General features: G+C 36.9%; 215 protein-coding genes, 2 pseudogenes and 3 other annotated features (2 of these 220 cut by a window edge). Of the genes and pseudogenes, 48 read left to right on the top strand and 169 right to left on the bottom strand.

What is annotated here, in order from left to right:
- The 5 genes from I580_RS11280 to lacD all read right to left on the bottom strand — a co-directional run.
- Window positions 1–525, bottom strand: the start of a protein-coding gene (locus I580_RS11280) for a helix-turn-helix domain-containing protein (RefSeq protein WP_010770504.1). 990 nt of this gene lie to the left of the window's left edge; the window shows 525 of its 1,515 coding nt (coding positions 1–525); its start codon is at window positions 523–525; the stop codon falls past the left edge of the window.
- Between the two features lie 274 nt (window positions 526–799).
- Complete coding sequence (locus tag I580_RS11285) at window positions 800–1,732, bottom strand: helix-turn-helix transcriptional regulator (protein ID WP_010770503.1); 933 nt, start codon at window positions 1,730–1,732, stop codon at window positions 800–802.
- Between the two features lie 110 nt (window positions 1,733–1,842).
- Window positions 1,843–2,337: a YehS family protein gene (locus I580_RS11290; protein ID WP_010770502.1), complete on the bottom strand. Its 495-nt coding sequence runs from the start codon at window positions 2,335–2,337 to the stop codon at window positions 1,843–1,845.
- A 359-nt stretch (window positions 2,338–2,696) separates the two neighbouring features.
- Window positions 2,697–3,809, bottom strand: a complete 1,113-nt coding sequence (gene ald, locus I580_RS11295; protein ID WP_010770501.1) for an alanine dehydrogenase — start codon at window positions 3,807–3,809, stop codon at window positions 2,697–2,699.
- A 332-nt stretch (window positions 3,810–4,141) separates the two neighbouring features.
- Window positions 4,142–5,131: a tagatose-bisphosphate aldolase gene (lacD, locus tag I580_RS11300; protein WP_010770500.1), complete on the bottom strand. Its 990-nt coding sequence runs from the start codon at window positions 5,129–5,131 to the stop codon at window positions 4,142–4,144.
- Between the two features lie 327 nt (window positions 5,132–5,458).
- On the opposite strand from lacD, the gene I580_RS11305 reads away from it, so the two are divergent.
- Both I580_RS11305 and I580_RS11310 read left to right on the top strand, forming a co-directional pair.
- Window positions 5,459–5,746: a hypothetical protein gene (locus I580_RS11305; RefSeq protein ID WP_010770499.1), complete on the top strand. Its 288-nt coding sequence runs from the start codon at window positions 5,459–5,461 to the stop codon at window positions 5,744–5,746.
- 18 nt (window positions 5,747–5,764) lie between these two features.
- Window positions 5,765–6,691 (top strand): LacI family DNA-binding transcriptional regulator, encoded by a 927-nt coding sequence (locus I580_RS11310; protein WP_010770498.1) that lies wholly within the window; start codon window positions 5,765–5,767, stop codon window positions 6,689–6,691.
- Window positions 6,692–6,699: 8 nt separating this feature from the next.
- Here I580_RS11310 and I580_RS17460 read toward each other — a convergent pair.
- From I580_RS17460 to I580_RS11340, 7 genes and pseudogenes are all read right to left on the bottom strand, one after another.
- Window positions 6,700–6,816, bottom strand: a pseudogene (locus tag I580_RS17460) (DUF3788 family protein); the annotation flags it as partial.
- Between the two features lie 23 nt (window positions 6,817–6,839).
- Window positions 6,840–7,238 (bottom strand): DUF1801 domain-containing protein, encoded by a 399-nt coding sequence (locus I580_RS11315; RefSeq protein WP_010770497.1) that lies wholly within the window; start codon window positions 7,236–7,238, stop codon window positions 6,840–6,842.
- Window positions 7,239–7,260: 22 nt separating this feature from the next.
- Window positions 7,261–7,788: a GyrI-like domain-containing protein gene (locus tag I580_RS11320; protein ID WP_010770496.1), complete on the bottom strand. Its 528-nt coding sequence runs from the start codon at window positions 7,786–7,788 to the stop codon at window positions 7,261–7,263.
- 75 nt (window positions 7,789–7,863) lie between these two features.
- Window positions 7,864–8,589 (bottom strand): YebC/PmpR family DNA-binding transcriptional regulator, encoded by a 726-nt coding sequence (locus I580_RS11325; protein ID WP_010770495.1) that lies wholly within the window; start codon window positions 8,587–8,589, stop codon window positions 7,864–7,866.
- 388 nt (window positions 8,590–8,977) lie between these two features.
- Window positions 8,978–9,187, bottom strand: a complete 210-nt coding sequence (locus I580_RS11330) for a hypothetical protein (protein WP_010770494.1) — start codon at window positions 9,185–9,187, stop codon at window positions 8,978–8,980.
- Window positions 9,188–9,265: 78 nt separating this feature from the next.
- Window positions 9,266–9,658 (bottom strand): YxeA family protein, encoded by a 393-nt coding sequence (locus I580_RS11335; RefSeq protein ID WP_010770493.1) that lies wholly within the window; start codon window positions 9,656–9,658, stop codon window positions 9,266–9,268.
- Window positions 9,659–9,853: 195 nt separating this feature from the next.
- Window positions 9,854–10,357, bottom strand: coding sequence for a VanZ family protein (locus tag I580_RS11340; RefSeq protein WP_010770492.1), 504 nt, complete (start codon window positions 10,355–10,357; stop codon window positions 9,854–9,856).
- Between the two features lie 116 nt (window positions 10,358–10,473).
- On the opposite strand from I580_RS11340, the gene I580_RS11345 reads away from it, so the two are divergent.
- Window positions 10,474–12,279, top strand: coding sequence for a M3 family oligoendopeptidase (locus tag I580_RS11345; RefSeq protein WP_010770491.1), 1,806 nt, complete (start codon window positions 10,474–10,476; stop codon window positions 12,277–12,279).
- Window positions 12,280–12,387: 108 nt separating this feature from the next.
- On the opposite strand, the gene I580_RS11350 is transcribed toward I580_RS11345, so the two are convergent.
- From I580_RS11350 to rpsO, 6 genes are all read right to left on the bottom strand, one after another.
- Window positions 12,388–13,689 (bottom strand): coiled-coil domain-containing protein, encoded by a 1,302-nt coding sequence (locus I580_RS11350; RefSeq protein ID WP_010770490.1) that lies wholly within the window; start codon window positions 13,687–13,689, stop codon window positions 12,388–12,390.
- A 310-nt stretch (window positions 13,690–13,999) separates the two neighbouring features.
- Window positions 14,000–15,325, bottom strand: coding sequence for a coiled-coil domain-containing protein (locus I580_RS11355; protein ID WP_010770489.1), 1,326 nt, complete (start codon window positions 15,323–15,325; stop codon window positions 14,000–14,002).
- 244 nt (window positions 15,326–15,569) lie between these two features.
- Window positions 15,570–16,079: a rod shape-determining protein MreD gene (gene mreD / locus I580_RS11360; RefSeq protein ID WP_010770488.1), complete on the bottom strand. Its 510-nt coding sequence runs from the start codon at window positions 16,077–16,079 to the stop codon at window positions 15,570–15,572.
- Between the two features lie 7 nt (window positions 16,080–16,086).
- Window positions 16,087–16,947: a rod shape-determining protein MreC gene (mreC, locus tag I580_RS11365; protein ID WP_034859978.1), complete on the bottom strand. Its 861-nt coding sequence runs from the start codon at window positions 16,945–16,947 to the stop codon at window positions 16,087–16,089.
- A gap of 186 nt (window positions 16,948–17,133) precedes the next feature.
- Window positions 17,134–19,248, bottom strand: a complete 2,115-nt coding sequence (gene pnp, locus I580_RS11370) for a polyribonucleotide nucleotidyltransferase (RefSeq protein ID WP_010770486.1) — start codon at window positions 19,246–19,248, stop codon at window positions 17,134–17,136.
- A 211-nt stretch (window positions 19,249–19,459) separates the two neighbouring features.
- The gene (rpsO, locus tag I580_RS11375; RefSeq protein ID WP_010770485.1) at window positions 19,460–19,729 is read right to left on the bottom strand and encodes a 30S ribosomal protein S15; all 270 of its coding nucleotides are present in this window, start codon (window positions 19,727–19,729) and stop codon (window positions 19,460–19,462) included.
- Between the two features lie 276 nt (window positions 19,730–20,005).
- Here rpsO and def (I580_RS11380) point away from each other — a divergent pair, with 276 nt between their 5' ends.
- Window positions 20,006–20,569 (top strand): peptide deformylase, encoded by a 564-nt coding sequence (def, locus tag I580_RS11380; protein ID WP_010770484.1) that lies wholly within the window; start codon window positions 20,006–20,008, stop codon window positions 20,567–20,569.
- A gap of 95 nt (window positions 20,570–20,664) precedes the next feature.
- On the opposite strand, the gene I580_RS11385 is transcribed toward def (I580_RS11380), so the two are convergent.
- The 4 genes from I580_RS11385 to I580_RS11400 form a co-directional block, all read right to left on the bottom strand.
- Window positions 20,665–21,636, bottom strand: coding sequence for a hypothetical protein (locus I580_RS11385; protein ID WP_010770483.1), 972 nt, complete (start codon window positions 21,634–21,636; stop codon window positions 20,665–20,667).
- A gap of 208 nt (window positions 21,637–21,844) precedes the next feature.
- The gene (locus tag I580_RS11390) at window positions 21,845–22,621 is read right to left on the bottom strand and encodes a Cof-type HAD-IIB family hydrolase (RefSeq protein ID WP_010770482.1); all 777 of its coding nucleotides are present in this window, start codon (window positions 22,619–22,621) and stop codon (window positions 21,845–21,847) included.
- A gap of 22 nt (window positions 22,622–22,643) precedes the next feature.
- A complete protein-coding gene (locus tag I580_RS11395) occupies window positions 22,644–23,291 on the bottom strand; it encodes a DNA alkylation repair protein (RefSeq protein ID WP_010770481.1) in 648 nt (215 codons plus the stop codon).
- 95 nt (window positions 23,292–23,386) lie between these two features.
- Entirely contained in the window at window positions 23,387–24,184 is a 798-nt protein-coding gene (locus I580_RS11400; protein WP_010770480.1) for a formate/nitrite transporter family protein, read from the bottom strand.
- A gap of 629 nt (window positions 24,185–24,813) precedes the next feature.
- Here I580_RS11400 and rpsD point away from each other — a divergent pair.
- Window positions 24,814–25,425 carry a 30S ribosomal protein S4 gene (rpsD, locus tag I580_RS11405; RefSeq protein WP_010766410.1) on the top strand — a complete coding sequence of 204 codons (612 nt, stop codon included), beginning with the start codon at window positions 24,814–24,816 and terminating at the stop codon, window positions 25,423–25,425.
- 228 nt (window positions 25,426–25,653) lie between these two features.
- Here the strand turns inward: rpsD and I580_RS11410 are convergent, their stop codons facing one another.
- Window positions 25,654–26,325 carry an ABC transporter ATP-binding protein gene (locus I580_RS11410; RefSeq protein ID WP_010770479.1) on the bottom strand — a complete coding sequence of 224 codons (672 nt, stop codon included), beginning with the start codon at window positions 26,323–26,325 and terminating at the stop codon, window positions 25,654–25,656.
- A 15-nt stretch (window positions 26,326–26,340) separates the two neighbouring features.
- On the bottom strand, window positions 26,341–27,426 hold the full coding sequence (locus tag I580_RS11415; RefSeq protein WP_010770478.1) for an ABC transporter permease: 1,086 nt from the start codon (window positions 27,424–27,426) through the stop codon (window positions 26,341–26,343).
- Between the two features lie 182 nt (window positions 27,427–27,608).
- On the opposite strand from I580_RS11415, the gene lepB reads away from it, so the two are divergent.
- Window positions 27,609–28,154 carry a signal peptidase I gene (lepB, locus tag I580_RS11420; RefSeq protein WP_010770477.1) on the top strand — a complete coding sequence of 182 codons (546 nt, stop codon included), beginning with the start codon at window positions 27,609–27,611 and terminating at the stop codon, window positions 28,152–28,154.
- Between the two features lie 41 nt (window positions 28,155–28,195).
- Here lepB and I580_RS11425 read toward each other — a convergent pair whose 3' ends face one another.
- From I580_RS11425 to I580_RS11480, 12 genes are all read right to left on the bottom strand, one after another.
- On the bottom strand, window positions 28,196–28,807 hold the full coding sequence (locus I580_RS11425; RefSeq protein ID WP_010770476.1) for a DUF1054 domain-containing protein: 612 nt from the start codon (window positions 28,805–28,807) through the stop codon (window positions 28,196–28,198).
- A gap of 32 nt (window positions 28,808–28,839) precedes the next feature.
- Complete coding sequence (locus I580_RS11430) at window positions 28,840–29,409, bottom strand: GNAT family N-acetyltransferase (RefSeq protein WP_010770475.1); 570 nt, start codon at window positions 29,407–29,409, stop codon at window positions 28,840–28,842.
- Between the two features lie 82 nt (window positions 29,410–29,491).
- Window positions 29,492–30,259 (bottom strand): tryptophan synthase subunit alpha, encoded by a 768-nt coding sequence (trpA, locus tag I580_RS11435; protein WP_010770474.1) that lies wholly within the window; start codon window positions 30,257–30,259, stop codon window positions 29,492–29,494.
- Window positions 30,256–31,449: a tryptophan synthase subunit beta gene (gene trpB / locus I580_RS11440; protein WP_010770473.1), complete on the bottom strand. Its 1,194-nt coding sequence runs from the start codon at window positions 31,447–31,449 to the stop codon at window positions 30,256–30,258. The genes trpA and trpB overlap by 4 nt, the downstream gene beginning before the upstream one ends.
- Window positions 31,450–32,057: 608 nt before the next feature.
- Window positions 32,058–32,648 carry a phosphoribosylanthranilate isomerase gene (locus I580_RS11445; protein ID WP_010770472.1) on the bottom strand — a complete coding sequence of 197 codons (591 nt, stop codon included), beginning with the start codon at window positions 32,646–32,648 and terminating at the stop codon, window positions 32,058–32,060.
- Window positions 32,645–33,403, bottom strand: coding sequence for an indole-3-glycerol phosphate synthase TrpC (gene trpC, locus I580_RS11450; protein ID WP_010770471.1), 759 nt, complete (start codon window positions 33,401–33,403; stop codon window positions 32,645–32,647). The genes I580_RS11445 and trpC overlap by 4 nt, the downstream gene beginning before the upstream one ends.
- Before the next feature lies 1 nt (window position 33,404).
- The gene (trpD, locus tag I580_RS11455) at window positions 33,405–34,418 is read right to left on the bottom strand and encodes an anthranilate phosphoribosyltransferase (RefSeq protein WP_010770470.1); all 1,014 of its coding nucleotides are present in this window, start codon (window positions 34,416–34,418) and stop codon (window positions 33,405–33,407) included.
- Window positions 34,411–34,995 carry an anthranilate synthase component II gene (locus tag I580_RS11460; protein ID WP_010770469.1) on the bottom strand — a complete coding sequence of 195 codons (585 nt, stop codon included), beginning with the start codon at window positions 34,993–34,995 and terminating at the stop codon, window positions 34,411–34,413. The genes trpD and I580_RS11460 overlap by 8 nt, the downstream gene beginning before the upstream one ends.
- The gene (gene trpE, locus I580_RS11465) at window positions 34,992–36,356 is read right to left on the bottom strand and encodes an anthranilate synthase component I (RefSeq protein WP_010770468.1); all 1,365 of its coding nucleotides are present in this window, start codon (window positions 36,354–36,356) and stop codon (window positions 34,992–34,994) included. Before trpE ends, I580_RS11460 begins: the two co-directional genes overlap by 4 nt.
- 15 nt (window positions 36,357–36,371) lie before the next feature.
- Complete coding sequence (locus I580_RS11470) at window positions 36,372–36,692, bottom strand: hypothetical protein (protein WP_169405607.1); 321 nt, start codon at window positions 36,690–36,692, stop codon at window positions 36,372–36,374.
- A gap of 299 nt (window positions 36,693–36,991) precedes the next feature.
- Window positions 36,992–37,219: a binding site (T-box leader), on the bottom strand.
- 47 nt (window positions 37,220–37,266) lie between these two features.
- Window positions 37,267–38,502 carry a peptidase T gene (gene pepT, locus I580_RS11475; protein ID WP_010770467.1) on the bottom strand — a complete coding sequence of 412 codons (1,236 nt, stop codon included), beginning with the start codon at window positions 38,500–38,502 and terminating at the stop codon, window positions 37,267–37,269.
- 23 nt (window positions 38,503–38,525) lie between these two features.
- On the bottom strand, window positions 38,526–40,172 hold the full coding sequence (locus I580_RS11480; protein ID WP_034860054.1) for a peptide ABC transporter substrate-binding protein: 1,647 nt from the start codon (window positions 40,170–40,172) through the stop codon (window positions 38,526–38,528).
- A gap of 384 nt (window positions 40,173–40,556) precedes the next feature.
- Window positions 40,557–40,791, bottom strand: a binding site (T-box leader).
- 294 nt (window positions 40,792–41,085) lie between these two features.
- On the opposite strand from I580_RS11480, the gene I580_RS11485 reads away from it, so the two are divergent.
- The gene (locus tag I580_RS11485) at window positions 41,086–42,342 is read left to right on the top strand and encodes a MucBP domain-containing protein (RefSeq protein ID WP_010770465.1); all 1,257 of its coding nucleotides are present in this window, start codon (window positions 41,086–41,088) and stop codon (window positions 42,340–42,342) included.
- A gap of 72 nt (window positions 42,343–42,414) precedes the next feature.
- Here the strand turns inward: I580_RS11485 and fitD are convergent, their stop codons facing one another.
- From fitD to fitA, 4 genes are all read right to left on the bottom strand, one after another.
- Entirely contained in the window at window positions 42,415–43,377 is a 963-nt protein-coding gene (gene fitD, locus I580_RS11490) for an iron chelate ABC transporter substrate-binding protein FitD (RefSeq protein WP_010770464.1), read from the bottom strand.
- 148 nt (window positions 43,378–43,525) lie between these two features.
- The gene (fitC, locus tag I580_RS11495; RefSeq protein WP_010770463.1) at window positions 43,526–44,284 is read right to left on the bottom strand and encodes an iron chelate ABC transporter ATP-binding protein FitD; all 759 of its coding nucleotides are present in this window, start codon (window positions 44,282–44,284) and stop codon (window positions 43,526–43,528) included.
- Window positions 44,281–45,249: an iron chelate uptake ABC transporter family permease subunit FitB gene (gene fitB, locus I580_RS11500; RefSeq protein WP_010770462.1), complete on the bottom strand. Its 969-nt coding sequence runs from the start codon at window positions 45,247–45,249 to the stop codon at window positions 44,281–44,283. The genes fitC and fitB overlap by 4 nt, the downstream gene beginning before the upstream one ends.
- A complete protein-coding gene (gene fitA / locus I580_RS11505; RefSeq protein ID WP_010770461.1) occupies window positions 45,246–46,193 on the bottom strand; it encodes an iron chelate ABC transporter permease FitA in 948 nt (315 codons plus the stop codon). The genes fitB and fitA overlap by 4 nt, the downstream gene beginning before the upstream one ends.
- A 226-nt stretch (window positions 46,194–46,419) precedes the next feature.
- On the opposite strand from fitA, the gene I580_RS11510 reads away from it, so the two are divergent.
- Window positions 46,420–46,866: a YueI family protein gene (locus I580_RS11510; RefSeq protein ID WP_010770460.1), complete on the top strand. Its 447-nt coding sequence runs from the start codon at window positions 46,420–46,422 to the stop codon at window positions 46,864–46,866.
- Window positions 46,867–47,019: 153 nt separating this feature from the next.
- Here the strand turns inward: I580_RS11510 and gshAB are convergent, their stop codons facing one another.
- Complete coding sequence (gshAB, locus tag I580_RS11515; RefSeq protein ID WP_010770459.1) at window positions 47,020–49,290, bottom strand: bifunctional glutamate--cysteine ligase/glutathione synthetase; 2,271 nt, start codon at window positions 49,288–49,290, stop codon at window positions 47,020–47,022.
- Window positions 49,291–49,516: 226 nt separating this feature from the next.
- Here gshAB and I580_RS11520 point away from each other — a divergent pair, with 226 nt between their 5' ends.
- Window positions 49,517–50,014 (top strand): cysteine hydrolase family protein, encoded by a 498-nt coding sequence (locus I580_RS11520; protein ID WP_010770458.1) that lies wholly within the window; start codon window positions 49,517–49,519, stop codon window positions 50,012–50,014.
- 185 nt (window positions 50,015–50,199) lie between these two features.
- Window positions 50,200–51,078, top strand: a complete 879-nt coding sequence (locus I580_RS11525; RefSeq protein WP_010770457.1) for a YitT family protein — start codon at window positions 50,200–50,202, stop codon at window positions 51,076–51,078.
- Between the two features lie 411 nt (window positions 51,079–51,489).
- Here the strand turns inward: I580_RS11525 and I580_RS11530 are convergent, their stop codons facing one another.
- Complete coding sequence (locus tag I580_RS11530; RefSeq protein WP_010770456.1) at window positions 51,490–51,852, bottom strand: winged helix-turn-helix transcriptional regulator; 363 nt, start codon at window positions 51,850–51,852, stop codon at window positions 51,490–51,492.
- Between the two features lie 156 nt (window positions 51,853–52,008).
- Between I580_RS11530 and I580_RS11535 the strand changes: the two genes are divergently transcribed.
- Together I580_RS11535 and I580_RS11540 are read left to right on the top strand one after the other, a co-directional pair.
- The gene (locus I580_RS11535; RefSeq protein ID WP_010770455.1) at window positions 52,009–52,851 is read left to right on the top strand and encodes an aldo/keto reductase; all 843 of its coding nucleotides are present in this window, start codon (window positions 52,009–52,011) and stop codon (window positions 52,849–52,851) included.
- Between the two features lie 22 nt (window positions 52,852–52,873).
- Window positions 52,874–53,668 (top strand): SDR family NAD(P)-dependent oxidoreductase, encoded by a 795-nt coding sequence (locus tag I580_RS11540; RefSeq protein ID WP_010770454.1) that lies wholly within the window; start codon window positions 52,874–52,876, stop codon window positions 53,666–53,668.
- 62 nt (window positions 53,669–53,730) lie between these two features.
- Here I580_RS11540 and ftsY read toward each other — a convergent pair whose 3' ends face one another.
- The 18 genes from ftsY to I580_RS11625 form a co-directional block, all read right to left on the bottom strand.
- Entirely contained in the window at window positions 53,731–54,960 is a 1,230-nt protein-coding gene (gene ftsY / locus I580_RS11545) for a signal recognition particle-docking protein FtsY (RefSeq protein ID WP_010770453.1), read from the bottom strand.
- Entirely contained in the window at window positions 54,961–55,788 is an 828-nt protein-coding gene (locus I580_RS11550; protein WP_010770452.1) for a Cof-type HAD-IIB family hydrolase, read from the bottom strand.
- A gap of 23 nt (window positions 55,789–55,811) precedes the next feature.
- Complete coding sequence (smc, locus tag I580_RS11555; RefSeq protein ID WP_010770451.1) at window positions 55,812–59,390, bottom strand: chromosome segregation protein SMC; 3,579 nt, start codon at window positions 59,388–59,390, stop codon at window positions 55,812–55,814.
- Window positions 59,391–59,413: 23 nt separating this feature from the next.
- Window positions 59,414–60,106: a ribonuclease III gene (rnc, locus tag I580_RS11560; protein WP_010770450.1), complete on the bottom strand. Its 693-nt coding sequence runs from the start codon at window positions 60,104–60,106 to the stop codon at window positions 59,414–59,416.
- Window positions 60,107–60,351: 245 nt separating this feature from the next.
- A complete protein-coding gene (ndk, locus tag I580_RS11565; protein WP_010770449.1) occupies window positions 60,352–60,750 on the bottom strand; it encodes a nucleoside-diphosphate kinase in 399 nt (132 codons plus the stop codon).
- A 185-nt stretch (window positions 60,751–60,935) separates the two neighbouring features.
- Window positions 60,936–61,184, bottom strand: coding sequence for an ASCH domain-containing protein (locus I580_RS11570; RefSeq protein WP_051091047.1), 249 nt, complete (start codon window positions 61,182–61,184; stop codon window positions 60,936–60,938).
- Between the two features lie 14 nt (window positions 61,185–61,198).
- Window positions 61,199–61,321, bottom strand: coding sequence for an ASCH domain-containing protein (locus I580_RS17350; protein ID WP_010770448.1), 123 nt, complete (start codon window positions 61,319–61,321; stop codon window positions 61,199–61,201).
- A 123-nt stretch (window positions 61,322–61,444) separates the two neighbouring features.
- On the bottom strand, window positions 61,445–62,641 hold the full coding sequence (locus I580_RS11575) for an MFS transporter (protein WP_010770447.1): 1,197 nt from the start codon (window positions 62,639–62,641) through the stop codon (window positions 61,445–61,447).
- A 251-nt stretch (window positions 62,642–62,892) separates the two neighbouring features.
- The gene (locus I580_RS11580) at window positions 62,893–64,671 is read right to left on the bottom strand and encodes an oligopeptide ABC transporter substrate-binding protein (RefSeq protein ID WP_010770446.1); all 1,779 of its coding nucleotides are present in this window, start codon (window positions 64,669–64,671) and stop codon (window positions 62,893–62,895) included.
- A 17-nt stretch (window positions 64,672–64,688) separates the two neighbouring features.
- On the bottom strand, window positions 64,689–65,594 hold the full coding sequence (locus I580_RS11585; RefSeq protein WP_010770445.1) for an ABC transporter permease: 906 nt from the start codon (window positions 65,592–65,594) through the stop codon (window positions 64,689–64,691).
- A gap of 31 nt (window positions 65,595–65,625) precedes the next feature.
- Window positions 65,626–66,588 carry an oligopeptide ABC transporter permease gene (gene opp4B / locus I580_RS11590; protein ID WP_010770444.1) on the bottom strand — a complete coding sequence of 321 codons (963 nt, stop codon included), beginning with the start codon at window positions 66,586–66,588 and terminating at the stop codon, window positions 65,626–65,628.
- A complete protein-coding gene (locus I580_RS11595; protein ID WP_010770443.1) occupies window positions 66,588–67,532 on the bottom strand; it encodes an ABC transporter ATP-binding protein in 945 nt (314 codons plus the stop codon). The genes opp4B and I580_RS11595 overlap by 1 nt, the downstream gene beginning before the upstream one ends.
- A complete protein-coding gene (locus I580_RS11600; protein WP_010770442.1) occupies window positions 67,532–68,539 on the bottom strand; it encodes an ABC transporter ATP-binding protein in 1,008 nt (335 codons plus the stop codon). Before I580_RS11600 ends, I580_RS11595 begins: the two co-directional genes overlap by 1 nt.
- Before the next feature lie 261 nt (window positions 68,540–68,800).
- Window positions 68,801–69,040, bottom strand: a complete 240-nt coding sequence (gene acpP, locus I580_RS11605) for an acyl carrier protein (RefSeq protein ID WP_010761893.1) — start codon at window positions 69,038–69,040, stop codon at window positions 68,801–68,803.
- Between the two features lie 143 nt (window positions 69,041–69,183).
- Complete coding sequence (plsX, locus tag I580_RS11610) at window positions 69,184–70,182, bottom strand: phosphate acyltransferase PlsX (protein WP_010770441.1); 999 nt, start codon at window positions 70,180–70,182, stop codon at window positions 69,184–69,186.
- A gap of 198 nt (window positions 70,183–70,380) precedes the next feature.
- Entirely contained in the window at window positions 70,381–72,417 is a 2,037-nt protein-coding gene (recG, locus tag I580_RS11615; RefSeq protein WP_010770440.1) for an ATP-dependent DNA helicase RecG, read from the bottom strand.
- Window positions 72,418–72,520: 103 nt separating this feature from the next.
- Window positions 72,521–74,194, bottom strand: a complete 1,674-nt coding sequence (locus I580_RS11620; RefSeq protein WP_010770439.1) for a DAK2 domain-containing protein — start codon at window positions 74,192–74,194, stop codon at window positions 72,521–72,523.
- A 259-nt stretch (window positions 74,195–74,453) separates the two neighbouring features.
- Window positions 74,454–74,816 carry an Asp23/Gls24 family envelope stress response protein gene (locus tag I580_RS11625; protein ID WP_010761897.1) on the bottom strand — a complete coding sequence of 121 codons (363 nt, stop codon included), beginning with the start codon at window positions 74,814–74,816 and terminating at the stop codon, window positions 74,454–74,456.
- A gap of 266 nt (window positions 74,817–75,082) precedes the next feature.
- On the opposite strand from I580_RS11625, the gene rpmB reads away from it, so the two are divergent.
- Entirely contained in the window at window positions 75,083–75,271 is a 189-nt protein-coding gene (gene rpmB / locus I580_RS11630) for a 50S ribosomal protein L28 (RefSeq protein ID WP_010761898.1), read from the top strand.
- A gap of 44 nt (window positions 75,272–75,315) precedes the next feature.
- Here rpmB and I580_RS11635 read toward each other — a convergent pair whose 3' ends face one another.
- The 11 genes from I580_RS11635 to gmk all read right to left on the bottom strand — a co-directional run bounded on the left by I580_RS11635 (window position 75,316) and on the right by gmk (window position 87,092).
- Complete coding sequence (locus I580_RS11635) at window positions 75,316–75,957, bottom strand: thiamine diphosphokinase (RefSeq protein WP_010770438.1); 642 nt, start codon at window positions 75,955–75,957, stop codon at window positions 75,316–75,318.
- Window positions 75,957–76,607, bottom strand: coding sequence for a ribulose-phosphate 3-epimerase (gene rpe / locus I580_RS11640; RefSeq protein WP_010770437.1), 651 nt, complete (start codon window positions 76,605–76,607; stop codon window positions 75,957–75,959). The genes I580_RS11635 and rpe overlap by 1 nt, the downstream gene beginning before the upstream one ends.
- 13 nt (window positions 76,608–76,620) lie before the next feature.
- On the bottom strand, window positions 76,621–77,520 hold the full coding sequence (gene rsgA, locus I580_RS11645) for a ribosome small subunit-dependent GTPase A (RefSeq protein WP_010770436.1): 900 nt from the start codon (window positions 77,518–77,520) through the stop codon (window positions 76,621–76,623).
- 189 nt (window positions 77,521–77,709) lie between these two features.
- On the bottom strand, window positions 77,710–79,896 hold the full coding sequence (gene pknB, locus I580_RS11650; RefSeq protein ID WP_010770435.1) for a Stk1 family PASTA domain-containing Ser/Thr kinase: 2,187 nt from the start codon (window positions 79,894–79,896) through the stop codon (window positions 77,710–77,712).
- The gene (locus I580_RS11655) at window positions 79,893–80,642 is read right to left on the bottom strand and encodes a Stp1/IreP family PP2C-type Ser/Thr phosphatase (RefSeq protein WP_010770434.1); all 750 of its coding nucleotides are present in this window, start codon (window positions 80,640–80,642) and stop codon (window positions 79,893–79,895) included. Before I580_RS11655 ends, pknB begins: the two co-directional genes overlap by 4 nt.
- Window positions 80,643–80,657: 15 nt before the next feature.
- Window positions 80,658–82,022, bottom strand: a complete 1,365-nt coding sequence (rsmB, locus tag I580_RS11660; protein ID WP_010770433.1) for a 16S rRNA (cytosine(967)-C(5))-methyltransferase RsmB — start codon at window positions 82,020–82,022, stop codon at window positions 80,658–80,660.
- A 5-nt stretch (window positions 82,023–82,027) separates the two neighbouring features.
- A complete protein-coding gene (gene fmt / locus I580_RS11665) occupies window positions 82,028–82,969 on the bottom strand; it encodes a methionyl-tRNA formyltransferase (RefSeq protein ID WP_010770432.1) in 942 nt (313 codons plus the stop codon).
- Window positions 82,962–83,456, bottom strand: coding sequence for a peptide deformylase (def, locus tag I580_RS11670; RefSeq protein ID WP_010770431.1), 495 nt, complete (start codon window positions 83,454–83,456; stop codon window positions 82,962–82,964). The genes fmt and def (I580_RS11670) overlap by 8 nt, the downstream gene beginning before the upstream one ends.
- 60 nt (window positions 83,457–83,516) lie before the next feature.
- Window positions 83,517–85,949 (bottom strand): primosomal protein N', encoded by a 2,433-nt coding sequence (gene priA, locus I580_RS11675; RefSeq protein WP_010770430.1) that lies wholly within the window; start codon window positions 85,947–85,949, stop codon window positions 83,517–83,519.
- 218 nt (window positions 85,950–86,167) lie between these two features.
- Window positions 86,168–86,473: a DNA-directed RNA polymerase subunit omega gene (rpoZ, locus tag I580_RS11680; RefSeq protein ID WP_010770429.1), complete on the bottom strand. Its 306-nt coding sequence runs from the start codon at window positions 86,471–86,473 to the stop codon at window positions 86,168–86,170.
- Window positions 86,474–86,477: 4 nt separating this feature from the next.
- Window positions 86,478–87,092, bottom strand: coding sequence for a guanylate kinase (gene gmk / locus I580_RS11685; RefSeq protein WP_010770428.1), 615 nt, complete (start codon window positions 87,090–87,092; stop codon window positions 86,478–86,480).
- Window positions 87,093–87,482: 390 nt separating this feature from the next.
- Between gmk and I580_RS11690 the strand changes: the two genes are divergently transcribed.
- Entirely contained in the window at window positions 87,483–88,931 is a 1,449-nt protein-coding gene (locus I580_RS11690; protein WP_010770427.1) for a DUF1958 domain-containing protein, read from the top strand.
- 68 nt (window positions 88,932–88,999) lie between these two features.
- Here the strand turns inward: I580_RS11690 and I580_RS11695 are convergent, their stop codons facing one another.
- The 4 genes and pseudogenes from I580_RS11695 to I580_RS11710 all read right to left on the bottom strand — a co-directional run bounded on the left by I580_RS11695 (window position 89,000) and on the right by I580_RS11710 (window position 92,186).
- Entirely contained in the window at window positions 89,000–89,287 is a 288-nt protein-coding gene (locus I580_RS11695) for a hypothetical protein (protein ID WP_010770426.1), read from the bottom strand.
- 70 nt (window positions 89,288–89,357) lie between these two features.
- Window positions 89,358–90,242 (bottom strand): YicC/YloC family endoribonuclease, encoded by an 885-nt coding sequence (locus I580_RS11700; protein WP_010770425.1) that lies wholly within the window; start codon window positions 90,240–90,242, stop codon window positions 89,358–89,360.
- Between the two features lie 16 nt (window positions 90,243–90,258).
- Complete coding sequence (locus I580_RS11705) at window positions 90,259–90,477, bottom strand: YdbC family protein (RefSeq protein WP_010770424.1); 219 nt, start codon at window positions 90,475–90,477, stop codon at window positions 90,259–90,261.
- Window positions 90,477–92,186: pseudogene (locus tag I580_RS11710) on the bottom strand (patatin-like phospholipase family protein). Before I580_RS11710 ends, I580_RS11705 begins: the two are co-directional and overlap by 1 nt.
- Window positions 92,187–92,718: 532 nt before the next feature.
- Here I580_RS11710 and I580_RS11715 point away from each other — a divergent pair.
- Complete coding sequence (locus tag I580_RS11715) at window positions 92,719–94,140, top strand: DUF1958 domain-containing protein (RefSeq protein ID WP_010770421.1); 1,422 nt, start codon at window positions 92,719–92,721, stop codon at window positions 94,138–94,140.
- Window positions 94,141–94,275: 135 nt separating this feature from the next.
- On the opposite strand, the gene I580_RS11720 is transcribed toward I580_RS11715, so the two are convergent.
- The 5 genes from I580_RS11720 to yfmF form a co-directional block, all read right to left on the bottom strand.
- Entirely contained in the window at window positions 94,276–94,935 is a 660-nt protein-coding gene (locus I580_RS11720; RefSeq protein WP_010770420.1) for a hypothetical protein, read from the bottom strand.
- 277 nt (window positions 94,936–95,212) lie between these two features.
- On the bottom strand, window positions 95,213–95,791 hold the full coding sequence (gene pgsA / locus I580_RS11725; protein ID WP_034860048.1) for a CDP-diacylglycerol--glycerol-3-phosphate 3-phosphatidyltransferase: 579 nt from the start codon (window positions 95,789–95,791) through the stop codon (window positions 95,213–95,215).
- A gap of 183 nt (window positions 95,792–95,974) precedes the next feature.
- A complete protein-coding gene (locus I580_RS11730) occupies window positions 95,975–96,916 on the bottom strand; it encodes a helix-turn-helix domain-containing protein (RefSeq protein ID WP_010770418.1) in 942 nt (313 codons plus the stop codon).
- Window positions 96,917–97,247: 331 nt separating this feature from the next.
- Entirely contained in the window at window positions 97,248–98,540 is a 1,293-nt protein-coding gene (gene yfmH / locus I580_RS11735) for an EF-P 5-aminopentanol modification-associated protein YfmH (protein WP_010770417.1), read from the bottom strand.
- Window positions 98,533–99,801: an EF-P 5-aminopentanol modification-associated protein YfmF gene (gene yfmF, locus I580_RS11740; RefSeq protein ID WP_034860046.1), complete on the bottom strand. Its 1,269-nt coding sequence runs from the start codon at window positions 99,799–99,801 to the stop codon at window positions 98,533–98,535. Before yfmF ends, yfmH begins: the two co-directional genes overlap by 8 nt.
- Before the next feature lie 204 nt (window positions 99,802–100,005).
- Here yfmF and mscL point away from each other — a divergent pair, with 204 nt between their 5' ends.
- Entirely contained in the window at window positions 100,006–100,458 is a 453-nt protein-coding gene (gene mscL, locus I580_RS11745) for a large conductance mechanosensitive channel protein MscL (RefSeq protein ID WP_010770415.1), read from the top strand.
- Between the two features lie 545 nt (window positions 100,459–101,003).
- Here the strand turns inward: mscL and I580_RS11755 are convergent.
- Genes I580_RS11755 through treR form a run of 4 tightly spaced genes read right to left on the bottom strand, consistent with a single transcriptional unit; the run spans window position 101,004 to window position 103,393 of the window.
- Entirely contained in the window at window positions 101,004–101,435 is a 432-nt protein-coding gene (locus I580_RS11755) for a GNAT family N-acetyltransferase (protein ID WP_010770413.1), read from the bottom strand.
- Between the two features lie 46 nt (window positions 101,436–101,481).
- The gene (locus tag I580_RS11760; RefSeq protein WP_034859971.1) at window positions 101,482–101,817 is read right to left on the bottom strand and encodes a hypothetical protein; all 336 of its coding nucleotides are present in this window, start codon (window positions 101,815–101,817) and stop codon (window positions 101,482–101,484) included.
- A gap of 42 nt (window positions 101,818–101,859) precedes the next feature.
- Window positions 101,860–102,633 (bottom strand): sulfite exporter TauE/SafE family protein, encoded by a 774-nt coding sequence (locus I580_RS11765; protein ID WP_248632344.1) that lies wholly within the window; start codon window positions 102,631–102,633, stop codon window positions 101,860–101,862.
- A gap of 46 nt (window positions 102,634–102,679) precedes the next feature.
- On the bottom strand, window positions 102,680–103,393 hold the full coding sequence (gene treR / locus I580_RS11770) for a trehalose operon repressor (RefSeq protein WP_010770410.1): 714 nt from the start codon (window positions 103,391–103,393) through the stop codon (window positions 102,680–102,682).
- A gap of 206 nt (window positions 103,394–103,599) precedes the next feature.
- Between treR and I580_RS11775 the strand changes: the two genes are divergently transcribed.
- The 5 genes from I580_RS11775 (at window position 103,600) to I580_RS11795 (ending at window position 111,144) form a co-directional block, all read left to right on the top strand.
- Window positions 103,600–106,308: a glycoside hydrolase family 65 protein gene (locus I580_RS11775; protein WP_010770409.1), complete on the top strand. Its 2,709-nt coding sequence runs from the start codon at window positions 103,600–103,602 to the stop codon at window positions 106,306–106,308.
- Between the two features lie 20 nt (window positions 106,309–106,328).
- Window positions 106,329–106,979, top strand: coding sequence for a beta-phosphoglucomutase (gene pgmB, locus I580_RS11780; protein WP_010770408.1), 651 nt, complete (start codon window positions 106,329–106,331; stop codon window positions 106,977–106,979).
- Window positions 106,980–107,151: 172 nt separating this feature from the next.
- Window positions 107,152–107,976: a VanW family protein gene (locus tag I580_RS11785; RefSeq protein WP_034859969.1), complete on the top strand. Its 825-nt coding sequence runs from the start codon at window positions 107,152–107,154 to the stop codon at window positions 107,974–107,976.
- A gap of 366 nt (window positions 107,977–108,342) precedes the next feature.
- Window positions 108,343–110,106: a SpaH/EbpB family LPXTG-anchored major pilin gene (locus tag I580_RS11790; RefSeq protein WP_010770406.1), complete on the top strand. Its 1,764-nt coding sequence runs from the start codon at window positions 108,343–108,345 to the stop codon at window positions 110,104–110,106.
- Window positions 110,107–110,262: 156 nt separating this feature from the next.
- On the top strand, window positions 110,263–111,144 hold the full coding sequence (locus tag I580_RS11795; protein ID WP_167324165.1) for a class C sortase: 882 nt from the start codon (window positions 110,263–110,265) through the stop codon (window positions 111,142–111,144).
- Window positions 111,145–111,227: 83 nt separating this feature from the next.
- Here the strand turns inward: I580_RS11795 and I580_RS11800 are convergent, their stop codons facing one another.
- Window positions 111,228–111,737: a ClbS/DfsB family four-helix bundle protein gene (locus tag I580_RS11800; RefSeq protein ID WP_010770404.1), complete on the bottom strand. Its 510-nt coding sequence runs from the start codon at window positions 111,735–111,737 to the stop codon at window positions 111,228–111,230.
- A 119-nt stretch (window positions 111,738–111,856) separates the two neighbouring features.
- On the opposite strand from I580_RS11800, the gene I580_RS11805 reads away from it, so the two are divergent.
- A complete protein-coding gene (locus I580_RS11805) occupies window positions 111,857–112,648 on the top strand; it encodes a MerR family transcriptional regulator (RefSeq protein ID WP_010770403.1) in 792 nt (263 codons plus the stop codon).
- Between the two features lie 53 nt (window positions 112,649–112,701).
- Here the strand turns inward: I580_RS11805 and nagA are convergent, their stop codons facing one another.
- The 9 genes from nagA to I580_RS11850 all read right to left on the bottom strand — a co-directional run bounded on the left by nagA (window position 112,702) and on the right by I580_RS11850 (window position 122,606).
- Entirely contained in the window at window positions 112,702–113,847 is a 1,146-nt protein-coding gene (gene nagA, locus I580_RS11810) for an N-acetylglucosamine-6-phosphate deacetylase (RefSeq protein ID WP_010770402.1), read from the bottom strand.
- Window positions 113,844–114,614: a DeoR/GlpR family DNA-binding transcription regulator gene (locus I580_RS11815; RefSeq protein WP_010770401.1), complete on the bottom strand. Its 771-nt coding sequence runs from the start codon at window positions 114,612–114,614 to the stop codon at window positions 113,844–113,846. The genes nagA and I580_RS11815 overlap by 4 nt, the downstream gene beginning before the upstream one ends.
- Window positions 114,615–114,723: 109 nt before the next feature.
- On the bottom strand, window positions 114,724–115,296 hold the full coding sequence (locus tag I580_RS11820; protein ID WP_010770400.1) for a hypothetical protein: 573 nt from the start codon (window positions 115,294–115,296) through the stop codon (window positions 114,724–114,726).
- 207 nt (window positions 115,297–115,503) lie between these two features.
- Complete coding sequence (locus I580_RS11825) at window positions 115,504–116,934, bottom strand: amidohydrolase (RefSeq protein ID WP_010770399.1); 1,431 nt, start codon at window positions 116,932–116,934, stop codon at window positions 115,504–115,506.
- 65 nt (window positions 116,935–116,999) lie between these two features.
- Window positions 117,000–117,875 (bottom strand): L-serine ammonia-lyase, iron-sulfur-dependent, subunit alpha, encoded by an 876-nt coding sequence (sdaAA, locus tag I580_RS11830; RefSeq protein ID WP_010770398.1) that lies wholly within the window; start codon window positions 117,873–117,875, stop codon window positions 117,000–117,002.
- Window positions 117,876–117,894: 19 nt separating this feature from the next.
- The gene (gene sdaAB, locus I580_RS11835; protein ID WP_010770397.1) at window positions 117,895–118,557 is read right to left on the bottom strand and encodes an L-serine ammonia-lyase, iron-sulfur-dependent subunit beta; all 663 of its coding nucleotides are present in this window, start codon (window positions 118,555–118,557) and stop codon (window positions 117,895–117,897) included.
- Window positions 118,557–119,759: an MFS transporter gene (locus I580_RS11840; RefSeq protein ID WP_010770396.1), complete on the bottom strand. Its 1,203-nt coding sequence runs from the start codon at window positions 119,757–119,759 to the stop codon at window positions 118,557–118,559. Before I580_RS11840 ends, sdaAB begins: the two co-directional genes overlap by 1 nt.
- Before the next feature lie 174 nt (window positions 119,760–119,933).
- Window positions 119,934–120,197 (bottom strand): hypothetical protein, encoded by a 264-nt coding sequence (locus I580_RS11845; protein ID WP_010770395.1) that lies wholly within the window; start codon window positions 120,195–120,197, stop codon window positions 119,934–119,936.
- Window positions 120,198–120,248: 51 nt separating this feature from the next.
- Window positions 120,249–122,606: a helix-turn-helix domain-containing protein gene (locus I580_RS11850; protein ID WP_010770394.1), complete on the bottom strand. Its 2,358-nt coding sequence runs from the start codon at window positions 122,604–122,606 to the stop codon at window positions 120,249–120,251.
- Window positions 122,607–122,819: 213 nt separating this feature from the next.
- On the opposite strand from I580_RS11850, the gene I580_RS11855 reads away from it, so the two are divergent.
- From I580_RS11855 to celB, 3 genes are all read left to right on the top strand, one after another.
- Window positions 122,820–123,593, top strand: coding sequence for a DeoR/GlpR family DNA-binding transcription regulator (locus I580_RS11855; RefSeq protein ID WP_010770393.1), 774 nt, complete (start codon window positions 122,820–122,822; stop codon window positions 123,591–123,593).
- Between the two features lie 171 nt (window positions 123,594–123,764).
- Window positions 123,765–125,156 (top strand): glycoside hydrolase family 1 protein, encoded by a 1,392-nt coding sequence (locus tag I580_RS11860; protein WP_010770392.1) that lies wholly within the window; start codon window positions 123,765–123,767, stop codon window positions 125,154–125,156.
- Window positions 125,157–125,171: 15 nt separating this feature from the next.
- A complete protein-coding gene (celB, locus tag I580_RS11865; protein ID WP_010770391.1) occupies window positions 125,172–126,518 on the top strand; it encodes a PTS cellobiose transporter subunit IIC in 1,347 nt (448 codons plus the stop codon).
- Between the two features lie 70 nt (window positions 126,519–126,588).
- Here celB and I580_RS11870 read toward each other — a convergent pair whose 3' ends face one another.
- The 8 genes from I580_RS11870 to I580_RS11905 form a co-directional block, all read right to left on the bottom strand.
- Window positions 126,589–127,542, bottom strand: a complete 954-nt coding sequence (locus I580_RS11870) for an RnfABCDGE type electron transport complex subunit D (protein ID WP_245558626.1) — start codon at window positions 127,540–127,542, stop codon at window positions 126,589–126,591.
- Window positions 127,542–128,831, bottom strand: coding sequence for an electron transport complex subunit RsxC (gene rsxC, locus I580_RS11875; protein ID WP_010770389.1), 1,290 nt, complete (start codon window positions 128,829–128,831; stop codon window positions 127,542–127,544). Before rsxC ends, I580_RS11870 begins: the two co-directional genes overlap by 1 nt.
- A gap of 493 nt (window positions 128,832–129,324) precedes the next feature.
- Complete coding sequence (locus I580_RS11880) at window positions 129,325–130,296, bottom strand: ribose-phosphate diphosphokinase (protein ID WP_010770387.1); 972 nt, start codon at window positions 130,294–130,296, stop codon at window positions 129,325–129,327.
- A gap of 203 nt (window positions 130,297–130,499) precedes the next feature.
- Entirely contained in the window at window positions 130,500–131,216 is a 717-nt protein-coding gene (locus I580_RS11885; protein WP_010770386.1) for an antibiotic ABC transporter permease, read from the bottom strand.
- 4 nt (window positions 131,217–131,220) lie between these two features.
- The gene (locus I580_RS11890; protein WP_010770385.1) at window positions 131,221–131,853 is read right to left on the bottom strand and encodes an ATP-binding cassette domain-containing protein; all 633 of its coding nucleotides are present in this window, start codon (window positions 131,851–131,853) and stop codon (window positions 131,221–131,223) included.
- An 11-nt stretch (window positions 131,854–131,864) separates the two neighbouring features.
- Window positions 131,865–132,617: a hypothetical protein gene (locus I580_RS11895; RefSeq protein ID WP_010770384.1), complete on the bottom strand. Its 753-nt coding sequence runs from the start codon at window positions 132,615–132,617 to the stop codon at window positions 131,865–131,867.
- Window positions 132,601–133,557, bottom strand: coding sequence for a YydG family radical SAM peptide epimerase (locus I580_RS11900; RefSeq protein WP_245558625.1), 957 nt, complete (start codon window positions 133,555–133,557; stop codon window positions 132,601–132,603). Before I580_RS11900 ends, I580_RS11895 begins: the two co-directional genes overlap by 17 nt.
- Window positions 133,558–133,671: 114 nt before the next feature.
- On the bottom strand, window positions 133,672–133,791 hold the full coding sequence (locus I580_RS11905; protein ID WP_010770382.1) for an epipeptide YydF family RiPP: 120 nt from the start codon (window positions 133,789–133,791) through the stop codon (window positions 133,672–133,674).
- A gap of 370 nt (window positions 133,792–134,161) precedes the next feature.
- Here I580_RS11905 and I580_RS11910 point away from each other — a divergent pair, with 370 nt between their 5' ends.
- Entirely contained in the window at window positions 134,162–137,935 is a 3,774-nt protein-coding gene (locus I580_RS11910; protein ID WP_010770381.1) for a 5'-nucleotidase C-terminal domain-containing protein, read from the top strand.
- Window positions 137,936–137,996: 61 nt separating this feature from the next.
- Here the strand turns inward: I580_RS11910 and glmU are convergent, their stop codons facing one another.
- Window positions 137,997–139,379, bottom strand: coding sequence for a bifunctional UDP-N-acetylglucosamine diphosphorylase/glucosamine-1-phosphate N-acetyltransferase GlmU (glmU, locus tag I580_RS11915; RefSeq protein ID WP_010770380.1), 1,383 nt, complete (start codon window positions 139,377–139,379; stop codon window positions 137,997–137,999).
- A 318-nt stretch (window positions 139,380–139,697) separates the two neighbouring features.
- Here glmU and I580_RS11920 point away from each other — a divergent pair, with 318 nt between their 5' ends.
- Complete coding sequence (locus tag I580_RS11920; protein ID WP_010770379.1) at window positions 139,698–140,345, top strand: FusB/FusC family EF-G-binding protein; 648 nt, start codon at window positions 139,698–139,700, stop codon at window positions 140,343–140,345.
- A 673-nt stretch (window positions 140,346–141,018) separates the two neighbouring features.
- Here I580_RS11920 and I580_RS11930 read toward each other — a convergent pair.
- Window positions 141,019–141,894 (bottom strand): hypothetical protein, encoded by an 876-nt coding sequence (locus I580_RS11930; RefSeq protein WP_010770378.1) that lies wholly within the window; start codon window positions 141,892–141,894, stop codon window positions 141,019–141,021.
- A 122-nt stretch (window positions 141,895–142,016) separates the two neighbouring features.
- Here I580_RS11930 and I580_RS11935 point away from each other — a divergent pair, with 122 nt between their 5' ends.
- Entirely contained in the window at window positions 142,017–142,295 is a 279-nt protein-coding gene (locus I580_RS11935; RefSeq protein ID WP_010770377.1) for a hypothetical protein, read from the top strand.
- A gap of 224 nt (window positions 142,296–142,519) precedes the next feature.
- On the opposite strand, the gene I580_RS17465 is transcribed toward I580_RS11935, so the two are convergent.
- Together I580_RS17465 and I580_RS16780 are read right to left on the bottom strand one after the other, a co-directional pair.
- Entirely contained in the window at window positions 142,520–142,603 is an 84-nt protein-coding gene (locus I580_RS17465; protein ID WP_390621154.1) for a putative holin-like toxin, read from the bottom strand.
- 1,240 nt (window positions 142,604–143,843) lie between these two features.
- Window positions 143,844–144,017 carry a helix-turn-helix transcriptional regulator gene (locus I580_RS16780; RefSeq protein WP_010770376.1) on the bottom strand — a complete coding sequence of 58 codons (174 nt, stop codon included), beginning with the start codon at window positions 144,015–144,017 and terminating at the stop codon, window positions 143,844–143,846.
- A 276-nt stretch (window positions 144,018–144,293) separates the two neighbouring features.
- Here I580_RS16780 and I580_RS11940 point away from each other — a divergent pair, with 276 nt between their 5' ends.
- From I580_RS11940 to I580_RS11950, 3 genes are read left to right on the top strand one after another with little or no spacing between them, the layout of a single operon-like run.
- The gene (locus I580_RS11940; protein ID WP_010770375.1) at window positions 144,294–144,623 is read left to right on the top strand and encodes an ArsR/SmtB family transcription factor; all 330 of its coding nucleotides are present in this window, start codon (window positions 144,294–144,296) and stop codon (window positions 144,621–144,623) included.
- 1 nt (window position 144,624) lies between these two features.
- Entirely contained in the window at window positions 144,625–145,338 is a 714-nt protein-coding gene (locus I580_RS11945; protein ID WP_010770374.1) for a type 1 glutamine amidotransferase domain-containing protein, read from the top strand.
- A complete protein-coding gene (locus I580_RS11950; RefSeq protein ID WP_010770373.1) occupies window positions 145,316–146,230 on the top strand; it encodes an NAD-dependent epimerase/dehydratase family protein in 915 nt (304 codons plus the stop codon). The genes I580_RS11945 and I580_RS11950 overlap by 23 nt, the downstream gene beginning before the upstream one ends.
- A gap of 100 nt (window positions 146,231–146,330) precedes the next feature.
- Here I580_RS11950 and I580_RS11955 read toward each other — a convergent pair whose 3' ends face one another.
- Window positions 146,331–147,476 carry an ArgE/DapE family deacylase gene (locus I580_RS11955; RefSeq protein WP_010770372.1) on the bottom strand — a complete coding sequence of 382 codons (1,146 nt, stop codon included), beginning with the start codon at window positions 147,474–147,476 and terminating at the stop codon, window positions 146,331–146,333.
- Window positions 147,477–147,703: 227 nt separating this feature from the next.
- On the opposite strand from I580_RS11955, the gene I580_RS16520 reads away from it, so the two are divergent.
- Entirely contained in the window at window positions 147,704–149,053 is a 1,350-nt protein-coding gene (locus tag I580_RS16520) for a MucBP domain-containing protein (RefSeq protein ID WP_010770371.1), read from the top strand.
- A gap of 46 nt (window positions 149,054–149,099) precedes the next feature.
- Here the strand turns inward: I580_RS16520 and purR are convergent, their stop codons facing one another.
- The 5 genes from purR to ispE all read right to left on the bottom strand — a co-directional run bounded on the left by purR (window position 149,100) and on the right by ispE (window position 153,726).
- Window positions 149,100–149,927: a pur operon repressor gene (purR, locus tag I580_RS11965; RefSeq protein WP_010770370.1), complete on the bottom strand. Its 828-nt coding sequence runs from the start codon at window positions 149,925–149,927 to the stop codon at window positions 149,100–149,102.
- Between the two features lie 260 nt (window positions 149,928–150,187).
- Window positions 150,188–151,030 (bottom strand): metal ABC transporter permease, encoded by an 843-nt coding sequence (locus I580_RS11970; RefSeq protein WP_010770369.1) that lies wholly within the window; start codon window positions 151,028–151,030, stop codon window positions 150,188–150,190.
- Entirely contained in the window at window positions 151,003–151,683 is a 681-nt protein-coding gene (locus I580_RS11975) for a metal ABC transporter ATP-binding protein (protein WP_010770368.1), read from the bottom strand. Before I580_RS11975 ends, I580_RS11970 begins: the two co-directional genes overlap by 28 nt.
- Window positions 151,684–151,760: 77 nt before the next feature.
- Window positions 151,761–152,723: a metal ABC transporter substrate-binding protein gene (locus tag I580_RS11980; RefSeq protein ID WP_010770367.1), complete on the bottom strand. Its 963-nt coding sequence runs from the start codon at window positions 152,721–152,723 to the stop codon at window positions 151,761–151,763.
- A gap of 151 nt (window positions 152,724–152,874) precedes the next feature.
- Window positions 152,875–153,726 carry a 4-(cytidine 5'-diphospho)-2-C-methyl-D-erythritol kinase gene (ispE, locus tag I580_RS11985; RefSeq protein WP_010770366.1) on the bottom strand — a complete coding sequence of 284 codons (852 nt, stop codon included), beginning with the start codon at window positions 153,724–153,726 and terminating at the stop codon, window positions 152,875–152,877.
- 356 nt (window positions 153,727–154,082) lie between these two features.
- On the opposite strand from ispE, the gene I580_RS11990 reads away from it, so the two are divergent.
- Entirely contained in the window at window positions 154,083–155,603 is a 1,521-nt protein-coding gene (locus tag I580_RS11990; RefSeq protein WP_010770365.1) for a lytic polysaccharide monooxygenase, read from the top strand.
- A 72-nt stretch (window positions 155,604–155,675) separates the two neighbouring features.
- Here the strand turns inward: I580_RS11990 and I580_RS11995 are convergent, their stop codons facing one another.
- The 17 genes from I580_RS11995 to I580_RS12075 all read right to left on the bottom strand — a co-directional run bounded on the left by I580_RS11995 (window position 155,676) and on the right by I580_RS12075 (window position 171,076).
- The gene (locus I580_RS11995) at window positions 155,676–156,257 is read right to left on the bottom strand and encodes an ATP-dependent Clp protease proteolytic subunit (protein ID WP_010770364.1); all 582 of its coding nucleotides are present in this window, start codon (window positions 156,255–156,257) and stop codon (window positions 155,676–155,678) included.
- Window positions 156,258–156,426: 169 nt separating this feature from the next.
- Entirely contained in the window at window positions 156,427–156,672 is a 246-nt protein-coding gene (locus I580_RS12000; protein ID WP_010761984.1) for a Veg family protein, read from the bottom strand.
- 133 nt (window positions 156,673–156,805) lie between these two features.
- Complete coding sequence (locus I580_RS12005; RefSeq protein WP_010770363.1) at window positions 156,806–157,366, bottom strand: sigma-70 family RNA polymerase sigma factor; 561 nt, start codon at window positions 157,364–157,366, stop codon at window positions 156,806–156,808.
- 87 nt (window positions 157,367–157,453) lie between these two features.
- The gene (locus I580_RS12010) at window positions 157,454–157,984 is read right to left on the bottom strand and encodes an NYN domain-containing protein (RefSeq protein WP_010770362.1); all 531 of its coding nucleotides are present in this window, start codon (window positions 157,982–157,984) and stop codon (window positions 157,454–157,456) included.
- Between the two features lie 71 nt (window positions 157,985–158,055).
- Complete coding sequence (gene rlmB, locus I580_RS12015) at window positions 158,056–158,895, bottom strand: 23S rRNA (guanosine(2251)-2'-O)-methyltransferase RlmB (RefSeq protein WP_010770361.1); 840 nt, start codon at window positions 158,893–158,895, stop codon at window positions 158,056–158,058.
- Window positions 158,885–159,283, bottom strand: coding sequence for a Mini-ribonuclease 3 (locus I580_RS12020; RefSeq protein WP_010770360.1), 399 nt, complete (start codon window positions 159,281–159,283; stop codon window positions 158,885–158,887). Before I580_RS12020 ends, rlmB begins: the two co-directional genes overlap by 11 nt.
- Window positions 159,280–160,692 (bottom strand): cysteine--tRNA ligase, encoded by a 1,413-nt coding sequence (gene cysS, locus I580_RS12025; protein WP_010770359.1) that lies wholly within the window; start codon window positions 160,690–160,692, stop codon window positions 159,280–159,282. Before cysS ends, I580_RS12020 begins: the two co-directional genes overlap by 4 nt.
- Window positions 160,676–161,224, bottom strand: a complete 549-nt coding sequence (gene epsC, locus I580_RS12030; protein WP_010770358.1) for a serine O-acetyltransferase EpsC — start codon at window positions 161,222–161,224, stop codon at window positions 160,676–160,678. The genes cysS and epsC overlap by 17 nt, the downstream gene beginning before the upstream one ends.
- Before the next feature lie 237 nt (window positions 161,225–161,461).
- Window positions 161,462–161,662, bottom strand: a binding site (T-box leader).
- Window position 161,663: 1 nt separating this feature from the next.
- Window positions 161,664–163,121, bottom strand: a complete 1,458-nt coding sequence (gene gltX / locus I580_RS12035; protein ID WP_010770357.1) for a glutamate--tRNA ligase — start codon at window positions 163,119–163,121, stop codon at window positions 161,664–161,666.
- Between the two features lie 15 nt (window positions 163,122–163,136).
- Window positions 163,137–163,610, bottom strand: a complete 474-nt coding sequence (gene ispF, locus I580_RS12040) for a 2-C-methyl-D-erythritol 2,4-cyclodiphosphate synthase (RefSeq protein WP_010770356.1) — start codon at window positions 163,608–163,610, stop codon at window positions 163,137–163,139.
- Window positions 163,611–163,619: 9 nt separating this feature from the next.
- The gene (gene ispD, locus I580_RS12045) at window positions 163,620–164,342 is read right to left on the bottom strand and encodes a 2-C-methyl-D-erythritol 4-phosphate cytidylyltransferase (protein ID WP_010770355.1); all 723 of its coding nucleotides are present in this window, start codon (window positions 164,340–164,342) and stop codon (window positions 163,620–163,622) included.
- Window positions 164,329–165,471 carry a PIN/TRAM domain-containing protein gene (locus tag I580_RS12050; protein ID WP_010770354.1) on the bottom strand — a complete coding sequence of 381 codons (1,143 nt, stop codon included), beginning with the start codon at window positions 165,469–165,471 and terminating at the stop codon, window positions 164,329–164,331. The genes ispD and I580_RS12050 overlap by 14 nt, the downstream gene beginning before the upstream one ends.
- Before the next feature lie 85 nt (window positions 165,472–165,556).
- Window positions 165,557–166,927, bottom strand: coding sequence for a DNA repair protein RadA (gene radA / locus I580_RS12055; RefSeq protein ID WP_010761995.1), 1,371 nt, complete (start codon window positions 166,925–166,927; stop codon window positions 165,557–165,559).
- Between the two features lie 103 nt (window positions 166,928–167,030).
- Window positions 167,031–167,510 carry a dCTP deaminase/dUTPase family protein gene (locus I580_RS12060; protein WP_010770353.1) on the bottom strand — a complete coding sequence of 160 codons (480 nt, stop codon included), beginning with the start codon at window positions 167,508–167,510 and terminating at the stop codon, window positions 167,031–167,033.
- Between the two features lie 111 nt (window positions 167,511–167,621).
- Window positions 167,622–168,989, bottom strand: a complete 1,368-nt coding sequence (locus I580_RS12065) for a hypothetical protein (RefSeq protein ID WP_010770352.1) — start codon at window positions 168,987–168,989, stop codon at window positions 167,622–167,624.
- Window positions 168,990–169,128: 139 nt separating this feature from the next.
- Window positions 169,129–170,445, bottom strand: coding sequence for a PTS sugar transporter subunit IIC (locus I580_RS12070; RefSeq protein WP_010770351.1), 1,317 nt, complete (start codon window positions 170,443–170,445; stop codon window positions 169,129–169,131).
- Between the two features lie 13 nt (window positions 170,446–170,458).
- Window positions 170,459–171,076, bottom strand: coding sequence for an AAA family ATPase (locus I580_RS12075; protein WP_010770350.1), 618 nt, complete (start codon window positions 171,074–171,076; stop codon window positions 170,459–170,461).
- Window positions 171,077–171,119: 43 nt separating this feature from the next.
- Between I580_RS12075 and I580_RS12080 the strand changes: the two genes are divergently transcribed.
- The 10 genes from I580_RS12080 (at window position 171,120) to I580_RS12125 (ending at window position 183,898) form a co-directional block, all read left to right on the top strand.
- Complete coding sequence (locus I580_RS12080) at window positions 171,120–171,815, top strand: MurR/RpiR family transcriptional regulator (RefSeq protein WP_010770349.1); 696 nt, start codon at window positions 171,120–171,122, stop codon at window positions 171,813–171,815.
- 254 nt (window positions 171,816–172,069) lie between these two features.
- Entirely contained in the window at window positions 172,070–173,161 is a 1,092-nt protein-coding gene (gene serC, locus I580_RS12085; protein ID WP_010770348.1) for a 3-phosphoserine/phosphohydroxythreonine transaminase, read from the top strand.
- Window positions 173,162–174,349, top strand: a complete 1,188-nt coding sequence (locus I580_RS12090) for a phosphoglycerate dehydrogenase (RefSeq protein WP_010770347.1) — start codon at window positions 173,162–173,164, stop codon at window positions 174,347–174,349. It begins immediately after the preceding gene.
- Window positions 174,349–175,593: a DUF1015 domain-containing protein gene (locus I580_RS12095; RefSeq protein WP_010770346.1), complete on the top strand. Its 1,245-nt coding sequence runs from the start codon at window positions 174,349–174,351 to the stop codon at window positions 175,591–175,593. The genes I580_RS12090 and I580_RS12095 overlap by 1 nt, the downstream gene beginning before the upstream one ends.
- A 233-nt stretch (window positions 175,594–175,826) precedes the next feature.
- Entirely contained in the window at window positions 175,827–176,621 is a 795-nt protein-coding gene (gene proB, locus I580_RS12100) for a glutamate 5-kinase (RefSeq protein WP_010770345.1), read from the top strand.
- Window positions 176,622–176,643: 22 nt separating this feature from the next.
- Window positions 176,644–177,891, top strand: coding sequence for a glutamate-5-semialdehyde dehydrogenase (locus tag I580_RS12105; RefSeq protein ID WP_010770344.1), 1,248 nt, complete (start codon window positions 176,644–176,646; stop codon window positions 177,889–177,891).
- 102 nt (window positions 177,892–177,993) lie between these two features.
- Window positions 177,994–178,821: a histidinol-phosphatase HisJ gene (hisJ, locus tag I580_RS12110; protein WP_010770343.1), complete on the top strand. Its 828-nt coding sequence runs from the start codon at window positions 177,994–177,996 to the stop codon at window positions 178,819–178,821.
- A gap of 427 nt (window positions 178,822–179,248) precedes the next feature.
- Window positions 179,249–181,885 (top strand): YfhO family protein, encoded by a 2,637-nt coding sequence (locus I580_RS12115; protein ID WP_010770342.1) that lies wholly within the window; start codon window positions 179,249–179,251, stop codon window positions 181,883–181,885.
- Between the two features lie 368 nt (window positions 181,886–182,253).
- Entirely contained in the window at window positions 182,254–182,772 is a 519-nt protein-coding gene (locus I580_RS12120) for an RNA polymerase sigma factor (protein ID WP_010770341.1), read from the top strand.
- Window positions 182,765–183,898 carry a hypothetical protein gene (locus I580_RS12125; RefSeq protein WP_010770340.1) on the top strand — a complete coding sequence of 378 codons (1,134 nt, stop codon included), beginning with the start codon at window positions 182,765–182,767 and terminating at the stop codon, window positions 183,896–183,898. The genes I580_RS12120 and I580_RS12125 overlap by 8 nt, the downstream gene beginning before the upstream one ends.
- A gap of 91 nt (window positions 183,899–183,989) precedes the next feature.
- Here I580_RS12125 and rihC read toward each other — a convergent pair whose 3' ends face one another.
- From rihC to dhaK, 7 genes are all read right to left on the bottom strand, one after another.
- Complete coding sequence (rihC, locus tag I580_RS12130; protein WP_010770339.1) at window positions 183,990–184,913, bottom strand: ribonucleoside hydrolase RihC; 924 nt, start codon at window positions 184,911–184,913, stop codon at window positions 183,990–183,992.
- A gap of 140 nt (window positions 184,914–185,053) precedes the next feature.
- Window positions 185,054–185,386, bottom strand: coding sequence for a hypothetical protein (locus I580_RS12135; protein WP_010770338.1), 333 nt, complete (start codon window positions 185,384–185,386; stop codon window positions 185,054–185,056).
- Between the two features lie 116 nt (window positions 185,387–185,502).
- Window positions 185,503–188,061 carry a bifunctional lysylphosphatidylglycerol flippase/synthetase MprF gene (gene mprF / locus I580_RS12140; protein WP_390621153.1) on the bottom strand — a complete coding sequence of 853 codons (2,559 nt, stop codon included), beginning with the start codon at window positions 188,059–188,061 and terminating at the stop codon, window positions 185,503–185,505.
- Between the two features lie 183 nt (window positions 188,062–188,244).
- Window positions 188,245–189,375, bottom strand: a complete 1,131-nt coding sequence (locus I580_RS12145; RefSeq protein WP_010770336.1) for a glycerol dehydrogenase — start codon at window positions 189,373–189,375, stop codon at window positions 188,245–188,247.
- A gap of 23 nt (window positions 189,376–189,398) precedes the next feature.
- Window positions 189,399–189,767 (bottom strand): dihydroxyacetone kinase phosphoryl donor subunit DhaM, encoded by a 369-nt coding sequence (dhaM, locus tag I580_RS12150; RefSeq protein WP_010770335.1) that lies wholly within the window; start codon window positions 189,765–189,767, stop codon window positions 189,399–189,401.
- Entirely contained in the window at window positions 189,760–190,347 is a 588-nt protein-coding gene (dhaL, locus tag I580_RS12155; protein WP_010770334.1) for a dihydroxyacetone kinase subunit DhaL, read from the bottom strand. The genes dhaM and dhaL overlap by 8 nt, the downstream gene beginning before the upstream one ends.
- Before the next feature lie 55 nt (window positions 190,348–190,402).
- Window positions 190,403–191,386: a dihydroxyacetone kinase subunit DhaK gene (gene dhaK / locus I580_RS12160; protein WP_010770333.1), complete on the bottom strand. Its 984-nt coding sequence runs from the start codon at window positions 191,384–191,386 to the stop codon at window positions 190,403–190,405.
- 334 nt (window positions 191,387–191,720) lie between these two features.
- Between dhaK and I580_RS12165 the strand changes: the two genes are divergently transcribed.
- The gene (locus I580_RS12165) at window positions 191,721–192,713 is read left to right on the top strand and encodes a dihydroxyacetone kinase subunit DhaK (RefSeq protein ID WP_010770332.1); all 993 of its coding nucleotides are present in this window, start codon (window positions 191,721–191,723) and stop codon (window positions 192,711–192,713) included.
- Between the two features lie 59 nt (window positions 192,714–192,772).
- On the opposite strand, the gene dhaS is transcribed toward I580_RS12165, so the two are convergent.
- The 3 genes from dhaS to I580_RS12180 all read right to left on the bottom strand — a co-directional run bounded on the left by dhaS (window position 192,773) and on the right by I580_RS12180 (window position 196,606).
- The gene (gene dhaS, locus I580_RS12170) at window positions 192,773–193,321 is read right to left on the bottom strand and encodes a dihydroxyacetone kinase transcriptional activator DhaS (RefSeq protein ID WP_010770331.1); all 549 of its coding nucleotides are present in this window, start codon (window positions 193,319–193,321) and stop codon (window positions 192,773–192,775) included.
- A gap of 199 nt (window positions 193,322–193,520) precedes the next feature.
- Window positions 193,521–195,662 (bottom strand): hypothetical protein, encoded by a 2,142-nt coding sequence (locus I580_RS12175; RefSeq protein ID WP_010770330.1) that lies wholly within the window; start codon window positions 195,660–195,662, stop codon window positions 193,521–193,523.
- Between the two features lie 365 nt (window positions 195,663–196,027).
- Window positions 196,028–196,606, bottom strand: coding sequence for a TMEM175 family protein (locus I580_RS12180; RefSeq protein ID WP_010770329.1), 579 nt, complete (start codon window positions 196,604–196,606; stop codon window positions 196,028–196,030).
- Window positions 196,607–196,770: 164 nt separating this feature from the next.
- Between I580_RS12180 and I580_RS12185 the strand changes: the two genes are divergently transcribed.
- Entirely contained in the window at window positions 196,771–196,971 is a 201-nt protein-coding gene (locus tag I580_RS12185) for a hypothetical protein (RefSeq protein ID WP_010770328.1), read from the top strand.
- A gap of 135 nt (window positions 196,972–197,106) precedes the next feature.
- Here the strand turns inward: I580_RS12185 and I580_RS12190 are convergent, their stop codons facing one another.
- Both I580_RS12190 and I580_RS12195 read right to left on the bottom strand, forming a co-directional pair.
- On the bottom strand, window positions 197,107–197,508 hold the full coding sequence (locus tag I580_RS12190; RefSeq protein WP_010770327.1) for a hypothetical protein: 402 nt from the start codon (window positions 197,506–197,508) through the stop codon (window positions 197,107–197,109).
- An 18-nt stretch (window positions 197,509–197,526) separates the two neighbouring features.
- Window positions 197,527–198,054 (bottom strand): HdeD family acid-resistance protein, encoded by a 528-nt coding sequence (locus I580_RS12195; protein WP_010770326.1) that lies wholly within the window; start codon window positions 198,052–198,054, stop codon window positions 197,527–197,529.
- Window positions 198,055–198,448: 394 nt separating this feature from the next.
- Between I580_RS12195 and I580_RS12200 the strand changes: the two genes are divergently transcribed.
- Both I580_RS12200 and I580_RS12205 read left to right on the top strand, forming a co-directional pair.
- The gene (locus tag I580_RS12200) at window positions 198,449–198,778 is read left to right on the top strand and encodes a PadR family transcriptional regulator (RefSeq protein WP_010770325.1); all 330 of its coding nucleotides are present in this window, start codon (window positions 198,449–198,451) and stop codon (window positions 198,776–198,778) included.
- 2 nt (window positions 198,779–198,780) lie between these two features.
- Window positions 198,781–199,587, top strand: a complete 807-nt coding sequence (locus I580_RS12205) for a DUF1129 domain-containing protein (RefSeq protein WP_010770324.1) — start codon at window positions 198,781–198,783, stop codon at window positions 199,585–199,587.
- Between the two features lie 60 nt (window positions 199,588–199,647).
- Here the strand turns inward: I580_RS12205 and I580_RS12210 are convergent, their stop codons facing one another.
- The 6 genes from I580_RS12210 to I580_RS12235 all read right to left on the bottom strand — a co-directional run bounded on the left by I580_RS12210 (window position 199,648) and on the right by I580_RS12235 (window position 206,805).
- Complete coding sequence (locus tag I580_RS12210) at window positions 199,648–200,022, bottom strand: DUF956 family protein (protein ID WP_010770323.1); 375 nt, start codon at window positions 200,020–200,022, stop codon at window positions 199,648–199,650.
- Between the two features lie 128 nt (window positions 200,023–200,150).
- Window positions 200,151–201,062 carry a PTS system mannose/fructose/sorbose family transporter subunit IID gene (locus I580_RS12215; protein WP_010770322.1) on the bottom strand — a complete coding sequence of 304 codons (912 nt, stop codon included), beginning with the start codon at window positions 201,060–201,062 and terminating at the stop codon, window positions 200,151–200,153.
- A 23-nt stretch (window positions 201,063–201,085) separates the two neighbouring features.
- A complete protein-coding gene (locus I580_RS12220) occupies window positions 201,086–201,892 on the bottom strand; it encodes a PTS mannose/fructose/sorbose transporter subunit IIC (RefSeq protein WP_010762081.1) in 807 nt (268 codons plus the stop codon).
- Between the two features lie 33 nt (window positions 201,893–201,925).
- On the bottom strand, window positions 201,926–202,924 hold the full coding sequence (locus tag I580_RS12225) for a mannose/fructose/sorbose PTS transporter subunit IIA (RefSeq protein ID WP_010770321.1): 999 nt from the start codon (window positions 202,922–202,924) through the stop codon (window positions 201,926–201,928).
- Between the two features lie 281 nt (window positions 202,925–203,205).
- On the bottom strand, window positions 203,206–203,700 hold the full coding sequence (locus I580_RS12230) for a mannose/fructose/sorbose PTS transporter subunit IIB (protein WP_010770320.1): 495 nt from the start codon (window positions 203,698–203,700) through the stop codon (window positions 203,206–203,208).
- Between the two features lie 207 nt (window positions 203,701–203,907).
- The gene (locus tag I580_RS12235; protein WP_010770319.1) at window positions 203,908–206,805 is read right to left on the bottom strand and encodes a sigma-54-dependent transcriptional regulator; all 2,898 of its coding nucleotides are present in this window, start codon (window positions 206,803–206,805) and stop codon (window positions 203,908–203,910) included.
- Window positions 206,806–207,101: 296 nt separating this feature from the next.
- Between I580_RS12235 and I580_RS12240 the strand changes: the two genes are divergently transcribed.
- A complete protein-coding gene (locus tag I580_RS12240) occupies window positions 207,102–208,733 on the top strand; it encodes an ABC-F family ATP-binding cassette domain-containing protein (protein ID WP_010770318.1) in 1,632 nt (543 codons plus the stop codon).
- A gap of 62 nt (window positions 208,734–208,795) precedes the next feature.
- Here I580_RS12240 and I580_RS12245 read toward each other — a convergent pair whose 3' ends face one another.
- The 22 genes from I580_RS12245 to I580_RS12345 all read right to left on the bottom strand — a co-directional run.
- Window positions 208,796–209,473 carry an ImmA/IrrE family metallo-endopeptidase gene (locus I580_RS12245; protein ID WP_010770317.1) on the bottom strand — a complete coding sequence of 226 codons (678 nt, stop codon included), beginning with the start codon at window positions 209,471–209,473 and terminating at the stop codon, window positions 208,796–208,798.
- 237 nt (window positions 209,474–209,710) lie between these two features.
- The gene (locus tag I580_RS12250) at window positions 209,711–210,883 is read right to left on the bottom strand and encodes a hypothetical protein (protein WP_010770316.1); all 1,173 of its coding nucleotides are present in this window, start codon (window positions 210,881–210,883) and stop codon (window positions 209,711–209,713) included.
- Window positions 210,876–211,352 (bottom strand): hypothetical protein, encoded by a 477-nt coding sequence (locus I580_RS12255; protein WP_010770315.1) that lies wholly within the window; start codon window positions 211,350–211,352, stop codon window positions 210,876–210,878. Before I580_RS12255 ends, I580_RS12250 begins: the two co-directional genes overlap by 8 nt.
- Window positions 211,342–211,533: a hypothetical protein gene (locus I580_RS12260; RefSeq protein ID WP_010770314.1), complete on the bottom strand. Its 192-nt coding sequence runs from the start codon at window positions 211,531–211,533 to the stop codon at window positions 211,342–211,344. Before I580_RS12260 ends, I580_RS12255 begins: the two co-directional genes overlap by 11 nt.
- A gap of 4 nt (window positions 211,534–211,537) precedes the next feature.
- Window positions 211,538–212,194 (bottom strand): hypothetical protein, encoded by a 657-nt coding sequence (locus I580_RS12265; protein WP_010770313.1) that lies wholly within the window; start codon window positions 212,192–212,194, stop codon window positions 211,538–211,540.
- Window positions 212,195–212,199: 5 nt separating this feature from the next.
- Complete coding sequence (locus I580_RS12270; RefSeq protein WP_010770312.1) at window positions 212,200–214,776, bottom strand: phage tail tip lysozyme; 2,577 nt, start codon at window positions 214,774–214,776, stop codon at window positions 212,200–212,202.
- Between the two features lie 4 nt (window positions 214,777–214,780).
- Window positions 214,781–215,566: a hypothetical protein gene (locus tag I580_RS12275; RefSeq protein WP_245558624.1), complete on the bottom strand. Its 786-nt coding sequence runs from the start codon at window positions 215,564–215,566 to the stop codon at window positions 214,781–214,783.
- The gene (locus I580_RS12280; RefSeq protein ID WP_010770310.1) at window positions 215,566–216,147 is read right to left on the bottom strand and encodes a hypothetical protein; all 582 of its coding nucleotides are present in this window, start codon (window positions 216,145–216,147) and stop codon (window positions 215,566–215,568) included. Before I580_RS12280 ends, I580_RS12275 begins: the two co-directional genes overlap by 1 nt.
- A gap of 48 nt (window positions 216,148–216,195) precedes the next feature.
- The gene (locus I580_RS12285) at window positions 216,196–217,116 is read right to left on the bottom strand and encodes a hypothetical protein (protein ID WP_010770309.1); all 921 of its coding nucleotides are present in this window, start codon (window positions 217,114–217,116) and stop codon (window positions 216,196–216,198) included.
- A 17-nt stretch (window positions 217,117–217,133) separates the two neighbouring features.
- A complete protein-coding gene (locus tag I580_RS12290) occupies window positions 217,134–218,051 on the bottom strand; it encodes a hypothetical protein (RefSeq protein ID WP_010770308.1) in 918 nt (305 codons plus the stop codon).
- 16 nt (window positions 218,052–218,067) lie between these two features.
- A complete protein-coding gene (locus I580_RS12295; RefSeq protein ID WP_010770307.1) occupies window positions 218,068–219,150 on the bottom strand; it encodes a hypothetical protein in 1,083 nt (360 codons plus the stop codon).
- 80 nt (window positions 219,151–219,230) lie between these two features.
- Window positions 219,231–219,728, bottom strand: coding sequence for a hypothetical protein (locus I580_RS12300; protein WP_010770306.1), 498 nt, complete (start codon window positions 219,726–219,728; stop codon window positions 219,231–219,233).
- A 141-nt stretch (window positions 219,729–219,869) separates the two neighbouring features.
- Window positions 219,870–224,369, bottom strand: a complete 4,500-nt coding sequence (locus tag I580_RS12305) for a phage tail tape measure protein (RefSeq protein WP_010770305.1) — start codon at window positions 224,367–224,369, stop codon at window positions 219,870–219,872.
- A gap of 237 nt (window positions 224,370–224,606) precedes the next feature.
- Window positions 224,607–224,828, bottom strand: a complete 222-nt coding sequence (locus I580_RS12310) for a hypothetical protein (RefSeq protein ID WP_010770304.1) — start codon at window positions 224,826–224,828, stop codon at window positions 224,607–224,609.
- Window positions 224,829–224,911: 83 nt separating this feature from the next.
- On the bottom strand, window positions 224,912–225,469 hold the full coding sequence (locus tag I580_RS12315) for a hypothetical protein (protein ID WP_010770303.1): 558 nt from the start codon (window positions 225,467–225,469) through the stop codon (window positions 224,912–224,914).
- Between the two features lie 507 nt (window positions 225,470–225,976).
- Window positions 225,977–227,299 (bottom strand): hypothetical protein, encoded by a 1,323-nt coding sequence (locus tag I580_RS12320; protein ID WP_010770302.1) that lies wholly within the window; start codon window positions 227,297–227,299, stop codon window positions 225,977–225,979.
- A gap of 15 nt (window positions 227,300–227,314) precedes the next feature.
- Window positions 227,315–227,464: a hypothetical protein gene (locus tag I580_RS17110; protein WP_010770301.1), complete on the bottom strand. Its 150-nt coding sequence runs from the start codon at window positions 227,462–227,464 to the stop codon at window positions 227,315–227,317.
- 53 nt (window positions 227,465–227,517) lie between these two features.
- On the bottom strand, window positions 227,518–227,760 hold the full coding sequence (locus I580_RS12325; RefSeq protein WP_010770300.1) for a hypothetical protein: 243 nt from the start codon (window positions 227,758–227,760) through the stop codon (window positions 227,518–227,520).
- A gap of 42 nt (window positions 227,761–227,802) precedes the next feature.
- On the bottom strand, window positions 227,803–228,108 hold the full coding sequence (locus I580_RS12330; RefSeq protein ID WP_010770299.1) for a hypothetical protein: 306 nt from the start codon (window positions 228,106–228,108) through the stop codon (window positions 227,803–227,805).
- A 677-nt stretch (window positions 228,109–228,785) separates the two neighbouring features.
- Window positions 228,786–229,205 carry a RinA family phage transcriptional regulator gene (locus I580_RS12335; RefSeq protein ID WP_010770298.1) on the bottom strand — a complete coding sequence of 140 codons (420 nt, stop codon included), beginning with the start codon at window positions 229,203–229,205 and terminating at the stop codon, window positions 228,786–228,788.
- Window positions 229,206–229,317: 112 nt separating this feature from the next.
- Window positions 229,318–229,596 carry a hypothetical protein gene (locus tag I580_RS12340; protein ID WP_010770297.1) on the bottom strand — a complete coding sequence of 93 codons (279 nt, stop codon included), beginning with the start codon at window positions 229,594–229,596 and terminating at the stop codon, window positions 229,318–229,320.
- A 418-nt stretch (window positions 229,597–230,014) separates the two neighbouring features.
- Window positions 230,015–230,686 carry the 3' portion of a DegV family protein gene (locus I580_RS12345; protein WP_010770296.1) on the bottom strand. The gene runs 195 nt beyond the window's last position, so the window shows 672 of its 867 coding nt (coding positions 196–867); its start codon lies off the right edge, out of view — the gene reads right to left on this strand; the stop codon is at window positions 230,015–230,017.

Here is a 230,686-nt window from a genome sequence, read left to right on the forward strand (position 1 = left end):
GTTATAAACATTCAGCCCAAATTCCCAAGTATTTGATGCATTAAAAAAGAAAAGAAAAAAGAAATTCCGAATTCTAAACTCCTCTCCTTCAATTTCATTGATTCGTGTCAAGCTTAATCCACATTGATTCAATATATTTTGAAGTTTTCTTCGATTACGCGAAAAAGTTGCTGGACTGATAAACTCCAAGTCACAAAATGATATCGCATCTATTCGCTCCATTAAGAAGATATGTCTAATCATTTTATACAGAATTGAGTTTTTTAACTGTTTATTGCTAATGCTGACTAAATCAAGATTATTGGCATATACTCCTTGGACTGTATTATGTATGTAAGTTACTTTGAACTGTTCTTCCGTAAGAGTCAGCTCTTGCTCAAATTGTCTAATAATAATTGAGACTGTTTTCTTTGAAAGTTGTGTTGCTTCCGCTATTTCTGATAAACTTACCTCCTTTCTTCTATTGGCAATAAAACTCAAGACTTTGATTCGTCTGTCGTATACATCATCTAAAAAAATTCGCATATCCACACCTCCTTTTTAACATTTAAATATCTTTTTTAAACAAAAAAATACATCGTCAATATCATACCTGTTTAATATAAGTTTGTTTTTCTTTCACTTCTCTCCCTTCAAACATTTATGAAATAACAACTATTTATATTAAATTATTTTTTATATTTTTTTTATTCAATTAAGACGATTTTTTCGACAAAAAAGTGGAATATACGCCAAATTAGCATCAAAAAAAAGAGTACCCAATAGTACTCTTCCAACTAGTTTTTACACTACACAATCTTTATAGACCATCACATTGATACGTTTTATTCAATTTGATAATTTCTTGTTTATGTAGTGCTTTCAGCTCTTCTGGTGCAATTACTTGCGCCCCATTACCAAACATCAATAAGAACGGTAAGATCGTTTTTTGTTGATTTGCATAAATTCTAATATCTACATACGTTTCTTTGATTTCAATTTCATCCTCTGTGTAGTAATCATATAGTTTTCCTAAGTCTTCTTTTTTAAAACGTAAGTGAATTTTATCCTCATTGTTTTCCATCAGTTGCTCATCCAAATGTTCCACAGGTTCAAAGGTTTCTTCTTTCATAACCAACTGACGGATTCTAGTTACTTTAAAATATCTAAACGCTTCACGATGCTCGCAATAAGAGTGAATGTACCAACTCCCATTCATTAACATTAATTCATAAGGCTGAATTACTCTATTTGTGTGTTCACCAAGGTTATCCACATATCGAATCATTATTTTCTTATTTCGTTTTAATGCGAGACTGATTTGATTTATTTTCGATTTGGTTTCACTCTCAATTTCTGGTCGATGCATGGTTGGTGACTTAAAGGAAAAGTGATTTTTTTGTTTATTTCTATAAGATGTTTTTACTTGTAGTTTCGTAATTTTTTCTTTGATGATCGTTTGGTCATCAATCATCCCAAACAAGCCTTCTTTGACATTTAATGCATTTAAAAGTGCGTCTTTCTCCGATTCACTATACGTATATGTTCGTAATTTAAATGAATTGATCAATGAAAATCCGCCATTACGACCTGGGTGTGATATAATCGGAAAACCTGCCATTTCAATCGTTTCCATATCTCTGAAAATCGTTCTTTTGGTGACATTAAACCGTTGAGACAATTGAGCGGTTGAAACAACATCATCATCCAAAAGAAGAACGATAATTGCTAATATCCGTTCGATTTTTTTCATGCTTGACCTCCATTTCCACTAAAAAAAAACAGAATAAATTTTAAATATTTCTCTTTCATTATACAGAAAAAAAACAAAACTGGCCTATTTGGCTAGTTTTGTCCTATTCGTTAGTCACGATATTTAATTGCCAATCCTTTTAGGAAATTTCTTGCATAGCGGTCACCACATTCTTTGTAATTTCGGTGACCTTCTTTTCTTAAAATGGCACTTAGTTCACTATCTGAAGCGTAAACTCCTGCAAGCCTAAGCACATCCAACATATCATCACTTGTAAGCGTCAATGCGATTTTTACTTTTTTTAGCAATACATTGTTGACGTTACTTTGGCTGGTGATCAAGAATGTTGGCTTAGGTGATACACCATTTTTCACAGGCGGTTTGCCTCTTTTATAAGTAATCAAGCCGTTTAAGAAAGCTTCTAGTGTACGATTGGGACAAACTGCATCCCGTGGTAGTTCATCTTCCTCATTTTGTTTTGTTAATAAAACCCGTAACTCTTCTCTTGTGATTTCTAAATCACCTAATTTAAAAATTTTGAGCATATCTATATCTTTAATATCTAATGCATAGCGTAAACGAATCAATATATCGTTATTATTCATCTTTCTCCTCCAGAAAATGTATCATTATTTCTTTAGTATAAAGCTTTCTTTCAGAGAATGCATCCATTTATTTTGATTTGTCAAAATAAATGGATGCCCGTTTTAACTATACTATGCACTAGGATATACTGTTATAGCCATCTGGAGTAAGAATAAATGCTACATAATCATCAGATTGCATTTCAAGTCGACCATTATCAGTCTCATTAGTAACATTATTAAAAACTTCTACCTCTTCTGAGGGAATCATCGCACCGACTAATCAACCTCTGATTCTTTTTTAGGCAACACATAGAGCGTTTCAAGTAGCTATAAACTGCCAATTCGTTAGTACTAAATTTCATAATAACTATCACTCTTTATAATACAGATTGAACTGACGAATAATTTAAATCTAAATCCGTTGCAACTGCCTGATTGGTCATTGCACCATTTAATGTATTAACACCGGCAAGTAATGCTGGATTTTGCTCCACAGCTTGTTCAAAGCCTTTATTGGCTAACTCTACTACATATTGCAATGTCGCATTCGCTAAAGCAAATGTTGCTGTTTGCGGTACTGCTCCTGGCATATTGGCTACAGCGTAATGAACCACACCATGTTTAACATACGTTGGATGTTGATGCGTAGTCACTTCATCAATCGTTTCAAAAATCCCGCCTTGATCGATCGCAATATCAATAATCACCGAATACTCAGGCATTAGAGCAACCATTTCTTCTGTTACTAATACAGGGGCCTTACGTCCTGGAATCAATACGGCTCCTATCACAAGATCTGCATCTTTGACTGCTTCTTGAATATTAAAATGGTTTGAAACAAGCGTTTTAACAGCCCCGTTGAACTGGTTATCGATTTCTTGTAGCTTCTTGATGTTTACATCTAAAATCGTAACATCCGCCCCTAAACCTAGTGCTATTTTGGCTGCGTTACAGCCTGAAATCCCCCCGCCAATGATTGTTACCTTGCCTTTTTTCACTCCTGGAACGCCACCGAGTAAAATTCCTTTTCCTTCCGGGACTTTTTCTAAAAACTGAGCGCCGATCTGCGCTGCTAAGCGTCCAGCAATTTCACTCATTGGTGCCAACAACGGTAGCTCTCCTGTTGTCAGTTGAACACTTTCATATGCAATCGTTTTCGTTTTTCGTTTCATTAATTCTTCAGCTAGTGGTTTGTTAGCAGCTAAATGTAGATAGGTGAATAACACCAAATCTTCTCTTAAATATTGATACTCTTCTTTTAAAGGTTCTTTTACTTTTAACACTAATTCTTGCGCCCACGCTTCTTCAGCTGTTTTTACGATTGTTGCACCAACCGCTATATACTCTTCATCTTGGATCGAAGCTCCTAGTCCGGCATTTGTTTCAACAAAAACTGTGTGACCATGTTTAATGAGATCCAAAACCCCTGAAGCAGGTAATGCTACTCGATTTTCGCCATTTTTGATTTCTTTTGGAATACCAATTTTCATTATTCAGGATCCTCTCTAACTCATTACTTATCATTTTATTTTATAAGCTACTTACTAGATTATAGTTTAATGAAAGTTCATCTGCAATACATAGCGAAAACTTTAATTTTCTCTCACTTTTTTAATTCTTTGTTTACATAGGAGACAGCACCAAAGCAATTCCTAGGTTACACTTCGATCGCATTCTTATATATCACGAAGAACGAAGTGATTCGATGCTACACAATATAAGGTGTCTGAAAGACACCTTGCTTTCTTTATTTTTCTAAGTGCTAAAGCACTAATAGTTGAAGGCTACTGAATTGATGTCGCACAGTTCTTATTCTCTATTATTATCCAACTTCAACTTTCAAACGCCAAGATGAACCACAACGATCGACTATTTCATTCAATGTCTCAATATTTTCTTTTCCTTGTGTAGCAAACCAATCACGCCCCGCTGCCTCACCTTTAGTAGCAAAGGGTTTTACGCCTTCTCGCCAAGTCGCACGTCCACATAAAACTCCATTAAACTTAGAACCTGCTTCTTTGGCAAATTCCAACGTTTCTTGGAATAATTTTGTTGAAACACCAGCGCTAAGAAAAATAAATGGCAATTCCGTTAGTTCACTTTGCTTTTTAAAATAACCTAATGCTTCTTTTTTACTATAAACCACTTCGTTTTCAGCAAATCCTTCCACATAGTTCATATTGACTGGTACTTCCATTTTTAAAACATCAATATGATATTGTGGCTTAGAAAATTCAATCATCGACTCTAACACTTTATGAGGTTTTACTCTGGCAAATGCCGCTGAGTTAACATCGGTAATTTCAGTATCATAGGTAACAATCTCTACAAAAAGAGGGATATCTTCACCCAAGCATTCACTGCCTAAACGCTCTACAAAAACATGTTTTACTTTATTGATTGCCGCAGGCTCGTCTGGATCATAATAAAGTAAAAACTTGATTGCATCGGCACCGGCCTCTTTCAAACGTGAAACAGACCAATTTTCTAGCAAATCTGGCATTCTACCAGGGGTTGAGGTATCATAGCCAGTCTTTTCATACGCTAATAACAAACCGCAGTTCTCATCACGAACTTTCGTTGCTGGCAACCCATACTCTGGATCAAGTAGAATAGCCGAGGCATGTGGTGTTAGTTCCTGCGATGCTACTTTTTTGAAATCAACAATTTCTTCCCCTGTTGCCATGGTACTAGCAGCCGCAATCATTTTCTTCAGTGAACCTCGTTGGTCTATTGCCAAGGCTTCAATCAAACCTTTTTCATTCGATAAACGATTTAATGCATCCATTTTAGCTTGACTGATTTTAATCATGTTAACAGCTCCTTTACTCTTTTACGAGGAATCCTTACTCTTACTTTTAAGTATACTCTCTGGTATTTATAAAGACAAAGGAGATGATGAATGAAAATAGATAAAATTTCTGCAATCAAAAAGCGAACCTTATTTTTATTTTTTCTAGGTGTAATCCATTTTATTTTATAGTTAATTCCGTCGCCAACATACTTACCTGATTTCCTGAAATGAAACAAACCAATCCATCCTCAAGTACATACAACAAAATAATTTAGATGATTTCTCTTGACCTGATACCCGTTTCATACTTTATAGTGAAAAAAAGACAGGAGGAATCAACTTATAATGAATAGTATGCTTGAATTGACAGATCGTTTGGGCTTAGATTATTACTTTGTTTCTTTAACAACTGGAGATGATTTACTCATCATTCGGAGTTTGAATAACTATTGCAAACCGATCGATAAAGCAGTAAAATTGGCTGACATAAAAGGATTGACGTTTGGCGCAGAAGGCGAGCTTGATTTTATCTGTTTTGATTATGAAAACGATCATTATCACTTTATTGATTATGGCAATCACTTAGTTCCTTTTTTAAGCAGTGTTCTACGGCCTAAGAGCGTTAGTTATTAAGTTTGAAAGGAGTCATCTATGGCAAATATACGCGATATTGCCAAGTTATCAGGTTATTCCGTCACGACTGTTTCACGTGTTTTGAATGATCATCCTTATGTATCGGAAGAAAAACGGGCTAAGATTTTAAAAATCATGCATGACCTTGATTATATACCTAATGCCAAAGCTCGTAATTTGAGTAGTGGCAAATCAAAACATATTGCGGTTATGATTCCTTATGCCAACCACCCTTATTCTGACAAAATCGTCAGTGGTATTTTAAGCGCAGCCTTTAATGAAGGGTACAAAGTGACCCTATTACCCACAAATTATGATCCTAAGGTTGAAAAACAATATTTAGATGACTTAGCTGCAAAAGCTTGGGATGGTATGATCATCACTTCGAAAAAAATTTCTTTTGAAATGATTGCAGGTTATTTGAAATATGCACCAATCGTTTGTTGTGAAGATACTGGTGATTTTCCGATTGCTTGCGTGTCTATCAAACGTGAAGAATCGTATATTAACCTGTTTAAACGATTGAAAATACAAGGCTATTCAAAGATTGGATTGACGGTTGGAAGATCAGAAACTATTAGCGCTAGCACGGCCTTAGTCCTTGAAGCCTATCAAACGATTTTTGGTCTATTGGACGATACGATGATTGTGAGAAATTGTCGTTCTTTTGAAGACGGACGACAAGCTGGAATTCATTTTTCCAACGTAAAAGAACTTGATGTGATCGTAACCAATGGTGACGATGTTGCAGCCGGTATTTTACAGCACATTGAAAAGGCTCAAATAACCGTTATCGGTGAGGAAAATTTATTATCTAGCCGACTGCTTGGTTTTTCCACTATAGATCATCATTTAGATCAGTGTGGAGAAGCAGCTTTTCACTTACTATTTTCAACATCAACTAACAGCATTACCATTCCTTATACTTTTATCCAGCGCACATAATGGTTTAATCACAATAAAAACGATAAAACATGTGTGGACAAAAGTAACTTCTTCGGAAATAAGCTAAAATTCACAAAAATTTTCGTGAATTCCCTCTTATTTCTCGAGGTTAAACACTTCTGTCCATCTCATTTTATCGTTTTTATTCTTATCTTTTATGATATGTTAGTGCTTGTTCAATACAGAAGCGTAGCTCATTGATTGGCAGTTCTTCAGCAGGATCAAGAACAATTGCTCGATTCTTAGAAAATTCAAAGGCATCACTAAATAATGCTCTAAACTCTTCTACTAAGGTTGTTTGGCAGTGAAAAAACAATGCAATTTTTTTATCACCAAAACGATCGATCCGAATTGGGCTGCCTGATTTACTGAATTTTGTCGCATAAGACGGCTGATTCCATTTCAAACTTTCTTCTAACTCACCTACGATTATCAGTCCTGCAGCTGTATTAAAAATCAACTCTCTTATCTGTAACAGCGGCTGACGATAATCCATTGGATATTGTTCAAAAACATTTGCTACGTTTATATCAACCATTTCTTTCATTCTAATCCCTCTTTTAGAACTATTATTTTTTTATAGGAATCCATAATTCGCACCGATAATCCTTAGCTTCCATATCGCCTAGCGGATAGCATTCCACTCTTGATAGTTCAGTATTCTCAGCCACTGAGTCATCGCTCCACAGAGCACTTTTTTGTAGTTTCAGTTTCATCAAGTTATTTGGTTCAAATGGTTGTGTTTCATCGATTGCTGTAACACCAGCTGAAATTGCACCAATACATTCAAACACTGCCCAATCTGATTTTGGAAATTGAATATGTACCCAAGGCTCTTTATTGATTTCCTGAGGTTGTGCATTCGTCCCAATCATATAGTTAAACGAGTCTTGTTGATTTTTGTTACTATTAGAAACACCTAGAATACCTTGTACAGTACCATCTGCAACAGACATCAACTGATTCATGTTGTGTTCTGTTAAATTTGACCAGAATTGTGATATTTCATAAAAATTTTCATTTTTTTCAATTTTAGTTATTTCTTGTGTGTATCCAATAACTCCAAAAGCTTCTTTTTTTTCGATTTTATAATTCATAGGCTCATCTCCATTTATGTGATGACTATAAATTAACAGATAAATGACGACATCTATATGTCATCATTTATCAAATTATAAGTCTGCTGAAGTGAACACCTCAGATACATCATCCTCTTCTTCTAACTTATCAATTAACATTTGAAGCTGCTCTTGTTGATCAGCATCTAGTTCAACTAAGGTTTGTGGAACCATCGTTAACTCTGCTTGAGCTAAAGTATAACCATCTTTTTCCAAAGCATCTCGAACCGTAGTAAACTCTTCAGGTGCCGTATAAATTTCAAAGACTTCGTCCGATGTTTCCAAATCATCAGCTCCTGCTTCCAATACATGTTCAAACATCGTATCTTCATCAACAGAAAGTCTGGAGCGCTCAATTGCAATATATCCTTTACGATCGAACATATAACTAACAGAACCTGTTTCACCTAAAGAACCACCATTTCTAGTAAATGCAACTCGAACATTGGTTGCTGTTCGATTTCGGTTATCCGTCAAGGCATACACTAAAATTGCAACACCAGCTGGTCCATATCCTTCATACGTAATCTCATCATAGTGTTCATTTTCGCCTGCACTACTAGCCTTTTTGATCGCGCGGTCAATATTGTCATTGGGCATATTAGCTGCTTTGGCTTTATCCATAACCAGTCTCAACGCTGCATTAGTTGCAGGATCTGCGCCTCCAGCTTTGGCTGCCATATAAATTTCTCTTGATAATTTTTGAAATATCTTGCCACGTTTTGCATCTTGCGCATTTTTTCTCCCTTGAATATTTTTCCATTTACTGTGACCTGCCATTTGTTATTCCTCCTACTCAACGCTTAGTATTATCCATACCTTATCTTTTTTCGAAAAGCTAGATAATAGTACTACTAAACAATTCATTTATCTTCTATTTTACTATGCTTCTTAATAGTTGCAACCTTTACTCTTGTCCTAAACGTTTGCTACACTAAAAAGAGATCAGAGCAAGAGCAGCCTTCATTGAAAATCCAGAGAAGGTAGCTAAAAGTCTTATCAATGAAGCCTTTAAATGCAAAAAAAAACAACTTATTTACATGGGGAACATTTTAGTATTCATCCACACACTCCTGATTTATCTTTCCCAAAATAGTGTTTTAACCATTTAAAATAAGCAAAGGAGAACAACTGCCTTTCAACAATTGTTTTCCCTTGCTTATCTGCTTTACTCTTTAACATCAAGGCAAAGCTTCACACCACGTAACATAAATACTTCGCCATTCTTCAATGGAATCGTACACTCTTCTTGATTGCCATTCAGCAGTTGAATATTGACACATGCTGTATCTGGAAATATCCGATAAGCCAACATTCCTAAACTAACGATTGTTGTCGTATCTCGTACCTTCCCTTTACTGATCGTTACATTCTCCATATTCAATCACTCCTCACTACTATTATAGAAGGCTTTCTTTTGAAATAACTGAATTTTTCATAAGTTTTTTTCATTTTATTATAATAACGGTATAACTGGTTCAGGTAATTCTCGCTGTTTAATTTCTTCCCAAGACAAAACATTTTGCCCTTTAACTCTTAATTTTAAGAACTTTCCAGGTGACAACTGCTTACCAAGTGAAACATATTCCAATTTTCTTGTCTCACCTTTTCTAGTATAACAAGTTTGAATATAAGCAAAATTTTCTATTTTACTGACTGCATCTAGATATTTATAGTCATACTTACTAGTTGTCTTAACGTATAGTGTATCGTTTTTAACAAGAGGATTTAAGTTATCTATCACAGCTGCAGCTAATGAAGTATTGTTGTACGTATAAATTCTAAGTCCGACAATCCCGACTGCGAAGACAATAATCGTTGCTAGTATCGCTTTACAGAAACGTTTCACAATATGTCCTCCACTTCTTTCATCGGTATTTTCATTCACTCTAGTTATCATAAATTTTTTTACATTGGTTTTCATCCAGCTTAGGGCTGATTTTTATAATTTAATTCTAAAAATAAAAATACCAATCCCTGAAAGTTAGATTTTTTAGTCTAACTTTTAGAGATTGGTTCACTAATCATAAAAGCATTGTGTTTTTTATTTTTTCTTCATTTTTTTGATACCTATTACAAGTAAGCAAAGAAGAACTGCTGTTAGAGCACCAATAGAGTCCAGCATAACATCTTGAAACAACGGTGTCCGTCCACCGGTCAACATTTGATGGTATTCGTCTAAACCAGCGTAACCAGTTGCTGTAAGCCATGCCACAACACCTATCAAAAGAGGTTGTTTGATTTTCATATTCAATCCGATAAACCAACTACCGCCTAATAAAAAGTATGTTCCAAAATGTGCGCCTTTACGAATAAAAAACTCTACAAATTTAGCATACCCTTTTGCTTGAATACTAACTTCACTTCCAGCATAGTTAAATGAGATTCCTTTTAACTGTTCTTCAAATGGATGATTATTCAATAGCTTATCCAGTAACCCAACTTGAGATTGTTGCTCATAGGTTTGAGAAGAACTATAAAACAAAACAGCCATAATCAAAAATGCTACGAAGATATAAAAATTACTATTTTTTAACTGTTTTTTCAATTCGTCACCTCTTTCCTTTTATTATAGTAGCTTTTTTAAACAAAATAAACAATCACTCATTCCTTTTTTCTTATGCTATACTAGAAGAAATGAATTTAAGAAAGAAGGAATCCTATATGACTTATTCGCTTGTTTGGGATCTAGATAGTATCTTCCCTGGCGGTAGCCAATCAGTACAACTAGAACAACGATTAACAAAATTGAAAGAACAAAGTAATCATTATCATCAATTGATTGAACAATGGACACCAGAAAATGATATCGAGTATCAAGAGCTACAACAAATTCTAACTTTACAAGGAACTATTTCTGACGGTTTTTCACAATGTAGTAGCTTTATCAACGCATTATCATCCGCTGATACAAACGATAAAAAAGCTAAAGTTTTATCTGGAGATCTTTTCTCCCTATTACCTGCAATTCAGTTAGCAGAAACTATTTTTACTAAAAAATTGACAGAAATTTCTGATGAACAATGGCAAGCTTTGATTGCCTTACCTGCTTTTGACGCTATTGCGTTTCGTTTAAGTGAAATCCGTCGTGATGGAATGCGACTATTATCTGAACAAGAAGAAAACATCATCAATACTCTATCTTTAGATGGTCTAAACGCTTGGAGTAGTCACTATGACACAATTGTAGCTAGTCTTTCTATTCCATTTAAAGACGGCGATCAAACAACGCTCCTTTCAGCTGGTCAAGCCTTCAATCGCATGATGAGTGATCCAAATACAGAAGTGCGTGAAGCATTATTTGTTGAATGGGAAAAAGCTTGGAGCGAAAAAGCTCCGTTATTAGCAGATACGCTAAATCATTTAGATGGTTTTCGTTTAAGTGACTACAAATTACATGGTATCACTGATTTCTTAGAAAAACCTTTAAACTATAACCGCATGCAAAAAGAAACTTTGGATGTAATGTGGGATACGATTCAAAAAAACAAACAACCATTTATTGACTTTTTAACCCGGAAAGCACAATTATTTGGAAAAGAGAAAATGGACTGGCAGGATCAAGATGCACCGATTATCTTAGGCGATTTAAAGGAAAAATCTTATAGCTTTGATGAAGCAGCCACATTCATCTTAGAAAACTTTGAAAAATTTAGTCCAGCTATGGCAACTTTTGCTAAAGAAGCATTTGAAAAAAGCTGGATCGAAGCTGAAGATCGCCCTGGTAAACGCCCAGGCGGCTATTGCACAGAGCTTCCTGAAACAAAAGAATCTAGAATTTTTATGACTTTTGGAAATTCTATCAATGAAGTAGCAACATTAGCTCATGAGCTAGGTCATGCATTTCATAGTAGCGTGATGTGGGATCTTCCTGCTCTCGATCGGGAATATGCAATGAACGTGGCTGAAACTGCTAGTACATTTGCAGAATTGATTGTAGCAGACGCTACATTAAAAAAAGCTGAGACACCTGAAGAGAAAATCAACTTATTAGATACAAAAATGCAAAATGCGATCGCAATGTTTATGAATATCCATTCTCGTTTCATTTTTGAAAATAGTTTTTATAACGCTCGTCAAAATGGACTGCTAAGTGAAGATGAAATAACAGAGCTGATGCTTGAAGCACAAAAAGAAAGTTATCAAGATAGCTTAGGAACATATCATCCTCATTTTTGGGCAAGTAAACTGCATTTCTTTATTGACGATGTCCCATTTTATAATTTCCCTTATACATTTGGTTATTTATTTAGTATGGGAATTTATGCTTATGCTAATGAACAAGGTTCTAGTTTTGAAGATCAGTATATTGCTTTACTTCGAGACACAGCATCCATGACTTCAGAAGATTTAGCCCAAAAGCATTTAGGCGTGGATCTAACGAAACCTGATTTTTGGCAGGCTGGAATTGATCAAGTGATTAAAGATGTAAATGAGTTTATGGAATTAACAGAGGCATATATTAGGTAGAAAAATTGAAGAGAGTGGTTAGAAGTAGACATACTTTTAACCACTCTCTTCTTTTAGTTTTCTTTACAAAAAAGAACCAGACATAGGTCTGGTTCTTAAACTATTAGATTACATACGTACAGCGAAACTTGGTGTAAATGAACCAACGTTGCTGTATTCAACGCCTGTACTTTCGTTACCAGCGTGGATATAACCACCGCCACCTGTAGCAATCGCTACGTGGTAAGAAGCACCTGGGCTACCCCAGAAGTATAAATCTCCAGCTTGAGCTTCAGCTACAGAGATACGTGTACCAGCACTTTCTTGTGCAACTGTATAACCACCGACATTGCGTCCAGTTGATTGCATGAATGCATAGTAGACTAAACCTGAACAGTCAAAACTATTTGGACCTTTAGCTCCCCAAACGTATGGTTTGCCAACTTGTGCTGCTGCAATACCAATTGCAGAAGCGCCAGTTGGTGGTGGTGGAGTTGGTGTTCCTGGGTCTTTAGGAACATCTGGTTGTTCAGGTTGTTGTGGTTGTTCAGGCTGTACTGGAGTTACATTACCAGTATCTGAAGTTCCCGTTGACGAACCTGTCGTTCCAGTTGTTGAACCTGTTGTAGATTCTCCCGTAGATGAAGCTGTTGTAGTACTTGGTGTTGTTGCTTTAGCCGCAGCTGCTTCTTCAGCTGCTTTTTTAGCATTTGCTGCTACTACTTTTTCTTGTTCAGCAATACGTGCTTGTTCTGCAATTGCTGCTTCTTTTTCTTTTACTAAGCCAGCTTTTTGATCTTCAGCAGTTGCTCTTTCAGCAGCTAATGTTGTTTGTAATACAGTTAAATCAGCTTCTGCTTTAACTAGTTCACCTTTTTGAGCTTCCAGTTCTACTTGATTATCTTGTAATTCTTGTAATTTTGCTTCATTTTCAGTTTTCTTTGTTTCTACTGCTTTTTTGTCTTCTTGTTGTTGTTTCACTAAGTCATTATTTGCATTAACAATCGTAGACATCGCCGTTACACGAGTAATAGCATCAGATACTGATTTTGCATTTAATAATGCATCCATATAGCTTGAGCTGCCACCGTTCACTTGTACGTCACGTGCTTGATTTTGAATAGCCACTTCACGTTTTTCAATACGTTTTGTTAATTGTGTAATTTCTTTTTCTAAGTTAGTAGAAGTTTTTCTTAATTTGCCTTGTTCAGCTAATAAAGTTTCTGCTTTTTCATTAATAGAAGCCACTTGTTCTTGTACAGCAGCTACTTGACTTTGAGCGTCAGCTTCCTTAGATTTCAATCCTGAAATTGCTTGGTCTTTTTGTTGAATTTTTGAATCCACTTCATCTGCCGATGCGATTGATGGTAATGCTACAGATGTAAGAACTAATGAGCAAGTCATTAATAATGGCAATATACTTTTCTTCACTATTCATTCCTCCGACTTTTTACTTATCATATAATGGTTCATCTTTTGAGTAATTTTCATTCTATTATTGACAACGAAATCATTGTATCATAACCACATGTCATACACATAAAAATAATGTTACAGGAGTATTTCATTTTTGAAAGTTAACTATGATAGCTCATCATCAAATTAGGTTGCAATTAAATAAAAACACTAAAATAAAACATTGGTTCTTTTACCATACTTCATTCAACGCCATATTACAAATAATCTCCACCAACAAAATCAACAGATTTTGCTAGTGGAGATTTACTCTTTTATCTAATAATTAGCCTGGAAAACGCCATACAACTGCTCTGAAGTTTGCTGCATATGGGCTTGGTGTCCAACCTGTAGTTGTAGACACATAACCAGAACCTGCTGGATTATTTGATTCAACGATTTGAACTGAACTACCGTTAACACCAACGACTAGAACTGTGTGAACGCCATCTAACCATGCATCTGGGCTAAGAGCATTCTCATATTGAACTACATCTCCGACCTGAACATCAGACCATGATACTTGAACTGCTCCAGATTGCGTATAGCCACTATGTGGACCTCCTGGAGAGAATCTAATTCCCGCAGCATTTAACCAGTTTTGAACAGCTACAATACATTCACCACTTTGTCCCCAACCTGTTGGGTTTGTTTGCCCTACAGCATTTAAGGCGATTTGTGCAGCTCTTTTCTTCGCTTCTGACACGCCACCAGTACCAATGCTACTACCACCACCAGAATTATTACCATTAGGTTTTTCTGGTGTTGGTGCAGCAGGTGCAGTTGTTGTTGTACCATTTTCTTCTACCATATTCGTTCTCGCAAGACCTGGATTTGCAGCTTGTGCTTCTGCAAGTTTCATAGCCGCTTCTGCTTCTGCTTTTCTTTGTGCCTCAGCTTGTTTTGCTTGCTTTGCTTGTTCTTCTTCTAGTTTCTTTTGAGCTGCTGCTTTTTGTTCAACATACTCTGTTTTTTTACTTTCCTCTGTTGAACGTTGTGATTCTAACTCATTTTTCGCAATTTCTTGCTCCAGTTTTAAAGTATCCAATGAAGCTTGTTTAGCAGTTAGTTCTTTTGTAGAAGTTTCTAAAACAGAAATTTGAGTCTCAACTGTTTTAGTCTTTTTTTCCACGTCTTTTTTATCAGAGTTTTGTTGTTCTAATAAATCATTGTTCGCTTTGACCAATGTTGAAATTCCTTGTACACGACTGATCGCATCTGAAATTGATTCAGAATTAAGGATAACATCTAAGTAACTTGTACTTGTCCCACTAACTTGAACATCACGAGCTTGATTACGCATTTGAACTTCTCTTTTTTGAATACGAACATTCAAATCTGAAATCTCACCATACAATGTCGTGATCTCATCTTTAAGTGTTTTTTTCTTGTCTGTTAGTTCGTCGATTTTTGTCGCTGTACTCAGCATATCAGATTCAATCGCTGCTAATTTACTTGCAGCCTCTGATTCTTTTGTTTTTAATCCGTTAATGATTTCATCTTGCTGCTCTATCTTTTTATCATAGTCATCTGCAACTGCCGCAATAGGCAATACAGCTGAGGTAAGCGCGATCGAACAAACCATCAGCGCTGATAATATACTTTTTTTCACTCTTTATTCCTCCGGCATTTACTTTTATGTATTTTATAATTTCTGTGTATTGTTTTGGTCTTAGTTTAATTTAACAACGGGCTAATTGTACCATAGCAGTATGACATACAGATAAAAAGGATATTACAAAAATATTTCACACAGCGAAATAAAATAACAACCGTAATAGGCTGTAGCGCGGTCAACTTATGATTCTAAGCAACACTGCTTGTAATAAAACTGACGTTTTAAAAAAGAAAAAAGACTATTCATTAGCGAATAGTCTTTTTAACGGATAAGAAAAAATAACAAATATCAACATGTTAAATAGTAATGTTGGCCCTAAAACTTTCGTGATAAATAATATTGGCGCTACGTTTGATAGATGAAAAACCACTTGAAGTCCTACCGCAATCAACTCATAAGTTGTCACAAAAATGATCATTCCAAAAAAACCAGTCAACAAATTCGTATGGACTACTCGTTGAAAACGATACATCATCATAACCGTTGCTGCTAAGGCAACCGTGTAAATTCCTATGATTCCAATATAGTAACTGTCACAAATCATACCTAAGACCACCGTTGTGATCAACAGGTACCGCTTAGACAAATTAGGAACTGCCATCAAAAAAGCCAGTAACATAAGATGAGCATTCGCAAAATAGACATTATCTGTTAAATTTATCGCCGCCTGAGTCAATTGACCATCAATCAACATCAGCAGAAAGAAAACGACTGGTGCGTAGTATTTAACATTTTCTTTACGTATCATTGCTTCATCATTCCCCCGCTCCAGCTAGTCGCTTGATGATTGTTACAACGGGTATTCCATACATATCAGCATAGGGTTTAACATAAACTTCTCTGTCTAAACCATAACTATCTGGTTTAACTTTTTGAACTACTCCAACTGGTAAGTTCGCTGGAGAATTTTGTCCTAGTCCAGAAGTTTGAACGATATCCCCTTCTTTGATATCCATATCCCCCACCAATTGGCTGATAATCAACGTATTTTCTTTATCGTCATAATTTTTCAAAAGGCCGTATGAATCACCTTTTTCAGAATTGATTTGAACTGGAAAATGATTGGAATTTTGATTTTTAGATGTTAATAGCTCTACTTTAGAGGAAGTCGCATTGACTTCGACTACGCGACCAATCAACCCTTTTTGCGCCATTACTGCCATATTTGGTTCTATCCCATCGTTTGACCCGCGATCGACAATCAACAAATCTTGCCACATATCAGGCGAACGTGAAACAACTGTTGCTGTCACTTTCTCATAATTCCCCAAAGTCTCGTTCAGCTCTAGTTCTTTTTTCAATGTTTCGTTTTCTTTTTTTAAATTATCATTTTGAATCGATAATTCACCGTAGCCATCGATTCGCTCTTTTAATCGTTGATTTTCATCGTAAGTGTTGAAAAGTGTACTGATCGATGATACACCACTACTGATCATCTTAGCTGGAAATGAAATAACTTTGTCAACAAAACCTACACTATCGTTGACTGCAGATTGACCAAGATTAGATTTTCCATTATTTGCTCTATGAGCTGCGGTCAAACTTATGATCGTAACCACGATAATCACTAGAATCAGCGTGATAATTATATTTTTATTTGGATTAAATTTTTTCACATCGACACCCCGAATAATCTTTAGACTGATAGCAATAATTTTACCACTAATTCTAAGCAAACAAAAGAGCTGTGATGCGTCTTTACATTTTTTTATTAAATAGTAGCCTTTTCACAAAAAAACAGAGTAGGCTGAACACCATACTCTGCTTTAATTAAATGTAAATTCAAAGCAAAATCCTCTTGCTTATTTTTCTTTATTTTCTTCAGTCAATAAAGCTTTACGTGAAACGTTCACACGACCTTGTTTATCGATTTCAGTAACTTTCACAAGCACTTCATCTCCAAGTTTCACGATATCTTCAACGTTGTTTACACGTTCATTCGCCAATTGAGAGATATGAACTAATCCGTCTTTTCCTTTGATCAGGTTAACGAAGGCGCCAAATTTTTCAATGCGAACAACTTTACCAAGGTAAACTTGTCCTACTTCAACTTCTTTTGTTAGCTCTTCAATGATCTTGATTGCTTTTTTGATCATATCTGCATCAGCAGAGGCAATACTTACATTACCTTCTTGATCGATATCGATCTTCACGCCAGTTTCATCAATGATTCCGTTAATTGTTTCTCCACCTTTACCAATAACATCTTTGATTTTAGCTGGAGCGATTTGAATCATTTCGATTTTCGGTGCATATTTGCTTAACTCTGTACGGGGTTCAGCAATTGTTGACGTTAATTCTGCAAGAATTTCCATACGGGCTTTTTTCGCTTGAGTCAATGCTTCTGTTAAGATTTGTTCAGTAATTCCTTGGATTTTGATATCCATTTGTAAAGCTGTGATTCCGTCTTTTGTTCCAGCAACTTTAAAGTCCATATCGCCTAAATGATCTTCTAGTCCTTGAATATCTGTTAAGATCGTATAGTTTTCACCATCACTGACAAGTCCCATAGCAATTCCGGCAACTGGTGCTTTAATTGGTACACCTGCATCCATCAATGCTAAGATGCCTGCACAGATACTTGCTTGTGAAGAAGAACCGTTAGATTCTAAAACTTCAGAAACCACACGAATCATGTAAGGGAAATCTGCTTCACTCGGAATAACTTGTGCCATCGCACGCTCACCTAAAGCGCCGTGTCCGATTTCACGACGACCTGGAGATCCTGCACGACCTGTTGAACCAACAGAGAATTGCGGGAAGTTATAATGATGAATAAAACGTTTGCTGTCTTCTACGCCTAAACCATCAATGATTTGATGTTCACCAAGTGGTGCTAATGTTACAACAGACAAAGCTTGTGTTTGCCCACGGGTAAATAATCCAGAACCATGAACACGTGGCAAAATGCCAGTCTCTGAAGCCAACGGACGGATTTCATCTAGTTTACGACCATCAGGACGGATTTTATCGATCGTGATCAATTCACGAACAACATCTTTTTCTAAGTCTTCAGCAATTTGTTTTACTTCTTTTGCTACTTGATCTGCATCTTCGTGGCCAGCAAATTTTTCAGCATACGCTTCTTTTAGCTGGTCTTTGATTGCATCAATGTTCACTTCACGAGCTAGTTTTTCTTCGGTCATTACCGCTTCTTTCATTGAAGCGTAGTAAGCATCAAAGATTTCTTTTTTCAAGTCAGCGTCAACTTGTAATAATTTGATTTCCATTTTTTCTTTGCCGACTGCGGCAACGATTTCTTCTTGGAAAGCAACTAATTCTTTGATAGCGTCAAAACCGAATAATAAAGCGCCAAGCATATCTTCCTCAGATACTTCTTTTGCACCACTTTCAACCATGTTGATTGCTTTTTTCGTTCCAGCAACGGTTAATTCGATATCTGTTTTTTCAGATTGTTCAACGGTTGGGTTCAATACATACTCCCCATCAACACGACCTACATCCACACCTGCGATTGGTCCGTCAAATGGAATATCAGAAATTGCCAAAGCTAAAGACGATCCGAACATTGCAGCCATTTCTGGTGTGCAATCTTGTTCCACACTCATCACTGTATTTGTGATTTGAACTTCATTACGGAAACCTTCCGCAAACATTGGACGAATTGGACGATCAATCAAACGAGCTGTTAATGTTGCACGTTCACTTGGGCGGCCTTCACGTTTGATAAATCCACCTGGAATCTTTCCTACAGCGTACATTTTTTCTTCATAATTGACTGTTAACGGAAAGAAATCAAAGTCGCGCGCATCTTTTGAAGCTACTGCTGCACTTAATACTACAGTATCTCCATAACGAACTAATACAGCTCCGTTTGCTTGTTTGGCCAATTGACCAACTTCAACTTGTAGAGGACGTCCGCCCCAAGTTGTTTTGAACACTTGTTTTTCTGTCATATATCTCTTCTCCTTCGATTCTTCGGAAAAGTTAGATTGCTACTAAACAAATGAAAAGATTCAAAAAAATTGAGTCCTTTTATTTGGTTAGTAGATTCATTCAAACTTTCCAAAGATGATGTTTTTTTGGTATTTTAAGGATACTCAACCTTTGCTTTTAAATAAGCTAAAAAGCGAGGTTCGTTAAGAATCTCGCTTTTCTAGTGTTTGATTAACGACGTAATCCTAAACGTTCGATCAATACGCGGTAACGTTGGATGTCAGTCTTACGTAAGTAAGCTAACAAGTTACGACGGTGACCAATTTTTTTCATTAGTCCACGGTAAGAATGATGATCTTTTTTGTGAACGCGAGCGTGTTCATTCAAGTGATTGATATCAGCAGTTAATACAGCGATTTGTACTTCTGGTGAACCAGTATCTCCTTCATGACGAGCGTATTCGCTAATGATTTCGTTTTTCTTTTCTTTTGACATTGCCATGTTTTTCACCTCTTCTTTAATAGTCATCTTCTTACTGAGTAACGCGTTGGTGATTCGCACAACCAAGTAAAAGACGGTATGTTGCCATACGGATATACTTTACAGGAAAGTTGTTAAAAATGCAAGACCAAGGCTAATTCAGATCCGTGTTTTTTGAACAATTTCTCCCCATTCTTATTGGTTTTATGATAAACTGTATAGGCATATACCTATATAAATGAAAAGTTTCTAGCTAAAGCTAGCCTAAACTTTTAACAATAAAGGAGGAATTATCCCATGATTACCATGAAGGATATTATCCGTGAAGGAAACCCAACTCTTAGAGCAGTAGCTAAAGAAGTCTCCGTACCGCTCTCTGATGAAGATATCAAATTAGGTAAAGATATGATGGAGTTCTTGAAAAATAGTCAAGATCCTGTCAAAGCAGAAGAACTAAAATTACGTGGCGGCGTGGGCTTAGCTGCTCCCCAGCTAGATATTTCTAAGAGAATCATCGCAGTTCATGTTCCAAATGGTGATCTAGAAAATCCAGAACCAACATTAAGTGCTGTGATGTATAATCCTAAAATTTTAAGTCATTCTGTTCAAGATGCTTGTCTTGGCGAAGGGGAAGGTTGTTTATCTGTTGATCGTGAGGTACCAGGATATGTGGTACGTCACAACAAGATTACACTTTCTTATGTAGATGCTACAGGTGAAAAACAAAAAATTCGGTTGAAAAATTATGAAGCAATCGTCGTTCAACACGAAATCGATCATTTGAATGGTGTTATGTTTTATGATCATATCAATCCAGAAAATCCATATGCGTTGAAAGATGGCGTTTTAGTGATTGAATAAACATATAAAAAACCTACGATTCTACTCTTCATCGTAGGTTTTTTACTATAGATTTTTTCTAAAATCAGCTTAACAGCCGTTTAATTTCCCTTTACTTATTCAAATTTTATCCTTAAAACTGGTTCCAATTCACCATAAATACTTACCCCTTCAGAATCAGTCCCCATGTATGTAATGGTGACAAATTTTTCTTTAAAGAAAGCGGCACTTGTCGTTGGAAGACTTTTTTGAGTTCCCTGAATTTCTCGATATGCTGCTTCTTTTGAAGTAGCATATGCCACATTTTCATCATAATAATCCATTCCCAGTACCTCTAGCAAATCAAAAATAAAGGTACTCTCTTCTTGTTTGACCGCATATTTCAACTTAACATTACTCGCTTGAAATATCACTTCTTTTTGGGTTAAATTCAGATCTAGAGTAAACTCCTTTTCATCTGGTAAAATTGTTATCAATTTGTCAATCGGCACTTCAAAATGCCCCAGTGTTTGCTCATCTAACACAATCATATCTGAATAGCTTGATGAAGCCATAGTAGGCAGAGGACCAATGACTTCTACATTTATAAATTTTTCTTTTATATAAGAAAGAGCAACGTTGACATTTTTCGGCACACTTGATACTAGGAAAACATTACTAATGTTTTTTCGAATAGATTCTGGTGGCAGTATAATTTTCTGTAAATCATCATCCGTCGCGCCCAGTAGTTCAAAATCAGTAACATTTATAGCATATTCAAAACCTTGCCAATTTTTCACCGCCAAGTAGTGCTCGCTATAACCTCTTCTGTAGATTGGGTTCCCACCACGACTTCCAAATGATCTCAATTCCTTTACACGCTCTTTGGTGATTTCTTTTACAGTTATTCCTAATGCATAAGCAACAGACTTCTGTAGATTTTTATCTGGCATCCATTGATCTAAAGGTTCATCTTTTTCGTAATTCAATTTAGTGTCCTTTGTGGCTAGTTCTGCTCGAACTAGCCCATCTTGATTAACACCTATCAATGTAAAAAATACAACAACAGCTATCAAAAAATACCCTTTTATCCTTCTACTTTTTTTCAAATTATTCCCTCCTTAACATCACTTACAATTGTAATAAAAAAAATACCAAAAGTAAATAAAAAAAGACGGGAGTAAAACTCATTGAGTTCTATCCCCGTCACATGGAATTTGGATAAACAATCAGACAGAAGTAGCGGCTTCGGAAATAAACACTACCACTACAGCTTCTCTTTCTATTTTCAACTGTAAAAATTAGAGAATCTTATCTTTAAATCGCCTTTAATTCTTTCAGCGCTTTCCAAATACCATCATTATCATTTGTATCAGTTACGATTGTTGCTTCTTTTTGAATATGAGGTAATGCATTGCCCATCGCTACACCGATACCTGCTTCTCGCAACATTTCACGATCATTTTCACCATCGCCGAATGTGACGATATCCTCTCGAGCAATCCCCACTCGGTCTGCTAAATTCAGTAATGTGGCTGCTTTGGAGCCATTTTTAGGGACAATATCCACACTTTCTGAATGCCAACGGATAAAGCGGAATTTAGAAAATTCACGATCAAACATACCATCTGCCGAATCATCGTAAAAAGCCAACGCTTGATAAACATCGTTTTCTTTTTGGAAATTAAGGTCATATTCAGGCGCTTCAAAATCAATCGACCCCATAGCTTCAACCATTTGCGCACGGCGATGATGGTTATTTTTCTTCACATCGTCTAGTCCAACATACGCCAAGCCAATTTCTCTTTTTTCCACTTCTGAAGCAAAGCGATTCAACTCATCTTCATCCAATAAGTTTTGATAATATTGCTCATGATCTAAAAACGCCGCCGCACCATTACATAGAACGTAATTAGAAAAATTTAAATCTAAAATAATATCTTGCGCCATAAATCGGCTCCGTCCCGTAGCAATAGTGACCAAATGACCTTGTTTTCTTAACATTTTCAGTGCTTCTCTTGTACTTTCTAACGGTTGTTTGTCGGTTCCAAGTAATGTTCCATCAATATCAAATGCAAAAAGTTTTCTTCTCATGGCGTAATAACTCGCTCGCTTTCTATGGTTTTGGCAAATATTTACTGCCTTCTCTAACAGCTAATGGGCTTAAATCGATCTCTTCAAACAGTTTTTGGACCCAACTGGGATCTATTTTACTATATTGACGCAAAGACCAGCCGATTGCTTTTTGGATAAAGAACTCATCTGTAGTTTTATCATAAATAATGGCTTTTTTCAATAACGCAGTGTTTGTTTTTTCTTTATATAACAGTTGCAGATTGATTGCAATTCGTCGATGCCAGAAATTTTTTTCACCAAAGAAAGCATCAAATAACTGAGGCATCTCTTCAAAATGGTCAGAACCCCAAAGCCCAAAAAACTTACGCCAGGCGTCCACGCTATCCCACCATGACTTCTCGACCACAAATGGTTTAAAGCGTAACAGCTCTTCAAAAGAGAAGCGCTTCACATTGACGATGGCCAAATCGATAGCTACGTATTGATATTCTCTTTCTGGTTTATCATAGTAAAACTTGATTAAGTTAAACAGCTCTTCAAACGGCAGTTTTTTACTTTCTTTTAAAAGATTTTTCTCTAACAAAGCCCGTTCAGGTGCACCGACACCTACAAAAGGAAAGAGATGCTTCATGTATGCAGCCATTTGCTCTGCTTTTGCTTTATTTTTCTGAAAAACAACTTCATTCATACTATTGCTCCCTTTTTTCCTTTATTTTACTCCAAATAGCCAATGACAGCAAAAAAGCTGAGAAGGAAATCACTCCATCTCAGCTGTTGATTTAATTAATCTAAATAATTTGTGTCTGCATTATTCAACCACGCATAACCCAAGCCCATTACTAAGCCACCACCGATAAAGTTACCGATCAAGGCAAAGAATAGATTGTGTGCTACGCTACCCACAGTCATTGCGGCCATAGTTCCATGAGAAGCAAAGTACGCTAAACTAAAGGCAGGGAAATTTGCGATAACGTGCTCATAGCCTAAGAAAGCAAAAATAAAGATAATAAAAATGATTGCTGCCACTTTGCCGGCATCATCTTTCATACGCATACTTACTAGAACAGCTGTATTTACAACAATATTGGCAAAAATCGCTTCTACTAAAATCTGTGTCGTCGTTTTATTTAATTTCCCAGCAATTGATGTAAAGAAGAAACTATCTGACGCTAAATCTTGATAAGGAACGGTCAACGAAATCAAGTAGCCAAAAAGAACACCACCGACTAAGTTAAAGAAAATACACGCAACTAAAATTTTTGCTGCAAAAGAGAGGTTGATTTTTTTACGATAAACGCCAACCGTCATGTACAACATATTCGATGTACCCAACTCAGCATTCATATAAAGAATCATCACAAGTGACCAACTGAACATAAAGGCATACAGCATCTTCCCTAAGCCATGTGCAATATCTTCACCTTTCATCGCAATCGCAAAAGCAACGGCCGTTCCTAGTGTTAAAAACATACAAGCTAGCATAGCCCGAAAAGCGTAACGCATAAAACTACTTTGAAATAAGTTCATCTTCTTATTGATTGATTTGTCGATCTGCTCAAATAATGGCGATACAGGTTTCATGTTTGTTTCTCCTTTTCAATTCGTTTTCATCTTATATTTTCAAAAATATCCTTTATCATTCTAAAGACCTGCAAGGATTTTGTCTAGTGCTTTTTCATAATACTTTCAAAAATACTGCTAATTCCAACTTGGTTATAACAATTTTTTGAAGTAGTGATTGACATTCAGACAGTTTAAGTACATCCGAGAGCCTTAGATAATAAAATAGACCTAAAATTAAAAGCATATCCTTATTGTCATTATGTTACAATAAAATTATAACATATTCACAACAAAAGGAGGTGCATCAACATGGACACTATATCGATGTTTTTTTGGGGAATTTGGGGTGGCGGTTCTTCAGGTGGTGGCGGAGCATCCGGCAAATGGTAAAGAGTAGCGTTTACTCAATAAAAAGCTTGAGTTATCCTCTATTTTGCGCTATACTATGCTTTGTGTAAAATAATGCAGCAGAAAAATAGTAAACTCGTCAACAGTCCATTGCCTTGATATTTAGCTGATAAAGCTTTTCAGGTTCAATTGTGTAACCACGGCTGCAAAGGTGAAGGTTGAAGAATGAACTGAACGAATATGAATTTTTCAGAAGATTATTTTACTCCAAAAAACTTATTTTATTGGAGGAATTTTTAATGTCACGTTATACAGGACCATCATGGAAAATCTCTCGTCGTCTAGGTATCTCTCTATCAGGAACTGGTAAAGAACTAGCACGTCGCCCATACAAACCAGGACAACACGGACCAAACAGCCGTGGTAAAGTTTCTGAATATGGTATGCAATTAACTGAAAAACAAAAATTACGTCATATGTACGGTATGAACGAACGTCAATTCGTTAACTTGTTTATTAAAGCAAGCAAAATCAAAGAAGGTAAACATGGTGTTAACTTCATGATCTTGCTAGAACAACGTTTAGATAACGTCGTTTACCGTTTAGGTCTTGCAACTACTCGTCGTCAAGCACGTCAATTAGTAAACCACGGTCACGTTACTGTAGATGGTAAACGTGTAGATATCCCTTCATACCACGTTGAAGTTGGTCAAGTGATTTCTGTTCGTGAAAAATCTCAAAATGTTGTAACAATCAAAGAAGCTGTTGAAGCAACTGTTGGACGCCCAGCATTCGTTAGCTTTGATGCTGAAAAATTAGAAGGAAGCTTCACTCGTTTACCAGAACGTGATGAATTATATCCTGAAATCGACGAAGCTCTTGTCGTTGAATACTACAACCAAAAACTTTAAGATTGGTATTAGGTTGGGTAAAAAGCCCCCAGCTCCGAGAAATAAGAAGGTCTTCGATAAAATTGATTTTCAACTTTTATCAAACTTCAGCTTATTTCCGAAGCCATTGCTTTCAGCCCATCGTTCATCTAATCTTTGCAAACCTTGCTCACTTCGTTGGGCAAGGTTTTTTTGTGAAAAAAAATAAAGATGTAGAGACGCATCCACACCTTTATTCATCTGGCTACTTTATTTTTGCTTCTCCAAAACACCATCTTGCATTACAAATACTTCATCACAAAAATCGAGCAAACGCTGATCGTGAGTCACCATAATTGTCGCTTTATTTTTTTCTTTTGTTTCTCTGGCTAATATTTTTACAACTTCAAAGGCTCGATCAGAATCTAAACTTGCTGTTGGTTCGTCAGCTAAAATGATTGATGGATCATTATACAAAGCTCGAGCAATTGCCGCTCGTTGACGTTCTCCTCCAGAAATTTCATCAGGATATTTATTCTTCAGTTTCTCAATCCCTAGCTCTGTTAGTAACTTATTGATTTTATCCACATTGGTCTGTTCATTCTTCACTTTATCGACCAGACGTAATTGCTTTTCCACAGTTAAAAATGGCACTAAATTAGATGCTTGTAAAATAAACCCAATTTCAGAAAAGCGGATCTTAGCACGGATTTTTTCATTTTCTTTGCTAAATGCTTCATTATTTATTTTGATCTCACCATTCGTTGGCGTTTGTAAGCCACCAGCAAGAGTTAAAAAGGTACTTTTACCAGAACCACTAGGGCCGATCACGGCAACAAATTGACCCTTTTCCACAGAAAAATCTGTGGATTTCAGCGCCTCAATTGTCGTATCTCCATCTAAAAACTGTTTATCCACAGATAAAAATTCGATTGCACTCATTTAACCTTCTCCTTTCTATCCAATTGCCTTCAACGGATCGATTTTAACAATCGTCCGAACTGAGAACAGTGCACCTAATACCGCAATGACTAACATTATGACGCCGATGGATAAGAAGAAGAACCAATTCGTTTGAAACGGAACAGCTGTTGGCAACACTAAAGAGGTTCCCACTGTACCAAGTAACCCTAAAGTTATCCCCAAAACAGCCAAAATAAACGTTTGAAGAATTACAGAAATAGCAATATAAAATCCAGAAATCCCTTGTGCTTTCATGATTCCGAAAATGGTTGTTTTCTGCATAGTCAAAACATAGATAAAAATGCCAATCACAATGGCTGCGATCACAATCAAAAATCCAATCATAAAACCAAAGGTCAGTACTTGAGCATTGTACCCTGGTAGTTTATTGATAAACGTTGCAATGCTATAGCTAGTTAGTCCGTCATCTTTTAAGTGAACATTTTTTAGCGATCCATTTTTGGCACGAAAAACGATTGCGTTTACACGAGCATTTTCTGAAGTATCTGATTTTTCAAAGCGTATTTGTTGAAAAGCTGCTGTAGATACATATAAAACTGGTGCAACATTAAATTTAGCATTATCCGTAAAGCCAACGATTTTTAGCTTTTTATTGCTACCTGCTAACTTAATAATATCACCAAGATTAATCTCCTTTTCTTTTTTCAAACTGTTATCTACAACGGTCTCGTCTTCATTGGTAAATGCTTTTCCTTCGACAATATTGGGCATTAAAAAGCCATCTTTATTAATACCAAAAAAGCTGGCATTGATTTTTTCTGCCCCCTTTTTATCTAATTGAATCACTGCTGCAGTTTGACCAAGTACTGCTTTTTCTTTTGTATCAATCTTGTCTATTGACTTAATGGGCATCATCGACATATTGATATTCGTGTTTGATTCATCTGAAAGTACAATGCCATCTGCTTGCCATTTATCCACAGCCGTGCGATTGTCTTCCGCCAACCCATACGCTAAGCCTGTCAAAAAGAAGACTAAATACGAAATCAAAAACATCACACTAATGATCAGTGCATAACGCAATTTTGAGCGGGTAATTTCATTCCAAGCTAAAAACATTCATCCACCTCCTCCTTATCAGTCGATAAGTTTCGTAAAAAGTATAACAAATTTTAGAACTTACAACAAAACATCTGCTCCACCCTTCACTAAAAAATCCACATATTTATCTATGTTTCTTCTTATCTATCCAAATTTTTCTGATATACTAGAATAAACAATACGTAATAAGGAGTTTAATTATGAAAAAGAAATACAGCACATTTCATACAGTACTACAATTTTCAATGATTTTACTATTTGTACTTTTTTTGCGGAAATTTATTTTGACACCTATAGAAGTTGTCGGCATTTCGATGGAGCCTACTTATCATGAATCGGATCGTTTATGGCAAACATCTTTAGTGACTCCAAAACGTTTTGATATTGCAACATTTCCGAGTCCTCGCGATGGAAAGCGAATTGTTAAGCGTGTGATTGGTTTACCTGGTGACACAATTCGAATGGAGAATGATCAATTGTATATAAACGATAAAAAATATGATGAACCTTATTTAGATGAATTCAAACATGCTTTGACAGATGGAATGCCTTTGACTGCTGATTTTACCTTAGCCAATAGTGCGGCCGGTCCTGCCACTGTTGTTCCAAAGGGGAAATATTTTGTATTGGGAGATAATCGGCGCAAAGCGGATGATAGCCGTTATTTTGGTTTTGTGGACGAAGATGCTATTGTAGGGGTTGTTTATTTTCGGTATTATCCACTGAATAAGATTGGTGTTCAATAAAAAAAAGTAGCGACTTCAGATTGAAAAAGTCGCTACTTTTTTTATTGTTCACTTGCTAGTTTATATAAAGGCAATAATTCCTCATACGTCTTCAACATATAGTCGCGTGCTCTTTCAGGTTCGTTCAACAAATCGTCCGTCTTTCGAATGATTCGACCAATTTGGAATTCCCCTTTTTTCACATCACGAAAACGAATAAGATGTTTCTTCAAATCTGCTTCATTCAACCGCTCAATTTCAGGTTGCGTATGATCAATCGACAAATAAAAATCATTATCTAATTGCTCGAATAATGCTTGATTCTCTAAAAAAGCTTGTGCGATTTCCTTTTCATTTTTAGGATTATCGATCAGTGATAGCCACATAAAAAGATAATCCGGCCAAATGCCTAATTGAAAATGGGGTTCCATTTTATAACCACGTTTTTTCTGGCTGAGCGCTGACCAAGTATTTTCTGGTGGATAAACGGTTCTACGGCGATGTTGCGCAATATGAACAAAAAAATCTGTTTCTAATGTTTCACCCAATTTTTCAGCAAAATAATCATCTAACTCTTGAAATTTTGGTTGGATCGTTGAACGAATACCAGCCATTCTCGGGTCTAAGCCTTCTATCTTGAAGACGTCAAAATCTTTTTCAGTAAACATCAACATGTTGTTATTTCCCCTCTGAACTGTTCTATAGTTTAACGGTGTACTTTCTGCCATTCCTCTAACGTGATGCCAAGCATCGCATCTGTCACGACTTTTCCTTTCCACATACGAGCATTTGGAATTCTGCCTTCCACTTTCATACCGATTTTTTCCATCACTCGACCAGATTTAGGGTTGTCGACATCATGGGTAGCAAAAATACGCATCAATTGTAACTCTTCAAAACCAAAACGCAAGATTTCACTAGCTGCTTCTGGCATGTATCCTTTGCCCCAATAGTTTCGATTCAACGCGTAGCCGATTTCTGCAATATTATGCTGATCTTCCACACGTAAATCGATCGTTCCGATCAGTTTACCCGTTTCTTTTAATTCGACACCGTATTTTCCAAATGGTGCTGACATAAAGTAATTAGAAATGCTGTCTTGTGTATCTTTCAAAGACTGATGGATTGGAAAAACGTGGGTAACTGTTTCATCATCGGATGCATATTCGTACATATCATTAGCATCACTTAGCGTTACAGGTCGCAGTTTTAAGCGGTCTGTTTCTAAATATTGATTTTGTGCAAAAACTAAATTGCGATTGATAAGAATTTCCATAATTACACCTACTTTTCATACTACTTTACAGAAAGAAGCGCTCAGAGGCAAGGGGCAAAATGAAAAAATCAACAATCTAAAACTATTTGTTTACTGCTTCTTCAACAAAGACTTTAACTTCTGCTTTTCTTCCCTCACTCAGAAGCTGAACAATTTTACTTCCAACAATGACACCAGCACAGCTTTTCCGAAAACGATCAACATGTTCTTTAGTAGACACACCAAATCCTGCTAGAACTGGCTTATCACTCACTTTTTGAATATAAGCTAAATGCTCATCTAAAGTTTCTTGATAGTTTCGACCAATTCCAGTTACACCATTGACTGCAACTGCGTAAATAAAACCTTCTCCTGCTTCTACTAATTCTGGAATTCGTTCTTTAGGGGTTGTCAAAGCCACTAAAGGAATCAATGAAATATCACTATCTTTTAGTAATGGTGTTAGCAACGCTTGATGTTCATATGGCAAATCTGGAATAATCAACCCTAAAACATTCGTCTCTGCTAAGTCCTGAATAAACGTTTCTAAGCCATAATGAAACATTGGATTGAAATAAGTCATAATCACTAGAGGAGTTGGTGTTTTGACCTGTTTTAGTTGTTGAATTATTTTTCGTAATGTTACTTTTTTTTGTAGCGCCTTTAAACCTGCCTGTTGGATGACTGGACCGTCGGCAACTGGATCTGAAAAAGGAATTCCTAACTCAATTGCACTCGCTCCCGCCTCTGTCAGCAATTGAATTTCATCGGCTAATTGCTCTAACCCTTGTGCCCCAGCCATAATATACGGCACAAAAATTGTTTCATCTGCTTGTTGCTTTTCCTTTAATAGTTTTGTTAATGATTTCATTGGTTTGCCTCCTGTTCAACTAATCCTTTGATTTGCTGTACATCTTTATCGCCGCGACCTGACAGACAAACAATGATTTGCTTCTCTGTTCCAAGTTTCTTCGCAACTTTGATTGCGTGACTAATGGCATGAGCACTTTCTAATGCAGGTATAATTCCTTCTGTTTGACATAGAATTTTAAAGGCTTCCAACGCTTCTTGATCGGTCACCGATTCATAGCTTGCTCTACGTGTTTCATTTAAATGACAATGCTCTGGACCAAGTCCAGGATAATCTAACCCAGCCGAAATCGAGAATGCTTCTAAAATTTGTCCATCGTCATCTTGAAGCAATTTCATCATCGCTCCATGCAGGACACCGGTTTTCCCCTTATTGATCGATGCGGCATGTGACTCTGTGTCCAATCCTAACCCTGCTGCTTCAACACCAATCAACGCAACATCATCATTGATAAACGGATAGAAAATCCCCATTGCATTACTGCCACCACCCACACAAGCAACAACTGCATCAGGCAGTTTATTTTCCGCTTCTAAAAATTGACGTCTCGCTTCGATTCCGATAATACTTTGGTAATCTCGCACAATTTCAGGGAACGGATGCGGACCTAAAACTGATCCCATCACATAATGAGTGTCTTCTACATTTGCAACCCAAAAACGTAATGCTTCGTTAACTGCATCTTTTAATGTCTCACTGCCAGAACTAACGCTTTTAACTTCCGCTCCTAACAATTCCATTCGAAACACATTCAACGATTGACGAGCTACATCAATTGCTCCCATAAAAATCGTACATTCCATCCCAAACAACGCAGCGACTGTAGCGGTTGCAACGCCATGTTGACCTGCTCCTGTTTCAGCAACAACTTTTTTCTTACCCATTTTTTTTGCTAATAAAATTTGACCGATCGTATTGTTGATTTTATGCGCTCCGGTATGGTTTAAGTCTTCTCTTTTTAGATAAATCTTAGCGCCACCCGCATAATCTGTTAAACGTTCTGCAAAATACAACGGATTCTCTCGCCCTACATATTGTTTCAAATAGTAATTCAGTTCTGTTTGGAATGCTTCATCTTCTTTCGATGCTTGATAAACTTCCTCTAATTCTTTGACAGCATACATCAATGTTTCCGGAACAAATTGCCCTCCGAATTCTCCGTAAAATCCTTCTTTTGGTTGATTATACATAACTTTCCTCCTTGTAATTAAAGCTGAATGAGCCGATTAGCATCGACGAAAAAATAGGAAAACATGGAAGTGACGCTCTTTGTCACATTCAGGTTTTATCTTTTTTCCGAGATTCTGGCTCATGAAGCTAGATAGTTTTTAAAGCTGAATGGGCTCGTTTAGCCTTGACTGAAAAATATGTTTGTGACGCTTTTTGTCACAGGCATATTTTATCTTTTTTCCGAAAGGCTAGCCCGTGAAGCTAGATAGTTTTTAAAGCTGACTGGGCTCGTTCAGGTTCGACAAGAAAATAGGAAAAATCGACTGTGACGCTTTTTGTCACAGGCATATTTTATCTTTTTTCCGAAAGGCTAGCCCATGAAGCTAGATAGTTTTTAAAGCTGAATGGGCTCGTTTAGATTCGACAAGAAAATAGGAAAAATTGACTGTGACGCTTTCTATCACTTTCTATTTTTATCTTTTTCTCGAGAACCTAGCTCATGAAGCTAGATAAATTTAAAAGCTGAATGGGCTTGATCAGGTTCGACAAGAAAATAGGAAAAATTGACTGTGACGCTTTTTGTCACTTTCTATTTTTATCTTTTTTCTCGAGAACCTAGCCCATGAAGCTAGATAGCGCTCTTCAAAAAAGTAATGATTTTTTTTAAATCTTTTTCCCCATTTGTCTCAACACCACTTGATACATCTACCGCATATGGATTAAATGTTTGTTTAGCTTTTTGGACATTTTCTGGAGTTAGACCCCCAGCAATGATAATTTTCTTGTTTTTAATGGCGCTTGTATCAAGATATTCCCAATCAAATACCTCTCCGTTGCCTCCAACAAATTGCTTTGGTGGCGCATCGAACAGTATGAATTCTGTTGCTGTTGCTTGAATCCGTTTTTCTTGTACTGCTCCATCTACTGGTATCGCTCGAATCAGTGGAACTGAAAACCGCTCTACTGCTAAATCTCCGTGAATCTGTACCATATCCAGACCAGCTTGTTGAATGATCATTTCGACATCTGACAAACGGGGAGAAACAAAGACACCTACTTTTTTAACTTTTTCCGGTACATGTTTTGTAATTTCTTTTGCTTTTTCAGGAGTAATTCGACGTTTACTTTCTGCAAAAACAAAACCAAGATATTCGGCACCATATGTTACTGCTGTATCTACTTGTTCTATTGTCTTTAGACCACAAATTTTCACTTTCATCGAAGGACCTGCAGTTCTTTGACTTTGGCTTTAGGATCGTTTTCTCGCATCAAGCCTTCACCAACTAAAATTGCTTGATAATTCTCTTTTACCAGTTTGACTTGTTCAGCATTTGAAAAACCTGATTCACTGATATAAATTGCATCTGTTTCTTGTTTTTCACCTAATATTTGGCTAACGCTAAGTGAAACTTTAAATGTTTTCAAATTGCGATTATTTACACCAATCAAACGCACTGACAATTCTTCTGCGATTCTTAATTCCTGCTCATCATGAACTTCCACAAGGACTTCTAAACCGAGTGCTGTAGCTTTGGTATACAGTTCTGCTAACTTTTGTTTAGATAATGCCGCAACAATCAATAGTACGATTGTCGCTCCAGCATTTCTTGCCCGAATTAGTTGTTTTTCATCAATGATAAAATCCTTACATAAAACTGGAATGTTCACTTGTCCAGCAACTTGACGTAAGTCTTCAATCGATCCTTTGAAGAAATGTTCGTCTGTCAATACAGAAATAGCTGTAACGCCTGCCTGCTCATATGCTTTGGCCTGCTCGATGACATCCACTGATAAATTGATTGCACCTTTAGAAGGAGACGCGCGTTTAACTTCTCCGATAATATGCATTTTTTCAGGATGGTCTTTGATTTGTTGATAAAATGAATACGTTTCTCGCAGTGGTTGGACTATTTCTAAAGGCATCTTCTTTACTTCTTGTTGTTTTTCATTGATAATTTTTTCTAGAAAATCCATCTTATGCAACCTCCTTTTGTACTTGTATCAATTGCTCTAATTTATCTAAAGCTGCTCCACTTGCCACACAATCTTTGGCTAATATAATTCCTTCTTGAATGGTTTCCACTTTACCATTACTGAAAAAACCTAATCCAGCATTCAGTAAAACAGTATCCAAGTATGGGCTTGCTTGATTTTTCAAAACTGACAATAGTGTATCTGTATTTTGTTTTGCATTACCTCCACGAATAGCTTCTATAGGAAGACGAGTAAAGCCAAATTCTTCTGGTTCGATCGTATGCATCGTGATTTTTTTCTCTTCCAGTAATGCAAAATGCGTCGTTCCTGCAAGAGATGCTTCATCCAATCCGCCTGCTCCGTTTACAACTATTGCGCGGCTTCGGCCTAATTCACTCAAGGTTTTTGCCGTTTCTTCCAACAAATCTCGACGATATGTCCCCATTAATTGCGAGTTCAAGGATACAGGATTTGTTAATGGTCCGATTAAATTTAAAATGGTTGGTGTTCCTAATTCTTTGCGGACGTTCATGACATATTTCATTTTTGGATGCATCTGAGGAGCAAATAGAAACGCTAATCCTACTTCATTTAGTACAAAACTTGTTTTTTCAGGTGAAAGGCTGATATCTACACCTAGACATTCAAAGATATCTGCACTCCCTGATTTACTGGAAATACTGCGATTGCCGTGCTTCGCAACTGTTACACCACCAGCTGCTAAAACAAATGCTGCAGTTGTACTAATATTGAAACTACCTGATTGATCCCCGCCCGTCCCACAATTGTCCATTACATTTTCTTTTTGACAATCGATCATCACAGCTTTTCTCTGAATCGTATCAGCGATTCCCGCCATTTCTTCTGCTGTTTCACCTTTGCATTTTAGCGCTGTTAGAAAGGCCGCAATTTGGCTATCCGTTAATTGACCTTCAAAGATTTTTTCCGCAACTTGCGCAGCTTCGATCCGTGTGAGATGTTCATTACTATATACTTTTTCAAATAGTTCATGCATAGTATGTTTCCTCCATTAGTTGGATAAAATTTTTGATGATTGCAGCTCCGCTTGGCGTTCCAATTGATTCTGGATGAAATTGAAGCCCGAAGATCGGGTAGTCTTGATGCTCGATTGCCATGATTTCCTGATCATCTGTAGCTGTTGCTGTAATCAAAAATCCTTCAGGTATTGTTTTTGGATCAATGACCAGAGAATGATAACGCATCACAGAAGGGTCAAAATCCCTCTCTTTAAAAAGCTTACTATCTTTATGCGTCGTAATGACTGACTGTTTACCATGTCGAATTTTTTTAGCTATTATCACTTGTGCGCCAAATACTTCTCCGATTGTTTGATGACCTAAACAAATCCCTAATAATGGTTTCTGTTGATAAAATTGTTGGATCACTTCTTTTACATAACCCGTTTCTGCTGGCGTTCCAGGACCTGGTGAAATAACAATTGCTGCAGCTTGTTCTGCTAGTTGAAAAATAGCATCTGAATCATTTCGAACGATCACTACTTCTTGTTCCTCCCCAATCAATTGGGCAAGATTATGTGTAAATGAATCATAATTATCAATTAATAAAATCATTTTCCCACCTCCAAAAGTGCTTTGGCTTTTTGTAACGTCTCTTCATATTCCTTTGTAGGCTCAGAATCATAAACAATACCTGCACCGGCTTGGACATATGCTTTATTTTTATGGATGACCATTGTTCGAATCGCGATAGCAAAATCCGCCTGGTCATTTTTCGATAAATAGCCCACTGCACCAGCATAGATGTTTCGTTTGACTGGCTCGATTTCGTAAATACGCTGCATTGCTCGGATTTTCGGTGCACCGCTAACTGTTCCTGCAGGTAATGTTGATTTTAATGCATCCATTGCAGTCAATTCTTGTTTTAGTTTTCCAGTCACGACTGAAACTAGATGCATCACAAATCGATATTTCTCGACAATCATATAGACAGGTACTTCAACAGAACCGATTTCACTGACTTTTCCTACATCGTTACGACCTAAATCGATCAACATCAAGTGTTCTGCACGTTCCTTTTCATCTGTGAGTAGTTCTTGTTCTAAGGTTGCATCTTGCTCCACTGTTTGTCCTCTTTTACGCGTTCCTGCTATTGGATTAGTTGTGACGAGTTGATTTTTCACACTAACTAAACTTTCTGGCGAAGAACCGATAACGTAAGTTTCACCAAAATCTAGGAAATACAGGTAAGTTGAAGGATTAGTAACACGTAATCTGCGGTAATAATCAAACGGCTCTTCTTCAAAATCAGCTGTCAAACGTTGTGAAGGAACCATTTGAAATAGGTCTCCTTGTTTGATATAGCCTTTGATTTTGGCGACGGCTGCTTCAAAACTCGCTTGTGTGAAGTTGCTTTGATAAGTTAAATTTTTTAAACGCAGCTCTTTTTGTTCGTCTTCACTTGGTGTTTGTAGTTCTTTTATTTTTCGAGTGATTGCTTCTTTTAATGCCTCTTCACTTCGATTTGAATAGCTATCAGCTTCGACCAAAAAGATTTTTTCCCCAACATGATCAAAGATCAAGTAAGAGTCAAACAAATAAAAATGAATATCAGGAACATTCAACTCATCAAAAGGAGGCTGCCCTAAGTCTTCATAACAAGCAATCACATCATAGCCAACATAGCCGATTGCCCCACCTTGAAAGGGTAATTCTTCTGAAATTTCTTCTTTTTTCAAGACATGTTTTTCGATTTCTTTCAGTGGATCTTTTGCTGTGACTCTTTTTCCATCAATCGTTAGTTCGTGACCATAACAAGTGATTTCAGAGACCGCATCCCAAGCAATGATCGAATAGCGTCCTTTGCTTTTATCTCTAGGAATGCTTTCTAAAAGGCATTTGTTTGTTCCTTGAATTCTTAAAAAGGCGGATATCGCCGTTAGATAATCTGCTTGGATTTCTTTGATCAATTGCATGTGATTTCCTCTTTTCTAGTTTTTTTGTTTTAGGGTTTGATAGGAGCGAAACTTGGTGTAGTGATTCGCTAGTACGGTTACTTCTCTCGCTTTGCTCGCCAAGTACTGTTCATCATCTACTCTGGCATTGCCAGTCGTTGTGATTCCTAGTATGGTTACTTCTCTCACTTCGGTCGCCAAGTACTGTTCAGCATCTACTCTGGCATTGCCAGTCGTAGTGATTCCTAGTATGGTTACTTCTCTCACTTCGGTCGCCAAGTACTGTTCATCATCTACTCTGGCATTGCCAGTCATAGTGATTCCTAGTATGGTTACTTCTCTCACTTCGGTCGCCAAGTACTGTTCAGCATCTACTCTGGCATTGCCAGTCGTAGTGATTCACAGCAAAAAGCCCTCACAAAACAGACTTCTATCTGTTTTGTGAGGGCGAATAATAGTATCCACGGTACCACCTCAATGAAAAAAATTCTTTTATCGTAACCTTGGAATCGCTGTTCACTATTGATCAGTTGGGATCAGAGTGTTTGGTGATTTCTAGTAAGGTTACTTCTCTCTCCTTAGCACACCTTTTACTGTAAACCACTTTTTTCATGCTTTACAATAAAATAAGCCCCCAAACCACACAAAATCTGTGGTTTGAGGGCGAATAATTCACGGTGCCACCTCAAGTTTGAAAGAAATTCTTTCCTCTTATCAGTCGTCTATCAACGACCTTACTCTATAACGGGAGTTCCCGAAAATGCCTACTAAGGTTCAACATTTTGCTCGAAAGTCCATTCACAACCCATCCCTTACTGATTCGCAGTCCCATCAGCTCTCTGAAAAGTTCCAGTGTTGTTACTCCTCTTTCTCAAAGCTTTACTATTGAGGATAATCATATTAGAAATTTCTAATTTTGTCAACTGTTTTTTTAATTTTTCGACTTAGCAACGTTTTCTTTGATGATTTCTACTATTGTTTTGGCTGCTAATTCCATCGATTCCAACGTAATAAATTCATATTGTCCATGGAAGTTTTCGCCACCTGTAAATAAATTAGGGGTTGGTATTCCCATAAATGAAATCTTAGATCCATCGGTTCCACCACGGAAAGGTTGAATATCAGGTTTTATGCTTAGGTTTTCCATGGCTTTGACCGCAAGCTCTACAGGCATCATATCTTTTTCGATAATTTCACCCATATTGTAATATTGGTCTAGAAACTCTATTGTAATTCGTTCTTTGTCCAGGGAGTTATTTAATCTATTAATGATCTCAACAAGTTTTTGTTTTCTTTTTTGAAATAATTTTTTATCGTGATCTCGAATAATATAGGTCAATTCAGCATAATCTAAACTCCCACTAAATTTCGTCAATAAGTAAAAGCCTTCATATCCTCGCGTTTTTTCAGGTACTTCCTCTTGTGGCAATTGGGCATCAATATTCTCGCCTAACTTGATTGCATTAACCATTACTCCATAAGCAGTTCCCGGATGAACACTGGTTCCTTCAACTTTGATCACCGCTTGCGCTGCATTGAACGTTTCATATTCAAAACAGCCTACTCTACCACTGTCTATTGTGTAGGCAAAATCCGCTGGAAAATTCGGCGCATCAAAACGATCAGCGCCACGTCCAATTTCTTCATCTGGTCCAAACGCAAGCAGGATTTTTCCATGAGGAATTTCAGGATGTGCCAATAAATATTCAACTGCATCTAAAATTTCTACGATTCCCGCTTTGTCATCCGCACCTAATAAAGTCGTACCATCTGTTGTAATCAAGGTTTGTCCGATATAATCTTTCAGATTGGGAAACTCTTCAACTTCCATGACGATTCCCAGATTTTTATTTAGCACAACATCTTGACCATCATAATTTGAAAAAATATTCGGTTGAATATTCTCAGCATTATAATCTGCCGTATCTAAATGAGCAATAAATCCAATCGTCGGTACCTCTTCTTTGGTTGTTGCAGGTAAAACAGCGGTCAAAAATCCGTTTTTTTCATTGTACTGAATATCAGAAAGTCCAATTTCCACTAATTCTTTTTCAATGATTTTTGCAAATACTACTTGTCCTTGTGTTGTTGGAACTGTCTGACTAGCTGCATCAGAGCGTGTGTTGACTTTGACATATCGGATAAATCGTTCTAATAATTGACTCATTATTTGCTCCTCCGTGAAACTGATTAATCTTCTAAATAGGCTGTTCTCAGATTGAAATAATCACCATATAAGTGATAGCTGATTCCTTTGATTTTTGAGTTGATCAAGTAGTTAGATGCACTTTGATAAAGCGGTACTTGCGCTGCATCTTGATCTAGTAAAATATCTTCTGCTTCTTTGTAGTTATCAAATTGTTTACTCGGTTTATTGGCATTCACCGTACGTGCATCTGTGATCAGTTTATCGTAGTCAGTATTTTTATATGACCCATAATTATAAGCAGATTCTCCAGCATATAAATTAAAGTAAGAATCTAAATCACTGCTACCTGCGATCCAACCAGATAACGATAGTTCGTAGTCTTTATCTTTACGCGTTTGTAAAACATTATTTTTTGGTTGCGCATTGATTGTGATTTCGATACCTTTTAAGTTTTCTTGCAATTGACTTTGGACATATTCTGAGATTTTCTTTCCATTATCATCGTCAGAAACTAAAAGCGATAACTTGATTTTATCTCCTAGATCAGCTTTGGCTTTTTCCCACTCTGCTTGTGCTTTTTTTACGTCATGAACTAAATGGTCACCACTAAATTTTCTAAAGTCTTCAGAAGTTTCAGGATTTTTGTAAAGGTTACTTGGAATCAAGCCATTTAATGGTTTTGATCCATCGTTTAGCACGTTTTTGGTTAAGGCATCTTTGTCGATTGCTTGGGCGATCGCTTTTCTAAGATGGATATTTGCTGGCGCTGTTCCTTCTTTTTTATTGAAATCTAAATAATAATTGGCAACATCTGAATGTGTGACATAGCCTGCATCGTCGCTATATTGTTGAACATATTGACCACTGATCCGAACTAGATCCAACTCATTTGACTGGTATAAATTAATCCCGGTATTCTCTTCTTTGATTGTATTGACTTTGACCTCTTCTAGTTTTACTTTATCAGCATCATAATATTCAGAATTTTTCTTTAATGTCCATGTATCTGATGATGCATCCCAGTCAGTTAAGATAAACGGTCCACTATAAATCAAATGGTCGCTGTCTGTCGCATAATCTTTGCCTTGTTTTTCAACATAAGCTTGATTTTGTGGTGCTAACCAACCAATCGATACGACTGTTAAAAATGATGGCTGTGCCTGTTCTAATGTGACCTCAAATTCTTTATCACTTGGTGCGGATAGACCGATTTCGTCTACTGATTTTTCACCATTGCGAATTGCCTTGCTATTTTTTACATTGTCTAACAAGTATGCATTTGGTCCGATTGTTGCTGGTGTTACTAATTTTTTCCACGAATATAGAAAGTCTTGAGCTGTAATCGGCTCGCCATTGCTCCATTTTATGTTATCTTTTAATGTAAATTTATACGTTAAACCATCTTCGCTGATTTCTGCTTTTTCTGCTAGTCCTGGAATTGGTGTACTGTCGTCATCAAAACGATACAGTCCTTCAAAAAGATGCTGAACGATCGTAAAGGTGTTTTTATCCATTGTTTGTGTTGTATCTAAAGTCGAAAGCGGTGCTGGTGAACTGATTTCGATTTTTTGACTTGCCGCGATTGTCCCGTCTTCGCTTTTAGTCGTTTCTTTTTTATCGTTGCCCCCACATGCTGTTAGTAATAATCCCGTTAATACTGCACTTACGACTAATAACTTTTTCTTCATTTTGTTTCCCCCTTCAGTATCTGTATACATTAACTACTCCTACCTTTTTGTGTAGATGTCAGAAAAGCTGAGTATTGTTTATCATCGAATCACTTTGTTCTTCGTGTTTTACAACAATGAGTTCGAAACGAAGGCCCGTGATTCACTAGTATGGTCACTTCTCTCCCTTTGCACGCCTTGTATTGTTCATCATCTACTCTGGCGGATCCCTGTCAGAGGCCTTCCATTCTTTAAGTTTTTGCTCTTAGAATTTGGGAGTTCGAAACGGAGTACCGTGATTCACTAGTATGGGCACTTCTCTCCCTTTGGTCGCCAAGTATTGTTCATCATCTACTCTGGCGGAGCCAATCGTAGTGATTCACAACAAAAAAACTCCCATCCTACTAAAAGGACGAGAGTTTTAAACTTTCGCGGTACCACCTTCAATTGACTTTATAAAAAGTCCACTCTTTCAGTACAACCATACTGAGGCGCTATAACAGGCGCACCTGAATTGATCTCAACGTATTCGATCAATTTGTTCAAAGGCCATTTTCTTTTCCAACTTCGCTATCTCTTCCCACCAACAGAGACTCTCTTTAAGCTATCTGAAAAATACTTTCCTTATCTTCACATTTAATTTTAATAGATAATGTATTACAAGGATTGTAGCATACAAAAATAGGGAGCGTCAACTGACGTTTTAGTTTTTTAGTTTTTTATCTCACGACTCATCCTATCTCCTTATGATATAAACACTATTTTACACTCCAAACCATGTAAAACAAACAAGACTTAGAGACTTCAATTCTTTTCTCCATTCTCTATTTCTTGGAAAAAAAATTGTTTTTTTGATAAAAACCTTACTCTTCTAAATGATATAATTTAAATAGTATTATAATATTTTAATACTAAAAAGGGAGGAAATGGGAAAATGAAAAGAAATAAAAAATTTGCTAGTCTAGCGTTGGTATCGCTACTAGCACCAACGTTGTTGAATGCTCAACAGGTATTAGCAGAGGAAACACAAACAGCACCTGTTGAACAACAAGAAGTCGTTCCTGAAAAAGAACAACCTGAAGCTGAAAAAGAGGTTGAGGTTGAGACACAACCCGAAGCTGACAAGGAAGTACCTAAGGAAGACGCTAAACCTGAGAGCAAACCTGAACAAGAAGTGCCCAAAGAAGAAGCTAAACCTGAAACTACACCCGATACTGAAAAAGACAAAACACCAAACAAAGAGGAAGCTGATACGAAAGTAACAGTACACGTTAGTGTTTTTGATGAAACCGAAGGCCTGATCAAAACTCTTTCTTTCACTGATGAAGCGGGTTCTACTCGTACTTATGCACTAGAATTAACACCAGGTGCGTATACTCTTGTTTCTACTTCAGATCCAATGGCGATTCCTGCTGCGGATGAGTTTGGTAATCTAGGTGTACAAATCACCATGCCAACGGCTACTTCAGGTACCCATTCTATTTCTGTTACTGTAAAAAAACTTGAGGGTACCATTGGTGGAAATGTTTATGTTGCTCACATTGATGATCGCGGCTTTGAGATAACGCAGGCAGTGACTATTATGGGTGGCTTTGTTGGAGATCGTTACACGACCACACCTAAAAATGTGCCTGGTTATTTCTTAGTAAATACACCCGCTAATCATGAAGGTTATTTCAATGAAACTAATCAAGAAGTCATTTATCGCTATGATCGTGTTCAAACAAATGTTAGTGTCGTTTGTGTTGATGAGAATGGTACACCTCTAGGAGAAGTTGTATCTAGATCAGGTAAATTCGAGGACACATTCACGATTACAGCACCTGAAGTGCCTGGTTATGAATACTTAGGTATTTCTCAAGCTGCCTACTCAGCAAATCCATCTATGACTTTTGAAGGAACATACGGAGTAGAAGATCAAAGCTTTGTTGCTACTTATAGAAAAATTGTAGAGGTTCCTGCGATACCTACTGCTCCAACGCCAGATATCGAAACAGCTGCAATACCAAATCTATTACCAACACCAATCAAAACAGATCTTGTCAAAAAAGAGTCTGTTAAAAAAGAGCATAAAAAATTGCCTGAAACAGGTGAAGCTGAAACAAGTTCTTTCGTAGCTTCAGTTGGGTTGACAATCATTGCAGCAGTTTATTTCACTAAGAAAAAACGCGAAGATGAATTTAGCCTATAATCGTTTTAAATAATACATTAAAAAGGAATATAAGTCAGCATATAGACTTATATTCCTTTTTTATTTCGATATTTATTTCAATGCTTTTTGCACATCTTCAATCATCAAGTGAGTAGACTCTAATCCTCCGCCACTCAAGTACCAAACATCTGGTTGCAACGTGATTACTTTGCTGTTTTTACCTGCATTTGTTTGCTTAACCAATTCATTATTCTCTACATTATCGTTTGTATCGTCTCCGCCGATTGCTTTTGTACGATCAACAACAAACAAAATATCCGGATTTTTTTCTAAGACATATTCATAAGAGACACTTTGACCATGAGTAGATGCTTCAATGGCGTCATCTGCTTGTTTAAAGCCAAAGGTATCATGAACGATCCCAAACCGTGAACCCTTTCCATAAGCTGAAAGTTGTCCTTCATTAACTAACACAACCAACGCTTTTTCATCACTTGCCTCTGCTTTTTCTTTAACAGCTGCTATTTCTTTTTCTAAATCAGTGATTTTTGTTTTCGCTTCATCCTTTTTATCAAAAATTTCAGCTAAAGTTTCAATGTTTTTCTTTGTAGAGTTCCATGTATCTTTAGCATCTACTGATAGATAAATCGTGGGAGCAATCTTGCTTAGTTTATCTTGGAAATCTTTTTGGCGACCAGAAATGATAATCATATCTGGTTTTAATTGGTTGATTTTTTCTAAATCCGGTTCTTTGATTCCTCCTGCTGATTCTACTTTTTTATATTCAGACAGGTATTTAGGTAAATTTTTCGTTGGTGCTCCGACAACAGCTTTTCCAACTCCCAAAGCATCCAGCGTATCCAATGAGCCGTTATCAAAAACAACCACTTTTTTCGGATTCTTCGGTACTTCAACAGAACCATTTGAATCTTTCACCATCAGTGTTTTTGCTTCTTTACTTACATCATTTGAGTTCGATCCGTCGGTAGTTTTTTTATCATTACTTCCACATGCACCTAAAGTAAGTAAGGCAATCATTGAAATTGATGCAATGGCTAAGAATTTCTTTTTCATTTTATTTCCCCCAATTATTATTTTTTAAATTTTTCCGTCATAATTTAACATGTTTGATCCGCTTCTCTTCTAATCTAGCTTCACGAACTAGCTCTTCAAAAAAGAGGAATACTATTTGTTCAAGAGCCAAACAATGCTCTCAACTTTTCTAATTAAAATACATACAAAATCGTTTTCCTTCAATTTCACAAATCCGGATATTCATATCGTAAAGCTTATTCAACACTTCTGATTGAATAATGTCATCTGTACTCCCATGGGTAAATAGCCGCCCCTCTTTCATTGCTACGATTTCATCTGCATAGCTCGCTGCAAAATTGATATCATGTAACACGATAATAACCGTTTTACCAAATTCATCCACCAAACGACGTAATGTTTGCATCATTTGAACTGCAAAATTCATATCTAAATTATTCAATGGTTCATCTAACAAAATATAATCTGTATCCTGCGCTAAAACCATCGCAATATAAACACGTTGTAATTGTCCTCCTGACAAAGTATCGATCAGTTCATCTGCTAAATCCAATAAGCCAAGATTTTTCATTGCTTCTTCGACTTTCTCATGATCCTCTTTCTTCAAACGACCTTTGCTATAAGGAAAGCGACCAAAATTAACTAGCTCTCTGACAGTGATTTTTAGATTGATTCCATTCGTTTGTTTTAAAATCGATAGTTTTTTAGATAATTCACTTTGTTTCCAGGTTTTCACTTCGTTGTGATCTAAATATATTTCACCCGTATCTTTTGGAATCAATCGGCTCATCATTGAAAGCAGCGTACTTTTCCCTGCCCCATTCGGACCGATAAAAGCGGTCAATTTTTGCTCTGTAATCGGCAATTGAACCTCTGAAACAACAATCTTTTCACCATATCTTTTTGATACATTTTTGATTTCGATCATCTGCGCTGCTTCCTTTCACTAATAATTTTTCCAACAAAATAAACGCCGCCGCCAAATTCAATCACAATACTTAACGTCGTATTCAATTGAAAAACTTGTTCTACAAGAAACTGTCCAAATACAAGCAGTAAGATAGACAACAAGCTACCACCTAAAAACAATGCTCGATGTTTATACGTCCCCATCAATTGATAGCTCATATTGGCTACAATAAATCCAAGGAACGTAACTGGTCCAACTAAGGCAGTTGACAATCCGATCAACGCACTAATCACAGTCAATAGGACAAACTGAAATCTCGGAACATTGATTCCTAAACTCGTTGCTTGATCATTCCCTAGATGAAGAACATCTAACGCATGACTTTTCACCCATAAAAAACCAGCTAAAAAGGCAATCAATATCCCTGCAATAAGCAGATGTTGGCTATTCACATTACCAAAACTAGCAAATAATTTCCCTTGTAGTAAGTCATACTCATTCGGATCCATCACGACTTGTAAAAAAGTACTAATACTATTGAAAAATGTTCCTAAAATAATCCCAATCATCAATAATAAAAATAGATCGTTTCCACCCTTTTTCAACAAGAAGCGAGATAATATAATACTGGCACTTACCATCAATAAAACATTTATAAGAAATGTGGCAATCGTTTCATTGCCTAAAAGCTGCTGCCCACCTAAAAAGAAAAACAACAAGGTCTGAATAAAAACATACAGTGAATCTAAGCCCAAAATATTTGGTGTTAAAAAATGATTTTGGGTCATTGTCTGAAAACTAATCGTTGAAAATGTAGCAGCGATGCCTACAAAAACAAAAGCAAGTAGTTTTTTCCCTCTAAGTTCCAGAGCAAAAGCCCAATTTCCATATGTTTTATAAGACAAATACAAAGCACAAACTATAATAACTGCAATCAATAATAACAAAATTTTTATCACTGATGAATGGAAGAATTTTTTCATGCTGTTTTCCTCCTCATCAATAATGCGATAAAGATAACGCTACCTAACACACCGACTACAACACTTACCGGAACCTCATAAGGTGCAATCACTACACGTGCTAAAACATCACATGCCAGCAAGAAAATACTTCCGCCAACAGCTGTGATCGCCAATGTATTTTTCATATGATCACCATAACGCATCGATACTAGATTGGGAACAATCACCCCTAAAAATGGAATATTGCCCACCATAATCAAAACGACTGCACTGGACAACGCCACAATCCCTAATCCGAACAATTGAATACGCTGATAATTTAGTCCTAGGTTGGTCGCCATATCTTCCCCCATACCGACTACTGTAAAACGATAGGCAAAAAGATAGGTGATGATCAATAATGGAATCGTCAGATAAAGCAGTTCATAGTTGCCTTTCATCACTGTGGAAAAATTTCCTTGCAGCCACGAAGACATATTTTGAACGAGCTGAAATTGATACGCAAAAAAAGTTGCTACTGAACCAATGATATTTCCAAACATCACACCGATCAGCGGGATCATAACTTGATTTTTTGCAGGTAAAAAACGTGTTAAATAAATAAACGCTAACGTCCCACCAAATGCAAACAAGAATGCGATAAAAGAGCGGAACAATAGTGGTGCACTCGGAAAAAAGATCATAACGACTAAAATACCCAATCGTGCGCTGTCCATCGTACCTGCCGTACTTGGCGAAACAAATTTATTTTGTGTTAAATGTTGCATGATCAACCCAGAGATACTGATCGTACTTCCGGCAATAACTAAACTGATCGTTCGAGGTATCCTCGTTGTTAACAATACTAATTGTTGCTGTGAATCCCATTGAAATAATTGTGTCAGAGAAATATCTTTCACTCCGACAAAAACCGATAATACAATCAAAAGGAGTAAGAGAACAAATAGGCCTATTTTTTTCATATACTTGCTCCATTTTTCTAGCTGTCTAGCTTTACAAGCTAACTTTCTAATTGAGAATGATTTTCATTCTTACTTATTAGTCTATGCGAAATTTGGGATAAAAGCAATACTTTTTTGCCTTTTATTCATACTCAATTAAAGAGTATCTTCTACTTTACCAAAGGTTTCAGACTTGTTCTATGCTATAATTTGAAGTAAGACTAGATGGAAGCAGGTTAGATAATTAATGGCACAAGATGACTTACAGAAACATTTAGATAATGCAATGTATGGCACCCCGCTGCTGAAACCCGAAGAACAGCGCAAATACATGGGCACCTTCCGTGAAAGATGTTATCTGACAATGACGATTGAACAAATGAAAAATACAGAAGATAAGGCGAACTTTTTAAAAGAGCTAGAGCAACATCCTAATGCCACTGTTTTATTAAATGGTGCAATGGCAATCGATTTACAGTCTGCTTATATTAAATTGATCAATGAGCGGCAAATAAAATTTACAGTGGTCAATGATTTTGTAGAAAATACGCCGGATTCTTTCGGGATCGTTTTAACTGCAAGTGAAGCTGTAAATGAACCAATTATCGATATTGAACAAAAACATCCTAAGCAAACTTCAACGAATCAAACAGAGCAACCTAAAAAAGGATTCTGGCATAAATTATTTCATTAAACAATAGACTTTGATTGGTTGTTGCAGAAATGATAAAAGGCTGATACAACAGCGTTTAGCTCCGAAGAAGTTGCTTTTTTCTCACCGTTTATTCAGATTTAAAGCCCGAAACAAAACTAATTTTTCGTTTTGTTTCGGGCTCTTATTTTATACTTATTCAAATACTTCTGGATATAACATTTTCAATACGTCCATTGTCAAATGACGTCCTTGACCTGAATGAGGATATGCATGCATATGCATCGCAGGATTAAAATTGGCTTCTATGATCCCATAGGTACGACTATTCTTCATTCCTTTAATTGTTTTATCAGGAACAATCAAATCGATCCCACAAATTTTTGCGCCTAAAGCTCGAACCGCTTCAATAGCGATTTGTTTATAGCTTTCGTCAAAGTTATCTGTTACATCGATCGAGTCGCCGCCAGTACTGACATTAGAATTTTCTCTTAGGTAAACGATTTGATCTTTTTCTGGAACTGATGTCGTTAAAAGATTTTGCTCTTTTAACATCAATCGCTCTACATCCCCTAGCTGGATCAACTCTAGTGGTGACCGATGATGTGTTCCTCTCAGTGGATCAAGATTTTTTTCCGCCACTAGTGCTTCAACTGAACGAACACCATCGCCTACAACATTTGCTGGTACCCGTAACATGATGGCCCGCACTTGGTCATCTAAAACAAAGAAACGATATTCTGTCCCAGGCAAGAATTCTTCAATCAAAACAGCGGAATCTTCTTTAAAAGCCAAATTCAGCGCTTCTGTGTAATCAGCTAATGAAGCCCCGTCTTTAAAGATCGTGATCCCTAGCCCATAATTCGTTGTTTTGGGTTTGATCACAAATGCTTTTTCTGAATATTTGATATAGGCTTGTTCTGCCCTTTCTATCGTATCAAATTCATCTCCTGCTGGGACTGTAAAACCAGCATCTGCTAGAACTTTTTTAGTGACTGTTTTATTTTCCATAATCAATGGCACAATATAGCTATCTTTACCTGTCATATTCGCATTTTTAACATATTCAATATGATCTTTGTGTTTAAGTTTTAAAAATTGTTCTTGTTCATCTAATAGTTCAACTTCCACACCTTTTTGAATGACATCAAATAAAAACAACTGTGTAGATAGTTCCATATTTCTAAAACCAGCTAATTGATAAGGTCGCTCAAACGCCATCCCTTGATATTCTTTTCCAAAAATAATCCCCAGTTCTTGATTCGAATTACTTTCAATGATCGTCCACATTTTTCCAGCAATGGTCAAATCTGGTGTTCTTAATTGCGCGCGATGAACTTCCAATGATTTCTTCAATCTAAACAACCCTAAAGATTCGATCATTTCATCCATTTCAGCAAAAATACGGTCCCCTTCGGCTAAAAGTTTTACTTGAGCAAAAGGATGTCCTAACGCGACTTGTTCATTTAAGAAATCGCCTGTCGCTACCCAATCATTCGGCGCTTCTTTTTCATCTGTCCATAATAAATACAACATAAACAAGTGAATAAATTCCAATGACTCTTCGTCTACCCCTAATGGCGCAAACGGGTTTAAGTCTAGATTTCTTAATTCGATATAGCGAATACCCGTTTTAGGTAAATCAGCCATTTGTTTACCGCCGCGCAGTCTGACAGCTGAATAAAATTCTTTTTCTTCAGATAAGATACCATTTTCAACCATTCGGTGAATGTCATTGATATAGTGTTGCAAAGATTCATAGGATACTTTGACATTTTCATTATTTTTATAGCCGAATGAACTGTTGCGCAAACTTCTCACTGGTTCTTTTGGTCGTTCTTCCCGCTCCGTAAAATATCCTGATTCGCTGACTGGCGATGCTCCAAATAGATAGGTAATCAACCAACGGTAACGTAAATAATTACGCGAAACTTTCATATAAAGGATGTTTTTGAACTCTTCGATCGTTTCGTATTCCGTTTGCTGTGAAAAAAGTTGTCGAACCAATTCTATATCATATTCAAAATTAAAGTGAATACCACTGACCATTTGCTTGCGTTTTCCGTATTCTCTCGCCAAATAACGACGGTACAAAATTCCTTCAAACTGATCCAATTTGGCAATTTTTATGTCTTCATCTTTTAACGGCAATTTTGGCGGCATACTTAGCGGCCAAAGCATTTCATGTTTATTCATTGAGCGCAATGCTACGTCATGGATTGCTGCTAGATAGCGCAACATTTCATGGATGGAATTTGCCACAGGCGTAATCAGCTCCATCTGCGACTCACTAAAATCTGTTTGAATATATGGATGGTATGAACGATTCCCCAAAACTTCTGGATGATCCGTCGTTGCTAATTGACCATCAAATGTCGTACGCTGACTTTCTTTCTCTAATCCAAATCGTGCCGCCATAACATAGGGACGTACACTTTTTTGTTGTAGTAATTCTTTAAATTTCATACTGTCGCCTTTCTTCCCTGTTTTTATTCCATTACTAATCATTATATAGAAAAAGAGAAGCAAAAAGAATATATTAGCTTAAATTTTGTCAAAAGGAACTAAACTTTTTAATTGGTCTAAAGTATCTCTGGCTATGTTTTTCTTGTTCCTAACGTAGATTCTTTTCAGTCATGTGACTTCGTTGTATACTAGAGAGAAAAAATAATTTAAATCAAAGGAGAACTTCATGCATCCTACTACAGCCTTGATCGTCATCGATCTTCAAAATGGTCTAAATCATGTTGGATCTGGTTTGTTCCAACTAACAGATATACTCACCGGTGTAAATCAACGTATTGCAGAGTATCGCAACAATCATCTACCCATTATATTTATTCAACATGAAGATGCTGATTTAGTGGTTGGAAGTCACAATTGGCAACTATTTAAACAACTTGATGCCCAATCAAAGGACTTCTACATTAGAAAAACACACGCCAATTCTTTTTACCAAACAAATCTAAAAGAGCTTTTAGATAAACTCTCCATCTCCGAACTTGAATTTTGTGGTGCACAGACAGAATACTGTGTCGATACCACCATTCGTATGGCCCATGGCTTAGGGTATTCTTGTTTTATGAAACGAGGCCTTAGTACTACCTTGAACAACGATTTTTTAGGCGCACAAACGATTATTCAACATCATGAATCATTATGGGACCGACGCTTTTTGACCTTTATTTGATTAAATATGTTCTGTTTTTCTATTCTCTATGATTTTACCATACTCAGCGAATAAAAAATTAAAATTATCTCATGATATCTGTTAGTCATTCATGATAGTATGACTAGGGGCTATTATTTTATGCACTTATTGATCGTTCAACAGGGATATCTCAACATTTTTAGAAACGGAGGAAGTAAATAGAAATGAAATTTACAAAACAACAAATCCAAGACACTTTATATGTGACAATTGGTTCGTTTATTTTAGCAATCTCAATCAATTCGATTTTATTACCAAATAAAATCGTAGCAGGCGGTGCTAACGGAATCAGCGTAGTGATCAACTACCTTTTCGGTCTTAATCCTGCTTTGGTTTTATATGCAATCAATCTACCTTTATTAGTTCTTTGTTTTTTGCTACTAGGAAAAGAAGTTGGGATCAAAACGATTTACGGTAGTTTAATTTATCCATTTTTTGTTGGAATTACAACCCACTTACCTGTATTGACTCATAATATTTTTCTAGCAACAATTTTTGGCGGGATTTTAACCGGGATTGGCTTAGGATTAGAATTTCGAGGAAATGCCTCAACAGGTGGAACTGCAATCATTTCTCAAATTGTCAATAAGTACTTTAAAGTTTCACTCGGTGTATCGATTTTATTTGTTGATGGTTTAGTGATTTTATCAGCCTTATTTGTTTTTAATACTGATACGGTCTTGTTCTCTCTGATTTGCTTATACCTGATTGGACGTGTAGTAGATATGGTTCAAGTTGGTTTTGTACGTTCGAAAAACGTGATGATCATTTCACCAAAATATGCGGAAATCAAAGAGAAAATTTTGGTCGATATGGATAAGGGATTAACGATGATTCCGATTGAAGGTGGTTATCAAAAAAATCCAAGTATGCTGATGATGACTGTTGTGAGTGAAAAAGATTTTTCTAGAATCAAAGAAAGTGTCTTAGCTATTGACGAAGAAGCATTTGTGGTGTCGATGAATGCCAGTGAAGTTTTTGGCCGCGGTTTTAGTTTAAAAAAAATAGCGGAAGACTATGGGATTGAAACAAATAATTTGTAAGTAATAATTGAAATAACGCTATTCATATCTCCTTATATTTTTAACCTCAACTTATTTCATATATTATATTTCAAAAGAAGATGAAACGAAGTATCCAGTTCTGAAAAAAGAGCCTGGGACGGAATAATGTGCCCCCAACAAATTGTACGTGAAAAATACAATTTGTTGGGGGTATTTTTTATGAAGTAGAATTCAAACTAAAACTAGTAAAAGAATACCTAGAAGGGCCTCTTGGTAGACACGCATTGCTAAAAAATATGAACTCTCGTCAAATACTTTCCCAAATAATTGGAAAAACACCTACTAAGCAAAAAAAGAAGGCGATAGAGGAACTGATTCAACTAATTGGCGCACATCATTCTGTCCCAACCTCTTATGTTTTTTAAATCGTTTTCTATACTATACGTTCTCTCAACTATCACAATTCAAACTAATCGCTTCACCATTATCAATCAAATGATTCGCATGTGTTTCTCCCCAAGAACAAAGTAAATCAAGAATTTCCCCTAAAGATTCGCCATAATCACTCAGGCTATATTCAACTTTCGGCGGGATTTGGTTGTAGGACTTTCGATCAACAATATTATCTTGTTCTAATTCACGTAATTGCTGCGTCAACATTTTTTGTGAGATATTTGGGATTGCTCTAAGTAATTCACTTGTGCGCATGACTTGATGCCTTAAATTACAAAGAATGATCGGTTTCCATTTGCCACCAATCACATCCATCGTAACTTCTACACCTATATTATATCTTTTTTCAATTGATTCCATAAACAACGCGTCCTTTCTTGATTTATTTAAACAAAAAAAGGTTGAAAAATCAATTAATTACTTTTTCGTTCGTATAGCACTTTAAAGTACGTACTAGTCATTTATACCTGCTGCTGTTACCATAGATTTACTTTAAACGTGAAAGGAAGAGAAGCGATGATTGAATCATTAACAGATACAGTTTTATTAAATAACGAAGTAAGGATGCCAGGATTTGGTCTGGGTGTCTTTCAAGTAAGCAACGAAGATACTGTTTTATCTGTGCAAAAAGCAATCGAAGCAGGTTATGTCAGCATTGATACCGCACAAATTTACGGCAATGAAGCCGGTGTCGGCGAAGGGATCAGACGAGGGCTAGCTTCAACTGGTAAAAAACGTGAAGAGTTGTTTATCACAACGAAGCTGTGGAATCATCATTTAGACTACGATCAAACTATTACTGAATTTAACGATAGCCTAGTAAAATTAGGATTGGATTACTTGGATTTGTACTTGATCCACTGGCCTGGAAATAACGAATTCTTAGAACCTTGGACAGCGATGGAGGACTTATATCTTAGTGGAAAAATCAAAGCGCTCGGTGTCAGTAACTTTGAGATTCATCATTTAAAAACACTCCTAGAAACCACCCGAATCAAACCTGTAATCAATCAAGTGGAACTTCATCCAAGAATGGCGCAAAACGAAATCCGCGCCTTTGGAAAAGAACATGAAATTCTAACGGAAGCATGGTCACCTTTGATGCAAGGTAAATTACTAGAAGATGACACAATTTTAAATCTTGCCTCAAAACACAACAAATCAGCAGCTCAAATCATTTTAAGATGGCATATCCAAAATGATATTATCGTTATACCAAAATCTGTTAAAGAAGCTCGAATCAAAAGTAATGCAGCGATTTTTGATTTTGAATTATCAAAAGATGATTTGGCTATGATCGATCAATTAGATGACGGAACTCGAGTTGGTCCCAATCCGGATACATTCTTTTTTGAATAAAATTTAGTGAGGAGATAGCATCATGGAAATGAATATCAAAGGAAAAACAGCTTTAGTCACGGGATCTACCAAAGGAATCGGTAAAGCCATTGCGATTGAATTAGCTAAAGAAGGCGTAAATGTCTTAGTCAACGGGCGCAATAAACAAGAAGTCACAGCTCTCGTTACACAACTAAAAGAACATTTTCCAGAAACCACACCGCAATCGGCTGTTGGTGATATTGTCTCACCAGAAAATCGCCAATCATTATTCGATACATTTCCTCACGTGGATATTCTTGTTAATAACATGGGTATTTTTCAACCAATGGCGTATGAAACTATTGAGGATGAAACTTGGGAAAAATTCTTTCGGACAAATGTACTTGCCGCCAATTCTCTCGTCAAATTTTATCTGCCTAAAATGTTAAAAGTAAACTTCGGCAGAATCATTTTTATTGCCAGCGAAGAGGCGGTCATGCCCTCAGGTGAAATGCCACAATATAGTATGACAAAAACCATGCAGCTTTCTTTAGCGAAAAGCTTGTCTAAGTTAACCAAAGGAACACAAGTAACCGTTAATACAATCATGCCAGGCTCGACCATGACCGAAGGCGTACGTGATATGCTCGAAAAAATGTACCCCGATCCAGCTATGTCTTTAGCCGATAAAGAGAAATTATTTATGGCAAACAACCGTCCGTTATCTCAAATCCAACGTTTGATCGATCCGAGTGAAATCGGACGATTAGCTGCATTTATCAGCAGTCCTTATGCCACAGCCTTCAGTGGCGCAGCGATTCGGATGGATGGCGGTATGGTTCCAACAATAGTTTAACCAATAAAAAACCTTTTGAATGTCTACTCAATGTAGTCACTCAAAAGGTTTTTGCTATTTCTTTAATCTTCGACTTTCAGTAAGCCTTTAAATAATCCAATTGCAAAATCGTTCGCATCAAACGGCTCTAAATCATCGATTCCTTCACCTAATCCAACTAATTTCACTGGCAAATGCAGCTCATTACGAATGGCTAAAACGATTCCGCCTTTTGCTGTACCATCCAGTTTAGTTAAGACTAAACCAGTGACATCTGTCGTTTCTTTGAATTGTTTTGCTTGTGACATTGCATTCTGCCCTGTCGTTGCATCTACTACAAGCAACACTTCATGAGGCGCATCCGGCAATTCACGCTGAATCACACGCTTGATTTTTTCTAATTCGTTCATCAAATTGACTTTGTTTTGCAAGCGACCTGCTGTATCGACAAGTAAGATATCCGCATTCTCCGTTTTAGCACGTTCTACTGCATCAAAAACGACTGCAGCAGGATCTCCTCCAGCATTGCCGCGAACAACTTCAACCCCCGCACGTTCGCCCCAGACCACTAATTGATCGATGGCTCCTGCTCTAAAGGTATCCGCTGCTGCCATTAAGACTTTTTTTCCGTCTTGTTTGAATTCATGGGCTAGTTTACCGATACTGGTTGTTTTACCAACACCGTTAACTCCCACGAACAACATCACGGTTAAGCCATTTTCCTGAATGTTCAAAGCGTTATTTTCTTCGATACCTTCTGCTTCATACAAATCAACCATTTTTTCAATGATCGTATTTTGAACGGCAGCTGGTTTTTTCACATTACGTAATTTGACTTCTTGGCGTAGAGATTCAGTAATTTTAATCGCTGTATCAAACCCAACGTCCGCACCAATCAAGGTTTCTTCTAATTCTTCAAAGAAGTCTTCATCCACTGAACGGAAATTCGCAAATAATTCATTCAAACGTTCGCCGAAAGTCTTACGAGTTTTTTCTAGCCCTTTTTCATACTTTTCTTGTACGATGATTTCCTCTTGTTGTTCCTCAATAATTTCAGGATCAACCAGTTCTTCTGCTTGGGTAACAGGATTTACTGTAATCAGAGGGGCGATTTCTGGTTCTTGTTCTTTTTCAGGCTTTTCTGTTGCTTCAAAAATCTCCTCTTGGACTTGCTCTAGTGATTCCGTATCAGCTTGTTTTTCTTCTGGCATTACTTCAACGGACTCGATGACTTCTTCATCTGTCTTGATTTCAGCTGGTGGTGTTTCTTTTTCGTTCATAAAAGCTTTTTTTATTTTATCGAAAAATCCCATTTAATTCCCTCCTTCCAATGGTTCTAAAACAAATTTTTCAACGGCTTGTGCGACTCCGTCATTGTCGTTTGTGTCTGTGATTACGTCTGCCAAGTCTTTCACTCTAGGAACGGCATTTTCCATTGCTACACCAAGACCTGCGTATTCGATCATCGGCAAATCATTTTCTTCATCGCCAATCGTCATGATCTCTTCTTGTTTAATGCCTAAATCTCTAGCTAATAATGAAATACCATATGCTTTTGTGATTCCTTTAGGCATAAACTCTAGTAGGTTACTTCTAGTTTTGATGATTTCATAGCGATCGTAAAACGGATCAGGTATTTTTTGGATCTGTTCATCTAGATACGTTTGATCTACTGCAATCACGGCTTTATTGTAGATTCTATCAGCAGTCAATTGAGCTAACTCGTGAGACTCATATGTCAGTAATTTATTTAGCTGACTATACAATGATTCATAATCCTTTGTCGTTGGTAGCTGCAACACCAGCCCATCAGATAAAATATCCAAAGGTACATTCAATGAGGAAGCTAATTCAAACAAATCATGGACATTTTCTAAAGGCATCGTTGCTTTTTCAATAATTTCACCTGTATCATTTTTTTGAACCAAACCACCATTGAAGGTAATACTGTAATCACCATTGTCACGTAAATTCAAGGCATCTAAATAAATACCGATGGCTGCCAATGGTCGACCTGTACAAATAACGATTTTAACACCTGCAGCTTTTGCTTGTGCCAAAGCTTCTTTGTTTCTTGCAGAGATTTCCTTTTTACTATCTAAAAGCGTGCCATCTAAATCAATAGCGACTAATTTAATCATTTTATTACTCCTATCATATACCCCTAAGTTTCAGCGACGATCGCGCCGCCTTCTTTGACTTCTTCTAAGCGAACCGAAACAATCTTCGACACACCAGATTCCTGCATTGTCACACCATACAGCACATCTGCCGCTTCCATCGTTCCTTTACGGTGAGTCACCACAATAAATTGCGTATCATCTTCAAATTCGCTTAAATAATGACCAAAACGAGAAACGTTCGCATCATCCAACGCCGCTTCAACTTCATCTAAGACACAGAAAGGTACTGGTCTAACGCGAATAATGGAGAATAGCAACGCAATCGCTGTTAAGGCGCGCTCACCACCAGAAAGTAAGCTTAGATTTTGTAATTTTTTACCTGGAGGTTGTGCTTCGATTTCGACCCCAGTATTCAATAAGTCTTCTGGGTTAGTTAAAATCAATTCTGCTCGACCACCGCCAAACATATTTGGAAATACCACTTTAAACTGGGCACGGATCGCTTCAAAAACTTCACTAAAGCGAGCTTTGACTTCTTCATCCATTTCACCCATTGTTTCGAACAACTGCTCTTTGGCATCTAACAAGTCATCACGTTGAGAAACTAGAAATTCATGGCGTTCATTGACTTGCTCGTATTGTTCAATCGCATTAAGATTGACTGGTCCTAAGCGTTCGATAGCCTGTTTCAAGCGTTTGACTTCGATTTTCGCTTGCTCTTTATCGATCGTCAGTTCATAGTCTTCGTTGGCACGTTCAAAGGTCAAACTGTATTCTTCTTGTAAATATTGCAAAGAATTGTCTAATTTGATTTCTGAGCGATTTTTCTCAACTTCGATTTTTGTTTGTTCCGTTAGTAAATGTTGTTGCTGCTTATTTTCTTCTGCTAAACCTGTGTCAATTTGATCGACTTGCTCTTGTAATTGTTGACGAGCTGTTTTAGCTTCTAGAATGCTTATTTGTAGTTGCTCTTTTTTCTCAGCTAATTGTTCCAGCTGAACCGCCAAGCTTTCTTCTGTGACTTGATGATCGCTTGAATTGTCATTCAATTGTTGTAATTGCTGACGCAACGCTGTTTCTCTTGCTAAGAATTCATCTAACTGGGTTTGTTTTTCTGCTACTTGTTCAGTTAAATGAGCCAATTGTTCACTGGCAACAGCTTTATCTGCTTGTACTTGATTGAATCGCTCAAATGCTTCTGCTCGCAACGTTTCCATTTGGCTTGCTTCTTGATCCACTTGTTTCATTTCTTGATCTAAACGGTCTTTGGTAGCATTTAGTTCTTGTTGCTGCTGCGTTAGTTCTTCTTTTCTTGTTTGGTATTCCGTTAAAAATTGATGCAATTCACGGGCTTCAAATTCAAACAGACGTTGTTCTTTCGTTAAACGAGTAATTGTTTCTTCTTGATTCGTTAGTTTGTTTTGTAATTCCTGCTGTTTCAGGCGGCTTGTTTCTCCAGTTGAACGCAATTGTTCTAGTTTTTCGTTTAGTTCTTTGACTTCTTCGGTCAACTGTTGGACTTCTTTTTCGTTGACTGTTAATTGTTTTTCAACACGTTCCATTTGTTCAGTCAGCGTTTGAAGTTCTTGTGTTTGAGAGAATAAGCTACCTTGATTGCCTCGTTTATTGGCACCACCTGTCATCGATCCTCCTGAGTTCATGACATCACCCTCTAAAGAAACGACGCGGTATTGGTAGTTTACAGCCTTCGCTAACTGATTGGCACTTTCTAATGTCGCTGCTAATAAGGTCACACCTAAAAGATTTTGGATTACATTGCTGACATCCTCTGAAAAGTGGACTAACTCGCTGGCAATTCCTAGAAATCCTTGAACATTGCTAACTCGATCACGAACTGCACTAGAAACGGTTCTTGGTTTAATTGTCGTTAGTGGTAAGAATGTTGCTCGACCGCTATGTTGTTGTTTCAAGAATGTGATCCCTGCACGCCCATCTTTTTCAGTTTCTACAACGACATGCTGTGCTGCTCCACCTAAAGCTGTCTCGATCGCTAAAGTATAGTCTTTCGGCACTTCAATCAACTCAGCAACAGCTCCAACGATACCAGTTAACTGATCTTTGTGTTTTAACACTGCTCGAACGCCTTGATAAAATCCTGAGTAATTCTCTTGGATTTCTTGTAAGCTTTTTTGACGAGCTTTCGCTTGTTGTACTTGATTCATCGCTTGATACATTTGCTTTTGCTTTACAGCTAATTGTCCTTGCTTTTGCTCTAGCTGATGTTTCAATTGGGTGTATTCTTCTCTTTGATCTGATAACGATTGTTCGGAGGAAACTACACTTGCTTCTAGTTGTTCTTTCTCCGCTAAAGCATCGCTCATTTGTTTTTCTAACGCTTCGTGCTTTTGAATGGATTGTTGGTTTTTAGCCGTTTCTTGTTGATATTGACGTTCTAAATACTTTAGATCATTGGTAGTATTGGCTTGTTCTTGCATGACTTCAACATATTGACTGCGTAGCTCTTCCAATAATTCTTTTGAAGATTTGCTGTATTTTTCAACCTCTAACTCAGACACTTTGATTGCTTCAACTAGTGATTCGCGTTGAGCTTTTTTCTCCGTAACTTTTGCTTGTAAGTCTTGAACTTCTTCTCGATAGCGAGTGATTTTTTCAGCATTCTCTTCTAAAGATTGTTGGTACTCACTGGTCGTTTGCATCGTATGTTTTGAGCGTTCAACTAAGACATTTTTTTGTCCTTCTGTTTGTTTCAACGCTTCTGTGATTTGTAATAGTTGCTGTTGTTCTGTTTCGATTTGCTCATCCAATTTATTGCGTTTACCCCGCAGTTGGAATAATTCATCCTCTGAATCACGAATTTTTTTGCTAGCAATCTGCAACTTTTCTTCAATTACAGTAAGTTCAGCTGCCTTGATTTCCCAAACTTCTTTGGCTGATTCGATTTCAGTTACTGTTAAACTAACATCAATTTCTGTCAAAGTCTCTTTAAGTTTCAAAAACTCCTTGGCCGCTTCGCTTTGTGCAGCTAGAGGAGTCAATTGATCTTCTAATTCATAGATGATATCTTGCACGCGGCTTAAATTATCTTCTGTTTCAAACAGTTTTTGTTCTGCTTTTTTCTTACGCTGTTTATACTTCAAAACGCCTGCGGCTTCTTCAAAAATTCCCCGACGATCTTCAGGCTTACTATTAAAAATCGCTTCCACTTTCCCTTGAGAAATGATTGAAAATGATTCTTTTCCTAAACCAGAATCCATAAATAGATCGTGGATATCTTTTAAACGGCAAGCTTGTTTATTGATGTAAAAATCACTTTCACCTGTCCGACGATAGCGACGTGTCACACTAATTTCAGTAAAATCTAACGGTAAAAAATGATCACTATTATCCAAGACAACCGTTACTTCGGCAATATTCAACGCTTTACGACCTTCAGAACCAGCGAAAATAATATCCGGCATTTTACCACCACGAAGACTTTTAGCAGATTGCTCGCCTAAAACCCAGCGAATCGCTTCAGTGATATTACTTTTTCCGCTGCCATTTGGTCCAACGACAGCCGTCACACCATTTTCAAACTCTATAACGGTTCGATCCGCAAAGGATTTAAATCCTGCGATCTCAATTCGTTTTAAATACACGAATAAAACGGCTCCTTCCAAGCTTACTCAGGATTTTGTTTCAGCGCTTTTTCAGCGGCATCCTGTTCTGCTAATTTCTTCGATTTCCCTTGACCTGTTCCGATCAACTTTTCATTGACATACACTTCAACAAAAAAGATTCGATCATGGGCAGGTCCTTCCTCATTAACTAAACGGTAGTCAATATTGACATCCCCTTGGCGTTGCAAAACTTCTTGTAAATGTGTTTTGTGATCCATCTCATGTGAAAAAGCACCGGCATCGATTTTAGGAAAAATGACTTCTGCAATAAATTTTTTGACTGCATCCACTTTTTGATCTAAGAACAAAGCACCTAAAAATGCTTCAAATAAATCACAAAGTAACGCTGGACGTGTTCGCCCGCCAGAATTTTCTTCCCCTTTGCCCAGAAGAATATATTGGTCAAAATGACATTCTTTCGCAAACTTGGATAAACTATCTTCACGAACGATCGCTGCTCTCATTTTTGTCAATTTGCCCTCTGGCATTTCTGGGAATTGTTTATACAAATATTGAGAAACCAATAATTCTAAAACGGCATCTCCTAAAAATTCTAATCGTTCATTGTCAGATAGTTTTAAGTATCGATGCTCATTCACATAGGATGAATGGGTAAAAGCCTGTTCTAATAGGTTGACATCATGGAAAACAATGCCGTAACGTTCTTTCAATTCGGTAGTTAACTGATTGTCCATTGGCTACATTCCTTTAAGTTTATTTACAACCTTCTCTATTATACTTTTTTTTGTTAGATTTTTAAATGGTTAGGTGGGAATTGCCCTAAATTGACTACTTAATTCATAGTATTTGAAGAATTTCCTAATGATTTTAGCGTATTTTTATCATAAACCGCGAAATCCCTCACATTCTTTCAACTTAAAAAGACAAAAAGCGTTCAAGATCGTTAAAAAATCTTGATACGCTTTTGGTTTAATTGGTTTCAGTAAAAAAATCGTTTGATTTCTACTTCGGCTGCTTCTGATGAATCTGAAGCATGAATAATATTTTCATAACTATTGGCACCATAATCTCCTCGAATCGTTCCCGGTTCAGCCTCTAAGCAATTCGTCGCCCCGATCATTTTCCGAACAGTTTTAATGACACTTGGTCCTTCTAAAACAAGATAAACGACTTCTGATGAGGTCATATATGTCATCATGTCTTCAAAGAAATCAAATTTTTTCACATGTGCATAGTGTTCTTCTGCTAATTCTCGGGACATTTTTGCTACTTTTAATTGGCTTAATTTTAATTGTTTTTTCTCAAATCGTTGAAGGATTTCTCCAACTAATTTACGTGAAACGCCATCTGGCTTGATGATAACGAGTGTTTGCTCCATTTGATTTCTCTCCTTGCTATTGTTTATCGTCTTATTGAAAGCGCATACTAGAAAGCGCTTAACAACAAGATTATCATTAGGAGAATCTACTGTCTAGTATATAAGTGACAAAAAAAGAACGTTCTTTGTCACTGTTAGATATAAGTCTTTTCAGCAGCGAGTGATAAAGAGGTTATTATCGCGAACTATTTGTCTATCTTCCGGAAATATACACATTCTAATTTTGTGGTATCTGTCAGTTCTTGGTTGTATTTTGATAAAAGATTCGTATAGTATTTCCAATGAATATCATACCAATTCTGGAAACGTTGATCTCCTTCTTTGACGGCAAAATCATTCGTTATTGAACCAAAAGTTTTGATTGTTACCTCATCAACTTTCACTTCACACACTTTTCTATTTTGACTATCTTGAATAATCCATTTGTCTCCCACTTTAGTTGGTTCTTTTACCCGATTTCTTGTAAGTATAACAGTGAAGATGTCGCAACTTTTATCCCACTATCGACGAGATCTGCAAGTTGGTCCTGTTCATTTTCTTTTTCACCAAATTTAATTACTTTGTGGCCCATTCTGTCATTCTCTTTAATTTTCGTTATAATCGTTCTTGTACGCTAAATATAAAAGCGAGTAGTTATGAACTCTACTTCATAACTACTCACTGTTTCCCTCTTACATAGTATCTCCACTAAAAATTATTCATCAAATAATGACTCTTTATTCTTCGCTATCATAGCGACGACAAATAATAAAATTCCCGATAAGACAAATACTGTTCTCACACCAAGATACTCTGAAACTAGTCCCATAGAGACCGAAGCCAAGGCAAATGTCCCTGTATAAAGCACATTCATCGAAGCATAAATCGAAGCAAGTTTATCTTTTGGAATCTTCTGTTGTATAGCAGTCGCTTGAGGAATATTTTTGATTTGAGAAAATATCCCTACAAAGACAGAACAAATCAAAATAAAAATGGGATGCCACCCTGGAACAACTAAAAAGGTTACAATAGCACCAAACAACGAACCTGTAATAACTGCTTTTGATTTATTTTGATTGATCCAATTTGAATGTCTCATCACAATAATACTTCCAAGCATAGCTCCAGCAAAGTAAGTGGCATTTATATACCCCCACCAACTTTCAGAAACGTGTAAAACTTCTTTCACGTAAACTAACACGATCGCTGAAACCCAAGCTGTATTCGCAATATTCTCAAGAATATCCATCCTAACAACCACACGAACAAGCGACTGCTTACGAATCCCTTGCCAACCTATAAGAAAATTTTCCCATTCATTTTTTTCTGATTCTACGCGTTTAGTAACTTTGGGCAACAGCCATAAAATAATAGCTGAAATCGCAAATACTCCTACATCCAACCACAAAAGATTCATCACCGAAAAAATAATCAATAATGACGATCCAATCGCCCAACTACCTATGCTGACAACTTGTAACATGGTATTAAAAATACTATTGGCTCGAATCAAATAATGCTCACTAACATAGTGTGGTATTAAAGCTGTACTAACTGGTTCAGCACATCCGTCTAAAAAAGCAATACCTGCAATAAATACGTATAAAATGGTTAAATCAAGATGCTCGACATTCAACTGTAAATAAGTCGCTAAGCCCGCTAAAATAATTGTCTTAAACAATTGGCTTACCTGCAAAATTTTTGATAGTGATACACGCACAACGATCAATGGTGTCAACAATCCTGACAGAACCATACTCCCTGTGATAATGACGGGGACAGTTGAGGCTGCTAATGCAGAATTCGTTAATGAAAAGACAGAGCTCACGATCGCAATCGTATAAATAGTATCACCAATATTAGAAATCATTTGACCTACAATTAGTTTGTTGAACGCTTTATTTTTATTCATTTTTCTCACCTTCACTTAGAAGAAACGAAAATTTCGTTCTTCATTTTTTTCGTTCTTGACCAAGTGAAGTATTTTAAATATTCATAGGTGATGTCCTCCAGATTTTATAAAAATTAGCATATCCTTTTATTTCTGCTAACTTTTATAATCATTTTCTCATATAAATGCTTTTAGTTCAACCATCCAACGTAAAAAAGACACTTCCAAATACTGATGGAAGTGTCTTTTTTACTATCTTCTAGCTCAATAAATTAACGTTTTTCAGCTGTCAATTCAATATCATAGAAGTCTCTTGTTTCTTCATAATTCCAAGTAAATGATTTCACACGATCATTAACTGGCATGATTTCGTTACGATATAATGTTGGAATAACTGGTGCTTGTTCAAACATATATTCTTGCCATGCATCGTATGCTTCTTTACGTTTTTTATCGTCAAATGACGCTTTTGAATCAATTGCTTTTAACAGTTTGTCATTTTCTTCTGAAGCAAAACGTGAGTAGTTGAATGCTGCGTTACGACTATATAATCCTGCCGGAGATGGCGCACTGTTGACACCCCAAGCAGCTTGGAATACGTCGATTTCTGGATCATCATTTTTGATTTTATCGTAGAACGCTTGGAAATCGATTAAACGGCCTGTTGCTAATTTCACATCTAAACCAATTTCTTTCCATTGTTGTAGATAGTAATCTGCTAAAGGTTGAGCTGTTTCGCCACCTGCCATTGAAGCAAAGTTGATGGTTAATTTTTCACCCTTAGGATTTTCTCTAAGGCCATCGCCATCTGTATCTTTATAACCAGCGTCATCTAAAATTTTCTTCGCTTTATCTAAATCATATTGATAGCCTTTAACATCTGTATTGTGCAATGTTTTGAAGATCGGTGGAATCAACGTTGTTGCACCAGTACGTAAGCCATTGTAGAATTTTTGTCCGATTGCATCATTATCCATTGCATAGCCCATTGCTTGACGTAATTTCACATCAGCCATTTTTGCATCTGGATTCATAATAACTTCGCCTTTTTCTTTATCAAATGTTCCTAATTTAAATCCAACATATGTGTATGCTAATTCTTCACGTCCTAGCATTTGGTACCCTTCTGAATCTTTGTATGTTGGATAGTTATCTGTCGGCATTGAGTAAACCATATCATATTTTTTCGCTTTTACAGCTTCAACGATAGATGCTGTTGGTACGTTTGTAAATACGATTTTGTCTAGTTTAAGTTTGCCTTTATAGTAGTGCTCATTCGGCAAGTATTCCACTGATTCTCCGGTTACAATCTTACTCATGTAGTAAGGACCAAATGTTACAGGATTTTTGCGGACAGCGTCACTTTTTTCTTGGTCTTTGATTGGAATATCTTTAAAGACATGTTTCGGCATTGCACTTGTATAAACACCACCGCTTAATTGCAACATGCCTGGATTCATTTCTTTATATGTTATTTCGATTGTTTGATCGTCTACTTTTTTGATACCAGAAATAGTATCGGCTTTTCCATCATGGTATTCTTCCATACCCACAACATTTGTAAAGTCGTCATCGTAACGAATCCCTGTATAGTCTTTATTCCCAATTACTTCGTATGGATAAACAAGATCATCTGCAGTTACGGCTTCACCATCTGACCATTTAACGTCTTTTTTCAATGTGATCGTTGCTTTTTTATTGTCAACGTCTAAATCTAATTTAGCAACCCCATCATCTGTAATCACAAAGTCTTCATCATACGAAAATAATCCTTCATGTGATGGACGCATATAATAATTATCATACGAATCTTGATAATAGACTTCTGAAAATAACCCTTTAAACTGAGTATCAGAAGCCACTGCTACATCCAAAGTCCCGCCTTTGATAGCCTCTTTGTCATTTTTGACCTTCATTGTAAATTTACTGATATCTTCAGTTTCTACATTCTTGTTGCCTGAATCTGATTTCTTGCCTCCACCGCACGCAGCTAATGTTACAGCTACCACTGCTGTTAATGTAATTAAACCCAAAAGTTTTTTGCTCTTCACACTACTTCCTCCTCTTCTTAACCTAAACGTTGTCTAGCATCTGCTGAACGTTTAAACGCTTGGCCAATATAATTTATACATAACATCATTACCAAAATCAGCACTGATGCAGGTACCCAAATCCATGTTTTATTTGCTAAAACATCACCATTGCTGGCATATCCGATCAACGTTCCTAAACTAGGTACATTTGTCGGCAAACCAAATCCTAAGAACGTCAATGTTGTTTCGATCCCGATATTTGCCGCAAAGTTGATCGTTAAGTTCGTGATGATCAACGAACTTAGATTTGGCATAATTTCTCGAAACATGATTTTAAAATCACTTGTGCCTAACGTTTTCGAGGCACTCACATAGTCTCTGCGAACCTCAGATAATGTTTTACTTCTAAACAGCCGGGCTTTTGCGACCCAATAAAAGGCACTCATGATCCCCACAAAAGACCAAACATTATAATTAGGAATGATTGTAACAAATACAATGATGATCATCATAATCGGTAAAATCATAATAAAGTCGACCACACGCATCACTGCATTATCAAACATTCCGCCATAATAACCTGAAACAATACCAATACCTACACCGATGATCGATGTTAGAATCGTGATCGCAAAACCGATCACAACAGAATTGCGAGCACCAATGATCAATTGACCAAGCACGTCACGTCCGCCTTCATCTGCTCCTAATATGAAATTTCCACCAGGCTCGGCATATTTATCTAAAATACTCACCGTCATTACTTTGTCTTGATCAGTCAATAGAGCACCAATAAAAACAACTAGTAAAATGGCGACTAACAATACAAGTGAGAAAATCGCTAATTTATCTTTTTTGAATTCTCTTGCGATCATTCGAAATCCCATCGGCGGGATTGTTTCTGGTACAGCAACTGCTACATTTTCTTTATTTTTATCCATCTCGTCTCTTCCTCTCCTTAAAATTGATTTTCTATTGAACCCGAATCCGCGGATCTACAAGACTCATCACGATATCTGAAATCAGATTTCCAACGAGTGTCGCAACTCCTAAAATCAATACTAAGGCGGTGATTACTGCGTAATCCCGTTGTCCGATCGAGTCGATAAATAATTTTCCAATTCCTGGATAACCAAAGATCTTTTCGATAACTACTGAACCACTGATTAAAGCTGTGATTTCGTAGCTAAGTTGAGAAACGATTGGTAAAGAAGCATTTCTGAAAATATGTCTTGTATAGACTTTATTGGTCGGTACCCCTTTTGAACGAGCCGTCCGAACATAATCCAGCGATTGAGAATCAATCACTTCATTACGTAAATATTGAATCGTGATTGCCGTTCCTAAAAGTGCTTGAGACAATGCTGGTAAAATCAAATGATAGAACCGATCCCAGATATAGGCACCCGTCCCCGGCTCAACACCACTGGAAATCGAACCTGTCGTCGGGAACCAATCTAAACGGTACCCAAAAACAAATAGCATAACAAGCGCAAAAATAAATGGTGGTACGGCAAAACTGAAAAAGTTATAGATTACAACAAATTTGTCTAGAATAGAGTTTTGATAACGACCTGACAAAACACCTAGCGGCAAAGCGATCGCATACATGATCACAACTGTTACTAAAGACAGAAGGATCGTATTAACTGCACGACTGCCGATCAAGGTTGAGACTGGTAACTTAAATATAAAACTCTCACCAAAATCACCATGGAAAACATTGACAATCCAACGAACATATTGTGTTGTCCAAGGATCATTCAATCCAGCTGATTCACGCATTTTCTCAATGACAGCCGGATCAGTATTTGGATTGATTAGACCAGTAAAAGGATCTCCTGGCATCATTTTGGCTAACATGAAAATCAAGACGCTTAAAATCAAGATTTGAGGAATCATAAAGAGTACACGTCGTAAAATCGTCTTCCACATTAGACTGCACCTCCATCTTTTAACGCGACTTGATGTGTATCACTGATCGTACGTAAGTCATACACACGACCATTTTGATCGTAATAATCTTTTTGATTCTCAATATACTCTTTCTCCACCAGACGACGTTGCGCTTTGTGCTCTTCACGATGTGCAACATCGATTTTAGGAATTGCAGATAGTAAGCGTTTGGTATAAATGTGCTGTGGATTTGTATAAATATCCTGACGAGTACCGATTTCGACAAATCGGCCTTTGTACATGATCGCAATATTATCACACATATGTTTTACAACACCTAAATCATGTGAAATGAATAAATAACTCAAGCCATATTCTTCTTGAATATTTTTCATAAAATTCAATACTTGTGCTTGAACAGATAAATCTAAGGCAGAAACTGGTTCATCTGCAATAATCAACTTAGGATTTGTCGCAACAGCTCTAGCCACGCCTAAACGCTGACGTTGCCCACCTGAAAATTCATGAGGATATTTATAGAGTGCATCCTCTGGCATTCCAACAATATCTAAAAGCCCTTTAACTTTTTTCTTTTCTTCTTGATCGCTCAAACGTTCAAAATTCCGAATTGGTTCAGCGATGATATCCAGTACTCGTTTCTTTGGATTTAAACTAGACATTGAATCTTGGAAAATCATTTGAACATCTTTATTATATTTCATGGCTTTACGATTGTGAGCTCTTGTCACATCTTGATCTTGATATAAGATACTTCCGCTGGTCACTTTTTCTAAACCAATGATTGCTTTACCTGTGGTAGATTTCCCAGACCCAGATTCACCAACTAAGCCGTATGTTTTACCTTTTTCGATAATAAAATCAACGCCATCAACTGCCAATACATGATCAGTCACTCTGTTAAAAAAGCCGCTACGGATAGGATAATGAACTTTCAAGTCTTTGATTTGAATGATTTCTGCCATTATACTTCCTCCTGATCGTCTCTAAAATGGAAATGCTGATAACATGTACAACGGACAAAATGTCCCTCTGACACTTCATGCAATGTCGGTTCTGCTTCGTGAGCATCTTCTGGAATCCAAGGAATTCTCGGCGCAAAGCGGCAACCTTCTCTTGGTAATTTGCTCAATGAAGGAACAACTCCTTCAATCACGTGTAGTTGACTATCATCTGAATTTTCTTGAGGGATAGACTGTAATAAAGAACGTGTATATGGATGCTTTGGATTGTTGAACAATTCTTCGGCAGTCGCAACTTCAACAAATTGCCCTGCGTACATCACAGCCACCTTATCTGCCATTTCAGCTACTACTCCTAAATCATGTGTGATCAAAATGATTCCTGAACCCGTTTCCTCTTGTAAGTCTTTTAGCAAATCTAAAATTTGCGCTTGAATCGTTACATCTAATGCTGTCGTCGGCTCATCCGCAATAATGATGGCTGGCTTACATGCAATTGCAATAGCAATGATTACACGTTGGCGCATTCCTCCAGATAGCTCGTGAGGATATTGTTTTCCTACTCGTTCAGGATTGGGAATACCCACTTGAGTCAATAGTTCGATTACACGAGCTTGTTTTTGCTCAGCAGTCATATCCGTATGGTAGGTTAGACTTTCTTTGATCTGATCTTCAATTCTCATCAATGGATTCAGCGCTGATAAAGGATCTTGAAAAATCATTCCAATATCGTTCCCCCGAACCTTATTATATAATTGCTCGTTGAACGTCGTTAAATTTAAGTCCTTGTATAGGATTTCTCCAGTTACACGTGTATTATTGGCATCGTGTAGCCCAATAATCGTTGTGGCCAACGTACTTTTCCCACAACCTGATTCACCAACGATCGCTAAAATTTCATTTTTTCCTAATTCAAATGATACATCATCAACCGCATCATAGTACTCGTCTTTGATACGAAAACCTGTATGCAGATGCTGAACGTCTAACAATTGATTGCTGTCACTCACTTCAATACACTCCTCCATGTTCAGTCAAATAACGTATTACAACAAGAAATCTTATTGAAAAATCGTTGTTTTTTAATAATTATTCTTTCTATACTCATTGTAATCGTTTTTAATAAACCCATATTCTCATTGTACTCATATTTAAGCAATTGTATATAAAATTTGTAAAAATTGCAACATTTTGGTAATGTAAATTTTTCCAAATAAGCAAAAAAGCAGAACAAAACAGGATTTGTTTTGCTCTACTTTTTTCATTTCAACTTATAAGTTATTCATAATATAATCTACAGCGGCACCTACTGTTTCAATTTGCTCTGCATCTTCATCAGAAATTTCTGTACCAAACTCATCTTCAAGCTCTAAAACAAATTCCATTACACTAATTGAATCTGCATTCAAGTCATCTTTAATGTTTAATTGATCTGTCACTTTCTCAGCTTCAATATCAAAGTGGTTTGAGATAATCTTCGCTACTTTTTCAAGTACTTCTTCACGAGTCAACTGTATTCACCTCCACTGCTTTTGAAAAGCGTTTCTCACGATTGAGTTAAACGCTATGATACATTGTACTCACATTTGATCGATTTGTCCATCTTTTTTTGCAAAAGCATTACAATGCAATTGCAAACAGGTTTCGCATCTGCTTATTCTTTTGCTTCATAATAACGAACTAATTGGGGTACAACTTCTGTTTTCAACATTGTATGAATCTGGCGGATCGTATAGCGAACAGCCTCTGGACCTGTCGATCCATGCGTTTTGATGACGGGTGCTTTTAAGCCAAAAAGAACGGCTCCTCCGTGTTTCGAGTAATCCATTTCATCTTTCATACCACGCAGTGCATTTTTTAAAAGCAACGCGCCCATTTTCCCTTTAAATCCTTCTGCAAGAATTGACGATTTTAACAGTCCCATCATATTCAAGGCTGTTCCTTCTATTGATTTCAAGACAGCATTTCCTGTAAAACCATCTGTCACAACAACGTCAGCTGCCCCACTAAGTAAATCACGTGCTTCCACATTACCAATAAAATGAATACCTTCTTCTTCTGAAAGCAATTCAAACGCTTTTTTCGTCAACTCGCTACCTTTAGTTTCTTCAGAACCATTATTCAAAAGCGCTACACGCGGCTTCGTGATATTTCTAACTTTTTCGGCATAAAAAGAACCTAGCACTGCATATTGAACAAGGTGCTCTGGCTTATTATCGGCATTCGCTCCTAAATCCAACATATCAAATCCGCCATCTGGTTGACCAATAACTGGCAACGTCGACATCAAACCTGGGCGTTCCACATTTTTGATTCGCCCAACGATAAATAGTCCAGCGGCTAGTAACGCGCCTGTGTTACCTGCAGAAAAAATCGCATCAGCTTCACCATTTTTCACTGCCTGAGCTGCTAACACCATGGAAGCTGTTTTTTTACGGCGGATCGCCTTCACTGGTTCATCATCACTATTGATTTTTTCATCCGTATGGATAATCGTAATGTTCGTTTCATCTGTTACATATTTTTTAATTTCAGACTCTTTTCCATAAAGTAAAAACTCAATCTCTGGAAAATCCTGTTTGGCTAACATCACGCCTTCAACAATTGCTTGGGGCGCATGATCGCCACCCATTGCATCAACTGCAATCTTCATAACATAGTCCCTCCTAGGTAAATTACAATAAGTAGTATAACATATCGAAAAGCGGAACAAAGCGTTTAACTCTCATGAAACCAAATCCTTCAATTCTTAGTGTCTTTGACACTTAGAGATTGATGAGATCGAAATGAAATGTAGTAGGTACCTATAGTTCATTCCTTGAGAGTTGCTTCATACAGTTCCAAATCTTTTTTAATCAAAAAATTGCTGCTCACCATCATTTGGTTTGATTTTATCTGCAACTCCACGATACTCCGGCAACACCCACCATTGTTCTTTTTTCCAAATAGCGCTAGCCTCTTGACGAGCAACTTCAAGAATATTGAAGTCCGTCACAATATCTCCTACAGCAAACTGTGGAATACCAGATTGCCTAGCACCAAATACTTCCCCTGGACCTCGTAATTCTAAGTCCTTTTCACTCAAGACAAAACCATTATTCGTTTCAGTCATGATTTTCATCCGTTCCACACCCATTTCATTTTTCGGGTTAGCAACTAAGATACAATACGACGCTTCTGAGCCACGACCGACACGGCCACGAAGTTGATGCAACTGGGCCAAACCAAAGCGATCAGCATCCATGATTAGCATCACCGTTGCATTAGGAACATTAACCCCAACTTCAATTACAGTTGTTGAAACTAAGAGCTGAAGATTATTTTCTTTAAACTCCTGCATGATCTCTTCTTTTTCCTGATTTTTCATTTTCCCATGAAGTAAACCAACCTGATAAGTAGGATTGAAAAAAGCTGTCATATGTTCAAAAATTTCTGTGGCGTTTTTAACATCTAATGCTTCGGACTCTTCGATCAGCGGACAAATTACATATGCTTGATGACCACGAGCCAGTTCTTTTTCCATCCACTCTAAAACTGTATCTAATTGCGGCGGACGAATCCAACGAGTTTCTATCGGAATACGACCAGCTGGCATTTCATCAATGATCGAAACATCCATTTCACCAAAAGCTGTAATGGCCAGGGTTCTAGGAATGGGCGTCGCTGTCATAAATAAGACATCTGGTTTCAATCCTTTTTCTCTTAAGATTCGCCGTTGATTCACACCAAACCGATGTTGTTCATCCGTGATTACCAAACCTAAGCGACGAAACAGAACATCTTCTTGAATCAACGCATGCGTTCCAATGATGATGTCAATTTCACCTGTTGCTAATTGTTCCAGAATTTCTCGACGTTCTTTCGTCTTAGTCGATCCAGTCAATAACGCTGTACGGACTTCTAAGGGATCAAATAGTTGCTGGAGACTTTCCATATGTTGCTGTGCTAAAATCTCCGTTGGTACCATTAAAGCCCCCTGAAAACCAGCTGTCATCGTTGCATACAGAGCAATTGCCGCAACAACAGTTTTACCACTCCCTACATCCCCTTGTAATAAACGTTGCATATGATTTGGGCTCATTAAATCTCGACAAATTTCATTTGTTACTTTTTTTTGGGCTGCAGTCAGTTCAAACGGTAGTTTTTGCGTAAACGTTTTAAGTCGATCCACATCATACTGAATGACCAATCCATTTTTCTCAGCTTTTTCTTGCCTCTTCAACCCTTGCATTTTCAATTGGAACAAGAAAAATTCTTCAAAAACAACACGCCGCTTTGCTTGGTGGCTTTCTTCTGGATCACTAGGGAAATGCATCGCAAACATTGCTTCTTTTCTTGGCATCAAACGATATTTCTCTAGTAACTCTTCTGGTAGAATTTCTTGAATAAGGTCACCATATTTTTCAAATCCAGTACGAATTAGCTGAATCAAACTACTTTGTCGAACTTTCTTATTTACATGATAAATCGGAGCAAAGTCTTCGCCATCATTTTTAGCTGCTAAAATCTTCATACCATTCAATGATTTGCGTTTTGCATCCCATTTACCATATACTGCTATTTCTTCGGAGAGAACGATTTTATCTTTTAAATACGGCTGATTAAAGAAGGAAACATTGATTACCGCATGGTCCTGCATCATCCGAAACATCATGCGACTTTTTTTATAACCATAACGGCTCACGACGGGTTCAGATACCACTAATCCTTTTAAGGTGACTTTTTCTTGATCTTGGATTTCATTTAGCTCTTTTTCTTGGATATCGTCATACCGGAAAGGGTAATAGGTTAACAAATCTTCAATGGTCTGAATGCCTAATTCTTTTAAATTTTCTGCACGTTTTGGACCAACCCCGGTCAAGAAACCTATATCATCTGACAAGTTCACCACTTTTCCTCCTCTCTTTACTAGATACGTGTTTTATTTTTCATTTAGTTATTTTCTATAGAAAAAGCCAAACAACGAGTGTCTGGCTTCGATAAGTCATTTATTATTCAGCTGAAAATAGGTAAGGATAAACTGGTTGTCCACCTTCGTGAAGTTCTGTTTCTAGATCCTCATATTCAGCAGTTAACGTAGCTGCAAATTTTTCAGCTTCTTTCATTGTACCACCATCGCCAACAATGATCGTAACGATCTCTGTATCTTCATCGATCATGCGTTTTAGTGTATCCAATGATGCTTCGTACATATCAGGTTCAGATACAACGATTTTGCCGTCGATCATTCCTAGATAGTCATCTTTTTTGATTTCAACATTGTCGATTGTTGTGTCACGCACAGCTGTTGTTACTTGTCCGCTAACTACGCTTTCAATCATTTCTGTCATCGTTGTTTTATTTTCTTCAAGGGTTTGTTGATCGTTAAACGCTAGCATCGCTGTCATTCCTTGAGAGATTGTTTTAGTTGGTACGACTACTACTGGAATATCTGCGACTTCAGCTGCTTGATCTGCTGCCATGAAGATATTTTTATTGTTAGGTAAGATAATCACTTGGTCAGCGTTAACTTCTTTAACAGCCTTCAAGATGTCTTCAGTACTTGGATTCATTGTTTGACCACCACTGATGATATAGCTTGCCCCGAGACTGCGGAATAATTCTTGAACACCGTCTCCAGCTGCAATTGCAATAACTGCATAAGGTACACGTGCTTTTTGTGCAACTGCTGCTTGCGCGTCATGTTCAACCAATGTTTCATGTTGTAAACGCATATTGTCAACTTTGATTTTCACTAATGAACCAAATTTTTGACCGTAGTTCATAACTTCACCAGGATGTTCTGTATGCACGTGAACTTTGATGATTTCATCGTCATTTACAACAAGCAAAGAATCACCTAATTCGTTCAAGTAATTTCTAAAGGTTTCATAATCGAAATCGCTGTCTACAGTTGGGCCTTCACCGATTTGAACCATGATCTCTGTACAATACCCGAACTTGATATCTTCTGTTGCTACATGTCCACTAACACCGCGATGATGTTCAGCATTGACCATCTCATCCATTTCACCTGGACTTGGTTCATAAACTTCGGATGCTAAAAATTCACCAGATAGCGCTTCTAAAAAGCCTTCATAAATAAATAACAAACCTTGGCCACCACTATCCACAACACCAACTTCTTTTAACACAGGTAAAAGATCTGGTGTTTTCGCTAACGCACGTTTGGCACCTTTCACAACAGCTTCCATCACTTCGATACAGTCGTCTGTTTCTTTGGCTTTACGTTCTCCAGAACGAGCGGCTTCACGGGAAACAGTCAAAATCGTCCCTTCTACTGGCTTCATGACTGCTTTATAGGCAGTCTCTACACCATGCGTAAAAGCTGCTGCTAAATCTTTTGCATTTAGCGTCACAACATCTGGAATTTGTTTAGAAAATCCACGGAATAATTGTGATAAGATAACACCAGAGTTCCCTCTAGCACCCATCAATAATCCCTTTGAAAGAATCGTTGTTAATTCTCCAACTTTTTCAGAACGAGAATCGGCTACAGCCTTCGCTCCACTAGTCATCGATAAGTTCATATTTGTTCCTGTATCCCCATCGGGTACAGGGAAAACGTTCAATGAGTTGACATACTCTGCATTCACATGCAAACGACTCGCACCAGCCTGAACCATCTCTTGGAACTGACTTGCACTGATTTCTGTTACATTCACCTAAAAAATCCTCCTTTGAGATTCACTGTTGCATAGAAAAGCGAAACGAACTGCTTAGACCTCGAACAACCGAGTAGGTACCTTTTTACATCAACTTATTTTTATTCGTTGTGTGTCAAGGCAATTAGGAAAATGCTGGAAAGATCCTTTTTGTCTTTTCGGCATTTTATCTATTTGTTGAGAGGGCTGGTTCGTGGAGCTAGATCAATAAAAAATGAAACGATCACATCCAGCTAAACTCTTGCTAACAGCTGGCTACCTAGTCAGGCAACACACGAACACCTTGTACAAATACGTTGACTGAATTAGCTGTCACGCCTAGTAGTGTTTCAAGGTTATATTTTACTTTTTCTTGTACATTACGAGATACTTCTGAAATTTTTGTTCCATAACTTACAATAGTATATACGTCGACCGCAACGCCATTTTCTTCTTGACGCACGACAACACCTTTAGAATAGTTTTCTTTACGCAAAATGCCATTTAAATTATCTTTGATTTGGTTTTTACTAGCCATACCGACGATTCCGTAGATATCTGTCGCAGCGCCGCCAACAACTGTGGCGATAACCTCATTGGTAATCTCAATGGTACCTGCTGGTGTTTTGATTTTTACAGCCATTGATGAAAGCCTCCTTAAAGAGCACAATTGCCCTATTTTCTTCTATAATATTTTAACATAGCCGTACCTCAATGAAAAGGAAGTTAGTCAGATTATTATAGAGCGTCTCATCAAATTTACCAATAATTGTATAATTTACATCGTTTATGGGAAAATGTCAAACAGATTTGAAAATCCTCTTGCAAAAAACTGCTTTCTATGATAAATTAAGTTAGTATGAGCTGAAAACTATCGCTCCGAGATCAAAGCAAAGGAGGAAACTAAAAATGGCAAAAGTATGTTACTTTACTGGTCGTAAGACAAGCAGCGGCAATAACCGCTCACATGCAATGAACGCTACTAAACGTACTGTTAAACCTAACTTGCAAAAAGTTCGCGTATTAATAGACGGTAAACCTAAAAAAGTTTGGGTGTCAACTCGTGCTTTGAAATCTGGTAAAATCGAGCGTGTTTAATAGAACGTAATCAAAAAGCTGAACGGCGTGCCGTTCAGCTTTTTTTATTTGTCGCGACTTTGAATCACCGCTATCATTCCTGTATCGAAAGAAAACGTAGCCGTTTCGCCAACAAATTCATTACTGGCATAAGAAGTCGGGATTACAACATTCACATGATCTAACGTATATTTACTTTTTGTTAAAGTCAGGTTTTTAATGGGTGTTAAACAGCAATAAGCTAAATAATCCATGCTTGCTTCTTTTTTCACCACATATTCTCCTGGAAGATAATAGGCGATACTATTTTGATGATCTTTTACTTTTATTTGATGCGCAAAATCTTGAAAACGTGGTTCCAATGGTAGCCACAGATTCGCTAAAAAGTGATCCAAGCGACCTCCTGTTGCACCGATAAGCATGATTTCCGATTCTGGAAATGATTGAATAGCCAGCCCCAAAGCTAGTTGGGTATCGGTATCATCTTTTTCTGCTTGTGCCCGTTTCAATTCTTTCGCTTTTTCTTGAATACGCTGCTGCTCGTCCATCGTTAATGAATCAAAATCTCCCACTGCCAAATCTAACGGCCAATCCCGCTCTACAATATATAGGCTGCCTCGGTCGATTCCTACAAAATAATCAAAATCAGCTGAGGAAAATTCTGGCCACTCATCAGGCGATCCACCTGCCACAAGAAGTATCTTCATTAATCCAACACAGCTCTCAATGCATCGATACGCTCTTTAGGACTTTCTGAATCATAGATATAAGAACCTGCTACAAAAACATTAGCACCCGCTTCTTTACAGCGTTTAGCCGTTTCAGGAATGATCCCTCCATCTACTTCGATATCATACGTAAAGCCTTTTGTTTCTTTCCACTCTTTTAATTGAGCAATTTTATCTAGTGAGCTTTCAATGAACGATTGCCCTCCAAAACCAGGGTTGACTGTCATGATCAAAACTTGATCCACTAAATCCAAAACGTATTCAATCGCTGACAACGGTGTTCCAGGATTGATCACTACTCCTGCTTTTACACCAGCCGCCTTGATCATTTGAACTGCTCGATGAATATGCGGTGTTGATTCTTCATGAACTGTGATAATATCTGCTCCTGCTTTAGCAAAGGCTTCAATATAATTTTCTGGTTGAACGATCATCAAGTGAACATCTAACGGCAATTTTGTGACGGGCCGAATCGCTGAAACTACATTAGGTCCTAAAGTAATATTGGGTACGAATTGACCATCCATCACATCCACATGAATATAATCTGCTCCCAATTTTTCAACTAATTGAATATCTCTTTCTAAATTGGCAAAGTCGGCACTTAAAATCGATGGTGCTAGTTTCATTAAAGTCACTCCTCTATTTTTTCTTATATATTGGTCTGCGATTTTCTATTTCTAGTAAGAATTGCAGATAATTATCGTAACGTGTCTGAGCGATCGTGCCAGCTTCTACACGACTTTTCACTTCGCAGCCTGGTTCTTTGCGATGCATACACTCGCGAAACTTACAAGATACCGAAGCTTCTACAAATTCAGGAAATTGTTTTGGCAATTCTGTTGTTTCCATTTCTAAAAAGTCTATCGAGCTAAATCCTGGGGTGTCAGCAACTAAACCATCGTATAAAGGTAATAATTCTACATGACGTGTTGTATGTTTCCCACGACCCAATGACTCTGAGATTTCATCAGTAGCTAACTGCAAATCAGGTGATATTTTGTTTAATAAAGTAGATTTCCCGGCACCTGATTGTCCCATAAAAACAGTTAAGCGTTCAGGAAAATATTGTTCTAATGCTCGAACTGCTTCTTCGTCATTCGCTTTCGTTGCTGCAATAACTGGATAACCAATTTCTCCATAAACTTTTTTGACTTCAGCCACACTGACTGCTTCAGTTCCCGTCAGTAAATCGACCTTTGTCAAATAAATAATTGGGGCAATTTCTTTATCTTCTAATGTAACTAAAAAGCGATCTAATAAATTATAAGAAAAGTTTGGTTCAACCATACTCATGACAACTACACCTTGATCAACATTTGCTACTGGCGGACGCACTAGCTCATTATGTCTAGGAAAGACTTCAAGTAAATAGCCATCCGTCGGGTTATCACTTTCAAACATGACTTCATCACCGACTAATGGAGTGATTTTGCGATTGCGAAAATTCCCACGCGCTCTGGTTTGAAATGTTGCACCCTCTGCATAAATGTAGTAAAAACCGCTTAACGCTTTTCTGATTTGACCTTTCAGAAATGCCACCTCCTCGTTTCTGTTGGTTTCATTTTACCATAGGTTAGAGAAAAGCTAAACGCAAGGCTAGAGAAATCAACATGATTTAAAAAAGTGTGTGGGACAAAAGTAAAAAGCACTTTTGTTTCACACACTAACTACAAATAAACGGTGGAAACAGAAGTAACCTCTTCTGTCCCATCCTCCTTAACTTATTTTCTAACTATTTCCATCACCTGTTGTGTCTGTTGCACTTGAAAAATTGACTGTAACAGATGTTCCTTTAGCAACACTATCCCCAACGCTCGGCGATACACTGATTACTTTCCCTTTCGAAGCATCACCAGATCCTTGAATATACTTCAAACCGTTGCTTTCGATTTGTGCTTTAGCTTCTGCTGGTGAGAGCCCTATAACGTTTGGAACACTAACGTTACTCGGTCCAGAACTAACCTTTAATGTAATTTTTCCATTTTTGAGATCGAAGGTTGCTCCTGCACCAGGATCCTGTGAAATGACGGTTCCTTTAGGTAAATCACTGGATTCATCCACTCTTGAAATTTGATTTTGCTTAATTCCTAAACTGGTCAAAGCATTTACAGCATTATCATACGTATAATTTTCGGCATAACTCCCTAAAACAACAGTGCTCGACTCAGAGCTTGTCGTTGTCGTTTTGTCAGGTCCAGAACTGACTATTAGCGTAATCTTTCCTTTTTTAGGGTTAAACGGATTGCCTGCAGCTGGATTTTGTTCCATAACTAAATCCTTCGCTACTGTATCACTTGGTTTATCTACCCGCGTGATTTGACTTCCTTTAATACCGTAACTTAATAATTCCGTTACTGCATCATTATAGCTATAGCCTAAGCTTGCATAATCAGCTAAATAGACATCATCCGGGCCTTTGCTGACCACCAAAGTAATTTCATCTGTTTTTGGATCAACCTCTTCACCTTTTTCTGGCGATTGACTAATGACCTTGTCTTCATCTACTTTAGAATCTGTCGCTTTCGTGATTTTAATTTGGCTTTCTTTGAAGCCTTGTTCTCCTAGCTTTCCGATGGCATCTTTATAACTTTCACCAGTAACATCCACTAACTTGATTTTCTTATTTCCAGAACTGATATATAGTTCAATTTCACGATTTTTCTTTACAGTAGAACCCATCTCAGGATCTGTTTTGACTACTTTTCCTTCTTCGATGTCATCACTTTGTATTTGCTTTGACTCTGATTTAACTTTCAGGCCCGCTTCTTCTAGCATACTGCGTGCTTGTGTTTCGGTTTTATCTGCTACATTAGGTATTTTGACTTCGCTGCTGCCACGACCCGCAAAATAGAAAATACCAACAACGATCAAAACCAGTGCTAATAAGCTCAAAAAAATGATCCATGGCTTCTTTTTTTTCTTCTTCGCAACAGCTTCTTGTTGCTCGATTTCTTCATGTTCATTCCGCTCTTCAGGTGGTGTTTCCATCGAATTGAAAGAAGAAGGCATCGCCATTTCATCCGTGATCGGGGTTAATATTTTTGTTTCGCCCATTAATCCCGTTGGTTGCCACTTTGGTTCGTTCAAACGGTTAGCAGCCAATACGGTATATAAGTCACGTGACATTTCTTCAGCCGTTTTATAACGATCTGCTGGATCTTTAGCCGTTGCATGTAACACCACATTTTCCAAGGATTGAGGGATATTAGGATCAATCGTTTTAACTGATGGCATTTCTTCTTGGAAATGTTTTAACGCGATCGTAACAGCTGATTCGCCATCAAATGGTACATTTCCAGTTAACATCTCATATAAAATGATTCCAACTGCATAAACGTCTGACTGATTGGTCGCCATACTTCCGCGAGCTTGTTCTGGAGATAAATAATGGACAGAACCTAGCATTGTATTTGTTTGCGTGATTGACGTTTCCGTTAAGGCAATTGCGATCCCAAAATCGGTGATTTTGACAACACCGCTTTCGTCCATCAAAATATTTTGTGGTTTTAAATCTCTATGAATGATTCTATGTTCATGCGCTAGTGAAACTGCTGATAAAATTTGCTCCATGATATCAACAATTTTTGCATATGGAATTGGATACTGCGTTTGGATAAATCGTTTTAGATCCATCCCTTTCACATACTCCATTACTAAGTATTGTAGACCATCTTCTTCACCTACATCATAGACACTGACGATATTTGGATGAACCAATTCAGTTGCAGCTAGAGCTTCTCTTTGAAAGCGGCGAATTGCTGCTTGATCATTTTGGAAGTCAAAACGCAATACTTTGACTGCTACATCACGATCCAAAATCAAGTCATGTGCTAAAAACACATTCGCCATACCGCCACTGCCGATATTGCCAATAATGTGATATCGACCATTCAATTTTCTGCCGATTTCGATCATTGGTTTTCCTCCTTCTGTTCATCAAAATGAATCACCAAGACAGTGATGTTATCCGCGCCACCTGCTTCATTGGCTGTCGCGATCAATGTTTCCACCTTTTCGTTTAGTGGCTCATCTGAAAGTAAAATAGTTAAAATATTCTCTTCTGAAACCATGTTTGTCAGCCCATCTGAGCATAGTAAGATATAGTCGTCAGGTACCCAAAGATGGTTCGCCACATCGACTTCCACCATTCGCGGCATCCCCAATGAACGAGTCAGGACATTTTTTCTTGGATGATTCGCAGCCATTTCACGTGTAATTTCACCAGATTTTACTAGTTCATTTACTAAAGAATGATCTTCTGTTAGTTGGCGTAATTCATTGTTGCGAACCAAATAAGCTCGGCTGTCACCAATATTAGCCAATACAAATGACTGGTCTAATAATACCGCACTAACAATTGTCGTTCCCATACCTAAAAACTCAGGTCGAGATTGACCTTTTTCATAAATCATCTCATTTTCATCTTGAATTTCTTTGATCAACCACTGTGCAGCTTTTTCCGATGTATCGATAAGACTTTTCTGCCAGCGTTCACCAAGATTATTGACCGCCATCTGACTAGCAACATCTCCCGCCTGATGACCACCCATTCCATCTGCTAAAATAGCTAAGGAAATTCCTGATTGGTTCTCAAATAAACCTGCATAATCCTGATTGGTATTCCGTTTCCGTCCGACATCTGTTTGAAAATTGATTTCCACTACGCTTCACCTCGTTTAACAAACTTTTTGCATACAACAAATAAAAAATCCATCCGTCCCTAATTGATGCGGGTACAGCGTGAGCATTTGATCCTGCACAGAGGGCTGAACAGCTTTACTAACACTCACATCTATTTTTTTAAACTCTGGATGCTTTTGTAAAAATGCTGCAATAACTTCTTGATTTTCTTCTTTAGCAATCGTACAGGTGCTATAGACCATTATACCGCATTGTTTTAATGTTTTGGCAACACTTTCTAGAATTTCTAGTTGGATTTTAGGCAATTGTTCAAAATCTTGAGCCGATTTATTGTATTTGATATCTGGTTTACGACGCATTAGGCCTAGACCTGAGCATGGAGCATCTACTAAAATTCGATCGAAATATTCTGCTGGGAATTCTTCCCCCACTTTGCGAGCATCTAATTTTTCAGTATCCACAACTTCTTTTACATGTAGACGCTCTGCATTTTGTTTGATTAGCTTGATTTTGTGGTCATGAATATCTAAAGACTTCACACGTCCACCTTGTGCCGCATCAAGAAACGTTGCGATATGTGTAGTTTTACCACCTGGAGCCGCACAAGCATCCAACACAACATGATTTTTTTCAATCTGCATTGCTGGTGCAACGAGCATTGAACTTTCATCTTGAATCGTCAATTTACCAGCATCAAATAGATAATGCCCTGCCATAAAGCCTTTATCTGCGACTACACCATAAGGCGAAACTTGGCTGGCTGTTGCTTCGATATGATCTTTTTGCAACTCTTCTAATGCATCAGCTAGACTGATTTCACGGGTATCTACTCGACCACTAACATGACTTTTCTCAAAAAGCGATAAGCCCAATTTTCTTGTTTCTTCCATCCCCAGTTGGTTAATTAGCTTTTCTGTCAACCATTTTGGCATACTGATTTCCACTGATAAACGTTCAACAGGATCTTTGATGTTGTCTAAACTAGGTGCGCCTTCTCTTTGAAAAGCCCTAAGCACACCATTCACAAATTTTGCGATCCCAATATTCCCTCGGTGCTTCCCAATTTCCACCGCTTCATTGATAATCGCATGGTCTGGAATTTTATCTAAAAATACTAATTGATAAATCGACAGACTAAGTAAATTTTTCACCCAACTGTCTACTTTTTTAGGGTTCGTAATGAACGGGGTCAAATAATATTCTAGTAACAGCTTTCGACTGATCGTACCATACACAAGTTCTGTGAATAGACGGCTGTCTTTTTCTCCTAATGCAGATTTATTGATCATTTCATTTAACAATAGATTGGAATAAGCTCCGCCATTATCCACACGTTCGATCGTTCTCAATGCTACATAACGAACTGAACTTTTTACTCTTGCTGGTATTTTTTTTCCCATATTGACTAGCCCACCTTATCTGATTCTGCGACTGTTTTGCCGACTCCGTTTAGGAAATCTTGAATAGATAATTTCCCTTTGCCTGATGGCTGGATCATATCTACGGAAAGAACCGTACCTTCTCCACAAGCAATCCACAACTCTTTTTTGCTACGCTTGATAATTGTTCCTGGAACAGCTTTCGTTGTTTCTTCTAAAGGTGTAACTGCCCATAACTTCCAATTAATTTCATTGTAAGTTGTAAAGGCTGTGGGCCACGGACGCATGCCACGAACTTGATTGTCTACTTGTTCCGCTGTCTTATGCCAATCGATCCGTTCTTGTTCTCTTGTAATATTCGGAGAAAATGTCACTTGATTTTCGTCTTGAGGAAGCGGTGTGATTTCATTGGCTAATATTTTAGGCAATGTCTCCAGCAATAATTCCTTTCCAACAACGCTCAACTTATCAAACATCGTTCCAACATCATCTGTTTTAGTAATTGGAATCGATTTTTGAGAAAGAATATCTCCAGCGTCCATTTTCTTCACCATTTCCATGATTGTGACACCCGTTTCCTTTTCACCCTCAATGATTGAATAGTGAACAGGAGCACCACCACGATATTTTGGTAATAGAGAGGCATGGACATTAACTGCGCCAAATTTTGGTGCAGTTAAAATTTTCTCTGGTAAAAATTGACCGAAAGCAGCCGTTACAATAAGATCTGGCGCAAGCTCGATAATTTTGTCCATTTCAGCTGATCCTGAGATTTTTTCTGGTTGTAAAACAAGTAAGTCATGTTTGACTGCAGCTTCTTTCACAGGTGTTGGTGTGATTATCTTTTTGCGTCCAACAGGTCGATCTGGTTGAGTCACTACAGCTTGAATCTCGTAGCCTTTTTCGATCAGTCCTTCTAAAATGGGGACTGAAAAAGCGGGTGTTCCCATAAAAATTAGTTTAGTCATCTAAATGTTCCTCCATATATGCATCTAAATCTTCTGGTTTGATTGGTTCAATGATTTTATCAATAAACAACTCGCCATTTAGATGATCGATTTCATGTTGAAAAGCTCTGGCAAGATACCCATAAGCAGTTACTTCGATTTCGTCTCCTTCGCGGTCAAAATAACGAACAGTCACTTCATCTGCTCGCTCAACTGTACCATACGTTTCTGGAATGCTTAAACAGCCTTCCACATCAATATCTGTCCCTTTTCGATCGATGATTTCAGGGTTTATCAATTCAAACAGACCTGTTTCTTCATCCACTTCGATCACCGCAAGCTGAAGATTTTTCCCGATTTGAGGCGCGGCTAGACCGATTCCATCGTGGGCGATCATTGTTTCGTACATATCTTCTAAAAGTGTAATTGTTTCGTCAGTAATCATCGTTACTGATTTTGCTTTTTGTTTCAAGCGTTCATTTGGGTGTATCACTATAGGATAGCGCATAAGGTTTCCTTTCTTTTGATCAAGCATTCTCTCACTAGGAAGCTTGATATAGCTAAGAGCTTATATAAAATTCATTGGCTCAGCATCGATCGATAATTTCAATCCGTGCGCTGTTGCTCTTTGGGTATCGGTTAGTATTTTTTTCAAGATATTTTGTAGATTGGGTTCATTTTTGTATTTAATGATTACTTGATAAAAGTAACGATTATTAATCCGCATGATAGCGTTAGGTGTTGGCCCAAGCAAAATACTTTGGTTAGATAACCCCTCTTTTAATTCTTTCACTATTTCAAACATCTGCTTGGCTGCCTGATTCTCTTCAGGATGGCTTGCTGTTATTTGTACTGTAAAATAAAATGGCGGATAATCTCCTCGATGGCGAACGTACATTTCTTTTTGGTAAAAGTCTTCATAATCTTGGGCTTTGGCTAATTGGATCGCATAGTGTTCAGGATTAAACGATTGAATGATCACTTCTCCTGGTTTTTCTGCTCGGCCTGCTCGCCCACTGACTTGAGTCAATAACTGAAATGTCCGCTCACTTGAACGGAAATCTGGTAGATTAAGGGCCGTATCAGCATTCAAGACCCCAACTAACGTCACGTTAGGAAAATCTAGTCCTTTAGCAATCATTTGTGTGCCTAGTAGGATATCTGCTTCATGATGACCAAATGCTGTCAGAATTTTCTCATGAGCTCCTTTTCGTCTCGTCGTGTCAACATCCATTCGTAAAACTCGACTTTCTGGGAAAAGTGCTTTTAGTTCTTCTTCTACTTTTTGAGTTCCAGTTCCATAATACCGAATTTTATCTCCGCCACAATTTGGACAATGATAGGGAATTCGCTCTTCATGTCCACAATAATGACATTTCATTGTTTTGCTATCCATATGGAGCGTCAATGAGATATCACAGTTTGGGCAAGGTAAAACATAACCGCAATCTCGACACATTACAAACGAAGAATAGCCTCGACGATTTAGTAATAATACGCTTTGTTCCTTTTTAGCTAAGCGATCTTGAATTTTTTCTTGAAGCGCTAGCGAAAAAGATGACGTATTTTTATTTTGGATTTCTTCACGCATGTCTACTACATCGATTGTTGGTAAGGTAGCTGTTTGATTGGCTCTTTTGGATAGGACTAAGCGATCATACACATTTTTTTGCGCCCGTGCCCGCGTTTCTAACGAGGGTGTAGCACTTCCAAGAACCACTGGACAATGATGGTATGCTCCTCGCCAAATCGCTAAATCCCGTGCATGATAGCGCGGCGTTTCTTCTTGTTTGTAACTGACTTCGTGCTCTTCATCAATGATCACAACACCTAAATTTTCCAAAGGAGCAAAAATAGCAGAACGTACCCCAACCACGACTTGGGCTTCACCACGTTCAATTTTCCGCCACTCATCATATTTTTCCCCTTGAGATAAGGCACTGTGCATCACTGCTACTTGCTCACCAAAGCGACTTTTGAAACGATGAACCATTTGTGGTGTCAACGAGATTTCCGGCACCAGCATCATGGCTGTTTTCCCTTGATTCAACACTTCAGCGATTACTTGGAGATACACTTCCGTTTTTCCACTACCAGTAATTCCTTCAAGTAAGTAAGTTTGGCTTGCATTTTGGTTGACCGAGTCTAAAATTTTATCTACTGCACTTTGCTGTTCATCGTTCAAAGCTAAGGCTGTGGTTTTTTCAAACGTATGGTCAGCAAATGGATCACGATATGCTTCAGCTTCGACGAATGTTAGCCATTGTCTGTTTACACCGTCATTTAAAACAGCCGTACTGAATCCTAGCTCTTTCATTTCCTTGACGGTCGTCATTTTTTCTAATCCTAGTTGTTGTAAATAGGTAATCAACTGTTCTTTCTTCTGCGAGCCTTTTCTAAGCTCTAATCGCGCTTCTTCTAATTGTTCAAAGTCTTTCAGCGCTTGGATGTAGCGGATCGTCTTTACTCTATTTCGCGTATTGACTTCATAACGAATATCGACTTTTTGCTGTTTTCTAAGCTGCATCAATTGCGGTAAGATATTCCTCGCTAAAGCATCTTCCCACGCAATTTCGTCTAATCCATAGAACAACTCATCTTGCATGTTTCCTTCTAGTTCATCTGTTAAATATATGTATTTGCTATAGTCTGCACGCATCACGCTAGGCAACATAGTCTGCAGACAAGTAATTTTAAAAGCAAAGGTTTTTTCCTTCATATAATCAGCTAACTCCAACAATTCCGTATTGAGCACTGGTTTTAAATCCAAAACAGAAATAATTTCTTTCCACTCAAATTTTTGTGCTGTTATCACTTTATCTGAAACCTCATCTATGCCTAAGACAAACCCTTGTAAATGCCGATTTCCGTTACCAAATGGAACTTCTACCCGCATCCCAACGGTCAATTGTTGTTCTAAGTTAAAAGGAATCAAATAAGTAAACGGTTGGTCTGTCTGCATCGTAGGTACATCAACAATCACTTGTGCCGCTTTTCTCATAAACATTCCTCCATTCTATAATTGTAGTGCTGATTCTCTGTCAGAGCCAAACGGGTTCGTTCAGCTTTTCTTTGCCTATTGTACTAAAGAATCAGACATTTGTCTTGTTCCTCTGATTTCTGTTACTAAAAATTAAAGGCCTTCGTCACTATTACTTTTTAAAACATATAAAAACTGAGATGAAAACTTTTCATGGTTTCATCCCAGCTTGAGCTATTTTATAAACTTTTTTCTTCGCGGATACGATTTTCAAGTTCTTTTTGTTCTTGTTCACGTCTCATTTTTTGTTCTTCTTTTGCCATACGCATTCTTTCGCGTTTTTCTTCTGGGCGAGGATCATTGATTACTGTGGCAGCATCGATTTCTTCTAATGCTTGGCCTACACTTTTCACTGATTCAAAACTTTCTAGTGTTGGTTGTGCACCTTCATCTAGTTCGTGAGCACGTTTGCTTGCTAGGATCACAAGTGAGTATTTTGATGGTACTTCTTTTAATAATGAGTCAATAGATGGTTTTAGCATCATAAGGCTACATCTCCTTCAACATTTTAATATACTTGCCAATTACTCGATCAACGCGAAAGTGTTCACTCGCGATAATTTCTTTGATTCGTTTCACAGCTAATGGTACTTCATCATTAACAACGGCATAATCATATAATGCCATCATTTCAATTTCTTCGCGAGCCACACGCATTCGCTCTTCAATAACTTCATGATCGTCAGTACCTCGACCAACGATTCGTGATTTCAACTCAGCTAAATCTGGCGGTGTTAGAAAAATAAAGACGCCATCTGGCACTTGCTCTTTTACTTGCTCAGCACCTTGTACTTCGATTTCTAAAAAGACATCTTTTCCTTCATCAAGCGTTTGATTGACATAAGAAAGCGGCGTTCCGTAGTAATTCCCTACATACTGTGCATATTCCAGCATCTCACCTGCTTCGATCATTGCTTCAAATTCTTCTTTTGTGCGGAAGTAATAATCCACTCCTTCTACTTCTCCTTCCCGCATTTTACGGGTAGTCATAGAAATCGAGTACTGAAAATCATTCTCTTCACTATCAAAAATTGCTTTACGTACCGTTCCTTTCCCAACTCCAGAAGGACCCGATAGTACAATTAATAATCCACGCTCTGACATGACGACTTCCTTTCAAAATATGTCTTTTAAGTATTACTTCTATAATGCACTTTTTTTCAGTAATTTTCAAGGCTTTATTGCTTAATATTTTCAAAAAGGGTATATACTTTTTGATCCAGATCATCGATAAAATGATTTTAGATGATGTAGTATCATTTACTTCCTTAAATTTCATCCCAACTTGAGCCTTTTAAATAACGATGATACAGAGAAATTCCACCTCGTTGTCTTCTATCTCTCAAAATTGTCACCGTTATTACAAAAACATTTGCAAAAAAAGTATACACTTTACCTACTTTTCAAGTAAAATAAAGTTATTACACATTTTTATACTCTGACAACTTCAAAACCACAGAAATTGATGTATAAAAAACGAAGGGATTTAAATCTATGTTCATTAAAAAAAATTTTTGGAAAGCCACAACAGCCTTCTTACTTGCTGCTTGTATTTCACTTGGATATTTTACACAAACAAGTTACGCAGAAGAAGACCTAATGGAATTTGCAAAAAAATCAGGATACCCTATAAAAGAAGGTTATCGACCAAAAGCCTCGATTGTGATCGATGCTGATTCTGGTCAGATTTTGTGGGAAGAACAACCTGACCTATCTTGGAGTCCAGCAAGTATCGCTAAAGTCATGACAATGTATTTAGCCTTGGAAGCGATAGAGCAAGGTAAATTCAATTTAGATACTACTGTCACAGCAACTGAAAAATATGTAAATATCTCTCAAATCTACGCATTAAGCAATAATAAGATTGCCCTAGGCGTCGACTATCCTGTTCGGGACCTATTCTCGATGGTAGCAGTTCCGTCTTCAAACGTTGCTACACTGATGCTGGCAAATCTAGTTTCTGATAATGACGAAGCTGGTTTCATTCGCAAAATGAACGAAAAAGCAGCAGAATTGGGCATGACAAATACCACTTACTTTAACTGTAGTGGCGCACAAATCAGTGCCTTTGGCGGATTTTATCAAGCGCCAGGCATCGATCCAGATGGCGATAATAAATCAACTGCTAGAGACTTGGCTATTTTAACGTATCATTTAATCAAAAAATACCCTGATGTTTTACAGTTTACCAACAAGCCAGTTGTTACGACTATGGAAAATACGCCGTATGCTGAAACGTTTGAAACTTATAATTACTCATTACCTGGCGCAAAATATGGTTATGAGGGAGTCGATGGATTAAAAACTGGCTCAAGTCCAACTGGCGGTTTCAATTATATCGCAACAGCTAAAAAAGGCGATGCTCGACTAATTGAAGTTGTCTTAGGCGTAGGAGATTGGTCAGATCAAGAGGGTGAATACGAACGGCATCTTGCTGGAAATGCGATTTTAGATCACGCCTTTTCTACTTATGAATATAAAAAATTGCTTTCCAAAGGATCAAATACGATCAATCAAAAAGAAGTCACTCTAGAACAAGACTTTTACGGATTTGTTAAAAAGGATACTGAGCCTAATTTCACATTAGCAGACGGGAAATTATCTTTAAAAAATGAACACGGGCAAGTATCTCCAAAAATTCCTGCTCGAAGTGTTCAGTACCAAGAATCCAACTCAAAAGAAACTGATGGTTCATCTACCAAGTTAGAAGGAAAGAAGACTGTTCCGTCTTCCTCTACAAAAAAAGAAGGCCATAACTACCTAGTCACCGGCGTCCTGACTATCTTAGGTTTATTGTTACTGATACTTTCAAAAGTATTTAGGAAACGAATCGCTGGCGTCAGACGAGGCAGCCGAAAAATGTCAACACCAACGACCCGCTTGCTATTTATTTTAGGAATTCTTTTCATTCTTTCCGCAGTTAGCGTATTTATCTTTTTATAAAAAACCAAAAAGGATGAGACAAAACGAAAAAATGTTTTGTCTCATCCTACTTTAAATTATCGATTCTCTTAAAATCCCATATTCGATAACGTATTAACAACACCCATGATTTCATCATGACGTTTAATTTGTTTATCCACAGGTCCATCCACTTCTTCAATGTCTACACGGACAACAAAACGACGGTTCAGTGTTACGAATGCTTCTTCATTCACACGGATATTTAATGCATCCTCTGTAAATGAAACACATGCATCTTCCCAAGCATCGAATGGTTCTTTATCAGAAATAATTTCTCTTTTTACTACTGATTTCCCGCTTAATTCATGGAACGTTACATCATAATACTTTGACATAAATATTCACCTCTTTGCTTTCTTCCCTTTCATTATAACGTTAAAAAAAAGAATCACAAACTATTTCTCACTATTCAACATTTTGGATCTGTTCCCGAATTTTTTCAAGAATCGTTTTCATTTGAACCACAATACTTTTAATCTCAATTGGACTGGATTTAGAGCCAATCGTATTGACTTCACGGTTCATCTCTTGCATCAGAAAATCTAATTCTCGCCCAACTGGTTCTGATTGGCTCAATAATTCCTGCAATTTATCCACATGAATCGCTAAACGATCTAATTCTTCATGAATGTCCCCTTTTTCCAACAAAATCGCAAGTTCTGTCAGCAAACGGGCTTCGTCTACTTGTTCACCTAACCAATCATTCAATTTGGCTTCAAATTTTTCACGATAATCTTTTTCATAGAGCGCTACAAATCCTGATAATTCATGAACCAAATCAATGAACTCCTGGCTATAAATGGTCAAAACTCGTTGGATTTTTTGGCCTTCCTGCAAACGACTGGCATCAATTCGCTCAACAGCTTTTCTTACAGCAGCTAAAATGAGTCTTCCAAATGCTTCGTCAGCTTCCTGTTTTTCAGTGACTTCAACATAATCTGAATTATTCAGTAGTTGGTTAATATTTTGCGCAGCATCAAATGTTGCCTGAGGATAATTGGTTGTTAACTCTTGCTGGATTTCGTCTAATAGTTGATGAATCAGCTCCCAATGAACTTGTACTTCTTTATTACCGCTACCAGTCTGTTTAATATTGATGTAAGCTTCGATCCGACCACGCTGCAAAGTTTCTTTCATCAACTGGCGAATAGCCATCTCATACGGATTGACCTCTTTAGGCATTCGAAGTTGAATATCTAAAAAGCGCTGATTGACACTTTTGATCTCGACATCAATTTGATACGTATCATTTAAAAATGTTTCTTTTCCAAAACCAGTCATACTTTTCATCGACAGGGTGTCCTCTCTACATTGATTTTATTGCTTTAGACAATATCTCAAATTCTTCATTCGTTAAAGTGATTCCTTTGCCCATCTTTTCGTGATCAGCAGACCAGTCTCTTAAGTCAAATTTCGGTGGTCGACCATTCCAACTGACTAAGTTGAGTTCTTTGCGCCACCCTTGAGTATTTTCTGATAAGACTGCTATTTTTTCTACGATTTCATATGAAAATTCTTGTGCCATTATTCTTCCACTCCTTGTAATATAAATTCTTTCATTAAAATTTGCAGCACCTGAGCTGGTACTTTATCCAGCAAAAAAGCCAGACGCTGTGGTTTTTCTTGTTCATCTGCATCCAATAAATTGTTCATTAATGATAACTGTTGTTTGTCAGAAAGTAAAAAATAATCTTCATAGTATTTCTTTAGCCATTCTTGAACGGAAATCATCCCGATGGTTTCTGCCAAATTTGTTTTGACTTGACCACTTTTTTGTAAAATCTCCACTAAATCTTGGATCTTATATAATTTAGATGCAGAAATTTCCTGATTCTTTGCTAACAGCTCAATTAAAACCATTCCAATATTTTCAGTGTACACCCTGTCTCTATAAACTCTACGCAATTTTTTACAGATTTTATTTTTCTGTTCTAAAGATGCCCATAATTTTATATGATACGTTACTTCAACAAAAGCAAAAAATTTTTGTTGAAACGCCTCTAAACTAGCTAATGTTTCATCAAGTGTATACCAATAGCCCAAATATTGTTGCCCTAGCACTTTCATTGTTTCTAGATACCCTAATTGGATATTTTTTGTGGAACGAGTACCATCAAATAATAGAACTGCGCCCATTGTCCACGGCGTTTGCAAAACCACGTAACTTGTCGTCGCTGGTATTTTTACTGGCTTCGTGATTCCAGGACCTTTCACATCTACAATGATACACTCTGTTGCACCATTCTCCAACGCAATGTCTACAGGAATATTATTGCGATAACCACCATCTACGTAATATTTTTCAGCGATCTTCGTTGCCGCCATAGCTGGAAAGAACGATGCAGAAGCCAACAGCCAACTTGACCACTGATTCCTTTTGCACTCATTGAAATGAATACTTTTTTCCCGCATGTTCGGCAACTCTGTGGTAACTAAATAAAAATCAGTCGTAACTTGCTACATTTTTTCTTGCGAGAAAGTATCATGAATCAGTTTTTGTAAAGGTTGTGTAGAAACACCATTTGATTGGATTGCATTCAGAGTAAACGAACCAATTTGACTCATCATATCTCTTAAGGTATCACTAGAAGTTACTGTTGTCGGAAAAGACAGGATTTTTTGAGTATCGATTTTTTCCCACATATTTTTTGCTGCTTCAAAATCATCTTGTAAAATCAGTGCGCCATTCAATGCGCCAACTGAGGTCCCAGTGACGATTTCAACTGGAATCACTAACTCTTTTAAAGCTTGCCAAACACCGATCTGATAAGCACCTCTCGCTCCACCACCACCTAAAACCAAACTAGTATGATAGGTCAGTTCTTTAACAGCAGTTTTATTTTCCAACACGGTATACCCATGTTTTGAAAATACGGTTTGTAAATGTAGGGTTAATGCTCTTGGAAAAAGAAAGGAGACTTTGGGTTGAAAACTCTGCTTAAAAAATAAGTCAATGACTAAAAAAATAGCAGACCAACTCATTTGAGTTGTTGCTTGAATCAACACATTCGTCACTTGGTCGGTTTCAACCGTTAGAAAAAGAAATGGACGTTTATTTCTGTAAATGACATAAGCTACCCCAGTGTTGTCATACACTTTTTGGCTAAATACTTGTCTTGCTAAGCTATGTGTCTCATAAAAGGGCAATAACTGAATGCTATTCGACACCCATTTAGAAAAATCAGGCCATTCTGAAGCAACCATTTTTTCACTGATCATCCGAAACACCTCCATCCGTTAAAGTATACCAAAATTTCCTGAAAATTACTTTTTATTAAAAATATCCAAAAATCGTATAATTTTCTTCTCTTTTCACTTAAAATAAAGAGGCTATACATTTTATAAAGTTATATAGATGTTAGTTAAAAAAGAATATTGTTAGGATAAAAAGGAGTAATCTGAATATTTTTGACTAGTTTAGTCAACAGAACAACCCTATAGTTCAACCTGATATTCCTTTCTTCTGTTAACCTATCTTCTTTCGTTTCATACAATTTGACAACTGCCATTGATTCAGCATTGACTTTATCAAAAAACGATAGTTTAATAGAAAGCGAAGTTTTCTATATATATTTATATAACCTTGTACTACTATTTTTCAAAAAAATTCCTATTTTCTGACAACCAACAACAAAATCTGTTAGAATACACTAGCCACCTTTCAGAAAATATAAAAACAGTTAGAGAAATAACTTGGATGAACCCATAGAGTTTGCTTAAAAAGCTGCTTTTACCACAACCTCGATTAATGATAAAGGATGTTTATATGAGAATAAAAAACGTTTTATTGAAAATTTGCTCATTCGTATTAGTCTTCGGCTATTTTTCAGGTATCCTAACCAGAACCGATGCTTATGCTGCAGAAGATATTCTGACGATCACCCAAAATGCTGGCTATCAAACAACTGAATTTTATAAACCAAAAGCTTCCATCGTAATCGAAGCAAAAACGGGGCAAGTCCTTTGGGAAGACAATCCTGATTTAAAATGGAATCCTGCAAGTATTGCCAAGCTAATGTCTGTGTATCTTGTTTTTGAAGCAATTGAGCAAGGCAAATTTACTTTAGAAACCACTGTTAAAGCGACCGATAACGACCAAGCGATTTCACAGATTTATGAGCTAAGCAACAATTCGATTGTGTCAGGTGTAGACTACCCTGTACAAGACTTACTTTATGCGACACTTGTACAATCTTCAAATGTCGCAACCGTCATGTTAGCTAACCTTGTAACTGACAATGATGAAGCAAAATTTATCCACATGATGAATGACACAGCAAAAGAACTCGGTATGACCAATTCGACATTTTATAATTGTAGTGGTGCCGAAACAGGTTCCTTCAACGGATATTATAAACCAGAAGGTATCGATCAAAATGCAGACAATGTGACTACTGCACGTGATTTAGCTATCTTATCTTATCATTTATTGAAGAACTATCCAGACACAGTTACATACACTAGTCCAACCCAAATCACGATCATGGAAAATACACCTTACGCTGAAGTTTTAGAAAACCATAACTACTCTTTACCTGGTCTTGCTTATGGTTATGAAGGTGCCGATGGCTTAAAGACTGGTTCTAGCCCAACTGGCGGCTTTAATTACGCTGCTACAGCCAAACGTGGAGACACACGCCTAATCGAAATCGTATTAGGTGTAGGTGATTGGGAAGATCAAGAAGGCGAATTGCAGCGTCATGCTTTTGGTAACGCGATTTTTGACCAAGCTTTTGCCACTTATGAGTACAAGCAACTCCTTCCTAAGGGAGATACAACGATAAATAAAGAAGACGTAATTCTTGATCAAAATTTTTATGGCGTGATTCAGCGAAATACCGAACCAGCCTTTCAACTATCTACTGATAAAGTAACAATGGAAACGGGTCTTTCCCAAGTTTCTCCAACAATCAAAGCACCAAGTGTCCGCTTTAAATACGCAAAAAAATTAAAAGCACTACAAAATTCTACTTTTTTTAAAAATGGTAAGAAAAAAAATGCCTTATCTACTTTTTTTGTTAATGGATTGCTGATTATTTTAGGCCTTTTATTGGCCGCTTTAGCGAAACTGTTTAAAAAAGACGGTTCTACTCAAAGATTTAGCCCGATATTAGCTTTAGGAGTCGTCCTAATTCTTATGGGAATTGGTTTAAGCGTTTATACAGTGATCATCGGACCATGGTTTTAATTGAATAAATAAAAAGAATGCAACACCTTTAATGGGTAACTGCATTCTTTTTGTTTACTTCGTCAGCTTAATTCAGCTAGGAAATACTTTTTTAACTTACACAGATATGAGTAAAAAAAGTAATATTCAAAGTAATTATTTATTTTTCTTTAGTTGCTTAATTTCTTTTTCAATTTGATTGATTTGTTTCCCTAAGGCCTTTTGTTCATTTTTATCACGTGATACTTTTTTCTTATTGATCAATTCTTGTTTTTCTTGAATCAATGTGTTGATTTTTTCTGTATTGTCTTCTGCTGGTATAGATGGTGTTGCTGTGTTTCCAGTTGAACCGTTTGTTACACCATTCTTCAACGCTTGGATTTCTCGTTCGATTTCTCCGATACGAATCCCCAATGCTTTTTGTTCTTGTGGATCACGACTAACTTTTTTCTTATTGATTACTTCTTGTTTTTCTTGAATCAATGCATTGATTTTTGCTGTAATATCTCCCTCTGGATTTGATGGCTTTGCTGTGTTTCCTGTTGAGTCGTTTGTTGCACCATTCTTCAACGCTTGGATTTCTCGTTCGATTTCTCCGATACGAATTCCCAATGCTTTTTGCTCTTGTGGATCACGACTAACTTTTTTCTTATTGATTACTTCTTGTTTTTCTTGGATCAACGCGTTGATTTTTGTAGTATTCTCTACAAATTGAGCTGAATTCGCATGCGCTTGAGTAGCTGTTGCTAAAATTCCTGTTCCTCCGATGGATAAAGCTAAACCAGCAACCACTGCACCTTTTACAAATTTGTTCATAATACATTCCTCCTATTTTTTGTTCGAACACTACTATTCATATGATAATAGCTTCGATACACAGATTATACCTACAGTTTTAAAAAAAGTAAACTATTATTTTATAAATAGTAGTATCAACTATTTTAGAAACTAGCGAAATTTATGAAAAAGTTTATTGAGGTTACAGCTATTTATTTTTTATGCTATGTTTTTGTATAAAATAAAAAATCTAATTTTTTTGCTCAAAATAAAGCAGAAAAAATTAGATTTCTCTATTAAGTTTAGTTAATTAACATTACATTGAGCCTTTAAATACATCGGCGTTTTTTACAAAATAATCTACGCCTGAATAGATTGTAAAGAGTAAACAAATGTAAAGCATGATTTGATCTACTGGAAAACCAATTGCTGAAAATGGAATATTGTTAATAAATAATAGGATGATTGCCACCATTTGAGTTGCTGTTTTAACTTTGCCTGGCCATGCAGCAGCCATGACTTCGCCGCCTTCTACTAATAGCAAACGTAACCCAGTAACAGCAAGTTCTCTACATACAATAATTGCTACTACCCAAGTCGGTGCTTTTTGTTGTCCTACTAAAACGATGAATGCTGTCATTACCAACATTTTATCAGCTAATGGATCAGCGAATTTACCGAAATTCGTTACTAATCCCCGTGCTCGCGCAATTTTTCCGTCTAACCAGTCGGTAATACTTGCAACTGCGAAAATGATTGCTCCAACTAGCTGAGTGACAGCTAGGGATGTTCCCGCTATTGTTAGTGTGCCCCAATCCATCGGAATGCTGACGACAGCAATAAAAATTGGAATCATGAATATTCTAATTACTGTTAATTTATTTGGTAAGTTCAATGCCTGTTGCCCCTCTCTTTTCTTACTCATTTTACGTTATCTCATAGAAGGTGTCACGAAAAAAGATTTTTTTAGATTCAAAATTGATTTAAATCAATAAATAAGTGAGAAAAATCCAAGCAATGATCCGTTCATTGTTCATCGCTCATTTTTCTCACTCATCTCTTATTTACAACAGTTCCTTTATTGCGGTTGTTGAGACTGTGCCGACTGTTCTGGCTGTGATGGTGCATAGGCAAGAGTCATATTGATATTTCTTGGACCGATCCCTGTATTATTCGGGTTGAACTCTGCTTTTTGACCATCTAGCTTGAATTCCATATACTCAGAAGCACCTAAGCTAACAACAATTTGCGCTGTTCCTGCTGGAATTTCAACAGATTTAGGTTGTCCAGGCTGAATCGTCTCTTGGTAAAAATAGCCGTTATCATTATTTGCAGCGGTAGCGATATACACACCAACCCAGCAAGGCCCCGTCATAGCATTAAATTCAAGCTTAGCAGGAGAAGTTGCGTTCGTCGCACTCATATTCACCGTTTGACCTGATTCACTAACAAAATTCACTTCTGTTGGTGCTTTAGGTTCAGATGAAGAAGTTGAACTTGAAGACTCCGTGCTACTTGAGACAGGCGCTTCACTTGAGACAGAACTTTGGGTGGACTCAGATTCTCTAATGATTTCAGAAGCTGGCGGTTGAATCATTGGACTCGTCTGCCGATCTTGCCATGTAATATAAAAAACAACAATTGCGATCGCTAATCCGATCAAAGAGAAAATAATCGCAGGCAAACTTCGCATAAACTGTTTAGTTTGGTTATTTTCGTCATACATTTGTGTCCTTGACTCATCTAAAGTTTGATATTGGATTGCTGATTCGATGTCTTCCGGCTCTTCTATTCCATCATAAATCTCTACTAACTCATTGCCATCTAGTCCTACTGCACTTGCATATTGACGAATAAAAGCACGCACATAAAAGGTGCCTGGCATAGAATCAAAATCGTTTTCCTCGATGGCTATCAAATAGCGCTTTTGTGTTTTCGTAATTTGCTGCAGTTCGTCTAATGACATATTTCGCTGCAGTCGTGCATCTCTTAATTTTTTTCCTATATTTACGCTGGCCACTCGTCCATCTTCTCCAGTCTTTCTAATTTATCAGTTTAGCTTGATTGAATCAAGCTGCTATTATCATAAAAGTGTCTCTCTTTTTTGTATAAATGCGTTATCTTCATTACTAGTTTATGTAAAACATTTAAGTAAAAACTGTACATCTTCTGTTAGCGAACTCGTCAAAATACTGGAAGATTTATTTTACCTAACTTACCTAAGCATAACATAAAAATTTCACAATGAGGATAACATTTTTGAAAGTTTTTAACCAAATATCGGACTTTTTTTGATTCCGATAATAGATGTTCGAGCAAGCATTCCGCTATTGATAAAAACCGAATGCGCTCTATTTTTTAGGATACATATAAAAGCGGCTTAAGCCAGCCTTATTGATAAATACTTGTGCCAAATTTTTCACATCGGATAATTGAACACTTTCAATCACCTCTGGCGTATCAAACAAGGTTGTTTCACCATAAAGCGATTGTGAAAATTGATTTGCGATATATTCTAATGAATTTAAAGATTGGAAATATTTCCCAATCATTTTTTTCTTTAGTAATGACAAGTTTTCTTCTGTCACTTCTGAACTATCATCGGCAGTTAGTAAGATCTCTTCGATCCGTTCAGCTAATTCTTCTGGTCGATCACTATCTCCGCCAAAATCAGCAAAATGAAAGCTACGATCCAAATTAAACTCATAACCGAAACTATCATCTAATAAACCTTCGTTGTATAAATTCAAATAGTTTTGTGACGTATTGCCAAATAGTAATTGAAACAATAAATTAGCCGTTGTTTTATATTTAAGCAATTCTTTTCCATCTGTTGGAACGTCATCCAAGCCTTTTAGCCCAACAATGACTTTAGAACGACTAATAGCCATTTCTAGCGAGCTTTCTTTAATAATATCTGCAGCTGTTTCTTTAGGAAAATGGCGTTTGATCGGTGCTGCTTGTGTAAATGTTTTGGCAGATTGATTCTTACGAATAAAGGTCATCATGGCTTCTGGATCCATCTTGCCCACAACAAATAAAGTCATGTTGCTCGGGTGATAAAAGGTATTGTAACAAGTATATAAATCTTCTGCAGTAATTTCACCAATACTTTCTACAGTTCCTGCAATATCAATATGCAATGGATGTTTCGGATATAGGTTGCCCAACGTACCGAAAAATAAACGCCAATTAGAATCATCTAAATACATTTGAATCTCTTGTCCGATGATTCCCTTTTCTTTATCTACGGTTTCTTTGGTAAAGTAAGGTTCTTGAACAAAATTTATCAAGGTTTCTAAATTTTTTTCTACTTGATCTGTTGTTGAAAATAAGTAACTTGTTTTGGTAAAACTTGTAAATGCATTGGCTGAAGCACCTTGGCGTCCGAATTGTTGGAAAACATCCCCATCTTCTTTTTCAAACATTTTATGTTCTAAAAAATGGGCGATCCCATCTGGTACTTTCACAAAATCTTTTTCACCTATCGGTACAAATTCATTGTCGATCGAACCATAATTTGTTGTGAACAAGCCATACGTTTTGTTGTATTCCTCTTTGGGCAATAAATAAACAGTCAAGCCATTTTCTAAAACTTCTGTATACAAGACTTCATTAATTTGTGGATATTCTTTTTTATGCATCGGCTTTTTCTCCTTCCAAAAAGAAAATGGCTTGTAATTGCACTCGTTTGGCAACTCGCTGAACATCAGCTAATGTGACAGCTTCCATTCGACGGATCCATTCGTCATCTTTTAAACGAAGGTGCGGAATCAAATCATTCAAATATTCATTCTCCAAAACAGCTCCCGCATTATCTAAAGAAAGCAAATATTGATTTTTCAGCATTGCTTTCGTTTGTTCGATCTCCAAGTCAGTCACATTTCCTTGGCGAATATTTTCTAATTCTACAGAAATCAAGTGTAGAACTTGGTTACGATTTTTGCCGTCGATTCCTGTTTGGACACTTAAAAATCCTCGAAAAGTATCGATACTACTTGATGCGTAATACGCTAAATTTTCCTTCTCACGGACATTCATAAACAATTTAGAATGAGGAAATCCACCAAATACACCGTTGAAAATCTGTAATGCAAAATAGTTTTCATCCCCATAATAGACATCGGTATGATAGCCTAAGTTTAATTTAGACTGCGCCAACGTTTCTTGTTCTGAACGTTCTTCGATGACATTTCGTGATGGCTGTGTATAAAAAATATCTGCGATTCCAGATGCCCGGTCTTCAAATGGCAATTTACTGAATAGTTCTGTCACTTGCGCTTCGTCCACATCACCAAGAACAAAAATATCTACTTGGTCTTCTTTGATCATTTGTTGATGATATGCGGCAATGCTTTCAGCAGTTTCTTTTTCTAAATCATCGATAGTACCGAAACTTGGAATTTTTTGGTCTTCAGATTGGCTGAAATATAAATTTTGTAAAGCCAAAGAAGAATAGACTTGCTTATCTTCTGAAATACTTTCGTAATAGGCTTTTAGATTTTCTTTTTCACGTTGGAAAGTCTCCGCTTCGAATCGACCCTCAATCACATTGGGGGAAAATAAAATTTCTTTCACAAAATCAGCGGCATCCGCTAAAACATGGCTATTTTCTAAATATTTGTCATTGACCAAATTCATTGAAAGGTTCAACCAATGTACGTTTCCTTTTTTGTTTACATTGATCCCAAAACTCGCACCGTACAATTCTGCTAGCTTTTCGCTAAGCTTCACTTGGTCGGGATAATTCAAGCTGTTTGTTTCCAGCAAGCTAGACAAAAGTGTCCGCTTTGTGATCGTTTCTTTATTTAATCGCGTATTAAAACGAACCAAAATACGCACCGTTTTATATTTTTCTGTTGGAACAACATGTAAGTTGACTCCTTGTGCTAATGTGATCGGCATATTGTCAGCTCCTCTTTGCTCTTCATCATAATAAAGCCTGATATAAAATACAATCATCCGGCCATTTTTAAATGTTTTTTTAAGATTTTCTACATCCATCTAATTATAGCACAGCTCAACTGTCTTTCCTTGATGTAAGAGTCTTTCATTTCAATTTTTTTCATTTTTTCTGTATACTAGATTTGAGAAAGAGAGGTTAAACCTATGATTAAAGAATTTAAAGAATTTATTATGCGTGGAAATGTCCTTGACTTAGCCGTTGGGGTCGTTATTGGATCTGCTTTTACTGCTATTGTCACGCAAATCGTTAACGGATTAATTACACCCTTGGTTAGTTTAGTATTCGTCTTGACTACTGGAGAAAAAAGTGCGGACGATGCACTCGGAGCGCTTGTTTTTCATGTAAAAGGCGTAGCGTTCAACATCGGCGACGTGATCAGTGCCCTTATTACCTTTTTAATTACCGCCTTTGTTTTATTCCTGATCGTAAAAGCTGTTAATAAAATGAAGAAAAAACCACAACCAGAAGAAGATGAAGAAGTTGTTGCACCTGCAACGGATGAGCTATTAGAGCAAATTCGTGATTTGTTGGCAGCACAAAATGCTGCAACGCTAAATAATGTTACAAAAAATAACTCTGAAAATATCAAAAAATAATTATCGACTACCCTTATATCCATAACTTAACTTTCCTAACAAACATAGGTATGCTTATGTTTGTTAGGAAAGTTTTTTATTTGCAGTACTATTTCCTTAAAACGTATACATTACTCTAATACTTCCTGTATACTTTATACTAAAGGAGATAAATTCACATGAAAAAAAACTTGACTAAAATTAGCTTACCAATTTCCACACTTATCTTTTTGGGGATTTTTATACAATTAATCCAACCTCATCTAGGAACATTTGTTATAAATTGCGTTATAGGTCTCGCCTTTATAGTTGTTGGCTGGCAATTGAACATAAAAACAAATTGGTTCGCTCGTATTATTTTATTATTAGGTGTACTTTGGCTAGTATATTTGTTTTTATATTATGTAACTGGGTTCAATAATCCTCATTTTTAAGCTCTATCCCTAATCCAAAAAGGTGCTGAGACACAACTCTTCGAGTCATATCTCAGCACCTTAACATTCAAATAAGCAATAGTAAAAAAGTACCTACTGCATTATACTAGGTGCTTTTTACTTCAACCTCATTTAATTTTTTCTCATATCAATATGAGGAATATCATCTTCCAAATACTCTTCCGAAATTGCTTCAAACCCAAAAGCTCCGTAAAAATTTGTCAAGTGAGCTTGCGCCCCAATAATAATTGGTCGATTTGGATAGTAAGCTTCTATGACTTTCAATGTTTCTTCTACAAGTTTGTTGCCTAATTTTTTCCCACGGTAATCAGGATTGACGATTACTCTGCCAAAAGTCACCGTATCTCCTTTATCGATGATTCGTGTATAACCCATTATTTCCGAATCGTCTTGAAGCCAAGTGTGCAATGCCTGTTCATCAGCTTCATCGACTTCTTGATACGGACAGTTTTGCTCAACAACAAATACAGCAATACGCAATTTGACAATTTCAAAAAATTCTTTCGTCGTTAGTTTCGCAAATTCTTTAACATGATAATCCATTCTGCTAACCTCCACAATTAAAATAGTAACAAGAACCACTTTTTTCTTATTCAGTCATTTTTAACGTTCCTAGACCAGACCGATATCTAATTTTAACACTCTCACTAGCCATTGCTGGATACACAAAATCAATCAACAAAATGTCCCCGCTAGATACAGACTCTTTGACAAGCTGAATCATTGTTCCTTCTGACGATTCCTTAGAATCTATAGAAGGAACCTTATCCTCATTGATTTCAATTTCCTCTGCCGTACTCGAAGCACATCCAACAAATAACATACTTACCATAACCAAAAACCCAACATGAACAACTTTTTCCCATTGTTCTTCTCCTTTTATTCTAAACTGGTAAGCACTACTATAGCATAATGAAAAACTCATTAACATGTGTTTTTTGGGGCTAACATTTAGGTAACTAAATGCTTACATAAATAATTGAACACCATTCCACAAATTAAGTAATAACACTAAAAGAATCACCAACTGATAAACTTGAGTCACTCGTTCAGAAGAAATTTTACCGCTGATCAAAGCCCCTACAAAACCGCCGATAACTGCAGCCGGAATCACATATAATAAAATAGTTAAATCAAATCGGTCAAACCCTGATGTTTGAGCAATTGTACCTAATTTCGCCGCCTGCGAAAAAAAAATTGTAATAATCGAATAAACTGTAGCTTCTTTGATTGGAATACCAAAACATAACATCAACAGTGCCACATTGATTGGACCGCCGCCGATTCCCAATAAAGTAGAAATAAATCCTAAAAATATACCGGCAATTACATACCAAATCGGGTGAGAAAGATTCAAAGATCGTTCATTGCCAATTTTTGTGTAGAAATATGCAAACAACAGAGTAATGATCGTTAGTATAATTTGAATCACCTGAACATATTTTTCATTAGCAAATACTTGTAATAATGACTCAAACACTGTGTTTCCACTAATCCCACCTAGAACAGAGCCTAAAGAAACAAATACAGCAATCGGAAGCTGCAGTTTCAGACCGTTTTTCAGCTGTCTCAACGTAGAAACAATCGACATCGTAAAAACTGCTACACTAGAATAAAACGAAATAGCCGCCAAAGGGTGAAAATGTAACGTATCTAAGATTGGCTTGATAATCACACCGCCACCCATTCCTGAAATTGCGCCAACTGTATTAGCTAAAATAATAACAATAAAATAGATCATCCCTATATACACGTTTTTCATCTCCTAGAAACAATTACTTTTTTGCTTACGTTTTTCTTCGTCTAGCAAAATCAACAAATTTAAATTTATCTAATCTATGTCTGGATTCTGTGTATTCAAAACAACGTGTATCTTCTAAACTTACCACACTGCGCACAACAACAACATGAGTATCTTCTTGAATAGCCATTAATTCCTGATCCTCTTTTGTCGCAGCTTCTACTGTAATTTCTTTTTGAGCGTAGCTGATTGCTAAACCTAAATCGTTTTCAAAATAATCATAAATCGAATCAGCTGCTCGTTCTTCAGGCAATACTTCAATGATTTCCTTTAGCAAATAATCAATATCAACAATAACTACTTCTCCATCGATTTCTCTTTGTCGAACTAATCGCCAAACTGCAGCACCTTTTCTCCAACCAGTCAAACGTGCTAAAGAGTCACCAACCTGCTCTTCTTGTAATTCCACAACCTTAGTTACACTATGAATTTGTTGTGCACTTTGTAATTCTTTGTAGCTAATCACGCCAGAAATCGGCAAATCAAACTTACGAACATTCAAAACAATTGAGCCTTTGCCTTGTTTCTTTTGAATATAACCTGCATTGATCAGTAAATTCAAGGCCTTGCGAATCGTTTCTCTTGAAACAGAATATTGATCAACCAATTGATTTTCGCTCGGAAGTAATGTTCCAGGTTGATAGGTTCCGTCTAAAATCCCTTTTTCCAACTCTAAAAATATATCATGAAACTTGTTCATGTCCACCCCTCCACCTTAGGATACTCAAAGAAAATGATAGCATATTCTCACTTAAAAAAATAGCATTCTCAACAAGTATGCACTTAAACCAGCCTAATTCTTTTTGGACTCTCCACTTGTATTTACAAGCTATTCATACTATAATGTAAACGAAAACGCAAACATGTCTATACAAGTTTAAATAAATTTTAGATAGGAGCATTCCCATGACCGTTTTATTATTTACACTTGAGCCAAACTGCCTACATATTCAAGAAAAAGAACAACAAACTCTACTATCAGAACAAATACTTCCCTTTTCTGATTTTGAATTTCCAAAAACAGCACAAATTTTAACGACACAAATCAAAGAACTGTATCCCACTGTAGAAGGAGCTATTTTTAACACGATTACGCCTGAATTCTATCTTGTAAACAAGCAAGTCTCCCTTTTAAATGAGAGCCTTGAAAATTTTACCAAACAGTTCTCAGAGCTATTGAACATTCCGATTTTGCTAGCTTCTGAACAGAGTCAAGAAACTGATTTGATCACAGTTCTCAAGGAAAAAGCTGATTATTTAGCTTGGAATCTTGACTATTTTGGTTATACACCTGGAAAAGAAGAATATTCTGTCGAATCTTTATTAACGATTGGGAATGGCTTTATGGGGCTACGCGGTACAACTCCGGAAATGACCCTTTCGAACGACCATTATCCTGCAACCTATATCGCAGGACTCTATAATGAAGAATCCTCCGAAATCGCTGGTCAAATCGTTGAAAATGAGGATTTTGTTAACTCACCAAACAACCAATCCATTCACATTAAAGTGTCTGGAACAGATGAATGGTTGAATCTAAAAAATTCTATTTTGCACTATTTACACCGAAATCTAGATTTAAAAACAGGCTTGTTCACGTCTCACATGATTATTGAAGACTCATATCGACATCAATTAAAAATAACCGCGCATAAAATTGTTAACATGGCAAAAATGAATAATTATAGCATCAAGTATTCGATCCAACCCTTGAATTTTTCTAAAGAAATCACAGTCAAAGCAACAACTGATGGCTCTGTTTACAATTTTAATGTAGAACGCTATCGCAATTTAACAGCTAAACACTTCCACATCACACAATTACTTGCAGAAAAAAACAACACTGTGATTGAAATTGAGACCACTCAATCAAAAATAAAGGTTCAGCAAATATCTACGATGATTGGAGACTTTTTTGACCCAGCAGCTATAAAAAATACCATTCAAAAAGAAAAAATTGAACAAACACTAACTTTTAGTGCTGAGAAAAATAACCTTTATACACTTGAAAAACATATTCAAGTCACAGCCTCAATCGCTGAGCAAAGTTGGGGAAACCCTTCTTTACCGGCAACTTCTTTTGACTTAGAATTTGCTGAAAGTAAGCGTGCTTGGGAATCCTTGTGGAAAAAATCAGATATTCAACTTACAGGTGATATGATGTCGCAAAAATTATTACGTATTCATACCTATCATCTATTAGTGTCTGCCTCTCCATTTAATAATAATGAGCTAGATGTTTCTGTAACTGCTCGTGGTTTACACGGCGAAGCCTATCGCGGTCATATTTTCTGGGATGAGATCTTTATCTTGCCATTTTATATCCTCCATTTTCCAGAAACTGCAAAACAGCTACTAATGTATCGATACAATCGTTTAGATAAAGCAAAAGAAAATGCGCGCGAAAGTGGCTATGAAGGGGCGATGTACCCTTGGCAATCCGGTCTTGACGGGAGTGAAGATACACAAAAGCTTCACTTAAATCCTTTAAATGGCGAATGGGGTGAAGACCACAGCATCCTGCAACGTCATGTGTCATTAGCGATCGCTTATAATATCTGGATGTATTGGAATAATTCTGGCGATGATCTATTTATCAAAGAATATGGAGCTGAAATGTTGTTGGAAATCGCTAATTTCTGGCGCAGTGCTGCGACTTTTGATGAAACGACCAATCGCTATTATATCGATAAAGTCATGGGTCCTGATGAATTTCATGAAGCTTATCCTGACAGTACCGAAAGCGGCTTAAAAAACAATGCATACACCAACTTAATGGTGGTCTGGCTATTTGAGGAGTTAGAAACTATCCTCTCACTATTAAATACGCAAGAACAAGCAAAATTATTTAATAAAACAGAAATCACAGCAGAAAATCTTGAAAAAATGAACGACATCCGCAAACATTTATCGATCGAAGTCAACGAAGATGGGATCATCGCTCAATATGAAGGCTATTTTGATTTAAAAGAAATCGATTGGGAACAAGCAAAAGAACAATATGGCAACATTTATCGAATGGATCGTATTTTGAAAGCCGAAGGTCAGTCTCCTGATGACTATAAAGTATCTAAACAAGCCGATACGTTGATGCTATTTTATAATCTAAATAAAGAAAAAATCGATGAAATTTTAGAGGAGCTTGGCTACGATTTACCTACAGATTATCTTGAAAAAAATCTTTTATACTATTTAAACAGAACATCTCACGGTTCTACTTTGTCAAGAATCGTCCATGCACAACTGGCAGAAGAAGTTGCCTTCCATGATTTATCTTGGAAATTATATCAAGAAGCTCTCTATTCTGATTATCAAGATATTCAAGGTGGAACGACCGCTGAAGGAATCCATACAGGTGTGATGGCTGCAACAATTTATGTGACCTTAACCACTTATGCTGGAATCGATATTAAAAAGAATTATCTAACGATCAAACCAAACTTACCTAAAAACTGGTCGGATATAACGTTTAATTTTGACCATAAAGGGATTCACTATTCTGTAACGGTTTCAAAAAATTCAGTGCAAATTTGTCCTTCTAAAAAGACAACAGTGATTGTTAAAGACCAATCTTATCAATTAACAGCAGACGAAAATACGATTATTACCTACTAAAAACAGACAGGAGTATCCCAATGAAAAAAGGATTTATTTTTGATTTAGACGGCGTCATTACAGATACAGCCAAGTTCCATTACATTGCTTGGAAAGATTTAGCACAAAGTCTGGGCATTACAATCGATGAAGCATTCAATGAAACGCTAAAAGGGATCAGCCGTATGGATTCTTTGGATAAAATTTTAGCTTATGGACAACGAGAAAATGACTTTACTTTAGCAGAAAAAGAAGCTCTAGCTCAAAAGAAAAATGATGAATATGTTAAACTTCTGGCAGACCTTTCTGAAACAGACTTATTGCCAGGTGTACATGATTTTTTAGCCCAAGCAAAAGAACACAATATTCCTTGTTCGATCGCTTCAGCTTCTAAAAATGCACCAATGATTTTAGAGAAATTAGGTGTTCTTGATTTCTTCGGTCATATCGTTGATCCGGAAACTCTGAAAAAAGGAAAGCCTGATCCAGAAATTTTCATAAAGGCAGCGGAATGTATCGGCGTTGTGCCAAACGATGCAATAGGTTTCGAGGATGCACAAGCCGGAATCGAAGGAATCAAAGCTGCTGGAATGTATGCTGTAGGTATTTCGGCCACAGAAACCTTAGCTGGAGCAGATTTACAGGTTACTTCAATGACTGAACTAGATATTGAACAGTTACTAACTATTTAGAAAATATATGAAAAGAGAGCAGGTCTACGTAAAATGACTTGCTCTCTTTTCGTTTTAAAAGCAGATTAGTGAAAAATCAATTCTTAAGAAATATCAAAAGATTTCATTTCCATTTCAAAAACAAGTCCAATATGTTACGATATCATTACAAAAAGAAATGGGGTTAGAAATAATGAAAAGGAAATTGTTTAGTGAATTATCACCGCTAACGTATGAAATCTCTATAAAAAAGAATATTTTTCAGAGAAAAATGCGAGATTTTATTCAACAGGAGCCGCTTGCTCAAACTAAAACGGATGAGCTTTTAGCTGTATCCGTTTACAAGCATACCTCTTTGATACGCCGAAAATTAGGAAATACGGATCTAACATTACAGGAAAATAAAGCAGCGAATTTAAAACTGGCTGCACCTAAAGTATCAAACATTTTGATCAAACCGAACGAAACGTTCTCTTTCTGGCATTTAGTTGGTAAATGTTCTGCAAGTAAAGGATATAAAGATGGTGTAACGATTTTTAACGATGCTGTTCGCCCTGGACTTGGTGGAGGTCTTTGCCAGTTTACTAACTTGATTCATTGGATCATTCTTCATTCACCATTAGAAATCACTGAACATCACCACCATGACGGCTTAGATCTTTTCCCAGATTATGGGCGTAAAATCCCTTTTGGGACAGGGACATCGATTGTTTATAATTACCTGGACTATCGCTTTAAAAATAATACGAAAAATACCTATCAACTGATTATTTCTGTCAGCGAAACCCATCTTAATGGTGAACTTCGCTCAGACAATGAACAAGTTTACAGTTATCATATTCGTGCTGAAAATGAATATTTTTCAAAAGAAAATGGACACGTTTTCCGTAATGGACAAATTTTCAGAAAATGTATCGATAAAAGAACAGGTAATCTATTGGAAAAGAAACTGATCAAAGAAAATCATGCACGTGTGTTGTATGACACAACAAATTTAGAAATAAGAGCAACTCATTAAATGCATCGAGCAATTATACTATTGATAGAAATTTAAATCATTCATTCTAGTAAAACTAAAACAAAGAGTAAGTATTGTTGATAAGATTTATATAGGACATCTTGATTTTCTCCTTTTGATTGGTTTTCGTCGCCTTCATTCTAAAGGATATCAGGGTGTTTTTCTATACACTATTCCCACTTCCCTGAAACTCATCCGCCTTACATTTTATTTATATTTTATTAAAAAACAAAAAAGCATCACTTTTTGACTTAAAACAATAAAAACATTACTTTATATTTCCAAAAAACAAATATAAATGATAATATAACCATATGAATTTAAAAAAATTCATAATATGAAAGAACGGGAAGGAGAATGTTACAAATGTTAAAGAAAAGTGTAAGGAATTTTTGGTCGTTGCTTATGATTTTTGTTTTAATGGTGCCTCTTAGTTTTTCTTTGTTCAGTAGTCATGCCCAAGCCGTTACAGAAAAGCCCACAGAAGGAAAATTGTTTATTCACAAGTTAAAGTTTGGTGGCGCACAGGACTTGCCCACGATTGCCGGAGACGGAGCCCAATTAACCGAACTACCTTCTGGAGCTGCGCCTTCTCCTGATGTTGAATTTGCCGTAGTTTCACTGAAAAAAAGCAAATTAAGCTCTAGCCCAAGCCAGGCTGAAGCAATCGCTTATTACAATTCAGTGAAAAACAATCCAAATGTTGTGCAAACAACTGGCAAAACCGACGCTGCTGGTATTTTTGAGACAAAGACATTGCCGGCAGATAAATATTTAGTTGTAGAATTAACCTCTGAATTAGGAGCTACAAAAATTGCTGCCCCCGTTGTTGTTTCACTACCGATCATGAACACAGATGGTTCAGCTTGGAATGATCAAGTTCACATCTATACCAAAAATGCAGTAACGCTAGGCGCTGCAAAAACACAAAAGTTAACAGAAGATAACCAACCATTGATCGGTGCAACATTTTCTCTGTATAAAAAAGGAGCTACTGGTCAAGCAGATAATTTAGTTCAAGCTGATTTAGTATCTCATGGCGACGGTTTTACAGATATCGTTGGCAATTTAGTTGTAGGAGATTACTATTTTATTGAAACAAATGCACCTGATAACTTCTTACTAAATGGTCGTAAAGTTGATTTCTCAATCAAACCTGAAAATCACGCCTATAATGAAAGCGGTGCCTTGGACGAAGCGAAAGTTGTTTCAACTAATTTACTAAACTATCTAAAACCAACATTATCAGGCGAGCGATTGACTGATGAAAGTACTGATATTGGTAAAACTGTCACTTGGAAAGTCACTACAGACGTACCAAAGAACATCAAAGAATATACTAAATACGTTATCACCAATACGTTAGACTCACATTTAACGTATATTGGGAATATCATCATCACACTTGATGGCGTTCAATTGAATCCTTCATACTACAAAGTAACTGAAGCAAATGGTGTCATTACAATCATCTTTATTGAAGAACTTTTCCCAGGCTCTACTAGTCAATTAGCTAACGGAAAACAGATTACCATTACATTTGATACAGTCATCAATCATACTGCTATACCAGGTACACCTATTTCCAACAATTCTATCTTAACCGTAAATAATGGTTATGTAGATGCTGCCACAACTCAACCAACACCGCCAACAGTTGAAACAGGTGGTCGTAAGTTCTTAAAAGTCAATTCTTCACAAAAACCATTGGCAAATGCTGAATTTGTTATCTACAAAAATGCGAATGCTAAAGAAAACAATGGCTATAAAGGACCTCTTTACCTAAAAAGAAATAATGATAAAACAATTACTTGGGTAAAAGAAAAGAAAGAAGCAACCGTTCTAACTTCTGATCAAGAGGGTAAGTTTGAAGCTTATGGATTAGGCTATGGCTCATACTTACTAGAAGAAACAAAAGCACCTAGCGGCTACAATCTTTTGACAGAAGACAAGAAATTCACGATCGACAAGAAAAGTTATTCAGATGAAGCTCAACTAGTTATTCTGAATACAAACGCACCAACGATTCCCATCACTGGGTCAATTGGAACTATCCTATTTTTTGCTCTTGGCCTAATTTTAATGGGAGTAGCATTCCTATTTTATAGAAAAAAATATAGTCATGCATAATTGTTAACGAAGATAAACAGAAAGCGTGGGGAGTCATTTCTCATGCTTTTCTGTCTATATTTAATACTTTAAAAAAAGACTGTCTTAAAGGTAGGAGAGAAAATGACGAAAATACAGGTGCAAAAAAGGAAGAAAAATACTGGCATCAATATCCTTATGGGAAGTATTTTCCTTGCCGGTTTTCTTCTATTTTCCTATCCGATCCTAAGTAATTTATATGCTAATTTTTATCATACACGTGTGATTGATACCTACCAAAAAGAAGTTAACCAAAAATCTCGTGATGAAAAAATGAAGTTAGTAACAGATATGATGAACTACAATAAAGATATGATAACTGGCGGTGAGCTTGTCGGTGAAGATCCTTTTGATAATAAGAATGAAAAGAAGCCTGAGAAAAAAGACAAAAAACATAAGGTCATTGATGCACTAGAAAATAAATTAGGCGATGTTTTAGGATATATCACAATCCCAGAAATAAATGTTAAGTTACCTGTTTACAGCGGTGCATCGGATTTACAACTGCAAAAAGGAATTGGTGTATTGGAAGGAACATCTTTGCCCATCGGTGGTAAGAATACACATAGTGTTCTTACTGGCCATCGAGGACTTCCCAGTTCAAAACTTTTTTCAGATCTTCCCGAATTAAAAAAAGGTGATACTTTTTTCATTGATATTATCGGTGAAACTCATGAATACAGGATAAATCAAATTAAAACCGTTTTACCAGAAGACATCACAGATTTAAAAATAGTGCCTGAAAAAGACTACATCACACTACTGACCTGTACACCTTATATGATAAACACTCACCGCCTCCTTGTCAGAGGTGAACGAATTCCACTAGAAAAAAAAGCAAAGGAGAAAAAAATGACAAACTGGTGCTGTTACTTAAATACTGCTCTTCAGATCATCATCATCCTGCTCATTTTATTATTCTGGCGCTATGTGCACAAAACAAATAAAAAACAAAAATTAAAACTAAAAGAAAAAAAACGCTTAGCACAAAAAAAGAAACGAAAACGCAAAGTTGAATAAATTTTAAAAAAAATCACTCGCTAGGTTTCCCAATTTAATAGGGCAGCCTGAACGAGTGATTCTTTTTCTGTTCAAATTAGCATTTACAAGATAACTTTTTTCCATTTACGTATCTTGGTTCTAAAGTTTGTGAATGGTGCAACCGTATTGATATGGACCCATTTATATAATGGCCACATTGCTTTGGTGGTAGCGTAATTTCTCTGTCCCGCTTCAAACAACTCTTGATCTGAAAGTGTTGCTAACCAAGTACATACCTCAGCGACAGATGCTCTTAGCATTTCTCTTTGCTCAGCGATGCTGAATTTTCCATATTTTTCATAAAAAGATTGATACAAGCCACCTAAATTATTCCATTTATACTCTGGAGTCGGTGTTTGGACGACTTTTCCAGCTTGCTCATCTTTCTCCCATTGTAAAATCAAATTCACCCATCCAAGCTGATAAGATAGATTTTCTGAAGGTGTTTTGTCTACTTCTTCGCTTCTTGTATCTTTTAGTGATTCGGGTATTTGTTCAAACTCATCATCATATTTCTCATATCTTTTTTGTATCTCGTCAATCAATGCTTGTTTCGTCTCATATGTACGCATTACGCCATTCCCTTCTGTCCGATAATTTCTGTCTTCTGTTTATTTTAAACCTTGTCATAATGTCAAAGTCAAGTGTATAGTTATAAATAGAAATCTGACCATCTATTTAAGGAGGAAACATGTTTAAAATCAGCGAGTTCTCCGAGTTGACGAATATCAGTCCACGTATGTTACGACACTATGATAAGCTAAATTTATTAAAGCCAAAAATTACGAAAAAAGATAACGGCTACCGCTACTATACACCCGAACAAATCAATCAGGCGAATAGAATTCTCTCACTTAAAAATGTTGGCATTCCCTTAAAAGAAATCGCCATGCTTTTAGATAATCCCGTGGAACAAACTAATTATTTAACCACACATCGCAAAAAACTGGAAACTGAATTAGCTGAAAAAAAACTTCAACTGGCTTATTTAGATTGGTTAGAAGAAAAAAAGACAACTTCAACAATCGCAGCAGTCAACCATCCTGTAGAAACAAAAAACATGAATGATATGTTCGTGCTTACTTACCGAGAAAAAGTAGCGTCTTATTATCAAGAAGAACAGCTTTGGCAGAAATTATTTGCTGGAATAAGAACAGAAGATTTGCCAGCACTCAGTCGATCTATGGCTATCTTTCATAATGATTCTTCTGAAATTATTGATATTGAAGTCATGATCACAATTCCTGAAAAACTCAAAACGATTTATCCGACAGCAAAATTTTTTTCTCCTGGCTTGATTGCTTCTGTTGTGACTAGTGGTGCTTATTCGACAATGCCTAAAGTCCATGAGGATATGCGTGAATGGCTTAGATTGAATGGCTACGTCCCTGCTGGTGATATCTTTACCATTTATCATTCTAGTCCTGCTACAAAAGAACGAGAAGAATTATATATTACGGAAGTCTGTTATCCAATAAAATGAAGACTAGTGTGTGGGACAAAAGTAAAAAGCACTTCTGTCCCATCCTCTGCTTTTTATTTTCTATGTCCTTTTAAAATTTTCTCTATCACACTAAACTCTTTATCTAAAAGAATCAAGTCAGCATCATATCCTACTTCGATCTTTCCTATTTTCTTTTCTCCTAAAATAGTAGCCGGAGTGGTTGCTCCCATTTTGATTGCATCATCAAGCGGAATGCCCATTTCTACACTCAGTCTAAGTGCTTCATTCATCGTAACTGTGCTAGATGCCAAGGTGCCGTCTTTTAAGCGAGCAACACCATTTTCTACCGTGACTTGGTGACCGCCAAATTCATAAGCGCCATCACCCACACCCATAGCTTGCAACGCATCTGTAATCAAAATAACTCCATCTGCCCCTTTTATTTTATGCAATAAACGGACGATTCCCGGATGTAAATGAATACCGTCAACGATTGCTTGAACACTAACATCATCATTTTCAAGCGCTGCCGTAACTAACCCTGGTGCCCGGTGATGGATTGGCGGCATGGCATTGAAGCAATGAGTAATATGTGTTGCGCCATGCTGAAAAGCAATCTGAGCTTCTTCATATGTTGCATCAGAATGCGCAATTGCAACGACAACATTTTTTTCTTTTAAATAGGTGATCAATTCTAAACAGCCTGGCAATTCTGGTGCTACCGTAACCATTTTGATCAAATCACCTGCTTGATCAAAAATCGTAGCCATTTCTTTTAAATCTGGGTTTCTTAAATAAGTTGGATCTTGCATACCTTTTCTTTTTACGTTTAAATAGGGACCTTCTAGATGTATACCTAAAATTTTTGCCCCCTCTTCCTGTCCGATAACTTCTTTAGTCCGGTCGATCATCGTCAATAATGCGCCTAAAGAAGATGTAACAGATGTGACTAAAAATCCCGTACAGCCAGTTTCTAAACATTTTTTCGATACTTCTTGAATGCTTTTTGTAGTCCCATCCATCATGTCAAAATTATTGGCACCGTGAATATGAACATCGATCATTCCGGGAATCAGCAATTGACTTTGACCATCTAAGCTTTGATCAACTGCTGTATTGGAAAATGTCTTATTTTCTGCTGCTTCGATTGCTAAAATGGTTTCATTTTCGATTAAAATATCAACTAATTCTAATCCTGTTTCATTACTTATGGTTACGTTTTGAATGAGTGTTTTCATTTTTCTCCACCTTCTACAAGTATGATTGTTACTTCGTCTTTTTGTAATTGAGCAGTGATTGTTTCTGGCAATGGCTTATCTGTGATCAATAAATCGATCTCTGAGAAATCTAGTTTAAAGTTTGTTGTATTTCTGACTTTAGAGTTGTCGATTACAACGCAAGTTTTTTTGGTATTTTTAATGATTGTTTGTTTTAATTCGATATCTTCTAATTCGGAGTAAAATAAGCCTGCCTCGTTGATACCGGACGCTCCGATAAAAGCAATGTCAAAGTAAAAATTCGTTAACTGAGTCATCACCGATGTACCATGAAGCAAATGAGAGCTAGGATTAAAGTAGCCTCCTAAAAGAAAGACTTCTTGTTGCTTATTCACTTCTGTCGCTGATATGGCATTATCGATGGAATTGGTGACGATCAGGACATTTTCTTGGGTAAGTTCTTTGGCAATAAATTGAACGGTAGTTGAAACATCTAGCCAGATTGTCTGGTCAGCACTGATTTTTTCTACTGCTTTACGAGCGATTTGGATTTTTTCTTGGCTGTTCACAACTAAACGATTGGAATAATCTTCGATTTTTGTCTTGATGATTGGTAGCGTGATACCTCCACGATATCTTTCAGCCAACCCTTCGTTGACGATCAATAAAATATCGCGGCGAATGCTGTCTTTAGAGATTTGGAAATAGTCCGCTAATTCAGTAGCTTCTAGTTTTTCTTTTTCTTGTAGTAACTCTAAAATTTTTGCGATTCGTTCTTTTTGATTCATACGTTACCTCCTGATTTATTCTGAGTATAGCAAATATATCTATTTTTGCATAATAATAAGTTTTCCTAAATAAAATATAAGTTTTTTTAAGTTAATAAAAAAAGAGTTCCTATATGGGAACTCTTTTCACTACTATCTTCATTTGGCGATCAATCTTATATAAATTGGGCTGACTATAGACATAGATAAAATCATATTGCTGTTTCGTTCTTTTTCTGTAAATGTGTTTGGCTAATTGCTCAATGCTTTTTTCACCCTCACCAAAGACAAAGATGAACAAATTATTTTCTTTGTATATTTTATAATTCCCACTTTGGAGTTTTTCGGCTTTATTATCATACGCTTCAATCAAATTAAAGAGTGAATGCCAGTTAGCAATTGAAATGGCGACCTCTTTCTTCGAGTTATCGGGTAACGGTAGATTGATTCTAAGAACCTCATTTCCGTATTTTTCCTTGATAATTTCAAGGATTTGCTCATCGTTATGTACATTGATCGCATCCAACTGCAAAGCTTTCAGCACACTTTCTTTTAATGATTGTGTTACTTCTACACCGATATTTTGTTTTGGATTTTGAATATCTGGTTTATCTAAAAGAATCGCGGATTGGTATTTTTCCGGTTCTGCTTTTTGAAGAATTTCCAATGCTTTTCGTTCATCTGGACGTTCCATCATAGCCATATGATCGCTCCTGTTCTTGCTTTGTTATAGTTAGGGTATACTATGTTTTGAGATAAATCAACTTGGGAAATTTCATATAGGAAAATAGAGCAGGGCAAAAAACAAGTATCACTTTTTTGTCCTGCTCTATTTTATTTTTATCGATTTGGTAAAGGTTCTTTTGATAGCTAGTCATGACTACAACGATACGATGTCACTTTCTTTTTCTTATTTAGGCATTACATCAGCCGGAATAGCAGATTGATACTTTTTACCACCAACTGTTACTTGATGTTCTGCTTTCGCTTGTGCTACTAGTTCTGGATTCGTCAATAAATCATAAGCGGTCGTTGCAATTGTTTTTCCAGCTGCTAACAATCCCTTATGCGCTACTGATGATTTACCATTCGCCACCCATTGCCATGAATGTGGCGGAGTTCCTTGTGGTTCACAGCCAACCAAGACTTGGGCTGTCGGACAAACCCAGCTAACATCACCAACATCCGTTGAACCAGAAGTAGCACTTGAGAAGAATAATGGACTGATTTGATCTAAGACTGGCATTGTTCCAAGTCGTTGAATCTCTTCTTCACTAGCCGTTGGGTTGCTTTGTCTCGCTCTGGCAACTAAACTTTCTTTCGTTACCTCATTTAAGCTATCATAGTATCTTTGGCTATATTCTTGATCCTCTTTTGTTAAATTCAAGTTACCGAATTCTTTTAAGTTTTCATACATTGCCGTTGTCATCGCTTGGTTTGGTAGATAATTGGCACAGGCAGAATCAAAAACGATTTCCAGCTCTGTTTCAGTCATCAAGGCCGCACCTTCTGCAATTTTATTGACGCGCTTGTAGATTTCTTCTGCTTGTTCTAGTTTTGGTGCGCGGATAAAGTAATATAAGCTAGAGGTTGGCTGAACCACATTGGCAGATTCGCCGCCAGCATCCATAAAGGCATAATGAACACGACCTTCATCAATGATATGCTCACGTAAAAATTGTACCCCAATATTCATTAATTCTGCTGCATCAAGGGCACTACGACCTTGTTCTGGAGCGGCGGCTGCATGAGCTGAAACGCCTTTAAAGTTATAATAAATTTGGTAAACTGCTAAACTGCTCAAGCCCCAGGCCATACTTGTATCCATTGGATGCCATGAAAGTGCCACATCAAGACAGTCAAACACGCCATCTCTTACCATAAATGCTTTCCCATAGCCACTTTCTTCTGCTGGACAACCAAATAACTTGATTGTACCTGACAAACCATCTTTTTCCATTAAATCTTTTACACCAATAGCACCTGCTAAAGCACCCGTCCCTAATAGATTATGTCCACAGCCATGTCCATTGCCGCCTTCATGTTCTGCTTTTTGTTCACCTAAATCAGCCACTTGGCTTAAGTTTCCTAAAGCATCATACTCAGCTAAAATTCCGATAACTGGATTTCCACTACCGTATGTCGCAACAAAAGAATGTTCCATATTGGCAACACCCTTTTCAATGGAGAAACCTTCTTTTTCTAAAATTTCAAGAAATGGTTTAACCGATTCACTTGTTGCAAATCTTGTTTCTGGTGTACCCCAAATTTGATCTGCTGCGGCGATAAATTGGTCTTTTTTTGCGTCAATTAATTCTGAAATTTGTTGTTTTGCATCCATTCTTAGTTCTTCCTTTCTTTTCTGTCATCCGTTTTCTATCTAGTTTAAATCATACACGTTCTTAATTAGCGATCAATCCCGAATAATTCTTTGGCAATTCGTTTTCCTGTTTTTGTTCCAGCTAATCCACCAATACCCGTTTCACGAATATCAGCTGGCATACTTCGACCGACACGATACATTGTTTCTACCACTTCATCTGCGGGAATTTCACTTTGGATTCCTGCTAAAGCCATTTCTGCTGCACTGATTGCATTTGACGTTCCACCCGCATTGCGTTTGATACAAGGGATCTCTACTAAGCCTGCCACTGGATCACAAGCCAAACCGATCAAGTTATTTAAAGCAATCGCAAAGGCATGACTCGCTTGTTCTGGCGTGCCTCCTGCCATTTCCACTAAAGCTGCTGCTGCCATGCCAGATGCCGAACCGATTTCAGCCTGACAGCCGCCTTCTGCACCAGAAATCATAGCATTATTCGCTGTTACAAACCCAAAAGCCGCGGCTGTAAATAAAAAGTGCAGCATATCTTCACGCGTTGAACCAAATTTTTCACTAAACGCTAACAAAACGCCTGGAACAACACCCGCTGATCCTGCTGTTGGTGTAGCACAAATCATGCCCATCGCCGCATTCACTTCATTGGTCGCTACTGCGTAACATAAAGCTTTGACGAAGGTATCATCCGTTAAGACGGTTTTTTTATCTAGATATGCTTGCAGTTTTTTCGCATCATATCCAGTTAAACCTGAGTGCGAGCGAACACCTTGAATACCTTTAGCTGCCGCTGCTTCCATTGTTTCTAAATTTAAGGTCATTTGATTCATGATGTCTGTTCTAGTACGTCCAGAAGTCTCAATTTCCTGAGCGATCATGATTTCGGATATTTTACACTGCTGCTCTTGTGCTCTGTGCACAAGTTCTTCTATTGATTCAAACAAAAAATTCACGTCCTCTAATTTAGCTGGTCGTTGGCAAGACTGCTGTTATTCCCGGTATTTCTCTGATTTTTGCTATTAACTTTTGACTAATATCACTGAGCGTTTCCACAAAGAAAACTGTCTCTTGATTTAATTGCTGAACTTCCACAAAAGCAGGACTTTCCAATGCATCTTCAATACGTGAAATCGCTACGCTTGACTGATCTGTGGTAAAAACTAAGCCGTTGCCTTGATCTTGATTCAACAAGGTAGAATGATGATTGATCTCAGTCAACTGGATACTGCCTCCGCCAATCGAAATAGCTGTTAAATTCAGCATTTCTTGTTCGTCTATCAACTCTAAATTCACCGTATTAGCATGTTCTGTTGCTTTTGGACTAACTAAAAATTCGATAAAAACTCCTTGTTTCTCAGCAATTTTAATAGCTTCTGGAATTCGTTCATCATGTGTTTCAAAACCTAAAACCCCTGCAACGATCGCAACTGCCGTTCCGTGTCCTTTATACGTTTCCGCAAAAGAACCGAAAAATGTCACGATCAACTTTTTGGGCATATGTTTATATAATTCTTTTGCCATATTACCGATCCTGACCGCTCCAGCTGTATGAGAGCTGGAAGGACCGACCATGATTGGACCGATGATATCAAAGGCGCTTTTATATTTAAATTTTTTGTCTGACATTACGCTTCTTTTTTCACTCCTAATACACAAAGTCCGCAAAGTAAACTAGCTACTGCCATGAAGCCAAATGCTAGAGTAAATGAACCACCAGCAGCTTTGATCAATTGTCCTAGAATCATGGGTGCTAAGAAACCACCTAAAGTACCGCCAGTATTGATGATTCCGATGGAAGAACCAATGATTGATGGGTCCATGATTTTATGCGGCCAAGTGAAGATCGCTGTAAAGGCACTAACTGAAACCATACTCACTGCAATCAAACAAATCATTGATAGAACTAGGTTATTCGATGCCACAAAAGCGGCAACTAAAATTGCGGCTAAAACTGTTGCACTAAGGATAAACATGCGCTCTTTCCCTAAAAATAGTTTTGATAATAGTGCCCCTGCAAACATTGTTGCTACTGTTTGGAAAACTGCATTGACTGCTAATAAATACCCAATTGTTTTAATATCAATGGCAAATTTTTGTGCTAAGAAACTTGGCAACCAAGACATGTTTCCATAAAGTAAAAAGTTCAATAGCAACATCGCGACAAACAAGACTAATACATTGCGATTTGTGATCACTTGACTAAATTTAATGGCTGGCTTATTCACTGAGCTAGTTTTTGCACTCGTCGCTTGACTAGGTACAAATACAGCAACAAGAACCAACGCCATCGCAAACATTGTTCCTAATGCCAAATAACCATAACGCCAATTCGCATTGATTAAATTCGTTCCTAACGTAAAGGCTAAAATTCCACCGATACCTGATGTGGATAAAATCAATGATTGAATAAAGGTTCTACGTTCTTGCGGAAAATTATCAGCAATGGATTTTGAACAACTTGGCGGATATCCTCCATGACCAAGACCTGCAAAAAAGCGGATGACCATAAATAACATTAAACTACTAACTGCCCCAAATGCGAATGAGAAAATTGAAATAATTGCTAGTGACAACATTAAGACTTTTTTTGCTCCGATTTTATCTGCTAACCAACCTCCAGGAATTTGCATCAATGAATATCCTAGGAAAAAGAATGACATAATCATCCCCGTCTGCCCCGCATCAAGATTAAACTCTTTCGCCAGCGGTAGAACAGCGGTAGAAATCATACTTTTATCCATATAAATCATCGAGTAACCAGCCATTAAAGCGAAAATCAACCCTGCACTGCTTTTGTTTGCTACTGTTTTTTCAACTTGTGTCTCCATTTTTTTCCTCCATCATTTCAATATAAGAAAACGTTTTCTATAAATTTATTATATACAATAATTCACAAATAAAAATTACGTTAATTGCTTGATATAGTCTTAATATTTTGAATATGGAGATAGATAAAAAGAAAAAGCAAAAAAAGAATACCTTTTTTTGCTTTTCTATCTACTTTATTTTCTTTTAACCTCACCTGAACGACGTTCCTTGATTTCTTGTTCTTCAGAAATATTTTTTTGCTGTTGAGCGACATCATAAACCCTCGTACTAGGATCTCGATTAATTCCACCAGTTCCAGTATTCACCATTGTTCCCCACCCTTTTTTAACGGGTGTTTTCCCCTTTGCTCGCAACCTGTCGTTTTTCTCTCTAGTCCGCTTGTATTTTGCTCTCCGTCGATCCTCAAAAAAATCTGAAATTTTATCCATTATTTCCATGTCAATCTCCTCCTAATGACTTTATCCATACTACAACCAAAACTCCCCTTTTCAATACAAAGGCTGAAATAAATACAACTGGCAAGCATTCAACGTCAATATTGTTTCAAGCTCATAACCAAAGGAATCAATCTGCTCTTTTTTCAATTCAAACCGGGGTACAATCTTCTGCTCTAAATACTTCTGTAATTCATGATCTAACTCCGCCTGTCCGCCAACTCGAATCCAATCATTGTAAATACCGCCATGATCTTTATCCAAGACGTATTCCCGAATCAAGTAGTTTCCCACAGGCAACTCACTTAAATGAATCTTCATTTTCTTTGTTTGATATTGTACTTGAAGCGTATCTACTGAGTCAAACGGATCCAAATAACTCGAATTGTATAACAATAGCTGGAACTGCCCCTGATTTCGCGTCAAAATATAACCATCTCCACGAGCAACGAGCTCTCCTTTTAAATGACTCAAAAAACGTAATGAAAAAAAGAGCGGTCGACGTAATTCCTCATAAAGAAAAACCGATAAACTACTGTCTTCCCTAGTATGAGTTTGTCGTTCCTTTACCTTAATATTCAACCAATAAGCAATTCCCGTCACTTCTTTTGACAGTTCAACAATTGATTCTAAAATCAATGCCGAACGGAAAAATGTTCCAGAAAAAGTATTGCCTTCTCCAACCAAAGTATTCCAGTCTGTTAAAAATAATTCTGGCGCCCACTTTGAAAAGATAGAATCATTTTCTGATTGGCTTGCATTGATAACAGATTTCACTCGGTTCAAAATTTCTTGCTGATACTCTTTGAAGCGCAACGCATGCTCATCTTTGATTAAAGTTGACGCATAAGGATCTGCATGAAAACTAATAAAATCAGGCAAACAATGTTGGGCCCCTTGTTCTGCAATAAACGCTTGATATTGCTCGTATTCTTCTTCATCAAGTGAACGTAATGACATCAGCCCAAGCTTAGAACTAGAGCCTAATTGTTTCAATTTACGGTAAAAATAACGATATCCCCAACAATTGTCTTCATTCCAACACCCACTAACTTTTGGCAACGACCATTGAATATACCACTGATTCACTTCATCTCTACCGTAGCGATTCAAAAAATGCCGCATGATTTTGAGCTGCTTGTCACACCATAGTTGGACTTCTTCTTTTGATGTGAAATTTTCTGGCAAATACAGCTGAATCATTGGTTTCAACTGGATTTTCACTAAAAAATCAAACCATTGATTATTTAAAATATACTCTGACACCAGTAAAACATCATCTTCAAAATTCGTTTCTTCACAAAATCCTTCAAATTGAACTAAGTCAAACCCCAAATCTTTTTGCAAAATACACAATTCTCGTTGAACACCATTTGCTAAACCTTCCCCAGCAGGTCCAATTTTTATAATTTTTTTACTACTATGAAACTCTGACTGAAGCTCTTTAGGTAACACTAATTGCAAATGCTGTTCAATTGCCGCATTTTCATCTTCGATATCATTTTCTACCAAATATTTTGCTAATTCCTGTAACGCTGCCGCACCAGTAATTTCTTGATAATCAGTAATTTCTGTTGAGTGCTTTGCCTGAGCATTGGCTAAAGAATATTTTTTACGATAATTTGCTGGAGTTAATCCATAATGCTTTTTAAATACTTGATGAAAATTTTTAGCATTAGAAAAACCACTGTTCAAAGCAACTCTGATAACCGATTGCGTAGTTAAAATCAACGCTTCAGCAGCATGCATCAACCGAATTTGATTTAGGTACTCAGTAAAAGTAACCCCTACATGTTTCTTAAAAGAGCGAGACAAATGATAGTAGGACATACCACTTGATTCTGCTAGCGCTTCCAATGAAATGGGCTGATCATAGCTTTTTTGAATCAGCTCCAGCAACTGAGCTAAACGATCATCCGCTATTTCAGATTTTACTTGAAGAGCTGGAACAACCTCTTTTTTAAACCCCTTGACCAATTGTGTTAGCACTGTAAAAAAATGCTGATAAACTTCCAATTCACTTTCTTCATTTTGCTTAAAATAAGCAGCCATCAGATGAACAAGCGCTTCACGTAGCTGTTGGATTTTTTTTGTCCCGACAAGCTTAGATTGCTGTGAAGTTGAACACTCAATATACGGCAGCCAGTTTTCTTTAAATTGAGAGGTGATCGGTGATCTAGAAATGCGTAACGATAACAATAAGTTCTTTTCTGAACTCTGAATCTGAAATTGCTGACGTGGATTAATAACTAGTACATCATCCCTACTTAACTTATAGTCTTTTCCAGCAGTTGTCACAGTCATACTACCATTAAGCATAAGAAAAAGGGTTAAATAGTCACTGATTTGCGGCGGAACATCATTAACTTTCATCAACGATAGATGAAAAGGAAATTGGTTAGATTCTCCCATAAATTTAGCCCTCCTTGCTTCCTGCTAGTTTGTTTAACAAAATATATCATCAAATCCTCGGTGAAACAAGTTGTCATTTGGGTCGAAAATTGTCTATACTATGAATAATTTAGAAAAAGCTACGTTTTAACCTAGCTAAATGAGCCAGCTCATTACTCCGTTTTTCTTCAAATCTATTGTGCCAGTTATGCTTTCAAATTTAGGAGGATCAATATGAAAACGAGTCAAGGTGATGTGTTTAGAAGACGAGAAAACTTGATAGAACAATTAAAGCAAAAAGAACATTTAACAGTTCGTGAGTTAGCCAAATTTTTTAATGTTTCAGCCGTGACGATCAGACGCGATCTATTATTTTTAGAAAAGAAAAAAATGATCGAACGGTTTTACGGTGGTGTAAGATTAATCGAAAAACAAACATTGTCGCAGCAGCCACTCCTAGAGAAAAAAGTATTTCCTATTGCAGTTTTTGTTGAGGAACTCTCCGCTTTCCTACCTCATAAAGCACAAATTTTTGTTGGCGCTGGACTTTTTTCAACAGCTATTATTCAGGCATTCTCTTTTCTTGAAATCACTATTTTAACAAATGACGTTTCGGCTCTTTTTATCGATCATCCGGAAAAAAAAGCTTTGATTACAATCAGTGGTGGTGAGCTGGAGAAAAATACAAATGCGCTTGTTGGTGATTTTGCTACCTATACTTTTAACAAAGTCGAAGCTGATCTTTGTATCATTGAAGCTACCGGTTTTAATTCTCACGAAGTAACCACCAAAACGTTGAGCGAGTCCTTTATTTATCGAACGATGATTCAGCATACCAAAGGACTAAAAATCGTGTACACACCTTCTAGTAATTTAGAAACTGTCAGCTCATTCATGATTGATCGAACCTTTTTATTTGATACATTATATACAGATTCCTCTATTTCACCTAGACTTTTGGCAAGCTATCAAGCACAAGGAATCTCCGTTAAAGTGTTATTTGAATAAAAAAGGTATACTAGATAGGTTCGCTTTTTCTTGAGCAAATACTTTCCGTTTCAAACTGTTCATAAAAATACTTTCATGAACAGTTCTTTGAATTGTATTGAATTTACTCGAACAATCACTTAATCTAAAGCCAAAGAAAACGCTTTAAAAAAATACAGAATGGAGAAACCAATGACACATACATTTCCAGAAAATTTCCTATGGGGCGCGTCGATTTCGGCCCACCAAACAGAAGGAGCTTATCAAACAGATGGCAAAGGCTTGAGCGTTCAGGATACACGTCCAAGAGATAATCATGAGATCGCTGATTTTACAGTAGCCGTAGATCATTATCATCATTACAAAGAAGATATTCGTTTATTAGCTGAAATGGGCATCAAAATCTTTCGCTTTTCGATTGCTTGGACACGAATTTTCCCAGCTGGACGAGGAGAGATCAATCAAAAAGGATTACAACATTATAGCGATGTGATCGAGGAATTACTAAAATACGGTATTCAGCCTTACATCACCTTGAATCACTTTGATTTACCCCAAGCATTAGAAGATGAAGGTGGCTGGAGTGTCCGCAGTACCGTGGATGCATTCAAACGATATGCTGAAACGTTGTTTGAAGCCTATGGTGATCGAGTAACGCACTGGCTGACGATCAATGAGCCGAACATCATGCTTTTGGTAGATAAAAAAATCCTAGGCAAAGAAATTCCATTACAAGAAAAATACCAACAATTTCATCATCTAATGATCGCTGAAAAATATGCCTTCAAACGGTGCCATGAATTGATCGAAGGCGGACAAATCGGACCAGTTCCGAATATTTCTCTTGTGTATCCTGCAACCAGTAAACCAATGGATAATCAGGCTGCCCTTTATTTTAATAGTGTTCGTAATTGGGCCTATCTAGATTTTTCTTGCTTTGGTCGTTATAACGCAGTCTTTAAGGACTATTTAAACCGAAACGGTATCACGATTGAATTCGCCGCTGAAGATCAGGAATTGATGGAGCACAACTTCCCTGATTTTGTTGCTATGAATTTTTACACCACCGTCACTGTCGAAAAACCAACTGAAAAAGACGGCATGGCAAACGGCATCAGCGATCAGCAAAGCGAAGATATTATGGAGTGGGGCTTTTATAAAGGCTTCACCAATCCTTATTTGAAGAAAAATGAATTCAATTGGACGATCGATCCTGATGGTTTGAAAACCACTTTGCAAACTCTGTATGACCGTTACCATTTACCAATCATTATCACTGAAAATGGTTTAGGGGCTAAAGATGAGCTGACAGATGACGGGAAAATCCATGACAGTTACCGTATCAATTATTTAAATCAACATATCGACCAATGTTTACAGGCTGTTGAAGCAGGTGTTGACTTGATTGGTTATAGCCCGTGGTCAGCGATTGACTTGATCAGCGTTCATGAAGGTATCAGCAAACGTTACGGCTTTATTTATGTAGATCGTACCGAGCAGAATGAAAAAGAACTCACTCGCTATAAAAAAGACAGCTTTTATTGGTACCAAACATTGATCGAAACGAATCAATTGCCCTCTTAAAGAAAGGAGAAAAAAATGAATAAAGTATTTACGTTTTTAGAAACAAAACTCATGCCCCCTTTGAATAAAGTTGCGAATTTGCGCTTTATTCGCGCGATTATGCAAGCTGGGATCATCACAGTGCCGTTTACGATCGTCGGCTCGATCTTTCTGATCATCAACAATTTGCCGCAGATCATTCCACCACTCGCGCCTTTTTTTGAAAGTACGATTTTGAAATTCGCGCCAATTTATAGTGTGGCGACTACCATGTCGATTGGTTCGATTGCCATTTTTTACTGTTTAGCGACGGCTTATTACCTAACCGATATTTATCGAAAAGAAGAAAGTGACGGACTGAGTAGTTTTGTTGGGGCGATTTTAGGGTTATTTGCCTTTTTAATGACGATCGTGCAAACAGACATCGTCGATGGTGGTGCCCAGTTGATTCAATCGAAAAGTGAGACATCGATTGTTTATAACGGTATCGCACTAGGCGGCTGGATTACTCGTTTTAGTGGTGTTGGCATTTTTATCGGGATCATTACAGCAGTGATTGCGACACAAGTTTATCGCTGGTGTGTGAAAAAGAATATCACGATTCGGATGCCAGAAGGCGTACCTGATGGTGTAAGTAAAGCTTTTGCTTCATTGATTCCTGCTATTTTTATTGCGTTTGTAATGTTATTTATCAATACGATTTTAGCGATATTCCATACTGATTTACATGGATTATTATCGAAACCGTTTGAGTTTGTAAAAGATTTGACGGGTTCTTGGCTAGGGATCATCGTCATCATGTTGTTGATCCATCTACTTTGGGCTGTTGGGGTTCATGGAACAGCTGTCATCAAAAATAGTTTTATCAATCCGATTTTATTGGTAGCATTGACAGAGAATATTGATGGCGGTTCGAATATTTTCGCTGGCGATTTCGTCAATATGTATATCTTTATTGGTGGTGCAGGTAGTACGCTCGGATTGGTTTTATTGATGATTTTTGTAGCAAAATCTGATCAGTTAAAAGTCTTGGGGAAAGCCGCTGTGCTACCTGGCTTGTTTAATATCAATGAGCCAGTGATTTTTGGGGCACCAATCGTCTATAATCCTTATTTGATTATTCCGTTTATTGTAACGCCTTTGATCAATGTGACCATTGCTTATTTTGCTACTTCTCTTGGCTTAGTGAATAAAGTGATTACTGGAATTCCTTGGATTTCGCCTGTAGGAATTGGAGCGTTTCTGGGAACTGGTGGTGATTTTAGAGCAGTGGTGATTGCGTTGATTAATTTGGCCGTTTCAATTGTTTGTTACTATCCGTTTTTCAAAATGTATGATGGGAAGCTGTATGGAGAACAGATGGCGGCTGTTGATAAAGATTAATTTAAAAAAAAGATAGCAGTTCTGTAACAGAACTGCTATCTTTTTTAGTTTAATATTTTTTGAGAAGATATCATTCCCCATAAATCCTCGACACCGTATATCTATTGATCAACGGCGTCAACAAGTTCATCACTAAAATCGCCACACCGATTCCACCAGGTAAGTCCAAACTAATTCTCAAGACAACTGCCAACACACCACAGCCGATCGCAAAAATATACTTCCCTTTATCCGTCAATGGTGAAGTCGTATAATCTGTCACCATAAAGACTGCAGCAAAAATCAATGCGCCACTCAGCAAATGAGCACTAGCAAATGAAAAATCAAACCCGCTATATAACAGAATTGCGCTATAAAATGAGCCTAATGTTAGAACAGGAACCAACGGATTGATGATTTTACGTGCAATCAAATAAACAGCTGATAAAAGTAACGCAAACTTACACGTCTCTCCAATCGGTCCACCTAAACCATACCCCATAAACAACTCAAACAAATCTGGTGTCGTGGGTGAAACCTCTCTAGCAAAATTGCCTAAATCAGCTAATGGTGTTGCTGTTGCGACAACATCTGGTTGCGGTGTGACCCAGTTCGTGATCCACGGTGAGAAAAATAATTTCAATAATACACGAGCTGCCACAGCTGGGTTCAACCAATTTCTGCCGATCCCGCCAGTCAACTGCTTTACAACAATAATCGCAATAAAGTCTCCAATAAGCAATGTCCATAATGGCGCTGTCACAGGCAATGTCAAAGCCAAAAGCCAACCTGTAATCACCGCACTATAATCCGTTATCGTCACTTTTTTGTGAACTATTTTCTGAAAAGAAAATTCCAACCCTACACAGGTAACAATACTTACCACTACCATTACTAATGACCACCAGCCAAAAAAGTACGTAGCGGCAATCGTTGGAAATGCTAAAGCAATCAACACTTGCTGCATGATCCACTGAGAGGTCCATTTTTCTCTAATATGAGGGCCCATAAATGGTCCCGTACTTGTATACTCTTTATTTACCATCATCGACTCTCCAATACTTTTTGCTTTGCCGCTCGGATATCACCTAAAATATCGATTTTTGACGGACAAATATACGAACATGCGCCACAATCAATACAGTTCAACACACCTAAGCGTTTTGCTTCTTCAATATCACCTGCTCGATACGCATTACTGATAGAGATCGGTTGTAAATTGACGGGACATGCATTCACGCACTCTGAACAGCGAATACAATTTTGTTCTTCGGGAATTTTCGCCTCTTCTCTAGTCAACGCAAGAATCAACGAAGTTGTTTTTGTGACTGGTTCATCTAAATTTTGAATCACTTTCCCCATCATCGGTCCGCCATTAATCAATTTCATCGGGCTTTCAATAAAACCGCCGCACGCTTCAATGACATGTTCGATCGGTGTGCCGATTCTCACACGTAAGTTTTGAGGCGTCTTGATTGGTGTACCAGAAACCGTCACAACTCGATCGATCAATGGTCGATTTTCTTTCAATGCATGAAATGTTGCCAATAACGTAGACACATTCATGATCCCAACATTTAAATCAATCGGTAATTTTCCTACTGGCAGTTCTGTTCCAAGGACCGCTTTCATAACGATCTTTTCAGCGCCTTGAGGATAGTGATTCGGCAATATTTTCAGTTTGATACGGTCATTATCGATCTTAGCATTTAGTTTTTGGATAGCTTCTTCCGATGAACTTTCGATTGCAATCACACATTGTTTGATTGATAGCATTTCTTGAAGCAGACTGATCCCTTCGATAAACTCATTCAGCTGCTCAATGATAATTCGTCTATCAGCCGTAACAAAAGGTTCACACTCGACCGCGTTAACGATCAACGTTTCCATCTTCTGGTGTTCTTTGAAAAGAAATTTTACATCTGTTGGAAAACCAGCTCCGCCCATGCCGACAATTCCGTTGTTTTTAATGATATCAACTATGTTTTCATTCCCTGATTGTGGTATTTCATATGTATCTTTAAAATCATTTTTGATGACTACAACGGACACTTCGTTTACTCCAATGATTCTTTGCTCAATTTTTTCAACAGTTCCTGAAACTGAGCTATGTATGTTTGCTGAAATCAAGCCATCTTTTGCTCCGATCAACGTTCCTATTTTCACTTCTTGACCAATGGAAACAACAATTTTTGCAGGTTTACCGATATGCATATTCATTGGTAAAATAATCTGCTTGGGAGCACTTAGTTCTGTGATTGATTCTAGCTTGGTTAACCACTTATTTTTGGGAACCATAACACCGCCAAGCTTTCTTTTCATTCTAAAAAACATTGATTTTCCTTCCTTCTAACTTAAAAATTTTTTCTTTTATCTATAAATAAAAAAGTAGTAAACTAATGCAATCGCTACAATGAATAGTTGCAACGTCAAACCCCAAATTTCATATCTTTCTCTTTTCATGAATTACTCCTTTTCCAGCTTTATTTCTGCTATGTATCACAATAATTTCCCTATTAAATTCAGCATATCATCAAATTTTATAACTCATAGTTACTTTTTTCCGCTAATTGACCAAAGATGAACTTGCGATTCACTCTATGTTTCAATTTCTTAACTGATTTTTATCATTAAAATAAATAAACCGTTTTCCATATACCAAAAATGAGCTGTGTTATTAGATTAGATTATAAAAATATAACTAAAAATCAATATTTTCCAGCTATAAAACAAATTTTGATATTTTTTATACAAAAAAAAGACAGACATTATTTTTCTGTTTTTTTCATACAGAAAAATAATGTCTATCGACTTATACCGCTAAGTTTTAACGGCGTTTCGTTTCAAATAATGGACTAACGGGTTTGTTTTCATGGATACGTTTAATCGCATCACCAATCAATTCACCAACACTGATTTCATCGATTTTATCGATTTTTCTATCATCAGAAAGATAAATAGAATCAGTTACAACTAAACGTTTGATAGCAGAGTCTTCAATGCGTTGCAAAGCAGGTCCTGATAAAACGGGGTGCGTACATGAAGCATACACTTCTTTTGCCCCAGCTTCTTTTAGCGCATTAGCAGCTAGTGAAATTGTTCCAGCTGTATCGATCATGTCATCGATCAAGACGCATATTTTACCTTCTACTTGTCCAATAATATTCATCACTTCAGCAACATTCGCTTTGGGACGACGTTTATCAATGATTGCAATCGGTGACTTCAAGTATTCCGCAAGCTTACGGGCACGAGTCACACCACCATGGTCAGGAGACACAACGACAACGTCATCTCCTTGAATGCCATGTTCCATAAAGTAATCTGCAATCAACGGGGCACCCATCAAATGATCCACTGGGATATCAAAAAATCCTTGGATTTGGACGGCATGTAAATCTAATGTCAACATTCTAGTTGCTCCTGCTTTTTCAAGCATATTTGCTACAAGTTTCGCTGTGATTGGTTCACGGGCACGAGCTTTACGATCTTGACGTGCATAACCATAATAAGGCATCACAACGTTGATTGTTTTTGCACTAGCACGTTTTAACGCATCGATCATGATCAACAATTCCATCAAATTATCATTGACAGGACTACTTGTTGATTGGATGATATAAACGTGAGAGCCACGAATACTTTCTTCAATATTTACTTGAATTTCACCATCACTGAACTGAGTGACAGAAGATTTTCCTAATTCTACACCGACAGCAGCAGCGATTTTTTCTGCTAATGGACGATTCGAGTTAAGAGAAAAGATTTTCAATCTAGGATCAAAATAATGTTTTGACATGAGGACCTCCACTTTCTTTTACTGAACAATAGTTTCCTTATAAATAGTAGTCACTTTTTCGAAATAAATCAAGTGATTTTTGCATTCTGTTATCATTTAGTAATAATCAGCTTATCTTTTTATCAAAATAACAACATCTTAGAAAAAAGTTTGTCTATTTACAGCATTTTTACTAGTTCCTTCGAGTATCTCTCACTTTCGTATTATCTTGTTCCTAATTCGAGCCAGCGTTGATTATTTAGCTTAGCGATAATCATACTTATAATCGCTATGACAAGTATATATATAAAGACCATTAAGTTATCCTCAGTCCCAAGAAATACGCTGCTACTTTCTAAAAAATCTCCAACTTTTCCATACAATTCATTTGAAGCATCAAAAATGGCAAACAAGCGTAGCGCTCCCCCAAACGACACAAATACAACTGTGAGAATCCAATAAAGCAAGCTGAATCCAATGGATAATAATATATTCGTCATTAACAAACTAATCAAAGCAACAATCACTATATATTGAATTGCGACCATGGAAAATAGGAAAAACATTTGAAAAAAAACTGAGAAGTCTTTAAACAACGCTGAAATAATCAAAAGTGTACTAAAAATTATTCCCACTGTCTCAATAATCAAGGTCAAAACCTTTTTACTATAAAAAGTAAGACTTGTATCATTCATCATTCGATAAAATAAAATAGTTTTTCCTGAGTATTCTTTGTTGATAAAAAATGCTACCAAAAAGGCAAACATCAAAAAACCAAATTGTGTAAATACAGTATATGTGCTAAACAAGTACTCACGATACGTCAGGCTACTTACTTTATCAATTCCAACCGGCAAGATCCAACCCATTATAAATGTCGCGAGTATCACAGCTAGTAAAACAAATATTATCTTATTCGATATAGTTCTTTTTATTTCCACTTCATCACCCCTCAATATATGCTGCTATAACGTCATCTTGCTGTTCAAAACTTGTCATTTTCAACTCTTCAATCAGATAGTAATTTCCACCTAAATTTTTCAAATCTGACAAATTATGTGTAATATTTAAAATAAATTTTTCTGGTTGCTCCGCAACATATTCTTTTAAAAATAGATAGATGTCATTTATGGTCTGTTTGTCCAGAGCATTTGTGATCTCATCAAAAACTATAATTGATTTATCTTCTAATAAGAATGACAATAATTTTAATTTTTGTTTTTGCCCATCGCTCAACTGTCCAATCAATGTATCCATTGATATATTTTCAATATGTAGAGAATCAGCTAAATGTTCTACAGGATTTACCCCAAAACGTTTTTTCAAAATCTTTATTAATTCTTTGCCACTCAAATCATTAGGTACATTAGAAAAACTTGAAATAATCGTAACATTATCGCTTATTTCGGGTGTTATTAACCCACTCATGTTTAGCAGTAGATCTTTTGCAAACTGTGATTTTCCTACACCATTTTTTCCTAGTATATGACTGATTTGCCCTTTAGCAAACGAAAAATTAGTATTTTCCAACAACACTTTATTTTTCACTTGCAAATTATAGTTATTAAATGTTAACAAAATACATCACCTCACAAAAACCAACTAATAACTGTCCAAATTGCCAACAAAATACTGAGACCTTGTATCGTTTTTACAATCATGTGGTTTTTTCTCTTATTATCTAATTCATCTATATTAAATAGTGTAATCAAGACCTTATATCCATCTGAGTTTAATATGGGAAGTAAGTTCCATAGCAATGCATATGAAAAGAAAATAAACGCGCTATCAATCGTTTTACTACTAAAAAATAAAAGATTAAGTACCTGAAATAGGTTGATGATCACATAGTTAGTAATTACTCCTGCAAGATGAACAACTATTTTTTCAGTTTTAGCTAAAAGATAAACCTCATTCATTTCTACATAAACTGCTGGAAACACATAATAATTCAACTTGAAGCCTATTTTTTGATGTTTTCTCCCCATATAGTTTAAAGCCTTTATATGCCCGATTTCATGTGTACATATATTAAACAAAAGATACCCCACTAAAAACAGGTAGGCTAAATAGTCGCTAATAGGTATCGCTTGAATACTAACATCCGCATGCTTTACTAAAATAAAATTGCCAATAAGTAAAAATGCAAACAAAAAAATAAAGACTGCAAAAGACAACCCACGAATTTTGGGAACATACTCTTTTAATGAACTTAGTATAGACGTTGGTAAGTTATCAATTTCATTTTTAAAATACACATTGTTCTCGATATCTTTTATAAATACATGCTCTTCAACAAATATTTCATATTCGTTATCTTTATATTTATAACATTTGCTCATAATATTCCCTCATATAAGGTGTAAACAATTTGATATTCTCTTCTGACTTAAATAATTGACGGCAAATAGTACAAATAGAGGAAAAATGTTCTTCAATTTGTATATGAGAAAATTCTTGATTGCTCATAACAATCTCAATAAACCATCTAAACCCTTCTTTTCTCATGATATACAACAAAAGATTAGCATTCATTTTCTCAATTGTTTTATCAAAGCTTTGGCAAGCTCTATCATTCAAAATCAGAGCGGTATCAAAAACTGCTGGTGAACAACACGGATAGACATTCCCATCAAAATGGTACACAGGTTCATAACCAGGACATTCTAACTGTTCAAGATTATCAATTGAATAGATTTTTTGAAACTCACTATCAGCCATGTTTTCAGCTTCACCAACTGCTATTAGCGGATATTTTGTCAGTGGTATCCCTAAAGCTGCTTCATCCAATTCCTCTATGACTTTATTTCCCATATTACTCTTACTTACAGCAATATTTACAACAACTCGTATAGATGGATATTTTCTACTTTCTTCTAAAATATTTTTTATACAATCCGTCTTGACAAATTTTGCATGAAAATCATCATGGCTAATTGAAAGGTTAGTTACACCTAATTCCTTCATATCCTTAAAATATATCTTAACCTTTTCAACGTTCGCTCCCCAAAATCCATTTGAAATCAATGTACTTTTTTTCCCACAGGAATGAACGATTTCTAACAACTCTTTCAAAAAGGAATAATTCAAAAAAATTTCTCCTCCAGTAAAAGAAATTACTTTTATCTTCAAGTTATTTGAAAAACTTTTCACTAGTTCAATGATTTCACTTTTTTCCATAGATGTCTTTTTACTTGGAGAACAGGAAAAGCAGCAATGCTCACATGTTGCATTGCATCGAGCCCCTAAATTTATTACTACACTTTCATACAAATACGTCACCATCCTATTATCACTACAACAATCACATGAATAAAAATTGAACAGATTTCAATTGAAAAATTCAAATGAAATCTGTTCAATTTTGCTAGATAGATGTACAGAAAATACCAGTAATTATCTACCAGAGCCTGCAATCCAAGCTCCACTTGATGATTTAACAAAGTACCACAGATCATTGACCTTAGCTAGCTTTTCTGACTTTTCAACCAACTCTTTCATTTCTAATTCTTTCATGAGAACTCCTCCATTGTGTTATTTTTCACATTTTTTGTGATGATTTCATTTTAGCAAGAATAGCGTTTTTTGTAAATAAGTTCTTACAATAAAAATGAAACAATCGTCAATAATACCCGCAAACGAATTATAATGTAACGATTCTTTATACACTACACAATTTCATCTTTTCAAACTTTCAAGTCGACTATTAACTACATTATCTAATGACAAGTTAACATATATATATTATTATTATGAATAGCACGACATAATGAAAACGCATTCCATCTCATTTGAACAATCTTGCTACTTTTTATTTTATTAAGTAGCTCAAATTCCACAACAATGAGGCAATGTTGATCATTAATCTTTTTTAAGGAGGAATTTTGTGAAAAAGTCAGTTTTGAAAAAAGTACAACTTTGGGTACAGGTTTTGATGGTTTCAACTTTACTAGTAGGTACAAGTGCAACAACTGCTTTAGCGATTGAAAATACGCTTAGTAGTGAAACACCAACCAACGAATTAGCTAGTCCGGAAAGTTCGACTGTTTCAAGTACAGCTCGAAATGAAAACGATAACATTCAACCTTCAACAGCTACATCAATCGAAACACCGCAAAAATTAACGATTTTAGGCACCTCTGATGTCCATGGTCAGCTATGGGACTGGTCTTATGAAGATGATAAGCAAACGCCCGTTGGCTTGTCTCAAGTCAGTTCTGTCGTCCAAAATATCCGTTCAGAAAACCCTAATGGTACAATTCTGATTGACAATGGAGATATGAACCAAGGAACAATATTAACAGATGATCTTTACAATAAAACACCTTTGATCGAGAAACCAAATCCGATGATCAAAGCAATGAACTATATGAAATATGATGCCATGGTGTTGGGGAACCATGAATTTAACTTTGGACTAGATTTAATCAAAAAACTCAAAAGCGAAGCTGAATTTCCAATTTTATCAGCGAATACTTATGTCAAAGAATCAAATAAGCGCTTTGTTGGCGGAACAACAAAAAAAGATATTGATTTGGACGGTGATGGCATCAAAGACTTAACTGTCGGCATCATCGGACTAACCACACCACAAATTCCATTATGGGATGGCGCAAAAGTAGACAGCTTGTATTTCAATCCATTGAGAGAAGAAGCAGAAAAAGCGGTAGCTGAATTAAAAGATGAAACTGATATCATCATCGCTTCGATGCATGCTGGACGTCAAAGCTCTGATCCTGCTGCGAGTGCAGATCAAGTCATCACTAATGTCGCTGGCATCGACGCCTATATTTTAGGACACGATCATCGCTCTTTCGCAGAGAAAATTCAAGGACCAAATGGACTTGTTCCTGTGGCGGGACCTAAAGATACTGGAACTGAAATGATCAAAATCGAACTTGATATTGAAAAATCAGCCGACAAATGGCAAGTAAAAAATAGCGATGCCGCTATCGTAAGTACTAAAACCGTTCCAGCAGATGAAGCATTAAAAGCTGAAACAAAAGAATATCATGATAAAACAAGAGAATTTATTTCAGAAAAAATTGGAACAGCTACTGATGATTTTTTACCTGCTGAGGAAGTAAAAGGCATTCCAGAAGCTCAGCTTCGACCTACTGCAATGATTTCACTGATCAATAATGTACAGCGAAAAGCAACTGGTGCACAACTTGCTGCTTCTGCACTCTTTAAAGCAGACAGTAAATTAAATGCAGGAAATATTTCTTATTCCAATATTTTTGATATTTATAAATACCCTAATACACTAGTCAGTGTCAATATCACTGGAGAAAATCTACTGGAATACATGGAAAATCAGGCGGATTACTACAATACACCTGGTCCTGATGATTTAACGATCAGTTTTAACGAAAAAATTCGGGTATATAACTATGATGTCTTCTCTGGAATTTCTTATAAAATCGATATTTCTAAACCACATGGTGAGCGTATTATCAATCCAACAATTGACGGAAAACCTGTTGATCCTAAGGCAAATTATACGATTGCTATGAATAATTACCGCTACGAAGGTCTATTGACCCAAGGTCTTGTGGTAGGTGAACCAATCAAGTCTACTGATCCTGAAACATTGCGTGGATTGATTGCCGATTATATCCGTGAAAAACAAACGCTTGATCCAGCTCAAGAAATCGAACATAACTGGGAAGTGATCGGCTATCATTTTAATAACAACTGGCGGAAATTAGCTGTACAGTTAGTGAATGATGGTACATTGCAGACTCAACCAGCCGCAGACGGTCGTACCCCGAACGTTAAACCGATCACGAAACAAGATGTGCGCAATGCTGGTTACGCTCCAGACTCAGAAACATTTACGATCATGCATACCAACGATGTTCACGGACGATTAGAAGGAAACGGCAAAGATGTTTTAGGTTCGGCACGTTTGAAAACGTATAAAAACGTGATCAATCCAGATCTCTTGATCGATGCAGGAGATTCATTTCAAGGCTTACCGATTTCTAATTTCTCCAAAGGCAAAGATATGGTCAAAGTGATGAATGAAGTGGGCTACGATGCCATGGCTGTTGGAAATCATGAATTTGATTTTGGCTTAGACACAGCATTAGAATATAAAGACGAGTTAAATTTCCCAATCCTATCAAATAATACCTTTAAGGATGGAAAATTAGTCTTTGAGCCCTCTACAATCGTTGAAAAAGGTGGCAATAAATACGCAATTATCGGCGTAACTACACCTGAAACGGCGACAAAAACACATCCAAACAATGTAGTTGGTGTGACTTTTGCTGATCCAATCGCTGAAACAAAAAAAGCCATCCAAACAATCAAAGACTCTGGAGAAACAATCACTGCCTATGTTGTTACTGGACACTTAGGTATCGATGAAACAACCCCACATGAATGGCGTGGCGATACTTTGGCAGAGACACTAAGCAAAGAATTTCCCGATTTGAATATAACCGTTTTAGATGGACATTCTCATACAGCTGTTGATGGCGGAAAACAATTTGGAAATGTGATGTACACTCAAACAGGGAATTATTTGAATAATGTCGGTTTAGTAAATGTTGATTTAACAGACCTTAGCAAAAAAACGGCTTCATTAACCCCTGCAGAAACATTAGCAGATTTAGAAGAAGATCCTGCTGTTAAAGCTTTAGTTGACCAAGCCAGAGCAAATTTTGAAGCATGGGGTTCAGAAGTTGTCATTGAAAATAACCCTTACCAATTTAACGGTGAGCGTGACAATGTACGGACTAGAGAAACGAATCTAGGCAATCTGATTGGCGATGCTATGTTCGCTTACGGGCAGCACGGTTTTAAAAATCAAGCTGATTTCGCAGTAACAAATGGTGGCGGTATTCGTGCAAATATCGAACCTGGAAAAGTAACATTAGGTGATGTCATAGCTGTAATGCCTTTTGGTAACAGTATCTCTCAAATTAAAGTGACAGGTGCTGAGGTCAAAGAAATGTTTGAGCTTTCGCTGCGTTCAATGGCTCAAAAAGACGAAAACGGCAAGATCATTTTAGATGACTACAACCAACCTAAACTTGGCGCAAATGGTGGATTCCTCCATGTTTCAAGCACGATTCGTGTCCACTATGATTCAACGAAAAAAGGCTCACTACTACCAGCAGACGAAGGCAATGGTACGGACAAAACCATCGTCGGTGAACGAATCTTACAAATCGAAGTTCAAGACCGTACGACTGGAAAATTTGCACCAATCGATGAAAAAGCAACTTATCATATGGCCACGAATGATTTCCTAGCTGCAGGCGGTGACGGTTATGATATGTTAGGCGGCGAACGTGAAGAAGGACCTTCTTTAGACACAGTCTTGATCAATCATTTAAAACAAGCGACAAACATTCGTCTATACGATGCCGCAACAAATATTGATTTAGCACAATACAAAGAAGCCTTTCCAGGCGAACGAATCATTTCCATCTCAGAAGCTGAATTTAATAAGAAAAATAAACCTGTACCAGATCCAAAAGATCCAACGAAATCAGATGAGATAAAAGCGGCTAAACCTGCCGGAAAAACAGCAGATTATCCAAAAATGGGTGAAACAATCATGGCTTATGGCAGTTTAGGCTTACTTGTTATTGGATTTTCTGGTTATGGTTTTTATGAATATAATCGTAAACGGAAAATTGGATAACTAAAATTGAAAATAAAAAGAAGATGGATGCCAAACTCAGCATCCACCTTCTTTTTTTCGCTTATTTCTCGTTATTCATATAAGGCATGTTTTTCCCATAGCCTTCTTTATTCACTTGTCTTGCACGAGCAATCGCCAGATCAAACTCTGCTACATCATCTGTGATCGTAGAACCTGCCGCGATAACAGAATTCGCTGCAATGTTCACAGGTGCGATCAAACTTGTTGATGACCCGATAAACGCATGATCCCCGACTGTTGTGCGATGTTTATCTTTTCCATCATAGTTAACAAAAACCACACCGCAGCCGACATTGATATTTTTCCCTAAGTCTGCATCACCAACATACGTTAAATGACCCACTTTAGTATCTTCTGCCACTGTCGCATTTTTGATTTCTACAAAGTTTCCGACATGGACACGCTCACCGATTTCAGCTTTCGGACGGATATGCGCAAATGGACCGACATCAGCATTTTTGCGAATAATGCTTTCTTCCACAACGGATTGGGTGATTTTTACGTTATCTTCGATTACGCTGTCAACGATTTCAGAATGTGCACCGATAAAGCAATCTTCACCGATGACTGTTTTCCCTTTTAAATGAACACCTGCTTCAATCACCGTATCTGAGCCAATCACAACGCCTTCGTCAATATACGTTGAATCAGAATCAACGAATGAAACACCATTTCTCATATGCATTGTATTCAAGCGGCGGTGCATGATTTTATTCGCCTCAGCTAAAGCTACACGATCATTGATCCCCATCGCTTCTTCAAAATCAGCCATTTGGTAGGCCGCAACGGTCTTACCTTCTTTTTTAAGGATTTCAATAATATCAGTTAGATAATATTCACCTTGTGCATTGTTTGTATTGATTTTAGATAAGGCGTTAAACAAGGCTTCATTATCAAAACAAAACGTTCCAGTATTGATTTCTTGAACACGAGCTTCTTGTTCCGAAGCATCTTTTTGCTCCACGATTTTTTCAACGATGCCCACATGATCACGAATGATTCGACCATATCCAGTTGGATCTTCGGCATGAGCTGTTAAAATTGTCGCACTCGCATTTTTCCCTTGATGATAGTCAAATAGATTCGCTAATGTTTCAGCAGTTAATAGCGGTGTATCTCCTGTAATCACAAGCGTTGTGCCTTTTTTGCCTGCTAAATGTGCTTCTGCTTGTAACACGGCATGTCCCGTTCCTAATTGTTCTGCTTGTAAAGCATATTGGCTACGTTCACCTAAATGGCTTTTGATTGCCTCAGCACCATGACCGACGATCGTCACAACTTCACTTGGATTCGTTTTTTCTACTTGATCCATGATGTGTTCCACCATTGGTTTTCCAGCGACAGGATGCAACACTTTATAAAGTTTTGATTTCATACGTGTTCCTTTACCAGCAGCTAGGATGATGACATATCTGTTTTCCAATTGCTTCACTCCTAAGATTTGTTTTATTTTCAATCATTTATTTTCTGTTTAAAATAGCGCCATGTTTTAGTTTAGCTTACTCTTTACGGTTTTTCAACTGAACCAATTGCTTTTTTGCTATACCAATTTATAATTTTGCGTGTTTGCGTTATAATAAAGGAAAATTATGTTAGCGGGGTGATAATATGATACCAATTCAAAAACACGTATCTCGATCAAAAGCCCATTCAGGTTTGAAATAATAAAGTACTTTGGTTGTTGAAGGATTGCCTTTACGCAAAGTACTTTATCACTTGAATGATAGAGAGGAAATCCATTATGAATACAAAAATACAACCATATCAATTTAATTTTATTCGAAAACAAGCCAATATTTTGCTACAAGCTCATTTATCTGTAAATGATAAAAATACAATCAAAACACTGCAAGCAATCGTTCTTGAGAAAATCAATGAGCAGTTTGGTACAGATAAAGATGCGTTACAACCATTATTAGATGGATTTTTAGAAGCTGCTACTTCTAAGCCTAGACTGGAACACTATTTGGAAGGACTAAAAGAAGCGGTTATTCCCTTTGATCCGCCTTCAAAACAACAACTGACAAAGCTCTTTAAAAAGACCAAGAAATTGAAAATCCCAGAATGGGAAACAATGGATTTGCGAGATTATACTTTTTACAGCTGGAATGATAGCGGGAAACAGCAAAAATTTATTATCGCTTCAATCGACGGACAGCTCGTCGGTGTTTCCGGAACAATTTCTCCTACGACTCAAAAAGGGATCTGCCCGATTTGTCATGAAACGTCAGAAGTTGCGATGTTTCTATCTAAGGTGAAAGAATCAGGCGATGGGATGTATACAAAGCGCGGAAACTATATCTGCTATGATAGTGAGAAATGTAATCACAATATCGAGCGTAGAGACGAGTTAGAAGCGTTTGTTCAGAATGTGAAGTTTATGAAATAGAACACTACCTAGAGGAAATCACCTCTAGGTTTTTATTTTTTTGACTGCATCTTCTCTCAATATAGTAGATTTCTCTTTTTCTTTATAAGCGTCACTCCACAGTATAAATCCAGCCTATCCCATTAACATTGCATTGATAAAGGCTTGATTTTCTATATACTTTTAGCGCACAATTCCGAAATCCTATACTCGATACCTATGATCAAACTAAGAAATTATATAACTTCTTAGCATCTTCGATACTGTCAAATTCCCAACGAGCAGCACAATCTTCGCAACCAATCCAACTACATTACTTTCTAATCTTACCATTTGATTCATAAAAAACCTCCTCACGTATAAGTACGCAAAGAGGGGAAGATATTATTCTATTTATTGAAATTCCCATCATTAGAGTGAGTTAATCTCCAAAAAATATAAAATGAATATATCAAATACACTATTAAGACTGTTAAACATATATTGCTCAGATAGATCAGGGAATTTCCTAAATCATAATCAATAGAAAATTCTTTTTGCAGTTCTATTTTTTCTCCAAGTGTTAAAGTCTCAGGATCTTGCATGGGAAAAAAATTCAGTGTCAGAAAAATTCCAACAACTTTCAAAACTAGGAACATACAGCTAAGTATAGCGATTAGCAACTTGTTATATTTTATGAAAACTCACTCCTGTCTTACCTTGACATAGATCTTACAATTTCAATTTTATATGGTTTTATATACCCACGAGACTGCATTGCATAACAATAATTATTACCAAAACCAACAGCAAAATCATTATACCCATTTGGTTCCCAAGCAAAGTCAAATATATCGGTAACTTTTACAGTAGTATAGTAATATCCATTTGCTTGTCGTTTATAAGATACTGTGTAGGATACTCCCCGTAAAGCGGTGAGTAGATGTCCACTCGTAAACCTATGCACCCCTGTGAAAGAACCAGAAGCTCTACCACCTCGGAAAGCTTCAGCTTTCAAGCGACCATAGTAAGAACGCATTAAGTCTTCACTATCTACCATTCTAGCCCAAGTATCGTTAGTATTGTAATAGGTTGCTGGTGTGTATGCTGTATTGACTCTGTTTGCTGGAACAATAGCGCGTCTCATATAATTCGCAGTCTGCCAGTGTCCTCTTCGTTCAACCAATTTAATGCCAGTAACATATGCAGTTAAAGCAAGGTCATATGGTGTTGCAACTAAAGCTCTGGATGTCTTAGGTAAGTTACTATTCAAAGATAAATCAACATTTTCCTCAGCAGTTTCAAGCTGATTTTCTAATTTTTCATCTTGCTTATTATCGTAGTTTTTTAACTCAACTAGGACTGAATTTAGAAATGAATTAAAATCCTCACTAGAATCATTTTCGGAGGGTACCTCATAATACATATCAATCGTGTTATTGATATAATCTGAATTTGCAGGTTCCTCTGAGGTGAGTTCCTCAATCAGATTAGTATTATTCTCGCTAATTTCATACCTTTCTTGAGCCTCAACATTGGTACCAAATCCCAAACAAACCAATAGTGTAATCCCTAATAAAAATTTTTTCATTTAATTCTCACCATACTTTCACTTACTTTCAAAAGTATATTATATCATTCTTTACGCGTCAACATTTTTTATACATTATAGATAGAATAATATAGACAAATACTATTTAGGATTTAAAATGCATGATAGTAGATTTCTCCATTATAGAAAGAGAAGAAATAACAGGAATGATGGCAGTTTGTCCGATAACTTCTACACAAAACACAAAAAGTCATTTTATTTCTTTAGATGACAACCATCAAGTAACTGGACACATCAATTCTCTTCAAGTTAAAACCTTTGATTTTACTGCTCCGGAAAGAAATGTTCGATTCATAGAAAAAGCAACGTTGAAAGAAATCGGTGAAACAGCACAGATTGTCAGCATGAGCTTTGATTTTTCAAATTTAATGACAGAATAAAAAACTTGGTTTGATATAGTTCATCTCAAATATAGAAACGTACTGACAACATTCATTCCCTAACTTCATTAGCGTCTTAAAAAAAATCGTGTTATAATGACAATGAAAAGAGAGATATGCGCTAACATACCTCTCTAGTGTAGATAGTACCAGTAAAAAGCTGGCGGCTATAGATCAAACGGTAAAAATAAACCATTTTAACCTACTAAAGTTAAAAAAATGGTTTATTTTTTTTGATTAAATTTCAATATGGCAACTACTAACATTGCAAAACTAATCGCAAGTGTTAATGCTTCATATACTGACAACTCTATTCCTTTCTAGGGACACAACCATTAATCATCAGGCATCACCCTTTTTTCAAGAGATTTAGCCCACCATCTTTTCACTTTTCTACACTAGTTATTATGTCATAATAGCGATTATTTATAACTTTTACTTGCAATTTTTTGTAGCAAAATGACCCATTATTAGGCGATAAATCGGACAATCATCAATACAAGTAAAATTCAAAAATTTCCACCTCTTTTGTCAAAATTGTCCTTTCTTTGGGACAATTTTGACTATTTGAATTCTTTCACGATATTCTATTGACTATCTCAACCTCTTTACGTTAGAATAAATTTACAACATAAAATAAAAAAAGGCGCCCTGTCAGAAGACGGACATCTTCTAAACAGAGCCCTGTATTATCAGCGTAAACTAATAATACAAGTTGCCTCGCCAATAATTTCTTATTGACTAATCTTATTGTACTAAAAGTAAGAACAGATTTCCATTCTTTTTTACTTGCTCAATACTGTTAGTGAATGGTTATTTAACGAACGCTTCATGGTATTAGTAGCTGACTAATATCATTTTTTTGTGTTTAAAATCAGGTAATTAGAGCGAAAAAACAAAATAAAAAGGCACTCTGTAAAAGGACGGACATCCTCGTACAGAGCCTCATATTATCAGCGTAAACTAATAATATAAGTTGCCAAGTCAATATTTGCATATCGACTCTTTCATTTTACTCAATTTTTGTAAGAAATACTAGTGTTTTTTTACAGATATTGTTATTTTGAAGCAGTTGGTGGTTATTTGTTGCACTTTTGCACGGTATTAGTTGGTCGCTAATGCCGTATTTTTTTCGCTCTTTTTATAAATAGCAAGCACCTCTCTCCTTTTTCAATACGGTATTTTCGTATTGGCATTCTACCAATTGGTGCTTGCGAGCAGATTTACTAGAATCGATCACTACCATACGTTTCACCATTTGATCTAAAAAGGCAGCCAAGTCAATGCGTATACAAATGGATAAAAATCAGAAACAGATAAATAAACAGTTCTTTCGTTTACCCGATTGAATGGCGCAACGTAACGATTGATTTCTAGTTCTTCTGTAGTCTTAACGATCCATCTGGCGGAAGATGGATCGTTAAGTAAAAAATGCGTAGGCTTGCAGAACCTGCGGATTTCAAATAGCTGTTTATCCCTTCAGAAACACCCAACCATTTTTTTACTATCACAAGATAAACAGCTATTTGTTTTTCTCGTTTACAATAATTATTCTTTATGACTCACCTGAATATTGTTTAATTGCTTTAGAATATCGCTATTCGGATGACTTTTCCCATTTTCCCAATTCGAAATACTTTGTCTTGTTACATATAATATATCTGCTAATTCTTGCTGCGTTAAATGCAATTGTTCACGTTTCTTTTTCACGTCTGTACTCATTTTCTTCTCCTTGCTCGTCATACTATACACTCATTATAGAGCTTTTTTTTTATAAAAAACAATATCAATTTTGAATCGTTACAATTCATTTTCTTGATAGTTAATATGATGAATGAAGGTCAATGGACAGGACATATATTGACGATTCCCTCTTAGAAATACAACTTCATTATGAAAGAATTCAGATTATTTGACAAAGCTTTGCTCTTTTGGTTTAATGGTTTAAACCAACGAACTATAAATGCATTTTCTAAATAAAAAACCAGGAGTTTACCTATGAATAACATGAATGAATTAAAAGAAAGCTTCGCCGCACTTAGTCCTTTTTTAATCGCTTTAGGTGACGAAAAACGCCAAACAATCATTCTTCGACTTATGGAAGATCAAGCTTGCCAAGGACTGCAAGTACCCGATTTGATTGAAGCATCCAGCTTATCAAGACCTGCTGTTTCTCATCACTTAAAAGTATTAAAAAATGCCAATATTGTTGATTATCGACGAGAAGGTACGAAAAATTTCTACTATTTGACCCATGAATTGGGAGAAATCAATCAATTGAAACAGCTAATAGAACAAATCATTGATTTTACGGAAAAGAGGAAATAAATTGAAGAAAGTATTGATCGTAGAAACAAACGTCACTAGATACCAAGGAACCAAAGAGCCTACGGGCTTATGGTTAGGCGAATCTGCTGAGTTTGTAGATGAGTTAAACAAAGCTGGTATCGCCTATGATTTTGTCAGTCCAAAGGGCGGTTTTATTCCCTTAGACCCTAGAAGTATGAAATACACGGATGAATCCATCTTAAGCGTGTACGAAGATCCAGATTTTGTCCATCGAGGATTGACGAATACTTTAAAACCAGCTGAAGTAAACACAGATGACTATTTTGCGATATATTATACTGGCGGACATGGTGTGATGTGGGATTTTCCAGATAATACGGAACTACAAACAATCGCTAAAGAAATTTATGCTCACAATGGCTATTTAGTTTCCGTTTGTCATGGTATCGCAGGTTTATTAAATATTAAGGACGATAATGGAAATTATCTTATCGCAAATAAAGCCATTACAGGTTTTACAACGACTGAAGAAATAATTGCTGGAAAAAAATCTGTCGTCCCTTTCTTAAATAAAGAGATAGCTGAAAAAAATGGCGCGACTTTTAAAAAGAAACGTTTTTATAAAGATTATGCTATAAAAGATGGACGGATCATCACTGGACAAAATCCGTTTTCTGTTCGTTCCGTCGCAAAATTATTATTGAATGAAATAGATTTAGGAGGAAATAAACATGCAAACAATCTTGGGAAGTAATGGACAAATTGGTCAAGAACTAGCTAAAGAGCTTCATAAAAATTTTACTACAGATCTTCGCTTAGTGAGTCGTAGTCCTAAAAAGGTCAACGAAAGCGATCAACTTTTCCCGGCCAATCTGCTTAATTATGAAGAAACAAATCAAGCAATCTCTGGAAGCGATATTGTCTATTTTACCGCTGGACTTCCAATGGATAGTAATATGTGGGAAGAACAATTCCTCATAATGATGGCAAATGTGATGAAATCTTGTATCGAAAATCAAACGAAATTAGTTTTTTTCGATAATACGTATATGTACGCCAAAAATAATGACCCTCAAACAGAAGACAGCCCCTTTCGACCAGTAGGCAGAAAAGCAGTTGTACGAGCAAATATGGCACAAATGTTACTGGATATGATGAACGCTAAAGAAATAGACGCGGTTATTTGTCGCGCACCAGAATTTTATGGCCCTGGTAAAACACAAAGTATCACGAATACCATGATTTTTGAGAACATACATCAAGGGAAGAAGCTTCGAGTTCCTCTCAGTGATTCAAGCTTACGGACACTTATTTGGACACCAGATGCCAGTCGAGCAATGGCTTTGATCGGAAACACCGAAGATGCTTACGGTCAAACATGGCACTTACCTTGTGATGATAGCAAAAGTTATTCTGAAATAATCAATTTATCCGAACAGATTTTAAACAAAAAACTTCCGTATACGGTTCTAAAAATGTGGCAATTTAACTTAGGAAGTCTGTTTAGTCATCCATTGAAAGAATTAAAAGAGCTGCTTCCGCGCTATCAAGAGGATAATATCTTCGTCTCAGATAAATTTAAAGAGCGTTTTCCTGAATTTAAGATCATGACAATGGAAGAAGGAATCCAGCAAATCGTTTTATAGTTGTTTGCTTTTTCTAAATTAAACGAACATAAAATATATAAGAAAAGATCTAGAATTGGACGTTCCCATTCTAGATCTTTTGTCTTTTATCAGATGTTCATTAAGCTAAATAAGTCGTCGCCATTTCTTTATAAATATCCACCATTTCCAAATAGTTATCGACATCCACATATTCATCCACTTGGTGAGGTGTTTCATTTCCTGGACCAAAAATAATCACTGGAAAAGCTTTTTTGCCTTTTGTAAATTCAGCGGCATCCGTCGTTCCAGATACACCAACCATTGGAATATCCACATTGACTTGTTTTTTCGCTACTTGTTGGGCAATTTTTGCAATATCAGAATCTTTTTCACTTTTCACTGAAATTTTATTGGCTTCAATGCTCAATGTTAAATGATACGTATCTTTTTGGTTTAGCTCATCGATCAGTTCATTCATTTTTTTGATAACAAGGTCATTATCGTAGCCTGGAATCGTTCTAATATTTCCTTGAAGACTTGCTTCACTAGGAATACTATTGATTTGTTCCCCGCCAGAAATCATGGTTACATTATAGATAAAGTCTCCCAACACTTCGTCTGTGTGGATTTCACTACGGAATAATTGATTCGCTCTTGAATAGAAATCATTTAGATGATCGATTGCATTAACGCCTAATTGCGGCATTGAGCTATGAGCATTCTTACCTTGAGACTCCACTTTAAAATTGATCGATCCCTTATGAGCATAAACGATACCAGCATAGCCAGAAGGTTCGCCAATTACCATTGAGGTTACATCATCCACATAGCCTTCTTTGGTTAACTGTTCTGCACCTAATTCACCGACTTCTTCCCCCACTGTAGCGATCAAACGAAGACGTCCATTGAACGCTGCATTCTCTTCTTTTAATTCAATCATTGCGATTGCCATAGCCGCTAAACCACTCTTCATATCGCAAGTGCCGCGACCATACATTTTGCCGTCACGAATTTCAGGTTTGAACGGATCTGATGTCCAATCAGCTTCATTCCCTGCTGAAACAACATCCATATGTCCTGAGAAAGCTAAAACTTTTTCGCTATTCTTATTGCCGATTTCAACAATTAGATTGTCACGGTCTTTGTCATATTCTAAAAAGCTTGAGTCGATGCCATGTTTTTTAAATAGTTTGCTTAAATACTCAGCGACTTCTTTTTCATTGCCATTGACTGATTTGATTGCGACGATGTCTTTTAAGATTTGAATTTTTTCTTGTTTTTCCATGTTGTTTGCCTTCTTTCATATGATTCATTCAGCTTTTGATCGTGTGTGAAAAACTGGATAAATTTGTTTACAAATTAACTATACACCTAAATAGGAAATTCGTTAAATAAAAGAGGTTCATTTTATTATGCCTATTTATGAAAAGATTCACAAAAAACTTTATTTTTTATTTGTTTAATATATAATTAATAGATAATAATAAATAAATAAAAGAAAGAAGATTGCAAATGAAAAAAATTGCTAGTTTCATAAGTTTTTTTGCTATTTTGCTGATTGTAACCTGTTTTCCCAAAACTTCATACGCAGTAGATCAACTGGTTTTTGAAGGCCCTACATTAGATACTCCTTATGCAGGTCAAACTCAAATTTCTGGGTATCTTGCAGCATTCGGTACCTTGCCTTCTGGTGAAAAGGTTCCTGTAAGTAAGTTTGATGGTGCAGCTTGGATCGTAATCAATGGGAAAACGTATAATGGAACAACTGCTGGAAATCAGATGTTTGATTATACCGTTACAAAAATTGATGACGAAAAATACGCCTTTACGTTCAACCTTCCAGACAATATCGTTTTAAAAGAGGGGGATACGATAAGTACTTTTGTGATTCCAGCAACTGTAGAAAATCCTTCAAATTACCCTCAACTGTCTCACAAATTCTCTGGAGAATACATCGTCCAAAAGAAAGCTGATCCGCTACCTGGTGAAGATGTCTTGGTTACATACCTAGATGAAAATGGCACTGAAATTGCCCCTAAAAAACCAATCAGTGGTATGGTAGGCGATCTTTACGATGCTACAACAGCCGAGTACAAACTGACTATTGACGGTTACACCTTAGACGAAACAAAATTACCTACAAATGCGACTGGGACTATCAGCCAAGTAAGTCAAATCGTTACCTATACGTATAAAGAAAATCCCATCAAAGCTCATGACGTCACTGTGCGCTATGTTGATGAAAAAGGCAATCAACTAGCTGATTCAAAAACGATCAGCGGGTCGATCGGCGAACCTTATGATGCCTCAACAGATGTCTACAAACCAATCATTGATGGTTATACCTTGGATGAAACAAAACTACCTACAAATGCGACTGGGACACTAAGTGCCCTCGATCAAATCGTTACTTATACGTACAAAAAAAATCGAGTCAAAGCACAAGACCTGACTGTTCGATATGTTGATGAACGAGGTAAAGAACTCGTAGCATCACAAACCATTAGCGGCTTGATTGGTACTCCTTACGATGTCTCAACGACTACTTACAAATTGATCATTGATGGCTATACTCTGGATACAACCAAACTACCCACAAATGCTATCGGAACTCTGACTGATAAGAAGCAAACCGTTACTTACTACTATGTTGCTAATAAAAAATCAGATCAACCCACAGATATAAACCAAGAAAACTCTGGAAAACCAACGACACAAAATACAACCTCTTTAAAGAACAACAAGAGCTTTCCTAAAACAGGGGAAACTGCCACACAATCTATTTTATACCTTGGCGGATCATTGATTCTCTTAACTGGGCTTGCTTACCTAAGAAAAAATAAAACAACTAAGTCTCAATAATATGATAAAAAAACCAGCTCATCATTTCTGATAGCTGGTTTCAATTCTATTCATCAAAATAATTCCCAGGAACCACATTGATTGTTTTTGTCCGTGTATCTACATCTTCCACATAAAGCAATGATGTATAGTCTTCAATCGCACGTTGCCCTTTAAATTTAGACTCTGCAAAGACAGTGATCCCAACAAGCTCTGCCTCAAATTCTTCGATCAAGCTCTTCATTCCGTTGACCGTGCCGCCGCCTTTCATAAAGTCATCCACGACCAACACTCTAGAACCGCGCTTTAAGCTACGTTTTGATAATTCCATTTTTTCGATCCGTTCAGATGATCCAGAAACGTAATTCACACTGACAGTCGAGCCTTCTGTGATCTTCGAATCACGGCGCACGATTACAAACGGAACATTCAAGTAATACGAAACAGCTTGCGCGATCGGCACACCTTTTGTCGCTACTGTCATCACCGCATCGATTTGTTCCCCTAAATATTTAGAAGCAATGATTCTCCCAACTTGGCGCAACAATTCCGGCTGTCCTAACAAATCAGAAAGATACACATATCCTCCTGGCAACAGACGATCTTGTTCTGATAAACGTTCACACAAAGCCATAACTAATTCTTTTGATTCCTCATATGGAATTTCTGGGATAAACCGAACACCGCCGGCTGCTCCTGGAATGGTTTCAAGAATTCCCGTCCCTCGTTGTTTGAATGTTTTTTTGATGATCGCTAAATCCTCACTGATCGATGATTTCGCTGATTTGTAGCGCTGTGCAAAATGGGTCAAAGAAACCAATGTATGGGGATGATCCAACAAGTACTGTGTCATATCAATCAATCGTTCGCTTCTCCGAATTTTAGAATCTGTCACTTCTTCTCCTCTTTCCTTTAAGGTTTTTTATTCATTTGAATAATGACTAGCCCTTATTTTTTATAGGTTCGTTATACATTATTTTTCAACAAGTAAAATAAATGATACTTCCTCATAATCTATCGTTCCCTATTATAGGGTGTTTTCCAAAAAAAATCGAGCATTTTTTGACAAAATTGAAAAATAGTTCGCAATTTAAGAAACAAAAAAGAAGATAAGAGAAAAAACTTTCGTTTTTCCCTTACCTTCAGCTAACTTATTTATGCTTTTCTTTCACTCATTTTTTTATTTCGTTGCATCGTTACAACTACTTTACGGACGATACTCACAAGAATAAATAAAGCGATAAAAATCAAGGTAATGCTGGCACTTGGCGGTGTTTCTAAATAATAAGATCCCGTCAGTCCTGTTAGCATGCCAATCAATCCCATGATCACACTAATAATAATCACCGTGTTAAATCCTTTACCGATCCGCATCCCGATAGCAGCTGGTAAGACCATGATTGCTGATATCAATAAGGCTCCAGCAATCGGAATCATCACCGCAATCGCTACACCTGTGATCACGTTAAACAACATCGACATCCAGTGAATCGGCAAGCCATCCACATGAGCCGTATCTTCATCAAACGTCAACACATACATTGGACGTTTAAATAAAACAAACAAAATCACTAGTACTACAAACAATACAGCTAAAATAATGACTTGCTGCCATGTAATCGTCACGATTGAACCAAACAGATACGACTGGATACTGGCCGCTGAATTTCCGCCACTTAGATTCATCAGAACCAGAGCTAGCGCCAGTCCTCCAGACATTAAAATCGCAATTGAAATTTCTGAGTACGTACTATAGATCATTCGTAGATATTCTAAAATAATTGCTGCAATGATCACCACGACAAGTGTCATGATATCTGGATTCCAATTTAAGAAAAATCCTAATGCAACTCCGGCGAGCGATACATGAGAAAGAGTATCCGCCATCAAAGATTGTCTTCTGATCACAAGAAACACACCTAACATCGGCGCAATCACTGAAATAAAAGTTGCCGCTAAAAAGGCTTTTCTCATGAACTCATATGAAAGCATCTCCACTGTGAATCCTCCTTCCGAACTAAACGAATTTGTCGATCGGCATACGCTTTGATATCTTCATGATCGTGGGTGATCATCAAAATCGCTTTGCCATGATCATGTGCATTATGCCGTAAAAGGCGATAAAATTCATTTCTAGACGTTTCATCCATCCCTGTTGTTGGCTCATCTAAAATAAATAAATCTGGGTCTGTCGCAAAAATACGAGCCAAACTGATACGTTGTTTCTGTCCACCAGACAGTTCACCGATCCGCTTATGACGCATCTCCCACATACCAACTGCTTTCAACGCTTTTTCTACGTGTTGATGATCTCGTTTCGTTAAAGGTTTAAACCAGCGATTACGCGGAAAACGCCCTGAGCGCACTAGCTCGATCACCGTACTTGGAAACCCTGCGTTAAATGATGCCACTTGCTGAGGAATATAACCGATACTCAGCTTTTCACCTGTGGTATTTTCTTTTGCGATCGTGATTTCCCCTTTAGTTGGTTTTAATAACCCTAAAGTACTCTTGATCAACGTGGATTTCGCTGCACCGTTTTCTCCTGTTAGAATCACAAATTCGCCAGGATCAACATAATATGAAACATCTTCTAAGACTGGCTCATCATCATAATAAAATGTGAGGTCTTTGACTTCTAGATAATGCATGACTCTACTCCTTCTTCTGCCTTATAAACTGCCTAAAATCGGGAGAAAAAACTAAATGTCTTTTATCCCGATTCGCTTTACTTAATACTTTTCTTCAATGCGTCAAGATTGGCTTTCATCACTGAAATATAATCTTCACCTTTATCTTGCTCTTTTTGGGTAATACTTTCTAGCGGATTAAGGACCGCTAATTCCACACCTGTTTCACTTGCTAATGTTTCAGCAACTTTTGATGAAGCCGATGTTTCAAAATAAATAACTGAGACATTATGTTCTTTAATATATTTTTTCAACTCTGCTAAACGACTCGGTGACGGTTCTTGATCTGGTGAAATTCCTGCAATCGACTCTTGCGTCAAACCGTATTGTTTCGCTAAATAGCCAAACGCTGCATGCTGTGTCACAAACGTTTTGTTTTTAGCATTCGTAAAGGCTTCTTTATATTCTGTATCTAAATCCTTCAACTTCTCAAGGTAAGCTGTAGCATTTTTCTCAAATATTTCTTTTTTGTCTGGGTATTTTTTGACTAATGCATCGCGAATAGCTTCAACTTCTTTTTGAGCTAAAACGGGGTCTAACCAAACATGTGGATCTAATTCGTGATCGTGATCATCATGGTCTGCTTCTTCCTCGTCATCGTCATGTTCATGAGCTGCACCTGCCATTAAATCGATCGAACCTGCTGCTTCCACTACAGTCACTTTTTTCTCATCAACGTTTTCCAGAACATCTTTGACCCACGTCTCTAACTCATGACTGTTGTACACAAATACATCTGCATCTGTGATTTTGGCGATATCTTTGGCACTTGGTTCATAGTCATGTGGTTCTGTTCCAGCTGGGATCAACAATTGAACATCTCCAGCATCACCGACAACATTTTTAGCAAAATCGTACATTGGGTAAAAAGTTGTCACGACTTTTATTGTATCACTTTTTCCAGATTTATCTTGCTCTTTTGTTTGTCCACAGGCCGTTAGTGTAAAAATCACTGCTGTTAAAAGGAATCCTATAATATATTTCCAGTTATTTTTTCTCATTTCATTTATCCCCATTTCGATTTGTCTTATGCAAACCGTAATATTTACGATTTATTAGCAAGAACTAATTTACCAGAAGGAAAAGAATACGTCAAGAGAAAACAGAAAAAAATAAAGAGATGGCCATTTTAGTCATCTCTTCATTTATAACTTATTTTAATGTCCTTACAATATACACTTCATCGCAAAAGCCTTTTAACCCATTATAAATTCGCTGCGCTCTTGTTTTCTTCTCACATAAAGCAAAAACCGTTGGACCACTGCCGCTCATCAACGCTGCATCTGCTCCATATTTCATCATACGATCTTTGATTTGTTGGATCACAGGATGACGTTTGATCGTTACACCTTCTAAAACATTACCGATTTTTTCTGTCATCAACAAATAATCATCCGTTTCGATAGCTTGTTTCAACCCCTGAATATCAGGGTGTTGAATACTATTGAATGACAAACTGCCAAAAATCGAGCTAGTTGAAACACTCATTTTAGGTTTTACCAAAACGACCCAACACTGAGGCATTGATGGTAAAAACTCGATTTTTTCACCACGTCCAGTAACAAATGCTGTTCCGCCATGAATACAATAAGGAACGTCTGAACCAATTTTACTGCCTAGTTCAGCAAGCTCTTCCAATGACAAACCCAGGTTCCATAAACGATTCAGGCCTCTTAGAGCAGCAGCACAATCACTACTGCCGCCAGCTAATCCTGCAGCAACTGGGATTCTTTTTTCTATATAAATTCTAACGCCTTGGGTAAGATCAAATGTATTCTTCAGCAATTCAGCTGCTTGGTACACGTGATTTCTTCTATCTACTGGTAAAAAGGAGCTATCTGTTTCGAGCACTATTTCATTTTTCGGCAATAACTCAAAGGTCAGCCGATCAGCTAAATCTACACTAGCCATGACCATCTCTAATTCATGATAACCATCTTGCCTTTTATAGAGCGCATCCAACCCTAAATTGATTTTTGCGGGCGCTTTTTCTATGATTTCCATTCTTTTCACCTATCTAATCTAATACCTAACCATCTTCACAATCTTTTAAATTCTAACATATGTTGTTGGAGAAGTATAGATTAGATCAAAAATCGCCCTATTTTCCATCTTATTAATTAATATATAAATAAATCATTTTAGGGCGTATTTTTAGAAAAAAATGATCTATATATTTATATGAAATATTATAAAACAAGTGTTATTATTTTTTCTATCGATAATCAAACAGTATTTTCACTTATTATACAGAAAAATAATGACATTTTTGAACGAATAAACATTAAAAATTTTGCTATACTCTTGTTGTTCTCATGACGATGAGAATAGCAACTATTTTAGTAACAGGAGGAATAGGTATGAAAAAAAATGATTTAGGTTTTATTTTAACTGCGTCAATTATCTTGGGGGGATTAGGCGTTTTCACTTCTCAGGATGCTTCTGCTCATGGTTATATCTCAAGTCCACCTTCAAGAGCTTACTATGGAGCACTTGAAAAAAATACCATTGGGTATCAAGCAGCACAACAAAAATATGGTGCCGTGATAAATGAACCACAAAGTTTAGAAACTGGAAAAGGGTTTTCAAAAGATTTCGGGATTAATTTATACTCATGGGAAACTGGTGCCTCTGGAAACGGACCTGCAGATGGAAAAATCGTTTCTGCAAATGATGCCTTAGGCAGTCAAATCAGTGTTCAAAAAGATAATTATTGGAAAATGAACGACATCAATTCTGGCAAGCTAAATATTACTTGGCATTATACTGCAACTCACGCAACAAGCCGTTGGACTTATTACATCACCAAAAATGGCTGGAATCCAAATAGCCCTATTAAGCGCAGTGATCTTCAGTTGATCTCAAACGTTCCATTTACCGGAGCACAAGCAAATACTAATTTAACACATACGGTGGATATTCCAGCTGATCACAAAGGTTACCATGTCATTTTAGGTGTTTGGGATGTCAGTAATACAGGTGCTGCTTTCTATCAAGCAGTCGATGTAAATATCAAAAATGGAGCTGAAACAACACCTCCAAAACCAGAAAAAGCACCTACTGCACCAACAAATGTAAAAGCAACCGACATAACAGCTACTTCTGCAAAATTAACGTGGACAAAAGGTGATAATGTACAAGAATATAACATTTATAGAAATAATAATAAAATCGCGACTACCTCTGCAAATGTAATTGTGGATGAACAGCTAAAAGAAAATACGCCCTATGCCTACCAAGTTGAAGCTGTGGGTACAAATGGACTTTTATCTGAAAAATCTAGTCCAGTAAATGTGTTAACAAAATCTGCTGAACAAAAAGACACTCAGAATCCTACAGCGCCTACAGGTATCCATTCAATGGAAACAACAACTTCATCTGTAGACTTAATGTGGACAAAATCTGATCACTTTTTAGGTGTCAAAAACTATGAAGTATTCCGTGATGGCAAAAAGATCACAACTACTGGAAATACACATTTCAAAGATACAGGATTAAAAGCTGATGCAACTTACACTTATACGATTAAAGCTTATAGCTTAGGTGGAAACGCGTCTGAACTTAGTCAAGTCTTCACTGTTACAACTAAAAAAGAAGCAGTTATCTCCGGAAAAACAACATGGGATAAAGCAAAAGTTTATCATTCAGGTGATGAAGTTCTCTATAATGGATTGAAATATCAAGCAAAATGGTGGACTCAAAATGAAAAACCAGATGAATCTGATGCCTGGAAAGCATTATTTACTACTGCTGTAGAATGGAATGCTAAAAAAGCTTACAATGCAGGTGAACGTGTGACTTTTCAAGGTAAAACGTACAAAGCAAAATGGTGGGCAAAAGGTGCACAACCATCAACTTCAACTGTTTGGGAATTAGTTTAATAAAATCGCCCAATATTCTAGAAATAAAAAGCTTAGCCAAAGTATTCTTGCTTTGGCTAAGCTTTTTACTATCTATACAATCTCACTTCTATGCTTGATGATTTTATGAACGATACCATAATCAAGTGCTTCTTCAGCACTCAACCAATAATCTCTTGCTGTATCCTTTTTTACTTGTTCAATGTCTTTACCCGTTTCTTTCGCAATCAACTGATTGATTTTTTCTCTTGTTCGGATAATTTCTTTCGCGGTGATTTCCATGTCGCTAGATTGCCCCTGTGTACCGCCTGAAGGTTCATGAATCATAAAACGAGTATTTGGTAAACAATAACGACGATCTTTTTCACTGGATAAGTAGATAAGTGCTCCTGCGCTGACAACCCAACCTGAACCAATAATATTTACTTTTGGCTCAATAAAATTGATCATATCAAAAATTAAATACCCAGAATCAACATGACCGCCATTACTACTGATAAACAAATTGATTGGTTCATTATTGATTGATTCGAGTAAAAGTAGTTGTGTGCAAACTTCTTTTGCCAGTTGTTCGTTGATTTCACCTGAAATGATGATCGTTCTGGTACCAATCATTTTTTCAGTTAATAAATCTGGTTGTCTTTGTCCTTCATTGACCTTTTCTTGCTCACTCATCACATATCCTCCTTTTATCTCTAATAAAATTTTAACATAACTTACTCTTCAAAACACGATATACTTTATTCTGGTTCCACTTATAACTGAAAATAGAGATCTCTCGGTCATCAAAAAAGTAGAGCTAAAGCGTTCTCTCGCTTTGGCTCTACTTTTAAAATCGATAATTTTAGACTGCTTCACTGACAAATTCAATCTCTACTGTGCGTGTTAGCACATCCGAATAACTATAAGAAACTCGTTCAAATGAGTTTTCATCTGGATCTAAATCTACAACGAAGACAGATGGATACGTTTCTGTCAAAATACCGTTACGTTCAGTTTGACGCTTTCTGCCGGTCTGAGCAACTAATGTGATTTTGCTGCCGATACGACATTCTAGATCTTTTTTAATGGAAGCTAAAGTTGTTGGCATTGCATTCACCTCATTTACCATCATACCACAGAATAATAAAAATAACAAGTTTACCATAGCAGAAAATGAAATGCAACTAATTATAATTTATAAATGGATAATTATTTAATGTGAAAAGTTGCAATTCTCTCATTTAATCATAAATAATCGCTCTTACTTTCTTTTTTACCCGATCGTATGCACTTCTAACAGTAACTTCGCGACTATCTATGTCTTTTGCAATTTCTTTTAATTCTTTGCCATTTATATATCCTTCAAAAGTAATTCGTTCAAATGGTGATAAGATTGTTGGCAATTCTTCCAATTTCTCTCGAATGATCATTTGCTCTAATATATCGGCTTCTTCCGTCTCTATATAATCAAAAAAAGATTCTCCCTGATATTCTATTTTTTGATCTAATGAGACGGATTGCGTATCGATCGTTCGTTTTAAAGCGCATTGTTTTCTGATTAAACTACGTACATGATTTTCAAAATTTGATTTGAAAAATTTTCCCAGAGTAACATTGTGTGCTTCTTCATATCTTTCTAGCGAACGATGAAAGATGATTCGACCTTCTTGTAGCCAATCTTCCCGATCGAAGTCCTTTAGATAATATTTTTTCCAAAACTTGTACACCACTGGGTGATACTTTCGATACAAACGATCAAATGCCACTGTATCTCCTTTTAAGATATCTTCATACTTATTCATAAATACCCTTCTCCTTCCAAGCATTCTACCAAAATGCTTGGAAAAAGCGTAACATTTTCTTTTACAAAAGTAGAATAATACAAAATATTAATCTTTCTTTTTGGACAATTCGTCCAATTTATCGGACAACTTTGACAATTGTTCAATATTCCATGGCGAGTTTCGTCGAAAATCTTGAAAATGGATATCTGTCGCATGAACTGCAATTGTGCGTTCTGTCTTTTTAACATCTTTATATAATTCATTAGCTGATGTTCGTAAAGCTCCTTTTGAAAAAACTAACCATTGTTCGGCCAAATCACTCGTGGCTACTGTTACTTGGGTCAGTCGATCATTTCTCTCACCTGCAATTCGCTCGATATAACTATCAGCTGTCTCTTCTTCTTTTGTAAAAATCACCGTTAAATGATACTTTTTATATGTCTGCTGAATTCCTGGAACCAACTGTGCATCAAAAACGACCATTACTTCTAAGTCTTCATATTTTGCATAATTGGATAAGCGTTGAAGCAAAACTTCTCTGGCATCTTCAAGTTTATTTTGGTTCTTCAGTTGAACTAGTTCAGGCCAAGAACCGATCATATTATAACCGTCCACGATCAGTAACTGTTTTTTCATGTTGCTTTGTCACCTTCTTTATGTAAGAGGTCGAGAAAAAATCACTTCTTTCTCGCCATTGGTCCAACTTTCTAAAGAGGATTACGCCCACGATAGACTTCATACATCAACAATCCCGCTGCAACACCAGCATTCAAGCTTTGAACATGTCCCATCATTGGGATCGTCAATAACTCATCCACTTCTTTATGCAAGCCCTGACTCATTCCACGCCCTTCATTACCGATGATTAAAGCCACCGCACCTTTCGTATTCCATTGTCGATAATCTGTACCCTTCATATCCGTTCCAAATATCCAAAAGTTATTTTCCTTTAATGTTGCAATACTTTGTGCTAAATTCGTGACACGCGCAATAGGGATATATTCCACTGCACCAGTTGACGCTTTTGTTACAACTGGTGTGATGCCAACTGCACGATGTTTAGGAATAATGACTCCGTCTACGCCCGTTGCATCTGCTGTTCTCAAAATAGAACCAAAGTTATGAGGATCTTCTAAGCTGTCCAAAATCAAGAAAAATGGTGTCTCTGTCTTTTCTTTCGTACGATCGAGTAATTCATCCAACGTTAAGTATTCATAGGCTGTAATCGCTAGTACGATTCCCTGATGGACACCATGATTAGTCATTGTATCTAGTTTTTGCTTTGGTACCCATTTTACTGGAACAGCATTTTCTTTTGCCAGTAATTTTAAGTGCTCAACTTTTTCACTTTTACTGTCTTCTTGGAGAAATAATTTATTTCCACGGCCTTGCTGGATTGCTTCAATCGTCGCATGATTCCCGAAAACAAAGTTATCTTCGATTTCTTCTTGTGAAACCTCCCGCTCTCTTCTTACTGATTCTTGTTTAAATGGTTGTTTTTTTTGCGGTTTGTTCCCTTTGAATGAACGTTTTTTATCATTTTTCATTTTTTTCACCTACTTTTTTTATACACCAATCAATCAGTTCTTCCAAACGTTCGGTTTGTTTCGTTAAATGAAGATAGCCCATCAATGATTCAAAACCTGTGGCAATACGATACGTTGTAATGTCTGCATTTTTAGCCGACGTGTGGCTTTTCGCATTGCGACCACGTTTGTACATTAACTCTTCATTTTCTGAAAGTAATTGTTCTTCTAACATTTCTTGTATCAAAAATGCTTGGGCCTTGGCTGATACATAGTGTGTTGCCATACGGTGTAATATATTAGGTTTGGTTTGGCCTTGTTCCACTAAGTAGTCACGGATGTAAATCTCATAGATTGCATCTCCGACATATGCTAAAGCTAAACCATTCAGTTGCGTGTAATCTCTCATTCGCTTCTTCTCCATCTAGTTCCTTGGGCTGTGTCTTCCAAGGTTATTCCTTTGTCTTTTAATAAGTCACGGATTTCATCACTGCGGGCAAAATCTCGGTTTGCACGTGCTTGATTGCGTTCTTCGATCAATTGGTCGATATCATCATCTAATAGTTCTTCAGATAAAAAGAAAATACCGAAAATACTTAACCATTGTGAGAACTGTTCTAGCGCTTTTTCGATTACTACAGTTGATACAGCTTCTTGTTCACTATATTGATTCAACCACTTAGCCATTTCATAGACTACAGTGATCCCATTTGCTGCATTAAAGTCGTCATCCATTTCAGTTGTAAAACGTGTCTCTAGATCAGCTAATTCTTTTAGTTTTTGACTGTCTTCTTCAAGTTCTGCCACTGCGTCAGCTGTTCTAAAGGACAAGTTTTCAAATGCATTTTTTAATTTTTGTAAATTGACGCCTGCTTCTTTCATCGTTGTTTCACTATAACGAATAGGACGGCGATACTGTGTAGTCGCCATGAAGAAACGTAGCACCTGAGGGTCGATTTGTTTCACTAACTCATGAACTGTGACAAAATTTCCTAGCGATTTACTCATTTTTTCATCGTCTTCGCCAATTGTGACAAAGCCATTGTGCATCCAGTAATTCGCAAATGTTTTGCCTGTTTTCGCTTCACTTTGAGCAATTTCATTTTCATGATGGGGAAACTCTAAGTCTTGACCACCACCATGGATGTCAATTGTATCACCTAAATGTTTCGTTGCCATAACAGAACACTCGATGTGCCAGCCAGGACGGCCAGCGCCCCAAGGAGAATCCCAAGAAATCTCGCCTTCTTTAGCCCCTTTCCATAAAGCAAAATCTAACGGATCTTCTTTCAGTTCTTTTTCCACACCTGTACGTTGGCTCGCTCCGACTTCTAATTCATCAATTGATTGATGACTAAGTTTGCCATAGCCTTCAAATTTACGTGTCCGATAATAAACATCTCCCTGCGACTCATAGGCATAGCCTTTGTCGATCAATGCTTGGATAAAAGTTAAAATATCCGACATATGATCCATTACTCGAGGATGAAGGGTTGCTGGTTTAACATTCAAAATGTTCGTGTCTTCTTCAAATGCATGGATAAAACGATCCGCAACTTCTGGTGCTGTAATACCCAATTCTTTAGCAGCCCGAATGATTTTATCATCGACATCCGTAAAGTTTGATACATAATTGACTTCATAACCACGGTACTCTAAGTAACGTCTAATCGTGTCAAAGGCCATTGAACTACGAGCGTTTCCGATATGAATATAATTATAAACAGTCGGTCCGCAGACATACATCCGAACTTTCCCTTCCTCTATTGGTTGAAATTCTTCTTTTTCTCTTGTTAAAGTATTATAAATTTGAATCATATGCTACCTCCAATTTTTCTCCTTTAATTCTGACCACTTTTGCTGGAATTCCTACAGCCGTTGCATCATCCGGAATATCTGTTAAAACAACTGCTGCTGCTCCAATTTTAGCCCGCTCACCAATTGTGACAGGCCCCAATATTTGCGCATGGGCATGGATCATCGCCCCTTTTTTGACAGTTGGATGACGTTTTCCAGTGTCCTTACCTGTACCGCCTAAGGTCACGCCATGAAATAACACAACATCTTCTTCAATTTCTGCAGTTTGGCCGATTACAACGCCCATTCCATGATCAATAAAAACACCTGGCGCAATCGTTGCACCGGGATGGATCTCGATCCCTGTTAAAAATCGCCAAAACTGCGCATGTATCTTTGCCAATAAAAATAAACGATGACGGTATAAAAAATGAGAAAAGCGATGCCAAAATAACGCATGTAATCCTGGATATGTCAGCAATACTTCCAATGTCGAACGTGCCGCTGGATCATTGTTTTTGACTGCCCTAACAGCTCTTTTTAACCAACTCATACTCTCGCTCCTTTCATTCAATCTTAAACATAGCAGGCTTGCACAGCTCTGACGGAAAAATATAGTTATGATACTTTTGGCCCTTGTCAGGTCTTTTTTCTAAAACCTTCACCAAGTATGTACTCTGCTCTATACATTCATTATTCTACTAGCTTTAGCCTTAAGCTAGCTGAGATCCCCTGCTTGTGAAATTAGGTAATAAAACAAAAAAACATCTTTTAAACGAAATACATTCGTTTAAAAGACGCTTCTGCGTGGTTCCACTTTTTTTCACAGGTTCCCCTGCCTCAAAACAGATAACGGTTGTTGGCCGTTTTCAGCTACGTATCGCCGAAACTATTCAAAGATGCATTTCAAAAAGTGCTGACAACTGTTTTCACCATCCACAGTCTCTCTACAGACATACACTCTTTTACTTCTTCTTCTCTACATATTTCTATTATAAAACGTTATTTAAATGATCTAAGGCTTTATCTTTCCCTAAAAGTTCGATCGTATCGCCTAATTCTGGCCCATGCATTTGCCCTGAAACCGCGACACGGATTGGCATAAATAGATTTTTCCCTTTTACGCCTGTTTCTTTTTGAACCGCTTTGATACCAGCTTTGATACTTGGTACATCCACAACGTCCATTGCTTCTAATTGTGCTTTGAAAGCAGCTAAAACTTCTGGAACTGTTTCTCCAGCTAAAACTTCTTTAGCTGCATCATCTAAAACTGGGTGTTCATTAAAGAACAACTCAGATACGTTAACAATCTCAGCAGCATAGCTCATTTGCGGTTGGTATAAGCTAACAACTTTTTTCAACCATTCTAGTTTTTCACTACTTGGTTGTGCTTCGACTTTGCCTTCAGCTACTAAGTAAGGAAGACACATATCTGTTAAAACGTCTAAATCTAATTGTTTCATGTATTGGTTATTGACCCATTCAAGTTTCTTCCCATCAAAAGCTGCTGGTGATTTACTTAAACGTTCTGGATCAAAGATTTTGATCAATTCTTCTTGAGAGAAGATTTCTTCTTCACCAACAGGGGACCAACCTAGTAAGGCTGTAAAGTTAAACATTGCTTCTGGTAAATAGCCAAGTTCACGATATTGTTCGATAAATTGTAAAATCGATTCGTCACGTTTACTTAATTTTTTCCCTGTTTCTGAGTTGATGATCAACGTCATATGCCCAAATTCTGGTGCTTTCCAGCCAAATGCTTCATACACCATCAATTGTTTTGGTGTATTTGCAATGTGGTCATCTCCGCGTAAAACATGCGTGATTTTCATCATATGGTCATCTACTGCTACTGCAAAATTGTACGTCGGCATGCCGTCACGTTTTTGAATAACAAAATCGCCGCCGATATTATCTGATTCAAAAACGATTTCACCTTTGACCATATCTTCAAATGTGTAAGAAGTATTTCTTGGTACACGGAAACGAATGACTGGTTTAAGTCCTTGTGCTTCTTTTTCTGCTTGTTCAGAAGGTGTCAAATCGGCACATTTTCCTGAATAATGAGGCATTTCACTGCGAGAACGTTGTGCTTCTCTTTCAGCTTCCAACTCTTCTTCAGTACAATAGCATTTATAGGCACGATTGCTTACTAACAATTGATCGATCAATGGTTGGTAAATTTCGCCACGTTCAGATTGACGGTAAGGACCATACTCACCTGGTTTTTCAGGAGACTCATCCCAATCCATTCCTAGCCATGCTAAGTTTTCTAGTTGGCTTTTTTCACCATCTTCAATATTCCTTTTTTGGTCTGTATCTTCAATACGGATAATAAAATCACCATCATTATGACGGGCAAATAAGTAATTGAATAAAGCGGTTCTTGCATTTCCGATGTGCAGGTGTCCAGTTGGACTTGGTGCGTAACGTACACGTACTTTTGTCATTGTGCATTCCTCTTTCTATTTATCAAGTAAAGCGACCGCGATCGCTCCCATTCCTTCTTCTTGACCAATAAAACCCATTTTTTCCATCGTTGTTGCTTTTAAATTGATTTGATCTGCTTCAATTTGACAGGCTCTGGCGATGTTTTCCTTCATTTGTTCTAAATAAGGTTTCATTTTTGGTTGTTCTGCTAAAATTGTACAATCAATGTTGCCAATAGTAAAGCCAGTAGCTAAAACTTTTTGATTTGCGACTTGCAACAACTTGATTGAATCTGCGTCTTTAAATTCTGGATCTGTGTCGGGAAACAAATGACCGATATCGCCAAGACCCGCAGCACCTAGTATAGCATCAGTGATTGCATGCAATAAAACATCCGCATCGGAGTGTCCCAACAACCCTTTTTCAAAAGGTAGCTCCACACCACCAATGATCAACTTACGTCCTTCTGCCAATTGATGAACGTCAAATCCTTGTCCAATTCGTATCATATTTTCCACCTAATTTCTTCTTCGTTTCACGATTGCTTCACCAATCAACATATCTTCTGGTGTTGTCAATTTAATATTCTCGTAACTTCCTAATACCATTGAAACAGGAAATTGACTGTATTTTTCAATAAGCGAAGCATCATCCGTGCCCAGATACCCTTCTTGTTGTGCACGAGCATGAGCAGCAAGTAAATCCTCTCCATAAAAGGCCTGAGGCGTTTGAACTTGCCACAATGTTTCACGTGGAACTGTCTCTTCAACAATCCCGTCAACTACACGTTTGATTGTATCTTTGACTGGTACACCTAAAATCGCCGCCCTCGTTTCTTGAACTTTTCGATGCAATAATTTCAATTGACCTAAGCTTACAAACGGCCGTGCTCCGTCATGAACCATCACAATATTTTTGGGGTCAAGTAATGTTTTTAACCCATTAAAAACACTAAATTGCCGTTCAGATCCGCCAGAGACAATCGTCACAGGACATTTTTTCTTATTTTCTTTCTTGACCACTGCTGCCAACAAATCTTGTTCATCTTCTTGTGTAACTAAAATAATATGTTTACATGCAGGATCATTGAAAAAGGTATTCAACGAATAAGAAATAACTGGTTTACCGATCAAATGCAATAAAATTTTATTACGGCTGGCACCCATTCGTTTCCCTTGTCCAGCCCCCAACAAAATGACCTCATAATCCAGTGCTTTATTTCTATTTTCAGCTTTTCTCATTGGCTCTCAGTTCTTCTTTGCTGTCGTCGATTCCACGACCTGAGTGAGCAGGTTTTGCAAAAATCATCCGTCCAGCAGCCGTTTGTAAAGCGCTCGTAACAACAACTTGAATATGTTCATTCATATAATGTTGCCCATCTTCGACGACGACCATTGTGCCATCATCTAAATATGCCACACCTTGTTGACGTTCTGTCCCTGCTTTCACAACCATGACATTCATTGCTTCTCCTGGTATTACGACTGGTTTTACTGCGTTTGCTAAAGCATTGATATTCAACACTGGAACATTTTGAAACTCTGAAACCTTATTTAAGTTATAGTCATTGGTAACGACTACACCATCTAACAACTTGGCCAGTTTGATCAGCTTACTATCGACTTCAGAGATATCTTCAAAATCCCCTTCATACATTTCGACTGAAATTCCCTCTTCTTTTTGTAATGCGTTTAAAATATCTAGTCCGCGGCGACCACGAACACGTTTTAAACTATCGCCTGAATCAGCAATATACTGTAGCTCATATAACACGAAATTTGGAATCAGAATGACTCCTTCTAAAAATCCTGTTTTAGCAATATCATAAATTCTACCATCGATGATTACGCTTGTATCCAAAATTTTATACTTGTGGAAATGATCTTCCACTCTACGATCCAGCACTTCACCTTCATTTTCAGCTTGGATTTTCTTTTGCTTAGGCGTAAAAATTTTCCGCCATTCGTCGATCCGTGTTGTTCCCATACGAAACCCAAGGTAGCCAAAAATAATCATGACTAAAATTGGTAATACACTATTTACAAATGGGATGTTCAAGTTGTACATCGGAATTGAAATGATCACCCCAATTACCAATCCAAGAATTGCACCCACACTGCCAAATAATAGGTATGTCAAGCTCATTTCATTTAATGCTGCTTCTATTTTTTTCACACCTGAAACAATGTACTTCGCTAACCCTAACGATAAAATAAAGAAAATAAGTGCACCAATCAAACTGTTAGTAAAGTTATTGTTCAGCCATGTATTATCTGCTTGTTTCGCCATGTCCCAAGCCATCGGTAACAATGAAATACCTAGACTTGCACCAACGACGATCATCAGAAATGTGATGACACGTTTTTGCATAGATTCATCCTCCAATATAAATTTATTTTAAAGCTTGAAAGGAGAGATCGACTTTAAATGAACACGACGATCTCTGACTTCCACTCTACTTGAATACTTTTCTTAATGTTTCTCCAATTGTAGCCACACCGACAATCTCGATTCCTTCCGGAGGTGTCCAGCCACCTAAGTTGTTCTTTGGTAGATAAATTTTGGTAAATCCTAGCTTTTGTGCTTCGCGTACTCGCTGTTCGATGCTATTCACACGACGTATTTCACCAGTCAACCCAATTTCACCAATAAAACATTCTGTAGGCTTTGTCCCATTCTCTTTATAACTAGAAGCAATGCTTACTGCCACTGCTAAGTCAATGGCAGGCTCGTTGATTTTAACGCCACCTGCTGCTTTCAAATATGCATCTTGATTTTGCAACAATAAACCAGCACGTTTTTCCAGAACTGCCATGATCAAGGATACTCGATTAAAATCTAGCCCTGTTGTTGTTCGCTTGGCATTTCCAAACATTGTTGGTGTGACTAACGCCTGTACTTCAACTAAAATCGGACGTGTCCCTTCCATTGCGACGACAATTGCTGAACCTGTAGCATCAGCTAACCGCTCTTCTAAAAAGACTTGTGAAGGATTCGCGACTTCTTCTAAACCGTGCTCCCGCATTTCAAAAATACCGATTTCATTAGTCGAACCAAAACGGTTTTTTACCGCTCTCAAAATTCTAAATGTATGGTGTTTATCTCCTTCAAAATACAACACAGTATCTACCATGTGCTCAAGCATACGTGGTCCAGCGATCGAACCTTCTTTAGTCACATGACCAACAATAAAAATTGCGATCCCGTTTGTTTTAGCGATTTTCAACAATTCAGCGGTCGTCTCGCGTACTTGGCTGACACTGCCTGCAACACTAGTTACATCGGGCTGAGTCATCGTTTGAATAGAATCGATGATCACATAGTCAGGTTCTAATTTTTCGATTGCTCGGGAAATTTCGTTCATGTCCGTTTCAGCATATAAATAAAATTCCGTATCGATCGAACTTAAGCGTTCCGCACGCATTTTGATCTGTTCGGCGCTTTCTTCTCCAGAAACATATAATACTTTGCCGCCGATTTCCGCTAGCTGTTGTGACACTTGTAAAAGTAACGTTGATTTACCAATACCAGGATCACCGCCGATCAAAACAAGCGACCCAGGAACCACACCGCCACCTAACACACGATTCAATTCTACCAGCTTGGTTTTGACTCTTGGTTCTTTCTTTGGAACGACTTCTGCTAAACGCTGCGGCTGCGTTTTTTTTCCCGTCAAGCTCACTCTAGCACGGCGATCCGTCGTATCTTGAATGATTTCCTCTGTCATTGTGTTCCACTGTCCGCAGTTGGGACAGCGACCTAAATATTTAGGGGAGATATACCCGCACGTTTGACATTCAAATTGAACTTTTGCTTTTTTTGCCATATGCTATCCCCTCATTTTGATGTATTCTTTATTTTACCATAGTTTAGGTCTCTTAGACTAAGACTTCTCACTATAAAATACGCAGTTTTTCAGTAAACTTGTCTTAATTTTTACCTGAAGAACCAAATCCCCCTGTACGCTCATTTTCTACGTCATCAACATCGGCTAAAAGAAATGGTTTAAAAATACCTTGACCGATTCGCTCACCTTTTTCAATAACCATCTCTTCATAACCGAAATTCAAAAATTGAAACATGATATGTCCTTCATTGCCTTCGTTATTATAATAATCACGATCAATCACACCTACGCCATTAGCTAACATTAAAAAACGTTTCAGCGGGTTAGATGAACGACTCACTAATTCTAAGTATTCATTTTCAGCCATGTATGCCTTGATCCCGGTTTTTACCAGAACTGGTTTAGGCGCTATACCTTGTGCTTGTAATTGCCAAATGCTTGGCACAACCACTGTTTCAGCTGCTTCAAAATCATAACCTGCAGCGCCTTTTGTCGCACGTTGTGGAATTGCAATACCTTGGTCTATATACTGTGTAATAATTTCAAATCCTCGTTGTTTCATCAAAAATCTCCTCTACTTGTAAACTATTTCTATTTTAACATACTAGGTTGATTCCCAGTTTAGTTTTATAGCATCTTTAATATTCTCTTGTGTTTTTTTAATGTTTACACATTAATTGGACTCATTTTGTTCATGTTTTACTACTTCGTAAAGGATAAAAGTAAAAAATAACATCAACCCAACGATACTAATTACATGGACATGCTCTACTAGTTGAAGTGCCGCTGGATTGTGGGTCCGATGTGCCGTGATCTGTAAAACTGTTTTAACGGGTAACTGTGCTTGTTTCGCTAATAACCATAAAACACTCATCAATAACAATTGATGGGTGACACTTCCTTTGGTTTGCGTGCTGTATTTCGTAATGATTCGTTGATCCTGAGGTAAAATCTCTTCTTGATAATACTGCTGATTCAAAAAATTACCTGTAGCACTTATGAAACAACTAAGAAGAAAAATACCAACTGGAAAAATCGGTCGAAATAATAACAAGAATAGTGACAAAATAAAGCCGCTCAGATGAACGATTTTGGGATCCACTTTAGGAAACAGACGATATAAAAATTTAATAACAAAAGCGGAACCAATGATTCCCAAAATATAAGGAACATATAAAGTAGCTGTAAGACGATCTATCCCTAAACGCAACGAAACATAAAACGTGCCAAAAAGCAGTAGAAAGTTCATACACATCCCATTAGCGAAGGTTAGCAAATTTAACCATAGTGGGAGTTTCCATATTTTTCTTTGACTGTTCAAATACCAGCCAGCGATTAAAAATAAAATAGAAAACCCGATGATTCCAACATCCAAAAGTTGTGGATCGAATAATAAACGGGCTGAACGGATAAATAACAACAGAACGAAGAAAAATAAAAATAAAAAGAACTCCTTGACCGATATCACTTGTTGATTGACTTCATTGAAATCAATTTCATAATCAGGATAATGTGTGACCGTATGGTAGGCCGCTATATACAGCAAAGTATACTCTCCTAAAACTAAAGGAATCCTCAACTCTTTCGTCAACATCAACGATGCGATCACACCACCGAATATTAGTAAAATAAAAAGATATTTTCTACCCGTCAAAGCAGAATAACCTTGCCGTTTTTCATGATAGTTAACAGTAGTATTCGCTGCAGGCAACCACGATGCACTAATCCCCAGTAAAACAGCTGAAAAAAGATAAGCCGGAAAATAAAATTGCCCTAATACGCCAATCAAACACCCCGCACCCCCGAGTAAAATCGAAATAATCAGCACATTAAAACTCGTCAATGCTAGTTTGAAGCTTTTTAACAAAAAGATCCCTGTCATCCGAAACGTATAAAAAAGGACAAAGGGTAAAATTCTCTCCATTGTGGTGCCATCACTTAAACTTAAAAATAGAAAATAAGGAATAAAAATAATTGTATTGGATAAAATAAATGGCGCAACTTGTAGGAAATTGCGGGCTAATTCTTTTACTTTAGACATCGATCAGTCTCCTTTAAAACAGTTTGTTATGTTGGTAGTCTACCACGTTCATGAGAAAAGTGAAATCAATCACCCAATTAAAAAAAGTCGATCACATAAACTATGCAATCGACAATTTTTTAAATCTATACTTCCATTCCTACAACACTTCATCCACTAATTTCGTTTGATTTTTTTCAAATACTTTAAAGAATGGATAATAAACAACAATACTCAAAATAACTAAGAAAACATAGAAAACAATATTACGCCAATCCATCGTAGCCAAATACGCTTGAGCAAAAAATGGTGTGAAAGACGGATCAACAATAAATCCTAGCGAAATCAAGCCGATTTTTTGTGCAAAGTACGTTAGAAACAGTGAAATAATTGGCATAATCAAAAATGGAATCCCTAAAATCGGATTAAAAACGATCGGCAGACCGAAAATAACTGGTTCATTGATAGAACAAATTCCTGGCACAAACGAAAGTTTCCCAATCGTACGATATTGAGGAACTTTACTAAACATCATTAAAACCACTAAACCTAATGTATTGCCCGCACCACCTAAAACAGAAATCCGAAACATCTGCAAGTTCATCAAATGCGTCATCGCTTCACCTGCGGCAGCTTGTTCTGCATTCAGTCCTGTTTGAGCTACGCCCAACGTAAAGACAATTGGAAAAATAATCGATGAACCATTGATACCAAATAACCAGAGAACATTTCCAAGTGTTACGATCAGCAATAACCCGCCTAAACTTCCTGCAATATTGACTGCTGGTGTTAGTACAGACATGACTGCATCAGGAAACGTTTTATCAATCATACCTAAAAACACCAAATTCAATCCATAAAATAAGATAATATTCGTCAACAGCGGAATCAACGTATTAATAAACGTCACAACCATCGGCGGTACTGTATCAGGCAGCGAAATTTTGATATTTTTCACTTCAAAAAAACGGCTGACTTCAACAACTAAAAGACCTAAAATAATTGCCACAAACAACCCGTTCGTCCCTAAATAAGCAAGAGAAATCGTACCCTCTTTGACAGGCGTACAAACAAGTAAGTAGGTCACCATACTGACCATACCATTCATTGCAGCGTTCAATTTGTATTCATTTGATAATGAATACGCAATCCCAAAGACACTAATTAATCCAATGATTCCCATCGTTAAGTTATATGGAGCTGTAATCATATCATAATTGGCCACAGCGAATTCTTTCCACGCAGCTAAAAACTTCATAAAGACTCCAGCCTTCGCTGGATCATACTGATCTATATTGATGGGCGGATTGGCAAAAATCAAGAAGAATGAACCAATCACAATAAATGGTAAGCCAAACATCATTCCAGTTGAAACAGCTTTAAGATGGCGCTGATTGCCAATTTTATTTGCAAACGGACTTAAAATGTCATTCAATCGATTTACCATAGAACCTTTAGCGCTCGCAGATTTAGTCATGAGAAGCTCCTCCTTAAACTTGCCAAGAATTAAATTCAAAAGCCGATTCAACGACTTCATTCGGGTCATAGCGATCAATGATTTTTGCATATTCTTCTTTGTAGTTATTGGTTACTTCAGCTTGAGGAATAACGAGACTTGCTTCATTCAAGAAATGTTTTGAATCTCGCCCCATTTCTTTACCACGTGTTGTATGTTTATCTAAAGCGATATCTGGAATCTCAGGTACATGTCCCATTGCAAAACTTTTGATCACGATATTTTTCAATAAATCGGAAGAACGATCTTTTTCAGATTGGCATAGGTAACGGATCGCATGGAAAAAGAACATGGCACGATCAGATTCATTATATTGAAACTCTTTACGCATTTGGTTTAAATTATTGACCATTATCGCAGCTTGATCGTTACCCATCCCAATATCTTCTACCGAAATTGCTAGTAATCTGCGCCATAATTTTTCTTCAAACTGAGGAGACGTGATATACATTTCATACGCAAAATCACACGCTGCACGCTCATTGCCTCGACGGATCGATTTTTGCAGTGCAGAGACAACTTCGTCCCCATTTAAATTATTTCTGGTTTTAACTCTTGCCCACGGATCATTGATATATTCTTGTTCTGTCATGTTATAATACTCCTAACTAAATTGATTTTTAAGGGTGATTCAAGTGAATATCGATAGTCTTGCTGAAAAATACCAATTGAATAAAACCGAAATCCAAATTTTACGGTATATGGCCGATCATCGGCAGGAATTGAAAAATTTAGGTATTCGGGAAATTGCTAAACAAAGTTTTGTTTCAACCGCAACCGTAATCAATATGGCGAAAAAAATGAATTTTACAGGTTACAGTGAACTTGTTTTTTACATCAGTGAATTCAATCTCAACCAAGAACGTCTTGAAAAACATGACGTGATCAAAGCATATGGCGATCATTTTTTAACTCTTATGAAAAAATATCAAGATAAAAACATCATGATTTTAGGCTCTGGTTTTTCACAAAATTTAGCGAATTACTTTTCTGAATACTTAAATCTTTACGGATTTAGAGCTACTTCTAATAGTCACTTAGAATTTTTAAGAGAAAGTCATAAGGATGATGTATTACTGATTTTCATTAGTAATTCCGGTAATACTGGTAGGATGTTTGAACTCGCAGAAATCGCTCAGACAAATGAGTTAGAAAGCATCTGCTTTGTCGGCAGTGATCAGTCTGCTATTAGCAAACTTTCTACGCTTTCTATCAGCACAAATACCTACTCTAAAAGCTCCCATCAAGATTTTTATCCCCAACTATTTTTTGGTACAGTTCTAATCCAATTTGAATTACTAATGAGTTACACACTTCGAAACTTACAGTAGAAGAACGATTCGGCCGATGTCTCTTCATGACGTATTATAGTAAATAAAAACACTTATAAGAAGCGCTTACAGCCAAATATGAACATGTTTACCAATTTATAAACATGTTTGTCTTATTCAAAATGAAAATCTCTGTGAAAAATTTTACGAAATTTACTTTTAATCTTTTTTTAATTTAAGCTTTCTGTTATAATGGTTTTCACATTTACTATACAATAGTAGATGAATGATCATATCAAAGGAGAGATAGATGTATGAAAACTGTTTACAATTTTTCAGCTGGTCCCGCCGTTTTACCTAAAAGTGTATTGGAAAAAGCACAATCCGAATTGGTGAATTACGAGAACAGCGGCATGTCCGTGATGGAGTTGAGTCATCGTTCCTCCCTTTTTGAAACGATCATTGAAAATGCCGAAACCTTACTCAGAGAATTGATGAATATTCCTGATAACTATAAAGTGCTTTTTTTACAAGGCGGCGCTAGTATGCAATTTACGATGGTTCCGTTGAATTTAGCACAGAATAAAAAAGCCTTATACGTCAATACTGGTTCTTGGGCAAAAAAAGCCATTAGTGAAGCGAAAAAAATCAAGAATGTTGACGTTCAAGTGATTGCTTCAAGTGAAGATAAAAATTTCACGTATATTCCTGAAATCAGTAAAGAAGACATCCCGCAAGATGCAGCCTATGTCCATATTACGACGAACAACACCATTGAAGGTACGACAATTTATAACCTCCCAGACACAGGTGAGGTGCCGCTTGTCGCGGATATGTCTTCTAATATTTTATCGATTGATTATAATGTGGCTGATTTTGGCTTAATTTACGCGGGAGCACAAAAAAATATTGGCCCAGCAGGACTTACTGTCGTTATCGTTCGTGATGACTTGATCGGTCAAGCTGATGTTCTCAGTGCCATGTTAGATTACGATATCCATGCGAAAAACGGCTCAATGTACAATACACCGCCGACATACAGCATTTACATGGCAAAGCTTGTCTTTGAATGGATCAAAGAACAAGGCGGTGTCTCTCAAATGGAAAAACAAAACAAAGAAAAAGCAGCGATTTTATATGATGAAATTGACTCATCTACTCTATTTTCTTCACCAGTAAATCCAAAAGATCGCTCAATCAACAATATTCCTTTTATTACTGGACGCGATGATCTAGATAAAAAATTCAATCAAGAAGCCTTAGTAGCAGGATTCCAAAACTTAAAAGGTCATCGTTCTGTAGGCGGTATGCGTGCAAGTTTATACAATGCCTTTCCAAAAGCTGGCGTTCTCGCTTTAGTCGACTTGATGAAAAAATTCGAAGCAGAAAATGGAGGAACAAAATAGATGTACGATATTAAAACATTCAATGCTATCGCCCCAGTTGGTTTAGCACGCTTCAATGAAGAAAATTTTACGATCAACAAAACGGAAACACCTGACGGTATCATCTTACGTAGTGAAAAACTCCATGAGTATGATTTTCCTGCTTCTGTTTTAGCTGTTGCTCGTGCAGGTGCGGGGACGAATAATGTTCCAGTCAAACAATGTACAGAAAACGGCATCGTTGTGTTTAATACACCAGGTGCCAATGCGAATGCTGTAAAAGAGCTAGTAATCGCTTGCTTACTTTTATCTGTCCGCCCAATCTTAAAAGGCTCTAACTGGGTTCAAACATTAACAGGTCCTGACGCTGAAGAACAAGCTGAAGCACAGAAAAAACAGTTTGCCGGCACAGAATTAGAAGGTAAAAAATTGGGTGTGATCGGTTTAGGTGCAATCGGTGCGATGGTTGCCAATGATGCCTATCGTTTAGGAATGGAAGTGACAGGGTTTGATCCTTTTGTTTCCGTTGACACTGCTTGGAGTATCTCGCGTCGTGTCAAACGAGCACAAAGTATGGAAGAAGTTTTGAGAACCTGTGACTTCATAACTGTTCATGTTCCTTTATCTGAAAATACTCATCATTTGATTGGCAAAGAGCAATTAGCGCAAATGAAAAAAAATGCTGTTTTGCTTAACTTTGCTCGTGGTGAACTAGTCGAAACAGAAGCTGTAATCGAAGCCTTATCCCAAGAAGAAATCAGCAATTTTGTTACTGACTTTGCCGATGAACGTCTTTTGCACAATGAAAAAGTCTTAGTTCTTCCTCACTTAGGCGCATCAACTGAGGAAGCGGAAATCAATTGTGCCAAAATGGCTGCTCGTACTCTGAAAAAATTCCTAGAAACTGGGAATATCAAACGTTCTGTTAATTTCCCGACTGTGGAAATGGCCTTCAATTCGCCATTCCGTTTCACGATCATCCACAGAAATGTTCCCAATATGTTAGGTCAAATTTCAACTGGTATCGCTAATTTAGATATCAATATCGAGACAATGATCAACCGCAGTCGTGATGATTATGCCTATACGATTGTTGATATTTCTGAAACAGATGAAGCCAAAATCAATGCTGCTGCTGAGAAAATTCAAGCCGCAGAAAACATCATCCGAGTACGGACGATCAAAAATACTGAGGCGGTGAGTTATTAATGGTTATGATCCACCCTTTTAAAAGCATTCGACCAGCATCTGAGTTTAGTGACAAAATCGCGACATTACCTTATGATGTTTTAAATTCTGCAGAAGCGCGTGAACTCGGTGAAAGTAATCCTTATTCTTACCTTCACATCGATAAAGCCGAAATCGATTTACCTGAAACCCTTTCGCCTTATGACGATCAAGTTTATGCAAAAGCTGCTAGTAACTTGCAAGTTTTTTTACAAAAACAATGGTTGGTTCAAGATGAACAGCCACTCTTATATCTTTACGAATTAACAATGAATGGACGCGCCCAAACAGGTCTTGTCACGTGTACTTCAATCACTGATTACACACAAGGTAAAATCAAAAAGCATGAATTTACCCGTCCAGAAAAAGAAGTCGATCGCATTCGCCATATTGAAGCGTGTGATGCAAATACTAGCCCGATTTTCTTGACATACCGTAAAAATGAACAGATCCAAACGCTAACAGATGAATGGAAAAAATCACATGATCCAATCTATGATTTCACTAGTTTCCATGAAGTCACACACCGTGTTTGGCTTGTAGATAAACCAGAAGTGATCGAACAACTCGTGACAACATTTGCTCAAGATGTGCCCGCTTTATACATCGCAGATGGTCATCATCGTACAGAATCAGCGGTAAAAGTTGGACAAAAGAAAAAAGAGGCTCAACCTAATGCAACTGATACAGCGGAATTTAACTATTTCTTATCTGTCATTTTTCCGAAAGAAGAATTAGAAATTTTAGATTATAACCGTGTCTTGAACGTACCGATCGAAGCAGATTTCTTTGAGCATTTGGAAACGAATTTTACAGTCACAAAAACAGACACTGGAAAACCCACCCAAGCAAAAACGTTTGGCATGTATTTAGACGGGCAGTGGTTTGCTTTAACGGCTAAAGACACGATTTTATCTGATGATCCGGTGGATGGCTTAGATGTTTCTTTACTTCAAAATCATGTATTTGCAGCGATTTTCGATATTCAAGATGTCCGCACAGATAAACGAATCGATTTTGTCGGCGGCATTCGCGGCATGCAAGAATTAGAACAACTAGTGGATAGCGGTCAGTGGTCAGTCGCTTTCGCTGTTTACCCAACAACCATGGATGATTTATTAAATGTTGCGGATGCAGGTAAAATCATGCCGCCAAAATCAACTTGGTTTGAACCTAAATTATTGAGTGGATTATTTGTTCATGATTTAGAGACAAAAGACCTATAAAGCTGTAAAATAGAAGAATAAAATCTAAGCTTGGACAAAAGCCAAATTTTTGTCCAAGCTTTCTTGCAAATAAACGGAAAAGGCTAGATAATAGCCTTATCCAAAATAATCGAAAACGGCTATCTAGAAGCAGCTCTTTCGGAAATAAGCCGAAAGGACGAGTTGATGCTGCACAGTACCAACTCGGCAGAGCTAAACACTTCTATCTCAGCCTCTAATAAGTGAGGTCAACCATGCGAAAACAATTAAAAGAAGCAAAACGTATCGTCATCAAAGTTGGGACCAGTACCTTGATCTATCCCAATGGCAATATCAATTTGAGCGCCATCGATCAATTGGCATTTACCTTATCCGATTTGCGTAACCAAGACAAAGAGATCATCTTAGTGTCATCTGGCGCGATCGGTGTTGGCTTAAATAAGTTAAACATGGACAAACGACCCCCGACCATTCCAGAACAACAAGCAGTGGCTGCAGTGGGACAAGCGGAATTGATGAACATTTACAACCAACGCTTTTTAACGTACAGCCAGCAAATCGCCCAATTATTATTGACCAGAGATGTGATCGAATATCCTGAAAGCCGCCAAAACGTAACGAATACAATAGAGCAATTGCTACAAATGGGTATTATTCCCGTCATCAATGAAAATGATACTGTGGCAATCGACGAACTAGATCATCTGACAAAATTCGGTGACAATGACCAATTATCGGCAATTGTTGCTCAACTGATCCAAGCAGATGCATTGATCATGTTATCTGATATTGATGGCTTCTTTTCTGATAATCCGAATACCAATAAAGACGCCACACTGTTCTCCGAAATCAATGAAATCAACGACGAGCTTTTACAATTAGCTGGTGGCAAAGGCAGTCGCTTTGGAACTGGTGGCATGTACAGTAAATTAAAAGCGGCAGAACGTGTATTAGAGCATGATGGCGCCATGATTTTAGCAAACGGACAACAACCAAAGATCATATTTGATATTTTAAATGGTGAAATGATTGGTACGTTATTTATTTAACTCAAAAAAGGAGGAACGTTTCATGACTGATTTAATACAACTAGGCAAACAAGCAAAAGAAACAGCTTATCAACTAGGCTTGATGGACACAAAAACAAAAAATGATCTGTTACTGCATATGGCGGATGAATTAGAAAAAAATACCGCTAAAATCTTACTCGAAAATCAAAAAGATTTAGATGCAGCTAAGGAAAATGGGATTACAGATGCGATGTTGGATCGTTTGCGTTTAACAGATGAACGAATTAAAGAAATGGCGGACGGTATTCGCCAAGTGGCTACTCTCCCTGATCCAATCGGAGAAGTCGATAAAATGTGGAAAAATGAAGATGGCTTGATGATCGGCAAACAACGTGTGCCCCTAGGCGTGATCGGCATCATCTATGAATCCCGTCCAAATGTGACGACAGATGCGGCAAGTCTTTGTTTTAAAACAGGGAATGCTGTGATTTTACGTGGCGGAAAAGAAGCCTTCCATTCAAATAAAATCCTTGTATCAGTTTTACAACAAGCATTGAAACAAAAAGGTGCTTCTCCTTTGGCAATCCAGTTTGTCGATGACACTTCTCGGGAAACAGCACAAAAATTGATGAAATTAAATGATTATCTAGACGTTTTGATTCCTCGTGGCGGCGCTAACTTGATCAAAGCAGTCTTAACAACTGCAACTGTTCCAGTGATCGAAACGGGAACTGGTAATTGTCATGTGTATATCGATAAAGACGCTCAATTAGAGATGGCAACAAATATCATCGTCAATGCTAAATGCCAACGTCCTTCTGTTTGTAACTCAGCAGAAACATTATTGATCCATCAAGAAGTAGCAGCAGATTTCCTACCCGTTATCGAAAAAGCCCTGAATGAATATAATGTGGAATTACGAGCGGATGAACGAGCACTAGCGCTTTTTGAGCAGTCAATTCCAGCCACTGAAGAAGACTGGGAAACTGAGTTTAACGACTATATTTTAGCCGTTAAAGTGGTTGATTCTTTAGAAGAAGCCATCCAACATATCAATCGCTATAACACCAAACATTCTGAAAGTATCATTAGTGATAATTATTTTGCTACGCAACAATTTTTACAACAAGTTGACGCAGCAGCGGTTTACGCCAATGCTTCTACACGTTTTACGGATGGTTTTGTTTTTGGCTTTGGAGCTGAAATCGGGATCAGTACGCAAAAATTACATGCACGTGGGCCGATGGGCTTAGCGGAACTTACTTCTACAAAATATATTGTTTATGGTGATGGACAGTATCGGAAGTAAAAAACACTTGGAGCAAAAAACTGATTTGAATAAAAATGCTTCTGTTCCCTTTTCTATTCAAATTTCAGATTTCGAATCGTTTTTAAACAAGGAGGCTCTCTCATGAAACGCGATGGTCACACCCACACAGAATTTTGTCCACATGGAAAAGTTGAGGACACAGAGTTACTGATTCAGCGTGCAATCAGCCTTGGCTTTAAAGAATACAGCATCACAGAACACGCACCTTTGCCTACAGGGATCGAAAAACTTGCTGCAGGAGATTCTGTAGTGTGGACAACTGCATCGATGGCATTGAATGATGTGGATAACTATTTCAAAAGGATGAATGAACTACGGAAAAAGTATGCTTCTGACATTATTATTCACATTGGATTTGAATTGGATTACTTTTCAGCATTTGAAGGATGGACTCGTGATTTTTTAGCTGAATACGGACCACAAACAGACGATGGAATTTTATCTGTTCATTTTCTTGAAGGAAAAGATGGATTACATGGAATCGACTACTCTTTTGAAGAATATAAGAGTGGCGTTGTTGACTATTTAGGTAGCTTTGAAAAAGCTCAAAATCGTTACTATCAAACGGTTTTAGCTTCTTTAGAAGCGAATTTAGGACCTTTCAAACCAATCCGTTTAGGCCACATTTCTTTGTGTCAAAAATTTGAACAGCTCTTTGATGAAGCAACAGATTACTCTCCTGAGAATACAGCACTTGTACACACCCTATTAACACGTATACAACAGGAAAAATATAGCTTAGATTTAAACACAGCTGGATTTTATAAACAGGGTTATCAACAGAGTTATCCACAAGTGTGGATAACTAAAAAAGCCCTTGAATTAGGTATCCCGTTAGTTTATGGATCTGATACCCACTCATTGACTGATATTGGACAAGGATATGAAAAAATCCAGAAATACCTTTAAATAAGAGCAAGCGTTGTGAAATATTATCCACAACGCTTGCTCTGTTCAATTAATTCAACATCTCATAATAGGGTCTTTTCACACCTCTGTGGATAAAATATGGCATACTTTATTGATGATACCTCTTAGCCAAACAAGATCTCTAAAGTTCAACAGATACATTGCATCTTTTATATCTGTATACGATAAGACTATATAAGCAACATCAATATTTCGATTCTTGTACTCTTCCTAAATAATGATTGATTTATACTATTTATTTTATAGATGTATTTTTTTACTAACTCAAAAATGAGGCAGTAACATTCTTACTCATTTCCCTTATAGAAACCTTTCGGTTTTCTTTAATTTTTTCTTTCTGACAATCAATTTTTCAATGGATATGCTAAACTATATATATTCTATTTATTACGTTGCGAGGTTGATTATGAAGAAAAAAATTCAGGCATTTATCAAAGAAAACTGGCCTTACATGACCGCCAGCTTTTTCATTCCTTTTTTTATAATGGTCATTATTTATTTAAGTATCGGTATTTATCCTGGTAGTAGTCGAAGTGTGATGGCGAGTGACTCTTTTTCGCAGTTTTCCAACTTTCATGCTAGTTTCAATAATGTGCTGCATGGTAAACAAAGTATTTTTTATACTTGGAATGCGTCATTGGGGTTAAATTATCTTTCATTGATTTCCTATTATCTTGGTGGGCTTTTTACGCCACTTGTCATTTTCTTTAAAAACCAAAATATTCCTGATGCTCTGTATTTGATTACCTTGCTGAAAATCGGTTCTGCTGGTTTAGCTTTTTGGGTGTTTGCTAGAAATACCTATAAGATACCAAAATGGGGCCATGTCATGCTTAGTGTTCCATATGCTTTGATGTCATTTGCTACAGCTCATTCAGAAATCATTATGTGGTTAGACGCGTTTACGTACCTGCCGTTGGTTATTCTAGGGATTCATCGTCTGATGGATGAACGAAAACCAACACTCTTATTTGTAAGTTATCTGCTGTTATTTATCTCGAATTTTTACATGGGCTTTATGATCGGTGTCTTCTCTTTCCTATACTTTATCGCCCGAATGTTGACGAACTGGAAAGCGTATAAAAAACGAATTCTGCCTTATGGGATCACCTCTCTTTTAGCAGGTGGTGCTTCAATGATTTTAGTATTACCAGCGGTCCTTGATCTAAGAGCAAATGGTGAAACCTTGTCTCAAGTGACTCAATTTAAAACGGAAGCTACTGCTTTTTGGGATATCGTGATGAAAAATATGATTGGTGTGTATGATACAACCAAATATGGCTCAATACCGTTTATCTATGTTGGACTACTTCCGTTGATTTTCTGTGTCTTTTACTTTGTCACGAGGGAAATTCCACGGAAAAATAAGTTATTATTTGGTAGCCTATTTATCATTTTGATCGCTAGTTTTTATATTACACCACTAAACCTATTTTGGCATGGTATGCATGCGCCAAATATGTTCTTGTTCCGCTATAGTTTCTTATTTTCTTTCTTAGTAGTTTTATTAGCTGGCTACGGTTTTGAGAAATTTAAAACGGATGATTTAGGTGCGTTGGCAAGTTCAACGATTGTGTTGATTGCTATTTTTGCTTTAGCTGAAGGAACAAAAAATGCCACAAGTTACAACTATATTCCGATTTCAGCCTTTATTATCACAGCTTTATTTTTACTCTTGTATCTGGCTAGTATCGTCTTTTATCAACTAAAAAAAATACCGATGAACTATCTGATTATACTATTGGTATTACTTGTTTCAACAGAAGCACTTATCAATACAAATTCAATGTTAAAAGGGATTTTAGAGGATTGGAATTATGCTTCTCGCAGTCTCTACTCAGAACCCTATCCATCCATTAAAAAACTAGTGGATAAAACGAAAAAGGAAAATGATGAATTCTATCGTTTGGAGAACTTAAATCCTGTTTCTTCTAATGATAGTATCAATTATGGTTATAGCGGTGTCAGCTTGTTTTCTTCTATCAGAAATCGTCATTCCTCTTCTTATTTAAATGACTTAGGTTTCCGCTCTAGAGGAACTGGTTTGAACATTCGCTATCCAAACAATACCTTGTTGATGGACTCTCTTGTTGGCATCAAATACAATATTTCAGAAAGCGATCCATTGAAATTCGGCTTTTTCCCAACGGATAAAGCAGGTAAATTTTCACTATACGAAAATAGCAATGCCTTGCCTTTGGGCTTTTTAGCTGATAATGATATTTATAACGTCAAACAACCAATTAATGATAATTTAAGCAGTCAAACTGAATTATTCAATGCATTAGCTAGTCAAAAAGAAGATTATTTCAAATTTTATCAACCAACACTTATTGATAAAAAGAATGTCAAAATCGAACAAAATGCTAGTTCTGTGACCTATAAGGAACTGCAAAATAATGTCGCTAAAGACCTGACTTGGACAGTCGATGTACCTGCAAACACGCAAGCGTATCTTAGTTTGTTCCCAACCGATTTTGGACAATTAGAAAGTTCAACTGCCACAATATCTGTAAATGGGACGAGTCAAAAATCTCAAATCAATATTACTGGTCAATATTATAATATCGGCTACTATGATAAACCGACTAGCGTTACGTTTACAGTTAGTTTCTATGGAACAACGGCTGTCAGCTTTATGGAGCCAAAAGTAGTTGGTATGGATACAAAAGCCTTCGAACGTTCCGTTCAGGCAATTCAAGCTAAAGGCGCTGATTTATCAGCTAAAGGACGGAAAGCAGTGGGAACCGTGACTGCTGACAAAGATCAAGTTCTCTTAACAACCATTCCTTATGACAAAGGATGGAAAGCCTATGTAGACGGGAAAAAAGTACCCGTTCAATCATTTAAGAAAACATTTATCAGCATTCCTGTAACACAAGGTGAACATACAATTGAATTTGTCTATCTGCCAGAAGGCTTTGTACCGGGCGTGATTTTGTTTATTGTTTGTATTGGCGGATTTGTTGTTTATGTACGATTCACGAATAAACCAAAACTGGCATTAGTAAAACCAACTAAACGTAAACGCAGAAAACGTTAATCGATCTTATACGAAACTTGCTTTCCCGTGATAGCTCTTCAGATAACATAATACTTGAGAATCAAAGAGTAAATGAAGCGCAAGCATAGTAACTAACCCGCTAGAGAAATCAGATTCTCTGGCGGGTTTTCGTAATCTGACGATCCATATACTTGAGGTGGGAACAGAAGTATTTAATCCCGAGAAAGTAAGAATGGACTGCTTCTGCTATTACTCCACCTGAGTGGGATATGACTCGAAGAGTGATGTCTCACTCACTTTTTTATAGTACTTATTGTAAATCTCTATAGAATAAATAAAAATGAATTCCAATGAAACCTTTTTGACAAAATCAGAGTCTAATAGCTATCAAGGGGAAGGAGAAGTTTATGGAAAAGAAGGAACAAATACGTTTGGTTAAAAAAGCAAAAAATGGCGACGCGCAAGCGTTTGTAACACTTTGTGAAGCCTATCAAGTGGTGTTGTACAATTCTGCTTATAAGTTACTTTTAAACAATGAAGATGTTGCAGATTGTCTACAAGAAACTGAAATTCGTGCTTGGCAAAAAATTACGAATATCAAAAATGAAGCAGCGTTTAATTCTTGGATTTTTAGAATTATGATCAATATCTCTAAGGACATCTTGGAAAAAAGAGTTGAAACGGTTGAATTTGAGGAAAGTTATATGCGTACAAAAGAGAGCGAGAACGAGCGGTCATACTTAGAAGAAGAATTTAATCAATTACCCGATAGATATAAAATCCCTATCATTTTACATTATTACGCAGGTTTTAACATTAATGAGATTTCTGAACAGCTGAATCTGTCTAAAAATACAGTTAAAACAAGACTTGCACGTGGTAGAGGAAAATTGAAAATATTATTGGAGGGAGAAGAAAATGGCTAAAAAAAATAATGACATCATTAAACAAGAAAAGGAAATTCCAAAAGAAGTCATGGCAAAATTAGTTCAGAGTCGAGAAAACATTTTAAACGATCAAATTAAGCAAGAAAAAAAGAAATTCCAAATCAAATATAAGAAACAGATGGGCATCACCTTAGCTATAGCCGCAGCACTTATTTTAATTGCCATGATCAACCCACAAATAAATACAGCCATCAAAAATGCTTTTGGCATTAGCCAAGATTCCGGTGTTGCGGTAGTAGAAAATAACGGGATACAAAATGAACTCCATTTAACGAGCACAGACAAAGGTCGAGAGATTACATTGACAAAATTTATATCAACAAAGAAAAAATTTGCCTTTGATTATCAATTTAAATTGGATGACGAAAAACTAAAAGAGCTACTAAAAAAACAACGTTCTCCTGATCGACTATTCACTAAAAATGCAACAAATGCTCAAGATATTCAACTTGGTCTTTTTGTTAATGATAGCGATGAAGACCTATTTAGCGGTGTTACATCTCAATCTACTTTTCGCACAGAAGGAGATACTTTTTACGGTTCTGTTGTAGCCACTTTTAACCAGGAAAAAATTCCTGAAGATGCTAAATTGACCCTCCACATTTACAAACTATTGTGGCAAGATGCTGAGGAACTTGATCAAGCTTTTGCCGAAGCTTCTAAAACTGGTAGTCCTTTTGGTGTTGATAATGCTTTAGAATATGAGGGAGATTGGCGTTTTGATATTGAGTACAAACCATTGACCCAAACGGCAGATACACAAATTAGTAACGCGAAGAACATCACTGATATCAAAGCAATCAGTGATCCGTTACAAACAACCATTCAATTTATTGCACCTCTGCAAGAGTTTAATTCTCCTGAAAATCTTCTTAGCCCAGAGGTTGCTTTATACAAAGATGGTGTACAAGCTGAAGATCAACTATTTACACAAATATATAATTTAGAAACTGGAGAAATCGAAGTCTCAATTAATCTAAGTTCATTAGATAAAACATCGATATATAAAGTCCAAGTCAATAAAGTGGACTACTCTTCTGGTGAAGTAATGGAGGAAATTGGCTTTTTCGAGCTACAAAATAAAGAATCCCGTTCCCCTAAATAAAAAAGAGCCCGAAACAAAACTAAAAATCAGTTTTGTTTCGGACTTTAAATCTGAATAAACAGCGAGAAAAAAAGCATCTCGTTTATACTTATCACTCACACTTCTGGATTGCTTCTAAAAACCACTCTCTAAACTGTTCCTCATCAATGTCCACACAAACTCGGCAATTAGTTGCATTACCCAAGTAGCCATCTAAATCAACCAAAGTAGCTCCCGCCGTTAGCATACCTTGTGTTTCAACCGCCACATAAGCCTCTTTCACTTCAAACATTTCAGGCTCTAACAAATACGCAATTGCGCAACCATCGTACATCTTCAAGCCAGTATCTGAGTTGCCACCACGATAGTAGTGAAACAACTGCGAAATCATGTCTCCAGTTTTGTTCATTTTTTGGATCTGATCTCTTACTTCTGGTAAGACTAACGCTTTTTCTCCAACATCTAAACTTACCATCGTTAACGGAATTTTACTTTCAAATACGATTTTTGCCGCTTCTGGATCTGCAGCAATATTAAATTCCGATAATACACCGTAATTCCCTCTACCCAAAGAACCGCCCATAATCACAAGTTCTTCGATTCTTTCCACACATTCTGGATAGATTCTCAGTAAAAGCGCAATATTTGTCAATGGACCGATCCCAACAATCGTAGTTTTTCCCTTAGACTCCATCAATACCTTGTACATCTCGATTACCGCATGATTTTTCGTTAATAACTCATACTTAGACTTGGGAAATTCATAGCCATCCATTCCTGTACTTCCGTGAATATCACTTGCATTGATTGCTTCACGAAGCAATGGGCGGTCAGAGCCAATCGCAACTGGCACTCCTTTGTTCCAAAAAGCTAACAGTTTTAAAAGATTTTTTGTTACTTTATCCACACTGACATTGCCTGCCACTGTTGTAAACAACCTGATGTCCAACCTTTCATCAAATAATGCAGCAGCAATTGCAACAGCGTCATCGATTCCAGGATCTGTATCGATGATGATTTTTCTTGGTTTCTTCACTTGATTATTCCTTCCTTTTAAACTTTAGCTACAAAAAAAGCACACTCTCCCATGCTGATTTCACCTCACTAAAGCTACCCCTTTTTGATATAAAAAACGGGAAACAGAAAAGGTGTCTGTCTTCCCGCCTTCTTCTATTTTTAATAATCTAATTGCTTCAAATGTAGTAAGAATGAGTCTTTTGTCAAACTCTTGATTGCATATAAGCGCTCAATTTGCTTGCGGATTTTTTTATCCTCTTTTGTAACAGGGTCAAAAACATCTAGCAACTTGCTGATTCCATATTCTACTAGCATACCAATTCCGCCGCTACCAACGGCAAAACCTAATGTATCCGTATCATTTAATTGTCCCTTTTTGATTTCTGCGATATTTTGACTAAAATCACCTTCAACGATGATTTCATCTGTCTTCTTCTCTAACTCTGTTGCTAATTCAGCTTTTGTTCTTACAATTACGCGTTCAAATCCCATCCCGTAAACCTCCTTTTTTAATTATTATACGCTATTCCTATTTTTTTACTAGTAGAACTTGGGAATGAAAAAAGAAGCTAAAACCATGTACTGATTTTAACTTCTACTGTTTTAGTTTATCCTCCAGTCATTACCTCTTCTACCAAAGAAACGGCTTTGCCTTTTCCTCGCTCCACCAATAATGCTAGTTGGATAAAAGCAAACAAGACATTACTTTGCTTAGAGTATGCAAAATACCTAGACTCCCAGTTAGTTACATATTGTTCCTTTTCTTTGCGTGTATCTTTGAATCCATACACCTGATCGCCATATTTATAAAAAATATTGATAAAACGCTCATTTAAAAACGAGTATTTCGTTTCGCCAACATTCGATAGCGGAGCAGTACCTAGATCGATGGTTTGATACACTCGTTGTTGATACTCCGCAATAAAATGAGTCAACAAGAAATCCGTAACATGTTCTGGCGCCGTTTCTGTATACCGTAATAAATCATAAGATATCTCACGATTTTTCACAATTGGCTTAGCAGTAATAAAACCAATCACTTCATGACGTTCATTTCGCATAATACCAATGTCACTTAACCGTAAATACTCTTTATCAAAACGGCCGCAAACAAAATTCCGTTCTCGAGCACTTCCTAACCATTCCTCTGATACATGAGCTAACGCTTGAAAAAGCTCGTCTGAAACAGGTTCGTGATACATCATAAACGTATACCCTAAATTACTTAAATGCTTTAACTCCATACTGTTTGTTGCTAAAGAAATCGGTGCCGAATCAATACGAGCAAAATCGACAATTCCTTCTTCGCCAACTTTCATAAAATTAAATCCTAAATCATGCAAGATCATTGTATATGCTTCACTAACTCGGTAAAACGCCGCTTGATACCCAAGTAAGTCTGCCCCATCCATAAAAGCTAATGTGGCTTGGGCCCATTTTTCTGGATTGCCGATCGGATCAGCTAAAACAAAACATTTATTGCCCTTGATCTGATAAGCAAATAGGACTTCATCTTCATTTTGTTCCCGATAATAATAATAAGAGTAATTTTTTAAATACAGCAGATGACTCCCTTGTGTTCCACCATATTTATCGATCAGCGCTGTTAAACGCTCTTCCTGATAAGACTCACCTAAACTTTTTGTCGTATCGGCTAAGTATTGATACAGCGTAATCAAGCCGATCATCGAAATACCCAGCCCAATCAAACCAGAAAACCAAACATCATCGGATGGGAAAAGTAAAAACGTGTGCGGCAGCGGCCCTATTTTATCTGGATGTGAACTATAATATCCTGCAACTGCATAAATAATAAATAAGAAACTAAACAAAACCCCATCCACTACCAGTGCCCCCCAAGAATAAACAAATTTTTCTCGGTAAAACTCTTTTCTTGCTAAAAAAACAGCGGACAGAATCACTAAATAAACTACAATCAACTGCCATGAAGCCGTTCTAGAAATCGTATTGGCAATCCCAAAAATCAATAATCCAATCGTGGGCCAATACGCTTTTTTTACTTTCATCGAAATTCCTCGAGCTAATCCTAACAATAAAAAGCCGATCAACATATTGAATGTTTGGTCTAAAAAATCAAAAGAAAACGGCAAGAGAAATTTAAATAATCGACTCACATTCGATAGATTAGTAATCGTTGAAAGTAAAACCATCATGGTTCCTGCAAAATAAAGAGCGGCAACTAAAATAAAATGAGCCACTTTTTGCGAAAATATCTGTGGTAAATTATCCAAAAATCGATTGATCTTAATCCCAGTTTGATGAATAAATAGAAAAATACCCGTAATAAAAGGCAATACATAATAAAACAACCGATAATAAATCAACCAAACAACTGCTGTAGACTGCCCTACCCCCAGCTGAGATAACCCTAAAATCATCAACACATCAAAGGTTCCCATGCCACCTGGCACCATTGTCAGCATGCCGATCAAAGTCGCGATCACAAACATCGGATAAACCGATATCAACGACACATCCACTTTCATCAATGCTCCAACACTTAAAAAGACAAACATCGCACCTAACCATTGGCCAAGCGAAGCACCAAACAGAAGATAAATACCTTTCGGGAAAAAATCTTTGAACAAAGTATATTTTTTTAATTGCGTAAACAACAATAATGCTGGCGCAATCAAACTTCCTGCAAATAACCAAAGCCAATACTCTCGAAATAAACTATCTGGTCGAATAAAAAAGACATCAATAAATGCAATAAACGATAAAATCGATAGTCCAGATATCATAAATAAAGCGACTTTAGAAACCGTGGCGACAACTTTTTTACGCGGCGCATCTTTGCCATAGAAATTAGCCCTTAACGTCGCCCCCACTACACCGCCGAAGCCCGCAAGGTTATTGATCGTATTTGTGACCCAAGCAGAAACAAACCACTCCCAACGATTCATTTTAGGTTTCCCTTGGTCCTCCAGCACTTTTACTACTACTAAATCATATAAAAGCATCGGCAAGACACCGATAAAGCCTGCTAAAACCATTCCAATTATACGAAAGCGGTTCTGTTGCCCCATGGTATGAAAGACATCCTGCCAAGTCATTCCTTGAACAATATGGGTTACTTGATTTGCGACAAAAATTAAAACTGAACCTAGAAAAATCAATTTTAATAATAGACTGTGCTCTTTCATCCAATGAATTAGTTGGTTTAGTTTATTTTTCACCTGCTCACCACCTTTGTATTTTTTAAAAAGTTTTCTTTTATATGTTATCTTATAACAGGTTATTTTTCCAGTTTCGCTCTTAAAATTACAAAAAAACAGTTGTTAAGCTTCTATTTACTAGCCTAACAACTGCTTTCACAAACTGACTATCTACTTATGACTCTTATACTCTTTTCCAATCTGATCCGCCACAATAATCGCTGCTTTTACTTGATCCACTGTAATTGGGAACGGCATTGAATGAATCGATTCTTCTGGTATACATGATTTTTCAGCTACTTCTGTTAGCTCAGCATCCGAAATTTCTTTTACTCCTAAGTCGGCTAAACAAACCGGCAATCCAATCGATAAAGCAAAATCTAATACTTCATACAATTCAGATTTTGGCGCATTTTCTAAAACCAACTGACAAATCGTGCTGAATGCCACTTTTTCGCCATGTGTGGCACCATGGGCATCATGTAAAACGGTCAAACCATCATGGATCGCATGAATGGCAGCGAGTCCCGCACTTTCAAAGCCTAGACCTGAAAGTAAAATATTGGCTTCAATGATATTTTCCAAAGCAGGAGTTACCACATTATTATCTGAAGCTTCTTTGGCTTTCAATCCATCTTCCAAGATTGTTTCATAACATAATTTTGCTAATGCTAAAGCAGTATTCGTCCCTTTAGCAGGAGGACAAACGCCTTCACGGGCGCCACAAGGTAACCCAGCATTGACATTCGAGTAGGAATTATGTGTTGCTCTAGCCTCAAAATAAGTGGATAAGGCATCACCCATGCCAGAAACTAAGAAACGTGTTGGCGCATTTGCAATAACTACCGTATCGATCAAAACGACACTCGGACTTTGTACAAAGTAAGCATAATCATCAAACTGACCGTCTTCTGTATAAAGAACTGCTGAATGACTCGTTGGCGCATCTGTTGCAACGATCGTCGGTACAATGATCAAGTTATGCCCTTCTGCTACACATTTGGCTGTATCGATTGCTTTTCCACCACCAAGGCCGATGACACAATCACAATCATTCTCTTCAGCAACTTTTTGCAGACGAGCGACTTCTACTCGTGACGCTTCTCCATGGAAATTACTTTCGACAAATGAAATATTAAATTTTTCAGCGGTTTTATCTAGTTTATCTTTCACTCGGCTGACGTCATCTGCATGGGCAATCAATAATGCTTTTTTCCCAAAGGTTGTCACAAAATAGCCTAAATTCAATAACTCATCTTCACCTTGAACGTATTTCGTTGGACTAATAAACGCTTTTCTCATGTTTGCAAACTCCTATTCTCATCTTATTTTATTTTTAAAGGCGCTAACTGCTCCTTTATGGCATCGATCGGTGTATCTACTTGTAACAATGCTGCCGCTGTATAAGCGCTTTCTACTAAGGCCGTATCAAACAACAACACTTCTTTTTCCGTCATATCAATGGCCATTTCTAAATTCATTTTGGCACTACCTAAATCATAAAAAGCAAATAATGTTTCAGCAGAATTTTTTTCAAAGGCGTCCATGATTTTTTCAAATGACGTTCCGACTTCTCCTTGATCTAATCCTGCTGCAACAGTGATTGGCACATCTTTTGCCACTTCTTTGATCAAACGATCGACTCCTTCGCCGATTTCTTTGACATGTGACACAATGACTACACCATTACGCATCGAACACACCTGCTTCCATTAATGATTGAAAGAAATACATACTAGACATTGCACCTGGATCAACATGACCGATAGAACGTTCGCCTACATAAGAAGCACGTCCTTTGGTTGCTGTAATCTCTTTCGTCGCTTCTACCGCCGATTCTAATGTAGCATCTGTTAACGTACCATTTTTGATTGCTACGATCGCCGGTGCCCATTCATCAAGCATCGTTTTTTCACCTGGCTGACTGTTCCCACGTTTTTCGATTCCTGCTAACCCAGCTTCTAAAATTGGTAGTGCATCAGATGTTGTTGCAGAAGCTTTTGCCATTTCCATCATCGCTGTTCCATAAAGCGGACCTGAAGCGCCGCCCACTTTGCTGATCAACGCCATTGCAGTCAATTTGAAAATATCTTGTACCGTCTCTGGCTCTTTACTCTGTAAAATTTCACTTACAGCCTCCATTCCTCGAGCCATATTATTGCCATGATCACCATCACCGATCGGTGTATCCAGTTCACTTAAATAGTCTTTGTTTTTATCAATTTTTTCTTTGAACAATTGTAGTGATTTTTTTAAATTATCTACAGTAAACATTTAAATTCCTCCATTTCTGAAAATATGCTGTTCAACGCTAAATCTATATCGGCTTTTACCAAGCAATAGTATCAACCTCTTCGCACAACGCTTCTACCCAATCATCTTCTATTTTCAACAAGGTCACAGAAAGCCCCTCCATTTCTAAAGAGGTCATATAATTACCAACTTTTGAAAACGAAACTGTTACGCCCTCAGTATCTAGTAAATGCATTGCATCATTATAAAAAATATACTGTTCCATCAACGGTGTTCCACCTAACCCATTGACCAAAATGGCGAACTTGTCCCCTTTTTTCCATTGAAATGCAGCTGCTAGTTTTGAAATCAATTCTTCTGCCATTTCCTTAGATGGTTTGATTTTTTCGCGTTTATAACCGGGTTCACCGTGGATACCAACGCCAAATTCAATCTCATCATCTGCTAACACAAACCCAGGCTTCCCAACTTCTGGTACCGTGGCACCTGTTAAAGCAACCCCAATGGTTTTTAAATTATTCACAACACGCTCTCCTAATGAAACCAATTCCTCTACAGATGCGCCATTTCGTGCTGCTGCACCCAAAATTTTATGAACTAAAACCGTACCTGCTACGCCACGTTTTCCTTGAGTATAAGTACTATCTTCAACTGCAATATCATCATCTACGATAACTGTGCCAACTTTGATATCTTCCATTTCTGCCAAATCTTTTGCCATGTCAAAATTCATAATATCGCCAGAATAGTTTTTTACGACCATCACAACGCCCTGTCCTTGATCAATAGCTTTGATTCCTTCAAAAATCTGATCAGGCGTAGGAGATGTAAAAACTTGTCCACAAACTGCAGCCTGCAACATCCCTGAGCCGACAAATCCAGCATGGGCAGGTTCATGACCGCTGCCGCCTCCACTGATCAAAGCAACTTGTTTGCCAATTTCTTTTTGCTTTAAAACAAATGTTTCTGGAACTTGTTCTATTGTTTCATGATGAGCTCGGACAAATCCTTGTACCATTTCTGGAACGACATTTTGCGCTTGATTGATAATTTTTTTCATGATATTCCCTCCTGTTTTTCTGTCAAGACTGGATAAGCTTGTTGCTCTTTTGCTTTATCTAGCTTCACAAGCTAATCTCCCGGAAAAAAGATAAAATCTGAGTGAGGCAAAAAGCACCTCAATCATATTTTCCTATTTTTCTGTCGAGACTGAGCGAGCTTGTTCAGCTTTCACTTTTTGTATACGTTTACAATACTCGCATATGGAAAATGTTGCAACGGACAAACAACAAAATGTGTCCGCTTTCATTTTTATTCCACCTAAAGATTGTAGTTTTCAGATAGAATACAGCGTATAATAGAAACAGATATTATTGAAAGGGAGCGAAGGCTCAATGAAGCAATTGATTAATTCCCGCGGACAGATTCGCCAACAACTACTAGCAGGACTTACCTATACATATAATGATACCTTGACTTGGCAAGAAAAGACTGGAATCGTCACTAAAAAAACGATTTCCAAAGATAAAGTAGTTTTAATCAGTGGTGGTGGCTGTGGACATGAACCGGCTCATGTTGGCTATATCGGTGAGAATATGCTGGATTGTGCGGTTATGGGCGCTATTTTTGAACCACCTGCCAGCTCAGAAATTCTTCAAGCGATCGAACAGACATACAACGGGCAAGGTACTTTACTGATCATCAAGAATTTTGAAAAAGATTTAGCCAGTTTTTTAGAGGCTGAACGTCTAGCTAAAGCAAAGGGACTAACGGTTTCTCATGTCATTGTAGATGACGATTGTTCAATTGAAAGTGGCACATTCGAAAAAAGACGACGTGGAGTTGCTGGAACTGTTTTTGTGCACAAAATTCTTGGTGCAGCAGCCGCTGAGGGTAACTCTCTAGATGAGCTAAAAACATTAGGTGAACAGGTAATCCCTCTGATCAAAACATTAGGTGTTGCTTTTTCACCCGCTTCTCCTATTGGTGTCATTCCCCAACAATATGAATTAGCAGAAAATGAAATGTACTTCGGTATTGGTATTCACGGAGAACCTGGCTACCGTATTGAAACAATGCAATCCTCTGAACGAATCGCAGTTGAGCTTGTAAACAAATTAAAGCAGCAATATGAAAGGAAAGAATTGAGAAAAGCAGCTGTCTTAGTAAATGGTTTAGGTGGAATCCCTTTACTTGAACTTAGTGTTTTTATGAACGATGTCCAACAATTATTGGATATTGAAGATATTGACGTCGTTTATAAACGAATGGGCAATTTTTTAACTGCTTATAATACAAATGGTCTTTCTTTAACTTTATTGACAATCAAAGAGGATAAATGGTTGGATTATTTAAGGATCCCAACTGATGCCTTTGGCTGGAAATAAAAAACGATACATCAAAAAGACAATGAACAACAGTGTAGATACCACTTACACGCCGTTGTTCATTGTCTTTCTTCAAATCCCATTAAAAAGGCAATTTTCATTTGCTCAGCAAATCGATGCGAATCAATCTTGCAGCCATCAATGATCCATTTTGTCGTTAATGAAACAAATGCGTTCGCATAAAATTCTTCCAGAAATAAGCGATCTCCCTCTTCAAGCCCCTCATCTGTTTGCTTTTTAACCACTAAAACTTGATGAATCAATACTTTTAAATGTTGCGTATAATATTCTTGAAACGAGTTTTGTCCCTCAAAAGTCAGAATCCTTCGATAAAAAACCTGATTTTCCTCAAAGTAGACAAATAAGTTCTCCACGATAAATTGCCAACCCTCATAAGCTAAATTATCTTCAATTTTTTCAATTGCCTCTTGTCGAAAAATCCAGTCGGCTAAATCATATTTATCTTGAAAATAATCATAAAACGTCTGGCGGCGCATGTTACTTTCCTTCATGATTTTTGCGATCGTGACTTTTTCAAAACCGATCTCAGCAACAAGCTTTTTAAATACCTTCGCAATTTTCTTTTTCGTAATCAATGATCCTGTCATCTGCATACACCTTTAGTTTCTTTAGTCCTTTTATTGTACCAGTTAATCGATATTTAGAAAATCAATGTTTCTAAATTCAACTAAATGGCGAGAGAAACAAAGTGAGTGGGACATAACTCTTCGAGTCATATCCCACTCACGTGGCATTCTGATAAACGGTGGGAGCAGAAGCAATCCCTTCTGTCTCAACCTCCTTAATTTATTGTTGTCCATTTTGTCGTGCAAGATACGTCTCCAGATACTCACTCAACAGCTTATACCCTTCCATCTTCTGTTCTACTTCTTTCGGGCAATAAATCCACTTACCCATGACTTTTCGCTTCTTAGAAAGCATAGTTACTTCCTCCAAAAAGTCATTCAAATCAACGATCAAGTGCTCTACGCTTAATTCATTTCCTAATAAAATATCTTTCTTTTCCCGTTCATACACTGATGCCCATAAATAGGGTAGCACTTCAATTTTGCGAATATTAGCGTAAAAGTCAGCTTTTGGCATCATCCCTTTATGACCCATTCCTCGTCCTGGTTGGAAAAACGAATGGATATCCCACTCCAGTTTTTTCAATCTCCGCAAAGATGGTCCTTGGGGATCTTGGTCATCGTTACTGTCTTGCCCGTAGCCTTCTTTTAATGCCCAAGAGCTTCTTGTTTCGATTGCTTGAGGATGTTTTTCGGAAACCCGGTCCAGCATTTCTTCGATTGCCAAAGTAACTGTTGGTCTTTCTTCTTCCATGGTCGTAACTGACTTCATTGGTCTATTTGCTTGTAAAAAGCTTTCCTTTGTCGGAAAATTTCTCTCTTCTTTTACTGTTGTAGTTGCTTGTGGCGCTTTAGATATAGTTGGTGGCGCTACGGGTCCGATCACCGAACCGTTTGATCTTGTCACAGGTGTTTGCTGTATGGTTGCGGTCTTCTCTTTTTTAACTGTAGAAACCACTTCATTTTTGCGTATTTTTTGTTCTAGTTCAGCAATTTTTTGATGTGCTTTGATCAATTGGACATCGACTTTACCAACCGTTTGAGTTAATTTCTTGATCTCTGTTGCATTTGACTTTAATTGCTCCTGATCCTTTTGATGCTGTTCCGCTAATTTTTTTGCCGAATCACTTTTAGTCAGTTTAACTGTAGGAATTTTTTTCTTTTCTTTTTTGACCGCTGTCAACTCCGTTTCAACTGTAGCCAATTTTGCTGTCAACTGATTGATGACTTGGTTTAGCTTGATTGTTTCAGATGTAGTTTCTTGTAATTGCCCATGATCCTTTTCAATTCTTGCCAAAGCTTCAGCATCTGGTTTCTCATTTAAAACCGTTGATTCTACTGTAGTTAATTTCTCATTGATCTGCTGTAGTTGGTGAGCAATGGTCGTGACTTCTTCACTAGTCGTCGCTAATTTATCTGCTAACTTATTTTGTTCAACAGTTGTTTTCTTCGCTACAGAAAAATTCAGCTTTGGTCGTTTCTCTTGTTTGTTTTCTTCCATAGTCTTATTTAGTTTTATAACTTCCTGATCAGAGCGATCCATTCTTTGTGCCAACAAATTGATTCTTTGGACTGCTTCGTCTAAACGCATATCCATTGTCGGTCCTGATACTTCTCCCGAACCAAATGTTATCTTGAATCTTGGTGGTACTTTAGGTTTTGGAATTTGGGCTAGTCGATCATTTACTTGTGTTTTAAACGCTATAAATTCTTCAGTTAATTGCGTTATTTTTTCATATGCCTTACTTAATTGTTTCGCATTTTCAGATTCCAATGCTTCTTTTGCAGCAACTTTACTTTGTACTACTTTAACCACAGGAGGCGTTCGTTTATCTTTAACTGATTGAACTTCTTTATAGATATCATTTAAATTTTCACTAAATTGGTTCATCATCTCTGTTAGTAGTAGCACTTCACTATTTGTTTCCTGTAACCCTTTTACCATTTCCATAGGTATTTCTTCAGAAAAATTAGACATATGCTCTAATGGCATCTCTGGTACTTCTAGACTGCTGATCCAAATACGTAGATCACTGATTTGTAACTTGCTGAGTGGATGTGCTAATGCCAAAAGTAACGTCACATAGACTGCTTTTTGTGTCACTCGTACATAAAGATTTTTTGCAACACAATCTTCAAATTCGTGATTAAATTGCTCTGGAAGATCGGCTAAGAGAGCTTCGAATTGTTCTGGCTGCTCATAATCAGATGATACCTCAAATTTTCTTATCAGATAGACAGAATACTGACTCAATACATCGTCCGAATAGAGCTCTTCTCCTAAACGCGTCGCTTCAATTTCTTTTCTTAAAAAGACTTTTTTATTCTCTGTTGTATTCTTTGTAAGATTCAACTTTTCCATATGTAGTAACGGCCCCTTTTACTTGTATCTTACCTTTTATTTACAAACACCTTTTTATACTTAATGAGATTGGAACCAGTTTATTTGGCTTTAAGTAACACCAAGTTATTGATGCTCCGGTTCCCTCTACCCCTTTTTTTGCAATTCTATGTTTATTACGTTCTTTTTTAAACAATCATTTTCAATTCTACCCTAAAAACAACCTGAGTTGTTTTCATAAAATGTTCTAATATCGTAAAAAAATGAGAATAACAACAAAAAAACATTCTTATTAAACATTTATATACAAAAAAGGATAAACCAATACGTAAAATCAGTATCGTTTTATCCTTTTAATTTAATATATAGAAAATGCTCGCCAATTATTATTCTTTGTATTGCTTTTCAATTCGTCTATCTGGGATGATCCACATAATCAAAATACCAATATTTACAATCAATACAAAATAAGGATGGAGTAGCCAACCTAATGCCAAACCTAAAATATTCAAAAAAATAGACACATAAGATTTATTATAGCGTTGAAATAGATCACTCAATGTGGAATCACTACCATTCACTCGAATCAACTCTCGAGTCAACACTAAATATGATGTATTCGCTAATAGAGTCATTATGCCATACGTCAGCTGTGGGATCAAACTATCTATAAAATCACCTACCCAGGCAGTAGCAAAGGGAACTAGTGTTAATGTAAAAATGAAAAAATTATTTGCCCATAGCACACGTCCATCGATTTTACGAACTAGCTGAAACATATGGTGATGATTGTTCCAGTAGATTGCTAGCATCACAAAACTTACTACATAAATGAATAGCTTCCGTCCAACTCCGGCTAAACCGGTTAAAGTATCCGTTACTGGCTGATGTAATTCTAAAACCAGAATGGTCATAACAATTGCGATAACGGCATCTGTAAAAGCCTCTAGTCTTGATTTTGACATGATTTCATCTCCTCTTTTTTATTCTACGTGCTTTTTAAGTAATTGCAATGAATATGACCCGTCTCAAGGTGGAGAGAAAATCAGCCTAAAGATGGATTCAAAGAAGAGAGATTCTTGCTATACTTTATTCATAGAGAACGAGAGAAAAAATGGAGGTTTTAACAATGAGACAACGATCAATGGTGATGAATATATTAATGGTAATCGGTTTATTTTTTGTAGGAAGTATTATTTTGAGTATCGCGCTTAGCATTTTAGGTGGATTATTATGGTTTGCTATCAAGATCATGATTCCTGTGGCGATTGCCGTTTGGTTAGTGCGTATGATTTCAGGTTCATCAAACAACCGTCGGAGATATTACTAAACATTAATGTTCATTCAACAAGTGACCTTTTCTCCACTATTTATTCAGATTTTAAGAGGCTAGGACAAAAACCATGAGGGCTATTGCTCTCATGGTTTTTGTCCTAGCCTCTACTCATTTTATAAAAATCAATCATTAACCTAACTTTTCTGTTTTTTTAACGATTTTTTTAATTTCATGAATTGCCTTTTTTTGTTCTAAATAACTTTTCACTTTATTTTCATCACCATCAATTTTGCCCAAAGTGGCTTCTAATTTATCGATTTCGGTATTGATTTGATAAACAAGTGAATCTTCTTTATCGATCCAAGTTTCTGTAGCTTCAATTGCTTTGTCATGTGCTTTTTGTTCTTCTTTTTCTATTTTATTTTCTTTACGGATAATTGATTTTACTTCATGCAATGCTTTTTCTTGTTCAAAAAAATGTTTGATTTTACTATCTGTGTCTTCCATCTTTCCAAGAGTCACATCTAGCTTATCCATTTCTTTCCCGATTTTTTCTACTAATTTTGCTTCTTTTTCTGCATAATTTGTCATAACTTATTCCTCCTTGTCCTATCTAAATGCGTAAACAATATGTGTGATACCAAAAAGCATAAAATAAAAACCAACTAGAAAACTTAATGTTAGTGCAGAAGATAAAGGATTCATCAATAACATGATTCCTAAAATGATCCCTAAAACATCCACGACTAACGTAAACCAAAAGTACCCTGTACTAACTGATTTTGCCAAATCTAAAGCAAACAATCCAAAAACAGAGTCTAAGATAAACCAAATTGCAAATATAAATGGTAATGCCGCAACGCCGATATTTAAATTGAATAAGAAATACACACCGATAATAATATCGATCACACCTAAAATAATTGGTGCATATGCTTTGTACCCTGTTAATTCTTTCATTCTATTACGAGCAAAAATTTCAAAAATTCCTTTCAAAATCGCAAATATAGCAAAAACCATCACAATTGCAATCAAGTTTCCAGCTGGATCTTGAAAAGATAGTAACGCTGTTAACACAAATAGAATTCCCAGAATCAGGGATCCCCAATCTATACCTTTTCTGCTTGTTTCATTCATAATATCCCACTTCTTCCTGTTTTATTTCTCTTTACAATTTTATGGTACTCCTAAAAAATAAACGGGTCAAAACAAAAGGTCTAAATAATAACAATCGTCATTTATTTCACATAAATTACCAAAAAACAGTGATTTTCTATCGAAAACGGTAAACAAATGACTTCAAGTATATATGAAAAAGAAAAAATAGCAGAATTTTTTTAGTAACCCTTTTAACTATGACTCTCTGTCGACAACATTCAACCACTAAGCGTTCATAATCATTAAAGCAGGTAATACTTTTTCCCCATCCTATGACAATGAGCTATACCAAAAGACCGCTACATTGCTTTACAACATAGTTATTTTTTAGTATATTGTATTACAAGATACTGATGTCAAAGGAGGAACTTAGTTGGACACTACCCAGATGTTAAAAGGTTTGCTTGAAGGTTGTATCTTAAAAATTATTCAAAAAAAGACTGTTTACGGATACGAGATGATTACACTCTTATCAGAATATGGGTTGAACATGGTCAGTGAAGGTAGTATCTATCCCATCTTACTCAAACTCCAAAAACAACAATTGATCTCAGGTGAAATGCGGCCATCTTCTGAAGGACCACAGAGAAAATACTATTCTTTAACACCAACTGGAGAAATTTATTTACAGCAATTCGAAAAGCAATGGGCATTGATCTCTTCAGGTGTTAACAACATTATGAAAAAAGAAAACGAGGGCTGAACATGAACACAAAAGAAATTATCAAACAGAATAACGAACTAAGAAAACAGTTGAATCCAGAAAATAAAAAATACTATGAAGAAATCCTGCTTTATATCCGCATGAACGTGAACAAAGATGAACAGCAGACGGAAGAAATTCTCTTAGAAATTTTACAAGATATTCTCGATGCACAAAAAAATAATACTTCAGCACATGAATTTTTCGGGAAAAATCCGAAGGAAATCAGTGATCGAATTTTAGCAGAATTGCCTAATAACTCTGGAACAGATTTAATAAAATTTGTTCTTATGATCTTCATTTTATTATTACAGTTCAATCTATTCACTATCCTTTTGGAGCCTGTAATAGCGATTAGTTTCTTCAAAACAGGTCTTCCTATCTTGTTATCTGTTTCGGCTATTTTATTCATACTCGCCGTAGTAAAATATAGCAGCTTTTCAAAAAAAGCGAGTTATTCTTTTGCCACATTAGCCTTCATTTGTTGGCTTGCTACATTTTTGATCCCAATAATTGATAACAAAATGAACGGCATCGGGAAAACAATAATACTGTCTCATCAAACGTTTGCGCTGGTTCTACTGATTTTATCTGGTATTATTTTAGTCGGATATTCCTTAGAAAAAAGTAGTTTTTTTGAGATTATTCCCACTATAATTCTCGCTATTTTAGAATTTACTGTTCTGATCGGATTAGTAAATCCTGCTACCTTGTCCTTAGGCAGTAAAGCTATTTTCTCAACACTATTGCTACTGCTCATGTTTGTACTCCCTGCTATTCAATTTTATACACAAGAAAAAAAGAATTAGTTCTATCTAAAAAAACAACTGCCGATTCAAAACCTTCTCTGTTTTGAATCAGCAGTTGTTTTATTTTTTCTTACCCATCGATTGAAACGCACGTTTGATTACATCAAAAAATCCTAATGACTGAACCATATGATCTGGCGCAACATATTCCTGCATCTCCCTAAGCACTTTTTTTGGTTGCTTAGACGAAAACGTAAACGTCCCATTTTTCTTTGTTTGGATCGCATAACGAGGAATCCATTTCCCCTTAAACATCACAGAAGCGATCACATAATCAACTTCCTCCCACGGTATTTGAACAAATTTACGACTATCACGAGAATTGTAAAATTCAAAACCTTTGTCGCCGATCATAATTTTTCCATAATCCGTAAGTCCCGTAAAAGCGGTAGCATCTGTTATGAAACCTACTTTCGTATTCAGTGATTGAACCATTTTATCTGCTCCATTTCTTCCGTGATCTATAATCTCTATTATATGTGTTTCCAATCAATTAAGCTATGTAAAGGAAACTTGGGACAAAACCAAATGGCTTTATCCCAAGCATAAAACTCATAGACGTATTATAGTAAACCGATTACGTGACCAAGTACACCGACTACGAATAAGCCAAGAATGATAACGATTGGAGAAACTTTTTTCTTCAATAACCACATACATAAGAATGTAAGTAGTAACGCTGCTAAACCAGGAATCAATTGATCCAAGTTATTTTGCAATGTCGTTACTTTCATTGCTGAAAGTGCCTTGCCTGAGCCAACTTCTTCAAAGGCTTTTTGTAACCCTTCACCATTGATTGGAAGTTTGTCCCACTCAACATACGCACCTTTATCCAATTTAACCGTTGAAACGATTGGTACGAACTTGATGGATACCCACCGCTGTACGAGCGCCGCCAATACAAACATACCGAGGATCGAAGCACCTTTTGTAACATCTTGCAATAAACCGCCTGAAAGGTCTTCTGTGATTTTAGAACCAGCTTTATAACCGAATTCTTGTGTATACCACATGAAGCCCCAACGAATAATATTCCACGCTAAGAAGAAAATGATTGGGCCAAGAATGTTCCCACCAATTGCCAGTGAAGCTCCTAAGGCACCTAACATCGGACGAATCGTAAACCAGAATACTGGATCACCAACACCAGCCAAAGGTCCCATCATCCCAACTTTAACCCCTTGAATCGCTACATCATCAACAGGTGCGCCATTGGCACGTTCTTCTTCCAATGCTAACGTTACACCTAGAATTGGTGAAGCAATGTATGGGTGAGTGTTAAAGAACTCTAAGTGACGTTTTAATGCCGCTGATTGATCTTCTTTTGTTTTGTATAATTTTTTAATTGCTGGGATCATTGAGAAAGCCCAACCACCATTTTGCATACGTTCATAGTTCCAAGAACCCTGAATGAATGTAGAGCGCCATGCAACGGCTAAACGATCTTTTTTGGATAATTCAATTTTTTCTGCCATGTCTTTTCTCTCCTCCTTCAGGATTAATAATCATTTAAGATATCGCCTAGTGGGTCACCAGTATTGCTTCCGCCGCCGCTACCATTTGAAGAACCACCCATTTTAGAAAGGTTCAGGTAGATCAATGCTAAAGCCACACCTAAAGCACCAAGTGCGATCAATGTTAATTGAGAAATTGCCGCTACAACGAATCCGATGATAAAGAATGGCCATACTTCTTTTGTTGCCATCATATTGATTACTAATGCGTAACCAACAGCTACAACCATACCACCACCGATAGCCATACCTTCAGTTAACCATGCTGGCATTGATTCCAATGCTGATTGAACAGTTTCTGCTGGAATGAATAAAAGTGCTGCTGCTGGAATCGCAATACGGATCCCTTGCATACATACTGCTAAAATGTGTAACATTTCGATTTTTCTGATATCGCCTTTTTCAGCCGCCGCATCCATCATGTGAACGATCGGTACAGCGAGTGTACGAACGATCATTGTTAAGAAAAGACCTGCTACTGCAAGTGGTACAGCAATTGCGATTGCTGATGGAACACCTTTAACACCTTGTCCGCCTAATACTAAAATAATTGCTGATGCAACAGATGCTAATGCCGCATCCGGTGCTACTGCGGCTCCGATGTTTGCCCAACCAAGTGCGATCATTTGTAACGTTCCGCCAAGAACGATCCCAGCTTCCAAGTTCCCTGTTACTAAACCGATCAACGTACATGCCACTAACGGTTGATGGAACTGGAATTCATCAAGAATTCCTTCCATACCAGCTAGAAAGGCAACTAAAATTACTAAAATAATTGTTATAATAGACATGATAAGCCTCCTATTTTCATTTGAATTTTTGGATTATTTTGAGTGTGCTTGTGCTAACTCATGTTTTGCTTTTTTAAGGATTTCATCCATATTTGCGCTAGAGTCATTCGGAACTTTACGAACGTCGAATTTAACGCCTAAATCTTCTAATTTCTCAAAAGCTTCAACATCTTCTTGTCCCATTGATAATACTTTACTTACGACTACTTTGCCGACTGAATGTGCCATAGAACCAACGTTTACTTCTTTGATATCTACGCCTGCTTCGACTACTTTTACCACATCTTCTGGGTTTTCAAATAACAATAATGCTTTGGTATTTCCAAAACGTGGATCTTTTGAAATTTCAATCATTTTACTGATTGGGATAACATTTGCTTTAACCCCTGGAGGTGCTGCTTGTTCGATCAGTTTTTTACGAAGATCATCTTTAGAAACAGCATCTGAAACAACGATAATACGATTTGGTAAAACCGATTTTGTCCAAGCAGTTGCTACTTGACCATGTAATAAACGAGAATCAACACGTGCTAAAACGAACTTGATTTTGCCGTCACCGACAACTGTTCCTGCTGGTAATGCACCTTTTGGCTGTGCATCTTCCACAGCAGCTTTCGGTGCTGCTGCTGGTTCTAGTTCTTCTGGTTTGATTCTTACGCCTTCTTTAGCAGTTTCAAGAATGTGGGTCGCAATTTCTTGCGCTGAATTCATTGAGAAGCGTGACGCATATGCTTCGATCAGCATTGGTAAGTTCAAGCCGCTAACGATCGCCCATTTGTCTTTATGTTCTTCAAACAGACTGTTTGCTTGGTTAAACGGTGTGCCTCCCCATAGATCAACTAAAAATAATACTTCGTCTTCTTCATCAAACGTTGCGATTGCCTCTTTCAGCTTTGCTTTTAAATCGTCTGGGCCTTCGCTAGGCATCAATACAACTGCTTGTACTTTTTCCTGTTCGCCAAAAATCATGGAACCGGATTGTAAAATGCCTTGAGCAAATTCCCCATGGCTAGCAATAATAATTCCTACCATAATTTGATACCTCCTATATTTTTTTCAAACTACTTATCACTAAATCAACAACAGATGAAAACTCTGATTAGAAAATATAAAAAATAAAAAATGCGTTACTCAATTTGTGTTTTCAATTACTTCTTGCGATCTGTTAGATGATTTTAGATGATCACTATTACTCAACGATACTACGTCAACATTCGATCGATCGGATCACTCCTTCCAATTTTATGCATTAGTTACGACAATGAACATCGAGTCAGTCCGTCTCACCATTTATATAGAATCCGAAAAAAGATTTATACTAGATGTTCTTTTTTCAGCAATTCCATCAAATCCACTTGGCTATCTGCAACGACTTTGCGGATTTCCAATTTAATCCCTTGATCATGCAGATACTTAAATGCTGCAATATCCTCTTCATTAACCGCAACAGCATTTGTAATCATTCGTTTCCCACTAGTAAAACTCATACCACCGATATTTACGGATTTAAACACTACATCCCCTGCTACTACTCGCTTTACATCTTCTGGATTCGTGAATAACAACATGACTTTTAAACTGTCAAAACGTTCATCTGCAAAAGCCTCGATCATCTTATCAACCGTGATGACATTTACTTTTACACCAGGAGGAGCTGCTTGTACTAACAATGCTTTTCTTAACGTATCATGAGCAACAGCATCGCTAATGACTAAAATTCGGTTTACATTGGTACTTTTAGTCCAAACAGTTGCAACTTGTCCGTGAATCAAACGATCATCGATTCGTACTAAACGGATATCCATCATGTATTGCTCTCCTTCATCTCATTAGTTCACTTACACATTCTTAATACTTTATTAATAAAATACTATGCTCTGACATTAATTGCCAAAATAACGAACAGATTTCTTCCGTCGACTTAATTTAAAGCAAGTTTCGTGCCAAAATTAGTGTATTGTAAATTAAAAAGAAAAACTAAGGGATTATTTAAGAAAATACACAAAAAAGATACACTAAAACAGTGTATCTTCTTTGTGTATCGCCTCTAGTGTATCTTCTGTATTTTGCATTTGATTCAATTGAGTGTTTTTTATCAGCTGAATAATATAATAGATTTCTTCCGTCGGTATTTCTATTTTGAATGTTTGTTTTAAATAGTATGCTGCTTTCAGCACAACTTCATAGCTAGGCGCGGTTGTAACCTGTTGTAATTCTTCTTCAGTCAGCGTTAATGTATCCTGTTGTAACACTCTTTCCAACATCCCTGCCAAGTGCATAACTAAATTGACATAAAAAGAATAATCTAATTCCAAATTTAGTTTGGTTCGGATACTATCTGTAAAATTCCAAAGAGGTTCGATTACTTTTTTAGGATTGATAAAGGTAAAGCTCTCTTCCATGTAATCAATACAGATTTTTTGGGCTGCTGATTCATCCATCTTTTGTGTTTCCACGTAAACGTCACTATCTAGCAATAATTGATTAATCACAGATTCAGCTTCACCAGAGAAAAATGTTTCCATCGGAATAAAAGGTGCAACAATTTTAGGGTCTGTGATTCCTGTTGTTGCAATGACACGATATTCTTCTTGAATCGTTACAAGCTTCTCTTGCATATCAACAATTGACAACGGTAATACTTCCAATTCTAACCCCAATTGAGGTGGCACAGCCGCTTCAATCATTTCTTTCATTCGTTTCGCTGTCCCTTCTCCAGAAGCGCAGATTGCAATGATTACTCGCTTTTTCCAAGGTGTTAATGATTCAAGCTCTCTTTCTTGATAGATTTCCGCATAGCCTTGGAAATTCTTCAATGAATCATATAGAGTGTCCAACTGTGTATCGATCAATGTCGTTTTTCTGGCAGTCTCCAAAACAATGGGTGTCGTGACCATATCCACTGTTCGAACATCGATACCTGTTTGGCGAATGATTTCATCCGAAAAGGTCGCTAGTGAACCCATATCGACTAAAAGAATCACACCGCTGTCTTCATTTACTTCTTTCACCACATTGACGATTTGACGTAATGCTTCTTTCGGTTGCATTTCTAAAGGCATATCTACTGCTCTTAAGTTATCCACATTCAATAGTTGCGATACGACTTGCACCATGCTTGTAGCAGTACTCTGCCCATGTGCTGCCACGACGATCCCGATTCGTCCCGCATCTTTATTTTCTCTTAGTGAAATCAAAAGTACCGCTAAGTAATAGGTTTCAAATTCGGGAATTTTCATTTGATAATTGATTTCGATGATCCGTTTGATCTCTTGAGCTGTCTCAAATTCCACAGGATAATCCAACACCATATTTCTGATATTTTCATTTAATTGGTGCTGACGCTCTTCACCATTTTGGATTCGTTTTAAAAATGAGCTGATGTGCAAACTCATCGCATAAATAAAATTAGATTGAAAATTATAATTTAATTTTTGTTTGGCAAAATGATAGATTTCTTTCGTTACATCAATAATACGCTGATCGACAATTTCAGCTAATTTATTTTCAGTATCAAAAGTAAACCCATGATCTTTATAGAACGATTTTAAATGAACATTGATATCGGTTGTAATAAAATTATTGATAACTTCTTGCTCTAAACCATCAGCCTTTAACAAAGCTGCTTTATCTCCAATGATTTCGTATAAATTATACGGTAACTCATAAGAATCTGACTGTATCGTCACTAAAGGCTCATTCGGTGTTACAATCATCTGTGGTTCTAGGTATTTTGATAGTTCGGCAAGCGCATCACGGTTACTTGCTAGCTGCATCATGCCTTCTTTAATACTATCAGTCAATTCGTCGATCGTGATCACCAGTTCATCTCGGTCAATATGGTTTAAAAAACCCCTAGCTGTCACTAACTGAACATTCGATTTCAACTGACCAACATTTCCATAAGAAACACTGCCAATCAAAGCCTTGACTACATCTTCAGACAAGGATATCTTTCGTTGAATTCGTGAGGCTTCCATTGAGATCATCACTCTAAGTAAATCAATTTTCTCTTTTGCAGGTCGATCAATAAAATTCGGTAGCTGAATGATAATCGGAATTCTACGTACAAACGTATTCAGCAAAGATGAAGTTGGATTTTCAGTCGTAGCACAAATGATTCGCACATCTGCGCGACGGTTTTTAACCGTTTCTCCTAGCCTTGAATAAGTCCCATGATCCATAAAATAAAAAACCATTTCTTGCCCCTCTGGTGGTAAGCGATGAACTTCATCCAAGAATAAAATACTGCCATCTGCCTCGTGAATGATCCCTTCCTTAGCCTTTGTCGCACCAGTGAAGGCACCTTCAGCATACCCAAACAAATGAGACATCAACAGCTCTGGATTGTGGGCATAATCGGCGCAATTAAAGACAACCAGTTTTTTATCTGAGTCAATCACATGATTTAGTAATGCAAACTGGAACATCGCATGAGCAAAATAAGTTTTTCCAGAGCCAGTGGGTCCAGTAATTAAACAGTTCAACCCTTTTGGCGGATAGAGAATTGCAGCTTTGGCTTGTTCAACTGGTGTTCTCATACTTCCTGTAGAGCCGATCATCGCCTTGAAAATATCGTCTCCAGCGAATTTCTTTGTTGGTTTATGTAACTCTTCTGCGGTCGTCGTTTGACCATTTACTAAACTATGTTCACGATAACTCATAACAGGTTTAGAAAGAGGTTGATATTTAAAAATCGCCTTATCGACATACTTGACGGGACGCCCATCTGTTTTCTCTAATAGTCCTTCTCTAACAAGTTGATTCAAGTCTTTACTGGCATTGGTTCTTTGGATATCTAAAGATTCTGAGACGTCCCCTGTCGTTACCCCGCCACCTAAAGAAACATCGCTAGGCGTTAAATTTTCAGTTTGTTCTTTTACATAAAGGTAGATTCGTTCGATACGCTTCATTATCATATCTCCTTTCAATTTAAAAGCTGAACAAGCTCATAAAGATAGACAACAACAAAAACTAGCTTAATAAACGATACACTAATTTTATGTGTATCATACAGTGTATCGTTTTAAAAGTACACTGATAACCTTTTTATTAGAATGTTTCACATGAAACACTTTGCTTTAAGTCGCTTCATTTTAGTAAAAACTATAAGGTATTTCTGAAAAAGTCTGAAATTCCTTGAAAAATATGGGTTTCCTCGCTATAATGCAGAGAGGTTTAACTATTCTATATGAAGTGAGGAAAACAATTGATTACTGTAAATGATGTAAGTTTGCTCTTTTCAGACCGCAAACTTTTTGATGATGTAAATATTAAGTTCACACCTGGTAACTGTTATGGTTTGATCGGTGCAAATGGTGCTGGTAAATCAACGTTTCTTAAAATTTTATCTGGTGAAATCCAACCAACAACTGGATCGATCACATTAGGCCCAGATGAACGTATGGCAACGTTGAAACAAAATCATTTTGATTTTGAAGATAATACTGTTCTGGAAACAGTTATCATGGGTCACAAACGCTTATACGAAGTAATGAAAGAAAAAGATGCAATCTACATGAAGGAAGATTTTACGGATGAGGACGGCATCAAAGCCGCCGAACTTGAAGGTGAGTTTGCGGAGTTGGATGGTTGGGAAGCTGAACCTGAAGCAGCTGTTTTACTGCAAGGCTTGAACATTCCTGAAAGTTTGCATGACCAAAAAATGAGTGAATTAACTGCTGGTCAAAAAGTGAAAGTATTGCTTGCGCAATCTCTATTTGGTAAACCTGATGTTTTACTACTAGATGAGCCGACCAACGGTTTGGATACTCGTTCAATCAATTGGTTAGAAGAATTCTTGATCAACTTTGAAAACACGGTTATCGTGGTTTCCCATGACCGCCATTTCTTAAATAAGGTATGTACGCATATGGCTGATCTTGATTTCGGTAAGATCAAATTATATGTTGGTAACTATGATTTTTGGTTAGAATCAAGCCAATTAGCAGCCAAACTACAATCAAATGCCAATGCAAAAAAAGAAGAGCAAATCAAAGAGTTACAAGACTTTATCGCTCGATTTAGTGCGAACGCATCGAAATCGAAACAAGCGACTTCTCGTAAAAAAATGCTTGATAAAATTACCTTGGATGATATTCAACCATCATCACGTCGTTACCCATTTGTTGGGTTTACTCCTGAAAGAGAAATCGGAAATGATCTACTTCACGTAGAAAATGTTTCCGTTACGATTGATGGTAAAAAGATTTTAGACAATATTTCTTTCTCTTTAAATAACGTTGATAAAGTAGCCTTCATTGCAGATAATGATATCGTTACAACTACTTTATTCAAAGTGATTATGGGTGAAATCACGCCTGATACAGGTAGTGTACGTTGGGGTGTTACAACCACTCAAGCTTACCTACCAAAAGATAACAGTAAGGACTTTGATACTGACTTAACGATTTTAGATTGGTTACGTCAGTTTGCAAGTAAAGAAGAAGATGATAATACGTTCTTACGTGGATTCTTAGGAAGAATGTTATTCTCTGGAGAAGACGTACTGAAATCAGTAAACGTGCTTTCAGGGGGCGAAAAAGTTCGTGTAATGTTATCTAAATTGATGTTATCTAAATCAAATGTACTTGTTTTAGATGATCCAACCAATCACTTGGATCTAGAATCGATCACAGCTTTGAATGATGGCTTAATGGCCTTTACTGGTGCGATTTTATTTGCCTCACATGACCACCAATTTATTCAAACATTAGCAAATCGTATCATCGCGGTTTCGGATAAAGGTGTAGTTGACCGTGCCGATACAACTTATGACGAATTCTTGGAAAATAAAGACGTTCAAAAACAATTGGACGAACTATTTTCTGGTGATTATTAATTTTTAATGCCTATAAAGAGGATCGAATAAAGTCGTATCCTCTTTATGGCTTTTTTGTTATTTTAACGAACTTGAATGAAACGTTTCGGCCTTTTCATTTGATACTCTAATGCAGTAGCAATTTGAGCTGCAGTTTCCCTTCCTTTACTATGGAATGCATAAAAAATAACATTCGTATAGTCTTTAGCAGATTGAAATGAAAACCCTAAATTGCCCTGCATTATTTGAATCAAACGGACAGCGAGCATTTCCTCAGACAGTCCAAAAGTAGTAGCTATGCGAGAACTATTCCAGCCTTTTTTTAATACGTAACATAACACACTATCCGGAATTAGAATCACAGATGCTCCTATATTCGCTTGAAATTCAAGTAGTTCCTGATGATAACTATGTTGCATATTCTTTGTTGTATCAAAAAAAATTTGATTTTGCTCATCCTTGTGAAACAAATAGTGAATGAGCTCATGACTTATTGCGAAATTTTTACTTGGTTCATCTAGCTCTTGATTGAATCCAATGGTGGTTTCCAACTGATCTTGAATGAACAGTCCAGCAATTCGCTCACTCGCGATATCCTTAAATTGAAATCCTCTGATTGTCACACCTTGAGACTCTATCAGCTTCCACACATGAGAATAATGATACTGCTCACAACTTATCCCATTATCTGTCATAATCGTTGTAATATAATCATTTACTTTCACTGAAAAATCAATATATTCGTTCAAACATTTGAACATCTACCATCCCCACCTTTTTTTCACTTTGTGCTTTATGAATTGCACATTCTTATGTTTATGCATCCCTTTTTGTAAATCAATCGTAATCTATTTGTAATGTTTCTGTAATCAGACCTAAGACCTATTTTTTATTTCTTGTTCTGATCTATTCATTTGCAAATTCAGACTAAGCTTTCAGTATCAAGGGTTCTTGTTCCTTATACGAGCACTAACATTTATTTATCTTTCTCTCTAGTTTTATACTGCTACATAAGTTAAATTGATGAAATGTGTGTTTCCTACGCGAAAATTATACGCTGAACCAATCCCAACATCCGATGTATTAACCAACATGATGTCTCCATTTTTCTCAATGATAATTGCGGTATTGGCATAAATTGCGGTACTAAGATTTTCTGTAACCATGTTTACAGCCATTCTAGATCTTGGAAATAGCTCTGGATTCGCTATATTTCCGATTTTGAACTTATCATTTCTTGAAAATGCGAAAGCCTTGATGCTAGTCAAATTCACACTAAAAAAAACTGTCTTTCCTTGCTTAATAACGTTGCTATCTTCAACCTTGAAATAATCCGTTTCATTGAATGTCACTGTATTGGTTTGATCATCATATTCAAATGAGTCGCCAGCTTCAGTTCTCAGCAACTTAAATAACGGCAATAAATCTAGTGTATAAAATAATTCATCAATGCCTTCTTTTGTATAGTAAAATTGAACCTTTGTTTGTGTGTCATTAGTCCTATCAAAAATCAGTGTTCCTTCAATACTTGTTTCACGCTTCTCCAAAGGAATTTCTGCATCATTGAACATCACTTTATAATTTTGTACATCGTCTTTGACGGCTATGTTAAATGTAAGCTGGTCGTCTCCCAAACGTTCAACGTTATAATACACATTAGGGTAGGTAAAATTTTTGACCCACTTGCCTTCTTTTCGAGCATACATATGACCATCTAGTGGTGCTTCTGGAAATACTGATGATAGTACACCGTCGTCACTGATCGTGATGGTCTTGCCATCAGGTTTTACAATTCCCGCTGTTTCATTCGTTGCAATCGTGACTTCGGGAATTTCAATTTTATCCTTGACTAGGTTTATAACTTTTTCAGTATTTAAGTTGGCTGTGACACTATAGGTTCCACTGCCGCTTACTTCTAAGTAGTTATCTGTATTATTGATTTGCGTAGGACGAGAATCTCCGCTGTCTCCTCCATTATTAATTGGTGTAAATCGTTTTCCATCATGCGTCAGTACCCATAATGAGTCATCTGGTAAAATATAGGCATGATCACGATTTGGTTGTTTGATTTCTGATAAATTATTTACAGGAACTTCCCAGTCTCCAAAGTCACAAAACTCTGGCACTGACGGTTGTTTTTCATTATCGTTACAAATTTTTGGTTTAACCATTTTTTTCTCCTCCTTTGATAATGTCTGCAAAGCAAGCAGCACATTCTGTTACTTCCACACCTAGAAATTGTGTTAAGGTTTTGATAAATCGTTTATTTTTAGCTAAGGCAGCTGATAATAATGCTTCATCATGATTACTTGCTTGCCAAGCTTCAAATGCTGTCATCATTGCGATAGCTAAATGTTTTACAGTACACCATTTTTCTTTATCACCACGACTTCCATATAATTCAAAAAGATAAAGCATATCTGCTCGTCTTAATTCAGCCAAAGCAGTAACTTCTTCTTTGATCTCAGTGATTTTTTGTAGATGTGAATCCAGCTCTATTTCTAAATCGATCAAGCCATTTTCTAATTCTGAAACTCTTTTTTCCAATAACGTTTTGGCATGCATCTCAGCACTTGCAATTTGAACAAAACTCCTGATTAGATCTTCTGCGATACCATCTGTTGAATGTTTATTTTCCATATCCATCACCTTTTTTCTGATATTTTGCGATTTCTTTTAACATAAGATGTTTACTTTTTTGCTGTTCATACATAATCGAATCACTTTCGACTTTAAAAAGACTGATCACTGTTTGATAATCCTTGGGATGCTGTTGTAAATGATTCTTCATTTTTTGCGCTTGTTGTTCATATTTATTCATTCCCTCACCTATTCACATGGGAATATTTCAAATAGTTCACTAATGTTGCATTGAAAACCCCAGTTCCTTTCAGTTCTACTTTTTTATAGCCTGGTGTCAAAATCGCTCCTCTTTGCCAAGTCGGCATAAATCCAACAGCCTTCAGCAAATCATAGTTAGACAATCCTTTTACTGGAAATACACCTTCTCCATCGATCCAGTCCCCATTGTATTGGGCTTTCAAGTACGGAGTAACATCGATTCCTTCTATCCAAACTTCAAAATCAGATACGCTACTAGTGAATAACGATACACCTGCACTTAGCGGATGATTATGAGGTAGGGTCGTGTGTTTATGAGGATTTGGACTAATTGTGTTTTGATTTACAGTTAAGCCTGTCTCATTGACTTGAACAGTTGTTGAACCTGTTGCACCATCTGCACCGATCGGCATAGCAAACGGTTGTACAATGATTTTAAATTCAAAGCGCTCATAATAAATCAAATCCGGACTAACAGAGATATAAAAAGTGGCAGGATGATTAGTATCACCCTGCCTTGTAAACTCCATCCCATAAATGTCGACTACTTGATTTCTTCGCTGAAGTTGCCCTTGCTTGCTTTCGCTCGTTCGATCAGCAATTCGTTCAGCCATTTTGTTTAAAGCTGAGTCATACGTCATTTTCACTACTGACCACTCTCCCTGTCTACTTTTAAGAATTTTTCTAAGACAACACTATTCGTTTCTACACCGTTTTGATCAATGGTATAGTTCATACTAGTAATATAAAACCAATCATCCATTTTTAGGATTTTTTTCATATAATTTGAACAGTCCTCAACCATCAGTACTTGATTGTCATAAAGCAAGCGAACTTTGTCCCCTACATTGATTTCTTCTGGCAGCTCTTCTACTGTCAATTCGATTTGGTAAGTACGCCTAGACTGTTTCAATTTCTTCACTGCCGCATCATAAGCTGTTTTAGCCGCTTTCGCTCGGTCTTCATCTGTAATCGTTTCTTCATTCGTATTAAACGGTGCTAAATCGTTGAATGAAAAGGCACCTTCAATCACTTTTGCCGATTCTAAGGCAATACTTTCTGTATCGATCACCGAATATTCGATGTTACCATTTGGAGCCAACTTTGAAAACTGAATATAATCATAGCCTCGCTCATTGTTGATTCCTTTTCTCAAAATCACCACTGGAAATTTAGGATCTTGGCTTGCTTTATCTTCATATAATTCTCTCAGACTCATACTCGACATTCCAGAATCTGATTTTTCCCCATAAACTGTAGCAATATTCATAACATGATCAAAACTATGAACAATTGTCGGTTCTGCGATGATGCGAACATTGTGCTTGCTGCTCGGTTTTGTAGAAAAAATATAAGATTTCTTTTCACCGAAAAAACCAATTTCTAGTGCACGCCCAAAATGAAATCCAACACGCCAAAAAAGGTCTGGCGTCAACTCACATGTTTTCGTCAAACCTTCTAATTTATTTTGTCGACTGTAAACATAATCAATCACACGCATCGCTGAATCTTGTCTATAATTCACATTCCAGCCAGGATAACGGAAATCCAACGTACTATAAATATCATTAACCGTTCGATTTTTAGCAGCTAAATTGGTCGAAATTTGTCGGTACTCCCATTCGGAAATCACATGAGCCAAATCGATAGATAACGTTTCATTTTCTTTGTCCAATGTATAACCTGTCACGATTCCATGAAATACTTTTTTATTGATGTATAACTTGATTTCCTCACGACCATTAATCCATTCAGTATATTCTATCGGCAACACGATTTGAGTTGTCGGTACATACATCAATTCATTGCTCCAACTAAGTGTATTAAGGACTTTAGTACCACGTTTGATGACTTTGCCACCCTCTATTATTTCAAAAAAGAATTTAGTATTGCTTTTAGCGTAAGGATCAATTTCAACATCAAATGCTTGTTCAAAGATGATAATCTGATCAAAAATCAATTCATCTGTAGCTGTTCCATTTGTACGGATTCCTTTGATATAAACCGCTGTTCCATTCGGCACTTTAAGCTTGGCCTCAAAACCAGATTTTTCAACACCGATAACTTTTGGATAGGCTTCTTTAATATCAGGACGGTCAATCGGCGCAGCTTTGAAACGCCCTAATTCTTGATCCGTTTCAGCATTGATAAACGCGATATATTCTTCTCCTTTATCTGAGCTAAAATGCCAACCTGAAGCATGGATCTCTCCTTCTTTGATCCCTAAAAAATCCAATGATCCTACATTAGTCATTGTTTCGAACGTCTCAAAATCGCCTAAATCAGATGGTAACTGATTTAAAAAGCTTGACCAACGTTTCGCTGCATCCACTCTTCTTTGGAAATGCTCTGTCCCAGCTCGTTCAAAATTTTTAAGAAAAGCCAGTGTCGCTTGTTCAACATCTGTAGCATTTTTAAATCCTTCTACAGATTTAGGCTCAACAACACCGATCCACTGACCATTAAACATACACCAATCAATCAGGCGAGTTTGGACTTCCACACTGGTATAGTTTCCGTTAATACCTGCATGAGCCAATAAACGCTGAACATATTCTCGACCACTAGATGTTGGGCTGCCCACCAATGGGTAAGAAGAACCATCCCATTGAACGAGCCCATAAGCTGGACCACCATGGGTTTGATCCGTATCTGGATTCATTGATCCACCTGTTTCAACATCGATATTTCCCAACAAACCAGCGATTGAAATCATATTATAGCCAGATTTATTTAACAGTTGGGCAATTGACCAAGCTCTCCGTTCTTCTTCTGACGTTATTTCTGGTGCAGGTGACGCGCTGCTAGATCCTTTGGGGTTACGATAAAAAGTAGTTGGCGGATTACCAATATAACTAAGTCTAGATGCATGATTGTCGATTGAAATTCCATTTGCAAAAGAATTACAGTGAATAATAGAGGTGTTATCCACGAATATTCCTGCGTGACCCTCATCACCCCCAGAAGCACCTCTTACGCCCCATATAAAAACATCTCCCCGCTGTGGATTACTTACTTGTTGCCAGCCAACGCCTTCAAGATGTCCAAATAGAGTATCTGTATTTCCCATCGTGCCGACAGTAAATACACCAGCCGCAATCAATGCATAATAAACAGCTGAACTACAATCATAACTATTTGGACCTAATCTAGCTCCTTGACTGTAGGATACTGTTCCCTTGCGTTGATCCATCCAATTAATTGCTGTTTCAATGCTTGACATAAAATCACCTCCCTATTTTACTTTGCGCTTTCCATATTCCACCGTTGCGAATTTGATTGGCACTTTTATTTGGTTTACCGTCATCACTAACTAACGTTTTTGGAACATCGACCCATTTGCCTGATTTGCGAATCTGCCAAAAGCCACCTTTATTATCTAATGATTTCCATGTACCTTTTTTTCTAATCGCCATTGGGCGGTAATCATCAATGATATCCGCAAATCTGATGTAACTATAGGCAAGAGGAAACGTATCATCCCCATATATTGTTATTTTTAGCCAAGTGATATCAGTAGCATCAAAGGTATTCTTCGTTACCTCGTTGTACCAAGTTCCTCCAGAGCTATTTTGAGAATGTGCATTATTCCAGCCCGTCATTGCATATAACGGTTGCGTGCCGTAATATCTTTTTTTGAGCGTCTCCGTAAATGCATGTGTATAAGATGCACTCGCTGGATTTTCTGTCTGTGCTGATGTTTTAGCAACGATCAATTGCCAGTCATACTCTGTTGCTAAATTACCTGCATAAACATAGGGCGTATAGTTCCCTGTTGTCGCTCTAGTTCCGTAAGCTACCAACGAAAGACGTAATCTATATAGATTACCACTAACATTTTCAGCCGTAACACCTTCCCCGTACCCACTTGCTTTAGGAAACCCTGGTGGATTTCCTGGCATCGCTTGAAACTGTGCTGCTGTGGGTGCCCCAGCGATATAAACGTCTCCTGGAACGCCCGGATCGTGTCCCCAGCTTCCTCGAATCGGAGCATAATTTTTTTCAGCCATCATTATTCACCTTCTCTTAATTCGGCTTTTAGTTCTTCTTTCAATTCAGCTTTCAGCTGTTTCAACAATGCTGCATTGATTCCGCCAGCCAAATCATTTTCTGTTGATTTATTATTTGTTCTAATATAATGCGCACCATCAGGAGAACCACCAAATAAATTGATATTCCCTCCAGCAATCCCTTTACCATGAATAAATCCACCTTCAAGGCCGCCTTCCCAAACACCGATTTCTTTTAATTTTTCGATGATTTTCAATAATGCATCTAACATTTTTTCAATCAAATCCCACTGTCCACAATCAGAACAAATCAAAGCTTTATTCATCAATCGTTGGTTATTTAAAAAATTCTGAATAAAGTCTTTAATATCACACATATCAACTGCAGAAAGTTCTTCTCCTAAATAGCCTAATAAACAATCGTTCATGTTATTTAAATCTTGGCAGTTATTGTGTAATACGGGTAATTTTGGATTCAATCCTGTGTTTTTCTGTAGGCTTTTACACTCTTTTTCTCTAATCCCATGTAAAACGAATTCTGGGCTAGTTGCTTTTAACTCGTCACACGCTTGGCAATCTGTCATTTTCTTTCATCCTCTCTTTTCTTTTTTCTCCTCCATAACACCAAGTCTCTAAACATATGGTGAAACGGGTGCTTTATTTTTATTGGCAAACTGAATTTTTACATTCGCACGATCATCCAGTGGACTTGTTACGCTATCGTTAAAGACTTCAAGAAATTGAATCCAGCCGCTGTCGCTTCCAGGTGGAAGGACACCTTTCATCCCAATATTGATTGTTTGGTTGATTGCCCAAGTCTTATCTTCTGTCGTGTTATGTTTCACCTGAAATATGCGAGCTTCTTGATCGCTTTTAACATATAGATTGATCACAAACTCATTCACACCACTGACATGTTCCGACTTATATGTACAGTTATTCACTGTTACACTTCGAATTTGCCATTTTGCAGTTAAACCACTTTCTTGTCCCATCCCGAAATTGACTTTTCCCGTCACACGGCCTCGACCTAGTCTTGTGGTGTAGGAACTATTTAACCAATCCGTCCAGTTAAAAACAAAATTTCCTGTACTTCTATCGATCGCAACACTCATTTCTGGTGTAGAATAGTCGATCGTATAAGTAGCATTTACTTCCCAATTTTGAGCAGCTAACGCATCTAACGCTGCCTCGACTTTTGCCATTTTTGCCCATAATTTATTGATCGAATCTTCCAATTCATGAATTTTGAGCCATTGCCCACAATCACTACAAACCATTGCTTTATTCATCAATTGTAGGTTTGTCATTAATTGATCCATAAATTCTTTCCAATCACATACACTCTGATCTGCTAAAGTAGCTTTTAAAGCCCCAAGCAGACAGTCGTTAAGATCGTTTAAATCCTCACAGTTGGTGTGAAGAACATCTAGATCAGGATTTAACCCCGTATCTTTCTTCAGGCTATTGCATTCTTTTTCTGTAATACCATTTATGATAAAATTCGCTGCATAGTCTTTTAAATTGTCACATGCTGTACAATAATCAGCCATTCTTTTCATCTCCTTTTCTACATATAAGGTGGAACAGATGTCAGATTTTTATTGGAAAATCTAACTTGCCCATCCACAATACTGCTTAACACTTTTCCTTGATCTTTAAAGGTAAAAATTTGTAACCAACCACTATTTTGGCCAGAGCCTAAAACCCCTTTTAAATTGATGGGAATCGTTTTATTGATCTTGTCGGTGAAACTTTTCATGCTATCGTGAGGACGCTCATATTCCAGCGTTCCTCCTGAAATGGTTGGTACATAAAACTTAATAATAAATTCTAAACTTCTAACCTTCAACGATTGGTACGTCACAGTATCCAAGGTCACACTTCTAACTTGCCATTTCGCATTCATCCCATTTTCTTGAGTCATCCCAAAGTTGATTCTTCCTGTAAGTTTTCCTCGCCCCATTGGATTGGTGATAACAGAACCATTCATATCCCAATCAGTCCAATTAAATTCAAAATATCCCGAGCGATCAATGTGAATCTTTAATTCCGGTACTTCAGATTGCACTACACGGCGCACATCGACCGCCCATTTTTGGGCAGCTAAGGCATCTAAAGCTGCTTCGACTTTCGCCATTTTTGCCCATAATTTATTGATGGAATCTTCAATTTCATGAAGTTTTGCCCATTGACCGCATTCACAACAGATCTGAGCTTTTTGAATCGTGTATAGATTGTTCGTTAGTTCTTTCATGTACTCTTTCCAGTCACATACATCATATGCCGGCAGTTTATCTTGAAGCGAGCTTAGTAAACAATCCAACATATCATTAAGGTCTTCGCAATTTTTATGCAATTCTTTCAAATCTGGGTTTAAGCCCGTATCTTTTTGCAGGCTTTTACATTCTTTATCTGTGATGCCATTCTTCACAAAGTTCGGTGCGTATTCCTTTAGAGCGCCGCACGCTGTACAATACTCAGACATTTATTTCCCTCCTTTTTTAAATTGTTAATCTGTCGACTTTGACATACACGCAAGTCATTTCGCAACAGTTATTGGTTTCTACAATGATGCCATTTGTTCCATGATGGACAGTGAAACCAAATGTATTGCCAATTGGTATGACAAGCTGATTGATGTTGATCGCCTTTTCTGAACAGCACTTATCTTCTAAATAATAAATCTCACCGTTAGCCGTCAATGTCAGCTTGCCGTTATATTCACCTAAAATCTGCATCTTGTTGCCATTTAAGGTAATGACTGGATCTTTCATTGCTCCAATCATGGTGATCGTGACCTTATCACTGTCCAGGATCGTGTCACTATAAAACTGCCCTGCAATAATGTCTTTACACGGCTCTGCCTTACAGATTTTATGTCCTAGCATTTTCTCTTCAGACCAAATATTTTTCCCTGCCTCGCAGTTATAAATGATTTGATAGGTATCACCACATTGGCTATAAAAAGCGCTAGCAACTTCTTTTTTCAGTTCACAAAGTGAATTTTCACCAGTTAGAAATTCACATTCACAGACACATTTTGGACAGGATTCATGTTTTGTTTGACTGCAAGAAATACAACACTCTTGACACTCGTCGACTTCCTGAAAATCTAAACATTCCATAAAATTACAAGCTACATATGGTTTTAGGAAAACTTTTTTTGTATCTGCTTTATGCCAAATCCCTTCGTATAATACAAAGTCGATATCAATATTGACAACATGTCGTTCTGTTGAATAGGATTCACTGAAATCTTTGATGAAGGCATTCGTCCATAATAGCTGTTCGCCTTCAATAGCCCATAATTTTCCTGCTTTGACAATATTCATGAAGACATAGTCTTTATAAAATTGCTTTTGATCACAACTCAATTTTCTTGTGTCGAGTTTTAGCGTCATACTTAGTGATTGCTCCATGGAAAACTGCTGCTTGGCTTTAAAATTGGCGTAGCTTCCATGACCGAAGCTATATTCTGTTGTGCCTGTTTTGAAGCCGCCGCTAAGATCTGCTGATTGCAGCATTTCGTAATTATCGATTACGAGGTCGTTGAATTGGATGTATTTTCTGTTTAAAATTGTCATGGTTTACTCCTTTCTTTGGTTTGATTAGGTATATAAAAAAGAACAAGAGCTTTATTTAGCTCTTGTTCTTTTTTATTATTTTATTTATTTTTTTGATAGTACCATTGAGCAAAATCAACTATATCTTTATCTGAGTAATCTAAGCTTTTAAGGACTTCGGCTAAAGCATTAATATCGGTATTTGAATATGATGACTCTACTAACCTTCCTTTGCTCACATCATAGTGCAATGTCTCTTTTTTCTCACCGTCTACATTCCCTTTAAGAACAAGAGATGATTCAAGAACTTCATTGGTTTTATTACTAATTACAAAATCTAGCTCAAAATAATCATAGTCTATACCTTTCTCTCTAGTAAACGATAGAATCTCACTGTATTGGTTAATTTCTACAGCTTTTTCTTCTAAATCTTCCTGTATTTCTTTCATCTTTTTATCTTTTTTAACCGATGTATTTTCCGTAGTTTGTTCTACTGATGATGAAGTTGCTAATTTTTCTTCATTATTTTTACTAGAATTACATCCTATAGCAGTTAGTGATACTCCTACTAATAACAATACTAACACTAATCTCTTCATTATTTTCCTCCTAATGTAAAAAATACAAATCTATTTTAACATATATTATTCACTAGGGTAAACACATTTCTATACATCCAAGATATCAAAATATTTTTCACTAAATCATTAATTTTGCAATATAACATTCTTTTGGTTTCTTTATCTCAGATACCTGCTTGCTCGTTTCATAATATAATCAGCATTTCCACCAACTACATTTTGTGTTACTCTATTAGCATTATTTGTTGTATGGTTAACATTATTGACAACAGTTGAAACAGCCGGAATAAGCATTGACTGAGTATTAAATCTACCTGTCAATGCGCTAAATGCTCCACGAACATCAAGATTGTTTACTTTATTCATAAAATCCAGTCCAAAGGTACTAACAGCAGCTCTACGCTGAACGAATTCACCCGGTGTTAGCATGGCTGGTACAGTATCGGTACCTTTCTTTTTGAAAATACCGGCTAAACCACCAGAAGCTAAATAATCAGGGACTAACCCTCCTTTCGCTGGATAAATTGGTGTTATTAAACTCTTGTTTTTATTAGTTGCTCCTACTTTTACATATAGTCCCTCAACTGCGCCTTTAAAGCCTTCGACTAAAGAATTCCCCATTCTTGTGCCGATACTTCCAAAAGTTGTCATAATCACAGAATCTGCCATATTCATTCCATCAACTACGGATTTAATCTCACTTGGTATACTTCGTATTGATTCAATAAGCCCCTTAGTTAGATTTTCAGTATATTTGGTACCAATGTCAGTAAACTTCTGATAGTAGCCTTCAAGAGTTGTGATAAGAGCTGAAAAGTCATCAGCGATAGTTTTAGTTGGATTCTTAGCTTTATATTCTGCCATAATATTCGTTGCAAATCCATTACCAAACTCTGTGAATTTTGGTAGTAATCCATTTAATGTATCAGCTAATTCTGTAAAAGCATCCGCACTGCTGGTGATTTTTTCTGCATTTGCAACAGCATCTTTATCCGTAACAAATTCCTGAATCTTCTGTAAACAAGCTTTTACTGCTCCTATTTTTAATCCAAATTCCTCTGCATTTAATTGCGGAACATTCTGGATTAGATTTATCAATTCCGAAACTTTTTCTATTCTTTTCTTAGCTTCTGCTATCCTTGACATAAGGCTATCTCCATTTGATGATGTTGCTTCATCTGTAGGCGGAGAAGTTGGCTCTGTCTGAGTATCAATTTTTAACTTAGTATCTGCTAATGATAATAATCCATTATCGCTATTAGTAGCTGGAACATTATCAGTTTGAGCAGTATCTTCTAGCTTGAAACTATCAACTATCTTAACAGCCTTCACAATCTCATCCATTGTATCTTGAAACTGCTTTGTACTATTCGAATCAAATTTAAACCTCAAAGCTTCCTCAAGCTGTGCACCCATTAAATTGAGTTGAGTTAATTTACCTACTGCTTTCGTGATAACTGATTCTTTTTCATCCCATGCTTCAAAAACTTCTGGATTACCATTTTCATCTGTAGGTGAAAAATCGGTAAGCAATACCTTCCGAATCGTATCTTGCATGAGTTTTACTCTGTCTTCGAATGTTGCAAAACTTCCTTCATCAAACTCAAATTTCAGAGCAGCTTTAAGCTTAGCCCCTAGTTCATTTAATTTCCCCAACTTATCAATTGCTTGTTGGATATCTCTTTCCATCGCCCAGGTCCAGTCAGGCATGTTGCTTCTGGTTCCATTTTCATCTCTAGGTGTAAAGTCGGTACTTAGGATTTCCTTGATTGCTTCTTTGATTCCTTTAATGGTCTCTTTCAGTTTAGTAACATCATTCGCATCAAATGTAAATCCCATAGCTGTTTTCAAATGTCCAATCAATTTGCTTAGATACTCAGCCTTTTCAACTGTTGCTTTTAGAGTATCAACATCCAACTTCATATTGAGATCAATTTTTTCAAAACCTTTTATAATATCCTGAACGTTCTGTAGCTTACTTATAACATCACTAAAATTTAATTCCGTTTTTTGGATTTTATCAAGCTGTTCCATGATTCCAACCAAGTGAGTTACATAGTTTTTAGCGTCTTCTGCAACACCGTCATCGATATTATCACCTTTGAAGGCTCGTTTTACATCATCGAACCAACCTTTTGTTTTGGTAAAATATTCAAATGTTTTTTGAATCTCTTCGATTCTGTCTTTTAATCCTTCTGGATCTTTTATCTCAGTTTCTTCAAGCTTTTCGATGGCTTTAGCTACATCAGCTAAATTCCCCACAGCTTTTGCCGCATCTTCTCCGATTTTCGTATCTGTTTTTCCTCCACTGAAAAACTGACCAATTTCTTTAAAGAAGCCTACTCCTTTTTTCAAGTATTCGAAGACGCTTTGAATTTCATTGATTTTCGATTCTATATTCGCAGGAATAGTAATATCCTCAAACTTTTGAAGTTCTTTTCCCACTTTTGCTAATTGGATAATTCCCTCAGCTACAACTGCAGTATTTAGAGCTCCTACAGCATTCTTGAATAAATCTAGCACACCACCTAGATTAGCTGCAGTGAAATAACCGATTGCTGTCGTAACAGATTCTATTTTTCCTTTGATGCTTGAGGTATCATCTGGTACTTTCTGCTCTAACTGATAGAGTGCTTCTGAAACATGCATCAATTCTTCTGCTACTAGAAAGACTGTTGCTAATCCTGCTCCAGCAATCAATGCACCAACACCTGATGATACCAAGGCACCGACAACTCCAACTAGAACACTCATGCCCCCGATTGCTATACCGATATTGGCTAGTTTGGCCGCAACATTGGCAATGTCATCTGGTACTTTTTCGTCGATTTGTTTCATGGCTTCGGCTGCTTTTGTTAGGAGACTTATGATTCCTCCGATAGATTCCAATCCAGCCATAGCAATATCTGGTTTTTTTTCTGCTAACAAGCCTACGACACCTACAAGAAGACCCATACCTCCGATTGCAGCGCCCATAGCTAGAAGTTTTCCACCTAAACTACCAAAATCACCTGGCACTTTGGCAGCAATTTGTCCCATTGCTTCTGCTGTTTCACCTAGTAGGCTACTAAGATCACGAATCATTTTAAATCCGGCTTTTGCTTCTTTAGGATGATCCTTCGCTAATTTTCCTGCTATCGCTACTAGGACACCCATTCCGCCTATCGCGATTCCCATGCTTCCTAAGCGAGAACCCATTTCTCCAAAATCGGATGGCACTTTTGTCGCAATTTGACTCATCGTTTCAGCTGCTTCTTCTAATAATTTTCCAATTTCTCGAATCATTTGGAAGCCTTTTTTCGCTTCTTTTGGATTGTCTTTCGCTAATTTTCCTGCTATTGCTATTAATAGACCCATTCCACCTATTGCGATCCCCATACTTCCTAAACGAGAACCCATTTCGCCGAAATCTGATGGCACTTTTGCGACAATTTGACTCATCGTTTCAGCTGCTTCTTCTAATAATTTACCGATTTCTCGAATCATCTGGAAGCCTTTTTTCGCTTCTTTTGGGTTATCCTGTGCTAGCTTTCCAGCGATGGCGATTAAAATGCCCATCCCACCTATTGCAATACCCATACTTCCTAGGCGAGAGCCCATTTCGCCGAAATCTGATGGCACTTTTGTGGCGATTTGACTCATCGTTTCGGCTGCTTCTTCTAATAATTTGCCGATTTCTCGAATCATTTGGAAGCCTTTTTTCGCTTCTTTGGGATTACCTTGGGCTAATTTTCCTGCTATTCCTACTAATACGCCCATTCCTACTATGGCGATCCCCATACTTCCTAATCTTGAGCCCATTTCTCCAAGATCTGCTGGGACTTTGGCAGCGATTTGACTCATCGTTTCGGCCGCTTCTTCTAATAATTTGCCGATTTCTCGAATCATTTGGAAACCTTTTTTCGCTTCTTTGGGGTTATCTTGCGCTAGCTTTCCTGCTATCCCTACTAATACACCCATTCCTACTATGGCGATCCCCATGTTTCCTAAGCGAGCACCCATCGAGCCTAAATCTGATGGCACTTTTGCGGCGATTTGGCTCATCGTCTCCGCTGCTTCTTCTAATAGCTTACCAATGTCTCGAATCGTCTTAAAACCTGTTTTCGCTACTTTGGCATCACCACTTGCTAATTTTCCAGCTATCGCTACTAATGCGCCCATTCCTACTATGGCGATTCCCATATTTCCTAAGCGGGAACCCATCGAGCCTAAATCTGATGGCACTTTTGCGGCGATCTGACTCATGGTCTCAGCCGATTCTCCTAATAATTTTCCGATGTCACGAATCGTTTTAAAACCCGTTTGAGCTTTTTTTCCATCGCCACTTGCTAATGTGCCAGCTATAACTGCTAAAGTCCCCATACCTACTATAGCGATGCCCATATTCCCTAATTTTGGCCCAATTTTGCTTAAATCTGATGGCACTTTATCGTTGACTTCTTTGAGCGCTGTTGCTCCTGATTCTATGGAATTAGCTGCATCTTCTATAAAGCTGAATCCTTTAAACTCACTTAGACTTTTTTCAAGTTTTTTAACACTTGATTGAACTTTACTTTTCTCTATTTTTAATTGTTTGATTTTACTGTCTATTTTAGAAAGCTGCTTTGCGATTTCTTCAGAGTTGGATTTCATATCTATTGATATTTTTTCTATTGCCACTCTGCCGCCTCCTTTCTTATTTTTGAAATATTTCTGTTTATAATGATGGTAAAAAAAGGTATAAGCAATTGCCCATACCTTTAAAATAGTAGTTACCTTTTCTTTCGATACTACCATCTTACAACAGAAATTTAGCCGAAAAATTCGGATATCGTTCATACCTGATCGATGCTTTTTTAGAGTAGTAAACAAAAAAAGAGACTCTGTCTGAGTCTCTGATGTTTTTGTAAAAACCAATTAATCCGCCAAATCATCATTCGTATAAAACAAGACCGCATACTCTTTTGGCTTTTTAACTTTTCGTTTCGTCTCATTACCAAGTGATTTCCATTCCAGAAAATTACTGTAACTTTCTTCATTCGCATATTGCCCGTAAGCCACCAATAATTCAGCAACGCCCCAACCATCTAAAATAAGATTCGGACGCTGCTTTAATACTTTCGCTACATAATGCGCCATATACGTATAAATATTTAGATTTGCAAAAAATGTTTCTGATTCTTTTTCTACCGAAGTCTCATTTTCACAAGCTTGTCTGTAGATTAACCGAAAAAAACATCTGCTTCATTGAAGACTTCTGGATGATTTTCCATGATTTTATTTAGGTTTTCGATGACAGAGAATGGCAGCATATACTCGCCCATCTGATCATCGATCCCTAAGAATGTTGCTACTAAATTGTAAATAGCTAAATGAATTTCATCACCTGCACCTACAAAAACAGACAGTAATTCTTCTTTGCTAAAATCTTCCATATCGCCATTTTCCTTCAATTTATTGAAAAATGGGATAATTTTCATGATTGCATCAACAATTCTTAAATCTGAACGTGGTGTAATCGTCACATCTCCAAATTCAACGCTGAAAACATAATAAGATCCAACTTCTTTAGCGCCTTCCGGTTTTTGCTCAAAATGAGTTTGAGGGACACGGAATCTCACGCTGTAGTTAGCCTTTTTCACTTCGGTTTTGTTTGCATCACCGATCACTGACACCTCTTGATCTTTTACCACCGCAAAAGGGGTATCATTTTCATTCGTTTTTTTCAAATTATTGCTGATCGCTAAAAAATCAGCGGCTTTCATGCCTTTTTCTTCCATCTCTGTTCCTCCTAATTTTAAAAGCTGAAAGAGCTCGTTCAGCCTTGACTGGAAAATAGGAAAATATGAGGGTGACACTTTTGGTCACAATCAGATTTTATCTTTTTCCCGAAAGGCTAGCTCTTAAAGCTAGATAATTTTAAAAGCGTAATGAACTGCTTAGCTTCGACGAAAAATAGGAAAAAATAAGGATGGCTCTTTTTGCCATAATTATTTTTTATCTTTTTTCCGAGAAACTGGCTCATGTAGCTAGATAAGTTTTAAAGCTGAACGAGCTCGTTCAGCATCGACTGAAAAATAGGAAAATATGATTGAGGCGCTTTTTGTCTCACTCATATTTTATCTTTTTTCTGAGGTGCTAGCTCGTGAAGCTAGATAATGATAAAAGCATAGCGGGCTCGTGAAGCTCCGGCAGAAAAAGAGAAAAAATTAACTGAGGTGCTTTTTGCCTCATTCAATTTTTATCTTTTTTCCGAAGAGCTAGCCCGCAAAGCTAAATGATTTTTATTATTCTGCTACACGGTACATTTCAAAGAAGTTACCGTTTTTATCGCGTTGTACTGAAATCGTAAATTCAAATGTAGTTTCTTCGTTGTTCACTGTTCCTGGGAATGAAGTGATCAAGACATTGTTATACACATAGTTTTGTTTCACACCATCTGTTTGTTCTTGTGTAAATGACATACGCACACGACGAGCATCCAATACGTCTTCATTTCCAACAAAGTGCTCAACATCAACTTTTTTCGGATAGCTGATCACTAGATCTTTACCTACTAATGATTTATGGAATAAGATTTTTCCATCTGCTAAAACGATAAATTGTTTTTCATTGATTTCAACGATTGCTGGTGTATTTACACGGTTCAATAACGATTCTGTTACGTTACAGCTATCAGCAATTGCAGCTGATGTAAAGGCACATTCATCCATATTCATATCCGCAAGTTGAACATAACCGTAGTCCACGCCATCAATTGTAGTAGCAGAAACTGCTTTTTCTGCTGTTTGAATAAGCCAGCCGCTTGTCAATGTTCCTTTAGACATTAATGGGTTCAATTTCCAGTAATTCGCAGTTGCGCTCTTACCAGTCAATGTTCTTTCGATTGCAATACTTGTTGCATCGTAGCCTGCACCGAAACAGCTTGCTTCAACTGGATCAACGGTTAATTCTCCTGCAAATTCATCAATACAGCCAATTTTAACAACATCATTGACTTCAAAATCTTCAATGCTGTTATAAACATAAATCGAAGAAAAACCAATTGTCGAAATAATTGAACTTTCTGGTGTTACATCTACATGAATGATGATCCCATTCTCGCTCGCTGCCCAACCTAAACCACTGCCAGCTTCTGGAAGTTTAGACAAATCAATAACTACTGGATGGAAACCTGCTTCTTTTACAATAACTTGTTTTTGATAAATATCTGAATCAGATTGATTTTGATCCGCAATATCAGAAATAGTCGTCTCTACTCCATAAGTTCCTGCTGCTGGGAAATGAACATAGTAAGTAATCACTCCTGCCGCAAATTCTGTTGCATCCGCATTGACTCCAAAAGAAGCACCTGCTACTGATCCAGCAGCATTCATAACAGTTAATGTTCCTGAATTTTTGCAGCCTTCTGCTAAACAATTGAACATATCTTCGGGTGTACTGTAAACATTGTAAACTGCACTTGTTCCGTTATAGTCAATATAATTTTTTGTATTTACTTTCACACAGCTGTCAATATCCGTTAATACGGCAAAGTCAACTTCCATTAATTTATTTAAAGATTTCATCCCAATTTTAGAAATCAATGTATCATTACTACATCTTGTCATTTAAAATTCCCCCTATTATTGATTATTTTGAACGACACGTGTTGCGTCGCGCTCATATCTTCCACCATTTTTTTGATTCAATACTTGTAATTTTCTCTGAATAAATACTTGTAAATCTACAGTATCTTTCTTAGCAACTTCTTTTGTTTTTTTCTCTTTAGCCATTTTTTTTCCTCCTAATTTTAAAAGCATAGTGAGCCGTTTAGCCCGATCAGCTTCTATCCTGCTTTAAACATTTGTACAGTTTGTCCATTCAAACTATAGGTCTGCTCGATCAAAAAGTGCCCATCTTGTTCCTTCACTTCATACATTTCACCTGCATAAAACGTTTTTGTTTGCCCACTTGGTAAAACCATTCGTGCTTCACGCTGAAATGTATGCTTTGACACTTGTTTGCTACCACAAGATGAACAGCCAGATTTTTTTACTTGATTTTTGATTCCTAGAAATTGGATTTTCATCTTTCAGCCTCCAGTTATTGCCTCTTTTTTAGCACATTAGCCTTATTCATCAATAATTTCTACAACAGAATAAGAGACTTTTTTGATACGGCCGCCGCAAGATTTACAAAAATTTTCTGTATAGTCAATGCCTAAAGCTGTCAATTCATTCACTAGCTGCAGGGAATACGCTCTTTCAATTTGAATATGTTGTAAAGAGTTGATAAATACTTCGTCATTGCCTAATTCATATTTTTCACCAGGTTTTAAACGAACATGGCTATACGTTGTCCTACCATTTTGTTGGCTCGCAACATTTAATGTAGTTATTGTGTCAATTGTATCAATTAATTTAAAATACTTGCTCACTGGCATTCCTCACCTTTTTACTCTCTTACTTGTGATAACTTTACTGATAAAACTACTTCGTACCTTACTTTAAGCGTCATATACAAATCTCTTTTAGATGTGCGATCGTCACATCTTGATCTATATAAACGTAGATGAACTTTTATCAGAATATTCAATACTCCGATTGTTATAAAAAATCCATCTGCCGGAATTGTCAGAACGTTCCTAATGATAAAAAACTACGATGGTCCTTTGTTTTCACAGCACATTTGACTGGAAGTTGATTATTTATATTATTTTTGAGCTTCCGTCAGTCAGTGCTCTAATAACTAGGTTTCGGTAGTAATATCTTATAATGAATGTTGTTTCTGAAAATCCAGATATCGTCCGCATTCTTTTTTACCAAGAAAATCTGTTCCCTTTTCTTAGGAGCAAAAGTCTATGTATCAAAAAATCGCTATATTCAGCTGTTCCTGCTGTCACGACTATTTTTTTGATACTATCATCTTATAATGAATGTTCCGTTCAAAAATTCGGACATCGTCCAGATTTAGGAACAATCGCTTTGGAGCAAAGTAACAATAGATAGACGAAAGAAACAATTTTTTTACTCTCTTTTTTCATCTACCGATGTTGCTTGATACTATCATTTTAGGATAGAAATCCATAAAAAAAATCCGGCTATCGTTCATAGTTTAGATATTTAAATTTAAATCCTTGGCTACTTCCAAAAAGAAACTGTCCCTTAATTCAAAAGCTTTCGTTCTCCCAACAAAGATTAAGCTATTTGTGATTAAACCTTGAATCGTATATTTCGGCACTCTTCTCATATACAGCTCTTGGACAATTATTTTAGTATCTTCACAACACTCATCCAATAGATTAGAAATAACACGTTTATTTCGTTCTAATGCAGCTAGCCTTCGATCTTGTTCAATAGTGATCATTAAACTATCTTGAGCATTGTATCCTGCTCTATTTCCTTTGATTCCAGAGTTTAAGTCATCCTCGCGGTAGGGATATCTTAGTTCTTCTTCCCGTTGTTTGATGTACTCCTCGATCCTTGGATAATCTGCCAAAACATCCTTAATGTAGTTAAATGTTGATTTTCTCATCTTATTGCCTCCCTTTAATTATCTAACAATCGCTATTTCCAACCAATCTAGCGAACTCCTTTTTTTAACTATTGTTTTTCTAGTAAAAAACTAAGAACATACATTGTTTTTATTAAATAATTGTCGTTGCCAATTCTTGTACTTTTTGAACTGTTGCTTCATCTTCCATCCAATCATCTGATTGAATCCATTGATAGATCAGATCCATTTTCTTTGGCGATTCTGGATCTTTGGTGATTAAACTATCGGATTCAACTAATTCATAAGCGACTATATTAACAAGGTTTATATCTAGTGTCTTTTGCATATGAAGAATACATTTTAATGTCGGGTTCCACTCTTTACTGGCTGCTAATTTCGCGTTACATCCGGCGACTTCTAACCAATTCAACTCCCTTTCTATTCTTATGCTATCTATTTACTTCCCAAAACTCCTCTATCGTTGTTATTTTAAACATATACTTACCTCCCACTTTAATAATTTTTTGCTAACAAGATTAACACCAAATCCTTACTATTGTTAGCTTTTTTTATTACCCTTTTTATAAATTAATTTATGGATAATGTTTAATTAAGTTTTTTTATTGTTCCACAAAATAAGCTTACTGTATTTTTCTCTTCTTTTTCTTTTAAATTGCTGTCAATATTCTCCCAGAATACTTTCACTGATCTATTCTTCTGAAAAATTTCGACAAAAAAATAGGTGTCATCTAGAGCTTTTCGAAAGTTTTACTTTCAAAAAAGTTTAGATGACACCTGTTTATATATAATGATTTTTCATTCTATTAATGTAACAATAGTTACTACGCCTATCTTTTCTTCCCTCTCGAAAACACCGCAATACACCCATTCCCTGTATGGCTAGTGATCGTTGGACCTAGTGGATGGAGACGAATTTCTTTGACTTTAATTTTTTCTTCAATCAAGTTTTTGACCTTCTCAGCACTTTCTAAATCACCAGCATATGCAATAAATACGGTTTGATTTAAAGGCTCCACCATTCCTTGAACAGTTTCTTCAGCTAGTTTCTTCAATGCTTTGCCACGACCGCGAACTTTGCCGATATTTTGTAGTTTTCCTAGTTCATCTACCACAATAATTGGCTTAACATTCATTAATCCACCGATTGCTGCTGCAGCTTTAGAGATTCTACCGCCTCGTTCTAAATGTTTTAAATCATCCACAGTTACCCATGATCGAACAGTCATTTTATTTTCAGATAGCCATAATAAAATATCCTCTAAAGAATGGCCTGCTTCTTTTAATTGGATCACTTCACTGACTAATAAACCTTCGCCTAAACTAGCAGCTTTCGTATCGATAACATAAATTTCTGCATCGCTATATTCTTCTTTCAGCATATCAACAGCCTGCATTCCACTTTGATAAGAGCCGCTTAAACCAGAAGAAAAAGCTAAATACAGTATTGGAATCTTTTTTTCTACAAATGGTCTAAAAAATTCAATATATCTGCCTACATT

This window comes from Enterococcus caccae ATCC BAA-1240, assembly GCF_000407145.1.
Taxonomy (GTDB): Bacteria; Bacillota; Bacilli; order Lactobacillales; family Enterococcaceae; genus Enterococcus_L; species Enterococcus_L caccae.

Excerpts from the sequence above, each read along its gene's own strand:
- I580_RS11285 (WP_010770503.1), bottom strand. The coding sequence starts at position 1,732 with ATGAAAAAAATCGAACGGATATTAGCAATTATCGTTCTTCTTTTGGAT.
- I580_RS11290 (WP_010770502.1), bottom strand. The coding sequence starts at position 2,337 with ATGAATAATAACGATATATTGATTCGTTTACGCTATGCATTAGATATT.
- ald (WP_010770501.1), bottom strand. The coding sequence starts at position 3,809 with ATGAAAATTGGTATTCCAAAAGAAATCAAAAATGGCGAAAATCGAGTA.
- lacD (WP_010770500.1), bottom strand. The coding sequence starts at position 5,131 with ATGATTAAAATCAGTCAAGCTAAAATGGATGCATTAAATCGTTTATCG.
- I580_RS11305 (WP_010770499.1), top strand. The coding sequence starts at position 5,459 with ATGAATAGTATGCTTGAATTGACAGATCGTTTGGGCTTAGATTATTAC.
- I580_RS11310 (WP_010770498.1), top strand. The coding sequence starts at position 5,765 with ATGGCAAATATACGCGATATTGCCAAGTTATCAGGTTATTCCGTCACG.
- I580_RS11315 (WP_010770497.1), bottom strand. The coding sequence starts at position 7,238 with ATGAAAGAAATGGTTGATATAAACGTAGCAAATGTTTTTGAACAATAT.
- I580_RS11320 (WP_010770496.1), bottom strand. The coding sequence starts at position 7,788 with ATGAATTATAAAATCGAAAAAAAAGAAGCTTTTGGAGTTATTGGATAC.
- I580_RS11325 (WP_010770495.1), bottom strand. The coding sequence starts at position 8,589 with ATGGCAGGTCACAGTAAATGGAAAAATATTCAAGGGAGAAAAAATGCG.
- I580_RS11330 (WP_010770494.1), bottom strand. The coding sequence starts at position 9,187 with ATGGAGAATGTAACGATCAGTAAAGGGAAGGTACGAGATACGACAACA.
- I580_RS11345 (WP_010770491.1), top strand. The coding sequence starts at position 10,474 with ATGACTTATTCGCTTGTTTGGGATCTAGATAGTATCTTCCCTGGCGGT.
- mreD (WP_010770488.1), bottom strand. The coding sequence starts at position 16,079 with ATGATACGTAAAGAAAATGTTAAATACTACGCACCAGTCGTTTTCTTT.
- pnp (WP_010770486.1), bottom strand. The coding sequence starts at position 19,248 with ATGACAGAAAAACAAGTGTTCAAAACAACTTGGGGCGGACGTCCTCTA.
- rpsO (WP_010770485.1), bottom strand. The coding sequence starts at position 19,729 with ATGGCAATGTCAAAAGAAAAGAAAAACGAAATCATTAGCGAATACGCT.
- def (WP_010770484.1), top strand. The coding sequence starts at position 20,006 with ATGATTACCATGAAGGATATTATCCGTGAAGGAAACCCAACTCTTAGA.
- I580_RS11390 (WP_010770482.1), bottom strand. The coding sequence starts at position 22,621 with ATGAGAAGAAAACTTTTTGCATTTGATATTGATGGAACATTACTTGGA.
- I580_RS11395 (WP_010770481.1), bottom strand. The coding sequence starts at position 23,291 with ATGAATGAAGTTGTTTTTCAGAAAAATAAAGCAAAAGCAGAGCAAATG.
- I580_RS11400 (WP_010770480.1), bottom strand. The coding sequence starts at position 24,184 with ATGAAACCTGTATCGCCATTATTTGAGCAGATCGACAAATCAATCAAT.
- rpsD (WP_010766410.1), top strand. The coding sequence starts at position 24,814 with ATGTCACGTTATACAGGACCATCATGGAAAATCTCTCGTCGTCTAGGT.
- I580_RS11410 (WP_010770479.1), bottom strand. The coding sequence starts at position 26,325 with ATGAGTGCAATCGAATTTTTATCTGTGGATAAACAGTTTTTAGATGGA.
- I580_RS11415 (WP_010770478.1), bottom strand. The coding sequence starts at position 27,426 with ATGTTTTTAGCTTGGAATGAAATTACCCGCTCAAAATTGCGTTATGCA.
- lepB (WP_010770477.1), top strand. The coding sequence starts at position 27,609 with ATGAAAAAGAAATACAGCACATTTCATACAGTACTACAATTTTCAATG.
- I580_RS11425 (WP_010770476.1), bottom strand. The coding sequence starts at position 28,807 with ATGTTGATGTTTACTGAAAAAGATTTTGACGTCTTCAAGATAGAAGGC.
- I580_RS11430 (WP_010770475.1), bottom strand. The coding sequence starts at position 29,409 with ATGGAAATTCTTATCAATCGCAATTTAGTTTTTGCACAAAATCAATAT.
- trpA (WP_010770474.1), bottom strand. The coding sequence starts at position 30,259 with ATGAAATCATTAACAAAACTATTAAAGGAAAAGCAACAAGCAGATGAA.
- trpB (WP_010770473.1), bottom strand. The coding sequence starts at position 31,449 with ATGTATAATCAACCAAAAGAAGGATTTTACGGAGAATTCGGAGGGCAA.
- I580_RS11445 (WP_010770472.1), bottom strand. The coding sequence starts at position 32,648 with ATGAAAGTGAAAATTTGTGGTCTAAAGACAATAGAACAAGTAGATACA.
- trpC (WP_010770471.1), bottom strand. The coding sequence starts at position 33,403 with ATGGATTTTCTAGAAAAAATTATCAATGAAAAACAACAAGAAGTAAAG.
- trpD (WP_010770470.1), bottom strand. The coding sequence starts at position 34,418 with ATGCATGAACTATTTGAAAAAGTATATAGTAATGAACATCTCACACGG.
- I580_RS11460 (WP_010770469.1), bottom strand. The coding sequence starts at position 34,995 with ATGATTTTATTAATTGATAATTATGATTCATTTACACATAATCTTGCC.
- trpE (WP_010770468.1), bottom strand. The coding sequence starts at position 36,356 with ATGCAATTGATCAAAGAAATCCAAGCAGATTATCTAACGGCGATATCC.
- pepT (WP_010770467.1), bottom strand. The coding sequence starts at position 38,502 with ATGAGTCAATTATTAGAACGATTTATCCGATATGTCAAAGTCAACACA.
- I580_RS11480 (WP_034860054.1), bottom strand. The coding sequence starts at position 40,172 with ATGAAGAAAAAGTTATTAGTCGTAAGTGCAGTATTAACGGGATTATTA.
- I580_RS11485 (WP_010770465.1), top strand. The coding sequence starts at position 41,086 with ATGAAAAGAAATAAAAAATTTGCTAGTCTAGCGTTGGTATCGCTACTA.
- fitD (WP_010770464.1), bottom strand. The coding sequence starts at position 43,377 with ATGAAAAAGAAATTCTTAGCCATTGCATCAATTTCAATGATTGCCTTA.
- fitC (WP_010770463.1), bottom strand. The coding sequence starts at position 44,284 with ATGATCGAAATCAAAAATGTATCAAAAAGATATGGTGAAAAGATTGTT.
- fitB (WP_010770462.1), bottom strand. The coding sequence starts at position 45,249 with ATGAAAAAATTCTTCCATTCATCAGTGATAAAAATTTTGTTATTATTG.
- fitA (WP_010770461.1), bottom strand. The coding sequence starts at position 46,193 with ATGAAAAAAATAGGCCTATTTGTTCTCTTACTCCTTTTGATTGTATTA.
- I580_RS11510 (WP_010770460.1), top strand. The coding sequence starts at position 46,420 with ATGGCACAAGATGACTTACAGAAACATTTAGATAATGCAATGTATGGC.
- gshAB (WP_010770459.1), bottom strand. The coding sequence starts at position 49,290 with ATGAAATTTAAAGAATTACTACAACAAAAAAGTGTACGTCCCTATGTT.
- I580_RS11520 (WP_010770458.1), top strand. The coding sequence starts at position 49,517 with ATGCATCCTACTACAGCCTTGATCGTCATCGATCTTCAAAATGGTCTA.
- I580_RS11525 (WP_010770457.1), top strand. The coding sequence starts at position 50,200 with ATGAAATTTACAAAACAACAAATCCAAGACACTTTATATGTGACAATT.
- I580_RS11530 (WP_010770456.1), bottom strand. The coding sequence starts at position 51,852 with ATGGAATCAATTGAAAAAAGATATAATATAGGTGTAGAAGTTACGATG.
- I580_RS11535 (WP_010770455.1), top strand. The coding sequence starts at position 52,009 with ATGATTGAATCATTAACAGATACAGTTTTATTAAATAACGAAGTAAGG.
- I580_RS11540 (WP_010770454.1), top strand. The coding sequence starts at position 52,874 with ATGGAAATGAATATCAAAGGAAAAACAGCTTTAGTCACGGGATCTACC.
- ftsY (WP_010770453.1), bottom strand. The coding sequence starts at position 54,960 with ATGGGATTTTTCGATAAAATAAAAAAAGCTTTTATGAACGAAAAAGAA.
- I580_RS11550 (WP_010770452.1), bottom strand. The coding sequence starts at position 55,788 with ATGATTAAATTAGTCGCTATTGATTTAGATGGCACGCTTTTAGATAGT.
- rnc (WP_010770450.1), bottom strand. The coding sequence starts at position 60,106 with ATGGACAATCAGTTAACTACCGAATTGAAAGAACGTTACGGCATTGTT.
- ndk (WP_010770449.1), bottom strand. The coding sequence starts at position 60,750 with ATGGAGCAAACACTCGTTATCATCAAGCCAGATGGCGTTTCACGTAAA.
- I580_RS17350 (WP_010770448.1), bottom strand. The coding sequence starts at position 61,321 with ATGGGCCACAAAGTAATTAAATTTGGTGAAAAAGAAAATGAACAGGAC.
- I580_RS11575 (WP_010770447.1), bottom strand. The coding sequence starts at position 62,641 with ATGAATAAAAATAAAGCGTTCAACAAACTAATTGTAGGTCAAATGATT.
- I580_RS11585 (WP_010770445.1), bottom strand. The coding sequence starts at position 65,594 with ATGGATAAAAATAAAGAAAATGTAGCAGTTGCTGTACCAGAAACAATC.
- opp4B (WP_010770444.1), bottom strand. The coding sequence starts at position 66,588 with ATGTGGAAGACGATTTTACGACGTGTACTCTTTATGATTCCTCAAATC.
- I580_RS11595 (WP_010770443.1), bottom strand. The coding sequence starts at position 67,532 with ATGGCAGAAATCATTCAAATCAAAGACTTGAAAGTTCATTATCCTATC.
- plsX (WP_010770441.1), bottom strand. The coding sequence starts at position 70,182 with ATGAAGATTGCAGTTGATGCAATGGGTGGCGATCATGCGCCCCAAGCA.
- I580_RS11625 (WP_010761897.1), bottom strand. The coding sequence starts at position 74,816 with ATGGCTGTAAAAATCAAAACACCAGCAGGTACCATTGAGATTACCAAT.
- rpmB (WP_010761898.1), top strand. The coding sequence starts at position 75,083 with ATGGCAAAAGTATGTTACTTTACTGGTCGTAAGACAAGCAGCGGCAAT.
- I580_RS11635 (WP_010770438.1), bottom strand. The coding sequence starts at position 75,957 with ATGAAGATACTTCTTGTGGCAGGTGGATCGCCTGATGAGTGGCCAGAA.
- rpe (WP_010770437.1), bottom strand. The coding sequence starts at position 76,607 with ATGAAACTAGCACCATCGATTTTAAGTGCCGACTTTGCCAATTTAGAA.
- pknB (WP_010770435.1), bottom strand. The coding sequence starts at position 79,896 with ATGATCGAAATCGGCAGAAAATTGAATGGTCGATATCACATTATTGGC.
- rsmB (WP_010770433.1), bottom strand. The coding sequence starts at position 82,022 with ATGGGAAAAAAAATACCAGCAAGAGTAAAAAGTTCAGTTCGTTATGTA.
- fmt (WP_010770432.1), bottom strand. The coding sequence starts at position 82,969 with ATGACTAAACTAATTTTTATGGGAACACCCGCTTTTTCAGTCCCCATT.
- def (WP_010770431.1), bottom strand. The coding sequence starts at position 83,456 with ATGCGCTATCCTATAGTGATACACCCAAATGAACGCTTGAAACAAAAA.
- priA (WP_010770430.1), bottom strand. The coding sequence starts at position 85,949 with ATGAGAAAAGCGGCACAAGTGATTGTTGATGTACCTACGATGCAGACA.
- rpoZ (WP_010770429.1), bottom strand. The coding sequence starts at position 86,473 with ATGATGCTAAAACCATCTATTGACTCATTATTAAAAGAAGTACCATCA.
- gmk (WP_010770428.1), bottom strand. The coding sequence starts at position 87,092 with ATGTCAGAGCGTGGATTATTAATTGTACTATCGGGTCCTTCTGGAGTT.
- I580_RS11690 (WP_010770427.1), top strand. The coding sequence starts at position 87,483 with ATGTTCATTAAAAAAAATTTTTGGAAAGCCACAACAGCCTTCTTACTT.
- I580_RS11695 (WP_010770426.1), bottom strand. The coding sequence starts at position 89,287 with ATGTCAAAGTATTATGATGTAACGTTCCATGAATTAAGCGGGAAATCA.
- I580_RS11700 (WP_010770425.1), bottom strand. The coding sequence starts at position 90,242 with ATGAAAAGTATGACTGGTTTTGGAAAAGAAACATTTTTAAATGATACG.
- I580_RS11705 (WP_010770424.1), bottom strand. The coding sequence starts at position 90,477 with ATGGCACAAGAATTTTCATATGAAATCGTAGAAAAAATAGCAGTCTTA.
- I580_RS11715 (WP_010770421.1), top strand. The coding sequence starts at position 92,719 with ATGAGAATAAAAAACGTTTTATTGAAAATTTGCTCATTCGTATTAGTC.
- I580_RS11720 (WP_010770420.1), bottom strand. The coding sequence starts at position 94,935 with ATGAACAAATTTGTAAAAGGTGCAGTGGTTGCTGGTTTAGCTTTATCC.
- yfmH (WP_010770417.1), bottom strand. The coding sequence starts at position 98,540 with ATGCATAAAAAAGAATATCCACAAATTAATGAAGTCTTGTATACAGAA.
- yfmF (WP_034860046.1), bottom strand. The coding sequence starts at position 99,801 with ATGCCGATCACATTAGCACAAGGAGTCAACTTACATGTTGTTCCAACA.
- mscL (WP_010770415.1), top strand. The coding sequence starts at position 100,006 with ATGATTAAAGAATTTAAAGAATTTATTATGCGTGGAAATGTCCTTGAC.
- I580_RS11755 (WP_010770413.1), bottom strand. The coding sequence starts at position 101,435 with ATGGATTATCATGTTAAAGAATTTGCGAAACTAACGACGAAAGAATTT.
- I580_RS11760 (WP_034859971.1), bottom strand. The coding sequence starts at position 101,817 with ATGAGTTTTTCATTATGCTATAGTAGTGCTTACCAGTTTAGAATAAAA.
- I580_RS11765 (WP_248632344.1), bottom strand. The coding sequence starts at position 102,633 with ATGATCTATTTTATTGTTATTATTTTAGCTAATACAGTTGGCGCAATT.
- treR (WP_010770410.1), bottom strand. The coding sequence starts at position 103,393 with ATGAACAAGTTTCATGATATATTTTTAGAGTTGGAAAAAGGGATTTTA.
- I580_RS11775 (WP_010770409.1), top strand. The coding sequence starts at position 103,600 with ATGACCGTTTTATTATTTACACTTGAGCCAAACTGCCTACATATTCAA.
- pgmB (WP_010770408.1), top strand. The coding sequence starts at position 106,329 with ATGAAAAAAGGATTTATTTTTGATTTAGACGGCGTCATTACAGATACA.
- I580_RS11785 (WP_034859969.1), top strand. The coding sequence starts at position 107,152 with ATGAAAAGGAAATTGTTTAGTGAATTATCACCGCTAACGTATGAAATC.
- I580_RS11790 (WP_010770406.1), top strand. The coding sequence starts at position 108,343 with ATGTTAAAGAAAAGTGTAAGGAATTTTTGGTCGTTGCTTATGATTTTT.
- I580_RS11795 (WP_167324165.1), top strand. The coding sequence starts at position 110,263 with ATGGGAAGTATTTTCCTTGCCGGTTTTCTTCTATTTTCCTATCCGATC.
- I580_RS11800 (WP_010770404.1), bottom strand. The coding sequence starts at position 111,737 with ATGCGTACATATGAGACGAAACAAGCATTGATTGACGAGATACAAAAA.
- I580_RS11805 (WP_010770403.1), top strand. The coding sequence starts at position 111,857 with ATGTTTAAAATCAGCGAGTTCTCCGAGTTGACGAATATCAGTCCACGT.
- nagA (WP_010770402.1), bottom strand. The coding sequence starts at position 113,847 with ATGAAAACACTCATTCAAAACGTAACCATAAGTAATGAAACAGGATTA.
- I580_RS11815 (WP_010770401.1), bottom strand. The coding sequence starts at position 114,614 with ATGAATCAAAAAGAACGAATCGCAAAAATTTTAGAGTTACTACAAGAA.
- I580_RS11820 (WP_010770400.1), bottom strand. The coding sequence starts at position 115,296 with ATGGCTATGATGGAACGTCCAGATGAACGAAAAGCATTGGAAATTCTT.
- I580_RS11825 (WP_010770399.1), bottom strand. The coding sequence starts at position 116,934 with ATGGATGCAAAACAACAAATTTCAGAATTAATTGACGCAAAAAAAGAC.
- sdaAB (WP_010770397.1), bottom strand. The coding sequence starts at position 118,557 with ATGTCAGACAAAAAATTTAAATATAAAAGCGCCTTTGATATCATCGGT.
- I580_RS11840 (WP_010770396.1), bottom strand. The coding sequence starts at position 119,759 with ATGGAGACACAAGTTGAAAAAACAGTAGCAAACAAAAGCAGTGCAGGG.
- I580_RS11845 (WP_010770395.1), bottom strand. The coding sequence starts at position 120,197 with ATGGAAATAATGGATAAAATTTCAGATTTTTTTGAGGATCGACGGAGA.
- I580_RS11850 (WP_010770394.1), bottom strand. The coding sequence starts at position 122,606 with ATGGGAGAATCTAACCAATTTCCTTTTCATCTATCGTTGATGAAAGTT.
- I580_RS11855 (WP_010770393.1), top strand. The coding sequence starts at position 122,820 with ATGAAAACGAGTCAAGGTGATGTGTTTAGAAGACGAGAAAACTTGATA.
- I580_RS11860 (WP_010770392.1), top strand. The coding sequence starts at position 123,765 with ATGACACATACATTTCCAGAAAATTTCCTATGGGGCGCGTCGATTTCG.
- celB (WP_010770391.1), top strand. The coding sequence starts at position 125,172 with ATGAATAAAGTATTTACGTTTTTAGAAACAAAACTCATGCCCCCTTTG.
- I580_RS11870 (WP_245558626.1), bottom strand. The coding sequence starts at position 127,542 with ATGGTAAATAAAGAGTATACAAGTACGGGACCATTTATGGGCCCTCAT.
- rsxC (WP_010770389.1), bottom strand. The coding sequence starts at position 128,831 with ATGTTTTTTAGAATGAAAAGAAAGCTTGGCGGTGTTATGGTTCCCAAA.
- I580_RS11880 (WP_010770387.1), bottom strand. The coding sequence starts at position 130,296 with ATGTCAAAACATTATTTTGATCCTAGATTGAAAATCTTTTCTCTTAAC.
- I580_RS11895 (WP_010770384.1), bottom strand. The coding sequence starts at position 132,617 with ATGAGCAAATGTTATAAATATAAAGATAACGAATATGAAATATTTGTT.
- I580_RS11905 (WP_010770382.1), bottom strand. The coding sequence starts at position 133,791 with ATGAAAGAATTAGAAATGAAAGAGTTGGTTGAAAAGTCAGAAAAGCTA.
- I580_RS11920 (WP_010770379.1), top strand. The coding sequence starts at position 139,698 with ATGAATACAAAAATACAACCATATCAATTTAATTTTATTCGAAAACAA.
- I580_RS11930 (WP_010770378.1), bottom strand. The coding sequence starts at position 141,894 with ATGAAAAAATTTTTATTAGGGATTACACTATTGGTTTGTTTGGGATTT.
- I580_RS11935 (WP_010770377.1), top strand. The coding sequence starts at position 142,017 with ATGATAGTAGATTTCTCCATTATAGAAAGAGAAGAAATAACAGGAATG.
- I580_RS16780 (WP_010770376.1), bottom strand. The coding sequence starts at position 144,017 with ATGAGTACAGACGTGAAAAAGAAACGTGAACAATTGCATTTAACGCAG.
- I580_RS11940 (WP_010770375.1), top strand. The coding sequence starts at position 144,294 with ATGAATAACATGAATGAATTAAAAGAAAGCTTCGCCGCACTTAGTCCT.
- I580_RS11950 (WP_010770373.1), top strand. The coding sequence starts at position 145,316 with ATGCAAACAATCTTGGGAAGTAATGGACAAATTGGTCAAGAACTAGCT.
- I580_RS11955 (WP_010770372.1), bottom strand. The coding sequence starts at position 147,476 with ATGGAAAAACAAGAAAAAATTCAAATCTTAAAAGACATCGTCGCAATC.
- I580_RS16520 (WP_010770371.1), top strand. The coding sequence starts at position 147,704 with ATGAAAAAAATTGCTAGTTTCATAAGTTTTTTTGCTATTTTGCTGATT.
- I580_RS11975 (WP_010770368.1), bottom strand. The coding sequence starts at position 151,683 with ATGCATTATCTAGAAGTCAAAGACCTCACATTTTATTATGATGATGAG.
- I580_RS11980 (WP_010770367.1), bottom strand. The coding sequence starts at position 152,723 with ATGAGAAAAAATAACTGGAAATATATTATAGGATTCCTTTTAACAGCA.
- ispE (WP_010770366.1), bottom strand. The coding sequence starts at position 153,726 with ATGGAAATCATAGAAAAAGCGCCCGCAAAAATCAATTTAGGGTTGGAT.
- I580_RS11990 (WP_010770365.1), top strand. The coding sequence starts at position 154,083 with ATGAAAAAAAATGATTTAGGTTTTATTTTAACTGCGTCAATTATCTTG.
- I580_RS11995 (WP_010770364.1), bottom strand. The coding sequence starts at position 156,257 with ATGAGTGAGCAAGAAAAGGTCAATGAAGGACAAAGACAACCAGATTTA.
- I580_RS12000 (WP_010761984.1), bottom strand. The coding sequence starts at position 156,672 with ATGCCAACAACTTTAGCTTCCATTAAAAAAGATCTAGAATGTCGTATC.
- I580_RS12005 (WP_010770363.1), bottom strand. The coding sequence starts at position 157,366 with ATGAATAAGTATGAAGATATCTTAAAAGGAGATACAGTGGCATTTGAT.
- I580_RS12010 (WP_010770362.1), bottom strand. The coding sequence starts at position 157,984 with ATGAAAAAACAGTTACTGATCGTGGACGGTTATAATATGATCGGTTCT.
- rlmB (WP_010770361.1), bottom strand. The coding sequence starts at position 158,895 with ATGAAAAATGATAAAAAACGTTCATTCAAAGGGAACAAACCGCAAAAA.
- I580_RS12020 (WP_010770360.1), bottom strand. The coding sequence starts at position 159,283 with ATGAGAGATTACACGCAACTGAATGGTTTAGCTTTAGCATATGTCGGA.
- cysS (WP_010770359.1), bottom strand. The coding sequence starts at position 160,692 with ATGATTCAAATTTATAATACTTTAACAAGAGAAAAAGAAGAATTTCAA.
- epsC (WP_010770358.1), bottom strand. The coding sequence starts at position 161,224 with ATGAGTTGGTTAAAAAGAGCTGTTAGGGCAGTCAAAAACAATGATCCA.
- gltX (WP_010770357.1), bottom strand. The coding sequence starts at position 163,121 with ATGACAAAAGTACGTGTACGTTACGCACCAAGTCCAACTGGACACCTG.
- ispF (WP_010770356.1), bottom strand. The coding sequence starts at position 163,610 with ATGATACGAATTGGACAAGGATTTGACGTTCATCAATTGGCAGAAGGA.
- ispD (WP_010770355.1), bottom strand. The coding sequence starts at position 164,342 with ATGAGAAAAGCTGAAAATAGAAATAAAGCACTGGATTATGAGGTCATT.
- I580_RS12050 (WP_010770354.1), bottom strand. The coding sequence starts at position 165,471 with ATGCAAAAACGTGTCATCACATTTCTGATGATCGTCGTTGGTGCAAGT.
- radA (WP_010761995.1), bottom strand. The coding sequence starts at position 166,927 with ATGGCAAAAAAAGCAAAAGTTCAATTTGAATGTCAAACGTGCGGGTAT.
- I580_RS12060 (WP_010770353.1), bottom strand. The coding sequence starts at position 167,510 with ATGAAACAACGAGGATTTGAAATTATTACACAGTATATAGACCAAGGT.
- I580_RS12065 (WP_010770352.1), bottom strand. The coding sequence starts at position 168,989 with ATGTCTAAAGTAAAAGAATTAGCCCGCAATTTCCTACAAGTTGCGCCA.
- I580_RS12070 (WP_010770351.1), bottom strand. The coding sequence starts at position 170,445 with ATGACTAAATCTGCGAGCGCTAAAGGTTCTATGGTAAATCGATTGAAT.
- I580_RS12075 (WP_010770350.1), bottom strand. The coding sequence starts at position 171,076 with ATGACAGAACAAGAATATATCAATGATCCGTGGGCAAGAGTTAAAACC.
- serC (WP_010770348.1), top strand. The coding sequence starts at position 172,070 with ATGAAAACTGTTTACAATTTTTCAGCTGGTCCCGCCGTTTTACCTAAA.
- I580_RS12090 (WP_010770347.1), top strand. The coding sequence starts at position 173,162 with ATGTACGATATTAAAACATTCAATGCTATCGCCCCAGTTGGTTTAGCA.
- I580_RS12095 (WP_010770346.1), top strand. The coding sequence starts at position 174,349 with ATGGTTATGATCCACCCTTTTAAAAGCATTCGACCAGCATCTGAGTTT.
- proB (WP_010770345.1), top strand. The coding sequence starts at position 175,827 with ATGCGAAAACAATTAAAAGAAGCAAAACGTATCGTCATCAAAGTTGGG.
- I580_RS12105 (WP_010770344.1), top strand. The coding sequence starts at position 176,644 with ATGACTGATTTAATACAACTAGGCAAACAAGCAAAAGAAACAGCTTAT.
- hisJ (WP_010770343.1), top strand. The coding sequence starts at position 177,994 with ATGAAACGCGATGGTCACACCCACACAGAATTTTGTCCACATGGAAAA.
- I580_RS12115 (WP_010770342.1), top strand. The coding sequence starts at position 179,249 with ATGAAGAAAAAAATTCAGGCATTTATCAAAGAAAACTGGCCTTACATG.
- I580_RS12120 (WP_010770341.1), top strand. The coding sequence starts at position 182,254 with ATGGAAAAGAAGGAACAAATACGTTTGGTTAAAAAAGCAAAAAATGGC.
- I580_RS12125 (WP_010770340.1), top strand. The coding sequence starts at position 182,765 with ATGGCTAAAAAAAATAATGACATCATTAAACAAGAAAAGGAAATTCCA.
- I580_RS12135 (WP_010770338.1), bottom strand. The coding sequence starts at position 185,386 with ATGGGATTTGAACGCGTAATTGTAAGAACAAAAGCTGAATTAGCAACA.
- mprF (WP_390621153.1), bottom strand. The coding sequence starts at position 188,061 with ATGAAAGAGCACAGTCTATTATTAAAATTGATTTTTCTAGGTTCAGTT.
- I580_RS12145 (WP_010770336.1), bottom strand. The coding sequence starts at position 189,375 with ATGAGAAAAGCGTTTATTAGTCCAACGAAATACGTTCAAGGTGAAGAT.
- dhaM (WP_010770335.1), bottom strand. The coding sequence starts at position 189,767 with ATGCGTAATGGTGTAGTCATTGTGTCACATGTCAAAGAAATCGGCGAA.
- dhaL (WP_010770334.1), bottom strand. The coding sequence starts at position 190,347 with ATGTTTACTGTAGATAATTTAAAAAAATCACTACAATTGTTCAAAGAA.
- dhaK (WP_010770333.1), bottom strand. The coding sequence starts at position 191,386 with ATGAAAAAAATTATCAATCAAGCGCAAAATGTCGTTCCAGAAATGGTA.
- I580_RS12165 (WP_010770332.1), top strand. The coding sequence starts at position 191,721 with ATGAAGCAATTGATTAATTCCCGCGGACAGATTCGCCAACAACTACTA.
- dhaS (WP_010770331.1), bottom strand. The coding sequence starts at position 193,321 with ATGACAGGATCATTGATTACGAAAAAGAAAATTGCGAAGGTATTTAAA.
- I580_RS12175 (WP_010770330.1), bottom strand. The coding sequence starts at position 195,662 with ATGGAAAAGTTGAATCTTACAAAGAATACAACAGAGAATAAAAAAGTC.
- I580_RS12180 (WP_010770329.1), bottom strand. The coding sequence starts at position 196,606 with ATGTCAAAATCAAGACTAGAGGCTTTTACAGATGCCGTTATCGCAATT.
- I580_RS12185 (WP_010770328.1), top strand. The coding sequence starts at position 196,771 with ATGAGACAACGATCAATGGTGATGAATATATTAATGGTAATCGGTTTA.
- I580_RS12190 (WP_010770327.1), bottom strand. The coding sequence starts at position 197,508 with ATGACAAATTATGCAGAAAAAGAAGCAAAATTAGTAGAAAAAATCGGG.
- I580_RS12195 (WP_010770326.1), bottom strand. The coding sequence starts at position 198,054 with ATGAATGAAACAAGCAGAAAAGGTATAGATTGGGGATCCCTGATTCTG.
- I580_RS12205 (WP_010770324.1), top strand. The coding sequence starts at position 198,781 with ATGAACACAAAAGAAATTATCAAACAGAATAACGAACTAAGAAAACAG.
- I580_RS12210 (WP_010770323.1), bottom strand. The coding sequence starts at position 200,022 with ATGGTTCAATCACTGAATACGAAAGTAGGTTTCATAACAGATGCTACC.
- I580_RS12215 (WP_010770322.1), bottom strand. The coding sequence starts at position 201,062 with ATGGCAGAAAAAATTGAATTATCCAAAAAAGATCGTTTAGCCGTTGCA.
- I580_RS12220 (WP_010762081.1), bottom strand. The coding sequence starts at position 201,892 with ATGTCTATTATAACAATTATTTTAGTAATTTTAGTTGCCTTTCTAGCT.
- I580_RS12225 (WP_010770321.1), bottom strand. The coding sequence starts at position 202,924 with ATGGTAGGAATTATTATTGCTAGCCATGGGGAATTTGCTCAAGGCATT.
- I580_RS12230 (WP_010770320.1), bottom strand. The coding sequence starts at position 203,700 with ATGATGGATATCCGTTTAGTACGAATCGATGATCGTTTGATTCACGGA.
- I580_RS12235 (WP_010770319.1), bottom strand. The coding sequence starts at position 206,805 with ATGAAGCGTATCGAACGAATCTACCTTTATGTAAAAGAACAAACTGAA.
- I580_RS12245 (WP_010770317.1), bottom strand. The coding sequence starts at position 209,473 with ATGTTCAAATGTTTGAACGAATATATTGATTTTTCAGTGAAAGTAAAT.
- I580_RS12250 (WP_010770316.1), bottom strand. The coding sequence starts at position 210,883 with ATGGTTAAACCAAAAATTTGTAACGATAATGAAAAACAACCGTCAGTG.
- I580_RS12255 (WP_010770315.1), bottom strand. The coding sequence starts at position 211,352 with ATGGAAAATAAACATTCAACAGATGGTATCGCAGAAGATCTAATCAGG.
- I580_RS12260 (WP_010770314.1), bottom strand. The coding sequence starts at position 211,533 with ATGAATAAATATGAACAACAAGCGCAAAAAATGAAGAATCATTTACAA.
- I580_RS12265 (WP_010770313.1), bottom strand. The coding sequence starts at position 212,194 with ATGACGTATGACTCAGCTTTAAACAAAATGGCTGAACGAATTGCTGAT.
- I580_RS12270 (WP_010770312.1), bottom strand. The coding sequence starts at position 214,776 with ATGTCAAGCATTGAAACAGCAATTAATTGGATGGATCAACGCAAGGGA.
- I580_RS12275 (WP_245558624.1), bottom strand. The coding sequence starts at position 215,566 with ATGATGGCTGAAAAAAATTATGCTCCGATTCGAGGAAGCTGGGGACAC.
- I580_RS12280 (WP_010770310.1), bottom strand. The coding sequence starts at position 216,147 with ATGACAGATTGCCAAGCGTGTGACGAGTTAAAAGCAACTAGCCCAGAA.
- I580_RS12285 (WP_010770309.1), bottom strand. The coding sequence starts at position 217,116 with ATGGCTGATTATTGTACAGCATGTGACAATTTAAAAGACTATGCAGCG.
- I580_RS12290 (WP_010770308.1), bottom strand. The coding sequence starts at position 218,051 with ATGTCTGAGTATTGTACAGCGTGCGGCGCTCTAAAGGAATACGCACCG.
- I580_RS12295 (WP_010770307.1), bottom strand. The coding sequence starts at position 219,150 with ATGACAATTTTAAACAGAAAATACATCCAATTCAACGACCTCGTAATC.
- I580_RS12300 (WP_010770306.1), bottom strand. The coding sequence starts at position 219,728 with ATGAAGAGATTAGTGTTAGTATTGTTATTAGTAGGAGTATCACTAACT.
- I580_RS12310 (WP_010770304.1), bottom strand. The coding sequence starts at position 224,828 with ATGGCGCATTATGTAGCGAAAGTATTAAAGCAGCGTCCGAATCTTATT.
- I580_RS12315 (WP_010770303.1), bottom strand. The coding sequence starts at position 225,469 with ATGGAAGAAAAAGGCATGAAAGCCGCTGATTTTTTAGCGATCAGCAAT.
- I580_RS12320 (WP_010770302.1), bottom strand. The coding sequence starts at position 227,299 with ATGACAAGATGTAGTAATGATACATTGATTTCTAAAATTGGGATGAAA.
- I580_RS17110 (WP_010770301.1), bottom strand. The coding sequence starts at position 227,464 with ATGGCTAAAGAGAAAAAAACAAAAGAAGTTGCTAAGAAAGATACTGTA.
- I580_RS12325 (WP_010770300.1), bottom strand. The coding sequence starts at position 227,760 with ATGAAAATCCAATTTCTAGGAATCAAAAATCAAGTAAAAAAATCTGGC.
- I580_RS12335 (WP_010770298.1), bottom strand. The coding sequence starts at position 229,205 with ATGAGAAAATCAACATTTAACTACATTAAGGATGTTTTGGCAGATTAT.